This is a genomic window from Streptomyces sp. NPDC090022, from assembly GCF_044748145.1.
GTDB lineage: Bacteria > Actinomycetota > Actinomycetes > Streptomycetales > Streptomycetaceae > Streptomyces.
In genome coordinates this window covers 158,245-323,129 of the sequence record NZ_JBIVFN010000005.1, presented here as the reverse complement: position 1 = coordinate 323,129, position 164,885 = coordinate 158,245, and the positions used below count along the sequence as shown (strand labels likewise).

The window sequence follows — 164,885 nt, the reverse complement described above, 5'->3', positions numbered from 1 at the left end:
GGCCACCCAGATCAAGTGGGGCCTGGACTACATGAACGAGCGCTACGGCAGCCCGGTCAAGGCCTGGAACTTCTGGCAGGCCAACCACTGGTACTAAGCCCGTGGACACTCAGACGCGCGAAAGCCCCGGCGGCCGGCCTCCCCAGGTCCGGCCACCGGGGCCTTCTGCTTCCCATCCCACAGGGTCCCTGTCCGGCGCCGCCTCGTGCGCCGCACCCACCACGGCGCGGTACGCGGTACGCCGCACGCGGCACTCCGTACGCCGCGCCCGATCCACCGCACGCCACGCCTGGTACGCCGTACGACGCCGCGCCGCTACAGCCGCTACAGCCGCTACAGCCGCTACAGCCGCTACAGCCGCTGGATGATCGTCCCCGTCGCCAGCGCCCCGCCCGCGCACATCGTGATCAGCGCGAACTCCTTGTCGCGCCGCTCCAGCTCGTGCAGTGCCGTGGTGATCAGCCGGGCGCCGGTGGCCCCGACCGGGTGCCCGAGCGCGATCGATCCGCCGTTGACGTTGACCTTCTCCAGGTCCTGGTCGAAGACCTTGGCCCAGCTGAGCACCACCGAGGCGAAGGCCTCGTTGATCTCGACCAGGTCGATGTCCTTCAGCGACATGCCCGCCTTGCCCAGCACCGCCCGCGTCGCGTCGATCGGCCCGTCGAGGTGATAGTGCGGGTCGGCGCCCACCAGCGTCTGGGCGACGATCCGGGCGCGCGGCTTCAGCTTCAGCGCCCGGGCCATCTTGCGCGAGGCCCACATCACGGCGGCCGCGCCGTCCGAGATCTGGGAGGAGTTCCCGGCGGTGTGCACGGCCGTCGGCATGACCGGCTTGAGCCGGGCCAGCCCCTCCATGCTGGTGTCGCGCAGCCCCTCGTCGCGGTCGACCAGCCGCCACATCCCCTGGCCGGCCGCCTGCTCCTCCTCGGTGGTCGGCACCTGGACGGCGAAGGTCTCGCGCTTGAAGCGCTCCTCCGCCCAGGCCACGGCCGCCCGCTCCTGGGAGAGCACACCGAGCCGGTCCACGTCCTCGCGGGTCAGGCCCCGGTTGCGGGCGATGCGCTCGGCGGCCTCGAACTGGTTGGGCAGGTCGACGTTCCACTCGTCCGGGAAGGGCTTGCCCGGCCCGTGCTTGGACCCGGAGCCCAGCGGGACCCGGCTCATGGCCTCGACGCCGCAGGCGATGCCGATGTCCATGACACCGCCGGAGATCATGTTGGCCACCATGTGGTTGGCCTGCTGGGAGGAGCCGCACTGGCAGTCCACGGTGGTGGCCGCGGTCTCGTAGGGCAGGCCCATGGCCAGCCAGGCGTTGCGGGCGGGGTTCATCGACTGCTCGCCGGCGTGGGTGACCGTGCCGCCGACGATCTGCTCGACGCAGTCGGGCTGGATCGCCGTACGGGCGAGCAGCTCGCGGTAGGTCTCGCCCAGCAGGTAGGCGGGATGGAGGTTGGCGAGCGCGCCGCCGCGCTTTCCGATGGGGGTGCGTACGGCTTCGACGATGACGGGTTCCGCGGCCATGAGCTCGTCCTCTCCTGCGCATCAACACAACGTCCGCACGTCCGCGCGTGCGCACCACCGCACATCCGCGCCGCAGCGCGTACGCGCGTCCGCGCACCCGTGGCGGGCGGGCCGTCCCGGCGCCCCGCCCGAACTAGTACGCGTTCTAGTTCTCCCCGCAGTCTTATGACCTACGGGCCCGCCACGCAAGGGTCTTGCACGCTGCCCGTGGCCTTCTGCACGGATTCCACACGCAACAGTTGGCGCCGCGGCCCTTGTTACTTCTAGAACTCGTTACTACCTTCGAGCCAACTTCTGATGGGCCGTCAGACCTTGGAGTTGCCGATGCCCTGCCCCGCGCTGCCCGAAGGCTTCGACGCCACGGACCCCGACCTCCTCCAGACCCGCGTCCCCTTCCCCGAGTTCGCCCAGCTGCGGCAGTCCGCCCCGGTGTGGTGGTGCCCGCAGCGGCGCGGCGTCACCGGCTTCGACGACGAGGGCTACTGGGCCGTCACCCGGCACGCGGACGTCAAGTACGTCTCCACGCACCCGGAGCTCTTCTCCTCCACCCTCAACACGGCGATCATCCGGTTCAACGAGCACATCCAGCGCGAACAGATAGATGCCCAGCGCCTGATCATGCTGAACATGGATCCGCCGGAGCACACCCGCGTCCGCCAGATCGTGCAGCGCGGCTTCACGCCGCGCGCCATCCGAGGCCTGGAGGCGGCCCTGCGCAGCCGGGCGCACGCGATCGTCGAGGAGGCCAAGGCTGCCTCCAGGGACGGCTCGTTCGACTTCGTCACGCGGATCGCGTGCGAACTGCCGCTGCAGGCCATCGCCGAGCTGATCGGCGTACCGCAGAAGGACCGCGCGAAGATCTTCGACTGGTCCAACAAGATGATCGCGTACGACGACCCGGAGTACGCGATCACGGAGGAGGTCGGCTCCGAGGCGGCGATGGAGCTCATCGGGTACGCGATGAACCTCTCCGCCGAGCGCAAGGAATGCCCCGCCAAGGACATCGTCACGCAGCTGGTGGCGGCCGAGGGACAGGGCAACCTGGGCTCGGACGAGTTCGGCTTCTTCGTGCTGCTGCTGGCAGTCGCGGGCAACGAGACCACGCGCAACGCGATCAGCCACGGCATGCACGCCTTCCTGACCTTCCCCGAGCAGTGGGAGCTCTACAAGGCCACCCGTCCGGCGACGACGGCCGAGGAGATCGTGCGCTGGGCGACCCCGGTGGTGTCCTTCCAGCGCACCGCCACCCAGGACCTGGAACTCGGCGGCCAGAAGATCAAGAAGGGCGACCGGGTGGGGTTGTTCTACTCCTCGGCCAACCACGACCCCGAGGTGTTCACCGACCCCGACCGCTTCGACATCACCCGTGACCCGAACCCGCACCTCGGGTTCGGCGGCGGCGGCCCGCACTTCTGCCTGGGCAAGTCCCTGGCGATCATGGAGATCGACCTGATCTTCAACGCGCTCGCCGACTCCCTGCCCGACCTGCGGCTGACGGGCGACGCGCCGCGGCGGCTGCGCGCGCCCTGGCTCAACGGCATCAAGGAACTCCAGGTCAGCCACGGCTGACCGTGGGGAGCCCCCGGACCTTCACCGGCCGCGGGGACTGCCCAGGACGGCAGGGGTCGCTTCCTCCCACGCCCCCGGCCCCTGCCGTCCACCGGCACACGCGCGCGGTGTGCCGCGGGGAGCGCATGCCCGCGATGTGTCGTGGGGAGCGCACGCCCGCGGCTCGTCCCGGTGCGCGCACGCCCGCGGCTCGTCCCGGTGCGCGCACGCCCGCGGCTCGTCGCGGGAAGCCGGGTGCCCCGGGTGGCGAACCGCCTGGGGCGGGCGGATCACGACAGGACGCGACGGTCCGGGGCGGGCACCGGTGGGGCTTCGTCCCTGCGCTGCGCCGGCAGGCGTACGTCGAGACCCCGGGGCCCCGACAGGACGTACACGAGGCCGAAGCCCGCGGCCACGACCGCGGCGCCGCCGACCGCGTCGAGCACCCAGTGGTTGGCGGTCGCGACGATCGCGCACACCGTGATCAGCGGGTGCAGCACGCCGAGCAGCTTCTGCCACGCCTTCGGCGCCAGGACGACGATGACGATGCCGCACCACAGCGACCAGCCGAAGTGCAGCGAGGGCATCGCGGCGTACTGGTTGGAGATGGCGGTCATCGCGCCGTACTGCGGATTGGCCAGATCCTGCGGTCCGTGCACGGTGTCGATGAACCCGAGACCGGGCATGAGGCGCGGGGGCGCGAGCGGGTAGAGCCAGAACCCTATGAGCGCGAGCACGGTGGCCAGGCCCAGCGAGGCACGGGCCCAGCGGTAGTCGCCGGGGCGGCGCCAGTACAGGACCGCGAGGATGGCCAGCGGGATCACGAAGTGGAACGACGTGTAGTAGAAGTTGAAGAACCCCTCCAGCCAGCCGATGCCGACGACCGCGTGGTTCACGGCGTGTTCGATGTCGATGCCGAGGGCGCGCTCGATGGACAGGATCTGGCTGCCGTTGCCCTCGGCCACCGCGCGGCTGTTGGGGGCCGCCGCGCGGATGTGGGAGTAGAGGGAGTAGCCGACCCGTATCAGCAGCAGTTCCAGCAGCAGGTTGGGACGGCTGAGCACGCGCCGCCACACCGGCATCAGCGGGATCCGCGACCAGCGGGCGGCGGCGGGGCGGCCGTACGCGGTGGGGACGGGTTCGCGCCAGTGCGGCGAGCTGCGGGGCAGGAAGGGCACGGCGCAGGCGGCGGCGAGGGCCGCGAGCAGCAGCACGTTGTCGCGTACGGGCGACAGCACGGCCAGGTTCGGCAGCAGGACGTCGCTGGGCAGGGTCATGACCAGGACCACGGCCACCGGCCACACCGGCCGGTCGGCGGCGCGCCGGCCGACCTTTCCGGCCACCGCGAGCAGCACCCACAGCAGCTGGTGGCGCCAGCCGGTGGGCATGACGGCGACGGCCACGCAGCCGGTGACGGCGACCGCGAGGAGCAGCTGGCCGTCACGGGCGTAGCGGGCCGCGCGGCGCAGGCCGAGGACGGCCACGGCGGCGGCCAGGGCGACGTACAGGACGATCTCGGCGGGGCCGGACAGGCCCAGCCGCAGCAGCGCGCCGTGCAGGGACTGGTTGGCGAGGCCGTCGGGGGCCCCGCCGAGGCCGGTGCCGGCCAGGTGGTGGACCCAGTACGTCCAGGAGTCGCGCGGCATCGCCGCCCAGGCGAGCACGGTGGCGCCGGCGAAGGTGACGGCGGCCGAACGGGCGGTGGCGCGGCGGCCGGAGAGCCACATCAGCACGGCGAACAGCAGGAGCGCGGGCTGGAGCGCGGCGGCCAGGCCGGCGAGGAAGCCGGCCGGGCGCTCGCCGGGCACCCGGAAGACGGCGAGCAGCATCAGCAGGACCGGCAGGACGGCCGTCTGGCCCGGCGAGGCGCCCTCGCGGACCGGCAGCGAGACCATCATCAGCGCGACCAGGCCGGGTGCGGCCAGCAGCGCGGTGCGGCGCGGCACGGGATCGGGCAGGGCGCGGGCGGCGACCAGGCCGATGGCGGCGACGAAGAGGAGGGTGACGCAGGTCCAGGCGATCTCCAGCGACTGGTCGGCGAAGCCGAGCAGCGGCTTGATCACCAGGCCGGCGAAGGGGGTGCCGGTGAACTGGCCGGTGTCGTAGAGCGCGCCGGGCAGGCCTGGGAGGCTGAATCCGCTCAGCCAGTCACCCGGCGGCACGCGCAGTACCGCGGCGGCCTGTCTGAAGGCCAGGATGCCCGCCAGCGCCCAGAGCAGAAGGCGTACGGCTTCGAGCCTGCCACCTCCGCCTATGACACCGGCATGTCCGTGCCCACCGCTGTGCTCCGCCGCGTTCGCCACGCCCCGTCGGCCTCCCGCCCTGTCGCTCCGTTGACCGCAACCCCGACTTCGCCTGGCTGCCGCGCTGCATTACCCGGGACGACGATATCTCCCGCCGGATCTCTAGGATGTCGGGCATGAGCATCGTGAAGATCAACGCACTGACCGTTCCCGCCGAGCAGCGGGAGGTTCTGGAGCAGCGATTCGCCGCGCGGGCGGGCTCCGTGGAGGCTTCGGACGGGTTCGAGTGGTTCGAGCTGCTGCGGCCGCTGGAGGGCACGGACCAGTACCTCGTGTACACGCGGTGGCGCGACGAGGCGGCGTTCCAGGCGTGGATGGAGGGGCCCATGAAGGCGGCGCACCAGGGTGGCGGCGCGGGGTCCGGCGAGGGCCCGGGGGCGGCGGCCGGTGGGGGCGAGCGTCCGAAGCCGGCGGCCTCGGGGTCGACGCTGTGGTCGTTCGAGGTCGTGCAGCAGGCGGCTCCGAAGAAGGCCTGAGCGGGGCCGGGACGCGACGATCTGCCCGGGCGGATGAGCCCGGGCGGGTCAGCCCGGGCGGGTCAGCCCGGGCGGGTCAGCCCGGGCGGGTCAGCCCCGGAACCCGGGCGGGTCGGCCAGGGAGGTTCGGGCGGGGCGGATCAGCCCCAGAAGATGTCTTCCTCTTGGATGTCGGCGGTGCACTGGTCGATGTCGGTGATCTTGCCGCCGACGATGGTGAAGAAGAGGCCTCCGCCGATCTCGATGCCCCGGTCGCCGCGGTCGGCGCGCGTGATGTGGTGGCTCATCGCGTGCCCCCGCCCGTCCACCAGCACCGAGAGCAGCTCGACGCGCATGGTGTTCATGGTCTCCTCGGCCCAGCGGCGGTACAGGTCGAGACAGGCTTCCCGTCCCTTGTGGTGCCCGGAGAACTGGTTGCTGCCGGGGACGTGGTGGATGACGTCGGCCGTCATCATCGAGGCCAGCGTCTCCATGTCGCCCTTGCCGAAGGCCTCGTAGCCGCGGCGGATCAGGGCTCGGTCCGGATGCTCCGACATGGCCGTTCACACCCCTCACATGGTCGATTCGAACCTTTTCCTATCATCGGCCCGGGGGTGTGGATATTCCACGCGGGGCGGATCGGGGCCGCCCCAGAATGACGCCATGAGCACCGAAACGAAGACCACCCTGCAGACTGACGGGCGGCGGGCCGCGAACTGGTCGGTCGTCCCCGAACCGTTGGCCTCCCCCGCCGCCACGGCCCTGCGCCGCGCGTACTACGCGGAGATCGCCGGGCGGTACTGGAAACGCCCCGCGACGGAGGCAGAGGTCGACCACGGCCTGGCGTCGGACCCGGGGACGGAGCTGGTAACGCCGACCGGCGAGTTCGTGGTGGGCCGTCTCGACGGCACGCCGATGTCCTGCGGCGGCATACGGCTGCTCGACCCGCGCACGGCCGAGCTGACCCGGGTGTACGTCGACCCGCGCGCCCGCGGCACGGGCGGCGGCGGGGCGCTGCTGGCCGCCCTGGAGGAGGCGGCGCGGGGGCTGGGCGCCGAGCGGATACGGCTGGACACCCGGACCGACCTGGTGGAGGCGCGCGGGTTGTACGCGAAGCACGGGTACCGCGAGATACCGGCGTACAACGACGGCGAGTACGCCCAGCACTGGTTCGAGAAGAGCCTGGCGACCTCTGACGACCCGTCCGGCCCGGACCACTCCTGACCGGGCGACCGGCTGCGCGGCCGAGTGACCACCTGGCTGCGCGACCGACGGTCAGTGGGCCGCGTGGTCCCGGCGGGGCAGGGTGTCGTAGGGCTCCTCGCCGGCGGATCCGCACAGCTCCGCGTTGATCTCCGCGACCAGCTGGACGAGGTCGGTCGGCCTCTCCGGGCCCCACCAGTCGCCGAGCAGTTCGGCGAGCGACTCCTCACGGGCGGCGGACAGCCGTGCGGCGGCGGCCTTGCCGTTGTCGGTGAGGGTCAGCGCGAGGCCGTCGCGGGCGGCGTAGCCGCGCTCCTCGACCTGGCGGGAGGCATCGGTGATGACCTTGATCGGGACGGCCGCGCGCTCCGCGAGCAGGGACGGCTCGACCGATCCGTACCTGTTGATGCGCAGCAGCATCCAGCTGCTGGCGGGCAGCAGGTCGTAGCCGGCCTTCGCGGTGATCTTCTCGTAGATGTGCTTGCGGCCCTCCCGGGTGCCCAGGACGGACAGGGCGCGGGCGACCTCGTCGCGGGAGGAGCGCTCGACCGGGTTGGAGGCGAGCGTCTCCGTCACGTCGGGCGCGGTCACCGAGCCGCGCAGCTTGTCCTCCTTGAGGAACCAGGCGACGGTGAAGGCGACCAGGACGACGGGCACGGCGTAGAGGAACACGTCGGTGATGGCGACGGAGTAGGCGTCGAGCACGGTGGGGCGCAGCGAGGGCGGGAGCAGGGCGACGGCCCGCGGGTCGGCCTCCAGCTGGGCGGGGCTCGCGCCGGGCGGCAGCGGGACTCCGGCGAGGGCGGTGGTGAGCTGGTCGTCGAGGCGGTGGGTGAAGACCGTGCCGAAGATGGCGACGCCGAAGGAGGCGCCGATGGAGCGGAAGAAGGTGGCTCCGGAGGTGGCGACGCCCAGGTCGGCGTAGCTGACGGAGTTCTGGACCACGAGGACCAGGACCTGCATGACCAGGCCGAGTCCGGTACCGAAGACGAAGAAGTAGACGCTCATCTCCCAGGTGGAGCTGGTGCGGTGCAGCTGGTGCAGGAGCAGCAGGCCGAGGGCGGTGATGCCGGTGCCGGCGATGGGGAAGATCTTCCAGCGCCCGGTTCGGCTGACGATCTGGCCGGAGGCGGTGGAGGCGATCAGCATGCCGAGCACCATCGGCAGCATGTGGACGCCGGACATGGTCGGGGAGACGCCCTGGACGACCTGGAGGAAGGTCGGCAGGTAGACCATCGCGCCGAACATGGCGAAGCCCACGACGAAGCTGATCAGCGAGCAGAGGGCGAAGGTGCGGATGTGGAACAGCTTCGGCGGGAGCACGGGCTCCGCGGCCCGCCGTTCGACGAGGACGAAGACGGCGATCAGCACGGCGCCGAGCACGGCCAGGCCCACGATCCGGGCCGAGCCCCAGCCCCAGGTGCCGCCGAGGGAGGCGACGAGCACGAGGCAGGTGGCGACGCAGGCGATCAGGAAGGTGCCGAGGTAGTCGATGGTGTGCCGCTCGGAGCGCGCCGGGATGTGCAGGGCGGCGGCGATGACGACGAGGGCGACGAGACCGATGGGGAGGTTGATGTAGAAGACCCAGCGCCAGGAGAGCTGGTCCACGAAGAGTCCGCCGAGCAGCGGGCCGAGCACGCTGGTGGCCCCGAAGACGCCGCCGAACAGCCCTTGGTACCTGCCCCGTTCCCGGGGCGGGACGATGTCGCCGACGATCGCCATGGACAGCACGATCAGTCCGCCGCCGCCCAGGCCCTGGAGGGCGCGGAAGCCGATGAGCTGCGGCATGTTCTGGGCGATGCCGCACAGGGCGGAGCCGATGAGGAAGATGACGATGGCCAGCTGGAAGAGCTTCTTGCGCCCGTACTGGTCGCCGAGCTTGCCCCACAGGGGGGTGGCGGCGGTCGAGGCCAGCAGGTAGGCGGTGACCACCCAGGACAGATGCGCCATGCCGCCGAGGTCGCTGACGATCGTCGGGAGGGCGGTGGAGACGATGGTCTGGTCGAGCGCGGCGATCAGCAGGCCGAGCAGCAGGGCCCCGATCGACACGAGCACGTCGCGTGAGGCGTGCTCGGAGCGGGGGCCGTGTCCGTGGTCGACGGCCCGTGCGGACGCCTGAGCCATGTACTCCTCCTCCCGGGCAGGTGTACATCTCCTCCCACCCATCCTGAGCGGTGTGTCCGGTTATGGCCTCTCGGGCGGTTGGGGCGGTCCCCACGGGTCTGCATAATCGCTGGCAGTTGCCGGGAAGGGTGGGTTGCAGTGAGCGCTGAGCGCTGTCCGGATTGCGACGTCGAGGGTGTGCCGTGCGCGTGCGCCGGGGGCGCGCGGTTCGATTCCTTGCGCGTCCGGCCGTACGTGGGCCTGCCCGCCCAGGCGGCGGAGCACGACACGCCCGCCTACGGCATACCCGCGCCCCCGCCGGCGGGCGCCGCGGGGTATGCGGGTTCGCCCGCGGGTTCGCCCGGGACTCCGCACCGGCCGGACGAGACGTTGCTGCTGCGCCCGGTCGCGGCCGAGGACCGGTGGCGCGCCGGCGGCGCCGGCCGCGGTGGCGGCGGCAGTGGTGGCGGTGGCGGCCGACGTGGCCTGCCGCTGCTCGCCGGGGCCGGCGCGCTCGTGGCGATCGGGGCCGCGGCCGCGGCGCTGACGCTGTTCTCGGACTCCGGCGAGGCCGACCGGGCGCTGCCGGACCCGACGCCGTCCGGGCCCGCGGTGAGCGTGGAACCGGTGGGGCCCACGGCCACGCCGTCCGCCCGGAGCGGCAGCCCTTCGGCGTCGGCCTCCCGCTCGGCCTCGGCCTCGGACCGCCCGTCGCGTTCGGCGTCGCCGTCCGCCTCGGTGAGCACACCCCCGAAGTCGTCACCGCCCCCGACCGCGTCGGCGAGTGCCGCCCCACCGGCCCCGGCGCCCCCGCAGGGGCCGCCCGTCCTGCGCAGGGGCGACTCGGGCCAGGAGGTCAGGGACCTCCAGCAGCAGCTGAAGCGGCTCGACTACTTCCACGGCCGGACCGACGGCAGGTACGGCAGCTCCACGGAGGACGCCGTGGCCGATTTCCAGAGGGACTTCGACGTCACCGGGGACCCGCGCGGGGTGTACGGACCGGCGACCCGGCAGGCGCTGGAGGACTGGGGCTGGGGCTGGTGACGACCCGGACTGGCGTAGACCATCCCGCGTTTTGTATCGTGTAGGAACAAAGTGGTTCCGTCCACACTCCCTGACCGGTGGACGGAACCGCTTGTTCTCTTTCTCCCGTTGCTCTGGAGCCCCACCGATGCCGGCCACCAGCACCACCGCCCCCGTCGCCCTCACCGCCAAGGCCCTGCTCCTGGACATGGACGGCACGATCGTCAACTCGGACGCGGTGGTCGAGCGCTGCTGGCGGGACTGGGCGCAGCGGCACGGACTGGACCCGCACGAGGCGATGAAGGTCGTCCACGGCCGCCAGGGCTACGCCACCATGGCGATCCTGCTCCCGGACCGCCCGATGGAGCTGAACCACGCCGAGAACGCCGAGATGCTGGCCCGCGAGACCGCGGACACCGACGGCGTGGTTCCCGTGCCGGGCGCCCCGGCCTTCATGGCCTCCCTGGGCGGCCTGCCCCACGCCCTGGTCACCTCGGCCGACGCGGCCCTCGCCACGACCCGGATGACGGCCGCCGGCCTTCCGATGCCCGAGGTCCGGGTGACGGCCGAGTCCGTGGGGTCCAGCAAGCCGCACCCCGAGGGCTTCCTCAAGGGCGCCGCCGCGCTGGGGGTCGACCCGGCCGACTGCATCGTCTTCGAGGACTCGGCGGCGGGCATCGCCGCGGGCCACGCGGCGGGGATGCGCGTGATAGGCGTGGGCCCCCGCGCCGCCGCCCACGCCCCCACCCACCACGTCCCGGACCTCACCTCGGTCCACGCGGCGGGCGACCCCACGCACACCATCCGTCTCACCCTCCACCCCGCGACCGCCCAGTAGGGCCGTCCGGCGGCCGGGCCCGGGCTCGACCGCCCCGAGCCCGGCGTACCGCCGACGGGACGGGGCCGACGTCAGCCGGCGATCGCCTCGTACAGGGAGAACGCCGCCAGCGCCGCCATGACCGCCGCCGCGATCCTGGTGATCAGGCGGAGCGGGACGTACTTCATCAGCGTGCGGCCGCCCAGGATGCCGATGCCCGCCACCGCCCACAGCGCGAGGACCGCGCCGAGGCCGACCGAGACGGGGTCGTCGTAGCGCGCCGCGAGGTTGGCGGTCATGATCTGCGTCAGGTCACCGAACTCGGCGACCAGGATCAGCATGAAACCGGCCCCCGACACCTTCCAGAACGACTGGTCCGCCGGCGGCTCGATCTCCTCGTCCTCGTCGTTCTTCTTCATCAGCAGCATCACCGCGCCCGCCAGGAACAGCACGCCCACGACGGCCTGCACCAGCCGGTGCGGCAGCAGCGTGAGCACGCTGCCCGCCGCGATGGCGAGGGCGACGTGCACGGCGAAGGCGGCGGCGACGCCGGCGAAGACGTACGAGGCGCGGTAACGGGTGCCGAGCATCAGGCCGGCGAGCGCCGTCTTGTCCGGCAGTTCGGCCAGGAACACCACGCCGAAGGCGATCGCGAGGATGGTGAAGCTGATCACGGAGGAGGTACCTCAATCGGTCGGGCAGGACGCCACCGGGACCGAGAGACCAAAGGTGTTTCAGGGGTCGCTTCGGCTCAGCGGCGCCCTGTGTACGTACGTCGACAGGACACTGCGGCCGAAGGTCTCGCTGGCCGGCCGCTGATCGCGGTCTGCCTCCGGGCGCCGGCTGGGTGACCCAGCAGTATGTCGACGGTCCGGCGAAGAGCTACTCCCCTTCTGCTCCGTACAGAGTACGGGACGACCACCGCCGCCCGGAATGGGCCCTTGGTCCCGAGCACCCCGGTTCCGGCGACGCCACCCGCCCGGAATGTGAACTTCCTTTTGCGTAGGGCCCCTTGGGTGTCTTGATGTGACGTGCCCATGTCGCAAAGCTGTCATCTGGCGCCCATCCCCGAGACACCCGGCGCCGCCAGCATGGCCGGGCCCCGCCGGGGCCGAACGGCCACACCCCCCGCACCCAGGGAGCTCCCTCATGCCCCTCATGCCCGCTGTCTACGCGCGTCGCGCCGGTGTGCTCGCCGCCACTGCCACCCTCGCCGCCCTGACCTCCCTCGTCACCGCGCCGGCCGCCCAGGCCGCCCCGCCCACCCCGATCAGCGCCTCGGCCGCCCGCGCCTACCTGGCGACGGTCACGCCCAAGGCGGAAGGTTCCTCCAGCGGCTACAGCCGTGACCTCTTCCCGCACTGGAGCACCGTCTCCGGCAGCTGCAACACCCGCGAGACCGTCCTCAAGCGCGACGGCGTGAACGTCGTCACCGACTCCTCCTGCGCCTCCGTCAGCGGCCGCTGGTACTCCGAGTACGACGGCGCCACCTGGACCGCCGCCTCCGACCTCGACATCGACCACGTGGTCGCGCTCTCCGAGGCCTGGCGCTCGGGCGCCAGCTCCTGGACCACCGCCAAGCGCCAGCAGTTCGCCAACGACCTCACCCGCCCCCAGCTCATAGCCGTCACCGACAACGTCAACCAGGCCAAGGGCGACCTCGACCCGGCCGAGTGGATGCCGTCCCGCTCCGCCTACCGCTGCACGTACGCGCGCATGTGGGTGCACGTGAAGCAGTACTGGGGCCTGAGCATGGACGCGGCCGAGAAGAGCGCCCTCGTGAACACGCTCAGCGGCTGCTGACCGCAGGCCGACGATCTCTCCCCCGCCAGGGGGAGGCCAGGCCCGCCCTCCACGCCGTACCTTGATCCTGGGGACACCGAGGAGGGGGAGGGACATGGCCGGACTGCGCCTGGGGCCACTGCTCAGGTACGTCGACTGGGACCGGGGGGACTCGGCCACCGTGTGGGTCGAGTCCGACCGTCCGTGCACGGCCGAGGTGCGCTGTGCCGACGGTTCCGGCGGCAGCGTGCGGACGTTCCAGATAGCGGGCCACCACTACGCGCTGGTGCCGGTGACCGGCCTGACACCGGGCACCACCACCGCGTACGAGGTGCTGCTCGACGGCGTCCGGGTCTGGCCGCTGCCGGACGGGGCCTTCCCCGCCAGCACCATCAGCACCCCGGCCGTCTCCCGGAGCCGGACCGCCTCCCGGACCGCCACCGGGACGGCCCCGGGGGCGGCCGGGGCCCCCGCGGCCGCCCGGTCCGGCCCCGAGCTGCGGCTCACCTTCGGCTCGTGCCGGCAGGCCGCGCCGCCCGCCGGGCGGCGCGGTCCGCACGGCCCGGACGCCCTGGACACCCTCGCCTCCCGGCTGGCGGGCGACCCGGAGGCCGAGCGGCCCGACGTCCTGCTGCTGCTGGGCGACCAGGTGTACGCCGACCAGCTGTCCCAGGAGACCCGCCAGTGGCTGGCGGCCCGCCGGGACCTGCGGGAGCCTCCCGGGGCGCAGGTCGCGGACTACGAGGAGTACACCCGGCTCTACTACGAGTCCTGGCTCGGCCCGGAGGTCCGCTGGCTGCTGTCCACGGTGCCCAGCCTGCAGATCTTCGACGACCACGACGTGGTGGACGACTGGAACACCAGCGCCGCCTGGCTGGCGGAGATGCGGGCCACGCCGTGGTGGCAGGAACGGGTCGTCAGCGGGCTGATGTCCTACTGGGTGTACCAGCACCTGGGCAACCTCTCGCCCGCCGAGCTGGCGGCCGACAAGCTGTACGCGGCGGTGCGCGAAACCCCGGACGGCACGGACGCGCTCCGCGCGTTCGCGGCGGAGGCAGATGCCGACCCGGCCTCGGTGCGCTGGAGCTACCGGCGCGACTTCGGACGGTCCCGGCTGCTGATGGTGGACACCCGGGCGGCGCGGGTGCTCGCCGAGGACGGGCGGGCGATGCTCGACCCGGCGGAGCAGCAGTGGCTGCGGGAGAACGCGCTGGAGGGCCACGGCGGGTACGACCACCTGCTGATCGGTTCCTCGCTGCCGTGGCTGATGCCGCCCCTGATCCATGACGCGGAAGGATGGAACGCGGCGCTGTGCCGCGGCGAACGCGGGCCGCGCTGGGCGCGGATCGGGGAGGACCTGCGGCGGCGCAGTGATCTGGAGCACTGGGCGGCGTTCCCGCAGTCGTTCGCCGCGCTCAGCGACCTGATCGAGGAAGTGGGCACGGGCCCGCGCGCACCGGCGACGGTGTGCGTGCTGTCGGGAGACGTCCATCACGCGTACGTGGCCGAGCCCCGAATACCGACGACGGCCGGGGTGTTCCAGCTGACGTGCTCCCCCGTGCACAACTCCATCCACACCGCGGTGAAGCTCGGCTTCCGGCTGGGCTGGTCGACGACCGGGCGGTGGCTGGGCCGGATGCTCAGCCGCCACGGGCGCACGGGCCGCCCGCCGCTGACGTGGCGTCGTACGTCCGGGCCGTGGTTCGGCAACCAGGTCATGACCCTGGCCCTGGCGGGCCGCACGGCCCGGCTGCGCCTGGACCAGGCGCGCGGCTCCGGCGGGACGGCGCGGCTGGTGACGGTGGTCGAACGGGAGCTGGCCGGTCCGACGGGAGCGGGAACGGACTGACACGCGGGCCACCCCGGGCGAACGGCGGGGAAGGGCGCGGCGTACGCTGTATGGCTGTCAAGCCGCCCCTGCCGCTCCCCCGCGACGTCGCGGCGCTTCACTGCCGAAGCACGTCAAGAGGACTGGGGAGTCCCGTTTTGTTTGAGACTGTGGGGTCGCTGACCACGAGCCCGTGGATCTACGCCATGGTGGCCGTTTCCGTCGTCCTCGACGTCTTCCTGCCCGTGCTGCCCAGCGGGGTGCTGGTGATCGCCGCCGCGGCCGCGGCGGCGGCGGCCGGAGCGGCCGGATCACCGGCTCCGGTGCCCGAGCAGGTGCCGGACATCCTGGCGCTGCTGGTGATCGCCTCCACGGCCTCCGTGCTGGGGGATCTGGCGGCGTACCGGGTGGGCTGGCGCGGTGGCGAGCGTCTGGACCGGGCCATCTCCCGCTCCCGTCGGCTCACCCGGGCCCAGGAACGCCTCGGTACGGCGCTGGCCCGGGGCGGTGGCGCCCTCGTGGTGATCGCGCGGTTCGCTCCGGCGGGCCGGTCCGTGGTGTCGCTGGGCGCGGGCAAGACGCACCGCAAGGTGAAGGAGTTCCTGCCGTGGTCGGCCCTGGCGGGCATGGCCTGGGCGGGCTACAGCGTGGCCCTGGGCTACTTCGGGACGCAGTGGCTGGGCGCGACCTGGCTGGGTACGGCGGTCTCGGTGATCGCGCTGTTCGCGGCGGGCGCCCTGGCGGCGTACCTCGTGCGGCGCCCGGGGCCGGCGACCGCCTGAGCGCGACTCCCCCGGGCGGCCCAGCTCTCTCACCCGTTCACCCGGCCCCGATCGCCGGGCCGGGGCCGGGCTCCTAGCGTCCAGAACATGGCGTGCCACCGCGCCGTTTCCGGAGCCCGAGGAGCCGACATGCCCGCCAAACACCGCCTCGCGACCCTCGCGGCCGCCGCCAGCCTCGCCGCCGCAGTCCTGCCCGCGCTCGCCCCGACCCTCGCGTACGCCAAGGCCTCCGCCACCGTGTCGCCGACCACCGTCACCCCGGGCGGCCGGCTCAGCCTCACGCTGACCGGCTGCGGCACCAAGACCGGCCGGGCGGCTTCGACGGCGTTCGGCGAGGTCCGGCTGACCCCGGGCAACCTGCAGGCCACGAACCTGCTCGGCACCGCGACCGTCCTGCGCAACGCCGGTACCGGCACGCACAGCGTGACCTTCGAGTGCGGCGGCTCCGGCGAGCGCGTCACCGTCTCGCTCCAGGTCAACCCGGGCGCGGCGCGCGGCGGCATGGGCGGCAGCATCGGCGGGATGAGCCCCGGCCAGATCGCCGTGGGCGGCTCCCTGGTCGCGGCCGCCCTGGGCGCCGGCGCCTGGGCCATCCGCCGCCGCACCGGCCACTGACCTTCAGACCTTGGCGGCGGCTCCCCGCACCTGCAACCCGTCCAACAGCAACCGCGTCGCCTCGGCGACGGCCTCGACGGCCTCGTCGAACACTTCCCGGTTGTGCGCGGCGGGCACCCGGAACCCGGACACCTTCCGCACGTACTGAAGGGCCGCGGCGTGCATCTCCTCGTCGGTGGCCTTCTCCGGGATGGCGGGCGGACGCAACGTCTTGATACTCCGGCACATACCCCCACTATCCCCCAGGCCCGCCCCGGCCACGAGGAATCCGCTCACTCCTCGTCGCAGCGCTCCAGGACCAGGCCGACCGACCCGTCCTCCAGGCCGTTGCCGTCCTCGAGGTGCAGGTGGGCACCATCCGGGACGCCTTTGCCGGCCAGCACCAGCAGATGCCCGGCCAGGGTCCTCAGGCCCGCGGCATTCGCCTCGACGACGTCATGGCCCCATGATGCCGCCGGGCGCCGGGCGCCGGGCGGTCGGTATCAGGGGCAGGTCTCGTCCGTCTTGGCGACGGTGAAGGACACGGGCTGGCCGGTGAGCGCCGTCCCGGGCTTCGGATCCTGGCTGCACACCTTCCAGTTGGACTCCTGGAGCACCATGCGGCTCTGCACCGCGTCCTTCACGGTGATGCTCGCGTTGGCGGGAAGCGCACCGCGTACGGCCTTCATGCCCTGTCCGACGAAGTTCGGCATGGTGTCACCGGCGGGCTTCGGGGCGGGGGCGTCGCCGGCGGGACAGGTCTCCTCGAGCTTGACCGCGCCGAAGTCGATGGTGGTACTGGTGGCAACGCCCGCGCCGGCGGCGGGAGTCTGGCTGCACACCTTCCAGTTCCGGTCGAGGGCTTGGAGCCGGTCGCGGCCGAGCGCGTCATGCGACGTCAGGGCGTAGAACCCGGCAGCCTGCGCTTCGTCCTGGGCGACTTGGAGCCCCTTGCCGACGAAGTGGGGAAGCGTCGCGGACTTCGCGGCGGGCGCGGCCCCGGCCTTCGACGACGAGGCAGCCGGCGCCGGCGCACCGGGAACCGCGGTCTTCCCGCCCTCGGCGGCCTCCGGCTCGCAGGCAGCAAGAACGAGAACAGCACCCGCCGTGACGACGGCGACAAGATGGTGAGTACGCATCACGCCATGATCGCCGCCCCCTACACGGCGTGTACCCCCCGTAACCGCTCTGTGACGTTGCCGCCCGCCACCCGCGGCCAACAAGGCCTCCAGGATTCGACATTCCTCCGACTGGGTAGCCAGGCCGGAACCCCGCAGGACCCCGGACCGCTCAGGCCGGCCGCCGAGGAGCGCCTCCTGGAACGGTATGTGGACTCTCAGTGGACTCCGGACATGCACAGGACCCCCGGTCGAACACGACCGGGGGTCCTCACTACCTGGTCTCACCTGTGGCTAAGACCTACGTGGGCGCGGACGGTTTCGAACCGCCGACATCTGCTTTGTAAGAGCAGCGCTCTACCCCTGAGCTACGCACCCTTGAACGAGTGGACAGCCTACATGCAGGGCGGACCCCCGGTGCAAACGCCATCGGGTGGGGGAGAATGGACCGGGGCATGGCGGACGCGGACGGTGGTACGGGAGAGGGATTGTGACGACGGCATCCCGGCGGTGGTTCGGTGGGCGGGACGAGAGCCGGAGGGCGGACGCGCAGGCCGCGAAGGATGCCGCCGCCGCCGCGTTCTACGAGTTGGACACCGCGCAGAGAGATCTGCGGATCTCGATCGAGACGATCACGGCCGTGGACGCGAGCCCGGCCGCGCGGCAGGCCGTCGAGGGCTTCGAAGCGCTCGGGCGGCGGATCGACCAGGTCAGCCACGCCTACATCGAGGCCGTCGACGCGCACGACCTGGACCGGGCCGAGCTGGACGGCGGGACCGCCGCCCGCGCCAAGCAGGAGCTGGACCGGGCGCGCGAGGAGCTCGTGCGGGTCAAGGATGAGCTGGAGCGGTACGCGCGGGGGCTCCAGCCGCTGCTGGACACGGCCGAGACCCAGCTGGCGCGGGTGGCGCCGGCCCGGGAGCGGGCCAGGGCCGCGCTGCTGGCCGCCAGCAACGCGCTCGACGCCGTCCGCGCGGGCGGGATGAAGGCCGACGAGCTGGCCGCGCGGCTGGCCCGGCTGGCGCCGGAGCTGACCAAGCTCAACCAGGGCGCCTCCCAGCACGGCGTGCCCGAGACGATCCAGCGGGCCGACCGGATCCTGCGCGACGCCGAGGAGATACGGGCCGAGGCGGAGCGGCTGCCGGAGCGCGCGGCCGAGCTGGACCGGCGGCTGGTGAGCCTGCGGACCCGGGCGCAGGCGCTGCGGCACCGGGCGGACGGGGTGGATCCGGTCCTGAGCGAGCTGCGCCGCCGCTTCGCCGCGGCCTGCTGGCAGGACCTCCAGCCCGTGCCGGAGCAGGCCGCGCGCGACATCGGGCAGGCGGAGGAGCGGCTGCGGGAGGCGGGCGCGGCGCGCGCGGAGCAGCGCTGGGCGGATGCCACGGCGCTGATCGCGACCGTACGGGCGCTGCTGGAGCACGTGGACGAGGGCGTCTCCGCGGCGTCGGACCGGCTCGCGCGGCTGGACGCGGTGGCCAAGGATCCCCAGGCCGAGGTGCAGCGGACCCGGTTCGCGATCCGGGACGCGCAGCGGCTGGCGATGGAGGGCCGTACCGTGCCCGATCCGCGGCACGCACGGCCGCTGGACGACGCGGTGGCCCGGCTGGACCGGGCGCTGGCCGGGCTGGACGGGCGGCACCCCGACTACTGGCACTTCCTGCGGGAGACGGAGGAGGTCCGGGCGGCGGTGGGCCGGGTGGTGGCGGACATCCGGGAGCGGCGCGCCGTCCCATAGGCCTTCCTCAGTCCCATAGGCCTGCATCAGCCCTACAGGTCTGCATCAGTCCCATAGGCCTTCCTCATGGGAATCTTCGGAGGCGTCTCATGGGCGTTCCCGCCGGCGTCCCGTGAGCGTCCTCGCGGGGGTGCCGCACGGGGGGGGTCGTCCCTATTTGTTCTCGGGGGTGGATCGGCGGATGCTGGAGGGGCCAGTGCGGATGCCGGTTCGGGTGCCCGTACGGAGCAGAGGAGGGTGTTATGGCTGCCCACACGTTCCACCGGCGTCGTGCGCCCCAGGCGCCTCCCCTCGCCACCCACGAGCCGTACGTGCCGCATGCGGCCTACGGGTGCACCGAGCCCCACGAGCACTACGCGCCGTACGTCGCCCACGAGCCGTACGGGCCGCCGCACGACGCGCCCCAGGGGCCCTCGCTGATGCAGCGCATGCTGCACCCCGTCAACGCCCGGCTCGACGAGCACCTGCCCACCGATCACAGGCTCAGCAAGATCTACCGGGTCGGCGCCGGACTGACGGGCCTGCTGCTGGTCGCGTTCGGGGTCCTGGGGCTCACCCACCGGATCGGATTCTTCGACACCGGCGGCGACACCGTGCTCGCCCTGAACACCAACGGCGCGCTGAGCATGCTGTCGATCTGCGTCGGGCTGCTGCTGTTCGCCGGGATGATCATCGGCGGGACGTTCGCCTCGACGCTGAACATCGTGCTGGGCGTGCTGTTCATCGCGAGCGGGTTCGTGAACCTGGCCCTGCTCGACACCGGGCTCAACTTCCTGGCGTTCGAGATCCAGAACGTGCTGTTCAGCTTCGTCGTCGGCGTGATGCTGATGTGGTTCGGCATGTACGGGCGGGTCGGCAGCGCCCTGCCGCACGACAATCCGTACTGGCGGGCCCGCCACCCCGAGCAGGCCGCCCGTGAGGAGCGGGCACGCACCGCCCATCGGCCTTGAGGCCGCTGAGGCTGGTCCCGCCCCGCCGACGGCCTTAGCCTGTGCGCATGCCTCGTTACGAATTCCGCTGCCGGACCTGCGACGACACCTTTGAGGTCAGCCGGCCCATGGCCGAGTCGTCCGCGCCCGCCGACTGCCCCGCCGGGCACACCGACACCGTGAAGCTCCTCTCCGCCGTCGCCGTCGGCGGGTCCTCGGCCGCGCCCTCCCGCGCCGCCGCGGCACCCGCGGGCGGCGGGTGCTGCGGCGGCGGGGCCTGCGGCTGACCGAGCGGTCGGCGGGGCGGCCGCGGCGTCAGCGCTTGCGCGAGAGGGTGAGGCCGTCCGAGATGGCCAGCAGCACCGACTCCATCCGCGTGTCGGCCGCCACGTGTTCGTTGTACGCCTGTACGCCGGCGCCCGAGGCGCTCGGCGTGGGGTCGAGGACGCTGCCGTGGAAGAGAGTGTTGTCGGTGACGATCAGCCCGCCCGGACGCAGCCGCGGCACCAGCTCCTCCCAGTAGGCGATCTGGCTCTCCTTGTCCGCGTCGATGTACGCCATGTCGATGTGCTCCTGCGGCGGCAGGGCCTTGAGGGTCTCCAGCGCCGGCGCGATCCGCAGGTCGATGCGGTCGGCGACGCCCGCCGCCGCCCAGGCCTCGCGGCCGTACGCCGTCCACTCCTCGGAGACGTCGCAGGCGATGATCCGGCCGTCCGCCGGCAGCGCCTGCGCCATCGACAGCGTGGAGAAGCCGGTGAAGGTGCCGACCTCCACGATCTGCCGGGCACCGGTCAGCCGGACGAGGAAGGCCAGCAGCGGGCCCTGCTCGTGCGCCGACTGCATCCCGGCCGAGTCCGGGAACGTCGCGTACGTCACCTCCACCAGCCGCTGCTGGTGTTCGTCCAGCGGCGGATTGTGCGCCAGCACGTAGGCGTAGAGCTCATCCGTGATCTTGGTGCTGTTTCCCTTGGTCATGCGCCCAGTCTGGCAACCGCCCGGCCGAATGCGCGGATGATTTCCTCACCCGCCAGCGCTCCGGTCTCCGCCAGCGCCCGCACGCCCGGCCCGCCGTGCCAGCCGGCGTCGGCCAGCTCGCCGTGCCCCGGCCGCCAGGCCTCGTCGGCCGCGAGCAGCAGGTCCGCGTCCAGCAGCGAATCGCCCGCCGCGAGGGTGTGGGAGGCGCCCGTACGGCGGGCCACCTCGCGCATGGCCGCACTCTTGGTCAGCGGCCGCGGGACGGCGTAGATCTTGCGGCCCTGGAGGGAGACCGCCCAGCCGCGCTCCCCGGCCCACTCCTCCAGCTGCTTGATCCACTCCGCGGGCAGCAGGGCCCTCTCCACCACCAGGTACGTGAAGAGGTCCTCGGCCACCCGCGCCTTGCGCAGCCACGCCGGGTCGGCCACGGCCAGCAGGTGCTGGTGGACCTCCTCCAGCGGGGCGCACTCCGCCGCGAGCCGCCGCGCCACCGTGCGCCGCCAGTCGCGGTCCGGGGCGCCGTCGACCAGCAGCTGTCCGCCGTTGGCGCAGATCGCGTACCGGGCCGGCGGGCCGGGGAAGCGGATGCGCTGGTACTGCTTGCGCGTGCGGGTCGTGGTGGGGACGAAGACCACCTCCGGGGAGGCGGCCAGCTCGGCCAGCAGGGCGGCCGCGCTCTCCGTCATGAAGGACAGGGGTTTGCTCTCGTGGATCTCGACGCACAGCAGCCGCGGGGCCACCGGGTCCGGCATCGTCAGCCCGAGGGCCGCCGACGAGTAGATGAGCGTGCGGTCGAGATCGCTGGCTACGAGGACGGTCACTTGGAGGCCACAGCCTTTCCGTCGGCGCCGGTCGCGCCGCGCGTGAAGCGGGGGTGGATGAGTCCGACACACGTGTACGGCAGGCCGTCCACCTCTTCGACCGGCACCCCGCGCTGCTCGGCGAGCAGCCGTACGTGGTCCAGGTCGGCCCCGGCACCGCGCTGGGCCAGGACCTTCCACGGCACCCGGCGCAGCAGCACCCGGGTGGTCTCGCCGACACCGGGCTTGACCAGGTTGACGTCGTGGATGCCGTACTCCTCGCTGATGCGTTCCACGGCCGCCCAGCCCTCCCAGGTGGGGCTGCGGTCGGCCGCCAGGAGCTCCTTGACCTCGGCGTCCACGGCCTCGAAGACCTCGGGGAAGCAGGCGGCGACGGTGTCGACGAAGTCGACGGAGACGTCGGCGGGGGACAGCTCGCGGTAGAACTTCGCCCCGTGGAAGTCGGACGGGCCGACCAGGTCGGACCTGAGCACCGTACGGGATATGAGTCCGGACACGGTGGAGTTGAGGCAGGCGGAGGGGATCAGGAAGTCCTCGCGGGTGCCGTACGTGGCGACGCAGCCGCCGGGGTCGGCGAGGACGACGATGTCCGGGTCGAAGCCGGGGAAGCCGGCCAGGGCCTCGCGCAGTTCGCGGGTGATGGCGCCCTTGCCGGTCCAGCCGTCGACGAACACGACGTCGGCCGGGTCGTGGTGGGCGGCCAGCCAGCGCAGCGCGTTGGCGTCGATACCGCGCCCGCGCACGATGGAGACGGCGTAGTGCGGCAGGTCCAGGCCGTGCCGCCGCTGGGCCCAGCGGCGCATCAGGACGCCGACGGGGGTGCCGGCGCGGGCCAGGGAGACCAGGACCGGGCGCGGGGAGCGCTCGGCGAGGACGGTCTCGGTGACGGTGCCGACGGCGCGGGCGACGCGGGCCGCGGAGGCGGTCAGGGCGCTCTGGTAGAGCTGCTGGTAGGCGGCGCTGGGCTGGTACTCGACGGGCAGGGACTCGGCGTAGTGCGCGCCGCCCGCCTGGATGGCCTCCTCGCGCTCCTCGGTGGGCGCCTCCAGCTCGACGCCGGAGAGGTCCTGGAGGAGCCAGCCGACGTCGTCGGCGGCGTAGGAGGAGAAGGCCGGACCGCGGAGGGGCTCGGGGAGCTCGGGCAGCTCGGGCAGCATGATCGGCTCCTGCCGGTCGGATGCGTCCGGTACGTCGGATGCGGGGCGTGCGGGGACCTCCGGGCGGGCGGGGGGCACGGGAGGCATGTACGAGGGGACGACCGCGAGCAGGACGCGGCCGGTGTGCCGGGCGAGGCGCTCCAGCAGGCCGCTGCGCAGCTCGGCGGTGTCGCCGGCCGAGTCGACGACCGCGACGACGGTGTCGAAGCCGGCGCCGGCGACGTTGTAGGCGTAGCGGTCGCCGGGGCCGTCGGCCGGAGTGTCGTGGGCCGGGAAGACCAGGCGGGTGCGGATGGCGTAGCCGGGGTCGTCGACGGCCAGGACGGGCGAGCGGGTGGTGGTCGAGAAACGGACCTCGGCCGCGTGCCCGGTCTCCTCCAGCGCCTTCGCCAGGCGCAGCGGGGCGTACATCAGCTCCTCGTTGCCGAGGACCAGGACGCGGCCGGGGCGCGGGCCCAGGGCGCAGGCCAGCTGCCCGGCCAGGCCCGGCAGGGCCTGCTCCAGGGCGGCGCGGTGGCCGGGCGTGAAGCCGTGCCGGCCACCGTCGGGCACGCCGGCCGGCCAGCCGAGGGCGACCCGCTCCACGGGAGCGGGAGCGGGAGCCGGGTCCGGGGCGGAGGCCGGGTCCGGGGCGGTGCCGGTGGCTTCGGCGGGCGTCCTCGCCTCGTACTCCTCGACCAGGGCCTGCCCCGTGGCCAGGACGCCCTCGGGCAGCTCGACCATGCCGGAGGCCAGCGCGATCAGGTCGACGCGGGCGCCGAGGGCGGCGGCGAAGGCGTCGAGGCGGTCCCGGTCGGCCGGGGAGCGCATGTCGACGAGGGCGACCACGACGTAGTGGCCGCGGGGGTGGCGGGCGTGCAGATCGCGGATGGTGTTGAGGACGGTGTTCCCGGTGGAGAACTCGTCGTCGACCAGCACCAGCGGGCCGCTGCCCGCCAGCAGCGCCGGTTCCTCGGGAAGGAGCAGGTGCGAGGTGGCGTGGGAGTGGGACTCCTCGAAGCCGCCGGCCGGCGTGAGGCCGGGCACCGGACGACGGGTGGAGTGCAGGTAGGGGGCACCGCCGAGCCCGTCGGCGACGCAGTGCCCGAGGCCGGTCGCGGTCTCGGCGTACCCGAGCACGACGGCGTGGTGCGCGGCGGCGCCGAGCAGCTCCCGGACCCGCTGCCCGAGCCCGTACCCGGCGCCGTACACGACCTCCGGGGACTGCGGCACGTGCTTGCCCAGCACCTGCGACACCAGCAGGTGGGCCCGCTTCGGATTGCGCCGCAGCGCGAGTCCGAGCAGATCCGTCACCCGCGTCCGCGCACCGCCCGGCTCGGCTGCCCGCTCGGTCTCGTCCGCCGCCGGGGGCGCCGGCCGGTCCAGGAGCCGGATGCCCAGGCGGGAGGTGACCCACGTCCCCGACCACACCGCGTCGATCGTCTTGCCTCTCGTCGTCGTCAACGGCCGTCTCAGACCTGGAGCCCGGCCGTCAGGAGGTCGACGAAGCCGACCTCCTCGTTCGCCACACCGAAGGCCTCGGCGCGCAGCATCGTGCGCTCGGCCCAGGCCCGGTGGGGCTTCACCTCGTTCATCTTGTTCGTATAGGCGGACCGCATGACTCCGCCGCCGCCCCGCTCCGGCCGCAGGATGTCCTGGGCGTCGCTGAACTCCTCGTGCGAGACCACCGACAGCGCGTGCACGGGCGTGACGTGCGCCGGGTGGATGCACGTCTTGCCGAGCAGCCCGTTGGCGCGGTCGAGCTCGATCTCGCGCAGCAGCCCGTCGAGGTCGTGCTCGATCAAGGTGGTGCGCAGTTCCTCCGCGCCCTCCTCCAGGAAGGGGCTGCGGCGCAGCTGCGGCTTGAACAGCCGCTGCTGGTGGCGGAAGTACTCCCAGACCGGGCCGGTCACGGTGAAGCCGGTGCCGTCGGCGCGGCTGAGCACGTTGACCACGTCCGCGATCACGCCCGCGACGATCTGGATGTCGTACGCGGTCATGTCGGGCGTGCGCCGCAGCCCGTACGCCGAGCAGAAGTCGGTGACGCCCAGCCGCAGCGCCAGCACCCGCTCGCGGTGCTCGTTGACGGTGCGCGAGATCCCGGTGAGGGTCTCGGTGCGCGTCTCCAGGTGCAGCAGCTCCGGGGACTCCAGGACCGGCATCGCGTACAGCCGGCGGCCGTCCGCGCGCTTCTCCGCCTCGATGACGGCGTCGAGGAAGGCCTCGCCCCGGCCCTCGGTGAATTTGGGTAGTACGAAACCGGCCAAGTGCCGCACCGAGCCGCCGAGCCGTTCGACGAGGTCCGGTATCTGCTCGGGCTCGCGCACCCGCACGAAGAGCAGCGGCAGCTCCGCGCCCCCGGCATCGAGCTCGGCGAACTGCCGGATCAGGTTCTCCTCGGCGGCGCCGACCTCGGCGTCGCTGATCGAATCCTCCAGGCAGAGCACCATGGACACGACACCGCGGCGGGCCTGCTTGAGGATGTCGGCGGCCAGGTGCGGCCGGGTGGCAGGGCTGTAGAGCGTGGCGCCCAGGGCCGCCGCGAGCAGGCGGGCGGGCGAGCCGGCCGTGAACTCGGCCGGCTCCTGGTGGAAGAGGTTCTTGCGAACCGCGGGCGCTAGATGCCCGAAATGACGCATGTGCTTCCCCCGTACTGCCTCGGCGGCGCATCTGGCATGGCCGGTAATAGTACGTACGATCGTGATGCGAGAGTTCCCCGCGCACATGAAATTCAGGTAACCCCCTTGCACCTTGCCCACGACGTCGGGCAGGCGACAAGGCCCGTGCCATGTCTACCGGGGGGCCGCATTGTCCCGCTCCGCTCCGGGAGGGCAGGATGACGGGCATGACGCACGCGATGCAGAAGGGCTCGAACATCCCGGTGAGGGCCGCCGCCGTCAGGGCGGTGCTGCGCTGGACCGACGGCCCCCGGGTGCCGGACGTGGACGCCTCCGCGCTGCTCGTGGGCCCGGACGGCCGGGTGCGTTCGGACGAGGACTTCGTCTTCTACAACCAGCCCCGGCACCCCTCGGGGGCGGTCTGGCGGCTGGGCAAGAAGCGGATCGGGGACGCGATCACCGACGCGGTGCAGGCCGACCTCGCCTCGGTCACCGCGCAGGTGGACCGGGTCCTGGTGGTCGCCTCCGCCGAGGACGAGCCCTTCGAGCGGGTCCGGGACCTCAGGATCCTGCTCTACGACGCCACGGTCGAGGGCGGCGCCGAGCCGCTCGCCTACTTCGACGTACGCCCCGAGACGGGCGCGGAGACGGCGCTGATCTGCGGCGAGCTGTACCGCCGCGGGGAGGGCTGGAAGTTCCGCGCGGTCGCCGAGGGCTACTCGGACGGCCTGGTGGGGCTGGCGACCGACCACGGCATCTCGGTGGACGAGAGCGCGCCGGCCCCCGACGACGGCCGGACCGCGGCCCTGGACCGGACGGAGGCCCTGGCACCGCCCACGCCCCGTACGGCGCCGCCGGTGCCGCCGGCCCCGCCCACGCAGGCTCCGCCGCCCGTGCAGCCCGCGTACGGCTATCCGCAGCCGGTCGGGCAGGGCGGTGACCCCTCGTTCCGGCTGCCGGTGCAGGGTCCGCAGTTCCTGCGCCGCTGAGCCACCGCCCGGCCACGGGGCCGGGTGGCCAGGGCCGGGGGCCGGGACCGGGGCCGGGGCCGGGCGGATCACGGCATCATCACGCCTTGGTGCTCTTGTAGCCCCGGCCCCACTGCAGGCCCCAGCCGTACAGCCGGTCCAGCTCGGCCTGGAAGCCGTACACGAACTTCACCTCGCGGCGCACGATCAGCTCGCCCTTGATGTTCTCCAGGGACACCACGGCGCAGCTGCGCGCCTGCGGATGCCGTTCGTCGAGGGCGATCTCGATCCGCGGCCCGGTGATCGGGTACAGGGTGACCAGGGCGTGCGTACGGTCGAAGGCCGGCGTCTGGTCGTAGATGTAGACGAAGACCAGCAGCCGCTTGATCTCCTCGGCGTGATCGAGGTTGACGAAGATCGTCTCGCCGGACGGCGCCCCGAACCGGTCGTCGCCGCTGAGCTTGACGTACGGCGGGCTGTTGATGTCGCCGAGCAGGTTGCCCAGCGGCTGTACGACGCCCCGCGAGCCGTCGGTCAGCTCGTACAGGCAGCCGATGTCGAGGTCGACGTTGACCATGCCCTGCGTATGGGCCTGGACGATCTCGGGTTTGAACAGTTTGGACGGGTGGCGCAGCAGCCGGCCGCTCTGGCGGGACCGGCCGCCGATGTCGGAGGTGCGCATCCGCCAGGACAGGTTCACGCGCAGGTTGCCGGTGACCGCGCCCTGTTTGGTGAGCGACACCGTCGGCTGTCGTTTGGTCAGTTCGATCGCGTTGGACGACGCGTTGCCCGACTGGAACTGCGCCGCCCGGGCGCCCCTCAGACCGTCGAAGAAACCCATGAATACCCCCCAGGACCGATACATGTGGAAGCGGGGCGGGACGCCGGTCCGTGGACCGGCGTCCCGCCCCGCATGGAGCGTTCCCGCGTTACCGCCCGGCTCATGCCTTGGCGGTGGCGGACTCCTCCAGTTCCAGGCGCTTGTTGCGGCGCACCGAGGACCAGAACGAGCCCGCGATCAGCACCACGCCGATGAGGCCGGTGATCAGCTCGCTGATCTCGTACTGGATGGTGATCAGCAGGATGACGGCGAGCGCGCCGATCGCGTAGTGGGCGCCGTGCTCCAGGTAGACGTAGTCGTCCAGGGTGCCCTGGCGGACCAGGTAGACCGTGAGCGAACGGACGTACATGGCGCCGATGCCGAGGCCGAGCGCCATCCAGAAGATGTGGTTGGTGATGGCGAAGGCGCCGATGACCCCGTCGAAGGAGAAGGAGGCGTCGAGGACCTCGAGGTAGAGGAAGAGGAAGAACGCGGCCTTGCCGGCCAGGCCGACGGCGGAGACGGGCTTGCCCTCCGCCTTGGCCTTCTCCTCCTCCTCGTGCTCGCGCTCCTCTTCCTCCTCCAGCTTGTTCTCGAAGTACGAGGACAGGCCGCCGACGATGAGGTACGTGATCAGGCCGGCGACGCCGGCGAGCAGCACGGTGGCGGACTTGTCCGCGTGGCCGGTGCTGGTGTGGGCCTGGGTCGCGAAGGTCATCGCGGAGACCAGCAGCGCGATCAGGGCGATGCAGACCGACAGCATGTCGACCTTGCCGAGCTTGGCCAGCGGGCGCTCCAGCCAGGCCAGCCACTTGTGTTCGCGCTCCTCGAAGATGAAGTCGAGGAAGATCATCAACAGGAACATGCCACCGAAGGCCGCGATGGCCGGGTGGGCGTCGGTGACCAGGGCCTCGTACTGGTCGGGATTGTCCAGTGCCAGTTCGATGGCCTCGATGGGGCCGACCTTGGCACTGATGGCGACGATCGCCACCGGGAAGACCAGCCGCATTCCGAAGACGGCGATCAGGATGCCGACGGTGAGGAAGATCTTCTGCCAGAAGGCGTTCATCTTCTTCAGGATTCCGGCATTGACGACCGCGTTGTCGAACGACAGCGAGATTTCGAGGATCGACAGGATCAGTACGACCCCGAACGCCTCCCACCCCCACTGCCACGCGGCAAAGGCAAGGCCGAGCGCCGTGATGGCGAACGACCAGCCGAAGGTTTTCAGAACCACTGGCACCTGGCACCCCATGCGTCTGGTAAGGCTTTACGAAACGTTGACCCCGAAGTCTAGAGCGATGCCCCTCAGGCCCGACGCGTACCCCTGTCCCACGGCCCGGAACTTCCATTCGCCCCCGTACCGGTAGACCTCACCGAAGATCATCGCGGTCTCGCTGGAGGCGTCCTCGGAGAGGTCGTAGCGGGCCAGTTCCTGGCCGTCCGCCTGGTTCACGACGCGGATGAAGGCGTTGCTGACCTGGCCGAAGCTCTGGCGGCGGGAATCCGCCTCGTGGATCGAGACAGGGAAAACGATCTTGTCGACCTGGAGCGGGACCTTGGTGAGGTCGATGAGAATCGATTCGTCGTCGCCGTCACCCTCGCCGGTGAGGTTGTCCCCCGTGTGTTCGACGGCGCCCTCGGGGCTCTTCAGGTTGTTGTAGAAGACGAAGTAGTCGTCCCCGAGCACGCGGCCGCCGCTGCACATCAGCGCGCTGGCGTCGAGGTCGAAGTCGGCCCCCGTGGTGGAGCGCGCATCCCAGCCGAGGCCGACCAGAACCCGGGTCAGGTTCGGTGCGGCCTTGGAGAGGGAGACGTTGCCCCCCTTGGCGAGTGTGACGCCCATGTTGTGGTCCTCCCCGGACGACGTGGTGGTGTCGCAAGCATGGCAAGCACGTCCGGCGCCGTACACAGATCAGTGCACGGCGCCGGACGGGTGAACAGCAGGCAGGCTCAGACGTTGACGCCGAAGTCCTGGGCGATGCCGCGCAGGCCCGAGGCGTAGCCCTGGCCGATGGCGCGGAACTTCCACTCCGCACCATTGCGGTAGAGCTCGCCGAAGACCATCGCGGTCTCGGTCGAGGCGTCCTCGGAGAGGTCGTAGCGGGCCAGCTCCGTGTTGTCGGCCTGGTTCACGACGCGGATGTAGGCGTTGCGGACCTGGCCGAAGCTCTGCTGGCGGCTCTCGGCCTCGTAGATGGAGACCGGGAAGACGATCTTCTGGACGTCGGCGGGTACGCCGGCCAGGTTGACCTTGATCTGCTCGTCGTCGCCCTCGCCCTCACCGGTGAGGTTGTCACCGGTGTGCTCGACGGAACCGTCGGGGCTCTTGAGGTTGTTGAAGAAGACGAAGTTGCCGTCGCTGGCAACCTTGCCCTGGTCGTTGGTGAGCAGGGCACTGGCATCGAGGTCGAAGTCGACGCCGGTGGTGGTGCGAGCGTCCCAGCCCAGACCGACGATGACCGCCGTCAGGTTGGGGGCGGCCTTGGTCAGCGAGACGTTGCCGCCCTTGCTGAGGCTGACTCCCACGGGTCCTCCATTGGGGTTCTCGGGTGGGGCGGGGCCCCGTCGTGCGGTTGCTGTCAGATCAACGTTTCGATCCTAGTGACGGGTTCCCGCCCACAGGCGTCCCATTCACAAGATCCCGTCACCGGAACAGGGCCGGATCGCGGCCCGGTGCGGCCTACAGGCTGTCGAGCGCCTTGACGTAGTCGTTCACGTCGCGGGCGTCGGGCAGGCCGTTGACCACGGTCCAGCGCACGATGCCGTCCTTGTCGATGACGAAGGTGCCGCGGACCGCGCAGCCCTTCTCCTCGTCGAAGACGCCGTAGGCGCGGGAGGTCTCGCCGTGCGGCCAGAAGTCCGACAGCAGCGGGTACTCCAGCCCCTCCTGCTCGCCGAACACGCGCAGGGTCGGCACGGAGTCGTTGGAGACGGCCAGCAGCTGGACGTCGTCGTTCTGGAAGCGCGGCAGCTGGTCGCGCAGCTCGCAGAGCTCGCCGGTGCACACACCGGTGAAGGCGAAGGGGTAGAACAGCAGAACGACGTTCTTCTCGCCACGGAAGTCGGAAAGGCGCACGGCGCGGCCGTGGTTGTCCTTGAGCTCGAAGTCCGGGGCCTTGGTGCCGACCTCGATCGCCATCTCTCGTATCCCTCTCGCTGGGCTGTTCGGGTGGGCCCAGCCTAGGGCCTGCGGCCCGCGGCCGGTGTCCGGGGCACCCGGCGGGCACGCAGAAATCCCGCCCGCCCGGCGGGTACGCAGAAACCCCGCCGACCCTCGGGGTCGGCGGGGTTCGTCGTCCGCTCGGCCGCGGCGCGCGGCTCAGCGCATGGACGGCGCGCGGCTCAGCGCTTGGACTTGGCGGCCTTGGGTGTCATCAGGCGGCTGGCGTTCCACTCCTTGCCCACGCTGACGCTCTTGGTCTGCGACAGGCCCGCCGTCTGGGCGGCCTCGCTGATGTCGCTGGCCTCCACGTAACCGGGCCGGCCGGTCTTGGGGGTCAGCAGCAGGATCAGCGAGCTGTCCTCGACCAGTTCGGTGGCGTCGACCAGGGTGTCGGTCAGGTCACCGTCCTCGTCGCGGAACCACAGCAGTACCGCGTCGGCCACGTCGTCGTATTCCTCATCGACAAGATCATTACCGATGAGTTCTTCGACCAGTTCACGGAAATCCTGATCGACATCGTCGTCGTAGCCGATCTCCTGGACCACCTGTTCGGACTGGAAACCCAGCCGGGTGGCCAGGTTGCTCTCCGCGTGGTCCGCGGTCGCGCTCACGGGGTGCCTCCTGCTCGTGTTCGGTGAATGTCTTCGGGCCGCGCGCGTACGCGCAGCATTGGGCGTAGTCCACACGGGAGCGGCGGATCGCGCAAGTACCCGGCGGTCGAGACCGTCGAAACAGTGACGTTTGGGGCCGTCTCGACGCAACTCCTGACACCAGCGCGCCGCATCTCCCATGGTCCATGCCACACCATTCCAGGATATTCGGCAGCTCCGGAGGACTTTCGTACCCCGTCGGGGGACGAACGGTCTTACGGACCCGCCCGGGGGCTGGGCGTAAGGTTGCGATCTGTCCGGAGCGTCCCGTGAACGATCCAGGGTGGCTGGAACTCGCCAGGGGTTACCCCACGGTAAAGATGACGATTCCCGGTCGGCGGTACACGATGGGAGCCGGTGTGATCCAAGGCACGACTCCCCCCGACAGTGAAGGAACAGCGTGGCTTCCGCATCCGATCGCAACCCGATCATCATTGGCGGCCTTCCGAGCCAGGTCCCGGACTTCGATCCCGAGGAGACCCAGGAGTGGCTCGACTCCCTTGACGCCGCCGTCGACGAGCGGGGCCGGGAGCGCGCCCGCTACCTGATGCTGCGGCTGATCGAGCGGGCCCGCGAGAAGCGCGTGGCCGTCCCCGAGATGCGCAGCTCGGACTACGTCAACACGATCGCCACCAAGGACGAGCCGTTCTTCCCCGGCAACGAGGAGATCGAGCGCAAGGTCCTCAACGCCACCCGCTGGAACGCGGCCGTGATGGTCTCGCGCGCCCAGCGCCCCGGGATCGGCGTCGGCGGCCACATCGCGACGTTCGCCTCCTCCGCCTCCCTCTACGACGTGGGCTTCAACCACTTCTTCCGGGGCAAGGACGAGGGCGACGGCGGGGACCAGATCTTCTTCCAGGGGCACGCCTCCCCCGGTGTCTACGCCCGCGCCTACCTCCTGGACCGGCTCTCCGAGCAGCAGCTCGACGCCTTCCGCCAGGAGCGGTCGAAGGCGCCGTACGGCCTGTCCAGCTACCCGCACCCGCGCCTGATGCCGGACTTCTGGGAGTTCCCGACCGTCTCGATGGGCCTCGGCCCGATCGGGGCGATCTACCAGGCGCGGATGAACCGGTACATGGAGGCGCGCGGGATCGCGGACACCTCCGCGTCACACGTGTGGGCGTACCTCGGTGACGGCGAGATGGACGAACCGGAGTCGCTGGGCCAGCTCACGCTCGCCGCCCGCGAGGGCCTGGACAACCTGACCTTCGTCGTGAACTGCAACCTGCAGCGCCTCGACGGCCCGGTGCGCGGCAACGGCAAGATCATCCAGGAGCTGGAGTCGGTCTTCCGCGGGGCCGGCTGGAACGTCATCAAGCTGATCTGGGACCGCTCCTGGGACCCGCTGCTGGCGCAGGACCGCGACGGCATCCTCGTCAACAAGATGAACTCGACGCCGGACGGCCAGTTCCAGACGTACGCCACCGAGACGGGTGCGTACATCCGTGAGCACTTCTTCGGCGACGACCACCGGCTGCGCGCGATGGTCGACAACATGACCGACCAGCAGCTGCTCCACCTGGGCCGCGGCGGCCACGACCACAAGAAGATCTACGCGGCGTACGCGGCGGCCAAGGCCCACAAGGGCCAGCCGACGGTGATCCTGGCGCACACGATCAAGGGCTGGACGCTGGGGCCGAACTTCGAGGGCCGCAACGCGACCCACCAGATGAAGAAGCTGACGGTCGACGACCTCAAGGGCTTCCGCGACCGCCTGCACATCCCGATCACGGACGCGCAGCTGGAGAGCGGCCTGCCGCCGTACTACCACCCGGGCCGGAACTCCGAGGAGATCCAGTACATGCACGACCGCCGCAGCGGGCTCGGCGGCTACGTGCCGACCCGTGTGGTGCGTGCCAAGCCGCTCCAGCTGCCGGACGACGCGGCGTACGCGGCCGCCAAGAAGGGCTCGGGCCAGCAGTCGATCGCGACCACGATGGCCTTCGTCCGCATCCTGAAGGACCTGATGCGGGACAAGGAGATCGGCAAGCGCTTCGTGCTGATCGCGCCCGACGAGTACCGCACCTTCGGCATGGACGCCTTCTTCCCGAGCGCCAAGATCTACAACCCGCTGGGCCAGCAGTACGAGGCGGTCGACCGCGAGCTGCTGCTCGCGTACAAGGAGTCGCCGACCGGCCAGATGCTGCACGACGGCATCTCGGAGGCGGGCTGCACGGCCTCGCTGATCGCGGCGGGTTCGGCGTACGCGACGCACGGCGAACCGCTGATCCCGGTCTACGTCTTCTACTCGATGTTCGGGTTCCAGCGCACGGGTGACCAGTTCTGGCAGATGGCCGACCAGCTGGCGCGCGGCTTCGTGCTCGGCGCGACCGCCGGCCGGACCACCCTGACGGGTGAGGGGCTCCAGCACGCGGACGGCCACTCCCAGCTGCTGGCGTCGACGAACCCGGGCTGCGTCGCGTACGACCCGGCGTACGGCTACGAGATCGCGCACATCGTCCAGGACGGTCTGCGGCGGATGTACGGGCCGGAGGCCGAGGACGTCTTCTACTACCTGACCGTCTACAACGAGCCGATCCAGCACCCGGCCGAGCCGGCCGACGTGGACGTGGACGGCATCCTCAAGGGCATCCACCGGGTGTCGGCGGGCCAGACCGGCGTCATCCCGGCGCAGATCATGGCCTCGGGCGTGGCGGTGCCGTGGGCCCTGGAGGCCCAGCGGATCCTGGCGGCGGACTGGAACGTCCGGGCGGACGTCTGGTCGGCCACCTCCTGGAACGAGCTGCGGCGCGAGGCCGTCGCCGTGGAGGAGCACAACCTGCTCCACCCGGAGGAGGACCAGCGCGTCCCGTACGTGACGCGGAAGCTGTCGGGCGCCGAGGGCCCGTTCGTGGCGGTGTCCGACTGGATGCGGTCGGTTCCGGACCAGATCTCCCGTTGGGTGCCGGGGGCGTACACCTCGCTGGGCGCGGACGGCTTCGGCTTCGCCGACACCCGTGGCGCGGCCCGCCGGTTCTTCCACATCGACGCGCAGTCGGTGGTCCTGGCGGTGCTCACCGAGCTCGCCAAGGAGGGCCGGATCGACCGCTCGGTGCTGAAGCAGGCCGTCGACCGCTACCAGCTGCTCGACGTGGCCGCCGCCGACCCGGGCGCGGCGGGCGGCGACGCCTAGCCGAGGCGCGCGCGGGCCGTACGAGCATGGGCGCCGGGACACCCGTCCCGGCGCCCTTACTCGTTCTTTACGATGCTGGGCATGAAGGAACCCTCCCGCCAGGCACGGTGGGAGCGCCGTACGCAGACCCCGCTGCTGGTGCTCGCCGTGGCCTTCGCCGCCGCCTACGCCGTGCCGATCGTCGTGCCCGACGCGAGCCCGGCCGTGCACCGGGCCTGCACCTACGCGGAGTGGGTGGTGTGGGGGGCCTTCGCCGCCGACTACCTGATCCGCCTCGGCCTGGCGGCCGACCGCCGGCACTTCGTGCGCACGCACTGGCTGGACCTGGCGGCCGTGGTGCTGCCGCTGGTGCAGCCGCTGCGGCTGCTGCGGCTGGTCGCCACCCTGCTGCTGGTGGGCCGGCGGGCCCGGATGGCTCCGCAGGTACGGCTGACGACGTACGTCGCCGGGGCCGTGGTGGGGCTGATGATGTTCGGCTCGCTGGCGGTGCTGAGCGTGGAGCGCGACGCGCCGGACGGCAACATCAAGAACCTGGGCGACGCGGTGTGGTGGTCGTTCACCACCATGACGACGGTGGGGTACGGCGACCACTCCCCCACCACGGGCCTGGGCCGGGTCCTGGCCGTCGGCCTGATGCTGTCCGGGATCGCCCTGCTGGGTGTGGTGACCGCCAACATCGCCGCCTGGTTCATCGCCCGCTTCGAGCGCGACGACCACGTGGAACGGCTCCAGCTGGCGGCCATCCGGGACCTCCAGACGGAGGTACGGGCGCTGCGCGCCGAGGTGTCCCGGCTGGGCGGCGGCGCCCCGCCCGCCACCGTGCCGACGCCCGCGTCCGCGCCCGCGTCCGCGTCCGGCGAAGCGTGAGGTGCCGGTCACCGGGCGTGGTGTTTGAATGGGCGGGGGTTTCTTCGAAGGAGAGCCCATGACGTTTCCCGTCACCCCTCCCGCCACCGCGCGATCCGGGGCTCCGCAGGCGCCGGCGGGCGCGGACGCCGGTGTCGCGATGGCCGTGGGCATGCTGATGGCCCTGACGCCGTGCACGGCCCGTACCGCGCGCCGGATCCTGACCGCCGCCGCGGCGGCCACCGGGGCGGGCGTCCAGGACGTGGCCCGGGTGCTGGTCACCCGTACGCCCGGAGCGCCGGTCCCCGGGCGGGTCGGCCGGGCGCTGCGGGCGGCGGTCGAAGGGGCGCGGGCACGGAACTCCGTCACGGGCGGGCCGGACGTCGCGGAGCCGGCCCTGCAGCTGTCACCCGACCGGGGGTACGCGGGCGAGGTGCTCGGCCGGTACCTCGACTGCCGGGCGGCCGCCGAGGGCGGGGGCGAGCAGGCCCTGCAGGAGCTGGACGACGCCGCGTACACGCTGTGCGTGCTGATGGCGCGGCGGACCCCGGCGGAGGCGGTCCGCGCAGCCCGGGAGTACCTGGCGACCTCGTAGAGCGTTTTCGCGCCGTTCCGCGATGTTCCAGCGTGGCGAGCGGGCCCGGCGGTTCGGCCGGGCCCCGCCGGGCATCCCCTAACTCTCCCGGACCTTGAAGGCGCGGACCTGGTAGGGCGACTGGGGCAGCCAGACGCCGTCGCCCGGGTAGGTCTGGAACTCCCCGGTCTCCTCGCACACCGCCGACTGGAAGGTGGTCACCGGCCGCCCGGTGCGGTTGGCGAGGGACTGCGCGCTGGTGCCCTCGGGCAGCGGAACGCAGGAGTCCACGGCCACCGTGCTCAGCTCATGGACCTGCCGGGTGCCGCGGAAATCGGGTTTCGCCCACAGGCACAGCTGCCCGGTCGCGCACGGCCCGAGCGGCTGCGGGGCGGCGTGCGCCCCGGGGGCGGCGGGCAGCAGCGCGGTCAGGGTCAGCGCGGCGGCGGCGAGGAAGGCGTGGGTGGTACGCATGTCGATCAGCTCCCGAGTGGTTCGAATCGGTGGACGAGACCACGCTGACCTGCGGCGACAAGCGGGTGGAAGATCGCCGGGACGGGATCACCCGGATAGGGGACAGCCCCGCCGGCAGGGGCCGACGGGGCTGTCGTACGTACGGAATTGACGCCTCCGGAGGCGTGCCGCGGCCGGGGGCCGCGAGCCGTCAGATGTGGGCCGCGCCCGCGCCCGCCTCCGCGTTCGCACCGCGCTTGGTGAAGCCCGCGACGACCGCGGCGAGCACCGCGACGACGCCGGCGACGGTGAAGGCCGTGCTCATGCCGTCGACGAAGGTCTGGTGCGCCACCTGGGTGACGGCCGCGGCCATCTCCGGCGGCATGGCCGGGTCGACCGGAGCCACGCCGACCGTGACGGCGGACTCGGCCGACGCCAGCTGCTCGGGGGCGAGCGGCGGCAGCTGCGCGGCCGCCCACTTGTCCCCGAACGTGTCGGTGACCGTGCCGGCCATGACGGCGCCCAGCACCGCGGTGCCCAGGCTGCCGCCGACCTGCATGGCGGCCTGCTGGAGGCCGCCGGCGACGCCGGAGAGCTCCAGCGGGGCGTTGCCGACGATGACCTCGGTGGCGCCGACCATGACGGGCGCGAGCCCCAGGCCCAGCAGGGCGAACCACAGCGACATGGTCAGGGTGCCGGTGTCCGGGGTGAGCCGGGCCATTCCGAAGCAGGCGACGGCGGTGGCGACCATGCCCAGCACCAGGGGGACCCGCGGGCCGATCTTGGTGATGGCGGCGCCGGCGAGCGGCGAGCCGACGATCATCATTCCGGTGAGCGGCAGCAGGTGCAGGCCGCTGTCGACCGGGCTCATGCCGTGGACGTTCTGCAGGTAGAAGGTGACGAAGAACAGTCCGCCCATGAAGGCGAAGGCCATCAGCACCATCAGCACGGTGCCGGCGGACAGCGGCAGCGAGCGGAACATGCCGAGCGGGATGAGCGGTTCGGCCACGCGCGTCTCCCAGAAGGCGAAGAGCGCGAAGCAGAGCACGGACGCGCCCAGGAAGAGCAGCGTCTTGGTGTCGCCCCAGCCCCACTCGGCGGCCTTGATGAGCGCCCAGATCAGGGAGAACATCGCCGCCGACAGCAGCACGATGCCCAGCAGGTCGAAGGAGCGCGGGGCGTTCTCCGCGCGGTGGTCGAGCAGGATCACCAGGCCGAAGACGAGCGCGATCACACCGACGGGGATGTTGATGAAGAAGACGGACTGCCAGTTGACGTGCTCGACGAGCAGGCCGCCGACGATCGGGCCGGCGGCGGTGGAGGCGCCGATGACCATGCCCCAGATGCCGATGGCCATGTTGAGCTTCTCGGCGGGGAAGGTGGCGCGCAGCAGGCCGAGCGCGGCGGGCATCAGCAGCGCGCCGAACAGGCCCTGCGCCACGCGGAAGCCGATCACGAGCTCGACGCTGGTGGAGAAGCCGATCGCGGCCGAGGAGACCGCGAAGCCTGCGATGCCTATGAGGAAGGTCTGGCGGTGGCCGAACCGGTCGCCGAGCTTGCCGGCGGTGATCAGGGAGACGGCGAGGGCCAGCAGGTAGCCGTTGGTGATCCACTGCACCTCGGCGAGCGTGGCGCCGAGGTCCGCGGTGATCGCGGGGTTGGCGACGGCCACGATGGTGCCGTCGAGGGTGACCATCATGACGCCGATCGCCACGGCGAAGAGCGTCAACCAGGGGTGACCGCGCAGTCCGGAGGATGCCGGTCCGGGGGCGGGCCCCTTGGCGGGCACCCGGTCGTCGAGGGTGATCTGACTCGTCATGCCGCCAGGCTAGTGACAGCGACTGACAGTTCACAAACGGCTCAACGGGGCAGTCACTGTCACGTCGGTCACAGGTACCCTGACCGCTCACTCAGCGTCAGATACGCACCCGAGAGGACCCGCGGTTGATCACCGACCAGCAGCCCGCGCAGGCGGCCCCGGCGGGCCTGCGCGAACGCAAGAAGCGGCGCACCCGCGACGCGCTGCTGCGCGCCGCGCTGCTCCTCTTCGCCGAGCAGGGGTACGAGCGGACGACCGTCGACGAGATCACCGAGGCCGTCGACGTCTCCCAGCGCACCTTCTTCCGCTACTTCGCGAACAAGGAAGAGGTCGCCTTCGCCGTCCAGGACCTCGTCGAGAGCCACTTCGTGGCCGCGCTGCGGGCCCGCCCGGCCGCCGAGGGACCCCTGCTGGCCATGCGCAACGCCGTCCGGGATTCCTGGGACACCCTCGGCGAGGCCATCAGCGAGGTCGTCCCCGTCGACCTCTACATGCGCACCTACCAGCTGATCGAGTCCACCCCGGCCCTGCTCGCCGTGCACCTGCGCCGCTCCACCGAGCTGGAGGAGCGGATCGCGGCGCTGATCGCCGAGCGCGAGGGCCTCGACGTCGACACCGACCCGCGCCCGAGGGTCGCCGTCGCCGCCTTCTCGGGTGTGATGCGTGTCACCGGACGGCTGTGGGGACAGGGCGACGACACCAGCGTCGAGGCGATCCGCCGCATGACGGAGAGTTACCTCGACCAGATCAGCCCGGCTCTGGCCGCCGACTGGCGCTGACAGGGCGTCCGCTCCGGGGGTGACCCGGTCGGCGGTGACCCCGGTCACCCGGCGCACCACGGCCGCCGGAGCTCTCTTACGCTGTTTCCCAGTGAACGTGCCCGGCCCCGCCCTCCCCACCGCTCCCCCCTCGCCCACCACGCTGCGCGCCTACCTCGCGCTCGTCGTGGTGTTCGTCATGCTCGCCACCACCGGCTGGACCGCGGTGCACCGGCCCGACGAAGAGGTCTCCCCGCGCGTCCCCGCGCTCGCCGCGTGGGCCGCCGACCGCCCGGGCGGCCGGGCGCTGCCGCCCGCCGACTCCCCCGTACGGACCGTCGCGCGCTTCTTCGCCGGCCTCGGCGAGACGGAGCAGGCGTACCTGGCCGACACCCACCCGCTGGTGGTCGGCAACCTCGACGGGGCCCCCGCGCAGCTGCGCTACCGGGCCAACCGGCGGGCCCTGGCGCAGGCCGAGCGCGTGGCCGCGCTGCGCTCCGAGGACGTACGGCTGGCGCCCGCCGACCGCACCGAGGCCGGCCGGCTCTCGCACCGCCTGGCCTCGCTCGCCGAACCCGGCCGGCAGATCCTCGCCTTCGACCCGACCGGCAACGGCCGCGCCGCCGAGGTCTTCGGCGACCTCGACCGCGCGCAGCGGGTCTCGGTCATCGTCCCCGGCGTCGACACCGACCTGCTGACCTTCGAGCGGACCCAGCGCCACTACAGCGCGCCGGTGGGGATGGCCGAGTCGCTGTACGCCGCCGAGCGCGCGCAGGACCCGAGGACACCGACCGCCGTGATCGCGTGGGCCGACTACACCACCCCGGCCGGGGTGGGCATGGACGCGGCCACCGGCCGCATGGCGGTGGACGGGTCCGTCCGCCTGGAGTCGCTGGCGGCGGCGCTGCCGGGCGATGCCACGGTGGCCCTGTTCTGCCACAGCTACGGCTCCGTGGTGTGCGGCGTGGCCGCACGCCGGCTGCCGGACCGGGTGACCGACATCGTGGTGGCCGGCAGCCCCGGCATGCGCGCGCCGAACGTGACCGGCCTGGGCACGGCGGCGCGGGTGTGGGCGACGCGGGCCGAGGACGACTGGATCGAGGACGTCCCGCACCTGGAGGTCGGCGGCGTCGGCCACGGGGCGGACCCCGTCGCGCAGGCCTTCGGGGCACGCCGGCTGTCGGCCGCCGGGGCGAAGAACCACACCGGCTATTTCGAGCCAGGGACCCAGTCGGTGGACAACTTCGCCAAAATCGGAACCGGTTCGTACGGTTCGGTGGTGTGCGCGGGCGGGGACGACGCGTGCCGGCTCCCTTACGATGGCCCGCATGGGTGACGTACTGGCCGGAAATCATGCCGTCTGGGAGTTCGACTCGGACTCGGTGCTCATCCGCTTCGAACGGGGCATACGTACGCCGCGGCTGTGGTCCGCACTGGGGCAGCGCCGCATCCCGTACGAGGCGTTGGCCGGGCTGAGCGTGACCGCGGGGAAGCGGGACACGGTGGTACTGCGCGCCGAGCCGAGGCCGGGCGCGGACCCGCTGGCCGAGGTGGCCGCGGGGCAGCTGAGGGATGTGTGCGATCCGTACCGCCTGGTGCTGCCGGGCGAGCGGGCGGCGCGGGCGCAGTCGCTGGCCGAGGCGCTGGAGGCCCGGCTGACGGACGAGCCCGCGGAGCGCTTCCTGGTCGAGGTGCCGCAGCCGCCGCTGCAGCTGAAGGCGTACGACGCGCGCGCCACCTTCGAGGCGGGGGCGGTGACCTTCCGCTGGTCGCGGACCGGGGCGTCGAGCACCAAGTGGAAGTCGGGCGACCGCACTTATCCGCTGGCGGACATCTCGGACGTGGAGTGGCACTCGCCGGAGGGGCCGGGGGGCCACCTGCGGCTGGTGCTGCGGGACGGGGGCGGTGCGGAGCGGGGCGGAGCGGACCGGGGCGCGGTGCCGGTGCCGGCGGACCAGGATCCGGCGGCGGTGGTGTTCGGGATGGGCAACGGGGCGGTGCACGAGTCGCTGCCGTTCGCGGCGGCGGTCCTGGCGGCGATCCGCCGCCGCACCCCCGTGGCGGCGGGACCGGGGCCGGGGCGCGAGGACACCTCGGACCGCCTGCGGCACCTGGCGGAGCTGCACGGCGCGGGGCTGCTGACGGACGCCGAGTACACCACCCTCCGCGACCGCTTCACGGCCGACGCCTGACGCCGCCCGCCCCGAAGGCTCCGCCCCCGCGCCTCACACGCCGGCGGGGCCGAATCAGGTGCCCGGTGGGGCATGAGAAGCCTGCGCGGCGTTTGAGCGCACGGGCGCGAAGCGCACGTACGGGGACAGCCCCCCGGGTGACCATCCAGCGCCGCAGGGCACCCCATCCCAGCCCCGCCGGCGTTTGAGGCGCAGGGTTCCGCAGGTCAGCGTTCGCGCGCGACCGACGTGAAGGTCATGTCGGGGTAGCGGTCGCCCGCGACGAGGGAGGCCAGCGGTTCCAGCAGGGCCAGTTCGGCCGGGGTCAGCCGGATCGCGGCCGCCGCCACGTTCTCCGCCAGCCGTGACCGCCGTCGCGTCCCCGGAATCGGCACCACCGTCAGCCCGTGCACCGACGCCCGCCCGTGCACCCACGCCAGCGCGATCTGCGCCGCCGTCGCCCCGTGCGCCGCCGCGACCTCGCGGAGCGGGGCCAGCAGCTCCGCGTTGGCCCTCGCGTTGTCCCCGGTGAACCGCGGCTGGAAGCGGCGGTAGTCGTCGGCCGGCAGCTCAGCGCCGGCGTCCGCGAACGCCCCCGTCAGGAAGCCCCGCCCGAGCGGCGAGTACGGCACGAAGGCCACCCCCAGCTCCGCCGCCGCGCCCACCGCGCTGCGCTCCACGTCCCGGCTGAACAGCGACCACTCCGACTGCAGCGCCGCGATCGGGTGCACCGCGCACGCCTCGCGCAGCTCCGCGCCGGTGACCTCGCTCAGCCCCAGGTGACGGACCTTGCCCTCCGCCACCAGCTCCGCCATCGCGCCGACCGACTCGGCCAGCGGCACCCCCGGATCCCGCCGGTGCATGTAGTAGAGGTCGATCACGTCCACGCCCAGCCGCTTCAGGCTGCCCTCCACCGCCTGCCGGACGTACGCCCGGTCATTGCGGGTCCCGCGGTAGTGCGGGTCGTCGTTGCGCTCGATGCCGAACTTCGTCGCCAGCGTGACCTCGTCCCGGTGCGCCGCCAGGAACGGCGCCAGGAACTCCTCGTTGCGCCCGCGCCCGTAGACGTCCGCCGTGTCGAACAGCCTGACGCCCGCCTCCAGCGCCGCCTCCAGCGTGTCCCGCGCCGCCGCCTCGTCGGTGGCGCCGTAGAACTCGCTGATGCCCATGCAGCCCAGACCCTGGAGGCCCAGCTCCGGTCCGGTCCCCGAAGTGGTTCCTGAATGGGTTTCCGAAGGGGTCATTTCTGCGTTGCCTTTCCGCCGTAGATGCCGATCTTGTAGTCCAGTACGGCCAGCGCGTCCGTCAGCTCCGCGATCCGCGCTGCCACCTCGTGCCGCGTCTGTTCCAGCAGCTCCCGCCGCTGGTCGAAGGTGTGCTCACCGGCGCGGACCAGCTCCGCGTACCGGACCATGTCCGCCACCGACATCCCGGTGGCGCGGAGCTTGCCCACGAAGGCCAGCCAGTCGAGGTCCTTGTCGGTGAACCGCCGCTGCCCGGAGTGCGAGCGGTCCACGTGGGGCATCAGGCCGATCCGCTCGTACCAGCGCAACGTGTGCTGGGTCAGACCGGTCCGGGCCTCGACCTCGCTGATCGTGTACCGCGTCGTCCGCGTCAGGCTCATGACCCACACGCTAAAACCCTGGAGTGCACTCCAAGCAAGTAGGCTCAGCGGCATGGAGAGCCTGCGGATCATCGAGAACTGGCCGGTGCCGAACGCGGCGGCCGCCGTCGTCCGGGCGGACGGCACCGTCGCCGGAACGCACGGTCCGGTCGACCACCGCTTCCCGCTCGCCTCGGTCACCAAGCCGCTCGCCGCGTACGCCGCCCTCGTCGCGTACGAGGAGGGGGCGATCGAGCTCGACGAGCCGGCCGGCCCCGAGGGTTCCACGGTCCGTCACCTGCTCGCGCACACCAGCGGCCTGGCCTTCGACGAGCACCGCCAGATGGCTCCGGCCGGGCAGCGCCGGCTGTACTCCAACGCCGGGTTCGAGGTGCTGGGCGACCACATCACCAAGGCCACCGGCATCCCGTTCGCCGAGTACCTGTACCAGGCGGTCTGCGAGCCGCTGGGGATGACCGCGACCACCCTGGAGGGCTCGCCCGCCAAGGACGGCGTCTCCACCGTCGCCGACCTGGTGCGCTTCGCCGCCGAGCTGCAGGCCCCCCGGCTGCTGGACGTCCGTACCGTCGCCGCCGCCACGTCCGTGGTCCACCCGGGCCTGAAGGGCGTCCTGCCGGGGTACGGGCACCAGTCCCCCAACGACTGGGGCCTGGGCTTCGAGATCCGCGACGGCAAGTCCCCGCACTGGACCGGCGCCGGATCCTCGCCCCGCACCTTCGGCCACTTCGGCCAGTCCGGCACCTTCCTGTGGGTGGACCCGGACGCCCGCGCCGCCTGCGTGGCCCTGACCGACCGCGCCTTCGGCCCGTGGGCCGTCGAGGCCTGGCCCCCGTTCACCGACGCGGTCCTCGCCGAACTCGCGGCCCGCTAGGAACTCGCGGCCCGCTAGGCGACCACCGCAGGTCTATACCTCCAGTTCCCACAGCAGCAGCTCGCCCGGGGATCCCGCCACGATCTCCAGGCCGCTCTCGCCGGTGATCCGCGCCGCGTCCCCGGGCCCGAGCTCCACGCCGTCCAGGCGCAGGTCCCCCCGCACCACGTGCAGGTAGACCATCGGCGCGTCCGGTACGGCGACCCGCTCGCCCGCACCCGGGCGGCGCACGTGCAGCACCGCGCCCGCCGCCGGGACCGGGTACGGCGTGCCGTCGGCGACGCCCGGCACCGCCGTGTACGCGGGCTCGCCGCCCGGCAGCAGCGGCGCCAGCCACATCTGCAGGAAGCTCAGCCGCACGGTGGCGTCGTTGCGCTCCACGTGCCGCGCCCCGGCCCCGCTGCTGAAGTGCTGGAGCTCCCCGGCGCGCACCACGCTCGCGTGCCCGGTGGTGTCCTTGTGCGTGAGTTCGCCCTCCACCACCCAGGTGACGATCTCGGTGTGGCTGTGCGCGTGCTCCTCGAAACCGGCCCCCGGCTCCAGGACCTCCTCGTTGCAGGCCAGAACGGGCCCGAAGCGCACGTTGTCGGGGTCGTAGAAGTTCCCGAAGGAGAACGCGTGGCGGGTCGTGATCCCGGCCGTCGCGTCCCCGCCCGGATAGCGGTCGGCGCCTCGGCGTACATCAATCATGGGGGTCACGGTAGACCCGGGACTCGGCCCGGGCGTCCGGATAAGGCAGTCTTGTCCCGTGCCCGAACCCGAACGTGAGCTTTCCCCGGCGCATCACGCGCAACCCGCCCATCCGCATACCGCGACGCTGCGCCGCCTGGAGAAATCCTCCGGACGGCTCGCCGCGAACGCGATCGCCCGCATGGACGAGACGCTGCCGTGGTACCGGGCGATGCCCCCGGAGAACCGGTCCTGGATCGGTCTGGTCGCCCAGGCCGGTATCGCCGCGTTCACCGAGTGGTTCCGGCACCCCGAGACCCCGCAGGCGATCTCGACCGACGTCTTCGGCACCGCCCCGCGCGAGCTGACGCGGGCGATCACGCTGCGCCAGACCGTCGAGATGGTCCGTACGACCATCGAGGTCATGGAGGCGGCCATCGAGGAGGTGGCCGCGCCCGGCGACGAGTCGATCCTGCGCGAGGCCCTGCTCGTCTACGCCCGGGAGATCGCCTTCGCCACCGCGCAGGTGTACGCGCAGGCCGCCGAGGCACGCGGCGCGTGGGACGCCCGCCTGGAGTCGCTGGTCGTCAACGCGGTGCTGTCCGGGGAGGCCGACGAGGGCGCGCTGTCCCGGGCGGCGGCGCTGGGCTGGAACTCGCCCGACCACGTGTGCGTGGTGCTGGGCACCGCCCCGGACGGGGACAGCGAGCTGACGGTCGAGGCGATCCGGCGGGCCGCCCGGCACCACAAGCTCCAGGTCCTGACCGGGGTGCTCGGCGACCGCCTCGTCGTGATCGCGGGTGGCAGCGACAATCCGCTCCAGGTCGCGAAGTCCCTGATCGGGCCGTTCGCCTCGGGTCCGGTGGTGGCCGGTCCGGTGGTGCCGGACCTGATGGCGGCGACCCGGTCCGCGCAGGCCGCGGCGGCCGGTCTGAAGGCCTGCTCGGCGTGGCAGGACGCACCGCGGCCGGTACTGGCGGATGATCTCCTGCCGGAGCGCGCCATCGCCTCCGACCCTTCGGCACGCGAACAGCTGGTGGAGGAGATCTACAGACCGCTGGAGGAGGCGGGCTCCGCCCTGCTGGAGACGCTGAGCGTGTACCTCGAACAGGCGAGCAGTCTCGAAGGCGCAGCTCGGATGCTGTTCGTGCACCCGAACACGGTGCGCTACCGGCTCCGACGTGTGACCGACGTCACCGGCTGGTCACCGTCTGATGTCCGTTCGGCATTCACCTTGCGGATCGCGCTCATTCTCGGGCGTCTGGCCGACGGCGACCAGCAGTCCTAGACTTTTGTCGGACATCAACAATTACCCCGACGGTTCTTCGTCCCTGTCCCCACGGGCGGCGTGGACCGAACACAAGAGAGAGTGTGAGGGTGCTCGTACTCGTCGCTCCCGGCCAAGGCGCTCAGACGCCCGGCTTCCTGACCCCCTGGCTCGACCTCCCCGGCGCCGCCGACCGCGTCGCCGCGTGGTCGGACGCCATCGAGCTCGACCTTGCCCACTACGGCACGAAGGCCGACGCGGACGAGATCCGCGACACGGCCGTCGCCCAGCCGCTGCTGGTGGCCGCCGGCCTGCTGTCGGCCTCCGCCCTGCAGACCGGCTTCGGTGCGGTCGCCGGCCACAGCGTCGGTGAGATCACCGCCGCCGCGTACGCCGGTGTGCTCTCCGAGATGGACGCGCTCTCGCTCGTCCGCCGCCGGGGGCTCGCCATGGCCGAGGCGGCCGCCGTCACCGAGACCGGCATGTCCGCGGTCCTCGGCGGTGACCAGGACGTGGTCGTCGCGCACCTGGAGAAGCTGGGGCTGACCCCGGCCAACATCAACGGGGCGGGCCAGATCGTGGCCGCCGGCACCATGGAGCAGCTGGCTGCCCTGGAGGCCGAGAAGCCCGAAGGTTCCATGAAGGTCGTTTCCCTCAAGGTCGCGGGCGCCTTCCACACCCACCACATGGCCCCGGCGGTCGCCACGCTGGAGGAGGCCGCGAGCGCCCTCGCCGTGGCCGACCCCGCGCTGGCGTACGTCTCCAACAAGGACGGCCAGGTCGTCACCTCGGGCGCCGATGTCGTCGCCCGTCTGGTCGGCCAGGTCGCCAACCCGGTCCGCTGGGACCTGTGCATGGAGACCTTCGGTGAGCTGGGCGTCACGGGGATCGTCGAGCTGTGCCCCGGCGGCACGCTGACGGGCCTGGCCAAGCGTGCCCTCAAGGGCGTGCCGTCGGTGGCCCTGAAGACCCCGGACGATCTCGAGAAGGCCGCGGCGCTCATCGCCGAGCACGCGGCCTGAGAGAAGGAGCCCACACAGCATGTCGAAGATCAAGCCTGCCAAGGGCTCCCCGTACGCGCGCATCCTCGGCGTCGGCGGCTACCGCCCGACGCGTGTCGTACCCAACGAGGTCATCCTCGAGACGATCGACTCGTCCGACGAGTGGATCCGGTCCCGCTCCGGCATCGCCACCCGCCACTGGGCCTCCCCGGAGGAGACGGTGGCCGCGATGTCGGTGGAGGCCTCGGGCAAGGCCCTGGCGGACGCCGGGATCTCCCCCGAGCAGATCGGTGCCGTGATCGTCTCGACGGTCTCGCACTTCAAGCAGACCCCGGCCGTCGCGACCGAGATCGCCGACCGGATCGGCGCGGGCAAGCCCGCCGCGTTCGACATCTCCGCGGGCTGCGCCGGCTTCGGCTACGGCCTGACGCTGGCCAAGGGCCTGGTCGTCGAAGGTTCCGCGCAGTACGTGCTGGTCATCGGCGTGGAGCGGCTCTCGGACCTGACCGACCTGGAGGACCGCGCGACGGCCTTCCTGTTCGGTGACGGCGCCGGCGCCGTGGTCGTCGGGCCCTCGGACGAGCCGGCCATCGGCCCCACGGTGTGGGGTTCGGAGGGCGACAAGTCGGAGACCATCAAGCAGACCGTGCCGTGGGACCAGTACCTCGGCAAGGACGGCGGCGAGAAGTTCCCGGCCATCACGCAGGAGGGCCAGGCGGTGTTCCGCTGGGCCGTCTTCGAGATGGCCAAGGTGGCCCAGCAGGCGCTCGACGCGGCCGGGATCACCGCGGAGGACCTGGACGTCTTCATTCCGCACCAGGCCAACATGCGGATCATCGACTCGATGGTGAAGACTCTGAAGCTGCCGGAGCACGTCACGGTCGCCCGGGACGTGGAGACCACCGGCAACACCTCGGCCGCCTCGATCCCGCTCGCCATGGAGCGGCTCCTGGCGACCGGAGCGGCGAAGAGCGGCGACACCGCGCTCGTCATCGGCTTCGGGGCGGGACTCGTCTACGCCGCGACGGTCGTTACCCTCCCCTAGGGCCCGGGATCCACATCCCTCCCTGAACCACCCTGAACCACCCTGATCCACCAGATAGCTATCGAAGGAGCGCCACATGGCCGCCACCCTGGAAGAGATCGTCGAAGGTCTCGCGGAGATCGTCAACGAGATCGCCGGCATCCCGACCGAGGACGTCGAGCTCGACAAGTCCTTCACCGACGACCTGGACGTCGACTCCCTGTCCATGGTCGAGGTCGTCGTCGCAGCCGAAGAGCGCTTCGACGTCAAGATCCCGGACGAGGACGTCAAGAACCTCAAGACCGTTGGCGACGCCGCCAACTACATCCTGAAGCACCAGGCCTGAGTCTGACGAGCGTTTGTCGCCACCCGGCGGTGGCGCCGTGACAATTTCGCACCCTCTATTTGTGGAGAAAGAATTCCTGTGAGCCCGACCAATCGCACCGTGGTCGTCACCGGTATCGGCGCAACCACTCCGCTGGGTGGCGACAGCGCTTCGACCTGGGAAGGTCTGCTCGCCGGTCGTTCCGGAGTGAAGCCCCTGGAAGGCGAGCGCTTCGCCGAGCTGCCGGTCCGCATCGCCGCCCCCGCGGCGGTCGACCCGGCCGAGGTCCTGCCCCGGCCGCTGGCCCGCCGTCTGGACCGCTCGGCGCAGTTCGCGCTGATCGCGGCCCGTGAGGCGTGGGCCGACGCCGGCTACACCGCTCCGGCGGGCGAGGACAGCTCCATCGCCCCGGAGCGACTGGGCACCGTGATCGCCTCCGGTATCGGTGGTGTCACCACGCTGCTCGACCAGTACGACGTACTGAAGGAAAAGGGTGTGCGCCGGGTCTCCCCGCACACCGTCCCCATGCTCATGCCCAACGGCCCGTCGGCCAACGTCGGCCTGGAGGTGAACGCCCAGGCGGGCGTGCACACCCCGGTCAGCGCCTGTGCGTCGGGCGCCGAGGCCATCGGCTACGCCGTCGAGATGATCCGTACCGGCCGCGCCGACGTGGTCGTCGCGGGCGGCACCGAGGCGGCGATCCACCCGCTGCCGATCGCCGCGTTCGCCAACATGATGGCGATGTCCAAGAACAACGACGAGCCCGAGAAGGCCTCGCGCCCCTACGACAAGGGCCGGGACGGCTTCGTGCTCGGCGAGGGCGCGGGCGTCGTGGTCCTGGAGTCCGCCGAGCACGCCGCCGCGCGGGGCGCCCGGGTCTACTGCGAGGTGCTGGGCCAGGGCCTGTCGGCCGACTCCCACCACATCGCGCAGCCCGAGCCGACCGGTCGCGGTGTCGCGGCCGCGGTGCAGAACCTGCTGGACAACACGGGTCTGAAGCCGGCCGAGGTGGTCCACCTCAACGCGCACGCGACCTCGACCCCGCAGGGCGACACCGCCGAGCTGAAGGCGCTGCGCAAGGTCCTGGGCGACGACCTCGACCACGTGGCGATCTCCGCCACCAAGTCGATGACCGGTCACCTGCTGGGCGGCGCGGGCGGTATCGAGACCGTCGCGACCGTGCTGGCGCTCTACCACCGGACGGCCCCGCCGACCATCAACGTGGACGAGCTGGACGAGGACATCGACGCCGACATCGTGCGCGGCGAGCCGCGTGCGCTGCCCGCCGAGGGCACGATCGCCGCGATCAACAACTCGTTCGGTTTCGGCGGCCACAACGTGACGCTGGCCTTCCGCAGCGTCTGATCCGTACGTACGACAAGGCCCACCCGGCGCGTCCGGGTGGGCCTTGTCGTACGTCTACGGGTGCGGGTGCGGGTGCGGCGGTGCGTACGGCCGCGCTCAGACGACCTGGTGGAGCCAGCGCACGGGCGCGCCCTCGCCGGCGTAGCGGAAGGGTTCCAGCTCGTCGTCCCAGGGCTTGCCGAGCAGCTTGGCGATCTCCGCCTCCAGGTCGGTCTCGCCGCGCGCGGACCGGGCCAGCGCCGCGCGCAGCCGGTCCTCGGGGACCAGGATGTCGCCGTGCATTCCGGTGACGGCGTGGAAGATGCCGAGTTCGGGGGTGGAGCTGTAGCGCTCCCCCTCGGCGGTGGGGCAGGGCTCGGCGGTGACCTCGAAGCGCAGCAGGTGCCAGCCGCGCAGGGCGGAGGCCAGCTTGGAGGCGGTGCCCGCCTCGGCCTGCCAGGAGAACTCCGCTCTCCAGGTGCCCGGGGAGGCGGGCTGCCTGATCCAGTCGAGGTTCACCCGCACCCCGAGCACGCCCGCGACCGCCCACTCCACATGCGGGCAGAGCGCGCGCGGTGCGGAGTGCACGTACAGAACTCCACGTGTCGTCACCGGGACCTCCAGTGTGGGGACGAGGTCGGGAATGAAACTCCTGAAAACGGACACTATGTGACGTGATGTAATTTACCGGAAAGGATCGGACATTGCGCCACGGGACCTGCGGCCGAAACGCCACGGGAAAAAGCTACCGTGCGCCAGGGGTCCGGGTGTGACGTACGGTCACTCCCAGGCCCGTAAACACAGAGCTTTCACTCAGCAGGACGCCCCCCGCGGGCGGCAGGCGACAAGGGAGGGATCCACGCCATGCGCACCACCGGTCCGCGCCGTCGTGCGCCGCGCGCCCTCGCGGGCGCGGGCACGGCGGCAGTTGTGCTGGTCGGGGCGTTGGGCGGCTGCTCCGCGGAGGATTCCGGGCCGGGCGGGGAGCGCGGGGCCCAGGCCGCGGCGCGCCTGGTGCCGCGCTGGAACACCGCGCCGTCCTCCATCGCCGCTGTGGGTGACTCCATCACCCGTGGTTTCGATGCCTGTTCGGTTCTGGCCGACTGTCCCGAGGCGTCCTGGGCCACCGGGAACGACCCCGAGGTGCAGTCGCTGGCGAGCCGGCTGCTCGGCGCGGCGCAGGCCCCGGCCGCCAGCTGGAACTACGCGGTCACGGGTGCGCGGATGGCGGACCTGCCCGGACAGCTGACCGCGGCGGCGCAGCACCGTCCCGACCTGGTCACGGTGATGGTGGGCTCGAACGACGCCTGCCGGCCCACCGCTTCGTCGATGACGCCGGTGGCGGATTTCAGGGCCGGGTTCGAGCAGGCGATGGCCGGGCTGCGGACGGCCTCGCCCAAGTCCCAGGTGTACGTCTCCAGCGTGCCCGACCTGCAGCGGCTGTGGGCGCAGGGCAAGGACAGCCCGGTCGGGCGGCAGATCTGGAAGCTGGGCATCTGTCAGTCGATGCTGGCGGACGCCGAGTCGGTCTCGGCGGGGGCCACGGCGCGGCGCGAGCAGGTCCGGGCGCGCGTGGTGGCGTACAACGAGGTGCTGCGCGAGGTGTGCGCGAAGGACAGGCTGTGCCGCTACGACGGGGGCGCGGTCTTCCAGTACCCCTTCACGACCGAGCAGTTGAGCCGGTGGGACTGGTTCCACCCGGGCAAGAACGGGCAGGCGCGGCTCGCGGAGCTGGCGCACCGCCAGGTGACGTCGGCGACCCCGCCGCCGCAGCCGGCCGGCCCGGAGAGCGAGCGGTAGGGGTGGCCCCGGGCAGGGGGACCGGGGGCGGCCGTCAGGAGCCGCCCCCGGTCCGGCTCATGGGTGATTTTCAGCCATATCAGACGGCGAGGGTCTCCGTGAGCCGCGTGTCGGCGTACGAACGGCTCGCGCGGACCTCGTAGGCGCCGCCGATCCGCCGCCAGCCGTACGCCTCCTCGTCCCAGATCTCGAACGCACGGGCGGGCAGGGGAATCTCCACCTCGACGCTCTCGCCGGGGCCCGCCTCGACGGAGGCGAAGCCGGCCAGCCAGGCGGCGGGGCGCTCCACGGAGTCCTCGACGGGGGCCAGGTAGACCTGGACGGTCTCGCGGCCCGGGCGGGTCCCGGTGTTGCGGACGCGGACCCGCGCGGTGCCGTCGGTCACCTCCAGGGACTCGTACGCCCAGTCGGTGTAGCCGAGGCCGTGCCCGAAGGGGAAGGCGGGCGTGACGCCGTGCTTCTCGTAGGCCCGGTAGCCGATGAAGACGCCCTCGCCGTACTCCAGTCGGCCGTCGGTGGGAACGGCCTCGGTGACCGGCGCGTCGGCGAAGGCGGCGGGCCACGTGGTGGGCAGCCGCCCGCCGGGCTCGGCGGCGCCCAGCAGGACGTCGGCCAGCGCCGCCCCGCCCTCCTGCCCGGGGAACCAGGTGAGCAGGACCGCGGCCACCTCCTCGCGCCACGGCAGCTCCACCGGGGAGCCGGCGTTGACGACGACCACGGTGTTCGGGTTGACGGCGGCGACGGCCCGGACGAGGTCGTCCTGGCGGCCGGGCAGGCGCAGGTCCGTGCGGTCGAAGCCCTCGGACTCCACGCGCTCGGTGGTGGCGACGACCACGACGGCGGTGTCGGCGCCGCGGGCGGCCGCGACGGCCTCGGCGATGAGCGCGTCGGGGTCGCGCCGCGGGCCGAGGTGGAGCAGCGAGAACATGATCGCCTTCAGCGGCATGGCGGTCATGTCGGGCACCTGGTAGGTCAGGGACACCTCGACCGGCTCGCCGGCCCTGAGGGCGACCCGGCCGCGCTCGCTGGGGGCGCCGAAGAAGGCCTCGAAGGGGTCGGCCTCGTCGCCCATCTCCTGGACGCCCTCCCAGACCCGCGCGCCACCGACGGTGAGGGTGAAGCCGCCCAGACCCCGGGTGCCGAAGACGTGCTCGCCGCTCTCGCGCGGGGTGAAGGTGCCGGTGACCTCGATGGACGCCATGGTCTCGTAGGTGGCGCCGGGAGGAAGGTCGTCGCCGATCCACTGGACCTGGCCCGACGGCAGGCTGCCCTCGCCGAGGACGGCGCCGGAGGCGTCGCGGCAGACCGCGCGCAGCGCGAAGCCCTTGTCGGCGGTGCCGGGTTCCTCGCTGGGGTCGGCGCCGACGGCGTAGGTCAGGGCGCCCTCGGGCAGGGCCGCGGCGAGGCCGTCGTACGGGGAGACCACCCGCTCGGGGAAGACGGTGGCGGAGCCGCCGCCGAGGATGCGGGCGTCGCGGGCGGCGGCGCCGATCAGGGCGACCGTACGGCCGGCGGAGGCGTCCAGCGGGAGGGCGCCGTCGGTGTTGCGGACCAGGACGAAGCCGCGGGCGGCGATCTCGCGGGCCAGGGCCTGGCCGTCGAGGGCGGCCGGGACCTCGGTGACGGCGGCCGGGGCGCCTTCGAGGACGCCGACGCGGGCGGCCAGGCGCAGCACGTGGCGCACGGCGTCGTCGACGAGGGATTCGGCGACCTCGCCGGCACGGACGGCCTCGGCGAGCGCGTCGCCGTAGACGGTCTGCGGGCCGGGCATGGCGACGTCGAGGCCGCCCTCGATGTCGCCGGTGGTGGAGCGGGCGGCCATCCAGTCGGAGACGTTGTAGCCGTCGAAGCCCCACTCGCCGCGCAGGACCTCGTTCACGAGGTGGCGGTGCTCGGTCATCGTGGTGCCGTTGATCCGGTTGTACGCCGTCATGATGCCCCAGGGGTGGGCATGGGCGACGATGGCCTCGAAGGGCGCCAGGTACAGCTCGCGCAGCGGGCGCGGGGCGATGACGTTGTCGACCGTGAAGCGCTCGGTCTCGGCGTCGTTGCCCACGAAGTGCTTGACGGTGGTGCCGACGCCGCCGTCCTGGACGCCCTGGACGTAGCCGGTGCCGACCTGCCCCGTGAGGAAGGGGTCCTCGGAGTAGCACTCGAAGTGGCGGCCGCCCAGCGGGGTGCGGTGCAGGTTGACGGTGGGGGCCAGCAGGACGTGGACGCCCTTGCGGCGGGCCTCCTGGGCGAGCAGCCGGCCGGCCCGGCGGGCGAGCGCGGGGTCCCAGGCGGCGGCGAGCGCGGTCGGGGAGGGAAGTGCGACGGACGGGTCGTCGGCGGTCCAGCGGACGCCGCGGACGCCGATGGGGCCGTCGGACATCACGAGGGACTCCAGGCCGATCTCGGGGATCGCGGGAAGGCTCCACATGTCCTGTCCGGCGAGCAGCCGGGTCTTGGTGTCCAGGTCGAGCTTGCCGAGCGCGGCTTCCACCACGTGCTCACGGACCTGATCGGGGTTGAGGGCGTCGCCGGTCACGGCCTGCCTCCTCGTCGAGTGCGGTGCGGGGTGCCCCCATGGTGAACCTCCTACCTGTAGATCGGTAGGGTTCGTAATGTTTTCGTGATCTAATGATGGCGTACGGTCCTGCTGGCGGGGACAGGCCGCAGGGTGTGGGCCGCGTGCCGACCAGGACGGACCGGATGGACCGGGGCGTACCAGGACGGACGGGGACGGTCCGGCGGACGAACGGGAAGGGATACCGGGGCGATGGCCAGGGCCAAGAGCGAGGAGCGGCGCGGGGAGATCCTGCGGGCCGCGGTCGAGGTGATCGCCGAGCGCGGTTACCGGGGCGCCTCCCTGGGCGCGGTCGCCGAGCGGGTGGGCCTGACCCAGCAGGGCCTGCTGCACTACTTCCCGACCAAGGAGGCGCTCCTGGTCGCGGTCCTGGAGGAACGCGACCGCTGGGACACCGGAGGCGGCCCGCGCACCTCGGCCGAGCAGTGGCGCCTGGACCTGCTGGCGTCGCTGGTGGACTACAACGCGATGCGCCCGGGGATCGTGCAGACCTTCTCGGCGCTGCTCGGCGAGAGCGTGACGGACGGTCATCCGGCCCGGGAGTTCTTCACGGAACGGTACGCGCAGGTGCGCGCCGAGATGGGGGCGGTGCTGCGGGCCGAGTTCGGCGACCGGCTGCCGTCGGGGCTCACCCCGGAGGCGGCGGCTCCGCTGCTGGTGGCGGTGATGGACGGGCTGCAGTACCAGTGGCTGCTCGCGCCGGAGTCGGTGGACATGCCGGGCGCCTTCCGCGCGTTCCTGACGCTGCTGCGGGGACCCGAGCACTGAGCAGCGGCGGGCGTGGGCCCGTCCCGGTGACGGCGGCGGCGGGTCCCGTGTCGGTCGCGGGCCGGGGCGGCGGGGTGCGGCACGGTGGGCGCGGTGGGCGGCCCCGCCGCGCGTGAGGGCCCCGGGCGCGACGCGTGAGAGGTTCGCATGACGGACAACGACACCTCCCGGACCAGCCGGCGGGCGGTTCTGCTGGCCGCCGGATCGGCCGGCATCGCCGCGCTGGGCACGGCGTGCGGCAGCGGCCGTACGGAGGTCCGCGGGGCCGCCGGGCAGCAGACACCGGGCGGCAGCACCCCGGGCTGCGTGCTGACGACGCAGGCGAGCGAGGGCCCGTACTACCTCGACCTGAAGCGGAACCGCTCCGACATCACCGAGGGGCAGGGCGGGGTGCCGCTGCGGCTGGACCTGACGGTGGTCCGCGTCTCGGCGGGCTGCCGGCCGCTGGCCGACGCGGCGATCGACGTGTGGCACGCCGACGCGGCCGGCGAGTACTCGGAGGGCAAGCACACCTACCTGCGCGGCACCCAGGTCACCGACCGGACGGGCCGGTGCGTGTTCCGCACGATCGTGCCCGGCTGGTACGCGGGGCTGGCGCCGCACATCCACTTCAAGGTCCGCCCCGACCGGCGCTCGACGGTCACCTCGCAGTTCTTCTTCCCCGAGGACCTGCTGCTGGGGGTGTACGCGCGCGACCCGTACGCCCGCCGCAAGGCCCCCCAGCACCCCAACGAGCGCGACGACCGGTACCGCGCCAGCGGCCGCTCCATGACGCTGGCCCTGGCCCCCGACGGCTCCGGCTACCGCGCGGCGTACACCGTCGGCATCGCGTAGGGGGGTACGGCGGGCTGGCATCCTGACCGTATGAAGATCGCCGCGGCCCAGCTGACCTGCATACCCGCCGATGTCCCCGGCAACGCCGCCCGGGCCGCCGCCCTGGCCGGGCAGGCCCGTGACCTGGGGGCGGAGCTGGTGGTCTTCCCCGAGCTGGTCCTCACCGGCTACGAACCGGAGGCGATCGCCGCCGACCCCGGCCTGTGGGTGGACGCCGAGGATCCCCGGCTGGACCCGGTGCGCTCGGCAGGCATCGCGAGCGTGGTCAACTGCGCCCTGCGCACGGACGGTCCGCGCCCGGCGATCGCCTCCCTGGTCTTCGACGCGCGGGGCCGGCTGCTGACGACGTACCTCAAGCAGCACCTCTACCAGCAGGAACAGGACGTCTTCGGGGCGGGCGGGAGCGACGGGCGCTGCGAACTCGGCGGGCTGCGGCTGTCCTTGGCCATCTGCTACGACAACCACTTCCCCGACCTCGCCGCGCGCGGGGCGGCCGACGGCTGCCGGGTCCAGGTGGCCAGCTCCCTGTACGGGACGGGCGACGGCGTCCGGGAGCGGGCCACCGTCCACCCGGCCATCGCCAGGGACCACGGGCTGTACGTCGTCCTCGCCAACCACGTCGGCCCGGCCGGCGCCTGGACGGGCTGCGGCGGATCCGCGATCTGGTCCCCCGGCGGCGCCCTCCTGGCGGAGGCGGACGACCGCACCCCGTCGGTGGTGGTGGCCGAGGTCGGCTCCGCCGCCTAACGCGTGGGCGGCGGATTCCCCTGGGACGGGCCGGCGACGTAGTGCCGGCCCCAGGCGCCGAGGGGGGCCAGGGCCTCGTTCAGTTCGTCGCCGAGCGGGGTCAGGGAGTACTCGACACGGGGCGGGACCTCGTCGAAAACCTCACGGTGGAGGATGCCGTCGGCCTCCAGTTCGCGCAGCTGCGCGGAGAGGACCTTCTCCGTGACGCCGGGGATCATGCGGCGCAGCTCGCCGAAGCGGCACCGGCGCCGCTCGGTCAGGGCCCACAGGATGAGCACCTTCCACTTGCCGTTGATCACGCCCATGGCCGCGTCGATCCCGCAGTGGCTTGATCCGGGCCTGCTGGTCGCCGACATCCGTACCCCCTTCTGACCTGCACACTCACACCGGGGTAAGCACCCACTTCGAAGTGCGTACTTGATCCTCTTGTGCCCTGATCCAAGGCTAAGGGGCATGACAGAGCACGTGGAGAACTTCGAGAACGTGAAGAACGACGACACCCGCGTCAGCCTGCTGGGGCTCGGTGCCATGGGTACCGCCCTCGCCCGCGCCTGGCTCGCCGCCGGCCACCCGCTGACCGTCTGGAACCGTACGGCCGCGAAGGCCGACGCCCTGGCCGCGGCAGGCGCGGCCGTCGCCGCGAGCCCCGCCGAGGCGGTGGCGGCGGGCGACCTCGTGGTGCTGTGCCTGCTGGACGACGCCTCCGTCGGGGCCGCCCTCGACGGCGTCGACCTGACCGGCAAGGACGTCGTGAACCTGACCACCGGCACCCCGGCCGAGGGGCGCGCGCGGGCGCAGTGGGCGCGGGCGCGCGGCGCCCGGTTCCTGGACGGCGGGATCATGGCCGTACCGCCGATGATCGGCGTGCCGCAGTCCGGCGGCTACGTCCTGTACAGCGGCTCGGCGGAGGCCTTCGAGGACCACCGCGGTGTCCTGGAGGTGCCGGCCGGGGCCCGTTTCGTGGGGACGGACGCCGGGTTCGCGGCCCTCTACGACGTGGCGCTGCTGAGCGCGATGTACGGGCTGTTCGGCGGGATGACGCACGCGTACGCGCTGATCGCCGGCGAGGACATCGATCCCGGGTCCCTGGGGCCGCTGCTGACCGAGTGGCTGGGCGCCATGGCCCCGGTGTTCGCGGCCGGGGCCGCCGGGCAGCTGTCCGCCGGCCCGGATACGGCGGCCGGATCCGACGCGGACTCGAACCTGGCGATGCAGGTGGCGGGCACCGCCACCCTGCTCCGCACGGCCGAGGAACAGGGGGTCACGGCCGAGCTGATCACGCCGTACTTCCGGCTGATGGAACGCCTGCTGGCGGCCCGGTCCGCGGACGGGGACGGGGCCGGGGACGGGGCCGGGGACGGGGCCGGGGACGTCGGGGCGGGCATGATCGGGCTGCTGCGCACCGGCGCCCGGCAGCAGCCCGTCGCGGCCGGCACCGGCGCCGGACGCTAGTAGCCCGCCGGCGGCGGGCCGAAGCCGGCCGCCGGGGATACGGGCGCCGGGGGCTCGTACCCGGCGGCGGCCGGACCGGAGGGGCCGGGCTCGCCGGAGGCCTCCGGGGACCCGGCGGACTCGCCCGTCAGGTCGCGGACCATCAGCGTGGCGCCGGCCACCGCGCCCGGCATCAGGAACACCGCGACCAGCGGGACCAGGAAGGCCAGCGCCAGCGGGACGCCGAAGCCCAGCGCCAGCCCGCGGCGGGCCCGCAGCATCGCCAGCTGCTCGCGCAGCTCGACGCGGCGGCGCATCAGGGCCACCGAGGTCAGTTCCCGGGTCAGGAAGTAGCCCGTGACGCAGAACCCGATCACCGGGACGACGGTCTGGCCGATCACCGGAATGAAGCCGAGGGCGAAGAGCAGGATGCCGTACGCGAGCACGCGGACCAGCAGCCGGGCACTGTCCCGGGCAGAGATCCACAGCTCCTTGGCCAGCGACAGCCCGGACTCGGGCACCTCGCCGCCCTCGCTGCGGTCGACCTGCTCGGACAGCGACTCGTAGAAAGGCTCACCGATCAGCAGGGTCACGGCGGTGAAGGTGATCACCGCGACGAACAGGCCGAGGCCGATGAACAGGGCGGTCAGGAAACCGCGGAAGAGCCCCAGCCAGGGCGAGGACCAGTCGGAGGCGAACGGCGTCGCCCAGCCGACCAGGTCGTCGGCGCCGTAGCCGAGGCCGATCAGCGCGCCCACGTACAGCACCAGCGTGACCAGGCCGGGCAGCAGGCCGAAGCCGAACCAGCGGCCGTGCCGCATGACCCAGCGCTGGCCGGACATCAGGTAGCGGAATCCCCCCGCAAGATCGCTCATACGGCCCAGCTTAGAGGGGGCGTACGACGAAGGCCGCACCCCGTGACGGGGTGCGGCCTCGTGTCAGGCGCGAGCCGGATCAGACGGCCAGCTCGACCGTGATGTTGCCGCGGGTCGCCTTGGAGTACGGGCAGACCTGGTGGGCCTTCTCGATCAGGTCCTTGGCGGTGGCGGCGTCCACGTTCGGGATCACGGCGGAGATCTTGACGATGATGCCGAAGCCGTCGCCGTTCTTGCCGATGCCGACCTCCGCGGTCACGGTGGAGCCGGAGATGTCGGCCTTCTCGTTGCGGGCCACGACACCGAGCGCGCCCTGGAAGCAGGCGCTGTAGCCGGCGGCGAACAGCTGCTCCGGGTTGGTGCCGGCACCGCTGCCGCCCATCTCCTTCGGCGGGTTCACGACGACGTCGAGCTGCCCGTCGTCGGTGGCGACGCGGCCGTCACGGCCGTTCTCGGCGGTGGCGACAGCGGTGTAGAGCACGTCGGACTGCTGGATGGACATGTAGCTGGATCCTCCTGGTTGTCGCCGCGACTCGCGCCCACGATCGCGACGGTCTGAGGTGAGCCTAGCGGGTGAAAGAAACGATCATCTTTCCGGTGTTGTCACCGCGCAGCAGTCCGAGGAACGCCTCGGCTCCGCGTCCGATCCCCTCGACGACCGTCTCGTCGTACGTCAGCTCGCCGGAGCGCAGCCAGCCGGCCACGTCCGCGACGAACTTCTCCTGCATCCCGTAGTGGTCGCCGACGAGGATGCCCTGCAGGCGCAGCCGCTTGCCGATGACCGCCATGAGGTTGCGCGGGCCGGGGGCCGGCTCGGTGTCGTTGTACCCGGCGATGGCACCGCACAGGGTGGCACGGCCGTGCACGTTGAGCGCGCCGATGGCGGCTTCGAGGTGGTCGCCTCCGACGTTGTCGAAGTAGACGTCGATGCCCTCCGGCGCGGCGTTCCTCAGCTGCTCGGCGACGGGGCCGTTCTTGTAGTTGAAGGCGGCGTCGAAGCCGTACTTCTCGGTGAGCAGCTTGACCTTCTCGTCCGAGCCGGCCGAGCCGATGACGCGCGAGGCGCCCTTGATCCGCGCGAACTGGCCCACGAGGCTGCCGACCGCGCCGGCGGCGCCGGAGACGAAGACGGCGTCGCCCTCCTTGAAGGAGGCGGTCTCGAACAGGCCCGCGTAGGCCGTCAGGCCCGGCATCCCGAGCACGCCGAGGTACGCGGAGAGGGGTGCGAGCGAGGCGTCCACCTTGGTGGCGTGCTGCGCGTCGACGTCGGCGTACTCGCGCCAGCCCAGGCCGTGCAGCACGTGGTCGCCGGCCTCGAAGCCCTCGGCGGCGGAGGCGACGATCTCGCCGACCGCGCCGCCGTCCATCGGCCGGTCGAGCTGGAAGGGCGGGATGTAGGACTTCGTGTCGTTCATCCGGCCGCGCATGTACGGGTCCACGGACATGTGGAGGTTGCGGACCAGGATCCGGCCGGGCGCCGGGGCCTCGACGGGCACCTCGCGCAGGGCGAAGTCCGTGGCGACGGGCCAGCCCTGCGGGCGGGCGACCAGGTGCCATTCACGGCTGACGGCGGGGATCTGTGACATGGGAGGGCTCCTGAGGGGGGAAATTACTTCACGACCTGAAACAACCATGCGACTAGATATTTCATGTTGTCAAGTAAATGGGTACGCTGGTTCCATGCCCAGTCGCCCTACCGACCCCCTGACCCTCGAGGTCGTCGAGCTCATCGGCGACGTCGTGGCCCGCTACCACCAGGAGTACGAGCAGGCCGCGGCCAGCCACCAGCTGACCGGCGCGCAGGCCAGGGTGCTCGCGCTGCTCACCCTGGAGCCGATGCCGATGCGCCGGATCGCGCAGAAGCTGAAGTGCGAGCCCTCGAACATCACCGGCATCGTGGACCGGCTGGAGGCCCGCGGTCTGGTGGCGCGCCAGCCGGATCCGGCGGACCGCCGGGTCAAGCTGGCGGCCGCGACGGAGGCGGGGCGGCAGACCGCCGACCGGCTCCGCGAGTCGCTGGACTTCGCCCGCGAGCCGCTGGCCGGACTGTCGGCGGCGGAGCGCGCGGTCCTGCGGGACCTGCTGCGACGCATGCTGGGCTGACCCGGCCGCCGCGGGGCGGCGGCGGGGGTCAGCGGTGGGTCAGCACAGGCCGAAGAGCTTGTCGAAGAAGCCGCACGGCTTGGGCGGCGTGGCCGTGGGCGTCGGCGTCGGTGAGACCGGCGGGGGCGCCGGGTTCCCCGGCGGTCGCGTACCCGGACCCGTGGGGCCGGAGGTGGGTCCTGCGGACGCCGTCGGCCCCGGGCCGGTCGGCGCGGCGCTCTGCGAGGGGCCCGTGGTCGCGGACGACGCCGACGCCCCGGGCGAACGCGTCGCCCCCGCAGTCCCGGTCGCCTTGACCGGTGCGGCCGTCCCCGCGCTCTTCGTCGGGGCCTGGCCCAGCGTGGGCGCCGCGGTCGGCACCCCCGGCGCCGGCCCCTGGTCGGGCGGGGTGTCGTCGGTGAGCATCACGGTCGACGCCCGGTCGCCGGCCGGCGCCTCCGCCGTCAGCCGCGCCAGCGCGAACGAACCGAGCGCCGCCAGCAGCAGCCCCAGGCCCGCGGTCATCGCCGTACGGCGGCGCCGCCGGCGCCCGCTCGCGCCCCGGCCGCCGCGCCGCGCACCCGGCCGGCCGGAATGCGGCGCGGCCAGCACGACGAGCGCGTCGTCGCCCGCGTGCTCGTACCCGCCCGACGTGGACCCGTCCAGGGTGGACCCGTCCTCGACGACCCCCGCCGGGGACCCGGGCGCGGGCCCGGTCACGTCCTCGTACGCCGGCCGGGCGTACGGCGAGGCGCCGGAATCCGGCCCGGATCCGGCGTACGGCACCGCCCCCGGGGCGTACGGCGAGACGCCGGCGACCGGCCCGGCGGACCCGGCCCCGGCCCCGGCCCCGGCCCCGGCGGACGCCGCCGGGGCGGGCGCCGCGGCGGTCAGGTACTCGGCCGGAGTCCCGCACCCGGCGCATGCGAGTGCGCCGTTGAGGTGCCTGTGGCAGGCGTGGCAGTAGTCCATGGCGCCCGCAGGCTATGCAATGTTCGGCCACATCCGTATCGCGGGGGTGTAAGGATCCTGTGTGGAAGTGTGTATTCCATGACAGCCACAGCCTCCGGCGCCTTCGGCCGGGACGCCTTCCAGCTGGTCCTCCTGCGCCGCATGGCCGACTTCTGCCCCGACCTCGCCGACCAGGCGCGCGGCCGGCTCGGCGCCTCGCTCGCCGACCAGCGCGAGGCGAACAAGCGCTGGCAGGCCATGGTCCGCTCGCCCCGCTCCCGCGGGGCCCTCGCCCGCTACCGCTCGGTCCTGGGCCCGGCGGAACGGACCGAGCCCCGCACCATCGGGGACCTGTCCTGCGAGGCCCACCTGTGGCCGCTGTCCCTGTGGCCCTCCCTGCGCTTCGAGGTGCTGGCCGCGCCGGACGGGGCGGTGTGGAACGAGTGGCTGGTGCGCGCCCCCGGCCTGCCCGGCCCCGTCCTGGCCGGCCCGGCCGACCTGCGGCCGTGGGAGGCGACCGTGGACGAGGTGGCGCGCGCCTTCGCGCCCGTACGGCCCATGGAGGGCACGGCCCCCACCCGCTGGCGGCTGGCGTTCACCGGGGCGGGCGGGGCGGACGGGGCGTACGTGGCGGAGTTCACGTACGGCCTGCTCCAGCGCGTGGAGCGGACCGCTCCGCCTCACCCCTGAGGGGGAGCGGACCGCTCCTGCTCACCCCTGAGCGGCCAGGAAGGCGCGCACCCCGGCCGAGGTGGCGTCGTCCCCGAGCAGGTCGTTGTGTTCCAGGCAGCCGACGCCGGTGTTCGTCGCGCCGGTCAGCGGGACGCTGTCGTCGGGGTTGACGATCTCGTCGCAGTGCGACCAGAACGTGGCGTACCGGACCGCGCCCGGGGTCTCGTCGCCGGACGCGAGGTTCCGCTGGACGTAGGAGCCCGGGGTCATGTCACGGCACGCCTGGTCCCACAGCGCGCACGCCCAGGCCGTGGACGTGCCGTGGTTCGGTCCGGCCAGCGACACCCAGCGCTCGACCGTGGCCGTCCCGCCGCCGAACTTGACGTACCAGCGGCTGACGAGCGATCCGAAGGAGTGCGCGACGATGTCGACCCGGGCCGCGCCGGTCCGGGCGCGGACCTCCTCGACGTAGGCGGCGAGCCGCCCGGCCAGCACCTCGTTGACGGACCGGTGGGTGTCGTAACCCCACGAGAAGAGCTCGGAGTCGGCGTACCCCGAGGCCCGCAGGTCCTCGCGCAGCGACCCCCAGACGCCGGGATCGGCGTTGTAACCGTGCACGAATATCACCGGATTGCGCACAAGCCGCTGGTCAGCGGTCCGCTCCGCGGCATCGGCGGGCAGCGGCGCGAGCAGCGCGGCGCAGAGCACGAGCAGCGCGAGCCATCTCTGGCGGGCCGTCAGCATCGGGTCCCCCTTACCTTGTTACGCACGAGTAGCGCGGGTGGTGGGGGCATGGTCGGGCCTGTCGGTACAGAAAACCACCCCTGTGCAGCACCCCCGGCCGGAGCAACCCAACGGGCGGTATCCCCCCTTCGCCCCGGAGGATTCGAGATGTGACCGAGCAGACCGCCGGTCTTCTTGCGCCAGCGCTCCCGGGAGGATCTGCCATGACCGTCAGTCTTGAGCAGCTGCGCCGCTGCCACGTCGCCGTCGACCTGGGTGCGGCCCGGACCCGCGTGTACGTCAAGGGAGCCGGCCTCGTGGTCGACGAACCGAGCGTCGCCGCGATCAACACACGGACCGGCGCGCTCATCGCCGTCGGCTCCTTCGCCGAGCGGATGACCGGCCGTACCCCCGACTACATCCGGGTGGTCCGCCCCGTCTCCGGCGGAACCGTCGTCGACATCGACATGGCCACCCGCATGCTGCGCCACCTCCTCGGCGAGAAGCTGCGGCGCGCCCTGCGCCGCAAGCCACGGCTGCGCGCGGCCGCCTGCACCCCGCACGACGCCGACCCGCTGGCCCAGCGGGCCGCCGTGGAGACCCTGGTCGGGCTCGGCGCGCGGCGGGTCGAGCTGGTCGACACCCTGATCGCGGCGGCCGTCGGCTGCGGTCTGCCGGTGGAGCAGCCGACCGCGACCATGATCATGGTGTGCGGGGCGGCGGCCACGCAGGTGGCGGTGCTCTCGCTCGGCTCGATCGTCACCGCCGAGCGGGTGCCGGTCGGCGGCGAGGCCATCGACCACGCGGTCGTCCAGCACCTGCGCCACGCGCACGAGCTGATGCTGCCGAGCCAGGCGGTACGCCCGCTCCAGCTGGCCCTGCACGGCAACGGCATCACCCCGGACGGGCCGGCCTCCACCCTGATCCACGGCCGCGACGTGGCCACCGGCCTGGCCCGCTCCGTCCACGTGGACACGGCGGCGGTGCGCGACGCCATCCACACCCCGCTGACCGCCGTGCTCGACGGCATCGGCAAGGTGCTGCGGGACTGCCCGCCGGACCTGGTCGCCGACCTCACGGACACGGGGATCATGATGGTGGGAGGCAGCGCCCTGCTGCCGGGGCTGGACCAGATGCTGCGCGACGCGACCGGAATGCCCGTGCACATCGCGGAACGGCCCGACGTGTGCGCCGTGCTGGGCCTCGGCGCGATGCTGGAAGGGAAGATCGCCCCGATGGTTCTGAACCCACTGGCCGGATGACGGCGCCGGACCCGGCGTCCGGCCCGGCGTCCGAGGCGTCCGACCCGGCATCCGACGCGGCATCCGACCCGGCCTCCGACCCGGCGGAGCGGTACCCGCGGCCCCGGCTGCCGGTGCTGCTGGAGGCGGTGCTCGGCGTCGGCTCGGAGCTTGAGCTGCGCACCACCCTCCAGCAGATCGTCGACTCGGCGACCGAGCTGTGCGCGGCGCGGTACGGCGCGCTCGGGGTCATCGACCCCGAGCGCGTCCGGCTGACCGAGCTGTTCACCAGCGGGCTCAGCGACGAGGAGCGGGCCCGCATCCCCCGCCTGCCCGACGCCCGCTCGGGCCTGCCGGGCACACTGATCCGCGACCCGCGTCCACTGCTGGTCGACGAGATCGCCGACGACCCCCGGTCGGCGGGCCTCCCGCCCGGCCACCCGGAGATGCACACCTTCCTCGGGGTGCCGGTCCACGTGCACACCGAGGTGTTCGGCAACCTCTACCTCGCCGAGAAGCGGGGCGGCGGCCCCTTCACCGACGAGGACCTGGCGCTGCTGCGGGTGCTGGCCGCGCAGGCGGGGATAGCGATCGGCAACGCCCGGCTGTACGAGACGGCCCGCCGCCGGGAGCGCTGGATCGAGGGCGCGGCCGCCGTCACCACGACCCTGCTGACCGGTCAGCCGGCGGCGGACGCGCTGATGTGCGTGGCGGAGCGGGCCCGGCTGCTGGCGGACGCCGCCGCCGGGGTGGTGCTCCAGCCGACGCCCGAGGGCGGGATGGAGATCGTCGCCGCCTCGACGCAGGACGACCCCGGCGATCTGGTGGGGACCGCCATCGCGCCGGGCAGCGCCGTACTGGAGCAGCTGCTCACCGGGGAGCCGGTGTTCGTCGAGGACTCGGCGACCGACCCGCGGATGACGACGCACGTGCGCGAGCGGTTCGGGCCGAGCATGATGCTGCCGCTGCAGAGCGGGGGGCAGCTGATCGGCACGCTGGCGCTGCCGCGCCACCGGGGCGGGAAGCCGTACGACGCGGTGGACCGGCTGCTGGCCTCGCAGTTCGCCTCCCAGGCCGCGCTGGCGCTCGTCCTGGCGGACGCGCAGCACGACCGCGAGCAGCTCGCCGTCTACGAGGACCGCGACCGGATCGCCCGTGACCTGCACGATCTGGTCGTCCAGCGGCTGTTCGCGACGGAGATGATGCTGGAGAGCACCCGCCGGCGTGCGGCGGTGGCGCCGTCCGGGGACGGCGTGGGCGACGAGCTGGGGCGGGCCGTCGACGAGCTCGACTCCACGATCCAGGAGGTACGGACGGCCATCTTCGCGCTTCAGCAGCCGCCGACCGACGCGCCGACGACGTTCCGGGGGCGGGTGCTGCGGGAGACGGCGGGCGCGAGCGTACCGCTGGGCTTCCAGCCGTCGGTGCACTTCGCGGGCGCGGTGGACGCGCTGGTCACGGACGCCGTGGCGGACCGGCTGCTGGCCGCCCTGCGCGGCGCACTCGCGGCGGCGCACCGGCGGCCGCAGGTCACGGCGATCGAGGTGGTCGTGGACGCGGACCGCTCCCGGGTGCGGCTGACGGTGACGGACGACGGACGCACGGCGGCGGGGACACGGGGGACGACGCTGGAGTGGGAGTCCGCGCTCTAGTGCCGTGGCCGGACGGTCCTAGGGGACCGGGCCGGCGGCGCGCAGGGCGATCCGGGTGTTCGACTGGGCGACGCCGGCCTCCCGTTTGAGCCGGCGCAGCAGGTCGTCGAGGGCGGCGGGATCGGCGGCGCGGGCTCGTACGAGGTAGTCGTGCGCGCCGGTGACGTGGACGACCTCGGCGATCCCGGGCAGCTCGGTGACGCGCCGCTCGAACTCCTCGTTGGTCGTGTCCAGGCGCAGCGTGACGTCGATGAAGACGACCAGGCCGCCGCGGGTGTCGGCGGCGGGGTCGACGACGGTGGTGAAGGCGCGGATCACCCCGTCGCGCCGCATCCGGCGCACCCGGTCGGCGGCGGCGTTGGCGCTGAGGCCGACACGGGCGCCGAGGTCGCGGTACGAGATCCGCGCATCCTGCTGCAAGAGGCCGAGGATGTCCCTGTCGAGGCGGTCCATACCGCGATTGTCGCAGCGCCGGCCGATATCGGCGCGCCCTTCGCACCCACGCCCGGGGACCCTCCCCCCATGACAGAACTCCTGACTCCGGCCCTGTCGGGCGCCGCGGCCGGCCTGGGCGTGGCGATGCCCATGGGCGCGATGAGCGTGCTCCTGATCCAGGAGGCGATCCGCTCGCGCCGCGCGGCGGTCGCCGCCGCGGCGGGCATCGCGGCGGTCGACCTCGGCTACGCCGCCCTGGCCACCGCGCTGGGCCCGTGGGTCGCCTCCCACGTCACCCCGGTCGAGGCGTGGATCCGCCTGCTGTCCGCCGCGATCCTGCTGGCCCTCGCCGGCCACGGCCTGTGGACCCACCGCGGCAGCGCCCGTCCCGTGGCCGGTCGCCCCGGCGCCGGGGCGGGAGCGGTGGGAAGCACGGCGGGGGAAGCAACGGGGACGAGGACGGACGGCACGGGGGCGCACGGCACGAGGGCGCACGGCACGAGGGCGGACGACACGAGGGCGGGCGACACGGGCGCGGACGGCACGAGGGCGGACGACGCGAGGGCCGTGCGGACGTTCGGGCGGTACGCCGCGCTCACCGCCGTGAATCCCACCACCGCCCTCTACTTCGCCGCCCTCACCACCGCCCAGGGTGCGGCCCTCGGCGGGGGCGGTGCGGCTGGGGCGTTCCTCGGCGGGGTGCTGTTCGCGAGCCTCGCCTGGCAGCAACTCCTCGTCGCCGTCGGCTCCTTCGCCGGCCACCGGATCTCCGCCACCACCCGCGCCTGGACGTTCCGGCTCGGCTACGGTCTGGTCGCCGCGTATGCCGTAAAGATCGCCATCCCCCTCCCCTGACCACATAGGCTGAAGCCGTGACCCGCCTCTCGGCCCGCGCGGCCATCGCCTCCGTCGCCGACCCCGGCAGCTTCCGCGAACTCCCCGTGCCGCCCCGCGCGTCCGCCCCCGACGGGCCGCTCGCCTGGGCCGGCTACGACGACTCCCGCGCCCGGGCGACCGCACGCACCGGCGAGGAGGAGTCCGTCGTCACCGGCACCGCCGGAGTCGGCGGCCGCGAAACCGTGCTGGTCTCCTTCGAGTTCGGCTTCCTCGGCGGCTCCCTCGGCGAGCGCACCGGCGACCGGCTGGAAGCGGCGTACAGCCACGCCCGCGCCCACCGGCTGCCCCTCGTCTCGCTCATCGCCACCGGCGGCTCCCGGATGCAGGAGGGCATGCTCGCGCTGACACAACTCCAGCGCGTGGCCCGCCAGTCCGCCCTGACGCGCGCCGCCGGGCTGCCCCAGATCGCCGTGCTCCGCGACCCCACCACCGGCGGCGGCTGGGCCACCCTCGGCGCGGGCGCGGACGTGGTCCTCGCCCTGCCGGGCGCGCAGGTCGGCTTCGCCGGCTCCCGGGTACGGCCCGCCGACGCGGACCCGGCGGCGTACACCGCCGAGGGACAGTTCGCCGCCGGGCACGTGGACGCCGTCGTCCCGCCCGACGCCCTGCCGGCCACCCTGGGTACCTGGCTGCACCTGCTGGCCGTGCCGGCGGACGGGCCCGCCGACCCCCCGGCCGCGCTGGGCGGCGTACCGGACGGCCCGCCGGCGACCGGCTGGGACGCCGTACGCCAGGCGCGCCACCCGGCGCGGCCGCGGGCCGGGGCGTACCTGGACGCGTACTTCGAGCAGCGGCTGCCGCTCCACGGCGACCGGGCCGGCGGGACCGATCCCGGCATGCTGTGCGGGTTCGGGCTGCGCGCCGGGCGCAGCATCGCGTACGCCGCCCAGTGCGGGACCGCGACCCGCCCCGCCGGCTACCGCACCGCCGCCCGGCTGATCCGGCTCGCGGACCGGCTGGGCATACCGGTGCTGACGCTCGTCGACACCCCGGGCGCGGCCAACGACGCGGCCGCCGAGCGGGCGGGGGCCGGCGCGGCGATCGCGGACACCTTCGCGGCGGTGGCGGCGGCCACCGTGCCCGTGACCACGCTGGTCATCGGCGAGGGCGGTTCGGGCGGCGCGCTGGCGCTGGCCGCGCCGGGCAACACGTGGGTCACCCCCGACAGCTACTTCTCCGTGATCGCGCCCGAGCTGGCGGCCGCGATCCTCAAGCGCGAGCCGCGGGACGCCCCGGCCACCGCCGACCAGTTGCGGCTGCGCCCCCAGGACCTCGTCGGCCTGGGCGTGGCCCGCGGCGTCGTTCCCCGGGCGGGGACGGCGACGACGTGAGCGGTCCGCGCAGAACCAGTGCACGCGGAAGCGGTCCCTTCGCCTTCCGGTAGGTACCGCCGGGAACCACCCGGCGGCGCTGACCGGAAGGCACACCGACCTTGTCACGCACCGCACACCACATCCGTTCCCGCCGGGCGCCGGCGCGCGGCTGGTTCGACCTGCCCGCGGCGGAACACCGGCCCGGGCTGCCCCTGCACGAGCTCACCCTGCGCGACCTGCGCCACAGCGCCCGCTGCCGGGCCACCGCCGCGTCGGCGGGCCACCGGCCCCGGCCGGCACGCGTCACGCGCCGCGTCGCGATCCGCTCCCTGGCCCGCTTCACGTGCGACCCCTCCGTGGCCCGCTGGGCCGCCGAGGGCGAGGGCCGGGCCCGCCGCCGGGTCCGGGACGACCTGCGCCGGGTGCTGCGTACGGCGCACCCCCGGCCCGGCGTACCGGCGGCCGCGGCGGTGGCGTACGCGGACATCGCCCCGTACCGCCACCGCCGGACCGCTCTCTGGCAGGCGTAGCCGACGGGGCCTGTCCGGCAGTGCGTCACGGGAGGGCGCGGCCGGCGCCACGGCCGGGACCCGGCCCCTTCGCGAACGGACACCCGTCCCGCGTACGGCGGCCACCACTCACCCGCCCTCGCGCGGCTCGCTCCCCCGCGCGGCTCACGCCGGCGCCGGGCTCAGGCCTGCGGCGAGCGGGCGTCGTACCGCGCGAAGGCGGGCCAGCGCACGGCCAGCAGCGCGAGCGCGGCCACGCAGGCCAGTCCGCCGCCCGTGATCGCGACGGCCGGTGAGGTGAGGTCGGCCGCGGTCCCGGCGAGGAAGTCGCCGAGCCGGGGGCCACCGGCGACGACCACGATGAACACGCCCTGGAGCCGGCCGCGCATCTCGTCGGGGGTGGCCGCCTGGAGCATGGTGGTGCGGAACACCATCGAGACGGTGTCCGACCAGCCGGCGAGGGCGAGGAAGAACAGGCCGAGCCAGAGGTTGCGGGTGAGCCCGAACACGGCGACGGCCAGCCCCCACGCCGCCACCGACAGCAGGATCGCCAGCCCGTGCCGGCGGATCCGGCCCTGCCAGCCGGAGAACAGCCCGCCCAGCAGCGCCCCGACGGCCGGGGCGGCCACCAGCAGCCCCACCGTCCTGGCGTCACCGCCGTACCAGAGCACGGCGATCGCCGGGAACAGCGCCCTGGGGTGGGCCAGCACCATCGCGCACATGTCGGAGAAGAAGGTCATGCGGACGTTGGGCCGGGTGCCCAGGAACCGCAGCCCGTCCAGCACCGAGGCGCGCCCGCGCCTGCCCTCCGCGCGCTCGGGCCGCATCGACGGCAGCCGCCACATCGCGTACAGGGCGGCGGAGAAGGCGACCGCGTCGATGAGGTACGCCGCCTGGTAGCCCCACAGGCCCGCGATCAGACCGCCGAGCATCGGGCCGACGGTGGCGCCGGAGGTGGTGGTCAGGGAGGTGAGCGCGTTGGCGGCGGGCAGCTGCTCGGGCGGCAGCAGCCGGGGGATCATGGCCGAACGGGCGGGCGAGTTGAGGGCTCCGCAGACCGACTGGAGGGCGACCACCGCGTACAGGAACCAGACGCGGTGGTAGTCCAGCAGCGCGGCCGCGGCCAGCGCGACGGAGAGGACGGCGGCGCCCGCGGAGCTGTAGAGGCCGAGCTTGCGGCGGTCGACGGTGTCGGCGATGGCGCCGCCGTAGAGCCCGAAGACGACGAGCGGGACGAGGGAGAAGAGCCCCACGAGGCCGACGGCGAAGCTGGACCGGGTGATGTCGTAGACCTGGAGCGAGACCGCGAGGGCGGTCATCGCCTGCCCCATCCAGGAGATGGTGTTGCCGACCCACAGCCGCCGCTAGTCGGGCGACGTGCGCAGCGGGGTGAGGTCGGCGAACAACCGCCGCCGCACGTCCTGCCGGTCACCGGCGCCGACGGGTGCGCCCGCTCCGGCACCGACGGGTAACCCTGCTCCGGCACCGCGGCCGGCTGCCGTTCCTTCCGCGCCGTCTTCGGGTGGTGGCTGCGTCTGCTGCGAGGACATCGGGGTCACAGCGGATGGTAACCGGCCGAATCCGATACGCGAACACCCGTTCGCAATCCGGACGGCCCAACCGGATCCGCGCCGCACCAGGAACTCCCGCACCACCAGGTCCCCGGGGTCCGCGCGCCCGACTCACCCGGCCGCTAACTCGCCACATCCACAGGAGATTTGACCGAATCGACGTGCGCTTCTCGCCTCTTGTTCAGCTCATGATGAAACGACTCGTATGTCCAGGGAGGCGTAGTGATCGAACCTGGCAAAGGCACCGCGAGCAACAATCTGCGCACGCTCGGAACCCTGGGCCGGACCGGGACGGTACCTCTCACCCTCGGCGTCGAAGAGGAGTTCCTGCTCGTCGACGCGCGCACCTACAAGGTCGTCCCGGCCGCCCCGCTCGTCCTGGCCACCGCGGAGGGCCAGCCGCACCAGCTGCACGCCGAGGGCACCCGCTACCAGGTGGAGATCTCCACTCCGGTCGCCGCCTCCTCGACGGGCCTGCGCGCGGAGCTCGCCGCGCTGCGGCGCACCCTCGCCCAGGCCGCCCGCGCACACGGCTGCCGGCTGCTGGCCAGCCCCTCGCCCGTCGTGGCGGTGGAGGGCCCGCTGCACCTGACGGACGACGAGCCGCGCCAGCGCGAGCAGCACCGGCGCTTCGGCGCGCTCACCGACACGCTCGTCAGCTGCGGGCGGCACGTGCACGTCGGCACCCTCGACGTGGACACGGCGGTGGCCGTGTCCAACCGGGTCAGGCCCTGGCTGCCCACGCTGATCGCGCTGGCGGCCAACTCGCCCTTCTGGAACGGCCGTGACACCGGCCATGCCAGCTGGCGCGCGATGGCCTGGTCGTCATGGCCCTCGGCCGGCCTCCCGCCGCATTTCGGCTCCACCGCCCACTACCGGCGCTCGGTGCAGATCCTGCTCGGCTCGGGGGCCGCGCTGGACACCAAGATGGTCTACTGGGACCTCCGCCCGTCCGGGCGCTGGCCCACGCTGGAGTTCCGGGCCCCGGACATGTCGGCGGACATCGACACCGCCGTCCTGCAGGCCGAGCTGGTCCGCGCCCTGGTGGCCACCGCCCTGCGGGAGCTGGCCGACCACCGCCCGGACCCGGCCGTACGGGACGACGTACTGCGCCTGGCGCGCTGGCGGGCGGCCCACGACGGCCTGGAGGGCTTCGGCCTGGACCCGTTCACCGGCGCCGAACTCCCGGCGGCCGACCTCGCCGAGGCCCTGCTGGACCTGGTGGCCCCGGAACTGGCGGCCTCCGGCGACCTGGACCACGCGGCGCGGACCCTGTCCTCCCTGCTCCGCGACGGCTCCGGCGCCCACCGCCAACGCGCGGCGTACGCCCGCCGCCAGGACCTGGGCGACGTACTGCGCCACCTGGCGGACGAGACCGAGAGGTCGTGACGCGCTGCGACACGGAACGCAGAAGCCGCAGGTGCGATCGTTCCCGCGCCTGCGGCCCACCGCGCGCAAGCAAGTTACCCGGACGGGCTCAGTCGACCCCGCGCAAATCGATCCGGCTCCGCCGGGGGCCGTTAGGCGTTCGCCACACCGCTCCCTCCGGCTCCCACGCTCCTATCGCACACGCTGAGCCCCGGAGAACTCTGCCCGCCAGCTGCACCGAATCACTGCGCAGTTGCTATGGGTCCCCACGCCCCGGCCCCTGTTCACCCACTGCGGACAGTTACGTTGCGTAGTGCCGTGCCTCCGAGCATCGCGCCTCGGGCCCGAGCACCTACAGCTATCAGCGGCCGCGCATCCGGCCCTCACCAAGGCCGGCCGTCCGGAGGGAGCTCGTCCGTCTCCTGCTGTATACGGTGCAGGGCGGAGACCGCGAGATCACGGTAGAACTGTTCCTCAGCACTGCCCCTGGCGCATCCGTCGGCCAGCCCAGTCGCTTCGCGCGCTGCTCGACATCCTCGGGGTAGGGCTGTCCGGGTGTCCCGGAGCGCATTCCGCTGATGTTGGAGGCGCACAGAGCACTCCTCAACTTGTTCAGACTGGTGTCTCCGTGGCGGTCCGCGCCACTTGGGCAGCGGCGTACGAAACCAGCTCCCAGACGAGCGTCCGGGGGCTTTGGACAGAATCGCCGCAACGACCCTGATCGTCCCTGAGTCGCTGTCGTCGAAATACTCGTCGATCACGTCAGTGACCGGGGAGTCGCAGAGTCCGGCGACGAGCTCAAAGTGGTGGGCTCCCAGGTCGAGCCTGCGAGCGGATTCCGGGTCGGCGGCGATCCAGTCGCGGATTTGTCGCAGCAGGGCCGGGAAGTCGTCGTAATCGCGGAACGGCGGTGTCACATTCCCGTGAAAGGCTCTGCCCGGATGGCGCCCCCGTCTGCCGACCGGCGGAGTTCGTCCCCACCGATGACGTGCTTCTCGGTCGGGATGAGAACGGCACCCCCATCGTGCTCAACCTCGCCTACCCCGCCCACGCCCTCATCGCCGGCAACACCCGCTCCGGCAAGTCGATCACCGTCAACACCCTCCTCGCCTACGCATCCCTCACGCGGGACGTACGGCTGATCATGATCGACCCCGACCTCGGCGCGGTCGCGCCCTGGTGGCGTACCGCCTGCAAGGTCTCCGACGCCATCCACCCCGACGAGCCGACGAGATCCTGCGCTGGGTCCGCAAGGAGATGCAGCGCCGGGAGCTGCTGTTCTGGTCCGGTCGCACCGACCGCATCACCGAGTTCAGCCCCGAGCTGCCGCTGCTGCTCGGGGTGATCGACGAGGTGGCGAACTACACCCGCCACCGGGCCGCAAGGCCCGCGAACGCTTCGAGGCCGCGCTGCTGGCCATCGCCGGCCAGGGCGCCAAGTTCGGCATCCGGCTGTGGCTGCTCGCCCAGAAGCCCTCCGCCGACGTGCTCACCACCGCCGTAACGCACCAACCTGTCCGCCCGGATCTGCCACCGCGTCGACGGTATCGAGGACTTCCTGCTGCCGTCGACTACTGCCATCAAACACCAGCGAAGCCCCGCCAGATTACGCCTGACGGGGCTTCGATTCGCCAGCGGGAGCATCGAAGTCGTTTTGATGAATCCCGCGTTGCCACCTCAAGCGCGAAGTTGACGCCTGAAGCAGGCTGCACGCGGAGGACCAAGACGGCAAGGCGCCTTGAACCTTTTTCAGGTCCCCACTCGAATAGTCGGGTGGCACGTCGCCAATTCCTTCCACTTCGAGGACGTAAAACTCCGCCAGATCACCCGCCACCGCAAGGCAAGCCTCCGGAAAGAAATTGAATCTCGCACGATAAAAATCGCCCAACCGGTCAGCAGCGCTGGATGCTACCGTCAGCGCCGCGAGAGAAAATTGCCTTGTGGGAGATTTCCAGTCGAACGAGCGCAGACCCCGGACCACAAGCAGCGCAGATTTCCCACTTCAAACTGCAAGGAGGTGCGCAGTTCGAAGAGAAGAGCCGCCGTGGAGGTCAAGTGACACACCTGAGAGTCGAGCAACTGCGCCTCTTGCAGCACGTCCGCTTCTCGTAGGGGATCCACTTCAACCGAGCCGAGAAATTCCGGATACGACCCGGCATGGACGAGATCATTTATCGAGATCATGGGATCCGGATGTGATTGTAAGGGTCAGCCCTGCTGACCGCCTGTCCAGTTAGGGGGCTGACTGATTGACCTGCTCTGTTCATGTACACCACATAACCGTTGATACCGGTTGCCACGGGTATGGGCCGGGCTTACGACATTCCGGTCGGAACTAAGGGCCTCGATCCTCGGGTGGCGCAAGTTCACCTGAGGTTGGAAAAGGCTCACTGAAGCCCCGCCAGTCAAAGCCAGTGGGGCTTCAGATTCGAATTCGAAGACTGTTTGCGGCGAGCCCTGCTCCGAGGCCACGGACGCCGAACTTGTCGCACATGCCCCGAGAACACGCCCGCCCTCAGTTCGAGGCTGGGCGCTAGCAGTCGATCAGCGACCGTGCGACTTCATTGCCCGCTTCCGTATTGGCGATCCAGGCGCGGCTGCCTAGCTTGGGTTCCCAGGAAAGGCGCTCAAGGTCATCAAGTACCAACTGGACGACCTCGCCAGACTCCCCCGCCCAGGGCGAGAATCCCTCTTCGGCAAGTTCACCAATCTGGATCAGGTTATTTTCGAGCAAGAAATGCAGCAGCTCGGAAAAGAATTCCTTCCACGGGAGACCCTTCACTCCTTCCCGTGCTACCCAGATGAGCTGATCAATTGGAACCCAATCGTCCAGCCCTTCGATCAATACGTCAGCAAAAATATGCCTGTCGATCATGGCAAGTGAACCTTCAATGCTTTTCCACCGCTGCCAGGTTGGATATCTACCGTTGCTCCACCAGAAGCCGACGCTGATCTCCACTGAATCACGGTTCCATCTTCTGAGCTCGTAACAGGATCATGCCCGGGCCTTCTTGAGGCGTCTCCAGCAGATGAGGCTGCAGGCGAGGGAGACGAAGGCGTCGTGGAGTTCGGTGCGGCGTTCCCAGCGGACGGCGAGGCGTTTGAACGGGTGGAGCAGGGCGAAGGTCTGGTCGACGACGTAGCGGAGCTTGCCCATGCCCTGGATGTTCGGGGCGCCCCTGCGGGAGATAACCGGCAGCATCCGGCGCTTGCGCAGCTCGCGGCGGTGGGGTCACAGTCGTATCCCTTGTCGCCGAGCAAGGCTTCGGGACGCCGTCGCGGGCGGCCGGGGCGTCCGGCGACAGGCGGGATGCCGTCGACCAGGGCGAGGGTCTGGGTGACGTCGTTGACGTTGGCCGCGGTGGTGATGACCTTCAGCGGGGTGCCGCGTCCGTCGCAGATCAGGTAGTGCTTGCTGCCCGTCTTGCGCCGGTCGACCGGCGACGGCCCGGTGTCGGCTCCCCCTTTTTCGCGCGGACATGGGAACCGTCGACGCACGCTCTTGACCAGTCCAGTTCGCCGGCCGCGTTCAGCTCGGCGAGCAGGACCCGGTGCAGCCGGTCGAAGACGCCGGCCTTCTGCCAGCGGTCCAGTCGCCGCCAGCAGGTCTGTCCGGAGCCGAACCCGAGCTCCAGGGGCAACAGTTGCCAGGCGATGTCGTTGTGCAGCACATGCAGGATGCCCTGGAGGCACAGCCGGTCCGGCACCGGCCGTGGCACCGGCGACCGCCCGGGCCAGGGCGGCAGCAACGGCTCGACCAGCGCCCACAAGTCATCGTCCACGATCCACGGCCGGGTAGTCACACCCTCCCGAACGGCCGAATCGTCACACCGGTCACGGCCGACCAGGAACGTTCAACAAGATCGTGTTACGAGCTCTAAGCGCCGAATCGATCCAAAACATCCAAGTCACCTTCGAAGGAGACCACCACAATCCACGCTCGATCCTCTGCGAGGAAGTAGTGATGCTCCGGCACCTCAAGAAGTGCAGCCGTAACCGAATCGGCCTCACCACCAGTAAAACGCACACCATAGGGCGAAAGACCGTCTCCCACATGTTCGACTGCAGAGCCTGGCCTGATTCGTGCACAGATTTCCCTGGATGCACTCGCCGCGAGCAACTGCTCGTCGTCGATTCTCCAATGCTTATGCCTCCCACCCGCGCGACGCCAATCGATCTTCCCTCCCACAAAAGAGAAATGGAGCCCCAACCAATCGAATGCATCTGACGCACTTGTTTTCCTCAGGGCAGCTAGAGGCGGCACGGAAAATACCTCTTCTTCCCAATAATCACCAGACAAGCCATTCCCCTATCGACCACATCCGTGCAAACCCTGAAGCTTCGTCACGGTCGCCTCAGTGGCATTGAACTGGACGTGCGGACCCTTCTCCTTGCCTGCCCACACGTTAATGCGAGCCCCACTTCGATCATCGAATTCGATCCGGAACCCCGCCTTGCCGTTAGCCGTCTGCATGCCGACGGGCTTACCTTTGATCGTACCGAACTTACCCAGCGTCACTTTTTCAGCATTGAATCCGCGAGACCTCAGCCAATCCAGAGCCTGATTCCGCGCCTGGTTGAAGTCATCGGTGACAGGCTCGCCGCCATCATTGTGAACCAGGACCGGCGTCGCCCCTGCCAGCACATAGTACGTGTGCGAGCGGGGTCGCCGTCAGCTGCAACTTCGCTGGTCAGCCTCCGGTTTGACAGCCGTTCCACGTCCGTGCGTGTGCACTGAAGTCCGCAAGTGTTGCCGTCACTACTGCCGTCAGTGGTCTATACCGCCTGGGGAATTCCAGGAATTCCGAATGCGTGTCAAGCGGCTTTGTCGTGCGGGGTGAGGCTGATGGTCAGGTCGGCGCCGAGAGCCTGAGCCAGGCGGCGCAGGAGGGGAAGCGTGGGCACGGTCCCGCCGCCTTCGAAGCGGGAGATCTGCGGCTGCTTCATCCCGCACCGCTCGGCCAGCTCGGCCTGGGACAACCCGAGCTCGATACGCCGGTCGTGGACGAGTTGCCCGAGCTCGCGGGCGAGCGCGGAAGGCGGGTCCTGCATGGTTCCTCCCCGCCTCAGGCCGCTGGGGCGACGATGGTGACGGTGGGCTCGTCTCCGCCGGCGAGGTGCACATCCACCGTGAGGTCCAGTGCGCGGGCCAGGCGCATGATGACCGCGATGGGCGGCAGCTCGGTGGCCGTCTCGATGCCTTCGATGTCATCGACGTCGACGTGCATGCGCTCGGCGAGGTCGGCCTCACTCAGACCCAGCTGCTTACGCCGGTCGTAGACGGCCTTGCCCAACGTCATGGCGAGACCGGCCTCTTCGTAGACCCGGTCGTACTCGGGGTCGGCGTCCAGGTGCTCGCCCAGCAGCTGGCGGTGGCGACGGGTCCTCCATTCGCAGTGGTTCATCGGTTCTCCTTGAGGTTGCGGCTGTAGAGATCGTGCTCGGCGGCGGCTTCATGCTCTGCCTCGCACAAGCGCTGTGCGGCGTGGGCGCGGTCCACTTCGGCCTGCTCGCGCAGCTTGGTCTTGCGGAGCACGGTGAGCAGCACGACACGTCGGCCGGGCGCCAGCCAGTAGGTGATCCGCTGATGGGCATCGCCGAGGCGGAAGCGCAGCTCGCGGAGCTTGCCGCCCAGATGGCGGGAGTGTGGTTCGTCGAGCGTGGTGGGCTGCTCGGCGAGCAGGTCGGCGATGCGTTCGGCCTGCTTGTAGTGATGGGCGGGAATGTTCTCCAGCCACAGCCGTACCTCCGGCTCGATCTCGATCGAGTGGCGCCCGCCGTCCATAGCGCCGATGATATATGGCACGGGGTGTGAGAGCGCGGCTTCGTAGTTCAGGTCGTGTGCCGTCGCCGCGATCTGCCACTCCGGCGTCGCACGCCCCAATAGCCCCCTCATCCTGCTGCGGCGGCGGTGCCGCAAACCAGCGGCAACGGCCGGAGCGGCGGCGGGTCGGCTTCTTCCGGCGGGGGCGGGCCCGAGCGGGAGAGGCAGCGTACAGCCGGGCTGATGCGTCGCCCAGTCTGGGGCGCGGGACCGGGTCGGGCGGGGTCGGTCTGCCACGGGCGGCCGGGAACTCACTCCCCGCCGGAGGCGCCCGTGGGGCGATGTCAACGTCACGCACCGCCGGTGATCACCACCGCGCCCCGCCGACCAAGCCCCCACTGGTCCGGCCCCCGCGTCCACCTTCGAGGCGCCCCGTTCCCCTGTGAGCCGATCACTTCGGCCTGCCCACGCCACCCCGCGCAGTACCGCTTCCGCGCTCCCGCCGAAAGGCCCCGTTCCGCATGCCCGCACAGCTCCAACTCCCGTACCCCCCAACCGCTCCCGCCGCCTCGCGCCCGTCGCCAGCCTTCACGACGCCGACCTGCCCGGCGAACGTCACCGCTTCGCGGCGGGGCGGTCGACGCTGGAGCACCGCGCCAGGCTCACCGCCAGGCTGGCGAAGCTCGCCGCCACCGGCCAACTCGCACCCCTCGCACGACAGATCAGCACGCTCGGCGGTTGCGCGCACCCGATCCGCCTCACCGGGCACCGAACCCGACTCGACAGCGCGACCGGCGAAGTCCTCGACCACTTCGACTCCGGCCGACTCCCGGCGGGCGAACTGCTGGTCCGCTGCGGCAACCGCCGCGCCACTCGCTGCCCCGCCTGCTCCGCCGTCTACCGCTACGACACCTACCAGCTCATCACCGCAGGACTTCGCGGCGGCAAGACCGTCCCCACCAGCGTCGCAGCCCACCCCCGCATCTTCGCCACCCTCACCGCACCCGGCTTCGGCCCCGTCCACAACCAGCCCGACACCGGCCGCTGCCACTGCGGCCACACCCACCCCGACAACGACCCGCTCCTCGGCACCCCACTCGACCCCGACCGCTACGACTACGCCAGCGCGGTCCTGTGGAACGCCCACGCCCCGGCCCTGTGGGCACGCTTCACCACCCACCTACGCCGCGAGATCGCCAAAGCCGCCGGACTCACCCAGCGCACCCTGCGGCACCACGCCACGCTCTCCTACGCCAAGGTCGCCGAGTACCAGAAACGGGGCCAGGTCCACTTCCACGCCGTCATCCGCCTCGACGGACCCACCGGTCCCGCCAGTACCCCGCCCGCCTGGGCCACCACCCAGCTCCTCGACCACGCCGTCCGCGCCGCCGCCACACGCACCCGCGTCCACCACGCAGGTCAGCCGCAGCCGTCCGCCGAAGACGCGCCCAGGCCCTGGGAGACCGGCCGGGGCGGGCCGTCGGTGTTCCGGTTCGGGCGGCAGATCGACGTCCGGCCGATCCGCAGCATGGACTTCACCGGCGACGGTCCGGTCACCGATCGGCACGTCGCCGCCTACATCGCCAAGTACGCCACCAAGGGCGCCGAGACCACCACCGGCACCCTCGACCGCCGCCTCCGCTTCCTCGCCGAGCTGCACAAGTACGACATCACCGACCACGCCCGCCGCATGATCCACAGCGCCTGGCACCTCGCCACCAAACGACGGCACGCCCACCTACGCCTGCGCCAATGGGCCCACATGCTCGGCTTCCGAGGCCACTTCTCCACCCGCACCCGCCACTACTCCACCACCCTCGCCCACCTCCGCGCCGAACGCACCGCCTGGCGAACCGGCCGACCTGAGCCTCAGACCCCAGCCAAGGGTGGGACGCAGACCGAACAGACGGACGGCACTCCGGTCAGTGACCGCGCCGGACACCCCACTGACCTGGCAGCCGGTCACCGACCCGGTCACGGTCATTCCACAGGTCACCGTCCCGGTCACCGCGACATCGCCGCACGGCCCGACGGCTCGGACACGACGCTGGTCATCTCCCACTGACAGTACGCCGGAACCGGCCTCCTGCCCGAACTCGAACACCTCGCCGACCTCCTGGCCGCGAAGCGGCGGACCCGACCCGAGCAACCGACCCGAACCCGACGCTCGAAGCGCTCCGGTGACCGCGCCGGTCACCCGGTGGGTCACTCCACCGATCGGCTGACCAGTGCTGTCCGGGCGGGGGCCGTCGCGTGACCGCCGGCACGGAACTGCTGACGGTTCCCCAGGTCATGGCCCGCCTCCAGCTCGGCCGTTCCGCCGTCTACGACTTGCTCCGCACCCGGCAGCTCGCCTCGATCACCCTCGGCCGCGCCCGCCGCATACCCGCCCACGCCCTGACCGACTTCATCCGCACCCGCCTCGACCAGGAAGCCGCCGCCTGATGACCACGTCCCGAGACACCCCCGCCTCCCGCCGCGTCCGCGCCAACGGCGACAGCACCGTCTACCAGCGCAAGGACGGCCGCTGGGAAGCCGCCGGATACGTCCTCGCCCCCGGCAACACCCGCAAGCGCATCCGCGTCTACGGCACCACCCGCAAGGACGCCCTGGCCAAGCTCACCGAGAAGATCGCCGCCAGCAACCGCGGCCTCCCCGTCCCGTCCGCGCAGGGCAGCGTGGCCGCGTACCTGACGTACTGGCTGGAGAACGTCGCCGTCCACCACCTCCGCGAGAACACCCACACCCGCTACACCGCCTGCGTCCACCGGTACCTGATCCCCGGCCTCGGCAAGAAGAAGCTCACCAAGCTCACTGCCAAGGATGTCCGCACCTGGCTCAACCAGCTCCGCACCACCTGCCAGTGCTGCGTGTGCGGCATCGACGCCAGGCGCGACCACCCCCACTGCTGCGCCGCCGGCCAGTGCTGCAACAAGCAGCTCTCCCCGCTGACGCTCACCTACATCCACTCTGTGCTCAAGTCCGCCCTGGAGCACGCCGTGCGCGAGGAAGAGATTCCCCGCAATGTCGCCCGCAACGTCCGCACCGGCACCCCACGGCCCCGACGTTTCGAACCCCTCACCGCCGACGAAGCCCGCCAGCTCCTTACCACCGCCCAGGGCCACCGGCTGCACGCGCTGTTCGAACTCGCCCTCCACACCGGACTCCGCAAGGGAGAACTCCTCGGTCTGCGCTGGGAAGACCTTGACCTCGGCGCGGGCACCGCCGCAATCCGCCGAACCTTGCAGCGCACCACCGCAGGCGGGCTCACCACGCTGCCCACCAAGACCCGGGCTTCCGAGCGCCGCATCGCCCTCCCCGCCCGCTGCCTCCAGTCGCTGAAGCTCCACCACGAACAGCAGCAGCGCGAGCGCGCGGCAGCAGGCATCGCGTGGCAGCGCAGCGGGCACGTGTTCACCACGGTGCAGGGCGGACCGATCGACCCGACAAACCTCACCCGCGCCTTCACCACGCTCCTCCGTAAGGCCGGCCTCCGCCGCATCCGCTTCCACGACCTCCGCCATTCGGCAGCGACCCTGCTCCTGGAACAGGGCGTCGAACTCGTCGTGATCAAGGAACTCCTCGGCCACGCTCACATCGGGGTCACCGCCACCGTCTACGCCCACGTAAGGCTCCGCCTCCAACGCGACGCCATCGACACCCTCAGTACCGCCCTGGACGGGCCTGCCAACGACGAGTCGCCCCACGACGACGGCGACGACCCGCCGCTGTGCGGAGCCACCGTCCACTGACGTTGCCGTCAACTACTGCCGTCAGACGCCTCTGTGGCCCCGCCGGGAGCTTCCCGGCGGGGCCACAAATTTGCTCTTGCGCACACCAGGAGGTGCGGTGTGGAGGTCAGGATTTCCGGCTACCGCCGAGCATCACTCCCCACTCCACACTGCAATCTCCCCTCCCGGCATGCAAGTCACTCGCTGCCCCTTCGGCCCGACAAGCCCCCACGCCTCATAATCGCCATCCGGCCGGACGGTCAGCTTCGAGCCGCTTTCAAATTCGATCACGAGATCCCCGGCGCTTCCCGCCTCGGCCTCGGTAATTACGTCACGGGCCAGCCGAACGAGATGGGGGGTCACAACATCCGGAGATTCTGGATCGAAAGACACATGATCCCCGGACGAGACCTGAAGAACCGCCTCGGTCTCGACGCGCAGCTCGTAATCCCCGCTAGTCAGGACTGTGAGAGCCGCATCAAAGCAGACACGGGTAACTGCTTGACCCTGAAGGTTCAGATTCACGCCTACCACCCCGCCGGAAGTGGATAAGTTCCATCAGGATTCATCGGGATATGCGTATCAGCTTTCGAGCCGGGTTTCCCGTTGAGTCCGATCGGCTGACCACTCTTGTTGTGGAAACGCACGTAGCCATTCGGGTACCTGCCGGTCGCATCCATCACACGAACCATGTCAGCATTTCCGGTCGACCCAGGCTTCTGCCACACAATTCCCTTTCCGTTATCAGCACCCCGCCCTACCCAATCGTCACCGACGCCAGCGGGACGCGGACCAAGATTGATGGCGGTAGGGCACGGTGTCGAATTGTGAACGAGTACCGGAGTCTGGCCCGCCAGCACATAGTACGTGTGGAGGTCGTCGATCGTGAGGTTATGAACCGTTGCCGGTAGGGTCCAGCGCTTGATTTCCGCAACCTGCACGTGCGTGCCGGTCTCGGTGAGTAGCTGGGTGCCGGGACGCAGGTCGGCTGCGTCGACCCACTCGTTGAGTTCGGGGACCCAGAAGGGATGGCCGTTGGTCGCTGTGACTGTGGCTGTTGCGGTGCCGGCGTCGCTGTCGAGGTCGATGGTGACGTCGATCAGGTCCTTCTCGCCCTGGCCGGTGATTGTCGCTGTTACGTCCTTGACGGCTGTTTCGCCGGTCTCGGGGTCGGTGGCTACGACATCGTCTCCGGGTTCCAGCTCTTCGATGGGCTTGGAGGTCCCGTCTGCCAGCAACACGTGCGTGCCCGGCACGAAGCTGTTGCAGGGGCGCACACTCTTGGGCCCCTTTGCGCCAGCCCCTGCGCGGGCGCCGACGCCGGCGGCGAAGGATTCTCCGAATGCCTGTGAGGTGGGTGCGTCGTAGATGGGGGAGTCGATCAGTTTGCCAGTAACCAGGGCGTCAGCCGGTCCGTAGCATTCGAGGAAGTCGCAGGGCCGGAGCTTGAGATATTCAAGCTCTTCCTCGGAGGCTCCGACGAGCCACATTTTCCAGGCGATCTGCTTGACGACGCTGCCGCTTGTCGGGTCGTAGTCGACATGCATCCGGGCGTATTCTGCCCCGTGGGTTTCCCTGGTGCGGAGGGGCTTGTTGCGCGTGGGGTGCAAGTCCCGTTCGATCGCGCGCTGGTATGAGTTCCGGGTGTCGGCGGCGATGTTGTTGCGACGGTTCTGGCGCCTGGTGGCGACTTCGACGACCTTTTCGGGAGCGGCCTCGAAGCCCGGGTCGTCGTTTCCGCCTTCGAAGTACTTCAGGCCGCTGGGGTCGGAGTTGTTGACGGGGTTGGCGTTGGCGTAGGTGTACCCGTTCATCTGGAGCGGGTCTGTGATGTCGAGGATCGGGTCGACGGAGATGAAGCGGCCGGTGGTGGGGTCGTATTCGCGGGCACCGATGTGGGTGAGGTCGGTGGAGGCGTCGGCGACGCCCACGCCGAGGTAGGTGCGGTTGCCCGACCAGGTGGTGGGTTCGGCGCCGCGAGGGTTGCCGTACGGGTCGAACTTGCGGCGGATGAGGGGCTGGCCGTCGGACTGCTCGACCGACGTGGTCGCCGTGTTGTGGTGGTCGGCGAGCTGGACGGTCAGTTTGTGGCCGGTGTTCTTGCCGAGGGTCTGGCGGACCGTGGTCGGGCCGCCCGGGCCGGCGTAGGAGCGGGTGGCGTCCAGGGGCTGGCCGGCCGTGTTGACGGTGACGGTGGTTTCACCGAGGTAGAGGGTGCGGGTGCTGCCGGTGTCCTCGATCAGGCGGTTGCCGGAGGAGTCGTACAGGTAGGTGGTGGTGTGGCTGAAGCTCCACTGCTGGTTGGCCTGGGCGTTGCAGGTCCACAGGCCCAGGTCGGTGCCGTCGGTGTCGTTCCACGCGGGGACGTCGACACACTGGTTGGTCGCCGGGTGGTGGAGGGACTTGTCGCCGGCGCGGTAGGTGAACTTCTGTTCCGGACCGCCGTTGCACGCGACCAGGCGAAGGGCGCCGTTCTGGTTGGTGACGCACTTGTCCCGGAAGCGGAGGGTGTCCTCGGTCAGGCGCCACTGCTGGGCCTTGGAGGCGTTGCAGGACACGAGCTGGATCGGCGTGCCGTCGGCGACCAGGCCGTTGTCGAGGTCGAGGCACTTGCCGGACAGGCCCTGGATGGGCACCGCGCCGATGCCGGGGCTCGTCGCGGAGGTGAGCCTGTTGCGGCGGTCCCACTCCAGGGTCTGTGTGTCGCCGCCGATGGTGCGCCCGGTGGTGTTGCCCGAGCTGTCGTAGGTATAGGTGGACTGGGAGGCGACCGTGGAGCCCGGCTTCCTGACGACGGAGTCGACCTTGGTCAGGGCGTGCGGCTTGGTCGTGATCGGCGGCTGGGTGCCACCGCTGGCGGTCACACCGTACGTGTAGGTGAACGTGTCGTTGTGGGCCTGGTCGGCCAGGTCGTGGTCGGTCAGCGTCTTGCGGTTGCCGATCGCGTCGAAGGTGTAGCTCTGCCAGTAGCCGTCGCCGTCCGGGCCGGGGGTGACGTCGGCCTCGACCGGGCCGGCGCACGTCTTGCCGGTCCAGGCCTGGGTGAGCTGGCCCATCGGGTCGTAGGTGTAGCACTGCCGGTCGACCCGCCCGCCCGGCTGGGTGTCGGTGACCGCCGTGATACTGCCGGCCGTGTTGTAGGTGTAGGAGAGTGCGCTGATCCGGGTGTCCGGGCTGGCCGTCTCCCGGTCGGTGATGGATTGAGTGAGACGGCCGGTGTTCGGGTCGCGGAAGTTGCTGCTCCAGACGCGGTTCGGGGCCTTGCCCGAGGCTGTTTGCAGGACTTCTCCGAACGGGCTGTAGACCGTGTCCGCCGTGTACCAGGACAGGCCGGACAGGGTGGTCGGCATACCCTCGGCGTTGTAGCGGGTCACCAGCCGTTCGGCGGCGAGGCCGCCCGGGGTGCCCGGGAGCGTCGTCGACTGGACCTTGCCGGTGGGGGTGTAGGCGGTGCTGTAGGTGTAGGTGCCCGCCAGGCCCTTGGTTGCCGCCGTGTCCGGAATGGTGATCTTGGATCCGGTCGGGCGGTACTCGGTGTCATAGCCGGTGACCTCGGTCGTGATGGCCATGCCGTTGGTGTGGCGTGTCGAGGACGCGGGCTGGCCCTTGGCGCCCGGCAGGGTGTCGTAGGTCCAGGTGGCCGCCAGCGGGCCGTTCCAGTCGTTCTCGTGCTCGGACGTCTTGCGCCCGAGCTTGTCGTAATAGGTGAACGTCTTCTCGCCGGCCGCGTTCTCGGTCCAGACCTGCTGGTCGAGGTTGTTGTAGCCGATCGCGGCCGTGCCCATGTCCGGGTCGCTGGAGCCGGTCTTGCGGCCCCGGGCGTCGTAGCTGTACGTCCAGTTGTTGCCGGCCGTGTCGGTGACCTTGGTCAGCTTGCCGCGGAGGTCGTACGCGTACGTGGTGTCGTTCCACGTGGTGAGGTCGGTCGCCGTGGCGTGCTGGATGAGGGTGGTACGGCCCGCCGCGTCGGTCCAGGTCTTGGCGGCGCGGCTGCCCGGGAGCGGGTTCGAGCCCGCCGGTGAGACGGCCGAGCGGGTCAGGGTCCAGTCGCCCTCGTACTGGGTGATGCTGGAGTGCTGGGGCGTGCCCGCGTGGAGGGTGGTCACGCGTGTGGGGCGGCCCAGGCCGTCGTAGGCGGCCTTGGTGGAGTTGGGGACGACGGTCAGCGGGACGAAGGGCTTGTTCTCCGGCTCGCCCTCTGCGAGGTAGTTGTTGCGGGTTTCTCGGACGGTGCCGTTGGCGCTGTAGAGGGTGTCGGTGATCAGGCGGCCGCCGCCCAGGGCTTCCTTCTGGGTCTGGAACGGGCGGAGCAGGCCGTCGTAGATCGCGACCGAGTCCTGGTAGGTGCCGTTGTCCCGCAGGACGCCGGTGGTGACTACTGGCGGCTGGTGCTCGGAGATCTGGTAGCTGAAGGTGTAGGCGGGCTTGTCGGTGGCCGGCTTCTGGGACGGTGTCCAGGCCGCAGTGGCACGGCCGAAGTGGTCATAGCCCGTGCTCGCCTTGCGGCCGTTGGCGTCCGTGACTTCGAGGACGGTGCCGCGGCCCGGGTCGCTTTTGGTCGTTGCCGTGTGCCCGAGCGGGTTGGTCACCGTGGTGGCGAATGCGGGGCCGGTGGCCGGGCTGAAGGCGGTAGCTGTGGTGTTGCCCGCCGCGTCGTGAACCTTGGTGGAACGGCCCAGCTCGTCGTACTCGATCCGGGTGGTCGTGACCCAGCCGGTGCCGGCCGCGTCGTTGGTGTCAATCTGGTACGGCAGCCCCTTCACCGGCGCGACGCCGAAGGCGTTGGGCGCGTCGAAGGAGGTGCGGGTGTTGGAGATCAGCGGGGCACCGGACGTGGCCTGGGTGCAGTCGCCGGCCGTGGTGGTGACCTGCTGGGCAAGGCCGATGATGTGCTTGTCCGTGTTGTGGACGTACTGGGTGAGGGCGCAGACCTGGTCCGCGACGGTCCACCCGCCGGTCCCGTTGGGAGTATGGGTCTCGACTTGGGCCGACTTCGGCAGGGCGTAGGTCTCGTCGAAGGCGGTGAGGGACCGGACGATGCGGGTGCCGCCGCCGCTGACTGTCTGGATCTTGTCCGTGCGGGCGGTGCCGCTGGGGTACGCCTCCAGCGCGGTGGTGCCGTCGCGGGGCCGGGAGGCCGTCTTCTTGCTCTCCCAGGGCCAGCTCAGCTCGCGTGCGACGACGCTGCCGCCCGCCTTGGTGTAGGTGATCGTTTCTGCGACCCTGCCCTGGTACTGGGGCAGGTCCTTGCCGAGGGTTTCGGTGCCGGTGGAGTCCTTGACGGTGATCTCAGCGCGTCCGGCGTCCCCCGACATGCCGCGGAAGTAGCGGGTGCGGGTCTGGGACTCCTCGGTGGCTTCGGGCGTGCCCGTGTTGGCGGTGACGCCCTTGTTCACCAGGACGGATTCGTAGCCGCGCCACTGGTTGTACGTACGGAGCTCGGGCTTGGTGAACTCGTCGGTGTCCTTGGCCCAGGCGGGCTTGCCCTCGTACGTGTAGGTGGTCGTGACGTCGGGCTGGCGTGCGACGCGGTCCTTCTCCGTGACCTTGTCGACGACGTACTTGTTGAACCACTCGATCGGCGGTGTCTGCACGTCCCCGTCAGGGGACCAGCGGACGGGGTAGCAGCGGGTGCCGTTCTCCTCCGGCTTGGTGGTGATGGTGCCGACGGCGCAGGGCGCGGAGTAGGTGACGGCGATTTCGCCGCCGGTCTCGGTGCGGATGGTCTCCACGCGCAGACGGTCGAAGTCGGGGATGGGGTCGGCCTTGGCGTCGAGACCCTTGGCCACGCGGTTGGGCATGTCCTTCGCGTTGGCCTCAAAGATCACCGGCGGAAGAGAGGTACCGAGCTGCTGGCCCGCCGCGTCGAGCGTGGTTCCGTAACCGGTGCGGATGATCGAGTCCAGCCACAGCGGCGGGTGGGAATCGGTGCGCTGCGTGGGGAAGGACTGCTTCAACGTCCACTGGTCGACCTTGGACAGGCCGGTGGAGCCTTCGGTGCGCTGGGCGTACGTCGTGACCGTCTCCAGGCGCTTGCGCGTCCAGAAGGTCGGCGCGCCCTTGTCGCACTCCTTCACGTCTGCCTTGCAGTGCAGCGTGGCGGGGGTGTCCCACCAGGGCTGCTTCTTCAGGAACTGGTTCGCCTCGAAATCGGCCTCCGCGCAGCCCGTGGTCGCCGTCGGGAAGCAGCGCTCCTTTACGGCGAACTCCACCTTGGCTGCCGGAGCCCCGTTCAGGTTGCCGGCGCGCAGGCCGTAGCTGACACCGGTGGGGTAGCCGCCGCGGACGTAGGGGACCTTCTCCGTGGTCTTGCCGTTCTTGGCGTAGTGATTGGTCTCCTTGCTCCAGTCGACGACCATGGCGTTGCCGTTGACGTCCTCGACGTAGTCGAGGTTCCACCGCCAGCCCTGGGTGCAGGAGGAGGCGGCGTAGGCGGACTGGTGGCAGGGCTCACCGGGGTGGTTGCCGAAGACGGGCACGGTGAAGACCGAGTTGGTCACCGGGCGGCTGCCGCCGCCGTCCACGTCGTGGAGTCCGAAGTGGTAGCGGGTGCCGTCCCGGGTGGTGACGACCCAGTACTCGCCGTCCTTCGCACCGTTGCCCAGCGCGGCGTCCGTCTTGCGCTCGATGCGGGACCCGTCGTCGGAAGCCGGCACCCACCGGCCGGTCGCGGCATCGCGCACCAGCTCGGTGGTGCTGCCGCCCAGCGACATCACCACGTTGTCACCGGCCCAGCACAGGTCACCCTTCTTCTTGTCCGTGTCGTTGTCGTTGTTCGGCGCGCCCGGCGTCGCCTTGCGGTCTTCCGAGCAGGAGCGGTAGCGCCGCTCGATGTAGCCGGGCTCGTAGTCCCAGCCGTCGCCGATCCAAGACGCCTGGCTGTTGGCGACGGAAGTCTTGCCGTCGACGGCCTGCGAGGAATACGAGAAGGCGATCTTGGGGGACGGGCCGTTCGGCGGAGCGGGGAGCGTCAGCGGGTAGCTCCACGAAAATCCGCCACCGCTGCCGCCGGCCGTCCAGCTGCCGGAAGGCGCCAGCGACGTGGCCTTGTACGTACCGCCCGGGCCGGCGCCGGAGTCTTCCGCGGTCACCACGGAGGTGGTGCCGCCGACCGCCATGGTCCGCAGGCCCTGCCCCGGGGCCGTGGCCGGGTCGACCGTGGCGTGGACAGCGTGGCCCTCGTTGACGGTGGGGATGTCCTTGGCCACCGCGCACTCGGGGAGGTCCGGGGTGGTCAGGAAGCACTCGGGACGCTGCTTCAGCTGCAGGCGCGATGCCCATTCCGTGCCGTAGAGGTCCTCGAACTTGCTGTAGTCCAGGTGCACCTCCACCGGCGTCGAGGCACCCTCCGGCGGCGTGACCTTGATGATCGCGCCGTCGACGCCGACCGCCTCCGTGGTGGCCCGCGACTCGACGGCCACCGACCACGTACCCGAAGGGTCCGGCGGCGTCGGGTTCTCCGCAGTCGCGGCGGCCTTGCCGAGACTGACCGGAAGAGACCCCGCCTGGACCAGCTGGTCACCGCTCAGCGCGACGCTCGCGGAACCGGCCGGTGGCGGTATCTCCTCCTTCGCCGTGTACGGCGCGGGCTCCGTGGGGGCTCCGCCGCTCCAGTCCTCCAGCTGTGCCGCTGCCGCCTTGTCCAGCTCGACCTTCGCGTCCTTCTGAAGTGCGGGCAGCTGGATGCTGTTGCGGCCGCCGGGCGGTGCGGCCCAGGCCTGGGCGGGCAGCAGAGTCGCCATCAGCACGGCTGACAACGTGACTCCGGTACGCCGGGCCAGGCGTGTACGCGCCACCCGTTCTTTCCCATTTCTGGGCAGGCGGAAATGATGCGCCGGGAACGGCGGCATGTGGACCCCCCACGCTCTGCCGTCGTCGCATCCAAGGCAGACCGACGGCAGGGAACTGACAAATTGCCAGCTGATTCTGTGGCCAACTCGACCAGAAAATCCATAGGCGACCAAGCAATGTGGCTTTGATCACTTCGCTCGAATAAATGCAGGATAAATAGGTCGGAGGCAGTCATTCCGCTTGTCCGTGCACGGTCAATATGCGTGACCTGCGGCAAGACATGGTTCATGCTCGCCTCGCACATTTATGCGCGGAGGCGAGTGGGGAGAACTCGTCTTTGTTCCGGCCACTGCCGCCGGTCTACCGCTAGTACCGAGGGCGCGGTGTCGTACCGCCCGAGGGGGGAGAAGAACTGCCATGACTGTCAGCGAGTCCACGGACGAAAGTCCGCCAATGACCGCCACGGAAAAGGCTGTTGCCGCACGGCCCTATCGCTCGCGCAAGCGGCGCCGCGTCATGGGTGCACTGGCCGCCCTGCTGGCCGTCGCCGTCGCAGTGCCCCTGGGCGTGCAGCTGGCTGACACCGGCGCGGAGCCGGACCCGAAGGCGCACGCGGGAGGCGGGGTCGGCATCGGCGCCGCCGAGGCCAAGAAGCGCGCGAAGGCGTCCGGCAAGGACGTCGAGGTCACCGCGGAGCGCAGCGCGAACACCACGGTCTGGGCGCTGCCGAACGGCCGGTTCAAGGCCCATGTATACAGCGGCGCCATCCGGGCCAAGGTGGGCGACCAGTGGAAGCCCATCGACACCGACCTGGCCAGAGTGGACGGCGGCTTCGCCCCCAAGGCCGTCAACGGCAAGATCGTCTTCAGCGCAGGCGGCAAGGCGTCAGCCGCCTCTGGCGCCGGATCCGGCGCCGGGACCAGCACCAACGGTCAGCGCGCCTCGCGTACGGTGACTCGGGTCAGTCTCGCGACGGACGCTCCCATTCCGCCGGCGTGGACCGAGCTTGTACGGCTCACCACCGACGGCCATGAGGTGTCGGTCAGCTGGCCCGGACCGCTTCCCGAGCCCGTCGTCGCCGGGCCCCGGGCGCTGTACGAGAACGTCCGCCCCGGCATCGACCTGCTGATGACCGCGCAGGACGGCGGTTACTCCCACCTGCTGATCGTCAAGGACAAGAAGGCGGCGGAGGACCCCCTCCTGGGACAGCTGAACTACCGCCTGGGCTCATCCGACCTGACCTTCCACCTCGATGGCGCCTCGCATGCCCTCAGTGCCCGCGACAGCGCGGGTACGGAGGTGGTCGGCGCCCCGACTCCGCTGATGTGGGACTCCGCCGCCAAGAGGGGCCCGGCCACCGGCGAGCAGCCGACCGCCCCGCTCCCGGGCGCCGACATACACCCCACCCTCGCCCTTCCCGGCCTCGCCGGAGCGGAAGGCGCGCACATGGCGGCGGCCACCGCCACGCTGGCCGCCGACAACCTCCTCACGGTGACACCGAACAACGGCCTGCTGAGCGGTGCCGACACCGTGTACCCCGTCTTCATCGACCCGTCCTTCAAGAGCCGCAAGCACAGCTGGACGCTGCTCTACAAGAACGAGCCGTCCTCCAGCTTCTTCAACGGGCAGAACTACAACGGCGCCAGCGGCACCTCCGAAGCCCGGGTCGGCTACGAGACCCAGACCTACGGCACCGCCCGGTCCGTCTTCAATTTCGACTTCGACAGCAAGCTCCACGGAATAACCGCCCATTCGGCGACCCTCAGAGGCCTGGAAACCCATTCCTGGAGCTGCACCCCCAGCGGTCTGGACATCTACCAGACGCCCTATGTCGACAGCTCAAGTTCCTGGAGCAACACCAACAACAGTTCGTTCTGGAGCAATTGGGTGACGAGCACCTCTGTGGCGCACGGCAACGAACCCAAGGGATGCCCCGACAACTGGGTCGCAGTAGACGTGAAAAAGGCCGTCGACAAGGGCGCCGCGCAGGGCTGGGGAGCCATCACCTTCGGGCTGCGGGCACAGAACGAAGGGGATACGAACTCGTGGAAGAAGTTCCTCGCCAACGGTGAGAACGCCCCCTACATCGAGATCGAATTCAACCGGCCTCCGGACACCCCGGTCCGGGCCAACATGACCAGCTTCCCCGGCGGCACCTGCGTCACCGACGCCCCGTACCCGCTCATCGGCAAGACCGACCTGCAGTTCCAGGCCAAGAGCGCCGACCAGGACGGCAACCTCAAGCGGCTGGCCATCAAGGTCTGGGAAGCCGGCAACGGCGCCAACGTCGCCTACTACAGCGATCAGCTGGAGACGAACTCCGACGGCGTCGCAACCACCCCCGCGATCGGCTGGAGCACCTTCCAGGCGGGCAAGACCTACGCCTGGGCCGCCTGGGCGATCGACGGCGAAGAACAGTGGTCGGCCGGCGGGCCGGCCGACGGGCCCGGCGGGGTGGGCAAGTGGTGCGCCTTCACCGTCGACCACACCGCACCCAGCACCCCGCTGGTGAAGTCCGAGGACTTCCCCGCCCCCGGCCCCGACGGCGCCGAATGGAGCAAGAACACCCTCGGCCCGGGCAAGGCCACCATCTCCGCCAACGGCTACAAGGTGGAGGACATCAAGGAGTTCCAGTGGAGCCTGAACCAGCCCGGTTACGGGATGAAGGCCACCCCGGACGCCGCCGGCAACGCCGTCATCGACGTCACCCCCGGCCAGGCAGGCCCGAACGTCCTGTACGCGCGTACGGTCAGCAAGGCCGGCAACGTCTCCACACACACGGCCTACCTCTTCTACGTACGCCCCAAGGCAGGCCTCGACGGGACCGGCGACGTCACCGGCGACCAGCTCGCCGACGTCCTCGCCATCGACAAGGACGGCAACCTGCGGGTCTACCCGGGCGACACCATCGGCGACATCGACGCCTGGATGCCCGCCGCCACCGACGCCGGCGCCCCCGCACCGGCCGGATACTGGAAGGACCAGGCCACCGGCAAGACGGCACTCATCAGCCACAGCACCGACTGGCTCCCCGGCGACGGCCTCACCGACCTGCTCGCCCGGATGCCCGACGGCAAGCTGTACGTCTACCCCGGCGACGGCAACGGCCGCTTCGACATCAGCCGCCGCATGGAAGTCCTGCTCCCGGCCGGCTCGCCCGACCCGGCCACCCTGACCCAGCTCGTCACCACCGAGGACGTCACCGGCGACGGCCTGCCCGACGCCTTCGCCCGCGCCGGCGACGCCTTCTGGGCCTTCACCGGCTACACCGGCGTCAGCTTCACCCAGGCCAGACTGATGTCCGCCACCAGCTGGACCGGGCGCGACATCATCGGGGTCCGGGACATCAGCGGGGACAAGATCCCCGACCTGCTGTTCCGCGACGACGCCACCGCCGGCCGCGGCCTGGCTCTGCGGAAGGGCAAGCCCGCCGCGGGCGGCGGGGTCGACCTGGCCTCCCTCGCCACCGCCGCCGCCTCCGACGGCGGCGGCGACCAGACGTACGGCACCACCGGATGGGGCCGGGCCACCTGGCCGCTCGTCCGGGGCACCACCGACGTCAGTGGTGACGGCATCCCCGACTTCTACCTCTCCCGCAACGACGGCTCCCTGCACCTGGTACGGGGCGGGACCACCAGCGCGCTGTGGGAGGCAGGGGTCGACGAGGAGGACTGGAACACCTTCACCGCCATCGGGTGAGGAAGGAGCGTACGCGCGGACACAACGTGAAGACGCCCGGTCGGCCGTGGTCGACCGGGCGTCGCGTGCTCTTGGGCTGTCGACTTGTGTGCTGTGCCGCCTGGCCCCGGTGGAACCCGGCGGTTGCGGCGGCTCGGGCGGCTCGACACCGTCCTCGGCGGGTTCGTCGCCGGCGCGGGCTTGTTCCGGCCACCAGCAGCCGGCTCGTCAGCGCGCGCCGGTCTCCGGCTCGGGCCGGGGCAGCTCGTCCAGGTCGAGGGTGAAGGTCCGCCCGTCGGCCAGATCGATGGGCAGCTTGCCGGTGCCGTACTTGTGCGTGTGCGCCGCGATGTAGCCGGTTCCGCTCGGCTGGGTGTGGACGACGACCTCCGCCGCGTACGGGTCCACCACAAGGTAGACGGGGATGCCGTAGCGGCCGTACTTGGCGGTGCAGTCGTCGTAGTCCTTGCGCGCCGAGGAGACCGACACCACCTCCGCGATCAGCAGGACGTCCTCGAAGCTGTAGCGCTTGCCCTGCTTCTGCGCGTCTTCGCGCAGGATCGCGAGGTCGGGGGCGGAGTTCTCGTCGGCCGGGAAGTCGAGGTACACATCGGAGGTCACCTTCGCATGACGTCCCAGAGCGAGCGTGTCGATCTGCATGGAGCGGATCGTGCTGGAGTGCTCCAGGCTCTGCGGGGTCATGATCACCTTCCCGTCGGCACCGAAGAAGACCGTGTAACCCTCGGGGAACTCGGTGTGCATGATCGCCTCGACGCCCATCGGCGGCTCCTTCCCGTCGCCTCCCAGAATACGGTCGACACGCGTCAGCAAGGGGTGCCACCGGCAACAGCGTCATCGCTCACGCACGAGGCCCGGAACGACGAGGTGCCCCGGTCCCGGGAAGTCCGGGCGGGGCACCGGGTCTGCTGGCCGAAACGATTCTGCTGACCAGCTCTGCGGTGGGGCGGGTGGGACTCGAACCCACGGCCGACGGATTATGAGTCCGCTGCTCTAACCGGCTGAGCTACCGCCCCTCTGCGGCGTGGCGCGTACATGTGTGCGCGCCGTCTGCCGCAGCATAGCCGCTCATACGATCTCCTGCTCCGGATGCCTCGCGTGATCGGCTACGCCTGCCCAGAGAGACCGCTCTGAGGGCTGTCCGGTTCCGTCGGAGGGCAAAAAAGAAGAGGACCCACCAGGGTCCTCTTCTTCGTTGCTCCCCCGGCTGGACTCGAACCAGCAACCCTCCGGTTAACAGCCGAATGCTCTGCCAATTGAGCTACAGGGGATCGCGCTCCCCCGACTGGACTCGAACCAGTAACCTGCCGGTTAACAGCCGGCTGCTCTGCCAATTGAGCTACAGGGGATTGCTGCGTTGCACCGAACAGGCCCTCCTCCGGCCTTGCCGGGGGGCGGGTGTCCGCTGCGAGACATAGATTAGCGCAAGCAGGGGGGTGCTCCGCCAATCGGTATCGACAGGCAGGCCGGGCACCGACACAGCGAAGGGTGGCAGCCATGCGCTACAAGGTCACGTTCCTGGCCGGAGTGGCCCTCGGGTACGTGCTGGGCACGGCCGCGGGGCGGGAGCGCTACGAGCAGATGAAGAAGAGCGCCCGCGGCTTCGTCCAGAACCCCGCGGTGCGCAACGCCGCGGAGACCGCCGGCCACACCGGCCGGCAGTACGCGGGCAAGGCCTTCGCGGCCGTCAGCGCGAAGGTCGGGGACGCCGTCCCCGCCTCCGTGGCCCAGCACGTGCGGTCGCTGCGCGAGCGCGGGCAGGGGGCCGAGGACGACTGGGGCACCAGCAACACCTAGAGCGGCCCCGGGTGCGGCAGAATTCTCCGCATGGGGATAGTCGCCGGGCTGGACAGCTCTTCCGCCTTCACTCGTATCGTCGTCTGCGACACGGACACGGGCGCCGTGCTGCGCCAGGGGTACGCACCGCATCCACAGCCCGGCGGTGAGACGAACCCCTACGAGACGGACCCGCAGGCCTGGCTGCTCTCGCTCGGCGAGGCGGCCGGGGCCGGGCTCCTCGAAGGCGTGCAGGCCATCGGCGTCTCCGCGCAGCAGCACGGTCTGCTGCCGCTGGACGCCCAGGGCGCCCTGGTGCGGCCGGCCCTGGTCGGCAACGACAAGCGCGGTCAGGTCGCGGCCGCCGACCTGACCGAGCAGCTCGGCGGGCGGCACGCCTGGACGGAGGCGGTCGGCAGCGTTCCGCAGTCCGCGCAGCCGATCACGAAGCTGGCGTGGCTGGCCCGTCACGAGCCGGAGGCGGCCCGCCGGATCGCCGTGCTGATGTCGCCGCACGACTGGCTGGTCTGGCAGCTGCTGGGCCGGCCCGCCCGGCGCACCACCGACCGCGGCGGCGCCTCGGGCACCGGCTGGTGGTCGGCGGCGACCGGCGCGTACCGCCCCGACCTGGTGGAGCTGGCGCTGGGACACCGGGCGGTGCTGCCGGAGGTGCTCGGTCCGGCCGACGCGGCCGGGACCACGCCGGAGGGGCTGCTGATCTCGGCGGGTACCGGCGAGACCATGGCCGCCGCCCTCGGGCTGGGGGTCGGCCCCGGTGACGCGGTGGTCTCGCTCGGCGCATCGGGGTCGGTGATGGCCGTGCACCACGAGGCGCTGTCCGAGCCGGCCGGTCTGATCACCTCGCTGGCGGACGCCGCCGGCATGCACCTGCCGGTGGTGAACACCTCCAACGCCGTACGGGCGCTGCGCGGGACCGCCGAGCTGCTGGGCACCGACCTGGAGGGGCTGAGCGCGCTGGCGCTGAAGTCGACGCCGGGGGCCCACGGTCTGGTGCTGCTGCCGTACCTGGAGGGCGAGCGGACCCCGAACCTGCCGCACACCGCCGGGACCCTGTCCGGGCTGCGGCGGGACTCGATGAAGCCCGAGCACCTGGCGAGGGCGGCGTTCGAGGGCATGCTGTGCGGGCTGGTCGACGCCCTCGACGTGCTGCGCACGCGGGGCGTGGAGATCCGGCGGGTGTTCCTGCTGGGCGCGGCGGCCGAGCTGCCGGCCGTCCAGGCGGCGGCGCCCGGGCTCTTCGGTACGCAGATCGTCGTACCGGCTCCCGCGGACTACGCGGCGCTGGGCGCGGCCCGGCAGGCGGCGTGGGCGCTGGGCGTGGCGCAGGGCACGCTGGCCCCGCACACCCCGCCGATGTGGCCGGCGGCCGCGGCGCAGGTCTTCGAGCCGGACGAGGAGCTGCCGGCCTGGCGGGCGGTGCGCCAGCAGTACGTGGCCACGCGGGAGCAGATCCACCCCGGGGCCTTCCACAGCTGACCGGCAGCAGTGGTCCCGGGGCCGGTCTCAGGGACCTGCCCCTGAGGCCGGTCTCAGGGGCTGGTCCCAGGCCGGTCTCAGGGGCTGGTCCCAGGCCGGTCTCAGGGCCCGGTCCTACGGCGGTGGGGCACGGCGGTTCCTCCTTTTGTCCCGCCTTTGCGAAAAACGGTGGGGATCGGTCTCGGGGTTGGCCGAAGATGGGGTGACCCCCGACCTGTGCCGACCCGGAGCCTGCGCGTGCTCATACGACTCATGCGGACGCATCTGCGCCCGTACCGGAAACCCATCGCCCTGCTGGTGCTGCTCCAACTGCTGCAGACCAGTGCTTCGCTGTACCTGCCCACCCTGAACGCCGACATCATCGACACCGGTGTCGTCAACGGCGACACCGGCTACATCCTGACGTTCGGCGCGCTGATGCTCGGCGTCTCGCTCGTGCAGCTGGTGTGCAACGTCGGCGCCGTCTACTACGGCGCCCACACGGCCGCCGCCGTCGGCCGCGACATGCGGGCGTCGATCTTCGACCGGGTGCAGAGCTTCTCGTCCCGGGAGCTCGGCCAGTTCGGCGCACCGTCGCTGATCACCCGGACCACGAACGACGTGCAGCAGGTCCAGATGCTGGTCCTGATGACGTTCACCCTGATGGTGTCGGCGCCGATCATGTGCGTCGGCGGCATCCTCATGGCGCTCTCGCTCGATGTGAAGCTCTCCGGCGTGCTGCTGGCGGTCGTGCCCGTGCTCGGCCTGTCGGTCGGCGCGATCGTGATGCGGACGCGGCCGCTGTTCCGGCAGATGCAGGACCGTCTGGACACCGTCAACCGGGTGCTGCGCGAGCAGATCACCGGCAACCGCGTGATCCGGGCGTTCGTGCGGGACGACTACGAGAAGGATCGGTTCGCCAAGGCCAACGGCGAGCTGACGGACGTCTCGCTGGCCGCCGGCAAGCTGCTGGCGCTGATGTTCCCGACCGTCATCGTCGTGATCAACGTGTCCAGCGTGGCCGTCGTCTGGTTCGGCGCGATGCGCATCGACAGCGGCGGCATGGAGATCGGCCAGCTGACGGCGTTCCTCGCCTACCTGATGCAGATCGTGATGGCCGTGATGATGGCCACGTTCATGTTCATGATGGTGCCGCGCGCCGAGGTCTGCGCCGAGCGCATCCAGGAGGTCCTGGACACCGAGTCCAGCGTGGTCCCGCCGGCCGACCCGGTGCGGACGCTGGACCGGCGCGGGCAGCTGGAGCTGCGCGGCGCCGACTTCCGCTACCCGGGTGCCGAGGCGCCGGTGCTGCGCGGGGTGGACCTGGTGGCCCGGCCCGGCGAGACGACCGCGGTGATCGGCTCCACGGGCAGCGGCAAGTCCACGCTGCTGGGGCTCGTACCGCGGCTGTTCGACGCGACGGGCGGCGAGGTGCTGGTCGACGGCGAGGACGTACGGCGCATCGATCCGCAGCTGCTGGCCAGGACGGTCGGCATGGTGCCGCAGAAGCCGTACCTGTTCTCCGGGACGGTCGCCTCCAACCTGCGGTACGGGCGGCCCGACGCGAGCGACGAGGAGCTGTGGCGGGCGCTGGAGGTGGCGCAGGCCAAGGAGTTCGTCTCCGCGCTGGACGGCGGTCTGGACGCGCCCATCACCCAGGGCGGCACGAACGTCTCCGGCGGCCAGCGCCAGCGGCTGGCGATCGCCCGCACGCTGGTGCAGCGCCCGGAGATCTACCTCTTCGACGACTCCTTCTCGGCCCTGGACTACGCCACCGACGCGGCGCTGCGCTCGGCGCTGGCGCAGGAGACCGAGGACGCGACCGTGGTGATCGTCGCCCAGCGGGTGTCGACCATCCGGGACGCCGACCGGATCATCGTCCTCGACGAGGGCCAGGTGGTCGGCGAGGGCCGCCACCACGAGCTGATGGCCGGCAATGAGACCTACCGGGAGATCGTGCTCTCCCAGCTGACGGAGGCGGAGGCCGCATGAGCGGGCCCGGTGGACGGATGATGATGGGGCCTGGCCAGCAGTCCCTGGACTTCAAGGGGTCCGGCAAGCGGCTGCTGCGCCAGCTGGCGCACGACCGGCTCAAGCTGTGGGGCATGGTCGTGGCCGTGGTCGGCAGCGTCGCGGCCGCGGTGGTCGGCCCCAAGATCCTGGGCGCGGCGACCGACCTGGTCTTCGCGGGGATCGTGGGCCGGCAGATGCCGGCCGGGATCACCAAGGAGCAGGCCCTGGAGGGGCTGCGCGCCAAGGGCGAGGACGGCATGGCGGACATGCTGTCGGGCACGGACTTCACGCCGGGCGAGGGCATCGACTTCGGCGCGGTCGGCATGATGGCGATCTGGGCGACGGTGGTCTTCACGGTCGCGGGTCTGCTGATGCTGGTCGCGACGCGGCTGTCGAACCACGTGATGAACGGCACCGTGTACCGGATGCGCGAGGAGCTCCAGGCGAAGCTGTCGCGGCTGCCGCTGTCGTACTTCGACCGGCAGAAGCGCGGCGAGGTGCTCAGCCGGGCCACGAACGACATCGACAACATCGGGCAGACGCTCCAGCAGACGATGGGCCAGCTGCTGAACTCGCTGCTGACGATCGTCGGCGTGCTGGCCATGATGTTCTGGATCTCGCCGGTGCTGGCGCTGGTCGCGCTGGTGACCGTGCCCGTCTCGATCGTCGTGGCCGCGAAGATCGGCAAGAAGTCGCAGCCGCAGTTCGTGGAGCAGTGGAAGACCACGGGCACGCTGAACGCGCATATCGAGGAGATGTACTCGGGCCACAGCCTGGTGAAGGTCTTCGGCCGGCAGCAGGAGTCCGCGCAGGTCTTCGCCGAGCAGAACGAGGCGCTGTTCCGGGCTTCCTTCAAGGCGCAGTTCGTCAGCGGTGTCATGCAGCCGGTGATGTTCTTCATGTCGAACATCAACTACGTGCTGGTGGCGGTCGTCGGCGGGCTGAAGGTGGCCTCGGGCTCGCTGTCGATCGGTGACGTGCAGGCGTTCATCCAGTACTCGCGGCAGTTCTCGATGCCGCTGTCGCAGGTCGCCTCGATGGCGAACCTGGTGCAGTCCGGTGTCGCGTCGGCGGAGCGGGTCTACGAGCTGCTGGACGCCGAGGAGCAGGAGCCGGACACCGAGGTCCCGGAGCGCCCGGAGCAGCTGAAGGGCGCGGTCTCCCTGGAGAAGGTGGCGTTCCGCTACGAGGTGGACAAGCCGCTGATCGAGGACCTGTCGCTGGCGGTCGAGCCGGGCCAGACGGTCGCGATCGTGGGCCCGACGGGCGCGGGCAAGACCACGCTGGTCAACCTGCTGATGCGGTTCTACGAGGTGACGGGCGGCCGGATCGCGCTGGACGGCGTGGACATCGCGAAGATGACGCGCGAGGAGCTGCGTTCGGGCATCGGCATGGTGCTCCAGGACACCTGGCTGTTCGGCGGCACCATCGCGGAGAACATCGCGTACGGCGCGGCGCGCGAGGTGACGCGGGCCGAGATCGAGGAGGCGGCGAGGGCCGCGCACGCGGACCGGTTCATCCGTACCCTGCCGGACGGCTACGACACCGTGCTGGACGACGAGGGCGCGGGCGTCAGCGCCGGCGAGAAGCAGCTGATCACCATCGCGCGGGCGTTCCTGTCCGACCCGGTGATCCTGGTGCTGGACGAGGCGACGAGCTCGGTGGACACCCGTACCGAGGTGCTGATCCAGAAGGCGATGGCGCGCCTGGCGCACGGCCGGACGTCCTTCGTGATCGCGCACCGGCTGTCCACGATCCGCGACGCGGACGTGATCCTGGTGATGGAGAACGGCTCGATCGTGGAGCAGGGCACGCACGAGGAGCTGCTGCTGGCGCAGGGCGCGTACGCGCGGCTGTACGCGGCGCAGTTCGCGCAGGCGGTGGCCGAGGTCGACTGATCGGGCGGCCGGTGGCGGATACCGGCGGCCGTCGGAGGTGGGGGCGTCGCGTCGCGCGGCGCCCCCGCACCGTTCCCGGGCCCGGTGCGGCCGCGGCCCGTCCCTCAGTCGAGGTAGCCGCGCAGCTGGTCGGCGAAGGCGTGGTCGCGCAGTTTGTTGAGGGTCTTGGACTCGATCTGGCGGATCCGCTCGCGCGTCACGCCGAAGATGCGTCCTATCTCCTCCAGGGTCCGGGGCCGGCCGTCCGCCAGCCCGTACCGCAGCTGGACGACCTTGCGCTCGCGCTCGCCGAGGGTGGAGAGCACGGCTTCGAGGTGTTCGCGCAGCAGGAAGAAGGCGGCCGACTCCACCGGTGAGGCCGCGTCCCCGTCCTCGATCAGGTCCCCGAGGGCGACGTCGTCCTCCTCGCCGACGGGCGCGTGCAGGGAGACCGGTTCCTGGGCGAGCCGGAGCACCTCGCTGACCCGCTCGGGCGTCAGCTCCAGGTGGACGGCGACCTCTTCGGCGGTGGGTTCGTAGCCGCGCTCCTGGAGCATGCGCCGCTGCACCCGCACGACCCGGTTGATCAGTTCGACGACATGCACCGGCACCCGGATCGTGCGGGCCTGGTCGGCCAGCGCGCGGGACATGGCCTGCCGTATCCACCAGGTCGCGTACGTCGAGAACTTGTAGCCGCGGGCGTAGTCGAACTTCTCGACCGCCCGGATCAGCCCGAGGTTGCCCTCCTGGACGAGGTCGAGCATGGTCAGCCCGCGCCCGACGTACCGCTTGGCGACGGAGACCACCAGCCGCAGGTTGGCCTCGATGAGCCGGCGCTTGGCCATCCGGCCCATGACGACGAGCTTGTCGAGGTCGAGGGCGAGCTGGGAGTCCAGGTCGGAGGCGGAGGTGAGCTTCTCCTCGGCGAACAGCCCGGCCTCCACCCGGCGGGCCAGATCCACCTCCTCCACCGCGGTGAGGAGGGGGATCCTGCCTATCTCGCGCAGGTACTGGCGGAACAAGTCGGCGGAGGGACCCCCTCCGCCTCCGGTCTCCGCCCGCCGCCGCTGATCCGGCACCTTCTCGATGAGCTCCAGCGGCTCGGCTTCGTCGTCCACGGCCTCGACCTCGGGGTCGGCCTCGGCCACGGGCGCGGGCACGGGCTCGTCGGCGGTCTCGGTCAGGGTCACGGTCAGGGTCTGGGTCTGCACGGGGGCGACCTCCAGGGCTCCGAGGACTCAGGCACCGCAACTCAGTGTGGGGTACGACACATCGCCGCCACGAGGGGCGTGCGAGCACTTTCTGAGTCCGCTGCGTGACCGGATGGTTACCCGCCGCCCGGCCGCTCGAAGCACCTCGTACGGATGTGCGCCGGCGGTTTCAGGCCTCGGCCGGCTCCACGCGTACGGCGCAGATCTTGAACTCGGGCATCCGGGAGACCGGGTCCAGGGCCGGGTTGGTGAGGGTGTTCGCGCGGCCCTCGCCCGGCCAGTGGAAGGGCATGAAGACGGTGTCGGCGCGGATGGCGTCGGTGATCCGGGCAGGGGCGACGGCGCGGCCCCGGCGGGAGACCACCGCCAGCGGACGGCCCTCGGTGACGCCGAGGCGCGCGGCGAGCCGGGGGTGGAGCTCGACGAAGGGGCCCGGCGCGGCGGCGTTGAGCTCGTCGACGCGGCGGGTCTGGGCGCCGGACTGGTACTGCGCGACCACCCGGCCGGTGGTGAGGAGGATCGGGTAGTCGGCGTCGGGGAGTTCGGCGGCGTCGCGGTGGCTGACGGGCACGAAGCGGGCCCGGCCGTCGTCGGTGGCGAACCGGTCCAGGAACAGCCTGGGGGTGCCCGCCTCCCCCTCGGGGCAGGGCCAGAAGACGCCGTCCTCGTCGGCGATCCGGCGCCAGGAGATGCCGGAGTAGTCGGCCGGGCCGCCGGCGGAAGCGCGGCGCAGCTCCTCGAAGACCTCTTCCGGGTCGGCCGGGAAGCCCTTCTCCACGCCGAGGCGGTGGGCGAGGCCGTGCAGGACGTCGAGGTCGCCGCGGACGCCGGGCGGCGGGCTCAGTGCCCGCCGGCGCAGGATCACCCGTCCTTCGAGGTTGGTGGTGGTGCCGGACTCCTCGGCCCACTGGGTGACCGGCAGGACCACGTCGGCCAGCGCCGCGGTCTCGGAGAGGACGACGTCGGCGACGGCGAGGAAGTCCAGGGAGCGGATACGGGACTCGATGTGGGCGGCGCGGGGGGCGGAGACCACGGGGTTGGAGCCCATCAGGAGCAGGGCCCGGACCTCGCCGCCGAGGGCGTCGAGGAGTTCGTAGGCGCTGCGGCCGGGGCCGGGCAGGGAGTCGGGGTCGACGCCCCAGACGCCGGCGACGTGGGCGCGGGCGGCGGGGTCGGTGAGCTTGCGGTAGCCCGGCAGCTGGTCGGCCTTCTGGCCGTGCTCGCGGCCGCCCTGCCCGTTGCCCTGGCCGGTCAGGCAGCCGTACCCGGAGTGCGGGCGGCCGGCGCGGCCGGTGGCCAGGCACAGGTTGATCCAGGCGCCGACGGTGTCGGTGCCCTTGGACTGCTGTTCCGGGCCGCGGGCGGTGAGGACCATCGCCGACCCGGGGGCGCAGAAGAGCCGGACCGCCTCGCGCAGGGCGGGCACCGGGACCCCGGTGATCCGCTCGACCAGTTCGGGCCAGTGGGCCATGGCGGCGGCGCGGGCCTCGGGCCAGCCGGTGGTGCGGGCCTCGATGAACGCCTCGTCGGTGCGGCCCTCGGCGACGACCAGGTGCAGCAGGCCGAGGGCGAGGGCCAGGTCGGTGCCGGGGCGGGGGGCCAGGTGCAGGTCGGCGTGTTCGGCCGTACGGGTGCGCCGCGGGTCGACGACGATCAGCGTGCCGCCGTTCTCCTTCAGTTCGGTGAGGTAGCGCAGGGCCGGCGGCATGGTCTCGGCCGGGTTGGAGCCGACGAGGATCACGCAGCCGGTGCGCGGGATGTCCTCCAGCGGGAAGGGCAGCCCGCGGTCGAGGCCGAAGGCGCGCTGGTGGGCGGCGGCGGCCGAGGACATGCAGAACCGGCCGTTGTAGTCGATCTGCGAGGTGCCGAGGACGACGCGGGCGAACTTGCCCAGGGCGTAGGCCTTCTCGTTGGTGAGGCCGCCGCCGCCGAAGACGCCGACCGCGTCCGGCCCGTGGTCGCGGCGGGTGCGGGCCAGGCCCGCCGCGACGGCGTCCAGGGCCTCCTCCCAGGTGGCCGGCTCCAGCCGCCCGGCGTGGGTGCGGATCAGCGGCTGGGTCAGGCGCACCCGGGAGGAGAGCACGGCCGGAGCGGTGCGGCCCTTGCCGCACAGGGCCCCCCGGTTGACGGGGAAGTCGGTGCGCTCCTCCACCGTCACGGCCCGGCCGTCCGGTGCGGGGCGCAGGTTCATGCCGCATTGCAGGGCGCAGTACGGGCAGTGCGTGGCGGTGGTGTGCATGTCCGCCAGCATGCGACGGCGGTGTTACGCCTGCTGCCGTCCCGCGTTACGGGCCTGCATGCGCGCCCTCCCGGCCCGGGTCACCGGCCCGTGAGGGCGCGGACCGTGGGGCCGGCGGTCCAGCCGCCGTCCACGGCGAGCTCGGCGCCCGTCATGTAAGAGGAGGCGTCGCAGAGCAGGAAGGCGACGGCGGCGGCGATCTCCTCGGGGGCGCCGACCCGGCCCAGGGGGGCGCCCGGGAAGTTGCCCTCGCCCGCCTGGATGCCGACCGGTGCCGTCATGGGGGTGAGCGTCATGCCGGGGTGCACGGAGTTGACGCGGATCCGCGCCTCGGCGAGCTCCACCGCGCCGATCTTCGACAGGCCGCGCACGCCCCACTTGGAGGCGCCGTACCCGGCGGTCAGCGGGAGGCCGGTGAGGCCGGCGGCGGAGGAGATGTTGACGATGGAGCCGCCCCCGCCGGCCCGCAGGTGCGCCGCGGCGGCCTTGATGCCGATGAAGACGCCGACCAGGTTGATCTCCACGACGCGGCGGAAGTGCTCGACGCTCTCGTGCTCGAGGAACTGGCCGGTGGCTATCCCGGCGTTGTTGACGAGCCCGTCGAGCCGGCCGAAGGTGTCGACCGCGTACGCCAGGACCGTCTCCCAGTCGGCCTCGCTGGTCACGTCGTGCCGCAGGAAGTGCGCGGCGTCCCCGAGCTTCGCCGCCGTGGCGGCGCCCTCCTCCTCCAGCACGTCGGTGATCAGCACCGTGCCGCCGCCGTCGACGACGGCCTGCGCGGCGGCCGCGCCGAGCCCGCGCGCGCCCCCCGTGATGACGACGACCTTGCCGCTCAGATCAACCACAGCCACGGCTGCACCACCTCTGTACTCATCAGCACTCATCGGCACACATCGGGATCCCTGACCCCGGCGGCATGACGAGCGGTATGACTAATCGTCATACCTCGGGCCGCGTCAGTGTGCCAGAGCCCGAAGGGCCCGCGACACCCCTTCCTCCTTGGGCCCCAGGAAGTGCGGCCGCGGCTTGAACGTCGCGTCCAGGGCCGCCTTGCCGGCCGCGAGGACCTCGCGCGCGCCGCCGTAGTACCAGGTCGCGTCGTGCTCGTCGTCGACGCCCACGCCGTGGACCTCCAGGCCCGCCGCCCGGCACAGGGCGACGGCGCGGCGTATGTGGAAGCCCTGGCTGATCAGCACGGCCCGCTCGACGCCGAAGATCTCCTTGGCCCGTACGCAGGAGTCCCAGGTGTCGAAGCCCGCGTGGTCGCTGACGATCCGCTCGTCCGGCACCCCGTGCTCGCGCAGGTAGCCGCGCATCGAGCCGGGTTCGTCGTAGTCGTCGCGGCTGTTGTCCCCGGTCACCAGCACGACCTTGACCTTGCCGGTGCGGTAGAGCTCGGCGGCGGCGTCCAGTCTGCGGGCCAGGTACGGGGTGGGCCGCCCGTTCCACAGGCCCGCGCCGAAGACCACCGCGACCTCCGTCGCCGGGGCGGTCGCGGTGGTGCGCAGCCGGTCGGCCGCCTCGGCGTGCGTCCACGCCGAGGGCAGCAGCGCCAGCACGCAGGCCAGCATCACGGCCTGGACGGCACGGCGCCGGACCCGGATGTCCCGCAGCCCGCGCAGTCCCCGCGGAGCTCCCGGCCCCGGCAGCCCACCGGGTCCGGGCAACCCGCTGTGTCCCCGCCGCCCGCGCAGTCCCGGCAGCCCGCGCAGTCCCGGCAGCCCGCCCCGTCCCGGCAGCCCTCCGCGTCCCCGCAGCTTCATGACCGGTCCCCCCTCGCCTCGCACCTCGTTCGCACGGTTGGACGAACCGGCCACCGTCCCCAGTTCCCGGACGGCCCTGCGTCGCAGACCTGTCACCCGTACGAACGAGCGGGTGAGGTCCCGGTAAACACCCGTCACCCCCGCGCAACGGCCCCGCAATCTGCGGCCGTCAGGATCGGTTCATGACGGAGCCGGTGCAGCCTCCCGTGTCCATGCCCCTCCCCCTCGGCAGCGCGGCCGAACTGCTCAGCCGCATCACCATCCAGCTGGGCAGTCAGCTGAGCAGCCTGCGCCCACCCGGAGCCCGCCCATGCCGCAGCCCTCTCTCGTCGCCGTCGCGCACGGCAGCCGCGACCCCCGCGCCCTGCACACCGCCCACGCCCTCCTCGACCGGGTCCGCGAGCTGCGGCCCCGTCTCGACGTACGGCTCGGCCACATCGAGCTGAACGCCCCGCTGCTCGACGACACCCTGGAGGCCCTGCGCGGCGAGGCCGTCCTCGTCCCGCTCCTGCTCGGCCGCGGGTATCACGTCAAACGTGACCTCCCCTCGGCCGCCGCCCGCGCCCGCCATCTGCGGGTCGCCGTCGCCGCCCCGCTCGGCCCGCACCCGCTCCTCGTCGAGGCCCTGCGCGACCGGCTGGAGGAGGCCGGCTGGACCCCCGGCACCGCCGTCGTGCTCGCCGGGGCGGGTTCGCGCGACCCGCAGTCCGCCGCCGATGCCCGCCGCACCGCCGCCCTGCTCTCCGAGCGCCTCGACGGCGTGCCCGTGCTGCCCGCCTACGCCTCGTCCGCCGCGCCCACCGCGCCCGAGGCCGTCCGGGCCCTGGCCGCCCGCGGCCACCACCGGATCGCCGTGGCCTCGTACTTCGCCGCACCGGGCCGGTTCGCCGCCCAGACGGCCGCCGCCGCGCCCGCCCTGGCCGCCGCCCCGCTCGGCGACCACCCGGCGCTCGCCCGGCTGGTGCTGCACCGCTACGACACCGCCACCCGATCCCTGGCCCGCCCCCGCACCGTGTTCCGGCCGGAACTCGTCACCGCCTGATCCCGGTTTGTCGGTCCTTCCGGTTAACGTCTTTGCATGGAAGGCACCGCATCCACTCCTTCGTACGATCCGGCCGACACCGAGCGCTGGGCCGCCGAGCCCGACAAACGGCCCGGCCGGACCGCCTTCCAGCGCGACCGCGCCCGCGTGCTGCACTCCGGCGCGCTGCGCCGCCTCGCCGGCAAGACGCAGGTGGTCACCCCCGGCACCCGTTCCTACGACTGGGACGCCAGCCCCCGCACCCGGCTCACCCACTCCCTGGAGTGCGCCCAGGTCGGCCGGGAGCTCGGCGCGGCCCTCGGCTGCGACCCCGACCTGGTCGAGACGGCCTGTCTGGCCCACGACATGGGCCACCCGCCGTTCGGGCACAACGGCGAGGAGGTGCTCAACGCCGTCGCCAGGGACTGCGGCGGCTTCGAGGGCAACGCCCAGTCGCTGCGGCTGCTCACGCGCCTGGAACCCAAGCGGTTCGTGCCCGACCCGCGCACCGGTGAGCCGGTCAGCGTCGGCCTCAACCTCACCCGCGCCAGCCTGGACGCCGCCACGAAGTACCCGTGGGCGCGCGGCGGCCACCCCACCGACCCCGGCTCGGTGAAGTTCGGGGCGTACGACGACGACCTGCCGGTCTTCGCGTGGCTGCGGGCCGGCGCGCCCGCCGACCGCAAGTGCTTCGAGGCGCAGGTGATGGACTGGGCCGACGACGTGGCCTACTCCGTGCACGACTTCGAGGACGGCCTGCACGCCGCCCACGTCGACCCCAACCTGCTGCTGGCCGAGCCCGAGCGGGCCGAGATCTGGCGGGTCGCCATCGGCCGCTACGTCCCGGCCGACACCGATCCCGAGGAGCTGCGCGAGGCCCTGGACCGGCTGCTGGACGAGGAGTGGTGGCCGCACGGGTACGACGGCTCGGCCGTCGCCCAGGCCCGGCTCAAGGACGCCACCAGCCAGCTGATCGGCCGGTTCTGCCTGGCCGCCGAGGGCGCCACCCGCGAGGCGTACGGATCGGGCCGGCTGACCCGCTACGCGGCCGAGCTGGTCGTCCCGCGCGCGGCGCGCAACGAGTGCGCGGTCCTCAAGGCCGTGGCCGACCTGTACGTCATGCAGCGCGACGAGCAGGAGCGGCTCCGCGCCGACCAGCGCATCGTCCTGGCCGAACTCGCGGAGGCGCTGCTGGCCCGCGCCCCCGAGGGTCTGGACCCCCAGTTCCGGGCGATCTTCGACGCGGCGCCGGACGACCGGGCGCGAAAGCGCGCGGTCATCGACCAGATCGCCTCGCTCACGGACGCGTCGGCACGCTCGTTGCACGCACGTCTCACCCGGCGCTCCCGACGCGCCGGGGGGTGAGGCGATCGGGCCACGGCCCCTTCACGCGGCAGGCTCGGTGCGGGACGCTCGCATGTGCTCGCATGTGGCGCAGAGTTTATGAGGAGGCATCAGGTGGTCGACGCACACCGGACGTTCGTCATCGTCGGCGCGGGGCTGGCCGGCGCGAAAGCGGCCGAGACGCTGAGGTCCGAGGGCTTCACCGGCCGGGTCATCCTGGTCGGCGACGAGCGGGACCACCCTTACGAACGCCCGCCGCTGTCGAAGGGCTACCTGACCGGCAAGGAGCAGCGCGACAGCGTCTTCGTGCACGAGCCGTCCTGGTACGCCCGCGCCGACATCGAGCTGCACCTGGGCCAGCCCGCCGTCCAGCTGGACCGCGAGGCCAGGAAGGTCGTCCTCGGGGACGGGACGGTGCTGCACTACGACAAGGTGCTGCTGGCCACCGGGGCCGAGCCGCGCCGCCTGGAGATCCCGGGCACCGGCCTGGCCGGGGTGCACCACCTGCGCCGGCTCGCCCACGCCGAACGCCTCAAGGGGGTCCTGGCCACCCTCGGCCGGGACAACGGCCACCTGCTGATCGCGGGCGCCGGCTGGATCGGCCTGGAGGTCGCGGCGGCCGCCCGCGGGTACGGCGCCGAGGTCACCGTGATCGAGCCGGAGCCCACGCCGCTGCACGCGGTGCTCGGCCCCGAGCTCGGCGACTTCTTCCGCGAGCTGCACGCCGGGCACGGGGTCCGGTTCCACTTCGGGGCCCGGCTCACCGAGATCAAGGGGCAGGACGGCATGGTGCTGGCGGTGCGCACCGACGACGGCGAGGAGCACCCGGCGCACGCCGTGCTCGCCGCGATCGGCGCCGCCCCGCGCACCGCGCTCGCCGAGACCTCGGGGCTGGCGCTGGTCGACCGCGAGCACGGCGGGGGCATCGCCGTCGACGCGTCGCTGCGCACCTCGGACCCGGACGTCTTCGCGGTGGGCGACGTGGCCGCCGCCCACCACCCGGTGCTGGGCACCCGGCTGCGCGTGGAGCACTGGGCCAACGCCCTCAACGGCGGCCCGGCGGCGGCCCGGGCGATGCTGGGCCAGGAGGTGTCGTACGACCGGATCCCGTACTTCTTCTCGGACCAGTACGACGTGGGGATGGAGTACTCCGGCTACGCGCCGGCCGGCACGTACGACCAGGTGCTGGTCCGCGGGGACGTGGCCAAGCGGGAGTTCATCGCCTTCTGGCTCTCCGAGGGCCGGGTGCTGGCCGGGATGAACGTCAACGTGTGGGACGTCACCGACCCGATCCAGGCACTGATCAAGGCGGCCGCCGCCCCGGACCCCGACGCGCTCGCGGACCCGTCCGTTCCGCTGTCGTCGCTGGTGGCGGAGGAGGGGGCCTGACACCGGTTGTCGGAGACCGGCCGTAGAATTCACGCGTGGCAGGCAGGATCAACGACGACGATGTGAAGGCGGTCCGGGACGCGGTCCCGATCGACGCCGTCGTGTCCGAATACCTCCAGCTGCGCAACGCGGGCGGCGGCAACCTCAAGGGCCTGTGCCCCTTCCACGACGAGAAGTCCCCGTCGTTCCAGGTGAGCCCCAGCAAGGGGCTGTACCACTGCTTCGGCTGCCAGGCGGGCGGGGACACCCTCGACTTCATCATGAAGATCGACCACCTCTCCTTCTCGGAGGCGGTGGAGCGGCTCGCCGGCCAGGCCGGCATCACCCTGCGCTACGAGGAGGGCGGCTACACCGCCGGCACCAGCGGCCGCGGGGAGCGCATCCGCCTGGTCGAGGCCCACAAGGCCGCCGCGCAGTTCTACGTCGACCAGCTGGAGAGCCCCGAGGCGGAGATCGGCCGGAAGTTCCTCGCCGAGCGCGGGTTCGACCAGGCGGCGGCCGCGCACTTCGGCGTCGGCTACAGCCCGGCCGGCTGGGACCACCTGACCCGGTTCCTGCGCGGCAAGGGCTTCAGCGACAAGGAGCTGATCCTGTCCGGGCTGGCCCAGGACAGCCGCAGCGGCAAGCCCATCGACCGCTTCCGCGGCCGTCTGATGTGGCCGATCCGCGACATCACCGGCGAGGTGGTCGGCTTCGGCGCCCGCAAGCTGCGCGAGGACGACAACGGGCCGAAGTACCTGAACACGCCCGAGACCGCGATCTACAAGAAGGGCCAGGTGCTGTACGGCATCGACCTGGCCAAGAAGGAGATCGCGAAGACCTCGCGGGCGGTCGTGGTCGAGGGCTACACCGATGTGATGGCCTGCCACCTGGCCGGGGTCACCACCGCCATCGCCACCTGTGGCACGGCCTTCGGCGGCGACCACATCAAGATCCTGCGCCGGCTGCTGATGGACAACGCGACCGCCGAGGTGATCTTCACCTTCGACGGGGACGCGGCCGGGCAGAAGGCCGCGCTGCGTGCCTTCGAGGACGACCAGAAGTTCGCCGCCGAGACCTCCATCGCCATCACACCGGGCGGGATGGACCCGTGCGAGCTGCGGCTGGCGGAGGGCGACGGCGCCGTGGCCTCCCTGGTGGACTCGCGCACGCCGCTGTTCGAGTTCGCGCTGCGGCACATCGTGGCCCGGCACAACCTGGAGAACCCGGCGGGCCGGGCGGCCGCGCTGGACGAGGCCGCGCCGGTCGTGGCGAACATCAAGAACATCGCGATCCAGCACGAGTCGGCGGTCCAGCTGGCCGGCATGCTCGGCATCCGCGACGAGCAGTTCGTGGTCAAGCGGGTCGCGCAGCTGGCCCGCTGGGCCCGCGAGCGCGCGGGCGGCGGCGGTGGCGGCGGCCGGCCGCAGCAGGGCGGTCCGGGGCGCGGCGGTCCCGGGCGCGGCGGTCCGGCGTACGAGGCGGTGCCCGCCCGAGGGCCGGCCGGCCCCGCGCTGAACCTGCGCAGCCCCGCCCACCGCACCGAGCGCGAGCTGCTCAAGCTGGCGCTGCAGCGGCCCGAGCTGGTCTCGCCGGCCTTCGACGCGTACGGCGTGGACGAGTTCACGGCGCCGCCCTACGCGACGGTCCGCCAGGCGATCCAGGACGCGGGCGGCGCCGCGCTCGGCGGCGAGGACTACCTGGCCCGGGTCCGCGACGCCGCGCCCAACGACACGGTCCGCGCCCTGGTCACCGAGCTGGCGGTGGAGGCCATCCACGCCAAGTCGGTGGACGAGGTCTACGCGGGCGTCCAGCTGGTCCAGGTCCGGCTGCGCGCCGTCGACCGCCGGGTCCACGAGGTGCAGGGCACCATGGCCCGGCTGGGCTCCCACGCCCCGGCGGAGCAGCTGGCGGCGGTGCAGGAGGAGCTGTGGGTGCTCCAGCAGTACGGCCAGCGCCTGCGCAACCGGGGCGCCGAGGGGCTCTAGGAAACCGGTCGGTCCGGGGCCGGAGGGCGCTGGGAGCCGGTCGGTCCGGGGCCGAGGGACGCTGGGAGCCGGTCGGTCCGGGGCCGAGGGACGCTGGGAGCCGGTCGGTCCGGGGCCGAGGGACGCTAGGGGCTGTCCGGGTCGCCCGGCTGCGGGTGGCGGGCCAGCCAGTCGCCGCCGGGTATGCGGGTGCCCGTCTCGGACAGCCGCCGGGCCAGCAGGGGCGCGGCCAGGTACACCCAGGCCAGCACCGGGGTGCCGTCGGCGCGCAGGACGGTACGGGCCAGCCGGTCGTAGACGTTCAGCGGGCGGTCGGGGCCGTGGTACTCCTCCAGCCGGTCCAGTTCCGCGAGGACCTCGCCGTACCCGACGGCCGCCGGGGTCACCAGGTCGCCGACGATCTCCGTGCCGGGGTGGTCGACGGCGTACGGGTAGCCCGGCCCGTCGTACAGGGCCGCGTCCGGGAGCCGGGCGGGCTCCTCGGCCATGGTGCGGCCGCGCAGGAACAGGGCGTGGTTGTACTCGCCGGGGCGCAGGGTGCCGTACACGAAGAAGGGCAGCGGGCTCATCCGGCGACCTCCGCCGCGACCCACGCCAGGTAGTCGGCGCCGCCGCGCACCACGGCGGTGGCGATGATCTCCGGGGTGTCGTAGGGATGTTCCCGGATCAGCCAGGCCTCCAGGTCCGGGTAGCGGGCCGCCGTGGTCTTGAACAGCACCTGCCACTCCTGGGCCGTCTCCACCGCGCCCTGCCAGCGGTAGACCGAGGTGACCGGTGCGCCGACCTGCGCGCACGCGGCCAGGCGGGCCGCCACCGCGCCGTGCGCCAGGGCCGTCGCGGCCTCGGCCGCGTCGACGGTCGTCAGGACGGTGAGGATCTCTGGGATCGCTGGGATCTCTGGAATCTCTGGCCGATCGACCGATGTCACGGGATTCCCTCTCGCATAGAACGGTACGAAGTGGTCCGAAAAGGGCGTTCGGCCGGGTCGAAGGTCCCGGGTGACGGCTCCGGGACCACCGTACGCACCGCTGTTACACAACCTCCCGGTGCCCGTGAAGGTCGCCTCCTACCGTCGGTATGCCATGTTCAGACTCCCCCGCCGCGCCCTCGCCGGTCCCGTGTACGTCCTCACGGGCGCCCTCGCGCTCGCCGCCGGCGGCTGCGCCGCACCCGGCGGGCTGGACGCGGGCGAGCCCGCGCCACCGGTGGCGGCCCAGCCGTCCCCCGATCCGCTGTGGCCCGCCTGGTCCGAGACCTCACCGACCTCGCCCGGGGCCCCGGCGGCCACGCGCGAGGCGCCGCCCCTGCCGTTGAAGGGCGCGCCCGAGATCCCGGCGGGCGGCTTCGGCGACGACGGCGTCGACGTGCTCGACGTCGTCCGCGCCGACCAGCGGATGAAGCCGTACGCCGCCCAGGGCTGGATCCAGGCGCCCGGCCGGGCGGGGCTGCGGCCGCCGGTGTACCAGGACCTCACCGGCGACGGGCACCCCGAACTGATCGTCGCCGCGGACACCGAGAGCGGCCGCACCGTGCTGGCGGCGTACACGGCGCGCGAGGGCAAGGTCTACCCGATCCTGCTGACGGCGGGCGCCCGGATGGCCGTGGAGGCGCTCGGCCGCGACCTGGTGGTGCGCACCGCCGCGCAGGACAGCGTCGAGCACGCCGTCCGCTACCGCTGGGACGGCGACCGGATGACCGTCGTGCAGGACGAGAAGCGCTACCGCAAGCCGGCGCCGGGCAAGGACCACGACGAGAAGCCGGTCGCGCCCGGCGTTCCGCCGAGCATCCCGCCCCCGGGCCCGTCGGGCGCCGGTACCGCGCCGCCGGCCGGTACGGCGCCGTCAGCCGGTGCGGCGCCGTCCGGTACCGCCGGTACGCAACCGCCCGCCGGTGCGCGACCGCCCGCCGCTCCGTCGGCGACGCCCCGGCCCCCCGTCGGAGCCCCCCGGTGAGGCCGGTCCTGGTCCGCTGCCGGCGGCTGCTGTCCGCCCCGGGGCTGCGCTGGAAGATCTCCGTCCTGCTGGCGGGCGGCTGCTCGCTCGTCGCGCTCACCATCGGCCTGCTCATCCACGAGGCCCGGGTCCGCCAGGTGGCGGAGGCCGCCCGTGAGACCGCCGTCAACCAGCTGATCCGGGTCCGCCAGGTGTACGAGCTGACCGGCCAGCTCGATCCCGGCAAGATCGGCGAGACCGACGCGCAGATCGACTGCACCCGGGCGCCCGAGGAGCTGCGCGCCGCCGCGCTCGCGGGCCGGCGCATCACGTACCTCCAGCTGACCGGACCCGACCCGGCCGTGTGGGCGGCCCGGCCGATCGGCGGCACGCACGTGCTGTCGGTGCGCCAGTCGCTGAAGGAGGAGGCGGAGGACCTCGCCGAGCTGGACCAGCAGCTGATCGCCTACGGCGCCGGCGTCGTGGCGCTCGCGGCGGTCGGCGGCTCGCTGATCGCCGGCCGGCTCAGCCGGGACCTGCGCCGCGCCGCCGAGACCGCGCGGCGGATCAGCGCGGGGGAACTCGACGCCCGGATCGGCCCCTCGGGGGCACCCGGGACCCGGGACGAGGTGGCCCAGCTCTCGAGTGCCGTGGACACCATGGCGGCCAGCCTGCAACGGCGGCTGGAGGCCGAGCAGCGCTTCACGGCCGATGTCGCGCACGAGCTGCGCACCCCGCTGACCGGCCTGCACACCGCCGCCGAACTACTGCCCGAGGGGCGGCCGACCGAGCTCGTACGGGACCGGGTGGCCGCGCTGCGCACGCTGACCGAGGACCTGCTGGAGGTCGCCCGGCTGGACGCGCGCTGCGAGGAACCGGCCCTGGACGTCCACCGGCTGGGCCCGCTGGTCGCCTCGATCGTCCAGCGCTCGGGCGTGACCGCGCACCTGACGGGTGCGCGGACCGGCACGGCCGTACGGACCGACGCGCGCCGCCTGGAGCGGATCCTGGCCAACCTGCTGGCCAACGCCCGGCGGCACGGCGGCGACCCGGTGGAGGTCACGGTCCGCGGCACCCGGGTGAGCGTCCGCGACCACGGGCCCGGGTACCCCGCCACCCTGCTGGCCGAGGGCCCGCGGCGGTTCCTGACCGGCGCCGCCGAACGCGGTCAGGGCACGGGGCTGGGCCTGACGATCGCCCTGGGCCAGGCCCAGGTCATCGGCGCCCGCGTGACCCTGGCCGACGCCCCCGGCGGCGGGGCCCTGGCCGAGGTCGTCCTGCCCGCGGCCTGACGCGCGGCGGCCCGGGCGGTGGGGGCCCCGTCACCCGGACGGGCAGGGGGGACCCGGATGGCTCGGCGGTGGCGCTGACGTGCCAAAACGTTCCTGCACGCAGGCCCCGGCCCGGGGCCCGCCGACCGCCTCGACAAGCGCGGGCGGCCGACGCCGGTTTACCTCGGAAACACGACCCCGCGTCCGTCGTTCAGGATCCGCAGGAGCCACCATGCGCCGCCGTACCGCCCATCTGCTCACCGCCTCCGTGCTGACCGCCGCCGCATTCGCCGGCCCGGTCGCGGGCGCGGTGGCGGCGGCGGACCTCGGCACCGGCGTCGGCGTCTTCTCGGCGGGCGACTTCGCCCCGCTGGAGGTCTGGCCCAAGTCGGCGGCGCCCGGCACCACCGTCACGGTCAACACCACCGCCTGCGGTTCCGGCAGTCACGCGGACGGCGATGCGACCACGGTCGGCGGGGGCCGGTTCCGGCTGGCTCCGGGCCCGCGCAAGGAGGTGGTCGTGGGCCAGTTCCACGTCGGCCACAGCCTGCCCCCCGGCACCTACGGCATCGGCGCGACCTGCGCCAACGGCAAGTTCGCCACCGGCGACCTGGTCGTCACCGAACGCGGCCCGCACGGCCACGTGAACACGGGAGTGGGCGGCGCGGCGATGACCACCGCCGATCCCACCAAGATCGCGGCGGGTGCGGCAGTGCTGGCCGCCACCGCCGTCGGCGGTACCTGGCTCCTGCGTCGCCGGGCGAGCGGCACGCGGGGCTGACGGGCGCCCACCGCGGCCCCGGCCGCGGTCCGTCACCGGTACCGCCCCCCGTCGCCCGCCCCGCGAGGTCCCCCCCGTTCGCGGGGCCGGGCGACGGCCATCTCCACCGACCAGGGGGTGCCCATGAGCGCCGCGTCCGGGAGATCCGGCCGCGTCGGCCTGCTGGCGCTCGCCGTCTGCGTCGGCGTCTGGCTGGTCACCAGCGGCTCCGCCGAGCGCGTCCGGCCGCCCCTGCCCCCGGCCTCCGAAGCCCTGGGCCGCCCGAACGGGACCGGCGGCACGCACGGGACGGAGGGAACCGACGGGACGGACGGGACGGCCGGGACGGCCGGCGCCGACGGGGCGACCGGGCGGCCCGGCCGCACCGGAGGGCCCGGGAAGGACGCCGCCCCGCTGGCGGGCTCCCGGCCCACCCGGATCCGGATCCCGGCCATCGAGGTCGACGCCCCGCTGACCGGTCTGGGCCTGAACGCCGAGGGCCGCCTGGACGTGCCCCCGCCCACCCGCCGCGCCCTCGCCGGCTGGTACCGCGACGGCACCACTCCCGGAGCCCTCGGTACCGCCATCGTCGCCGGTCACGTCGACCACGCCAGCGGCCCGGCCGTCTTCTACCGGCTGGGCGCGCTGCGCCGCGGGGCCACCGTCGAGATCCCGCGCGAGGACGGGCGTACGGCCGTCTTCACCGTCCACGCGGTCGAGGCGTACGACACCGCCCGGTTCCCGGACCGGCTGGTCTACGGGCCCGCCCCGCGCGCCGAACTGCGGGTGATCACGTGCGGCGGCCGCTGGTCCCCGCGCACCGGCTACGCGGCCAACGTGGTGGTGTTCGCCCACCTCACGGGCACGTACGGGCCACCGTCGCAGCCGTAGTCGCTGCCCTCGTCGCCGCCGTGCTCGCCGCAGCGCCTCACGCCCACTGCTCCAGGCCCAGCTTGACCACCAGCGCCGCGACCACCGTCAACAGGACCGCGCGCACGAATCCGCTGCCCTTCTTCAGGGCCATCTTCGCCCCCGCCATGCCACCGGCCAGGTTGAACACCGCCATCAGCGCCGCCAGCTGCCACATCACCTCGCCGCGGGCGGCGAATACGGCGAGCGCGCCCAGGTTGGTGCCCACGTTGACGATCTTGGCGGTGGCGGAGGCGGTCAGCAGGTCCAGGTGGAGCAGCGCGGTCAGCGCCAGGACCAGGAAGGTGCCGGTGCCGGGGCCGATCAGGCCGTCGTAGAAGCCGATGCCGAGGCCTGCCAGGCCGATCGCGGCGGCGACCCGGCCGGGGCCGACCGGCCCGGCCGACGGGACGGAGCCGAAGGAGGGGCGGAACAGCACGAAGCCGGCGACCAGCAGCAGCACCACCATGATCAGCGGGCGCATGGTGTCCTTGCTGAACACCCCGGCCAGCAGCGCGCCGCCCGCCGCGCCCGCCATCGCGGCCAGCCCGATCCGGGCCGCGGTCCGCACGTCGACGGGCGCCTTGCGGGCGAAGGTGACGGCTGCGCCCGTCGTACCGACGATGGCCACCGCCTTGTTGGTGCCCAGCGCGTGCGTCAGCGGGACGTGGCCGGGCAGACCCAGCATCAGGGCGGGCAGGAGCAGCAGGCCGCCGCCGCCCACCACCGCGTCGATCCAGCCGGCGGCCGCGGCGGCCACGCACAGCACGATGATCATGGTCGTCGATATGTCAGGCACGGCCCCGACCCTATGGATCACATGGGTGCAGAGGCCATCAATCCCGGGTTTCTTGCGCAAGGTTTGAGCTTTCCCGGGCCGGTACCCGGTCCGGGGCCACCGGAGCCGCCGGTTCCAGGGCAGCCGTCAGGACAGTGGCGGCCAGTGCGCCGGCCAGCCCGAGCCCGGCCGCGAGCCGCCGCCCCGGCGGTACGGCGGCCGCCCGGACCCACGGCCGCGCCACGGGCCTGCGGTGCCGCCCGCCGGGGCCGGGCGCGCCAGCGGATCGCGCGGCGGGCACGCCGACGGGTCGCGCGGCCGGCGCGGCGACGGGTCGCGCGGCCGGCACGGCGACGGGTCGCGCGGCCGGCACGGCGACGGGTCGCGCGGCGGGCGGCTCGGCGGGCGGTTCGGCGGGCGGCTCGGCGGGCGGGTCCACGGCCACGGCGAGGGCCACGTGCAGCGGATGGCGCATGAGGGGCCGGCCTCTCAGAAGCTGAAACATTCGGAATGGATACGTCCGGCCGGTACCCCGGCCCGCAGCAGCGCGGCCGTCGTGGCCCCGGCCATCCCCGGCGGCCCGCACAGGTACACGTCGTGCTCGGCCAGGTCCGGGACCAGCGCCCGCAGCGCCTGCGGGGCCAGCGGGTCGTACGCGGCGTCCGACGGCCCCAGCAGGTAGTGCAGCCCGGCCCGCCGCTCGGCCGCGATGGCCTCCAGCTCCGTACGCAGCACCAGGTGCTCGGCGGCTCCGGCCCGGTACAGCAGGGTCAGGTCCCCGGGCCCGCCGGGCAGCGTCTCGAACAGCGCGCGCAGCGGGGTGATGCCGACCCCGCCCGCGATCAGCAGCACCTTGGGCCGGGTCCGGCGGGCGGCGGTCAGCGCGCCGAACGGGCCGGTGGCGACGACCCGGGTCCCCGGGCGCAGCCGGCGGATGCGCCGGGTGTGCCCGCCGAGCGCCTTGACGGTGATCCGCAGGGTGTCGTCCCGTACCGGCGCGGACAGCGAGAACGGCAGGGCCGTGTGCCACAGCCGGCGCTGGAGAAACCGCCAGCGCAGGAACTGGCCCGGTTCGGCACGCAGTTCGGCCAGGTGCGCCCCGTATACGACCACCGAGACCACCCCGGGCCCCTCGGCCCGCACCTCGGCGACCCGCAGGCCGTGCCGCAGGGCCTGCCGTACGGGGACCACCGCGCGGTACCAGAGGAGCAGGACGGCGACCACGGTGTGCGCGAAGGCCCAGAGCCAGGCAACCGGGGCCAGATCGGGGCCCGCGAGCTGGTGGACGAAGCCGAGGGCGGCGGCCAGGTACACCGTCAGGTGGATCCCGCGCCAGGTCTCGTGGGAGATCCGGCGGCGTACGGCGCGGGCGGAGGCGACCCCCACGGCGGCCAGCAGGACGGCGCCGGCGGAGGCGGCGGCCAGCGCGGGGTAGCCGAGCAGCTCGCGCCCGGCGGACAGGACGTCCACGCCGTGGTGGACGGCGTACCCGAGCAGGGCGAGGAGCCCGTGGGCGGCGCACAGCAGCAGGACGGGCCGGCCGCCGGCGGCGTGCCACCGGGCGAGGCGGTCGGCGCCGACCCCGTGCTCCACGGCCGGCACCCGGGCCATCAGGAAGAGCATGACGAGGACGCCGTACCCGGCGAGCAGGCCGGTGAGGTGGGCGCCGGTGGCGAACAGCGCGTCGAGCCGCGCGGAGGGGCGCACCTGCGCCGCCCACAGCAGGGTGACCGCACCGGTCCCGCCCAGCACCGCACCCTTGACCCGCCCCGCCGTATCTCGCATGCCGCCACGCTAGGTGCCGGACACCTGCCGCTGAAGATCCTTAAGGCGCCCTTGAGCAAGGCCTGGGCAGGCCTTAATGCCGTGGCCCTGCGGGCGTGGCCGGGGTGCGCTCACAGGCCCCGCGCGGGCGGGAGGAGGTCAGCGTTCCGTCCGGGTAACAACGACGATGCGGCCGGGAAACAGCGGGACCGCACGCTCGTGCCATGACCTCGCAACAGCGTGTGGTGGTGATCGGCGGCGGCCTCGCCGGCCTGCGCCTCGCCCAGCGCCTCGCCCCGGCTCCGGTGACGGTGACCGTCCTGGGCGAGGAGGGGCACGCCCCGTACAACCGCGTCCTGCTGGCCGAGGTGCTCGCGGGCCGGTACCCGGCCGAGGTCGCCGCGCTGCCCGACCCCGGGCCCGCGCTGCGGCGCGGGGTGCGGGCGGTGCGGGTGGACCGGGCCGAACGGATGGTGCACTGCGACGACGGCAGCGCCGAGCCGTACGACACCCTGGTGCTGGCGACCGGGTCCAACCCGGTGCTGCCGCCGCTGCGCGGGCTGTTCGAGCCGGGCGGGCGGGAACTCCCGGACGGGGTCCACCCGTTCCGGACCATGGACGACTGCCTGGCCCTGTCCGAGGCGCTCGCGCGCCGGCCCGGGGCGCGGGTGGTGGTCGTCGGTGGTGGTCTCCTCGGGGTCTCGGCCGCCCGCGCGCTGGCCGCCCGCGGCGGCGGCGCGGCGAGCGTGGTGATCGCCCAGCAGGGCGCCCGCCTGATGGAGCGCCAGCTGGACGAGGACGCGTCCGCGCTGCTCCACGCCCACCTGAGCGGCCTCGGTGTCGAGATCCACACCGAGTGCCGCGTCCGCGGCCTGACCACCACCCCCGTCGCCCCCGCACTGACCCCGTACCGCGCGCCGCTGCTCCCGCAGTCCCCGGAGCCCCTGGAGTCCCCGGAGTCCACTCGGCCCCTGGAGTCCCGGGAGCCCTCGGAGCCCCCGGAGCCCATGAAGTCCCCGGAGCCCCCGGAGTCCCCGCACCCCCCGTCCGCCCCCGCCCGCCGACCCCCCGGCGCCCGCCACCGCGGCGCCCCCGTGCCCCGGGCGGTCACCGGTGTCGAGCTCGCCGACGGCTACCGGCTCGACGCCGACCTGGTCGTGCTCGCCTGCGGTGTCCGGCCGCGCGTCGGGCTCGCCCAGGCCGCCGGGCTGGACCTCGGCACGGGCATCCTCGTCGACGACCGGCTGCGCACCTCCGACCCGCGCATCCACGCCATCGGCGACTGCGCCGAGCACGCCGGGCGGACGTACGGCCTGGCCGGGCCCGCCCTGGAGCAGGCCGACGTCCTCGCCGACGTACTCCTGGGCCGGCCGGCCGCCCGCTACGCCGGCACCCGCGCCCTGACCCGGCTCACCCTCCCCACCGGGAGCCCCGACGGGCGCCCCCTCGACCTCGCCGCCTTCGGCGAGACCACCCCGCGCCCGGGCGACGACGTGGTCCGCCTGGCCGACGCCACCCGCCGCACCTACCGCAAGGTCGTCGTCCGCGGCGACCGCCTGGTCGGCGGCGTCCTGCTCGGCGAGCTCGCCACCGTGGGCGCGCTCGCCCGTACCTGGGAGGGCGACGAGGCCCTGCTCCCCACCGACGGACTGTTCCACCTGTTCACCGACGACGGAGGCTCCTGATCATGAGCAACCCCCCGCACCGGCCCGCGCTCGTCCTCGTCGGTCACGGCATGGTCGGCCAGCGCTACCTGGAGGCGCTCGCCGAGCGAGGCGTGACGGCCACGCACCGGATCACCGTGCTCTGCGAGGAGCCCCGCCCGGCCTACGACCGCGTCCACCTCACCTCGTACTTCTCCGGCAGCAGCGCCGAGGACCTCTCCCTGACCCCCGAGGGGTTCCTGGACGCCCACGGCATCGCGATGCACCTCGGCGACCCGGCCGTCGGCATCGACCGCGAGGCCCGTACGGTCACCGCCCGCTCCGGCCAGGTCTTCCCGTACGACGTCCTGGTCCTGGCGACCGGCAGCTACCCCTTCGTCCCGCCGGTGCCCGGCAAGGACGCCCCGGGCTGCTTCGTCTACCGCACCATCGAGGACCTGCTGGCCATCGAGGAGTACGCCAAGGGCCGCACGCAGGGCGCGGTCGTCGGGGGCGGGCTGCTCGGCCTGGAGGCCGCCGGCGCGCTCCAGGGGCTGGGCCTGGCCACCCGGATCGTGGAGTTCGCCCCCCGCCTGATGCCCGTCCAGGTCGACGAGGGCGGCGGCGCGGCCCTGCTGCGCACCATCGAGTCGATGGGCCTGACCGTCCACACCGGGGTCGGCACCCAGGAGGTCGTGACCGGGCCGGACGGCTCGGTGGCCGGAATGCTGCTGTCCGACGGCTCCACCGTCCCCACCGAGATGGTGGTCTTCTCCGCCGGCGTCCGCCCCCGCGACCAGCTCGCCCGGGACGCGGGCCTGACCGTCGGCGAGCGCGGCGGTATCGCCGTCGACGCCCGCTGCCGCACCTCCGACCCGCACGTCTACGCGATCGGCGAGTGCGCGCTGGCCGTCGACGGCCGCGTCTACGGGCTGGTCGCCCCCGGCTACGAGATGGCCGAGACCGCCGCCGACGACCTCCTGGGCCGGGAGGCGGAGTTCACCGGCGCCGACCTGTCCACCAAGCTCAAGCTGCTCGGCGTGGACGTGGCGTCCTTCGGCGACGCCCACGGCACCACCGAGGGCTGCCTGGACGTCGTCTACTCCGACTCCCGCTCGGGGGTCTACAAGAAGCTGGTCGTCGCCCCCGACGGGGTGCTGCTCGGCGGGGTCCTGGTCGGCGACGCCGACGCGTACGGCCTGCTGCGCCCGCTCACCGGCAGCGTCCCGCCCGCCGCCCCCGAGCAGCTGGTGCTGCCGGCCGGCGCCGGCGGGTCCGTCTCCCTGGGGCCGGCCTCCCTCCCCGACGACGCGGTGATCTGCTCCTGCCACAACGTCACCAAGAAGGCCATCACCGCCTGCACCACCGTCCCCGAGGTCAAGAAGTGCACCAAGGCGGGCACCGGCTGCGGCGGCTGCCTGAAGGTGATCGGCCAGCTGCTGCCGGCCGCCACCGACAAGGGGCTCTGCGGCTGCTTCCCGTACACCCGCGCCGAGCTCTACGAGATCGTCCGCACCCTGCGGCTGGCCTCGTACGAGCAGCTGCTGGACAGCCACGGCCGCGAGGGCGCGCGCGGCGGCGACGGCTGCGAGGTCTGCAAGCCCGCCGTCGGCTCGATCATCGCCTCGCTCGCCCCGACCATCGGCGCCCCCGGCTACGTCCTGGCCGGCGAGCAGGCCGCCCTGCAGGACACCAACGACCACTTCCTCGCCAACCTCCAGCGCAACGGCTCGTATTCGGTCGTCCCGCGGATCCCCGGCGGGGAGATCACCCCCGACCGGCTCATCGTGATCGGCGAGGTGGCCCGGGACTTCGGCCTCTACACGAAGATCACCGGCGGGCAGCGCATCGACCTCTTCGGGGCCCGCGTGGACCAGCTCCCGCAGATCTGGGCCCGCCTGGTCGACGCCGGCTTCGAGTCCGGGCACGCGTACGGCAAGGCGCTGCGCACGGTGAAGTCCTGCGTGGGGCAGACCTGGTGCCGCTACGGCGTCCAGGACAGCGTACGGATGGCCATCGACCTGGAGCTGCGCTACCGGGGCCTGCGCGCCCCGCACAAGCTGAAGTCGGCGGTGTCGGGCTGTGTCCGCGAGTGCGCGGAGGCGCAGAGCAAGGACTTCGGCGTGATCGCCACCGCGAGTGGCTGGAACCTGTACGTCGGCGGGAACGGCGGGGCCACCCCGCGCCACGCGGACCTGCTGGCCCAGGACCTCTCGGACGCCGAGCTGATCCGGCTCATCGACCGGTTCCTGATGTTCTACATCCGTACCGCCGACCGGCTGGAGCGGACCTCCGCCTGGCTGGAGCGGCTGGAGGGCGGCCTGGACCACCTGCGCGACGTGGTCGTCCACGACTCGCTCGGGCTGTGCGCGGAGCTGGAGTCCCTGATGGCCGACCACGTGGCCCACTACCGCGACGAGTGGGCCGAGACCCTCCAGGACCCGGACCGGCTGCGCCGCTTCGTGTCCTTCGTCAACGCGCCCGGCGCCCCCGATCCGACCGTGAAGTTCGTCGCCGAGCGCGAGCAGGTCAAGCCCGACCTGACCGTCCTGACCCTCGAACCCCTGGGAGGCACCCGATGACCGTGGAACTGCGCGTGGCCGAGGGCTGGCTGACGGTGTGCGAACTGTCCGCGATCATCCCCGGGCGGGGCGTGGCGGCCCTGCTGCCCGACGGCAGCCAGGCGGCGGTCTTCGTCGACCGCGCGGGCCGCCCGTACGCGATCAGCAACCGGGATCCCTTCACCGGTGCGCACGTGCTCTCGCGCGGCCTGATCGGCTGTGCGCAGGGGCGTCCGTTCGTGGCGTCGCCGCTGCTCAAGCAGCGTTTCGACCTGGAGTCGGGGCAGTGCCTGGACGACGAGGGGGTGGCGGTCCGTACGTACCCCGTCCGGACCGCCGCGACGTCCGCCTGACCCCGTGCGAGGTGCCCGGCCGGCTCAGCCCTGGACGGCGGCCGGGTCCATCCACATGATCTCCCAGGTGTGGCCGTCGAGGTCCTCGAAGGTGCGGTTGTAGATGAAGCCGAGGTCCATCGCCGGGCGCGGCTCGGTGCCGCCGGCGGCCACGGCCTTGTCGACGAGGGCGTCGACGGCCTCGCGGCTCTCGTTGCTCAGGCACAGCAGCACCTCGGTGCTGGTGGCGGTGTCGGTGATGGACTTGTGGGTGAACTCCTTGAACTTGGCCTCGGTCAGCAGCATCGCGTAGATCGTGTCGCTGATGACGAGCGAGGCGGCGGTCTCGTCGGTGAACTGCTCGTTGAAGGAGTAGCCGAGCTCGATCCAGAAGGCCTTGCTGGCGTCCAGGTCCTTGACGGGCAGGTTCACGAAGATCATGGTGGCGGACATCTCGGTGTCTCTCTTCTCTCTCGTCCCGCGCGGTGTGCGCTGTCGAGAGGTGGACCGTGGGAGCCGGGGAAACTCATCGCTCCCCGCGAGATTTCTTCGAAAAAATCACCGGCGGGATAGGAACCGCAGGTCAGGCGGGTGGACGGAGCCGCGGGGCGGCGGGCGGGGCGATCCGGGTGACGAAGGAGCCGAGCAGGTGGGTGCCGGCTCCACCCCTGGGCGAAATATCCGGAAGACTGCCCGCATGCCGGGTTCGTCCCCCACGGCGGCGGCTCGGCCGGGAACACTGAAGTCGCCGCCGGGGAATTGACCGCGCACCGGTCGCTCGTGCGTCATGAGGTGTTGATGTCCAGTCAACTCTGGACTCCTAGGTTCCTCGACGCGCGCGACCTCACGGGCCGGCCGGCCCGCGGGGCCCACCTCCCACTGGAGTGACCGTGGAACGTCGTACCTTCCTGCGTGGTGCCGCCATCGGCACGTCGGCCGCCGCCTTCGGCGGCACGCTGATGCACGGCGCGGCCTACGCAGCGCCGGCGCAGCCCGGCCCCGGCCCCTACGGGGCGCTGGGGGCGGCGGACGCGAACGGCATCATGCTCCCCAGCGGCTTCACCAGCCGTGTCATCGCCCGCTCCGGGCAGACCGTCAGCGGCACCGCGTACACGTGGCACAGCGCGCCCGACGGCGGCGCGTGCTTCGCCGACGGCCAGGGCTGGATCTACGTGTCCAACTCGGAGATCGACCCCTCCGGCGGCGCGAGCGCCGTGAAGTTCGACTCCGCCGGCACGATCACCGGCGCGTACCGCATCCTCGGCGGCACCCGGCAGAACTGCGCGGGCGGCAAGACCCCGTGGAACACCTGGCTCTCCTGCGAGGAGGTCAGCCGCGGCTACGTCTACGAGACCGACCCGTACGGCATCATGGCGGCCGTCCGGCGCCCCGCGATGGGCCGCTTCAAGCACGAGGCGGCGGCGGCCGACCCGGTCCGCAAGGTCATCTACCTGACCGAGGACGAGTCCAGCGGCTGCTTCTACCGCTTCGTGCCCGCCACCTGGGGCAACCTCTCCTCCGGCACCCTCCAGGTCCTCAAGGCCGGCACGGCCACCTCGGGCTCCTTCACCTGGGTGAACGTGCCCGACCCGGACGGCTCGCCGACCGCCACCCGCAGCCAGGTCTCGGGCGCGAAGAAGTTCAACGGCGGCGAGGGCTGCCACTACGCCGACGACACGGTCTGGTTCACCACCAAGGGCGACAACCGGGTCTGGCAGCTCAACCTGGCGAACAACACCTACGAGCTGGCCTACGACGACTCGCTCGTCTCCGGCGGGGCCCCGCTGACCGGTGTGGACAACGTCACCGGCTCCTCCTACGGCGACCTGTACATCGCCGAGGACGGCGGCACCATGGAGATCTGCGTGATCACCCCGGACGACGTGGTCGCGCCGTTCCTGCGGATCACCGGCCAGTCCTCGTCGGAGATCACCGGCCCGGCCTTCTCCCCCGCCGGCAACCGCCTGTACTTCTCCAGCCAGCGCGGTACGAGCGGCAGCTCGACGGCCGGCATCACCTACGAGGTGACCGGCCCCTTCCGTACCTGAGCACCGGACGCGGGCCGCGCCCCCGTCCCCATGCCGGGGGCGGGGGCGCGGTCCGTCGCCGCGCGCGGGCCTACGAGGCCACGGCCCCGCCCTTGAGGAGGGCCGCGCCCAGCGGGGTGACCGTGTGGAGCACCGCGTTGCCCCGGCGCAGGGTGGTCACCAGGCCCGCCTCGCGCATCACGCACGCGTGCTGGCTCGCGGAGGCCAGCGAGACCCCGGCGCGGCGGGCCAGCTCGCTGGTGGTCGCCCCGTCCCCGATGGCCCGCAGGACCACCGAGCGGGTGTGGCCGACCAGCTTGCCGAGGGTGCGCTGGCGGTGGTCCTCCAGCAGGGCCGGACGGATCGCCTCCGGGCCGGTGGGCGCGGAGGCCAGGTGCGCCGCCGCCGGATAGACCAGCACCGGCGGCAGCTGCGGGTCGTGCAGCGTCACGGCGGTGCGCCGGCAGAAGAACGACGGCTGGAGCAGCAGCCCGCGCCCGCGCAGCCGCACGTCGCGGTCGACCGGGTAGTCGCACTCCAGGACCGGCGCCCGCCAGCGCAGCATCGGCGGCAGCGAGGCCAGCAGCTCGTCCGCGCCGCCGTCGAGCAGCGCCCGGCCGCGCGCGGCCCGCTCCGCCTCGATCTGGGCCTGTATGTGCGTCCAGTACGGCTCCACGGCCGCCCGGTGGTAACCGCGCAGCTCCGCCAGCAGCCGTGGCAGCTGCCGGGGCCCGCCGTCGGCGAACTCCCGCAGCCGCGGCGTCGGCGGCGCGCCACCGCCCACCAAGGACAACTCGCGCCGCAACCGCTCCGCGCGTATCCCGCGCAACGCGTCGAGGCCGACGTCCCACCCGTACTGCCCCTCCACAGGAGTCAGAAAATCGGGGAAATAGCCACGACTCGGTATGAGCGCACCTAGGAGCCGTGTTTCAGTATTCAACCGGCTCCGCGTTTCAGTACGCCATTCACCGAACAACCGGGCGTCACGCCGGTCTCTTAAACGGTGAAAACTAAGAATCGTTTCCCACAACGCATCGGGACGCCCTGCCATCCGTACGCGTGCCAGGTCCACTCCAGTGAAATGGATACGCAGCACCGAACCCCCACCTGTGCAACCGCAATCCCCCCGCCCCATGAGTATGCACGCCGTCACACGACGTCACCACGCCCTTTCGGCCACAGTTGAAACCCCTTTCGGCAGGGGCGTGACAACCGAAATCCTGTACTCCGCCGAGCACACTCCGGTGCGACCGAAACGCTCCGCGAAGGCCGTGGGGGGCTTTGCGGGGCCTGGCGGTCGGTCGCCCCGGGAAGCGCCGACGTGCCCGGCAGATTGACAGCAGGCGGTGGACGGGTGGGGATCCGTCCGCCGCCTGCTGCCGTAAAGATTTGTTGAACAACAAAAATTGCGCGTCCGCCCTCGGGAGTCAGGGAACCCGGGGGCGGACGCGGTCAGTGGGGCGCTGTAAGGGTCAGCGGCTGTCGGAGCCCTTTGCCTCGGCGGCGGCGCGGCCGGCCTCCAGACGCGCCACCGGGATCCGGAACGGCGAGCAGGAGACGTAGTCGAGGCCCACCTCGTGGAAGAAGTGCACCGACTCCGGGTCGCCGCCGTGCTCGCCGCAGACGCCCAGCTTCAGGTCCGGGCGGGTGGCCCGGCCGGCCTGGACGGCGCTGCGGACCAGCGAGCCGACGCCGTCCTTGTCGATGGTCTCGAAGGGCGAGACCCCGAAGATGCCCTTCTCCAGGTACGCGGTGAAGAAGCTGGCCTCGACGTCGTCGCGGGAGAAGCCCCAGACGGTCTGGGTCAGGTCGTTCGTACCGAAGGAGAAGAACTGCGCGGCCTCGGCGATCTGGCCGGCGGTCAGCGCGGCGCGGGGCAGCTCGATCATCGTGCCGATGGACAGCTTCAGGTTCGTGCCGGTCGCGGCCTCCACCTCGGCGATGACCTGGTCGGCCTCCTCGCGGACGATCTCCAGCTCCTGGACGGTGCCCACGAGCGGGATCATGATCTCGACCCGCGGGTCGCCCTTGGCGTTGGCACGCTCGGCCGCGGCCTCGGCGATGGCACGGACCTGCATGGCGAACAGGCCGGGGATGACCAGGCCGAGGCGGACGCCGCGCAGACCCAGCATCGGGTTCTGCTCGTGCAGCTTGTGCACGGCCTGGAGCAGGCGCAGGTCGTTCTCGTTGGCGTCCTTGCGGGACTCTGCGAGGGCGACGCGCACCGACAGCTCGGTGATGTCGGGCAGGAACTCGTGCAGCGGCGGGTCCAGCAGACGGACGGTGACGGGCAGGCCGTCCATCGCCTCGAAGAGCTCGACGAAGTCCTTCTTCTGGAGCGGCAGGAGGGCACTGAGTGCCTCCTCGCGCTCGCCGTCGGTGTCGGCGAGGATCAGGCGCTCGACCATCTCGCGGCGCTCACCGAGGAACATGTGCTCGGTGCGGCACAGGCCGATGCCCTGGGCGCCGAACCGGCGGGCGCGCAGCGCGTCCTCGGCGTTGTCGGCGTTGGCGCGCACCCGCAGCCGGCGCACGCGGTCGGCGTAGGCCATGACCCGGTGGACGGCGGCGACGAGCTCGTCGGCGTCGTCGGCGCCCGCGTGCATCCGGCCCTCGAAGTACTCGACGACCGGGGACGGTACGACGGGTACCTCGCCGAGGTACACCTTGCCGGTGGAGCCGTCGATGGAGACGACGTCGCCCTCCTCGATGACCTGCCCGTCCTTGGTGGTCATCCGGCGGCGCTTGGTGTCGACCTCGAGCTCCTCGGCGCCGCAGACGCAGGTCTTGCCCATGCCGCGGGCGACGACGGCCGCGTGCGAGGTCTTGCCGCCGCGGGAGGTCAGGATGCCCTCGGCGGCGATCATGCCGTCCAGGTCGTCGGGGTTGGTCTCGCGGCGGATCAGGATGACCTTCTCGCCGGAGCGGGACCACTTGACGGCCGTGTAGGAGTCGAAGACGGCCTTGCCGACCGCCGCGCCCGGGGAGGCGGCGATGCCGCGGCCGATCCGGGTGACCTGGGCGGACTCGTCGAAGCGGGGGAACATCAGCTGCGCGAGCTGGGCGCCGTTGACCCGCTGGAGGGCCTCGGCCTCGTCGATCAGGCCCTGGTCGACGAGCTGGGTGGCGATGCGGAAGGCGGCGCCGGCGGTGCGCTTGCCGACGCGGGTCTGGAGCATCCACAGCTGGCCGCGCTCGATGGTGAACTCGATGTCGCACAGGTCCTTGTAGTGCGTCTCGAGCGTCTCCATGATGCTCATGAGCTGGTCGTAGGACTTCTTGTCCAGCTGCTCCAGATCGGCGAGCGGGACCGTGTTGCGGATGCCCGCGACGACGTCCTCGCCCTGCGCGTTCTGCAGGTAGTCGCCGTAGACGCCCTGGTGGCCGCTGGCGGGGTCGCGGGTGAAGGCGACGCCGGTGCCGGAGTCGGGGCCGAGGTTGCCGAAGACCATGGAGCAGATGTTGACGGCCGTGCCCAGGTCGCCGGGGATGCGCTCCTGGCGGCGGTAGAGCTTGGCGCGGTCGGTGTTCCAGGAGTTGAAGACGGCCTCGACGGCGAGGTCGAGCTGCTCGCGGGCGTCCTGCGGGAACTCGCGGCCGGCCTGCTCGGCGACGATCTTCTTGAAGCGGGTGACCAGCTTCTTCAGGTCGGCGGCGTCGAGGTCGGTGTCGACGCTGACCTTCTTGGCGGCCTTGGCCTCGTCGAGGGCCTCCTCGAAGAGCTCGCCGTCGATGCCCAGGACGGTCTTGCCGAACATCTGGACCAGGCGGCGGTAGGAGTCCCAGGCGAAGCGCTCGTTGCCGGCCTGGGAGGCGAGGCCGGTGACGGAGGCGTCGGAGAGACCGATGTTGAGGACGGTGTCCATCATGCCGGGCATCGAGAACTTGGCGCCGGAGCGGACGGAGACCAGGAGCGGGTCGTCGGACTGGCCGAGCTTCTTGCCCATCTTCTTCTCGAGGGCGTCCAGGTGGGCGCTGACCTCGTCGCGCAGCGCGGCCGGGGCCTCGCCGCTCTCCAGGTAGACCTTGCAGGCCTCGGTGGTGATGGTGAAGCCGGGAGGGACCGGCAGACCCAGGTTGGTCATCTCGGCGAGGTTGGCACCCTTGCCGCCGAGAAGGTCCTTGAGGTCGCGGTTGCCCTCAGTGAAGTCGTAGACGAACTTCTGATCTTTGTTTTCCGACACGGGTCTCGACTCCTCGAGGACTCGGTGGCTGCCCTGACGGCCAGGAACATACCCAGATCGAAGGCTTCTGGGTACGTCCACTTGGCCGACACATGGCCGTAACCACCCATGCGCCCATGGATCGAAAGTAACTCACTGGTAGCCAAAAGCTCCGAAGAGCCTTCACAAGCCGAAGCGAGCATGCGCTCCTGTCGCATGATCACGCTCGGATGAGCGATCATCGATACATTTGCGTTCAAGTCTTGAACACACAAAGGGTGGCACCCAGTGCCACCCTTTGGAAGTCTTACCCGTGATGTTCATGCTCATCTGAGCGCAACCCCACCCATGCGTGGCGTATCTCACGCCGTCCGAGGGGGTCCCGTGGGTCGTTTTCTCAGCCTCCGGACGTGTCCAGCTCGGCGTCCTCGCTCACCCCGGCGCAGTCGTACGGATCCTTCAGCCAGCCATCCGGGAGGACAACCCGGTTGTTTCCGGACGTCCGGCCGCGCGGACCGTCCGCGCCCTCGGGCCAGGGCTGGTCCAGATCAAGCTCGCTCAGATGAGCGTCCAGCTCGGCCAGGGAGGAGGTGACCGCCAGCTTCTTGCGCATCTCGGAACCGACCGAGAAGCCCTTGAGGTACCAGGCCACGTGCTTACGGAAGTCGATCACCCCGCGCGCCTCGTCGCCGATCCACTCGCCCAGCAGCGTCGCGTGGCGCAGCATCACGCCGGCGACCTCGCGCAGCCCGGGCGCCGCGTAGTCCTCCGTACGCCCCTCGAAGGCCGCCACCAGGTCGTTGAACAGCCACGGGCGCCCCAGGCAGCCGCGGCCGACCACCACGCCGTCGCAGCCGGTCTCGCGGACCATCCGCAGCGCGTCCTCGGCGCACCAGATGTCGCCGTTGCCGAGCACCGGGATCTCCGGCACGTGCTCCTTGAGCCGGGCGATGGCCTCCCAGTCGGCGGTGCCGCCGTAGTGCTGGGCGGTGGTGCGCCCGTGCAGCGCGATGGCGGTGACGCCCTCCTCGACCGCGATCCGGCCCGCGTCCAGGTAGGTGAGGTGGTCGTCGTCGATGCCCTTGCGCATCTTCATCGTCACCGGCAGGTCGCCGGCCCCGGCCACGGCCTCCTTGAGGATCGCCCGCAGCAGGTGGCGCTTGTAGGGCAGGGCCGAGCCGCCGCCCTTTCGGGTGACCTTGGGGACCGGGCAGCCGAAGTTCAGGTCGATGTGATCGGCGAGGTCCTCCTCGACGATCATCCGGACGGCCTTGCCGACCGTCGCGGGATCCACCCCGTACAGCTGGATCGACCGGGGCGTCTCGGTCGCGTCGAAGTGGATCAGCTGCATGGTCTTCTCATTGCGCTCGACCAGGGCGCGCGTCGTGATCATCTCGCTCACGAACAGCCCCTTGCCGCCGCTGAACTCACGGCACAGGGTGCGGAACGGGGCATTGGTGATGCCGGCCATGGGCGCGAGCACCACCGGCGGCCGCACGGTGTGCGGGCCGATCGCGAGGGCGTCAGGGAGCGTGGTCATCCCCCCATTCTCCCGCATGCCGCGGTGATCAGGTCTCCGTACTATCGGCGGCATGCACGAGGTGAGTCCCCGGCGGCGCATGCTCGTCCTGGCGATCTGCTGCATGAGCCTGCTGATCGTCAGCCTCGACAACACCGTCCTGAACGTTGCCCTGCCGCAGATGCGGCGCGAACTGCACGCCCCCGTCTCGGGCATGCAGTGGACCATCGACGCCTACACCCTGGTGATGGCGTCCCTCCTGATGCTGGCCGGCTCCACCGCCGACCGGATCGGCCGCCGCAAGGTGTTCCTGGCCGGCCTGGTCCTGTTCATGGCCGGCTCGCTGCTGTGCTCCCTGGCCCCGGACATCGGATGGCTCATCACCTTCCGGGCCGTCCAGGCGGTGGGCGCGGCCATGCTGAACCCGGTCGCCATGTCGATCATCGCCAACACCTTCACCGATCCGGCCGAGCGGGCCAGGGCGATCGGCGTGTGGGGCGGTGTGGCGGGCATCTCGATGGCGGCCGGCCCGCTCGTCGGCGGCGTGCTCGTGGATACGGTGGGCTGGCGGTCCATCTTCTGGCTCAACCTGCCGATCGGGCTCGTCGCGCTCGCGCTGACCGTGCGCTACGTCCCGGAGTCGCGGGCCCCGCGGCCGCGCCGGCCGGATCCGGTGGGCCAGCTGCTGATCATGGCCCTGCTGGGGTCCATCACCTACGGGATCATCGAGGCGCCGTCGGCGGGGCTGGACAGCGCGCTGGTCGTGGGGTGCGCGGCGGTCGCGGTGATCTCCTTCGCGGGGATCCTGGTGTACGAGCCGCGCCGGACCGATCCGCTGATCGACCCGCGGTTCTTCCGCAGCGCCCCGTTCAGCGGCGCGACGGTCATCGCGATCAGCGCGTTCGCCGGGCTGTCCGGGATGCTCTTCCTGACCACCCTCTACCTCCAGGACGTACGGGGGCTGGACGCCCTGCACGCCGGCCTGTGGATGCTCCCGCTGGCGCTGGTGACCTGCCTGATCGCGCCGCTGTCCGGGCGCCTGGTGGCCTCCCGCGGGCCGCGGCTGCCGCTGGTGGTGGCGGGGCTGGGGATGGGCGGCAGCGGGCTGCTGTTCGCCGCCTTCGCGGCGGAGCGCTCGAACGCCCTGATGCTCGCCGCGTTCCTGCTGTTCGGACTGGGCTTCGGCATGGTCAACTCGCCGATCACCAATACGGCGGTCTCGGGCATGCCGCGTTCCCAGGCGGGCGTCGCGGCGGCCGTCGCCGCCACCAGCCGGCAGACCGGCGGCACCCTGGGGGTGGCGGTGATCGGTTCGGTCCTGGCGGCCGGGCTGGCGCGGGGCCACGAGTTCACCGAGGCGGCCGGCCCGGCCTGGTGGATCATCACCGTCTCCGGCGCCCTGGTGCTGGTCCTGGGGCTGCTCACCACGGGCGCCTGGGCCCGGGCGACGGCCGAGCGCACCGCCCGCGAACTGGAGCCGGCCCCCGAGAGCGGCCCCGGCGCGGCGGTGGCGCCGGGCCGGTGACCGGCGGCCCTTCCCGAACCCCGCGCACGCGTTGTCCACAGCCTTCCACATGACCGATGACAGATATTGAAATCTGTCATCGGTCATGTCATGGTTGGTGGCATGACGACGCACCCCCACACCCCCGCACAGCCCCGCCCGCACCGCACCCTCGGCAGCACCGGCCCCTCCGTCTTCCCGCTGGGCCTGGGCTGCATGGGCATGTCCGCCCTCTACGGGGAGGCCGACCGCGCCGAGTCCATCGCCACCATCCACGCGGCCCTCGACGCCGGCGTCACCCTGCTCGACACGGGCGACTTCTACGGCATGGGGCACAACGAGCTGCTGATCGACGAGGCGCTGCGGACCGCGCCCGCGGCCCTGCGCGACCGGGCGCTGACCAGCGTGAAGTTCGGCGCGCTGCGCACGGTCGAGGGCGGCTTCAGCGGGTACGACGGCCGCCCCGACGCCGTGCGGAACTTCCTGGCCTATTCCCTCCAGCGGCTCGGCCGGGACCACATCGACATCTACCGGATCGCCCGCGTCGACCCGGACGTCCCGATCGAGGAGACCGTCGGCGCGATCGCCGAGGCCGTCCAGGCCGGGCACGTCCGCCACGTCGGCCTGTCCGAGGTCGGCGCGGACACCCTGCGCCGGGCCGCCGCGGTCACCCCCATCGCGGACCTGCAGATCGAGTACTCCCTGATCTCGCGCGGCATCGAGGCGGAGATCCTGCCCACCGCCCGCGAGCTCGGCATCGGCGTCACGGCGTACGGCGTGCTCTCGCGCGGCCTGATCAGCGGCCACTTCAGCCGGGACCGGCAGCTGGCCCCGGGCGACTTCCGCGGCATGAGCCCGCGCTTCCAGGGCGAGAACCTCTCCCGCAACCTGGACCTGGTCGAGGCGCTGCGCAAGGTCGCCGAGGACAAGGGCGCCTCGGTCGCCCAGATCGCCATCGCCTGGGTGCTCTCGCGCGGTGAGGACATCGTGCCGCTCGTCGGCGCCCGCCGCCGGGACCGGCTGGCCGAGGCGCTCGGCGCCCTGGACGTGTCCCTGAGCGCGGAGGACCTCGCGGCCGTCGAGGCGGCGGTCCCGGCGGACGCCGTGGCCGGCGAGCGCTACCCGGCGGCGCAGATGGCCCACCTCGACAGCGAGCACTGAGCTGACGGTACGGTCGTACCCATGCCACCCGCTGCCGCCGAACCCCTGACCCCCGAGCGCATCCTCGAGACGACCGAGGAGGTGCTGCGCCGCTTCGGCCCGGCCAAGGCCACCGTGGTGGACGTGGCACGGGCCCTGGGGGTCAGCCATGGCAGCGTCTACCGGCACTTCCCGTCGAAGGCCGCACTGCGCGAGGCGGTCACCGACCGCTGGCTGGGCAGGACCGCGGACCGGCTGGCGGAGATCGCCGGAGCCGCCGACCAGCCGGCGCCGTCCCGGCTGGAGGCCTGGCTGGAGGCGCTGTTCGAGGCCAAGCGGGCCAAGGCGGGCGACGAGCCGGAGCTGTTCGCCACGTACTCGGTGCTGCTCGCCGAGAACAGCGGCGTGGTCGACGCGCATCTGAACGAGCTGATCGCCCAGCTGGCGCGGATCATCGAGGAGGGGGTCGGCGCCGGCACCCTGGCCGCGCCCGACGTCCCGGCGGCCGCCCGTGCGGTCTTCGACGCGACCGGCCGCTTCCATGACCCGCAGTACGCGCCGGAGTGGACCTCGCCGACGATCGCCGCGGAGTTCGAGGCCGTCACCGCCCTGGTGATCCGGGGCCTGCGCGCCTGAGCGGCGGAACCGCCGCGAACGACCGGTGGCCCGGTGCGCGTCTCGCGCACCGGGCCACCGTCGTGTCCGCCGCCGTCGGGGCGGCCGGACGGGATCCTCTCAGGACCTAGCAGCCCAGCAGGCGGGCGCCGAGGTAGGCCTGGATCTGGTCCAGGGAGACACGCTCCTGCTTCATGGTGTCGCGCTCGCGCACGGTCACCGCGTTGTCGTCCAGGGTGTCGAAGTCGACGGTGACGCAGAACGGCGTACCGATCTCGTCCTGGCGGCGGTAGCGGCGGCCGATGGCGCCCGCGTCGTCGAACTCGATGTTCCAGTTCTTGCGCAGGTCGGCCGCGAGGCCCTTGGCCTTCGGCGACAGCTTCTCGTTGCGGGACAGCGGCAGCACGGCGACCTTGACCGGGGCCAGGCGCGGGTCGAGGCGCATCACGGTGCGCTTCTCCATGACGCCCTTGGCGTTGGGGGCCTCGTCCTCGTTGTACGCGTCGAGCATGAAGGCGAGCATGGCGCGGTTCACACCGGCCGCCGGCTCGATGACGTAAGGGGTGTAGCGCTCCCCGGCCTCCTGGTCGAAGAACGTGAGGTCGTGGCCGGAGGCGGCGGAGTGGGCCTTGAGGTCGTAGTCGGTGCGGTTGGCCACACCCTCGAGCTCGGAGAACTCACTGCCACCGAAGTTGAAGCGGTACTCGATGTCGGCGGTGCGCTTCGAGTAGTGGGACAGCTTCTCCTTCGGGTGCTCGTACCAGCGGATGTTCTCCTCGCGGATGCCGAGGTCGCGGTACCAGTTCCACCGCTCCTGCATCCAGTACTCCTGCCACTGCTCGTCCTCGCCCGGCTTGACGAAGAACTCCATCTCCATCTGCTCGAACTCGCGGGTGCGGAAGATGAAGTTGCCGGGCGTGATCTCGTTGCGGAAGGACTTGCCCATCTGCGCGATGCCGAAGGGCGGCTTCCTGCGGGAGGTCTGCTGGACCACGGCGAAGTTGGTGAAGATGCCCTGGGCGGTCTCGGGACGCAGGTACGCCTTGGAACCGGTGTCCTGGGTCGGGCCGAGGTGGGTCTCCAGCATGCCGGAGAACTGCTTGGGCTCGGTGAACTGGCCCTTCACACCGCAGTTGGGGCAGTTGACGTCCGCCAGGCCGTTCTCGGGCAGGCGGCCGTGCTTGGCCTCGTAGGCCTCCTCCAGGTGGTCGGCGCGGTGGCGCTTGTGGCAGGAGGTGCACTCGGTGAGCGGGTCGGAGAAGGTCGCGACGTGACCGGAGGCCACCCACACCTCGGGGGCCAGGATCACGGAGGAGTCGATACCGACGATGTCCTCACGCCCGGTGACCATCGCCTTCCACCACTGGCGCTTGATGTTCTCCTTGAGCTCGACACCGAGCGGGCCGTAGTCCCAGGCGGCCTTGGAGCCGCCGTAGATCTCACTGCACGGGAAAACGAAGCCACGGCGCTTGCTCAGGCTGACGATGGTGTCGATCTTGTCGGCGGCCACGATGCTCTCTTCATTACGAGGACGAACGCGAATGCCTCAGGTTACCGGCGCCCGCACCCTCCCTTTCAAATCGGTTCCCCGTCCACAGGCCCCCACCAGGATTTTTGACAACCGTTTCCATCTTTGATGAAAATGGATGTCATGAACATACGACGCCTCATACCCGCTGCCGCCCTCACCGGAGCCGTCGCCCTCGGCGCCACGGCCCTGACCGCCTGCTCCGGAGCGACCGCCGCCGGCGGAAGCCAGGACGGCAAGCTCGCCGTCACGGCGTCGTTCTACCCGCTGCAGTTCCTCGCCGAACAGATAGGCAAGGACCACGTCACGGTCGCCACCCTGACCAAGCCGGGCGTGGAACCGCACGACCTGGAGATCTCCCCCAAGCAGACCGCCGCGCTCGGCGAGTCCGACGTGGTCCTCTACCTCAAGAGCCTCCAGCCCGCCGTCGACAAGGCCGTCGCCCAGTCCGGCGTGAAGACCGTCGTCGACGCCGCCGCCCTCACCCGCCTCGAAACGCACGGCGGCGGTGGCCACGACCACGACCACGGTGCCGAGGAAGGCCATTCCGAGGAAGGCCACTCCGAGGAGGGCCACGGCCACGGCGAGGCCGGCCAGGACCCGCACGTCTGGCTCGACCCGGTCAAGTACGCGGAGATCGCCAAGGGCGTGGGCGCGGCCCTGGAGAAGGCCGACCCCGGCCACGCGGCGGACTACAAGAAGAACACCGACGAACTCCTGACCAAGCTGACCGCGCTGGACACCGAGTTCAAGGACGGCCTGAAGAACACCACCACCAAGACCTTCATCACGACCCACTCCGCCTTCGGCTACCTCGCCGAGCGCTACGGCCTCGACCAGGAGGGCATCTCCGGCGTCGACCCCGAGTCCGAGCCGAGCCCGGCGCGCATGAAGGAGCTCCAGACCGTCGCGAAGAAGGAGAATGTCTCCACCGTGTTCTTCGAGACCCTGGCCAGCGACAAGACCGCCAAGACCCTCGCGGCCGACACGGGCCTGAAGACCGATGTCCTCGACCCGCTCGAGGGGATCACCGACAAGTCCCAGGGCACCGACTACTTCGAGGTCATGCGGTCCAACCTCAAGAACCTCCAGAAGGCCCTCGGTACCCCGTAATGGCAGTAGCAACGGAGGCGCGCGCCATGCAGTCCAAGCCCGAAGCGGCCGCGGACCAGCCCGTCATATCCCTGCGCGGGGCCTCGGCCTCGCTCGGCTCGCGCCCCGTGCTGCGCGGGATCGACCTCACCGTGCACCGCGGTGAGGTCGTCGCGCTGCTCGGTGCCAACGGCTCCGGCAAGTCCACCGCCGTCCGGTCGGTGGTCGGCCAGGTCCCGCTGAGCAGCGGCGAGCTGTCCCTCTTCGGTACGGAGTTCAAGCGCTTCCGTGCCTGGTCGCGCATCGGGTACGTCCCCCAGCGCACCACCGCCGCCAGCGGCGTCCCCGCCACCGTCCGCGAGGTCGTCTCCGCCGGCCGGCTCGCCCGCAGCCGCTTCGGCCTGCTCCGCAAGGCCGACCGGGCCGCCGTCGACCGCGCGCTGGCCCTCGTCGACATGGACTCCCACGCCGACGCCTCCGTGGACGCCCTCTCCGGCGGCCAGCACCAGCGGGTCCTGATCGCCCGCGCGCTCGCCGTCGAACCCGAACTCCTGATCATGGACGAGCCGATGGCGGGCGTGGACCTCGCCAACCAGGAGGTCCTGGCGCGCGCCCTGCGCGAGCAGGTCCGGGCCGGGTCCACCGTCCTGCTCGTCCTGCACGAACTCGGTCCGCTGGAGCCGCTGATCAGCCGCGCGGTGGTGCTGCGCGACGGCTGCGTGGTGCACGACGGACCGCCCCCGGAGGCCGTGGGCCAGCACGCCCTGCCCGGCCACGACCACGTACACCCCCACGCGGCGCACGACGCCGAGCCGCTCCGGACGGGACTGCTGAGCTGATGGACATCCTGACCACCGCCTTCATGCAGCGGGCCCTCATCGCCGCCGGCCTCGTGGGCATCGCCGCGCCCGCCATCGGCACCTACCTCGTCCAGCGCCGCCAGGCCGTCATGGGCGACGGCCTCGGCCACGTCGCCATGACCGGCGTCGCCCTCGGCTTCCTGCTCAACACCAGCCCGGTGTGGATGGCCACCCTGGTCGCCGTCCTCGGCGCCGTCGGCATGGAGCTCATCCGCTCGCGCGGGAAGACCAGCGGCGACGTCGCCCTCGCGATGCTCTTCTACGGCGGCCTGGCCGGCGGTGTGATGATCATCAACCTGGCGCCGGGCGGATCCACGACCAACCTGCTCAGCGCGATGTTCGGCTCGATCACGACGGTCGCCGCCGAGGACGTCACCGCGATGCTGATCCTCACCGCCTTCGTCGTCGCCGTCACCATCGGCCTGCGCCGCCAGCTCTTCGCCGTCTGCCAGGACGAGGAATTCGCCAAGGTCACCGGTCTGCCGGTGCGCGCCCTGAACCTGCTGATGGCCGTCACCGCCGCCGTCACCGTCACCGTCGCGATGCGCATCGTCGGCCTGCTGCTGGTCAGCGCCATGATGGTGATCCCCGTCGCGGCCGCCCAGCGCATGACCCGCGGCTTCGCCACCACCCTCGGCGTGGCCATCGGCATCGGCCTGGGCGTCTCGCTCGGCGGCACCGCCGTCACCTACTACATCGACGTGCCCTCGGGCGCCACGATCGTGCTGATCGCCATCGCGGTCTTCCTCGCGACGACCGCCCTGGCCGCGCCCCTGGCCAGAAGGCGTGCACGCGCCGCGCTCGCCGCCGAGGAGGTCTGCACGCAGGACGATGTGAGGGTCTAGGGTCCTGGCACAATGGCCCCAAGGCCCGACCCGGGCCCCGAAATGAGGAGGAACCGGTGGCGACTGCGCCTGGCGAGATGAATACCGCGCCAGTACGAGGGCGATCCACCCGGCAGCGTGCCGCCGTGGCGGCGGCTCTGGACGAGGTGGACGAGTTCCGCAGCGCCCAGGAGCTGCACGACATGCTCAAGCATCGCGGCGACTCCGTGGGCCTGACCACCGTCTACCGCACCCTCCAGTCCCTCGCCGACGCCGGCGAGGTCGACGTACTGCGCACCAGCGACGGCGAGGCCGTCTACCGGCGCTGCTCGACCGGCGAGCACCACCACCACCTGGTCTGCCGCACGTGCGGCAAGGCCGTGGAGGTGGAGGGCCCGGCCGTCGAGAAGTGGGCCGACTCGATCGCCGCCGAGCACGGCTTCGTGAGCGTCGCCCACACCATGGAGATCTTCGGCACCTGCGCGGACTGCGCGGCGGCGGGCTGACCTCCGCCGGCGCCGGCGGAAAACCCCTAGGGCCTGCCCTAGAGCCTCTTCAGGTTCCGGTACAGCAGGGTGCGCAGCTGCTCCACGTCCGCCGCGTCCGGCGCGCCCCGCTTGGGCAGGATGGTCATCCGCACGCCGCGGGGATCGTCGCTGAGCATCAGGAACAGGTCATCGGTCTCGACGTACGCCGGCTGCGCCGACCACGCGATCCGGGTCCGCGTGCCCGCGGTGGCGATGCACAGGCCCGAGTCGTCCACGAGGGTCCGGGTCTCCCCGGCGCCGGCCAGGGCCGGGGCCAGCGCCCGGGCCTGCAGCTCGGGACCGAACCCCATGAGGGCCCACACCACCAGGGTCACCAGTCCGCAGACGACGACGGGGGCGGCGAACGCCCCCTCCGACTGCGCCAGCAGCGCCGTGAGCATCGGCATCACCACCCCCAGCACCGTCAGTCTCAGCCGCTGCCGGCGCCCGGCGGGCGTGTGGCCCGCCCGGGTGCGCAGCGCCGCCGCCACGTCGGCGGCCGTGGTCCGGTAGACGAGTTCGACGCTGCGGCCCGTCATCGTGTGTTCCCCACCCGAAGTCATGGGTGAAGCCTACGGCGCAGGTCAGGACCCCTGTGCCTGCCCCGCCCGTCAGGAACTGGGGCGGGGCGGGGCAGTGCCCGACGTACCGGTCAGGAACCGGTCGCCTGGCCGGGGACCTCGTTGGGCACCGCTCCGCCGAAGCGGCGGTCGCGCTGCGCGTACTCCAGGCAGGCCCGCCACAGGTCGCGGCGGTCGAAGTCCGGCCACAGCACGTCCTGGAAGACCATCTCGGCGTACGCGCTCTGCCAGAGCAGGTAGTTGGAGGTCCGCATCTCGCCGCTGGGGCGCAGGAACAGGTCCACGTCCGGCATGTCCGGGTAGTACATGTACTTCGCGAAGGTCTTCTCGTTGACCTTCGACGGGTCCAGCCGGCCGGCCGCCACGTCGCGGGCGATGGCCTGCGCCGCGTCCGCGATCTCCGCACGGCCACCGTAGTTGACGCAGAAGTACAGGGTCATCGCGTCGTTGCCGACGGTCTGCTCCTGGGCGACCTGGAGCTCCTGGACGACCGACTTCCACATCTTCGGCATCCGCCCGACCCAGCGGATCCGGATGCCCAGCTCGTTCATCTCGTCGCGGCGGCGCCGGATGACGTCACGGTTGAAGTTCATCAGGAAGCGCACCTCGTCGGGCGAGCGCTTCCAGTTCTCCGTCGAGAAGGCGTACAGCGAGAGGTTCTTGACGCCCATCTCCAGACAGCCCTTGAGCACGTCGAGCACGACGCCCTCGCCGACCTTGTGACCCTCGGTGCGGGGCAGACCGCGCTCCTTGGCCCAGCGGCCGTTGCCGTCCATGACCACCGCGACGTGGTTCGGGACCAGGTCGCTCGGGATCTTCGGCGGGCGCTCACCGGACGGGTGCGGCTCGGGAAGCTTGTAGTCGTCGCGGCGGCGTCCCAGGATCCCGCGTCGTGCCATGTGCCCAGCTCCTATTTCTCGACGTAACGCAGGGAGCGTAGCCCGCGCTCCAGATGCCAGTGCAAGTAGGCGGAAACCAGCCCGCTCCCCTCCCGCACGTGGCGCGCCTCGCACGCGTCCGCGTGGGCCCAGTCTCCCGTCAGCAGGGCGCTGAGCAGGGCGATGGCCTCCGACGAGGGTACGACGCTGCCGGGCACCCGGCAGTCCCCGCATACGACCCCGCCCGCGGCGACGGAGAAGTGCCGGTTGGGGCCGTGGATCCCGCACTTCGCGCAGTCCTCGAAGCTGGGCGCGTAGCCGTTGACGGCCAGGGAGCGCAGCAGGAAGGCGTCCAGGATGAGGTGCGGCTCGTGCTCACCGCGCGCCAGCGTGCGCAGCGCGCCCACCAGCAGCAGGTACTGCTGGACGGCCGGCTCGCCCTCGTTCTCGGTGAACCGCTCGGCGGTCTCCAGCATCGCGGTGCCGGCGGTGTAGCGGGCGTAGTCGGTGACGATGCCGTTGCCGTACGGGGAGATGATCTCGGTCTGGGTGCACAGCGGGAGGCTGCGCCCGACCAGGTCGCTGCCGCGGGCGAAGAACTGCACGTCGGCATGGGAGAAAGGTTCCAGCCCGGCGCCGAACTTGGACTTCGTACGCCGCACCCCGCGCGCCACCGCGCGCACCCGCCCGTGGCCGCGGGTCAGGAGCGTGATGATGCGGTCCGCCTCACCCAGCTTCTGGGTGCGCAGCACGATGCCGTCGTCGCGGAACAGACTCATGGCCCCATTGTCGCCGCTCCCGGGGACAGCGACGGCCCCCCACCCGGTCGCTGGTACCGGATGGGGGGCCGTCACCCCTTGGGAGGCTCAGGAGGCGGGCGTCGGCTCGCCCTCGACGGCGTCGGCACCGGCGTCGCCCTTGGGGTTGGGGTTGGGCTTGCTGTCGGCCTTGCCGGTCTGCGGGGGTACGGCCGCCGGTCCGTCGAGGACCGCGGCCCGGGCGTCGTCCTTGGCCGGCCCGTTGAAGATCAGGTTCAGGATGATCGCCGCCGCGGCGCCCAGCGTCACACCGCTGTTCAGCAGCGAGGAGAGGTCGGCGTCCATGTGGTCCTTGAAGAAGACCGGCACGGTGGCGGGAAGCAGGGCCGCGGCCAGCGAGACCGCGACGACCAGCGCGTTCCTCTCCTCCTTGAGGTCGACCTTGGCCAGCGTCTGGATACCGGCCAGGGCCACCATCCCGAACATCACGGTGGCCGCGCCACCGAGCACCGCGTGCGGGACGGAGGCGACGGCCGCCGCGGCCTTCGGCAGCAGACCCAGGACGATCATGAACACACCGGCGGCGACGACCACGAACCGGCTCTTGACCTTGGTCATCCGGACCAGACCGACGTTCTCGGCGAAAGCCACGTACGGGAAGGAGTTCAGGACACCGCCCAGCGCGGTGGCGGCGCCGTCGGCGCGCAGGGCGCGGGCGACGGTCTCGCTGTCGACCTCCTTGCCGACGATGTCGCCGACGGCGTAGGTGTCACCGGTCGTCTCGACCATCGTGATCAGCATGACGATCAGCATGAGCACGATCGGGAACCACTCGAACTTCGGCATCCCGAAGTGGAAGGGCGTGGTGACGCCGATCCAGTCCGCCTCGCCGACATCGCCGAACGAGGCGTCGCCGAGCAGGAAGGCGACCGCGGTGCCGCCGACGAGTCCGAGCAGGATCGCGATGGAGGACAGGAAGGGGCGGCCGAGCTTCATCAGCACGAGGATGAAGAGCATCGTGCCGCCGGCGTACGCGAAGTTCTTCGGGTCACCGAAGTCCGGGCTGCCCAGGCCCCCGGCCGCGTCGTTGAGGCCGACGGGGATCAGGACGATGCCGAGGACGGTGATGACCGTGCCGGTCACGACGGGCGGGAAGATCCGCATCACGGCCCGGAACGCCTTGGCGGGCAGCCAGGCGAAGGCGAAGGTCGCTATCCCTGCGGTGATGACGGCGCCGTAGATGACCAGCAGCGCGGCGGTGCCGCCGCCCGCGCCGAGACCCATGGCGATCATCGGCGACACGGCGGTGAAGGTGACGCCCTGGATCAGGGGCAGGCGCGCGCCGATCCGGCCGATGCCGAGGGCCTGGATGATCGAGGCGATACCGCAGGTGAAGAGGTCCGCGTTGATCAGGTAGACCAGCTCGGCCTTGCTGAGCCCCAGGGCGCCGCCGACGATGATCGGCACGATCACCGCGCCCGCGTAGAACGCGAGGACGTGCTGGAAGCCGTAGAGGGCGAGCTTGGGAAGGGGGAGCACCTCGTCGACCGGGTGCGTGCTCTGCTCTCCGTTCGCGGAAAGCCGGGCGGCGACACGTGCCATCTCTGCCTAGCCCTTCAAGGTAGGTAAGTGAGAGGAGATCTGGTTATCCCTGGCCGGAGTGGGTCGTCATCCCGTTTTCCGCCAGGGTTGTCAGTGCGTTCACGTGAATCGAAGCCCCGCTGTGTTACCGGCGGCGTCTCGTCGTGTGACCGGAATTGAACGCCTGTGGGAGGCCTCACAGATATCGTCGACTTCCACAAATTGTTGAAGACTCGACGGCGAGTTTCTGGAGGTTCCGCCAGTGGCGGGAGTGCGGATCGCCGGGGTAAGCGCAGCGGCCGCCGGAAGGGCGGCTCACGCCGCGCGATGACGAAGGGGGCGGCGCTGACCAGGCGCGATCGCCCGACCACTGCCGCCCCCAGCACATCCGACACCCCGCCGCGGCTGTCCGAGGGGTGGACACCCGCACCCGGACTCCATGCCTCCACAGCGTCCGAACCTGGCCGAGAACCGCTCCCGAGGCCGGATCGTTACGTGCGCGGCGGGCGCTTCGGACGGTTTTCCGCCGCCCCGGCCGACCACGTCGAGACGGCCGGGACCGGTTCCCCCACCGTCCGGGGGGGCGGGGTCACCGCAGCCAGACCCCCGCCAGCAGGCGGGCCACCTCGTCGCTGTCCAGCCGGAGCGCCGCGCCCACCGTCGCCAGGACCTCGCGCTCGGCCGGCGTGTACGGGCCGTCCGCCAGGGCGATGCGCGCGCCCTGCAGGAGCAGCGACTCGCGGCCCACCGCCGCCAGGTGCGGGGCCAGTGGTTCGAGGGCCTCGTGGAGCTCGATCGACAGGGCCGCCCCGCAGCACTCCGGTCCGTCGTAGAGACCCGGCAGGCGGCCCTCCTCCACGGTCAGCGCCGCGACCAGGCTCTCCAGCTGCTCCTCCGAGCAGTCCTGGAAGCCCGCCGCCCGTACGGACGCCACCGCCGCCTCCAGCGCCGAGCGGGACGCCGTCCCGCCCGCCGCCAGCACCGCCAGCGTCACCGTGTGCACGGCGTCGCGCAGCATCGCCGACAGGCGCGTGGTCGTCGGGTGGTCCAGGACCTCGGTGTCGAAGCGGTCCCGGCACGCCCCGCACTCGACGACCGGGCCGATCGCCCCGCGCGGGAGCAGCGGCACCCCGAGGACGGTGAACCGGCGGCGTCCGGTGCGCCTGCGGTAGTTGCGGTCGCCCCCGCAGGCCGGGCAGAAGAACTCCCCGTCGCCCACGGTGTTCCAGGTGGTACGAATGCCCCAGACCATGACTTTCCGGCCGGTCCCACCTCGAGCTGGCAGCACGTCGAACCTCCGTCACCCCAAACCCACGACAGCTTCGCCGGGTTGGCGTGATGTTAGCCACATCGGTGAGGATGCGTCAGCCGTGTGACAGGACAACATCTGGCGGCGCACGCACTTGGCCGAAGTGCGCCCCTCATGCTCCCCCGCGCCCCCTACCCTCTGCTCCCGTGAACAACGAGTCGTGTCTGGTCACCGGCGCCGCGAGCGGCATCGGCCGCGCCACCGCCGTGCTGCTGGCCCGCGAAGGGGCCCGGGTCACCGCGGCCGACATCAACGCGCAGGGCCTGGCCGCCCTCCGTACCGAGCTGGCCGAGGACGGCCTCGGCATCGAGATCGTGACCGGTGACGTCTCCGATCCGGACTCCCATCGGGCGATGGTCGACACGGCCGTCCGGGTGTACGGCCGCCTTGACGTCGCCGTGGCGAACGCCGGTCTGCTCCCCCTTTCGGACGTCACGCAGACCTCGCCCGCCGACTGGGACCGGGTGATGGCGGTGGACGGCAGGGGGATGTTCCTCACCTGCAAGTACGCCATCGAGGCGATGACCGCGCAGGACCCCGCCGGCGGGGCGCTGGTCCTGGTGTCCTCCATCTCCGGTATGGCCGGCCAGGCCCGCCAGGCGGCGTACGGGCCGGCGAAGTTCGTGGCCACGGGCCTCACCAAGCACCTCGCGGTGGAGTGGGCCGCCCGCGGGATCCGCGTGAACGCGGTCGCGCCCGGCACGATCCGTACCGAGCGCGTGCGGGCGTTGCGGGACGAGCCGGGCGGCCCCGAGTACCTGGCGGAGATCACGGACCTGCACCCGATGGGCCGGCTCGGCGAGCCGGCGGAGGTGGCGCGGGCGATCGCCTTCCTGGCCTCGGACGCGGCGTCCTTCATCACCGGCGCGGTGCTTCCCGTGGACGGCGGCTACCTCGCCCGCTGAACCCCCGTATACGAACCGGCCCCGTCCCCGGACACGAACGGGCCCCGTTCCCTCCGGCCGGAGGGAACGGGGCCCGTCACGACGACGGCGTGGCCGCTCAGCGCCCCGCCCGGTTCACCGCCGAGATGACCGCCTTCAGCGACGCGCGCGTGGTGTTGGCGTCGATGCCGATGCCCCACAGCACCCGGCCGTCGATCGCGCACTCGATGTACGAGGCGGCCTGCGCGGACGCGCCCTCGCTCATCGTGTGCTCCGTGTAGTCCAGCAGGCGGGCGTCGACCCCGATGCCGGCCAGCGCGTCGAAGAAGGCCGAGATCGGGCCGTTGCCGGTACCCGTCAGGACGGCGTCCGCGCCGTCCACGACCGCCTCGACGGTCAGGGTGTCCGTGCCGTCCTTGTCGGTGGCCGTCGAGCCGGAGCGCAGCTGGATGCGGCCCCACGGGTTCTCCGGGTTGGGCAGGTACTCGTCGGCGAACACGTCCCAGATCGCCTTCGGCGTGACCTCGCCGCCCTCGGCGTCCGTCTTCGCCTGGATGATCTTCGAGAACTCGATCTGCATCCGGCGCGGCAGGTCCAGCTTGTGGTCGTTCTTCAGGACGTACGCGATACCGCCCTTGCCGGACTGCGAGTTGACGCGGATGACCGCCTCGTAGGAGCGGCCGACGTCCTTCGGGTCGATCGGCAGGTACGGGACCGCCCACTCGATGTCGTCCACGCTCTTGCCGGCGGCGGCCGCGTCGGCCTCCATGGCGTCGAAGCCCTTCTTGATGGCGTCCTGGTGGGAGCCGGAGAAGGCGGTGTAGACCAGGTCGCCCGCGTAGGGGTGGCGCGGGTGGACCTCCATCTGGTTGCAGTACTCGCTCGTCCGGCGGATCTCGTCGATCTGCGAGAAGTCGATCTGCGGGTCGACGCCCTGGGAGAACAGGTTCATGCCCAGGGTCACCAGGTCGACGTTGCCGGTGCGCTCGCCCTGGCCGAACAGGCAGCCCTCGATGCGGTCGGCGCCGGCCATGAGGGCCAGCTCGGCCGCCGCGACCGCCGTGCCACGGTCGTTGTGCGGGTGCACGGACAGGCAGATGTGCTCGCGGCGGGTCAGGTTCCGGGACATCCACTCGAAGCGGTCCGCGTGTGTGGAGGGCGTGGAGCGCTCCACGGTGGCGGGCAGGTTCAGGATGATCTCGCGGCCGGCCTCGGGCTGCCAGACGTCGCAGACGGCCTCGCAGACCTCCAGGGCGAAGTCCAGCTCGGTGTCGGTGAAGATCTCGGGGCTGTACTGGTAGCCGAAGACCGTCTCGTCGCCCAGGATCTTCTCGGCGTACTCCATGACCAGGCGGGTGCCGTCGACGGCGATCTGCTTGATCTGCTCCTTGGAGCCGCGGAAGACGACCCGGCGGAAGGTCGGGGCGGTCGCGTTGTACATGTGCACGGTGGCGCGCCTGGCGCCGCGCAGCGACTCGACCGTGCGCTCGATCAGGTCCTCGCGAGCCTGGGTCAGTACGGAGATGGTGACGTCGTCCGGGATCGCGCCCTCTTCGATGATCGAGCGGACGAAGTTGAAGTCGGTGTCGCCGGAGGAGGGGAAGCCGACCTCGATCTCCTTGTAGCCCATGCGCACCAGCAGGTCGAACATCTCGCGCTTGCGGGCGGGGCTCATCGGGTCGATCAGGGCCTGGTTGCCGTCGCGCAGGTCGGTGGACAGCCAGCGGGGGGCCCGGGTGATCCGCTTGTCCGGCCAGGTGCGGTCCGGGATGTCCACCTGCTCGTACACGCCGTACTTGTGGATCGGCATCCCGGAGGGCTTCTGGGTGTGGGTCGCGTTGGTGATGGGCGTGGGGCGACCGAAGGTCTGGCTCATGGCGTTGGGCTCCTCGCGTATCCGCGCGTGGTTCGCTTCTGCGGCCGACTGGTCGCACTGCCTCGGTTCGGTGAGACGGCGCAACACCGGACTCCGCGGGGAGGGGGTCGGCCTACGACTACAGACCCTCGCCGCGGCAGCTAAGGAGAAGCAGCCCGAAACGCATGATGTGCCGCAGCCTAGCCGAGCCGCGCCGTGATGCGCGGACCTGTTTCAGTATGCAAGATCCGAGTGTCCGTTTTGTGCTGTTTGTGAGCTATGCCGCATCCCTCGCCCCGAGCTCCGGGGGATCCGTCAACTCCAGCGTGACACCTTTCAGACAGTCGAATGAATCATGGTCGCAGCTAGTGACACCGTCATGACGCACTGCCACATTTCCGGTCTATGGATGCCACCGCCCCCCACGCCCGGACCCTCCACCCCGTCTTCTGCACGATCGTGCCGCCCCACCTGCTGGACAAGATCGCGCAGTCCGGGAACACCGCCCGCGCCGACATCGCCCAGCGCACCCTGGAGCACGACTCCCTCCAGCGCACCCGGCGCCGGATCACCACCGTCCGGGGCATCACCCCGGCCGCCCTCGGCTCCGTACCGGCCCCCGACCAGCCCGAGCGCACCATCTACGACGCCCAGCACCGCACCCGGCTGCCCGGGACCAAGGTGCGCGGCGAGGGCAGCGAGCCGCACAAGGACGCCACCGTCAACCGCGCGTACGCCGGTCTCGGCGCGACGTTCGAGCTGTTCCTGAAGGCCTTCGGGCGCCGCTCGATCGACGACGCGGGCCTGGCCCTGGACGCCACCGTCCACTACGGCGAGCAGTACAACAACGCCTTCTGGGACGGCCGCCAGATGGTCTTCGGCGACGGCGACGGCGACCTGTTCCTCGACTTCACCGTGTCCGTCGACATCATCGGGCACGAGCTGGCGCACGGTGTCACGCAGTACACCGCCAACCTGGAGTACTACAAGCAGGCCGGCGCGCTCAACGAGTCGATGTCCGACGTCTTCGGCTCCCTGATCAAGCAGTACACCCTCGACCAGACCGCCGACCAGGCCGACTGGCTGATCGGCGCCGGGCTGCTCGGCCCGAACGTCACCGGGGTGGCGCTGCGCTCGATGAAGGCGCCGGGCACGGCGTACGACGACGACGAGCTCGGCAAGGACCCGCAGCCGGCGACCATGGACGACTACGTCAACACCTCCCGCGACAACGGCGGCGTCCACATCAACTCCGGCATCCCCAACCACGCCTTCTACCTGCTGGCCACCGACCTCGGCGGCAAGGCCTGGGAGCGGGCCGGGCAGATCTGGTACGACACCCTCACCGGCGGCGAGCTGCGCACGAACGCCACGTTCAAGGACTTCGCGCGGCTGTCGGTGGCGGCGGCGGTGACCCGGTTCGGGGACGGCGGCGCGGAGCACCAGGCGCTCCTCAAGGCCTGGTCGTCGGTGGGCGTGCCCACCGAATAGCGCGAGTGCGCGCGGCGGCGGGCCGGGACGGGTAGACAGGGGGCCATGCGGATTCACGTGGTGCGGACGGGCGGTTTCGCGGGCATCGAGCGACAGGCCGAGGTGGACACCTCCGGCCGGCCGGACGAGGAGGAGTGGCGGGCGCTGGCCCAGCTGGCGCTGCGGCCGGGGCCGGCGGCGGAGGGCCGGCCCGGCGACCGGGTGCGGGACGGTTTCTCGTACCGGATCACGGTCGACGGGCGCACGGTGTCCGTCCACGAGCCGCACCTGTCGGGGGCCCAGCGGCAGTTGATCTCCAAGGTCCTCAAAGAGGGTGCCTGAGCTGGGCTTCTTTGTTTGGATGGCCCGATGACCCTTCTTGATGACCTTGAGCGCTACTACGACACCGTGCCGCGCGTGGGCGGGGCGCGGGCCGAGGACTTCGGCCCGCTGACCCTGTTCGTCCAGGAGGGCGAGGGCTGGCCGTACTACGCCCGCCCTACGCTCGACGGCCCGGCCGGTGACGTCACGGTGGCGGAGGTGAACCGGGTCCTGGAACGCCAGCGCGAGCTGAACGTGCCCCAGGCCTTCGAATGGGTGGCCGAAACCACTCCCTCCCTGCGCGCCGCGGTCGAGGCGGCCGGACTGCATGTTCATGCACACCCGCTGATGGTGCTCGACCCCGCGGCCGAGCTCCCGGCGCCGCACCCTGAGGTCCGGCACCTCGGCGCGGAGGACCCGCTGCTGCTGCAGGCGGTGGCCGTACCGATGCTGGCCTTCGCGGCACCGGGCACGGCGCTGGGCGAGGCGGGCCCGGCCGAGCTGGAGACCACGGTGACCGACCCCTCGACGGAGTCCCGGCGGGCGCACGTGTCGACGATGCTGGCGTCGGGGCGGACCGCCGCGGCGGTCGCGGTGCGCGACGGGGTGGTGCTGTGCTCCGGCCAGTACAACCCGGTGGGCGACGTGGCCGAGGTGGTGGCCGTGGGCACCCTCCCGGCGGCGCGCCGTCAGGGGCTGGCCCTCGGCGTCACGGCGGCGCTGGTGGCCGACGCGCTCGCGAGCGGGGCGAAGACGGTGTTCCTGTCGGCGGGCGACGAGGACGTGGCCCGGATCTACGGGCGGGTGGGCTTCCGCCGGGTCGCGACGGCACTGATCGCGGAGCCGGCGCAGTAGGTCGGGCTCCTCGCGGCCGTGCGCCGCGGGCGGGTTGCCGTTGCCGTTGCCGTTGCCGAACCGGCAACGAAGTTTTCCCCCTGCTCGTGCGCGGCGGAGCATCGCCGGTGTCACCGCCCGTCGAGACACCGGGACAAGAGGGACACCGCGCATGAGCGAACACGAGCACGACCACGCCCGGCAGCACGGCACCCGGGCCACCGCCGACCGGTCGGAGCAGGAGTTCTGGGACGAGCGCTACCGCGAGAGCGACCGGATCTGGAGCGGGAAGGCGAACGCCGCCCTGGTCCGCGAGGTCGAGGGGCTGCCCGCCGGGCGGGCCCTCGACCTGGGCTGCGGGGAGGGCGCGGACTCCGTCTGGCTGGCCCGGACCGGCTGGCAGGTGACGGGGACGGACATCTCCGCCGTCGCCCTGGAACGGGCGGCCGAGCACGCCGCCGGGGCGGGGGTCGCGGACCGCATCGCCTTCGAGCGCCACGACCTGGGCGCGTCCTTCCCCGCCGGGCACTACGACCTGGTCTCGGCCTGCTTCCTGCACTCGCCCGGTGACATGCCGCGCGAGCGGATCCTGCGTACGGCGGCCGCGGCCGTGGCCCCCGGCGGCACCCTGCTGATCGTCGGCCACGCGGGCTGGCCGTCGTGGGAGGAGAACCCGCGCCCCGACATCACCTTCCCCACGGCCGAGGAGGTCCTTGCGGACCTGGACCTGCCGGAGGGGGACTGGGAGGTCCAGGTGTGCGCGGAGCACGAGCGGGTGCAGCCGGCGCCGGACGGCCGCCCCGGCGTCCGGCTGGACAACGCGCTGAAGATCCGCCGCCTGGGCTGAGGCGGCGGGCCGACGGGCCGACGGGCCCCGCGCCGCCGGGCCCGTCCGGTCTCAGAAGCCGAGCTTGCGCAGCTGCTTGGGGTCGCGCTGCCAGTCCTTGGCGACCTTCACGTGGAGGTCCAGGAAGACCGGCGTACCGAGGAGGGCCTCGATGTGCTTGCGCGACTTCATGCCCACCTCCTTCAGGCGGGAGCCCTTCGGGCCGATGATGATGCCCTTCTGGCTGGGGCGCTCGATGTAGACGTTCGCGTGGATGTCCAGCAGCGGCTTGTCCGCCGGACGGTTCTCGCGCGGCAGCATCTCCTCGACGACGACCGCGATGGAGTGCGGCAGCTCGTCGCGGACGCCTTCCAGCGCGGCCTCGCGGATCAGCTCGGCCACCATGACCATCTCGGGCTCGTCCGTGAGGTCGCCCTCCGGGTACAGCGGCGGGCTCTCCGGCAGCAGCGGGGCGATCAGATCGGCCACCAGCTGGACCTGGCTGTCGCCGACCGCCGAGACGGGGACGATCTCGGCCCACTCGAAACCGAGCTCCTGCGCCAGCTGCTGGATCGCGATCAGCTGCTCGGCGAGCGTCTTGGAGTCGACCAGGTCGGTCTTGGTGACGATGGCGATCTTGGGCGTCTTCTTGATGCCCGCGAGCTCCTTGGCGATGAACTTGTCACCGGGGCCGAGCTTCTGGTCGGCGGGCAGGCAGAAGCCGATCACGTCGACCTCGGCCCAGGTGGTGCGCACGACGTCGTTGAGCCGCTCGCCCAGCAAGGTGCGCGGCTTGTGCAGGCCGGGCGTGTCGACCAGCACCAGCTGGGCGTCCGGGCGGTGCACGATGCCGCGGACCGTGTGGCGGGTGGTCTGCGGCCGGTTGGAGGTGATCGCGACCTTCGTGCCCACGAGTGCGTTGGTCAGGGTCGACTTGCCGGCGTTGGGGCGGCCGACGAAGCAGGCGAAGCCCGCACGGTGCGGGGCGGTGGGCTCGGGGGAACGATCGCTCATACGGGCCATTCTCCCCGATGCGGCCCCTTGCGCCGACCAGCCGCCACCACACCCCCTTCCGGGCCCTCCGCGCCTCGAACGCCGGCGGGGCTGCGTGAGGTGCCCGGCGGCACGGGGTGAGCCACCGGGGGTACGTCCAGCCCGCGCTGCGTGTGAGCGCACGGATGGGGTCTGGGGCGGAGTCCCCGCTTCCTCGGGCCCCGGGGCGCGGCTCACGACAGGGTCAGTGTCAGGACCGCCGTGTACGCACCCGTCGCGGTGTACGGCGGCACCTCCAGCGTGACCGTGGCGTCCACGGTGGCCCGCCCCCCGCCCGCGGGCCCGGTCGCCAGGACGGCGCCGTCCACGCCGACCGCCCCGGACGGCCCGGCGGCGCAGCCCGCGCACGACGGCCGCCACACCAACCGCGCCCCCTGCAACGGTTTGCCGCCGCGCCCCGTGAACACCGTGACCTTCCCGGTCAGCGTCCACCCGGCCCGGCCACCGCCGGTCCGGGTGTCGGTCACCGTGACCGTGCCGATCCGGCCCGCCGCGCCGCCGCCCGCGCCGTTCGCGACCGCGCCCAGCGTGATCTGCGCACCGGTCTGGGCCATCGAGAGCGTGCCCGTCCCGGCTCCGGCCGTCGGCGCGGGAGCGGGAGGAAGGACCGGCAGAGGGACCGGCACCGGCGCCGGCACCATCACCGCGTACGCCGCCACCCCCGACGACCGTCCCGGCGCCCACTCCGTGCCCTCGTGCGCCACGATCCCCGTCGTGCCCCGGTCCGTGACCGCCAGCTCCGCCGTGAACCCGCCCGCGCCGTCCGCCGTCGCCGTCGCCCGGTCCGCGGTCGGCGCCTCGCCCGCCCGGCCCGTCACGGTGACCGCCGCCCCCGGCACGAAGCCGACGCCCCTCACCGTGACCTTCTCCCCCGGCAGGCCGGAAGGCGCGGCCAGGGACACCGAGCGCAGGTTGGCCATCGGCAGGGGCGTCGTGTCGAGGCGGGCCGCGACCGGCGCGTCGTCCAGCGTGCACGGTGTGGTGTGCAGGACGTGGTCCCCCGGGGTCAGGGTGACCGGGCCCGGCGCGGTCACGGTGAACATGCCGGTCATCGTCAGCGGCGGCACCTCGGCCCCGGCCGCCGTCCCCGCCTCCGGGTCCTCGCCGCGGATCCCGGTCACGGTCACCGTGCCCGTCTGCGCGCCGCCCAGGACGACCGTGCCGGCCATGAGCTCCCCGGCCGCCGGCCCCGCCACCACGGTCCTCGCCACCTCGTACGTGACGGTGACCGTGTCACCGGCCCGCGGCCGCGGATCGCTGACGGTGAGCCGTACCGCACCCGTGCCCGCGACCGGGCCGTCACCCGTGCCGTCACCCGTGCCCGCGACCGGCGCCGCCCCGGCCTCCGCGGGCGGCCCGCAGCGCATCGCCACGGCCACCGCGTCCCCGGGCCCGGTCGGCGTACCGGCCACCGGCCCGGCCACCGGCGGCTCGGCCGCCGGCTCCGCACCCGCCGCCGGTACGCCGAGCGCGGCCGCCGTGAGCACGGCGAGCCCCAGCGCCGCCGCCCGCCTCCGGTTGCGTACTCCTGTGGCCACTGCCCACCCCCCAGGCGGCCATTGACAGACCGGGGGCGTCAGAAGTCAATGCGCACACCCGCCGCCGACTGATGGTCCATCAGGTACTGGCGGCGTCCCGGAACGTCCGCCGGTACGCCGTCGGGCTCACCCCCAGCGCCGCCCGCACGTGCTTGCGCATCGACTGCGCCGTACCGAACCCCGCCTCCCGCGCCACCCGCTCCATCGGCAGGTCGGTGGCCTCCAGCAGCTGCCGCGCCCGTTCCACCCGCTGCGCCACGATCCACTGCCCCGGGCTGACCCCGGACTCCTCACGGAACCGGCGCGTGAACGTCCGTACCGACACCGCCTCCTGGCGGGCCAGGTCGGTCAGGCTCAGCGGCTCGTGCAGCCGGTCCAGCACCCAGGCCCGCGCCGACGTGGTCCCGGGCTGCTGCGCCCGCGGCACCGGGCGCTCGATGAACTGGGCCTGCCCGCCGTCCCGGTGGGGCGGTACGACGGTGCGCCGGGCCACGTCGTTGGCCACCGTCGCCCCGTGGTCGCGGCGCACGATGTGCAGACAGAGGTCGATGCCCGCGGCGACGCCCGCCGAGGTCAGCACGTCCCCGTCGTCGGTGTACAGCACGTCGGGGTCGACCCGGACCGCCGGGAAGAGCCGCTGGAAGTGCTCGGCGGAGGCCCAGTGGGTGGTGGCGCGGCGGCCGTCGAGGTAGCCGGCGGCGGCCAGGACGTAGCTGCCGGTGCAGATGGACACGAGCCGGGTCCCCGGCCGGATGTGGGCGAGGGCGGCGGCGAGGGCCTCGGTCAGCCGGCCCTCCTCGTGGACCGGCCCGAGCTCGTACGAGGCGGGGACCACCACCGTGTCGGCCGTGGCGAGCAGGTCGGGGCCGTGGGTGACGGCGACGGCGAAGTCGGCGTCGGTCTGCACCGCGCCGGGGGCGAGGCCGCAGGTGAGGATCTCGTACAGGGGCCGGCCCTCGGCGTCCTTGGCGCGGCCGAAGATCCGGTGCGGGATGCCCAGCTCGAAGGGGAGCAGTCCGGGCAGGGCGAGGACGACCACGCGGTGCGCGACGGAAGCGGCCATGTCCCGATCGTAGCGAAGGATGTCATTCAGGCCACTGGAGCGGCTGCGCCCCGCCCGTGGAAGCTGTCGGCGTGACGCAGACAGCCCCCACCCCCAGCACCGGACCCAGCACCGGCCCGAGTGCCGGTACGAGCACCGGCACCGGCACCGGCACCGGCGCCTGTGCCCCGCGCCGCCCCGGCCGGATCCACCGCGCCTGGTTCGTCGCGGCCGTGGCCTTCGTGACGATCGTCGGCGCGGCCGCCTTCGCCTCGCTGCCCGGGCTGCTGATCGAGCCGCTGCATGAGGAGTTCCACTGGTCGCGGGCCACGGTCGGCTTCGCCCTCTCCGTCAATCTCGCGCTGTACGGGCTCACCGCGCCGTTCGCGGCCGCGCTGATGGACCGTTTCGGCATCCGCCGGGTCGTCGCCGCCGCGCTGACGGTGATCGCCGGCGGCTCGGTGGCCACGGTGTGGATGACCGCGTCGTGGCAGCTGGTGCTGTTCTGGGGCGTGCTGGTGGGCCTGGGCAGCGGTTCGATGGCGCTGGCGTTCGCCGCGACCGTCACCAACCGCTGGTTCACGGCCCGGCGCGGTCTGGTCACCGGCGTCCTGACCGCGGCCGGCGCCTCGGGCCAGCTGGTCTTCCTGCCGCTGCTGTCGTGGCTGGTGCAGGAGCACGGCTGGCGTCCGGCGGCGGTGACGGTCTCGCTCGCGGCGCTGGCGGTGGTGCCGTTCGTGTGGCTGCTGCTGCGCGACCATCCGGCGGACGTCGGCCTCGCGCCGTACGGGGGCGCGTACGCCCCGAAGCCGGCGCCCGTGCCGGGCGCGGCGCGGCGGGCGCTGGCCGTGCTGTTCCGGGCGGCCCGCACCGGACCGTTCTGGCTGCTGGCCGGGACCTTCGCGATCTGCGGTGCCTCGACGAACGGGGTGATCAGGACGCACTTCGTGCCCGCCGCGCACGACCACGGCATGCCGATCACGGCGGCCGCCGGGCTGCTGGCGGTGGTCGGGGTCTTCGATGTCGTCGGGACCATCGCCTCGGGCTGGTTCACCGACCGCTTCGAGGCCCGCCGGCTGCTGGCGGTGTACTACGCGCTGCGCGGCGTCTCGCTGCTCTTCCTGCCGATGCTGCTGGCGCCCACCGTCCACCCGCCGATGGTGTTCTTCATCGTCTTCTACGGGCTGGACTGGGTGGCGACCGTGCCGCCGACCATCGCGCTGTGCCGGGAGTTCTACGGCGAGGACAGCGCCATCGTGTTCGGCTGGGTGCTGGCCTCGCACCAGGTGGGGGCGGCCCTGGTCGCCTTCCTGGGCGGGCTGGCCCGGGACGCGTTCGGCTCCTACGACCTGGTCTGGTACGCGTCGGGCGCGCTGTGCGCGGTGGCGGCGCTGATGGCGATGGTGATCCGGCGCCGCCGCCCGGCCGGGGACCCCGCCGCGCCCGCCGCGACGGCCGGCACGGCCTGAACCAGGGGCGTCAGCCCGCCGGGGTGGTCGACTTCAGGGTGCCGTCGGGGCCCGCGAGCAGGACCGGGGTGTCCGGGCCGCCGAGGTCGCGTACGGCGGCGCGGTCGGCGGCGGCCGGGGCGTCGGCGGCCGTGACGACGGCGGCGGCCTCCAGCGACTGGGCGCCGCTGGCCACGGCCATCGCGACGGCGGTCTGCAGGGCGCTGAGCTTGAGGGAGTCCAGCTCGACGGTGCCGGCGACGTAGGTACGGCCGGTCTCGTCCCGGACGGCCGCACCCTCGGGGACGCCGTTGCGGGCCCGGGCGCTGCGCGCCAGCGTGATGATCTTGCTGTCCTCGGGGCCGAGCCCGGTGCTGTCGGTCATGGCCGCAAGCATATGGAGCGCCTCGGCGGAGCCGTGCAACGGCCCCGCCGAGGCGCTCTCCCCTCCATCCCCCTGTTCTTCCCGACGCCCCCCGGCGTCCCCCCGGGTCTGTGGATCTTCCGTTTCAGGGCAGGGGGCAGCCACTGGACGGATCTTGCTTGGCAGAAGCAAAGCTAAGCGTAAGGTAAAGAAATCCCGTGATCCGAACGCCCTGCGACATCGTGACCTCGGGGCCCCCGGGGGCCTTCAGCCGGTCACGGCCGGTCCAGCCGCAGCCGCTCCGCGCGCGGCAGCCCGGCCACGACGAGGTCGTAGGAGTCCTCGACGAGCTCGCGCACCATGGCGTCGGGCAGGCCGTCCACCGTCACCGTGTTCCAGTGCCGCTTGTTCATGTGCCAGCCCGGCACGATCGCCTCGTGGTCGGCGCGCAGCCGGACGGCCAGCTCCGGTTCGCACTTGAGGTTGACCTTCAGCGGCGTCGCGTCCAGGGCGCTGAGCGCGAACACCTTGCCCAGCACCTTGAACACCGAGGTCTCCGGGGTGAAGGGGAACTCCTCCACCGCGGCGTTGAAGCCCAGACAGAACGCGCGCAGCTCGGCCGGGGTCATGGCGCGGCGCCCTCCCCGACAGCGGGATCCGCCGGCAGCGGCTCCGCCAGTACGGTCACGATCTTGTTCCGGCGGCCGGCCGGGGATTCGGCCGTCAGCCGCAGCGAACGGCCGTCGGGCAGGTCCACCAGGGCCGAGGCGCCCGCGATGGGCACCCGGCCCAGCGCCTTGGCCAGCAGACCGCCGACCGTCTCGACGTCCTCGTCGTCGAAGTCCTCGATCCCGAAGAGCTCGCCGAGGTCGGTGATGTCGAGACGGGCCGTCACCCGGTAGGTGTCCGCGCCGAGTTCCTCGACGGGCGGCAATTCGCGATCGTACTCATCGGTGATCTCGCCGACGATCTCCTCGAGAATGTCCTCGATGGTGACGATGCCGGCCGTGCCGCCGTACTCGTCGATGACGACGGCGACGTGGTTGCGCACCTGCTGCATCTCGCGCAGCAGATCACCGGCGTTCTTGGTGTCGGGGACGAAGACCGCCGGGCGCATGGCGGTGGTGACCAGGTCGGACTCGGCCTCGCGGTTGACGTGCGTCTTGCGGACCAGGTCCTTCAGGTACACGATCCCGACGATGTCGTCCTCGTTCTCGCCGGTCACCGGGATGCGAGAGAAGCCCGACCGCAGGGCGAGCGTGGTCGCCTGACGGACCGTCTTGTACCGCTCGATGCAGATCAGGTCGGTGCGCGGCACCATCACCTCGCGTACGAGGGTGTCGCCGAGCTCGAAGACCTGGTGCACCATGCGGCGCTCCTCGTCCTCGATCAGCGACTCCTTCTCCGCCAGGTCCACCATCGCGCGCAGCTCGGCCTCGGAGGCGAACGGGCCCTTGCGGAAGCCCTTGCCCGGGGTGAGCGCGTTGCCGATGAGGATCAGCAGCTGCGGGATCGGGCCCATGACCCGGGCCAGCGGCAGCAGGACATACGCGGCGGCGGTCGCGGTGTTCAGCGGGTGCTGGCGGCCGATCGTACGCGGGGAGACGCCCACCGCGACGAAGGACACCAGCACCATGACGGCGATGGCGACCAGCAGCGCCTTCCAGTTGTCGCCGAGGGCGTCCAGGCAGACGTACGTGACGAGCACGCCCGCCGCCATTTCGCACGTGACGCGGACCAGCAGCGCCACATTGAGGTAGCGGGTGGGGTCGGAGGCCACCTGGAGCAGCTTGGCGCTGCCGCGCCGGCCCTCGCGGACGGCCTGCTCGGCGCGGAAGCCGGAGACGCGGGCGATGCCCGCCTCGGCGCAGGCCGCCAGCCAGGCCACCACGACCAGCAGTACCGCTCCGGTGATCAGCTGGGGGGTGGTCACGAGACGGTCGGGGCCGGGGAGGGTCCGGTCATGCCGCGCTCGGCGCGCCAGCCGTCCACGATGGCCGCCTGGAGGCCGAACATCTCGGCCTTCTCGTCCGGCTCCTCGTGGTCGTACCCGAGCAGGTGCAGCACCCCGTGGACGGTCAGAAGCTGGAGCTCCTCGTCCATGGAGTGCTGCGTCGGCGCGTCCTCGCCCTGCTTCTTGGCGACCTCGGGGCAGAGCACGATGTCGCCGAGGAGCCCCTGCGGGGGCTCCTCGTCGTCCTTGGCCGGCGGACGGAGCTCGTCCATCGGGAAGGACATGACGTCGGTGGGTCCGGGCAGGTCCATCCACTGCATGTGGAGCTGCTCCATCGCCTCGGCGTCGATGACGATGACGGACAGCTCGGACAACGGGTGGATCCGCATCCGGGTGAGCGCGTAGCGGGCGATGTCGAGGATCGCCTGCTCGTCGACCTCGGTTCCGGACTCGTTGTTGACGTCGATCGACATGGTGCTCTTCGGCTCTACTTCCCGTTTCGGCTGTCGTACTGCTCGTACGCGTCGACGATACGGCCGACGAGCTTGTGCCGGACGACATCCTGGGAGGTCAGCAGCGAGAAATGCACGTCCTCGACGCCGTCGAGGATCTCGCGGACCTGGCGCAGACCCGATTTGGTGCCGCCGGGGAGGTCGACCTGGGTCACGTCACCGGTGATGACGATCTTCGAATCGAAGCCCAGGCGGGTCAGGAACATCTTCATCTGCTCGGGATTCGTGTTCTGCGCCTCGTCGAGGATGATGAACGCGTCGTTGAGCGTCCGGCCTCGCATGTAGGCCAGCGGCGCCACCTCGATGGTGCCGGCCGCCATGAGCCGCGGGATCGAATCGGGGTCGAGCATGTCGTGCAGCGCGTCGTACAGCGGCCGCAGGTACGGGTCGATCTTCTCGTAGAGCGTGCCGGGCAGGAAGCCGAGCCGCTCACCCGCCTCGACGGCGGGCCGGGTCAGGATGATTCGGCTGACCTGCTTGGACTGCAGGGCCTGGACCGCCTTGGCCATGGCGAGGTAGGTCTTGCCGGTACCGGCGGGGCCGATGCCGAAGACGATCGTGTGCTTGTCGATCGCGTCGACGTACCGCTTCTGGTTGAGGGTCTTGGGGCGGATGGTGCGGCCGCGGCTGGAGAGGATGTTCTGGGTGAGCACCTCGGCGGGCGTCTCGTCCGGTCCATTGCCGTTCTCGCTCGCCTTGAGCATGGCGATCGAGCGTTCCACTGCGTCCTCCGTCATCGGCTGTCCGGTGCGGAGCACCAGCATCATCTCGTCGAACAGGCGCTGGATCAGGGCGACTTCCTTGGCCTCCCCGACCGCACTGACCTGGTTTCCCCGTACGTGGATGTCGGCCTCGGGGAAGGCCTTCTCGATCACGCGCAGCAGGGCGTCACCCGAACCGAGCACCATCACCATCGGGTGCTTGGCCGGAACGGTGAAGTGGGCTCGCGCCTGCCCCGGCACTGTAGGTTCCCCCGCGCCGTCGGGGCGCCGGGAGCGGATCTGGGCTGTGGGTGTCTGAGTCATGGGCCGGCTCTCTGGCCTGCACATACCTCCTGTAGCGGGGTCTCGCCGATCGAGAACCTCTTGGAATACCAAGCGTACGACGCGCCCGGGGTGTTCCCGAGGGGATTTACCGGCGGCTACGCGGAGTGCCGGAAGCCGATGGTCGGGACCGCCCGGCGGCGCGGCCCCGGGGCGCTCTCCGGCGGGATCAGCTCGTCCAGGAAGCCGTAGCGGGCCGGCCGCTCGCCCAGGGAGCGCCACCAGTGGGCGACCTCCGCCCAGCCCGGTGCGGAGAGGGAGCCGCCGAACTCCTGGACCGAGAGGGCGGCCGTCAGGCCCGCGAAGGCGAGCCGGTCGGCGAGCGGCCAGCCGGCCAGGGTGCCGGTGACGAAGCCCGCCACGAAGACGTCGCCGGCGCCGGTCGGGTCCAGGGCCTCCACCTCGATGCCGGGGACCTCGGCGGTCTCCCCGGTGCGGCCGTCCACGGCGTACGAGCCCTCCGGGCCGAGGGTGACCACCGCGATCGGGACCAGGTCGGCCAGGGCGCGGGCGGCGGCGCGCGGGCAGTCGGTGCGGGTGTAGCGCATGGCCTCGCCGGCGTTCGGCAGGAACGCCTCGCAGTGCTCCAGGTCCAGTGCGCCCAGGTCCCAGCGGCCGCTCTCGTCCCAGCCGACGTCCGCGAAGACGTGGGAGCCGCGGCGGGCGGCGTCGGCCACCCACTCCTCGCGGCGGCCGGGGACCAGCGAGGCCACGGCGGCCCGGGCGCGCGGCGGGCAGGCGGGGAAGGGGCCGGGGCCGGCGGGCGGCGGCGCCTCGTGGCCGTGGCTGACCATGGTGCGCTCCCCCTCGTACGCCATGGAGATCGTCACCGGGCTGTGCCAGCCGGGGACGGTCCGCGACATCGACAGGTCGATGCCCTCGTCCTGCTCCAGTACGTCCCAGCAGTAGGCGCCGTAGTGGTCGTCGCCGAAGGCGGCCGCGAGGGAGGTGTGCAGACCGAGGCGGGCCAGGGCGGTGGCCATGTTGGCGACGCCGCCGGGGCTCTGTCCCATACCGCGCGCCCAGGACTCCGTACCGCGCACGGGTGCCGAGTCGAGACCGGTGAAGATGATGTCGAGGAAGACCGTGCCGGTCAGGAACACGTCGCAGTCCGGGTCCTGGGGCGCGCGCAGCGGGCCGAGCGGGTCCACCGCCCCGGCGGCGCGGGCGGCGCCGTGGGGTGCGGTCGGGCGGCTGCCTCTGGTGTTCCGACTGGTCACGGTGTCCTCCCCGGTTCGGTGGCGAGCTCCCGGCTCTGCCCGCGCGGCGCCGGGCCAAACCCAGTGTGTCCCACATCACAGCCGGAAGTCGGCGGTCGCGTACGGCGCGTGGTGCGCGCCACGGGTGCGACGGCCGTCCCGCAGCGCTGCCTCAGCGGCGTTTGGGCAGGGGCACCCGGGCCAGGTCCGCGGCGATCGTCAGTTCGCCCTCGAAGCCCGCGGCGCGGGCCTGGAGCTCGAACGCGTCGGGGTCGGTGTAGCGCTGCGAGAAGTGGGTGAGCACCAGGTGCCGCACGCCCGCGTCCCGGGCCACGCGGGCGGCCTGGCCCGCGCTCAGGTGCCCGTGCTCCTCGGCGAGGTGCTGGTCCTCGTCCAGGAAGGTGGACTCGATGACGAGCATGTCGCAGCCCTCGGCGAGGCCGTACACCCCGTCGCACAGCCGGGTGTCCATCACGAACGCGAAGCTCTGCCCGGGCCGGGGCTCGCTGACGTCCTCCAGCGTGACGCCGCCGAGCACGCCCTCGCGCTGGATCCGGCCCACGTCGGGGCCCTTGATGCCGTGCCGCGCGAGCAGCGCGGGCAGTATCCGGCGGCCGTCGGGTTCGGTGAGGCGGTAGCCGAAGGACTCCACCGGGTGCGACAGGCGCCGGGCGGAGAGCGTGTAGGAGGCCCCGGTGGCCAGCACGCCGTCCTCGGAGACCGGCACCTGGTCGATGACGACGGTCTCGCGGTAGGCGGTGGCGTACCGCAGGCGGTCGTAGAACTTCTGCCCGCTGGCCGGGTAGTGCGCGGTGACCGGGTGCGGGACCCGGTCGAGGTTGATGCGCTGGATCACCCCGGCGAGACCGAGGCTGTGGTCACCGTGGAAGTGGGTGACGCAGATCCGGTCGATGTCGTGCGCGGCGACGCCGGCGCGCAGCATCTGCCGCTGGGTGCCCTCGCCGGGATCGAAGAGGATGCCCTCGCCGTCCCAGCGCAGCAGGTAGCCGTTGTGGTTGCGGTGCCGGGTGGGCACCTGGCTGGCGGTGCCCAGCACCACGAACTCGCGTGCGGACACGGCTATCCCGGGGGCCACTGCAGGCCGCGTCCGCCGAGGACGTGGGCGTGCACGTGGAAGACGGTCTGGCCGGCTCCGGCGCCGGTGTTGAAGACGACCCGGAAGCCGGACGCGTCGACGCCGTCCTGCGCCGCGACCTCGGCGGCCTCGCGCAGCACGTCGGCCGCGACCGCCGGCTCCGCGGCGGCGAGGCTCGCGGCGTCGGGGTAGTGGACGCGCGGGACGACGAGCACGTGGGTGGGCGCCTGGGGGTTGATGTCCCGGAACGCCACCGTGGTCTCGGTCTCCCGTACGACCGTCGCGGGGATGTCCCCCGTGACGATCTTGCAGAACAGGCAGTCTTCCTGCGGTTCCCCTGCCATCGCTTGTCCTCCGGTCGCGCTGATCATCTGCGTGCATCGTATCGGCCGCAGGAACGCCGCCCGGCGCCCGGCGCCCGCGGCGCCCTCGGGTCCGGATCGGGCCACGGCGCCGGTCACGGCGTCCGTCGCGGGGCGGGCGGCCCCGCGGGCTCCGGGACCGGTGCCCCGGCCCCCGGCCCCGGCCCCGGCACCGGCCCCGGCCCCGGCCCCGGCTCCGGCCCCAGCTCCGGCTCCGGCTACGACCAGCGGCCCGTGCGGGCCAGGAGGACCGCCGTCGCGGCCGTACCGGCGGTGGAGGTGCGCAGCACCGAGCGGCCCAGGCGGTACGGCCGGGCACCCGCCTCGGCGAAGGCCGCGAGTTCGTCCGGCGAGACCCCGCCCTCGGGGCCCACCACGACCACGATCGAGCCGGCGGCCGGCAGCGCGGCCGTGGCCAGCGGCTCCGAGCCCGCCTCGCGGTCCTCGTGGAGGACCACCGCCAGGTCCGCCCCGGCCAGCAGCGCCGCGACCTGCTTGGTCGAGCGGGCCTCCGCGACCTCCGGGAAGCGGACCCGGCGCGACTGCTTGCCCGCCTCCCGCGCCGTACTGCGCCACTTGGCCAGCGACTTGGCCCCCCGGTCGCCGCGCCACTGCGTGATGCACCGCGACGCCTGCCACGGCACGATCGCGTCGACGCCGGTCTCCGTCATCGTCTCGACGGCCAGCTCGCCCCGGTCGCCCTTGGGCAGCGCCTGGACCACGGTGATCCGCACGGCCGGCTCGGGCTCCTCCTCGACGGTGTGCAGGTCCATGACCACCAGGCGGTCCTTGCCCTCGGCGGCCTTGACCACGCCCTCGGTCCAGCGGCCGCGCCCGTCGGTGAGGACCACGTCCTCGCCGGGGTTCAGCCGCTTCACCGACACCGCGTGCCGGCCCTCGGGGCCCTCCAGCACGAACTCCGGCCCCGCGGGCACCTCTTCGACCACGAACACCGGGGCCGTCATCACACGCTCCTCATCTGCGTCTCGGCCAGCTCGGCCATGAGTACCTCCACCAGTTCCCCGGCCGGCAGCGCCCGCGCCAGCCGGTGGCCCTGGCCCGCCCACAGGGCCATGCCCTGCGGGTCCCCGGCCGCCGCGGCGGCCTTGCGCAGGCCCGCCGTCAGGTAGTGCACCTGCGGGTAGGCCGCCGGCGCGTACGGTCCGTGCTCGCGCATGAACCGGTTGACCAGCCCCCGGGCCGGCCGGCCCGAGAACGCCCGGGTGAGCTCGGTACGGACGAACAGGGGGTCCGTCAGCGCCTTCTTGTGCAGCGCGTGCGCCCCGGACTCCGGGCAGGCCAGGAACGCCGTGCCCAGCTGCGCCGCCTCCGCGCCGGCCGCGAGCACCGCCGCGATCTGCGAACCGCGCATCAGGCCGCCGGCCGCGACGATGGGCAGCGCGACCGCCTCCCGCACCTGTGCGACCAGTGCCAGCAGCCCGACGCCCGTCCCGTCGGCCTGCGGGTCGTCGCGGTGGGTGCCCTGGTGACCGCCGGCCTCGATGCCCTGGACGCAGACGGCGGCCGCGCCGGCCGCCTGCGCGGTGCGCGCCTCCTCGACGGAGGTCACGGTCACCACCGTGCACGTACCCGCCGCGCGCAGACCCGCCAGGGCCGCCGGGGTGGGGCAGCCGAAGGTGAACGAGACCACCGGGACCGGGTCTTCGAGGAGGATGGCGAGCTTGGCGTCGTAGCCGTCGTCGCACGTGCCAACGATGTCATCGGCGGCGAGCGAGGTCTCGTACCAGCTGGCCTCGCCCGCGAGCTGCCCGCGGTAGGCCTCGACGGCGGCGGGATCGACGTACGCGGTCTGCGGCAGGAACAGGTTGACGCCGAACGGCCTCCGGGTGAGTCCCCGCAGCCGTTTGACCTCTTGGTACATGCCGTCGGCGGTCTTGTAGCCGCCGGCCAGGAAGCCCAGCGCGCCCGCCTCGCACACGGCGGCGGCGAGCGGCGGGCACGAGGCGCCGCCCGCCATGGGAGCCTGCACGATCGGATACGGGGAAAGACCGTTCAGTGCGGTGGACATGACCGCATCGTGCCATGTCCACCGCACCAGGCCGAATCGTGGCATTCGCCTGGCATAGTCCACGCGGCTCGCCGCCGGCGGCCGTCGGACGCTCGCGCCGGCGGCCGTCGGACGCGTCCGTCAGCGGCCGTTGAACGCGTCCTTCAGCCGGCTGAACAGGCCCTGCTGACCCGGCTGGAACTGGCCCATCGGCCGTTCCTCACCGCGCAGCTTGGCCAGCTGGCGCAGCAGTTCCTCCTGCTGGGCGTCCAGCTTGTTCGGGGTCTGCACCTCGACGTGGACGATCAGGTCGCCGCGACCGCCGCCGCGCAGGTGGGTCACGCCGCGGCCGTGCAGCGGGATGGACTGGCCGGACTGGGTGCTCGGGCGGATGTCCACCTCCTCCATGCCGTCCAACGTCTCCAGCGGGCACTTCGTGCCCAGCGCGGCCGCCGTCATCGGGATGGTCACCGTGCAGTGCAGATCGTCGCCGCGTCGCTGGAACACCGCGTGCGGGAGCTCGTGGATCTCCACGTACAGGTCGCCGGCCGGGCCGCCGCCGGGGCCGACCTCGCCCTCGCCCGCGAGCTGGATCCGGGTGCCGTTCTCGACGCCGGCCGGGATCTTGACGGTGAGGTTGCGGCGGGAGCGGACCCGGCCGTCGCCCGCGCACTCGTGGCACGGGGTCGGGACCACGGTGCCGAAGCCCTGGCACTGCGGGCAGGGGCGCGAGGTCATGACCTGGCCCAGGAAGGACCGGGTCACCTGCGACACCTCACCGCGGCCGCGGCACATGTCACACGTCTGCGCCGAGGTGCCGGGGGCGGCGCCCTCGCCGGAGCAGGTCGTGCACACGGTGGCCGTGTCGACCTGGATCTCCTTGGTGGTGCCGAACGCGGCCTCGTCCAGCTCCAGGTCGAGCCGGATCATCGCGTCCTGGCCGCGCCGGGTGCGCGAGCGCGGGCCGCGCTGGGACGCCGTACCGAAGAACGCGTCCATGATGTCCGAGAAGTTGCCGAAGCCGCCGGCCCCGAAACCGCCCGCGCCGCCACCGCCCGACGAGGACAGCGGGTCGCCGCCGAGGTCGTAGACCTGCTTCTTCTGCGGGTCCGACAGCACCTCGTACGCGGCGTTGATCTCCTTGAAACGCTCCTGCGTCTTGGGATCGGGGTTGACGTCCGGGTGCAGCTCGCGAGCGAGCCGCCGGAAGGCCTTCTTGATCTCGTCCTGCGATGCGTCGCGGCGCACGCCGAGAACGGCGTAGTAGTCCGTGGCCACTTACGACTCCGCCAGGATCTGTCCGACGTAACGTGCCACTGCGCGTACCGCTCCCATCGTTCCGGGGTAGTCCATGCGGGTCGGTCCGACCACGCCGAGTTTGGCGACTGCTTCGCCGCCCGAACCGTAGCCGACCGAGACGACGGACGTGGAGTTCAGTCCCTCGTACGCGTTCTCGTGGCCGATGCGTACGGTCATCCCCGACTCGTTGGCCTCGCCGAGCAGCTTGAGGAGCACGACCTGCTCCTCGAGCGCCTCCAGCACGGGCCGGATGGTCAGGGGGAAATCGTGTCCGAAACGGGTGAGATTGGCGGTGCCGCCGATCATCAGCCGTTCCTCGGTCTCCTCCACCAGCGTCTCCAGCAACGTCGCGAGCACGGTCGACACCGTGCCGCGGTCATCGCTCTCGAACGCCTCGGGGAGGTCCTGCACCAACTGCGGCACGTCCGCGAACCGGCGGCCGACGACGCGGCTGTTGAGCCGGGCCCGCAGATCGGCCAGCGACTGCTCGCCGAACGGCGCCGCGCAGTCCACCATGCGCTGCTCGACCCGGCCGGTGTCCGTGATCAGGACGAGCATCAGACGGGCCGGCGCGAGCGCCAGCAGCTCGACGTGGCGCACGGTGGAGCGGGTCAGCGACGGGTACTGCACGATCGCGACCTGGCGGGTCAGCT

The 164,885-nt window shown here is 72.1% G+C and carries 145 protein-coding genes, 4 tRNA genes and 5 pseudogenes (1 of these 154 running past the window's edge); 73 read left to right on the top strand and 81 right to left on the bottom strand.

Features of this window, described 5'->3' with window-relative positions; genetic code table 11:
- Window positions 1–97: pseudogene (locus tag ACIPXB_RS14450) on the top strand (lytic transglycosylase domain-containing protein); the annotation flags it as partial.
- 254 nt (window positions 98–351) lie between these two features.
- Here ACIPXB_RS14450 and ACIPXB_RS14445 read toward each other — a convergent pair.
- The gene (locus ACIPXB_RS14445) at window positions 352–1,521 is read right to left on the bottom strand and encodes a steroid 3-ketoacyl-CoA thiolase (protein ID WP_401448900.1); all 1,170 of its coding nucleotides are present in this window, start codon (window positions 1,519–1,521) and stop codon (window positions 352–354) included.
- A gap of 324 nt (window positions 1,522–1,845) precedes the next feature.
- On the opposite strand from ACIPXB_RS14445, the gene ACIPXB_RS14440 reads away from it, so the two are divergent.
- Entirely contained in the window at window positions 1,846–3,090 is a 1,245-nt protein-coding gene (locus ACIPXB_RS14440) for a cytochrome P450 (protein ID WP_401448898.1), read from the top strand.
- A 269-nt stretch (window positions 3,091–3,359) separates the two neighbouring features.
- On the opposite strand, the gene ACIPXB_RS14435 is transcribed toward ACIPXB_RS14440, so the two are convergent.
- Window positions 3,360–5,372 (bottom strand): bifunctional glycosyltransferase 87/phosphatase PAP2 family protein, encoded by a 2,013-nt coding sequence (locus ACIPXB_RS14435; RefSeq protein ID WP_401448895.1) that lies wholly within the window; start codon window positions 5,370–5,372, stop codon window positions 3,360–3,362.
- Between the two features lie 116 nt (window positions 5,373–5,488).
- On the opposite strand from ACIPXB_RS14435, the gene ACIPXB_RS14430 reads away from it, so the two are divergent.
- Window positions 5,489–5,848, top strand: a complete 360-nt coding sequence (locus ACIPXB_RS14430; protein WP_401448893.1) for an antibiotic biosynthesis monooxygenase family protein — start codon at window positions 5,489–5,491, stop codon at window positions 5,846–5,848.
- A gap of 140 nt (window positions 5,849–5,988) precedes the next feature.
- Here the strand turns inward: ACIPXB_RS14430 and ACIPXB_RS14425 are convergent, their stop codons facing one another.
- Complete coding sequence (locus ACIPXB_RS14425; protein WP_401448890.1) at window positions 5,989–6,384, bottom strand: nuclear transport factor 2 family protein; 396 nt, start codon at window positions 6,382–6,384, stop codon at window positions 5,989–5,991.
- 106 nt (window positions 6,385–6,490) lie between these two features.
- On the opposite strand from ACIPXB_RS14425, the gene ACIPXB_RS14420 reads away from it, so the two are divergent.
- A complete protein-coding gene (locus tag ACIPXB_RS14420; protein WP_401448888.1) occupies window positions 6,491–7,051 on the top strand; it encodes a GNAT family N-acetyltransferase in 561 nt (186 codons plus the stop codon).
- A gap of 51 nt (window positions 7,052–7,102) precedes the next feature.
- Here the strand turns inward: ACIPXB_RS14420 and ACIPXB_RS14415 are convergent, their stop codons facing one another.
- A complete protein-coding gene (locus ACIPXB_RS14415; RefSeq protein WP_401448886.1) occupies window positions 7,103–9,154 on the bottom strand; it encodes an MDR family MFS transporter in 2,052 nt (683 codons plus the stop codon).
- 216 nt (window positions 9,155–9,370) lie between these two features.
- Between ACIPXB_RS14415 and ACIPXB_RS14410 the strand changes: the two genes are divergently transcribed.
- Both ACIPXB_RS14410 and ACIPXB_RS14405 read left to right on the top strand, forming a co-directional pair.
- Window positions 9,371–10,177, top strand: a complete 807-nt coding sequence (locus ACIPXB_RS14410; RefSeq protein ID WP_401448884.1) for a peptidoglycan-binding protein — start codon at window positions 9,371–9,373, stop codon at window positions 10,175–10,177.
- Window positions 10,178–10,304: 127 nt separating this feature from the next.
- Window positions 10,305–10,994 carry an HAD-IA family hydrolase gene (locus tag ACIPXB_RS14405; RefSeq protein WP_401448881.1) on the top strand — a complete coding sequence of 230 codons (690 nt, stop codon included), beginning with the start codon at window positions 10,305–10,307 and terminating at the stop codon, window positions 10,992–10,994.
- A gap of 71 nt (window positions 10,995–11,065) precedes the next feature.
- On the opposite strand, the gene ACIPXB_RS14400 is transcribed toward ACIPXB_RS14405, so the two are convergent.
- The gene (locus tag ACIPXB_RS14400) at window positions 11,066–11,647 is read right to left on the bottom strand and encodes a TMEM165/GDT1 family protein (protein WP_401448878.1); all 582 of its coding nucleotides are present in this window, start codon (window positions 11,645–11,647) and stop codon (window positions 11,066–11,068) included.
- A 484-nt stretch (window positions 11,648–12,131) separates the two neighbouring features.
- On the opposite strand from ACIPXB_RS14400, the gene ACIPXB_RS14395 reads away from it, so the two are divergent.
- The 4 genes from ACIPXB_RS14395 (at window position 12,132) to ACIPXB_RS14380 (ending at window position 15,980) form a co-directional block, all read left to right on the top strand.
- Entirely contained in the window at window positions 12,132–12,776 is a 645-nt protein-coding gene (locus ACIPXB_RS14395; RefSeq protein ID WP_401448941.1) for an HNH endonuclease family protein, read from the top strand.
- A 94-nt stretch (window positions 12,777–12,870) separates the two neighbouring features.
- Window positions 12,871–14,604, top strand: a complete 1,734-nt coding sequence (locus ACIPXB_RS14390) for an alkaline phosphatase D family protein (RefSeq protein WP_401448876.1) — start codon at window positions 12,871–12,873, stop codon at window positions 14,602–14,604.
- Window positions 14,605–14,741: 137 nt separating this feature from the next.
- Window positions 14,742–15,365, top strand: coding sequence for a DedA family protein (locus ACIPXB_RS14385; protein WP_401448874.1), 624 nt, complete (start codon window positions 14,742–14,744; stop codon window positions 15,363–15,365).
- Window positions 15,366–15,494: 129 nt separating this feature from the next.
- Window positions 15,495–15,980, top strand: a complete 486-nt coding sequence (locus ACIPXB_RS14380; RefSeq protein ID WP_401448871.1) for a hypothetical protein — start codon at window positions 15,495–15,497, stop codon at window positions 15,978–15,980.
- A 3-nt stretch (window positions 15,981–15,983) separates the two neighbouring features.
- Here ACIPXB_RS14380 and ACIPXB_RS14375 read toward each other — a convergent pair whose 3' ends face one another.
- The 3 genes from ACIPXB_RS14375 to ACIPXB_RS14365 all read right to left on the bottom strand — a co-directional run bounded on the left by ACIPXB_RS14375 (window position 15,984) and on the right by ACIPXB_RS14365 (window position 17,455).
- On the bottom strand, window positions 15,984–16,208 hold the full coding sequence (locus tag ACIPXB_RS14375) for a DUF2277 domain-containing protein (protein WP_401448868.1): 225 nt from the start codon (window positions 16,206–16,208) through the stop codon (window positions 15,984–15,986).
- A gap of 254 nt (window positions 16,209–16,462) precedes the next feature.
- Complete coding sequence (locus ACIPXB_RS14370; RefSeq protein ID WP_401448866.1) at window positions 16,463–17,098, bottom strand: hypothetical protein; 636 nt, start codon at window positions 17,096–17,098, stop codon at window positions 16,463–16,465.
- A gap of 285 nt (window positions 17,099–17,383) precedes the next feature.
- Window positions 17,384–17,455 (bottom strand) — tRNA-Val (locus tag ACIPXB_RS14365).
- Window positions 17,456–17,567: 112 nt separating this feature from the next.
- Between ACIPXB_RS14365 and ACIPXB_RS14360 the strand changes: the two genes are divergently transcribed.
- From ACIPXB_RS14360 to ACIPXB_RS14350, 3 genes are all read left to right on the top strand, one after another.
- Window positions 17,568–18,812 carry a hypothetical protein gene (locus ACIPXB_RS14360; RefSeq protein ID WP_401448863.1) on the top strand — a complete coding sequence of 415 codons (1,245 nt, stop codon included), beginning with the start codon at window positions 17,568–17,570 and terminating at the stop codon, window positions 18,810–18,812.
- A 419-nt stretch (window positions 18,813–19,231) separates the two neighbouring features.
- A complete protein-coding gene (locus tag ACIPXB_RS14355; RefSeq protein ID WP_401448939.1) occupies window positions 19,232–19,762 on the top strand; it encodes a DUF4383 domain-containing protein in 531 nt (176 codons plus the stop codon).
- Window positions 19,763–19,809: 47 nt separating this feature from the next.
- Window positions 19,810–20,028 (top strand): zinc ribbon domain-containing protein, encoded by a 219-nt coding sequence (locus tag ACIPXB_RS14350; protein ID WP_401448860.1) that lies wholly within the window; start codon window positions 19,810–19,812, stop codon window positions 20,026–20,028.
- Window positions 20,029–20,056: 28 nt separating this feature from the next.
- On the opposite strand, the gene ACIPXB_RS14345 is transcribed toward ACIPXB_RS14350, so the two are convergent.
- From ACIPXB_RS14345 to ACIPXB_RS14330, 4 genes are read right to left on the bottom strand one after another with little or no spacing between them, the layout of a single operon-like run.
- Window positions 20,057–20,716: an O-methyltransferase gene (locus ACIPXB_RS14345; RefSeq protein ID WP_401448857.1), complete on the bottom strand. Its 660-nt coding sequence runs from the start codon at window positions 20,714–20,716 to the stop codon at window positions 20,057–20,059.
- The gene (locus ACIPXB_RS14340) at window positions 20,713–21,537 is read right to left on the bottom strand and encodes an HAD family hydrolase (protein ID WP_401448854.1); all 825 of its coding nucleotides are present in this window, start codon (window positions 21,535–21,537) and stop codon (window positions 20,713–20,715) included. Before ACIPXB_RS14340 ends, ACIPXB_RS14345 begins: the two co-directional genes overlap by 4 nt.
- Window positions 21,534–24,137, bottom strand: coding sequence for a phosphoribosyltransferase (locus tag ACIPXB_RS14335; protein ID WP_401448851.1), 2,604 nt, complete (start codon window positions 24,135–24,137; stop codon window positions 21,534–21,536). Before ACIPXB_RS14335 ends, ACIPXB_RS14340 begins: the two co-directional genes overlap by 4 nt.
- Window positions 24,138–24,145: 8 nt before the next feature.
- Window positions 24,146–25,312 carry an HpcH/HpaI aldolase/citrate lyase family protein gene (locus tag ACIPXB_RS14330; RefSeq protein WP_401448848.1) on the bottom strand — a complete coding sequence of 389 codons (1,167 nt, stop codon included), beginning with the start codon at window positions 25,310–25,312 and terminating at the stop codon, window positions 24,146–24,148.
- 206 nt (window positions 25,313–25,518) lie between these two features.
- Between ACIPXB_RS14330 and ACIPXB_RS14325 the strand changes: the two genes are divergently transcribed.
- Window positions 25,519–26,280: a TerD family protein gene (locus tag ACIPXB_RS14325; RefSeq protein ID WP_401448846.1), complete on the top strand. Its 762-nt coding sequence runs from the start codon at window positions 25,519–25,521 to the stop codon at window positions 26,278–26,280.
- Window positions 26,281–26,359: 79 nt separating this feature from the next.
- On the opposite strand, the gene ACIPXB_RS14320 is transcribed toward ACIPXB_RS14325, so the two are convergent.
- The 6 genes from ACIPXB_RS14320 to ACIPXB_RS14295 all read right to left on the bottom strand — a co-directional run bounded on the left by ACIPXB_RS14320 (window position 26,360) and on the right by ACIPXB_RS14295 (window position 30,856).
- Window positions 26,360–27,100 carry a Tellurium resistance gene (locus ACIPXB_RS14320; RefSeq protein ID WP_401448844.1) on the bottom strand — a complete coding sequence of 247 codons (741 nt, stop codon included), beginning with the start codon at window positions 27,098–27,100 and terminating at the stop codon, window positions 26,360–26,362.
- 100 nt (window positions 27,101–27,200) lie between these two features.
- The gene (locus ACIPXB_RS14315; protein ID WP_401448937.1) at window positions 27,201–28,316 is read right to left on the bottom strand and encodes a DUF475 domain-containing protein; all 1,116 of its coding nucleotides are present in this window, start codon (window positions 28,314–28,316) and stop codon (window positions 27,201–27,203) included.
- Between the two features lie 33 nt (window positions 28,317–28,349).
- Complete coding sequence (locus ACIPXB_RS14310) at window positions 28,350–28,925, bottom strand: TerD family protein (protein ID WP_401448842.1); 576 nt, start codon at window positions 28,923–28,925, stop codon at window positions 28,350–28,352.
- Window positions 28,926–29,032: 107 nt separating this feature from the next.
- On the bottom strand, window positions 29,033–29,608 hold the full coding sequence (locus ACIPXB_RS14305; RefSeq protein WP_401448840.1) for a TerD family protein: 576 nt from the start codon (window positions 29,606–29,608) through the stop codon (window positions 29,033–29,035).
- 154 nt (window positions 29,609–29,762) lie between these two features.
- Complete coding sequence (locus ACIPXB_RS14300; protein WP_401448838.1) at window positions 29,763–30,221, bottom strand: peroxiredoxin; 459 nt, start codon at window positions 30,219–30,221, stop codon at window positions 29,763–29,765.
- Window positions 30,222–30,424: 203 nt separating this feature from the next.
- A complete protein-coding gene (locus ACIPXB_RS14295) occupies window positions 30,425–30,856 on the bottom strand; it encodes a DUF3052 domain-containing protein (RefSeq protein WP_401448835.1) in 432 nt (143 codons plus the stop codon).
- A gap of 439 nt (window positions 30,857–31,295) precedes the next feature.
- Here ACIPXB_RS14295 and aceE point away from each other — a divergent pair, with 439 nt between their 5' ends.
- The 3 genes from aceE to ACIPXB_RS14280 all read left to right on the top strand — a co-directional run bounded on the left by aceE (window position 31,296) and on the right by ACIPXB_RS14280 (window position 35,469).
- Window positions 31,296–34,028: a pyruvate dehydrogenase (acetyl-transferring), homodimeric type gene (gene aceE, locus ACIPXB_RS14290; RefSeq protein WP_401448832.1), complete on the top strand. Its 2,733-nt coding sequence runs from the start codon at window positions 31,296–31,298 to the stop codon at window positions 34,026–34,028.
- An 81-nt stretch (window positions 34,029–34,109) separates the two neighbouring features.
- Window positions 34,110–34,895: a potassium channel family protein gene (locus ACIPXB_RS14285; RefSeq protein WP_401448830.1), complete on the top strand. Its 786-nt coding sequence runs from the start codon at window positions 34,110–34,112 to the stop codon at window positions 34,893–34,895.
- A 58-nt stretch (window positions 34,896–34,953) separates the two neighbouring features.
- Window positions 34,954–35,469 carry a DUF5133 domain-containing protein gene (locus tag ACIPXB_RS14280; protein WP_401448828.1) on the top strand — a complete coding sequence of 172 codons (516 nt, stop codon included), beginning with the start codon at window positions 34,954–34,956 and terminating at the stop codon, window positions 35,467–35,469.
- Between the two features lie 78 nt (window positions 35,470–35,547).
- Here the strand turns inward: ACIPXB_RS14280 and ACIPXB_RS14275 are convergent, their stop codons facing one another.
- Both ACIPXB_RS14275 and ACIPXB_RS14270 read right to left on the bottom strand, forming a co-directional pair.
- Window positions 35,548–35,922 carry a peptidase inhibitor family I36 protein gene (locus tag ACIPXB_RS14275; RefSeq protein WP_401448826.1) on the bottom strand — a complete coding sequence of 125 codons (375 nt, stop codon included), beginning with the start codon at window positions 35,920–35,922 and terminating at the stop codon, window positions 35,548–35,550.
- A 190-nt stretch (window positions 35,923–36,112) separates the two neighbouring features.
- Window positions 36,113–37,708 carry an MFS transporter gene (locus ACIPXB_RS14270; RefSeq protein ID WP_401448935.1) on the bottom strand — a complete coding sequence of 532 codons (1,596 nt, stop codon included), beginning with the start codon at window positions 37,706–37,708 and terminating at the stop codon, window positions 36,113–36,115.
- A gap of 140 nt (window positions 37,709–37,848) precedes the next feature.
- Between ACIPXB_RS14270 and ACIPXB_RS14265 the strand changes: the two genes are divergently transcribed.
- From ACIPXB_RS14265 to ACIPXB_RS14255, 3 genes are all read left to right on the top strand, one after another.
- The gene (locus tag ACIPXB_RS14265; protein ID WP_401448933.1) at window positions 37,849–38,499 is read left to right on the top strand and encodes a TetR/AcrR family transcriptional regulator; all 651 of its coding nucleotides are present in this window, start codon (window positions 37,849–37,851) and stop codon (window positions 38,497–38,499) included.
- A gap of 178 nt (window positions 38,500–38,677) precedes the next feature.
- On the top strand, window positions 38,678–39,814 hold the full coding sequence (locus ACIPXB_RS14260; protein ID WP_401448931.1) for an alpha/beta hydrolase: 1,137 nt from the start codon (window positions 38,678–38,680) through the stop codon (window positions 39,812–39,814).
- Window positions 39,807–40,670 (top strand): DUF4429 domain-containing protein, encoded by an 864-nt coding sequence (locus ACIPXB_RS14255; RefSeq protein WP_401448823.1) that lies wholly within the window; start codon window positions 39,807–39,809, stop codon window positions 40,668–40,670. Before ACIPXB_RS14260 ends, ACIPXB_RS14255 begins: the two co-directional genes overlap by 8 nt.
- A 206-nt stretch (window positions 40,671–40,876) precedes the next feature.
- On the opposite strand, the gene ACIPXB_RS14250 is transcribed toward ACIPXB_RS14255, so the two are convergent.
- A complete protein-coding gene (locus ACIPXB_RS14250; RefSeq protein WP_401448821.1) occupies window positions 40,877–41,893 on the bottom strand; it encodes an aldo/keto reductase in 1,017 nt (338 codons plus the stop codon).
- Entirely contained in the window at window positions 41,890–42,273 is a 384-nt protein-coding gene (locus ACIPXB_RS14245) for a MerR family transcriptional regulator (protein WP_401448819.1), read from the bottom strand. Before ACIPXB_RS14245 ends, ACIPXB_RS14250 begins: the two co-directional genes overlap by 4 nt.
- 52 nt (window positions 42,274–42,325) lie before the next feature.
- Between ACIPXB_RS14245 and ACIPXB_RS14240 the strand changes: the two genes are divergently transcribed.
- Window positions 42,326–43,144 carry a serine hydrolase domain-containing protein gene (locus tag ACIPXB_RS14240; protein ID WP_401448815.1) on the top strand — a complete coding sequence of 273 codons (819 nt, stop codon included), beginning with the start codon at window positions 42,326–42,328 and terminating at the stop codon, window positions 43,142–43,144.
- A gap of 33 nt (window positions 43,145–43,177) precedes the next feature.
- On the opposite strand, the gene ACIPXB_RS14235 is transcribed toward ACIPXB_RS14240, so the two are convergent.
- Window positions 43,178–43,834: a pirin family protein gene (locus ACIPXB_RS14235; RefSeq protein ID WP_401448813.1), complete on the bottom strand. Its 657-nt coding sequence runs from the start codon at window positions 43,832–43,834 to the stop codon at window positions 43,178–43,180.
- A 58-nt stretch (window positions 43,835–43,892) separates the two neighbouring features.
- Here ACIPXB_RS14235 and ACIPXB_RS14230 point away from each other — a divergent pair, with 58 nt between their 5' ends.
- From ACIPXB_RS14230 to fabF, 5 genes are all read left to right on the top strand, one after another.
- On the top strand, window positions 43,893–45,101 hold the full coding sequence (locus tag ACIPXB_RS14230; RefSeq protein WP_401448811.1) for a PucR family transcriptional regulator: 1,209 nt from the start codon (window positions 43,893–43,895) through the stop codon (window positions 45,099–45,101).
- A gap of 89 nt (window positions 45,102–45,190) precedes the next feature.
- Window positions 45,191–46,102: an ACP S-malonyltransferase gene (locus tag ACIPXB_RS14225; protein WP_401448810.1), complete on the top strand. Its 912-nt coding sequence runs from the start codon at window positions 45,191–45,193 to the stop codon at window positions 46,100–46,102.
- A 19-nt stretch (window positions 46,103–46,121) separates the two neighbouring features.
- A complete protein-coding gene (locus ACIPXB_RS14220; RefSeq protein ID WP_401448808.1) occupies window positions 46,122–47,126 on the top strand; it encodes a ketoacyl-ACP synthase III in 1,005 nt (334 codons plus the stop codon).
- Window positions 47,127–47,202: 76 nt separating this feature from the next.
- Window positions 47,203–47,451, top strand: a complete 249-nt coding sequence (locus tag ACIPXB_RS14215; protein ID WP_401448806.1) for an acyl carrier protein — start codon at window positions 47,203–47,205, stop codon at window positions 47,449–47,451.
- Between the two features lie 78 nt (window positions 47,452–47,529).
- A complete protein-coding gene (fabF, locus tag ACIPXB_RS14210) occupies window positions 47,530–48,795 on the top strand; it encodes a beta-ketoacyl-ACP synthase II (protein ID WP_401448803.1) in 1,266 nt (421 codons plus the stop codon).
- 96 nt (window positions 48,796–48,891) lie between these two features.
- On the opposite strand, the gene ACIPXB_RS14205 is transcribed toward fabF, so the two are convergent.
- Complete coding sequence (locus ACIPXB_RS14205) at window positions 48,892–49,386, bottom strand: DUF3145 domain-containing protein (RefSeq protein ID WP_401448800.1); 495 nt, start codon at window positions 49,384–49,386, stop codon at window positions 48,892–48,894.
- Window positions 49,387–49,638: 252 nt separating this feature from the next.
- Here ACIPXB_RS14205 and ACIPXB_RS14200 point away from each other — a divergent pair, with 252 nt between their 5' ends.
- Complete coding sequence (locus ACIPXB_RS14200) at window positions 49,639–50,574, top strand: SGNH/GDSL hydrolase family protein (RefSeq protein WP_401448798.1); 936 nt, start codon at window positions 49,639–49,641, stop codon at window positions 50,572–50,574.
- 79 nt (window positions 50,575–50,653) lie between these two features.
- Here ACIPXB_RS14200 and ACIPXB_RS14195 read toward each other — a convergent pair whose 3' ends face one another.
- Entirely contained in the window at window positions 50,654–53,104 is a 2,451-nt protein-coding gene (locus ACIPXB_RS14195; RefSeq protein ID WP_401448795.1) for a glycoside hydrolase family 3 protein, read from the bottom strand.
- Between the two features lie 231 nt (window positions 53,105–53,335).
- Between ACIPXB_RS14195 and ACIPXB_RS14190 the strand changes: the two genes are divergently transcribed.
- From ACIPXB_RS14190 to ACIPXB_RS14180, 3 genes are all read left to right on the top strand, one after another.
- A complete protein-coding gene (locus ACIPXB_RS14190; RefSeq protein ID WP_401448794.1) occupies window positions 53,336–53,911 on the top strand; it encodes a TetR/AcrR family transcriptional regulator in 576 nt (191 codons plus the stop codon).
- 147 nt (window positions 53,912–54,058) lie between these two features.
- Window positions 54,059–54,745, top strand: a complete 687-nt coding sequence (locus ACIPXB_RS14185; RefSeq protein WP_401448791.1) for an intradiol ring-cleavage dioxygenase — start codon at window positions 54,059–54,061, stop codon at window positions 54,743–54,745.
- A 30-nt stretch (window positions 54,746–54,775) separates the two neighbouring features.
- The gene (locus tag ACIPXB_RS14180) at window positions 54,776–55,492 is read left to right on the top strand and encodes a carbon-nitrogen hydrolase family protein (protein ID WP_401448788.1); all 717 of its coding nucleotides are present in this window, start codon (window positions 54,776–54,778) and stop codon (window positions 55,490–55,492) included.
- Here the strand turns inward: ACIPXB_RS14180 and ACIPXB_RS14175 are convergent.
- A complete protein-coding gene (locus tag ACIPXB_RS14175) occupies window positions 55,489–55,848 on the bottom strand; it encodes a winged helix-turn-helix transcriptional regulator (RefSeq protein WP_401448786.1) in 360 nt (119 codons plus the stop codon). The two genes, ACIPXB_RS14180 and ACIPXB_RS14175, sit on opposite strands and share 4 nt — an antisense overlap.
- Window positions 55,849–55,945: 97 nt before the next feature.
- Here ACIPXB_RS14175 and ACIPXB_RS14170 point away from each other — a divergent pair, with 97 nt between their 5' ends.
- The gene (locus tag ACIPXB_RS14170; RefSeq protein WP_401448784.1) at window positions 55,946–56,944 is read left to right on the top strand and encodes an NAD(P)-binding domain-containing protein; all 999 of its coding nucleotides are present in this window, start codon (window positions 55,946–55,948) and stop codon (window positions 56,942–56,944) included.
- Here the strand turns inward: ACIPXB_RS14170 and ACIPXB_RS14165 are convergent.
- The 3 genes from ACIPXB_RS14165 to ACIPXB_RS14155 all read right to left on the bottom strand — a co-directional run bounded on the left by ACIPXB_RS14165 (window position 56,941) and on the right by ACIPXB_RS14155 (window position 59,384).
- Window positions 56,941–57,798 carry an EI24 domain-containing protein gene (locus tag ACIPXB_RS14165; protein ID WP_401448782.1) on the bottom strand — a complete coding sequence of 286 codons (858 nt, stop codon included), beginning with the start codon at window positions 57,796–57,798 and terminating at the stop codon, window positions 56,941–56,943. The two genes, ACIPXB_RS14170 and ACIPXB_RS14165, sit on opposite strands and share 4 nt — an antisense overlap.
- 79 nt (window positions 57,799–57,877) lie before the next feature.
- A complete protein-coding gene (locus ACIPXB_RS14160) occupies window positions 57,878–58,300 on the bottom strand; it encodes an organic hydroperoxide resistance protein (protein WP_401448780.1) in 423 nt (140 codons plus the stop codon).
- A 64-nt stretch (window positions 58,301–58,364) separates the two neighbouring features.
- Window positions 58,365–59,384, bottom strand: a complete 1,020-nt coding sequence (locus ACIPXB_RS14155) for an NADP-dependent oxidoreductase (RefSeq protein WP_401448778.1) — start codon at window positions 59,382–59,384, stop codon at window positions 58,365–58,367.
- Window positions 59,385–59,478: 94 nt separating this feature from the next.
- Here ACIPXB_RS14155 and ACIPXB_RS14150 point away from each other — a divergent pair, with 94 nt between their 5' ends.
- Complete coding sequence (locus ACIPXB_RS14150) at window positions 59,479–59,901, top strand: MarR family winged helix-turn-helix transcriptional regulator (protein WP_401448775.1); 423 nt, start codon at window positions 59,479–59,481, stop codon at window positions 59,899–59,901.
- A gap of 39 nt (window positions 59,902–59,940) precedes the next feature.
- Here the strand turns inward: ACIPXB_RS14150 and ACIPXB_RS14145 are convergent, their stop codons facing one another.
- Complete coding sequence (locus ACIPXB_RS14145; protein WP_401448773.1) at window positions 59,941–60,852, bottom strand: hypothetical protein; 912 nt, start codon at window positions 60,850–60,852, stop codon at window positions 59,941–59,943.
- A 78-nt stretch (window positions 60,853–60,930) separates the two neighbouring features.
- Here ACIPXB_RS14145 and ACIPXB_RS14140 point away from each other — a divergent pair, with 78 nt between their 5' ends.
- Window positions 60,931–61,521 (top strand): hypothetical protein, encoded by a 591-nt coding sequence (locus ACIPXB_RS14140; RefSeq protein ID WP_401448771.1) that lies wholly within the window; start codon window positions 60,931–60,933, stop codon window positions 61,519–61,521.
- A gap of 21 nt (window positions 61,522–61,542) precedes the next feature.
- On the opposite strand, the gene ACIPXB_RS14135 is transcribed toward ACIPXB_RS14140, so the two are convergent.
- Complete coding sequence (locus ACIPXB_RS14135) at window positions 61,543–62,247, bottom strand: esterase/lipase family protein (RefSeq protein WP_401448769.1); 705 nt, start codon at window positions 62,245–62,247, stop codon at window positions 61,543–61,545.
- 203 nt (window positions 62,248–62,450) lie between these two features.
- On the opposite strand from ACIPXB_RS14135, the gene ACIPXB_RS14130 reads away from it, so the two are divergent.
- Together ACIPXB_RS14130 and ACIPXB_RS14125 are read left to right on the top strand one after the other, a co-directional pair.
- The gene (locus ACIPXB_RS14130) at window positions 62,451–63,488 is read left to right on the top strand and encodes a rod shape-determining protein (RefSeq protein WP_401448767.1); all 1,038 of its coding nucleotides are present in this window, start codon (window positions 62,451–62,453) and stop codon (window positions 63,486–63,488) included.
- On the top strand, window positions 63,485–65,119 hold the full coding sequence (locus ACIPXB_RS14125) for a GAF domain-containing protein (RefSeq protein WP_401448765.1): 1,635 nt from the start codon (window positions 63,485–63,487) through the stop codon (window positions 65,117–65,119). The genes ACIPXB_RS14130 and ACIPXB_RS14125 overlap by 4 nt, the downstream gene beginning before the upstream one ends.
- Window positions 65,120–65,137: 18 nt before the next feature.
- On the opposite strand, the gene ACIPXB_RS14120 is transcribed toward ACIPXB_RS14125, so the two are convergent.
- Window positions 65,138–65,572, bottom strand: coding sequence for an Lrp/AsnC family transcriptional regulator (locus tag ACIPXB_RS14120; RefSeq protein ID WP_401448763.1), 435 nt, complete (start codon window positions 65,570–65,572; stop codon window positions 65,138–65,140).
- 69 nt (window positions 65,573–65,641) lie between these two features.
- On the opposite strand from ACIPXB_RS14120, the gene ACIPXB_RS14115 reads away from it, so the two are divergent.
- The 3 genes from ACIPXB_RS14115 (at window position 65,642) to ACIPXB_RS14105 (ending at window position 68,294) form a co-directional block, all read left to right on the top strand.
- The gene (locus ACIPXB_RS14115; protein WP_401448761.1) at window positions 65,642–66,409 is read left to right on the top strand and encodes a LysE family transporter; all 768 of its coding nucleotides are present in this window, start codon (window positions 65,642–65,644) and stop codon (window positions 66,407–66,409) included.
- A 17-nt stretch (window positions 66,410–66,426) separates the two neighbouring features.
- Complete coding sequence (locus ACIPXB_RS14110; RefSeq protein WP_401448758.1) at window positions 66,427–67,782, top strand: carboxyl transferase domain-containing protein; 1,356 nt, start codon at window positions 66,427–66,429, stop codon at window positions 67,780–67,782.
- Between the two features lie 101 nt (window positions 67,783–67,883).
- Window positions 67,884–68,294 carry a hypothetical protein gene (locus ACIPXB_RS14105; RefSeq protein ID WP_401448756.1) on the top strand — a complete coding sequence of 137 codons (411 nt, stop codon included), beginning with the start codon at window positions 67,884–67,886 and terminating at the stop codon, window positions 68,292–68,294.
- A gap of 161 nt (window positions 68,295–68,455) precedes the next feature.
- On the opposite strand, the pseudogene ACIPXB_RS14100 reads toward ACIPXB_RS14105, so the two are convergent.
- Window positions 68,456–69,823 (bottom strand): annotated as a pseudogene (locus ACIPXB_RS14100) (MFS transporter).
- 243 nt (window positions 69,824–70,066) lie between these two features.
- Here ACIPXB_RS14100 and ACIPXB_RS14095 point away from each other — a divergent pair.
- Entirely contained in the window at window positions 70,067–71,233 is a 1,167-nt protein-coding gene (locus tag ACIPXB_RS14095) for a glutamate--cysteine ligase (protein WP_401448754.1), read from the top strand.
- A 967-nt stretch (window positions 71,234–72,200) separates the two neighbouring features.
- Complete coding sequence (locus ACIPXB_RS14090; protein WP_401448751.1) at window positions 72,201–72,557, top strand: FtsK/SpoIIIE domain-containing protein; 357 nt, start codon at window positions 72,201–72,203, stop codon at window positions 72,555–72,557.
- Window positions 72,558–72,573: 16 nt separating this feature from the next.
- Here the strand turns inward: ACIPXB_RS14090 and ACIPXB_RS14085 are convergent, their stop codons facing one another.
- The 8 genes and pseudogenes from ACIPXB_RS14085 to ACIPXB_RS14050 form a co-directional block, all read right to left on the bottom strand.
- Entirely contained in the window at window positions 72,574–72,792 is a 219-nt protein-coding gene (locus ACIPXB_RS14085) for a hypothetical protein (RefSeq protein ID WP_401448749.1), read from the bottom strand.
- Window positions 72,793–73,744: 952 nt separating this feature from the next.
- On the bottom strand, window positions 73,745–74,170 hold the full coding sequence (locus ACIPXB_RS14080; protein ID WP_401448747.1) for a hypothetical protein: 426 nt from the start codon (window positions 74,168–74,170) through the stop codon (window positions 73,745–73,747).
- Between the two features lie 36 nt (window positions 74,171–74,206).
- A pseudogene (locus ACIPXB_RS14075) lies at window positions 74,207–74,996 on the bottom strand (IS5 family transposase).
- A 92-nt stretch (window positions 74,997–75,088) separates the two neighbouring features.
- On the bottom strand, window positions 75,089–75,511 hold the full coding sequence (locus tag ACIPXB_RS14070; RefSeq protein WP_401448745.1) for a hypothetical protein: 423 nt from the start codon (window positions 75,509–75,511) through the stop codon (window positions 75,089–75,091).
- A 9-nt stretch (window positions 75,512–75,520) separates the two neighbouring features.
- A complete protein-coding gene (locus ACIPXB_RS14065) occupies window positions 75,521–75,856 on the bottom strand; it encodes a hypothetical protein (protein ID WP_401448743.1) in 336 nt (111 codons plus the stop codon).
- Window positions 75,857–76,026: 170 nt separating this feature from the next.
- A pseudogene (locus tag ACIPXB_RS14060) lies at window positions 76,027–76,242 on the bottom strand (helix-turn-helix domain-containing protein); the annotation flags it as partial.
- Window positions 76,243–76,277: 35 nt separating this feature from the next.
- On the bottom strand, window positions 76,278–76,616 hold the full coding sequence (locus tag ACIPXB_RS14055) for a helix-turn-helix domain-containing protein (protein ID WP_401448741.1): 339 nt from the start codon (window positions 76,614–76,616) through the stop codon (window positions 76,278–76,280).
- Window positions 76,613–76,996 carry a type II toxin-antitoxin system RelE/ParE family toxin gene (locus ACIPXB_RS14050; protein WP_401448738.1) on the bottom strand — a complete coding sequence of 128 codons (384 nt, stop codon included), beginning with the start codon at window positions 76,994–76,996 and terminating at the stop codon, window positions 76,613–76,615. The genes ACIPXB_RS14055 and ACIPXB_RS14050 overlap by 4 nt, the downstream gene beginning before the upstream one ends.
- 652 nt (window positions 76,997–77,648) lie before the next feature.
- On the opposite strand from ACIPXB_RS14050, the gene ACIPXB_RS14045 reads away from it, so the two are divergent.
- From ACIPXB_RS14045 to ACIPXB_RS14035, 3 genes are all read left to right on the top strand, one after another.
- Entirely contained in the window at window positions 77,649–79,040 is a 1,392-nt protein-coding gene (locus tag ACIPXB_RS14045) for a replication initiator (RefSeq protein ID WP_401448929.1), read from the top strand.
- A 188-nt stretch (window positions 79,041–79,228) separates the two neighbouring features.
- Window positions 79,229–79,420, top strand: coding sequence for a helix-turn-helix domain-containing protein (locus ACIPXB_RS14040; RefSeq protein WP_285779915.1), 192 nt, complete (start codon window positions 79,229–79,231; stop codon window positions 79,418–79,420).
- The gene (locus ACIPXB_RS14035) at window positions 79,420–80,727 is read left to right on the top strand and encodes a tyrosine-type recombinase/integrase (RefSeq protein WP_401448735.1); all 1,308 of its coding nucleotides are present in this window, start codon (window positions 79,420–79,422) and stop codon (window positions 80,725–80,727) included. The genes ACIPXB_RS14040 and ACIPXB_RS14035 overlap by 1 nt, the downstream gene beginning before the upstream one ends.
- Window positions 80,728–80,859: 132 nt before the next feature.
- Here the strand turns inward: ACIPXB_RS14035 and ACIPXB_RS14030 are convergent, their stop codons facing one another.
- Both ACIPXB_RS14030 and ACIPXB_RS14025 read right to left on the bottom strand, forming a co-directional pair.
- Window positions 80,860–81,231, bottom strand: a complete 372-nt coding sequence (locus ACIPXB_RS14030; protein WP_401448733.1) for a DUF6188 family protein — start codon at window positions 81,229–81,231, stop codon at window positions 80,860–80,862.
- Between the two features lie 2 nt (window positions 81,232–81,233).
- Window positions 81,234–88,448 carry a polymorphic toxin-type HINT domain-containing protein gene (locus tag ACIPXB_RS14025; protein WP_401448926.1) on the bottom strand — a complete coding sequence of 2,405 codons (7,215 nt, stop codon included), beginning with the start codon at window positions 88,446–88,448 and terminating at the stop codon, window positions 81,234–81,236.
- A gap of 502 nt (window positions 88,449–88,950) precedes the next feature.
- On the opposite strand from ACIPXB_RS14025, the gene ACIPXB_RS14020 reads away from it, so the two are divergent.
- The gene (locus ACIPXB_RS14020; RefSeq protein ID WP_401448731.1) at window positions 88,951–92,196 is read left to right on the top strand and encodes a DNRLRE domain-containing protein; all 3,246 of its coding nucleotides are present in this window, start codon (window positions 88,951–88,953) and stop codon (window positions 92,194–92,196) included.
- A gap of 207 nt (window positions 92,197–92,403) precedes the next feature.
- Here the strand turns inward: ACIPXB_RS14020 and ACIPXB_RS14015 are convergent, their stop codons facing one another.
- From ACIPXB_RS14015 to ACIPXB_RS14000, 4 genes are all read right to left on the bottom strand, one after another.
- A complete protein-coding gene (locus ACIPXB_RS14015; protein WP_401448728.1) occupies window positions 92,404–92,955 on the bottom strand; it encodes a Uma2 family endonuclease in 552 nt (183 codons plus the stop codon).
- A gap of 180 nt (window positions 92,956–93,135) precedes the next feature.
- Window positions 93,136–93,209, bottom strand: a tRNA-Ile gene (locus ACIPXB_RS14010).
- Window positions 93,210–93,391: 182 nt separating this feature from the next.
- A tRNA-Asn gene (locus tag ACIPXB_RS14005) sits at window positions 93,392–93,464 on the bottom strand.
- A gap of 5 nt (window positions 93,465–93,469) precedes the next feature.
- Window positions 93,470–93,542: transfer RNA gene (locus tag ACIPXB_RS14000), tRNA-Asn, on the bottom strand.
- Window positions 93,543–93,690: 148 nt separating this feature from the next.
- On the opposite strand from ACIPXB_RS14000, the gene ACIPXB_RS13995 reads away from it, so the two are divergent.
- The 4 genes from ACIPXB_RS13995 to ACIPXB_RS13980 all read left to right on the top strand — a co-directional run bounded on the left by ACIPXB_RS13995 (window position 93,691) and on the right by ACIPXB_RS13980 (window position 99,356).
- The gene (locus ACIPXB_RS13995; RefSeq protein ID WP_401448725.1) at window positions 93,691–93,990 is read left to right on the top strand and encodes a YtxH domain-containing protein; all 300 of its coding nucleotides are present in this window, start codon (window positions 93,691–93,693) and stop codon (window positions 93,988–93,990) included.
- 30 nt (window positions 93,991–94,020) lie between these two features.
- Window positions 94,021–95,466 (top strand): FGGY family carbohydrate kinase, encoded by a 1,446-nt coding sequence (locus ACIPXB_RS13990; RefSeq protein WP_401448723.1) that lies wholly within the window; start codon window positions 94,021–94,023, stop codon window positions 95,464–95,466.
- Window positions 95,467–95,703: 237 nt separating this feature from the next.
- Window positions 95,704–97,437, top strand: coding sequence for an ABC transporter ATP-binding protein (locus ACIPXB_RS13985; protein WP_401448721.1), 1,734 nt, complete (start codon window positions 95,704–95,706; stop codon window positions 97,435–97,437).
- Window positions 97,434–99,356, top strand: coding sequence for an ABC transporter ATP-binding protein (locus tag ACIPXB_RS13980; protein WP_401448719.1), 1,923 nt, complete (start codon window positions 97,434–97,436; stop codon window positions 99,354–99,356). Before ACIPXB_RS13985 ends, ACIPXB_RS13980 begins: the two co-directional genes overlap by 4 nt.
- 104 nt (window positions 99,357–99,460) lie before the next feature.
- On the opposite strand, the pseudogene ACIPXB_RS13975 reads toward ACIPXB_RS13980, so the two are convergent.
- From ACIPXB_RS13975 to ACIPXB_RS13960, 4 genes and pseudogenes are all read right to left on the bottom strand, one after another.
- Window positions 99,461–100,561: pseudogene (locus tag ACIPXB_RS13975) on the bottom strand (RNA polymerase sigma factor); the annotation flags it as partial.
- A gap of 154 nt (window positions 100,562–100,715) precedes the next feature.
- Window positions 100,716–102,785 (bottom strand): molybdopterin oxidoreductase family protein, encoded by a 2,070-nt coding sequence (locus ACIPXB_RS13970; protein ID WP_401448716.1) that lies wholly within the window; start codon window positions 102,783–102,785, stop codon window positions 100,716–100,718.
- 80 nt (window positions 102,786–102,865) lie between these two features.
- Window positions 102,866–103,630: a glucose 1-dehydrogenase gene (locus ACIPXB_RS13965; RefSeq protein WP_401448923.1), complete on the bottom strand. Its 765-nt coding sequence runs from the start codon at window positions 103,628–103,630 to the stop codon at window positions 102,866–102,868.
- Window positions 103,631–103,741: 111 nt separating this feature from the next.
- Window positions 103,742–104,356, bottom strand: a complete 615-nt coding sequence (locus tag ACIPXB_RS13960) for a vancomycin high temperature exclusion protein (protein WP_401448920.1) — start codon at window positions 104,354–104,356, stop codon at window positions 103,742–103,744.
- Window positions 104,357–104,858: 502 nt separating this feature from the next.
- Between ACIPXB_RS13960 and ACIPXB_RS13955 the strand changes: the two genes are divergently transcribed.
- From ACIPXB_RS13955 to dnaG, 4 genes are all read left to right on the top strand, one after another.
- Window positions 104,859–105,590 carry a sirohydrochlorin chelatase gene (locus ACIPXB_RS13955; RefSeq protein WP_401448714.1) on the top strand — a complete coding sequence of 244 codons (732 nt, stop codon included), beginning with the start codon at window positions 104,859–104,861 and terminating at the stop codon, window positions 105,588–105,590.
- 36 nt (window positions 105,591–105,626) lie between these two features.
- Window positions 105,627–106,934, top strand: a complete 1,308-nt coding sequence (locus tag ACIPXB_RS13950) for a deoxyguanosinetriphosphate triphosphohydrolase (RefSeq protein WP_401448712.1) — start codon at window positions 105,627–105,629, stop codon at window positions 106,932–106,934.
- Between the two features lie 93 nt (window positions 106,935–107,027).
- Window positions 107,028–108,302 carry an NAD(P)/FAD-dependent oxidoreductase gene (locus ACIPXB_RS13945; protein ID WP_401448710.1) on the top strand — a complete coding sequence of 425 codons (1,275 nt, stop codon included), beginning with the start codon at window positions 107,028–107,030 and terminating at the stop codon, window positions 108,300–108,302.
- Between the two features lie 35 nt (window positions 108,303–108,337).
- Window positions 108,338–110,269 carry a DNA primase gene (gene dnaG / locus ACIPXB_RS13940; RefSeq protein ID WP_401448708.1) on the top strand — a complete coding sequence of 644 codons (1,932 nt, stop codon included), beginning with the start codon at window positions 108,338–108,340 and terminating at the stop codon, window positions 110,267–110,269.
- Between the two features lie 125 nt (window positions 110,270–110,394).
- Here the strand turns inward: dnaG and ACIPXB_RS13935 are convergent, their stop codons facing one another.
- Both ACIPXB_RS13935 and cutA read right to left on the bottom strand, forming a co-directional pair.
- Complete coding sequence (locus ACIPXB_RS13935; RefSeq protein ID WP_401448706.1) at window positions 110,395–110,838, bottom strand: gamma-glutamylcyclotransferase family protein; 444 nt, start codon at window positions 110,836–110,838, stop codon at window positions 110,395–110,397.
- Window positions 110,835–111,197: a divalent-cation tolerance protein CutA gene (cutA, locus tag ACIPXB_RS13930; RefSeq protein ID WP_401448703.1), complete on the bottom strand. Its 363-nt coding sequence runs from the start codon at window positions 111,195–111,197 to the stop codon at window positions 110,835–110,837. The genes ACIPXB_RS13935 and cutA overlap by 4 nt, the downstream gene beginning before the upstream one ends.
- Before the next feature lie 154 nt (window positions 111,198–111,351).
- Between cutA and ACIPXB_RS13925 the strand changes: the two genes are divergently transcribed.
- From ACIPXB_RS13925 to ACIPXB_RS13910, 4 genes are all read left to right on the top strand, one after another.
- Window positions 111,352–112,221 carry a hypothetical protein gene (locus ACIPXB_RS13925; protein WP_401448701.1) on the top strand — a complete coding sequence of 290 codons (870 nt, stop codon included), beginning with the start codon at window positions 111,352–111,354 and terminating at the stop codon, window positions 112,219–112,221.
- Window positions 112,218–113,492, top strand: coding sequence for an ATP-binding protein (locus ACIPXB_RS13920; protein ID WP_401448698.1), 1,275 nt, complete (start codon window positions 112,218–112,220; stop codon window positions 113,490–113,492). The genes ACIPXB_RS13925 and ACIPXB_RS13920 overlap by 4 nt, the downstream gene beginning before the upstream one ends.
- A gap of 211 nt (window positions 113,493–113,703) precedes the next feature.
- Window positions 113,704–114,252 (top strand): hypothetical protein, encoded by a 549-nt coding sequence (locus tag ACIPXB_RS13915; protein ID WP_401448695.1) that lies wholly within the window; start codon window positions 113,704–113,706, stop codon window positions 114,250–114,252.
- Window positions 114,253–114,375: 123 nt separating this feature from the next.
- Entirely contained in the window at window positions 114,376–115,122 is a 747-nt protein-coding gene (locus tag ACIPXB_RS13910) for a class F sortase (protein WP_401448693.1), read from the top strand.
- Window positions 115,123–115,159: 37 nt separating this feature from the next.
- Here ACIPXB_RS13910 and ACIPXB_RS13905 read toward each other — a convergent pair whose 3' ends face one another.
- The gene (locus tag ACIPXB_RS13905; RefSeq protein ID WP_401448690.1) at window positions 115,160–115,939 is read right to left on the bottom strand and encodes a sulfite exporter TauE/SafE family protein; all 780 of its coding nucleotides are present in this window, start codon (window positions 115,937–115,939) and stop codon (window positions 115,160–115,162) included.
- A gap of 468 nt (window positions 115,940–116,407) precedes the next feature.
- The gene (locus ACIPXB_RS13900) at window positions 116,408–117,703 is read right to left on the bottom strand and encodes a ferric reductase-like transmembrane domain-containing protein (RefSeq protein ID WP_401448688.1); all 1,296 of its coding nucleotides are present in this window, start codon (window positions 117,701–117,703) and stop codon (window positions 116,408–116,410) included.
- Window positions 117,704–117,906: 203 nt separating this feature from the next.
- Between ACIPXB_RS13900 and ACIPXB_RS13895 the strand changes: the two genes are divergently transcribed.
- From ACIPXB_RS13895 to nirD, 3 genes are read left to right on the top strand one after another with little or no spacing between them, the layout of a single operon-like run.
- A complete protein-coding gene (locus ACIPXB_RS13895; protein ID WP_401448686.1) occupies window positions 117,907–119,367 on the top strand; it encodes an NAD(P)/FAD-dependent oxidoreductase in 1,461 nt (486 codons plus the stop codon).
- A 2-nt stretch (window positions 119,368–119,369) separates the two neighbouring features.
- Complete coding sequence (gene nirB, locus ACIPXB_RS13890; RefSeq protein WP_401448684.1) at window positions 119,370–121,907, top strand: nitrite reductase large subunit NirB; 2,538 nt, start codon at window positions 119,370–119,372, stop codon at window positions 121,905–121,907.
- Window positions 121,904–122,239 carry a nitrite reductase small subunit NirD gene (nirD, locus tag ACIPXB_RS13885; protein WP_401448682.1) on the top strand — a complete coding sequence of 112 codons (336 nt, stop codon included), beginning with the start codon at window positions 121,904–121,906 and terminating at the stop codon, window positions 122,237–122,239. The genes nirB and nirD overlap by 4 nt, the downstream gene beginning before the upstream one ends.
- A gap of 24 nt (window positions 122,240–122,263) precedes the next feature.
- On the opposite strand, the gene ACIPXB_RS13880 is transcribed toward nirD, so the two are convergent.
- On the bottom strand, window positions 122,264–122,671 hold the full coding sequence (locus tag ACIPXB_RS13880; protein WP_401448679.1) for a VOC family protein: 408 nt from the start codon (window positions 122,669–122,671) through the stop codon (window positions 122,264–122,266).
- A gap of 437 nt (window positions 122,672–123,108) precedes the next feature.
- On the opposite strand from ACIPXB_RS13880, the gene ACIPXB_RS13875 reads away from it, so the two are divergent.
- Window positions 123,109–124,266, top strand: coding sequence for a PhoX family protein (locus ACIPXB_RS13875; protein ID WP_401448677.1), 1,158 nt, complete (start codon window positions 123,109–123,111; stop codon window positions 124,264–124,266).
- A 70-nt stretch (window positions 124,267–124,336) separates the two neighbouring features.
- Here the strand turns inward: ACIPXB_RS13875 and ACIPXB_RS13870 are convergent, their stop codons facing one another.
- From ACIPXB_RS13870 to dusB, 3 genes are all read right to left on the bottom strand, one after another.
- On the bottom strand, window positions 124,337–125,341 hold the full coding sequence (locus ACIPXB_RS13870; protein WP_401448674.1) for a helix-turn-helix domain-containing protein: 1,005 nt from the start codon (window positions 125,339–125,341) through the stop codon (window positions 124,337–124,339).
- A 376-nt stretch (window positions 125,342–125,717) separates the two neighbouring features.
- Window positions 125,718–128,429, bottom strand: coding sequence for a pyruvate, phosphate dikinase (gene ppdK, locus ACIPXB_RS13865; protein ID WP_401448672.1), 2,712 nt, complete (start codon window positions 128,427–128,429; stop codon window positions 125,718–125,720).
- Window positions 128,430–128,805: 376 nt separating this feature from the next.
- On the bottom strand, window positions 128,806–129,948 hold the full coding sequence (dusB, locus tag ACIPXB_RS13860; RefSeq protein WP_401448670.1) for a tRNA dihydrouridine synthase DusB: 1,143 nt from the start codon (window positions 129,946–129,948) through the stop codon (window positions 128,806–128,808).
- A 52-nt stretch (window positions 129,949–130,000) separates the two neighbouring features.
- On the opposite strand from dusB, the gene ACIPXB_RS13855 reads away from it, so the two are divergent.
- The 3 genes from ACIPXB_RS13855 to ACIPXB_RS13845 all read left to right on the top strand — a co-directional run bounded on the left by ACIPXB_RS13855 (window position 130,001) and on the right by ACIPXB_RS13845 (window position 133,207).
- Window positions 130,001–131,452 carry an MFS transporter gene (locus ACIPXB_RS13855; protein WP_401448668.1) on the top strand — a complete coding sequence of 484 codons (1,452 nt, stop codon included), beginning with the start codon at window positions 130,001–130,003 and terminating at the stop codon, window positions 131,450–131,452.
- A gap of 102 nt (window positions 131,453–131,554) precedes the next feature.
- The gene (locus ACIPXB_RS13850) at window positions 131,555–132,592 is read left to right on the top strand and encodes an aldo/keto reductase (protein WP_401448665.1); all 1,038 of its coding nucleotides are present in this window, start codon (window positions 131,555–131,557) and stop codon (window positions 132,590–132,592) included.
- Window positions 132,593–132,613: 21 nt separating this feature from the next.
- Window positions 132,614–133,207: a TetR family transcriptional regulator gene (locus ACIPXB_RS13845; RefSeq protein ID WP_401448663.1), complete on the top strand. Its 594-nt coding sequence runs from the start codon at window positions 132,614–132,616 to the stop codon at window positions 133,205–133,207.
- 106 nt (window positions 133,208–133,313) lie between these two features.
- Here ACIPXB_RS13845 and ACIPXB_RS13840 read toward each other — a convergent pair whose 3' ends face one another.
- Window positions 133,314–134,696, bottom strand: coding sequence for a glycine--tRNA ligase (locus tag ACIPXB_RS13840; protein ID WP_401448660.1), 1,383 nt, complete (start codon window positions 134,694–134,696; stop codon window positions 133,314–133,316).
- 141 nt (window positions 134,697–134,837) lie between these two features.
- Here ACIPXB_RS13840 and ACIPXB_RS13835 point away from each other — a divergent pair, with 141 nt between their 5' ends.
- From ACIPXB_RS13835 to ACIPXB_RS13820, 4 genes are read left to right on the top strand one after another with little or no spacing between them, the layout of a single operon-like run.
- Window positions 134,838–135,827: a metal ABC transporter substrate-binding protein gene (locus ACIPXB_RS13835; RefSeq protein WP_401448657.1), complete on the top strand. Its 990-nt coding sequence runs from the start codon at window positions 134,838–134,840 to the stop codon at window positions 135,825–135,827.
- On the top strand, window positions 135,827–136,645 hold the full coding sequence (locus tag ACIPXB_RS13830; RefSeq protein WP_401448655.1) for a metal ABC transporter ATP-binding protein: 819 nt from the start codon (window positions 135,827–135,829) through the stop codon (window positions 136,643–136,645). Before ACIPXB_RS13835 ends, ACIPXB_RS13830 begins: the two co-directional genes overlap by 1 nt.
- Window positions 136,645–137,511, top strand: a complete 867-nt coding sequence (locus ACIPXB_RS13825; RefSeq protein WP_401448653.1) for a metal ABC transporter permease — start codon at window positions 136,645–136,647, stop codon at window positions 137,509–137,511. The genes ACIPXB_RS13830 and ACIPXB_RS13825 overlap by 1 nt, the downstream gene beginning before the upstream one ends.
- Before the next feature lie 56 nt (window positions 137,512–137,567).
- Entirely contained in the window at window positions 137,568–137,996 is a 429-nt protein-coding gene (locus ACIPXB_RS13820; protein ID WP_401448650.1) for a Fur family transcriptional regulator, read from the top strand.
- Window positions 137,997–138,034: 38 nt separating this feature from the next.
- Here ACIPXB_RS13820 and ACIPXB_RS13815 read toward each other — a convergent pair whose 3' ends face one another.
- The 5 genes from ACIPXB_RS13815 to ACIPXB_RS13795 all read right to left on the bottom strand — a co-directional run bounded on the left by ACIPXB_RS13815 (window position 138,035) and on the right by ACIPXB_RS13795 (window position 143,103).
- Window positions 138,035–138,580 (bottom strand): YcxB family protein, encoded by a 546-nt coding sequence (locus tag ACIPXB_RS13815; protein WP_401448648.1) that lies wholly within the window; start codon window positions 138,578–138,580, stop codon window positions 138,035–138,037.
- An 89-nt stretch (window positions 138,581–138,669) separates the two neighbouring features.
- Window positions 138,670–139,497 carry an isoprenyl transferase gene (locus ACIPXB_RS13810; RefSeq protein WP_401448646.1) on the bottom strand — a complete coding sequence of 276 codons (828 nt, stop codon included), beginning with the start codon at window positions 139,495–139,497 and terminating at the stop codon, window positions 138,670–138,672.
- A gap of 11 nt (window positions 139,498–139,508) precedes the next feature.
- Window positions 139,509–140,255, bottom strand: a complete 747-nt coding sequence (recO, locus tag ACIPXB_RS13805; protein ID WP_401448644.1) for a DNA repair protein RecO — start codon at window positions 140,253–140,255, stop codon at window positions 139,509–139,511.
- 87 nt (window positions 140,256–140,342) lie between these two features.
- Complete coding sequence (locus tag ACIPXB_RS13800; protein WP_401448642.1) at window positions 140,343–141,836, bottom strand: nucleobase:cation symporter-2 family protein; 1,494 nt, start codon at window positions 141,834–141,836, stop codon at window positions 140,343–140,345.
- 568 nt (window positions 141,837–142,404) lie between these two features.
- Window positions 142,405–143,103, bottom strand: a complete 699-nt coding sequence (locus ACIPXB_RS13795) for a TerB family tellurite resistance protein (RefSeq protein WP_401448640.1) — start codon at window positions 143,101–143,103, stop codon at window positions 142,405–142,407.
- 167 nt (window positions 143,104–143,270) lie between these two features.
- Between ACIPXB_RS13795 and ACIPXB_RS13790 the strand changes: the two genes are divergently transcribed.
- Window positions 143,271–144,029 carry an SDR family NAD(P)-dependent oxidoreductase gene (locus ACIPXB_RS13790; protein WP_401448637.1) on the top strand — a complete coding sequence of 253 codons (759 nt, stop codon included), beginning with the start codon at window positions 143,271–143,273 and terminating at the stop codon, window positions 144,027–144,029.
- A 97-nt stretch (window positions 144,030–144,126) separates the two neighbouring features.
- On the opposite strand, the gene leuA is transcribed toward ACIPXB_RS13790, so the two are convergent.
- The gene (gene leuA / locus ACIPXB_RS13785) at window positions 144,127–145,884 is read right to left on the bottom strand and encodes a 2-isopropylmalate synthase (protein WP_401448635.1); all 1,758 of its coding nucleotides are present in this window, start codon (window positions 145,882–145,884) and stop codon (window positions 144,127–144,129) included.
- 384 nt (window positions 145,885–146,268) lie between these two features.
- On the opposite strand from leuA, the gene ACIPXB_RS13780 reads away from it, so the two are divergent.
- The 4 genes from ACIPXB_RS13780 (at window position 146,269) to ACIPXB_RS13765 (ending at window position 149,335) form a co-directional block, all read left to right on the top strand.
- Entirely contained in the window at window positions 146,269–147,354 is a 1,086-nt protein-coding gene (locus ACIPXB_RS13780) for a M4 family metallopeptidase (RefSeq protein ID WP_401448633.1), read from the top strand.
- A 45-nt stretch (window positions 147,355–147,399) separates the two neighbouring features.
- Window positions 147,400–147,675 (top strand): protealysin inhibitor emfourin, encoded by a 276-nt coding sequence (locus ACIPXB_RS13775; protein WP_401448631.1) that lies wholly within the window; start codon window positions 147,400–147,402, stop codon window positions 147,673–147,675.
- Between the two features lie 27 nt (window positions 147,676–147,702).
- Window positions 147,703–148,509 (top strand): GNAT family N-acetyltransferase, encoded by an 807-nt coding sequence (locus tag ACIPXB_RS13770; protein ID WP_401448628.1) that lies wholly within the window; start codon window positions 147,703–147,705, stop codon window positions 148,507–148,509.
- 151 nt (window positions 148,510–148,660) lie between these two features.
- Window positions 148,661–149,335, top strand: a complete 675-nt coding sequence (locus ACIPXB_RS13765) for an SAM-dependent methyltransferase (protein ID WP_401448626.1) — start codon at window positions 148,661–148,663, stop codon at window positions 149,333–149,335.
- 51 nt (window positions 149,336–149,386) lie between these two features.
- Here ACIPXB_RS13765 and era read toward each other — a convergent pair whose 3' ends face one another.
- From era to ACIPXB_RS13750, 3 genes are all read right to left on the bottom strand, one after another.
- Window positions 149,387–150,337, bottom strand: coding sequence for a GTPase Era (gene era, locus ACIPXB_RS13760; protein WP_401448624.1), 951 nt, complete (start codon window positions 150,335–150,337; stop codon window positions 149,387–149,389).
- A 203-nt stretch (window positions 150,338–150,540) separates the two neighbouring features.
- On the bottom strand, window positions 150,541–151,905 hold the full coding sequence (locus tag ACIPXB_RS13755; protein ID WP_401448621.1) for a beta-xylosidase: 1,365 nt from the start codon (window positions 151,903–151,905) through the stop codon (window positions 150,541–150,543).
- 79 nt (window positions 151,906–151,984) lie between these two features.
- Window positions 151,985–152,968 (bottom strand): GlxA family transcriptional regulator, encoded by a 984-nt coding sequence (locus ACIPXB_RS13750; protein ID WP_401448618.1) that lies wholly within the window; start codon window positions 152,966–152,968, stop codon window positions 151,985–151,987.
- A gap of 185 nt (window positions 152,969–153,153) precedes the next feature.
- Between ACIPXB_RS13750 and ACIPXB_RS13745 the strand changes: the two genes are divergently transcribed.
- Window positions 153,154–154,416, top strand: a complete 1,263-nt coding sequence (locus ACIPXB_RS13745; protein WP_401448918.1) for an MFS transporter — start codon at window positions 153,154–153,156, stop codon at window positions 154,414–154,416.
- Window positions 154,417–154,426: 10 nt separating this feature from the next.
- On the opposite strand, the gene ACIPXB_RS13740 is transcribed toward ACIPXB_RS13745, so the two are convergent.
- From ACIPXB_RS13740 to hrcA, 12 genes are all read right to left on the bottom strand, one after another.
- A complete protein-coding gene (locus ACIPXB_RS13740; RefSeq protein WP_401448616.1) occupies window positions 154,427–154,780 on the bottom strand; it encodes a cytidine deaminase in 354 nt (117 codons plus the stop codon).
- A gap of 254 nt (window positions 154,781–155,034) precedes the next feature.
- On the bottom strand, window positions 155,035–155,388 hold the full coding sequence (locus ACIPXB_RS13735; RefSeq protein WP_401448613.1) for an MmcQ/YjbR family DNA-binding protein: 354 nt from the start codon (window positions 155,386–155,388) through the stop codon (window positions 155,035–155,037).
- The gene (locus ACIPXB_RS13730; protein WP_401448611.1) at window positions 155,385–156,692 is read right to left on the bottom strand and encodes a hemolysin family protein; all 1,308 of its coding nucleotides are present in this window, start codon (window positions 156,690–156,692) and stop codon (window positions 155,385–155,387) included. The genes ACIPXB_RS13735 and ACIPXB_RS13730 overlap by 4 nt, the downstream gene beginning before the upstream one ends.
- Window positions 156,689–157,186, bottom strand: a complete 498-nt coding sequence (gene ybeY / locus ACIPXB_RS13725; RefSeq protein ID WP_401448608.1) for an rRNA maturation RNase YbeY — start codon at window positions 157,184–157,186, stop codon at window positions 156,689–156,691. The genes ACIPXB_RS13730 and ybeY overlap by 4 nt, the downstream gene beginning before the upstream one ends.
- A gap of 14 nt (window positions 157,187–157,200) precedes the next feature.
- Window positions 157,201–158,250 carry a PhoH family protein gene (locus ACIPXB_RS13720; protein WP_401448605.1) on the bottom strand — a complete coding sequence of 350 codons (1,050 nt, stop codon included), beginning with the start codon at window positions 158,248–158,250 and terminating at the stop codon, window positions 157,201–157,203.
- Between the two features lie 116 nt (window positions 158,251–158,366).
- Complete coding sequence (locus tag ACIPXB_RS13715; protein ID WP_401448916.1) at window positions 158,367–159,419, bottom strand: carbohydrate kinase family protein; 1,053 nt, start codon at window positions 159,417–159,419, stop codon at window positions 158,367–158,369.
- A 220-nt stretch (window positions 159,420–159,639) separates the two neighbouring features.
- Window positions 159,640–160,545, bottom strand: a complete 906-nt coding sequence (locus tag ACIPXB_RS13710) for a ribonuclease Z (RefSeq protein WP_401448602.1) — start codon at window positions 160,543–160,545, stop codon at window positions 159,640–159,642.
- A 2-nt stretch (window positions 160,546–160,547) separates the two neighbouring features.
- The gene (locus ACIPXB_RS13705; RefSeq protein ID WP_401448600.1) at window positions 160,548–160,907 is read right to left on the bottom strand and encodes a histidine triad nucleotide-binding protein; all 360 of its coding nucleotides are present in this window, start codon (window positions 160,905–160,907) and stop codon (window positions 160,548–160,550) included.
- Between the two features lie 236 nt (window positions 160,908–161,143).
- The gene (locus ACIPXB_RS13700) at window positions 161,144–161,890 is read right to left on the bottom strand and encodes a 16S rRNA (uracil(1498)-N(3))-methyltransferase (protein WP_401448598.1); all 747 of its coding nucleotides are present in this window, start codon (window positions 161,888–161,890) and stop codon (window positions 161,144–161,146) included.
- Window positions 161,890–162,954, bottom strand: coding sequence for a nitronate monooxygenase (locus ACIPXB_RS13695; protein ID WP_401448595.1), 1,065 nt, complete (start codon window positions 162,952–162,954; stop codon window positions 161,890–161,892). The genes ACIPXB_RS13700 and ACIPXB_RS13695 overlap by 1 nt, the downstream gene beginning before the upstream one ends.
- Before the next feature lie 120 nt (window positions 162,955–163,074).
- Window positions 163,075–164,211 (bottom strand): molecular chaperone DnaJ, encoded by a 1,137-nt coding sequence (dnaJ, locus tag ACIPXB_RS13690; protein WP_401448593.1) that lies wholly within the window; start codon window positions 164,209–164,211, stop codon window positions 163,075–163,077.
- Window positions 164,212–164,885 carry the 3' portion of a heat-inducible transcriptional repressor HrcA gene (hrcA, locus tag ACIPXB_RS13685; RefSeq protein WP_401448590.1) on the bottom strand. It continues 343 nt past the right edge of the window, so only the last 674 of its 1,017 coding nucleotides appear in the window; its start codon lies off the right edge, out of view; it ends in the stop codon at window positions 164,212–164,214.

Excerpts from the sequence above, each read along its gene's own strand:
- ACIPXB_RS14035 (WP_401448735.1), top strand. The coding sequence starts at position 79,420 with ATGACCACGTCCCGAGACACCCCCGCCTCCCGCCGCGTCCGCGCCAAC.
- ACIPXB_RS14355 (WP_401448939.1), top strand. The coding sequence starts at position 19,232 with ATGCAGCGCATGCTGCACCCCGTCAACGCCCGGCTCGACGAGCACCTG.
- ACIPXB_RS14180 (WP_401448788.1), top strand. The coding sequence starts at position 54,776 with ATGAAGATCGCCGCGGCCCAGCTGACCTGCATACCCGCCGATGTCCCC.
- ACIPXB_RS13770 (WP_401448628.1), top strand. The coding sequence starts at position 147,703 with ATGACCCTTCTTGATGACCTTGAGCGCTACTACGACACCGTGCCGCGC.
- ACIPXB_RS14020 (WP_401448731.1), top strand. The coding sequence starts at position 88,951 with ATGACCGCCACGGAAAAGGCTGTTGCCGCACGGCCCTATCGCTCGCGC.
- ACIPXB_RS14015 (WP_401448728.1), bottom strand. The coding sequence starts at position 92,955 with ATGGGCGTCGAGGCGATCATGCACACCGAGTTCCCCGAGGGTTACACG.
- ACIPXB_RS14050 (WP_401448738.1), bottom strand. The coding sequence starts at position 76,996 with ATGGACGGCGGGCGCCACTCGATCGAGATCGAGCCGGAGGTACGGCTG.
- ACIPXB_RS13970 (WP_401448716.1), bottom strand. The coding sequence starts at position 102,785 with ATGCACACCACCGCCACGCACTGCCCGTACTGCGCCCTGCAATGCGGC.
- ACIPXB_RS13740 (WP_401448616.1), bottom strand. The coding sequence starts at position 154,780 with ATGACCGACAGCACCGGGCTCGGCCCCGAGGACAGCAAGATCATCACG.
- dusB (WP_401448670.1), bottom strand. The coding sequence starts at position 129,948 with ATGACCACGCTCCCTGACGCCCTCGCGATCGGCCCGCACACCGTGCGG.
- ACIPXB_RS13830 (WP_401448655.1), top strand. The coding sequence starts at position 135,827 with ATGGCAGTAGCAACGGAGGCGCGCGCCATGCAGTCCAAGCCCGAAGCG.
- ACIPXB_RS14350 (WP_401448860.1), top strand. The coding sequence starts at position 19,810 with ATGCCTCGTTACGAATTCCGCTGCCGGACCTGCGACGACACCTTTGAG.
- ACIPXB_RS14300 (WP_401448838.1), bottom strand. The coding sequence starts at position 30,221 with ATGGCGATCGAGGTCGGCACCAAGGCCCCGGACTTCGAGCTCAAGGAC.
- ACIPXB_RS13750 (WP_401448618.1), bottom strand. The coding sequence starts at position 152,968 with ATGGCCGCTTCCGTCGCGCACCGCGTGGTCGTCCTCGCCCTGCCCGGA.
- ACIPXB_RS14025 (WP_401448926.1), bottom strand. The coding sequence starts at position 88,448 with ATGGCGACTCTGCTGCCCGCCCAGGCCTGGGCCGCACCGCCCGGCGGC.
- ACIPXB_RS14275 (WP_401448826.1), bottom strand. The coding sequence starts at position 35,922 with ATGCGTACCACCCACGCCTTCCTCGCCGCCGCCGCGCTGACCCTGACC.
- ACIPXB_RS14130 (WP_401448767.1), top strand. The coding sequence starts at position 62,451 with ATGACCGTCAGTCTTGAGCAGCTGCGCCGCTGCCACGTCGCCGTCGAC.
- ACIPXB_RS14165 (WP_401448782.1), bottom strand. The coding sequence starts at position 57,798 with ATGAGCGATCTTGCGGGGGGATTCCGCTACCTGATGTCCGGCCAGCGC.
- ACIPXB_RS14240 (WP_401448815.1), top strand. The coding sequence starts at position 42,326 with ATGGAGAGCCTGCGGATCATCGAGAACTGGCCGGTGCCGAACGCGGCG.
- ACIPXB_RS13815 (WP_401448648.1), bottom strand. The coding sequence starts at position 138,580 with ATGACTTCGGGTGGGGAACACACGATGACGGGCCGCAGCGTCGAACTC.
- leuA (WP_401448635.1), bottom strand. The coding sequence starts at position 145,884 with ATGAGCCAGACCTTCGGTCGCCCCACGCCCATCACCAACGCGACCCAC.
- ACIPXB_RS13850 (WP_401448665.1), top strand. The coding sequence starts at position 131,555 with ATGACGACGCACCCCCACACCCCCGCACAGCCCCGCCCGCACCGCACC.
- ACIPXB_RS13915 (WP_401448695.1), top strand. The coding sequence starts at position 113,704 with ATGCGCCGCCGTACCGCCCATCTGCTCACCGCCTCCGTGCTGACCGCC.
- ACIPXB_RS14185 (WP_401448791.1), top strand. The coding sequence starts at position 54,059 with ATGACGGACAACGACACCTCCCGGACCAGCCGGCGGGCGGTTCTGCTG.
- ACIPXB_RS14115 (WP_401448761.1), top strand. The coding sequence starts at position 65,642 with ATGACAGAACTCCTGACTCCGGCCCTGTCGGGCGCCGCGGCCGGCCTG.
- ACIPXB_RS13720 (WP_401448605.1), bottom strand. The coding sequence starts at position 158,250 with ATGACTCAGACACCCACAGCCCAGATCCGCTCCCGGCGCCCCGACGGC.
- ACIPXB_RS13995 (WP_401448725.1), top strand. The coding sequence starts at position 93,691 with ATGCGCTACAAGGTCACGTTCCTGGCCGGAGTGGCCCTCGGGTACGTG.
- ACIPXB_RS14420 (WP_401448888.1), top strand. The coding sequence starts at position 6,491 with ATGAGCACCGAAACGAAGACCACCCTGCAGACTGACGGGCGGCGGGCC.
- ACIPXB_RS14280 (WP_401448828.1), top strand. The coding sequence starts at position 34,954 with ATGACGTTTCCCGTCACCCCTCCCGCCACCGCGCGATCCGGGGCTCCG.
- ACIPXB_RS14170 (WP_401448784.1), top strand. The coding sequence starts at position 55,946 with ATGACAGAGCACGTGGAGAACTTCGAGAACGTGAAGAACGACGACACC.
- ACIPXB_RS13835 (WP_401448657.1), top strand. The coding sequence starts at position 134,838 with ATGAACATACGACGCCTCATACCCGCTGCCGCCCTCACCGGAGCCGTC.
- ACIPXB_RS13765 (WP_401448626.1), top strand. The coding sequence starts at position 148,661 with ATGAGCGAACACGAGCACGACCACGCCCGGCAGCACGGCACCCGGGCC.
- ACIPXB_RS14085 (WP_401448749.1), bottom strand. The coding sequence starts at position 72,792 with ATGGCAGTAGTCGACGGCAGCAGGAAGTCCTCGATACCGTCGACGCGG.
- ACIPXB_RS14330 (WP_401448848.1), bottom strand. The coding sequence starts at position 25,312 with ATGCGTCATTTCGGGCATCTAGCGCCCGCGGTTCGCAAGAACCTCTTC.
- ACIPXB_RS14325 (WP_401448846.1), top strand. The coding sequence starts at position 25,519 with ATGACGCACGCGATGCAGAAGGGCTCGAACATCCCGGTGAGGGCCGCC.
- ACIPXB_RS14285 (WP_401448830.1), top strand. The coding sequence starts at position 34,110 with ATGAAGGAACCCTCCCGCCAGGCACGGTGGGAGCGCCGTACGCAGACC.
- ACIPXB_RS14310 (WP_401448842.1), bottom strand. The coding sequence starts at position 28,925 with ATGGGCGTCACACTCGCCAAGGGGGGCAACGTCTCCCTCTCCAAGGCC.
- ybeY (WP_401448608.1), bottom strand. The coding sequence starts at position 157,186 with ATGTCGATCGACGTCAACAACGAGTCCGGAACCGAGGTCGACGAGCAG.
- ACIPXB_RS14440 (WP_401448898.1), top strand. The coding sequence starts at position 1,846 with ATGCCCTGCCCCGCGCTGCCCGAAGGCTTCGACGCCACGGACCCCGAC.
- ACIPXB_RS14150 (WP_401448775.1), top strand. The coding sequence starts at position 59,479 with ATGCCCAGTCGCCCTACCGACCCCCTGACCCTCGAGGTCGTCGAGCTC.
- ACIPXB_RS13990 (WP_401448723.1), top strand. The coding sequence starts at position 94,021 with ATGGGGATAGTCGCCGGGCTGGACAGCTCTTCCGCCTTCACTCGTATC.
- ACIPXB_RS14220 (WP_401448808.1), top strand. The coding sequence starts at position 46,122 with ATGTCGAAGATCAAGCCTGCCAAGGGCTCCCCGTACGCGCGCATCCTC.
- ACIPXB_RS13935 (WP_401448706.1), bottom strand. The coding sequence starts at position 110,838 with ATGAGCCCGCTGCCCTTCTTCGTGTACGGCACCCTGCGCCCCGGCGAG.
- ACIPXB_RS14415 (WP_401448886.1), bottom strand. The coding sequence starts at position 9,154 with ATGGCTCAGGCGTCCGCACGGGCCGTCGACCACGGACACGGCCCCCGC.
- nirD (WP_401448682.1), top strand. The coding sequence starts at position 121,904 with ATGACCGTGGAACTGCGCGTGGCCGAGGGCTGGCTGACGGTGTGCGAA.
- ACIPXB_RS14135 (WP_401448769.1), bottom strand. The coding sequence starts at position 62,247 with ATGCTGACGGCCCGCCAGAGATGGCTCGCGCTGCTCGTGCTCTGCGCC.
- ACIPXB_RS13780 (WP_401448633.1), top strand. The coding sequence starts at position 146,269 with ATGGATGCCACCGCCCCCCACGCCCGGACCCTCCACCCCGTCTTCTGC.
- ACIPXB_RS13825 (WP_401448653.1), top strand. The coding sequence starts at position 136,645 with ATGGACATCCTGACCACCGCCTTCATGCAGCGGGCCCTCATCGCCGCC.
- ACIPXB_RS14250 (WP_401448821.1), bottom strand. The coding sequence starts at position 41,893 with ATGACCCCTTCGGAAACCCATTCAGGAACCACTTCGGGGACCGGACCG.
- ACIPXB_RS13695 (WP_401448595.1), bottom strand. The coding sequence starts at position 162,954 with ATGTCCACCGCACTGAACGGTCTTTCCCCGTATCCGATCGTGCAGGCT.
- ACIPXB_RS13845 (WP_401448663.1), top strand. The coding sequence starts at position 132,614 with ATGCCACCCGCTGCCGCCGAACCCCTGACCCCCGAGCGCATCCTCGAG.
- ACIPXB_RS13800 (WP_401448642.1), bottom strand. The coding sequence starts at position 141,836 with ATGGCACGTGTCGCCGCCCGGCTTTCCGCGAACGGAGAGCAGAGCACG.
- ACIPXB_RS14430 (WP_401448893.1), top strand. The coding sequence starts at position 5,489 with ATGAGCATCGTGAAGATCAACGCACTGACCGTTCCCGCCGAGCAGCGG.
- ACIPXB_RS13895 (WP_401448686.1), top strand. The coding sequence starts at position 117,907 with ATGACCTCGCAACAGCGTGTGGTGGTGATCGGCGGCGGCCTCGCCGGC.
- nirB (WP_401448684.1), top strand. The coding sequence starts at position 119,370 with ATGAGCAACCCCCCGCACCGGCCCGCGCTCGTCCTCGTCGGTCACGGC.
- ACIPXB_RS14190 (WP_401448794.1), top strand. The coding sequence starts at position 53,336 with ATGGCCAGGGCCAAGAGCGAGGAGCGGCGCGGGGAGATCCTGCGGGCC.
- ACIPXB_RS14155 (WP_401448778.1), bottom strand. The coding sequence starts at position 59,384 with ATGTCACAGATCCCCGCCGTCAGCCGTGAATGGCACCTGGTCGCCCGC.
- ACIPXB_RS13735 (WP_401448613.1), bottom strand. The coding sequence starts at position 155,388 with ATGACCCCGGCCGAGCTGCGCGCGTTCTGTCTGGGCTTCAACGCCGCG.
- ACIPXB_RS13855 (WP_401448668.1), top strand. The coding sequence starts at position 130,001 with ATGCACGAGGTGAGTCCCCGGCGGCGCATGCTCGTCCTGGCGATCTGC.
- ACIPXB_RS14235 (WP_401448813.1), bottom strand. The coding sequence starts at position 43,834 with ATGATTGATGTACGCCGAGGCGCCGACCGCTATCCGGGCGGGGACGCG.
- ACIPXB_RS13705 (WP_401448600.1), bottom strand. The coding sequence starts at position 160,907 with ATGGCAGGGGAACCGCAGGAAGACTGCCTGTTCTGCAAGATCGTCACG.
- ACIPXB_RS14125 (WP_401448765.1), top strand. The coding sequence starts at position 63,485 with ATGACGGCGCCGGACCCGGCGTCCGGCCCGGCGTCCGAGGCGTCCGAC.
- ACIPXB_RS13925 (WP_401448701.1), top strand. The coding sequence starts at position 111,352 with ATGTTCAGACTCCCCCGCCGCGCCCTCGCCGGTCCCGTGTACGTCCTC.
- recO (WP_401448644.1), bottom strand. The coding sequence starts at position 140,255 with ATGAGTCTGTTCCGCGACGACGGCATCGTGCTGCGCACCCAGAAGCTG.
- ACIPXB_RS14445 (WP_401448900.1), bottom strand. The coding sequence starts at position 1,521 with ATGGCCGCGGAACCCGTCATCGTCGAAGCCGTACGCACCCCCATCGGA.
- ACIPXB_RS14255 (WP_401448823.1), top strand. The coding sequence starts at position 39,807 with ATGGGTGACGTACTGGCCGGAAATCATGCCGTCTGGGAGTTCGACTCG.
- ACIPXB_RS13810 (WP_401448646.1), bottom strand. The coding sequence starts at position 139,497 with ATGGCACGACGCGGGATCCTGGGACGCCGCCGCGACGACTACAAGCTT.
- ACIPXB_RS14200 (WP_401448798.1), top strand. The coding sequence starts at position 49,639 with ATGCGCACCACCGGTCCGCGCCGTCGTGCGCCGCGCGCCCTCGCGGGC.
- ACIPXB_RS14425 (WP_401448890.1), bottom strand. The coding sequence starts at position 6,384 with ATGTCGGAGCATCCGGACCGAGCCCTGATCCGCCGCGGCTACGAGGCC.
- ACIPXB_RS14390 (WP_401448876.1), top strand. The coding sequence starts at position 12,871 with ATGGCCGGACTGCGCCTGGGGCCACTGCTCAGGTACGTCGACTGGGAC.
- ACIPXB_RS14320 (WP_401448844.1), bottom strand. The coding sequence starts at position 27,100 with ATGGGTTTCTTCGACGGTCTGAGGGGCGCCCGGGCGGCGCAGTTCCAG.
- ACIPXB_RS13960 (WP_401448920.1), bottom strand. The coding sequence starts at position 104,356 with ATGCTGGCCTGCGTGCTGGCGCTGCTGCCCTCGGCGTGGACGCACGCC.
- ACIPXB_RS14215 (WP_401448806.1), top strand. The coding sequence starts at position 47,203 with ATGGCCGCCACCCTGGAAGAGATCGTCGAAGGTCTCGCGGAGATCGTC.
- ACIPXB_RS14245 (WP_401448819.1), bottom strand. The coding sequence starts at position 42,273 with ATGAGCCTGACGCGGACGACGCGGTACACGATCAGCGAGGTCGAGGCC.
- ACIPXB_RS14380 (WP_401448871.1), top strand. The coding sequence starts at position 15,495 with ATGCCCGCCAAACACCGCCTCGCGACCCTCGCGGCCGCCGCCAGCCTC.
- ACIPXB_RS13700 (WP_401448598.1), bottom strand. The coding sequence starts at position 161,890 with ATGACGGCCCCGGTGTTCGTGGTCGAAGAGGTGCCCGCGGGGCCGGAG.
- ACIPXB_RS13910 (WP_401448693.1), top strand. The coding sequence starts at position 114,376 with ATGAGCGCCGCGTCCGGGAGATCCGGCCGCGTCGGCCTGCTGGCGCTC.
- ACIPXB_RS14055 (WP_401448741.1), bottom strand. The coding sequence starts at position 76,616 with ATGAACCACTGCGAATGGAGGACCCGTCGCCACCGCCAGCTGCTGGGC.
- ACIPXB_RS14345 (WP_401448857.1), bottom strand. The coding sequence starts at position 20,716 with ATGACCAAGGGAAACAGCACCAAGATCACGGATGAGCTCTACGCCTAC.
- era (WP_401448624.1), bottom strand. The coding sequence starts at position 150,337 with ATGGCCCGTATGAGCGATCGTTCCCCCGAGCCCACCGCCCCGCACCGT.
- ACIPXB_RS13980 (WP_401448719.1), top strand. The coding sequence starts at position 97,434 with ATGAGCGGGCCCGGTGGACGGATGATGATGGGGCCTGGCCAGCAGTCC.
- ACIPXB_RS13955 (WP_401448714.1), top strand. The coding sequence starts at position 104,859 with ATGCCGCAGCCCTCTCTCGTCGCCGTCGCGCACGGCAGCCGCGACCCC.
- ACIPXB_RS14140 (WP_401448771.1), top strand. The coding sequence starts at position 60,931 with ATGACAGCCACAGCCTCCGGCGCCTTCGGCCGGGACGCCTTCCAGCTG.
- ACIPXB_RS14145 (WP_401448773.1), bottom strand. The coding sequence starts at position 60,852 with ATGGACTACTGCCACGCCTGCCACAGGCACCTCAACGGCGCACTCGCA.
- ACIPXB_RS14405 (WP_401448881.1), top strand. The coding sequence starts at position 10,305 with ATGCCGGCCACCAGCACCACCGCCCCCGTCGCCCTCACCGCCAAGGCC.
- ACIPXB_RS13775 (WP_401448631.1), top strand. The coding sequence starts at position 147,400 with ATGCGGATTCACGTGGTGCGGACGGGCGGTTTCGCGGGCATCGAGCGA.
- ACIPXB_RS14120 (WP_401448763.1), bottom strand. The coding sequence starts at position 65,572 with ATGGACCGCCTCGACAGGGACATCCTCGGCCTCTTGCAGCAGGATGCG.
- ACIPXB_RS14260 (WP_401448931.1), top strand. The coding sequence starts at position 38,678 with ATGCTCGCCACCACCGGCTGGACCGCGGTGCACCGGCCCGACGAAGAG.
- ACIPXB_RS13900 (WP_401448688.1), bottom strand. The coding sequence starts at position 117,703 with ATGCGAGATACGGCGGGGCGGGTCAAGGGTGCGGTGCTGGGCGGGACC.
- ACIPXB_RS14375 (WP_401448868.1), bottom strand. The coding sequence starts at position 16,208 with ATGTGCCGGAGTATCAAGACGTTGCGTCCGCCCGCCATCCCGGAGAAG.
- ACIPXB_RS13950 (WP_401448712.1), top strand. The coding sequence starts at position 105,627 with ATGGAAGGCACCGCATCCACTCCTTCGTACGATCCGGCCGACACCGAG.
- ACIPXB_RS14175 (WP_401448786.1), bottom strand. The coding sequence starts at position 55,848 with ATGTCGGCGACCAGCAGGCCCGGATCAAGCCACTGCGGGATCGACGCG.
- ACIPXB_RS14160 (WP_401448780.1), bottom strand. The coding sequence starts at position 58,300 with ATGTCCATCCAGCAGTCCGACGTGCTCTACACCGCTGTCGCCACCGCC.
- ACIPXB_RS14370 (WP_401448866.1), bottom strand. The coding sequence starts at position 17,098 with ATGCGTACTCACCATCTTGTCGCCGTCGTCACGGCGGGTGCTGTTCTC.
- ACIPXB_RS13880 (WP_401448679.1), bottom strand. The coding sequence starts at position 122,671 with ATGTCCGCCACCATGATCTTCGTGAACCTGCCCGTCAAGGACCTGGAC.
- ACIPXB_RS14395 (WP_401448941.1), top strand. The coding sequence starts at position 12,132 with ATGCCCGCTGTCTACGCGCGTCGCGCCGGTGTGCTCGCCGCCACTGCC.